Genomic DNA, 174400 nt, shown 5'->3' with positions numbered 1-174400 from the left:
GGGAGCCTGCTCCTCGATCGCCGCGAAGACCGCCCCACGCGCCGCCGTACTAACGTTGTGCAGGTCGTGCCCGGTCAGCGGACCTCGTTCCATGCGCCCGATGAGCTCGGCTGCCCGCTCCCCGGCGGTCCTACGCCTCCGCGGCATGCCTGTGTGGGGGTGGACGGGATCGATCAAGGCTTGAACGATCGATCCCGATTCCGGCCTGGCATCGCCGAACCGGACCACCCGGCCCGTCGGATCCCGGAACGAGACCTGGGCGTTGGCCTGTCGCAGGTCCTCCCGCCCGCCGACATCACCAGCAAGCCAGCCACGCACCTGCTCGGTACCGACCGTGATGGTGTACCCGGCGTCCTCGTATTGATCAGGGTTGATCAACACCAGACCCTCATCACCGGTGTGATACACGACGACCGCGTGACCAACGCCGCCAAAGCGCCCGAACCGGATGTAGGCGTGCGCGCCCGGCCCCGCTGCTGCCAACGCATCGACCAGGTCCGCCCAGCCGGTCATACGCGGCCACTGCGAAGCCGTCTTCATCTCCCCCAATGGCACCCCGGGCCACCGGCCCGACAAACCGGCAAGCACCGACCAGCAGTACCGGCTCCCCAAATCCCAGGCGGGCACCGGACCGGCCGCCTCAAGCCGGGCCTCATCAGCCGCCCGCGCCTCGAGCGCAACCGCCGTCGCAGCATCCTTGACCTGCTCCGCCGACAACGCACCACCACCGGAAGACAGACCAGCGACCACCTCATCCGACCGACCCGACCGCCGCCCATCCACCCCACCCACAACAACCCCATACGGTGCAACACCGGTGTGCGTCCCGGCACGGGACCGCCCCACACCGCCGGCATCACCCCGCCAGCCGCGCATCCCCATCGCCGGCACCGACTCAACGACGCCACGCGCCCGGTCCCCGCCCGAACCGGTGGCGGGCCGCAAGATCACCGGCTCCCCGGCCACACCAGAAGATCTCTCGGGCACCTCCATCGTGATCGACCCATCGTCATGCAGCCGCCCCCCGACGACCTGCACACACGCCGCCCCAGACCCGGCCATGCTGCGCCGTGAGGTACGCCACCCTGCCGAATCCACAACCTTTGCCGCGTTCGGGAACTCCGCCGCATTCGCAGAATCGTGCATAATCGACGGTCACCTCACCAGATCGAAGCAATTCCGGAAACAGGCGAAAAGCCTACAGTTCAACGGTCGTAAGCGAGCCGACATGATCCGGCAGCGTAACCGGCGAACCGGCGAGCGCCGCGAGGCCAACCTGGCATTCCTCGCCCACAACAGTGATCCAGCGGCGTTCATCCACCAAAGACGTGTCTTTGAAGGCTCACGACCGGGCCCCGCCATTCTCCTCCTGGGTAACCACCCCATCCAGTACCCCATTCCGGTGTCCCCACGAACACCGCGGCGCCTGCCCGCCTGCCCGTTCCGAACCCTCCTCCCAAGGCGTGGACACCTTGAGTGCCCTCGATTACGGAAATCTCGGGATGAAGAAAAGGGGCCCTGCGGGGCGATGAAGGTCTCCTCGGCGGAGTTCAAGGCCAGCCCGGAGGCGTTAGTCAGACCCGGCGGTTGAGCGGGAGATCGAACTCGTGCGGCGGTTGATCGACGCAGGGATCCGCGCGTTCGAGCTGTCCTCCTTCGTACGTCCCGACCTGATCCCGGGCCTGGCCGACGCCGAGGAGGTGTTCGCGAAGGTGCCGCGCGTGCCCGGCCTGCGCCTCGGGTGCTGTGTCGGCAACGTACGCGGACTCGCCCGCGCCGACATCGGCCGGTCCACGGCCGAATCGCTGGCCGAACTCGAGCGCATGGCCGCGTTCGCCGACGGTCACGACATCGTGCTCGGCACCTATATCGTCTTCGCCTGGGGCGGGCCCACCGGACCCGCCCGCGCCGGCGAGGACCTGCGGCCGCTGGCCCGGCGGCTCGTCGACATCGGCGTGGACCACTGGATCCTCGCCGACTCGGCGGGCTACGCCGCCCCGCCCCAAGTCCGCGATCTCGTCACCGCCGCGCTCGCGTACGTGCCCGCGGACAACCTCACCGTGCAGATCCACGACGGCCGCGGCATGGGCCTGGCCGCCCTGCTGCCCCTGCTCGACCTCGGCGTCCGTCACATCGACACCGCCCTGGCCGGCAGCGGAGGGCACCCCGCCATGCCCGGCGCCCAAGGTGGCGGCGTCTGCACCAAGGACGCCGTTCAGCTGCTCGAACTGGCCGGCGTGCGTACCGGAATCGACCTGCCCCGCCTCATCGACGCCGCCGAACTGGCTGGCCGACGAGGTCCGCGCGCCGGCCAAGGGATTCGTCCGGCGCACCGGCCCGGTACCTGGCGCCGGCCAGGCCGCCGGGCCGCTCGCCTTCATCTGGTGAACCGGCCCGACGACACGACCGCGGGCCCTCACCCGCCATGAGAACGCTCACATTCAAGAAGAGCCTGTGACGCATCGCCGAGCGGAGCGCGTGTGGCCTTGAGGCGAGCGATTCGGAAATCGCTTTAAGGTCAAGCGTGCCCTTACTCGGCGCCCATTTGCACGTAAGGCTCCTTCCGTGGACCCGTTTTGGTGTCGATAGCGTAGAGGGAGGCCGACGCGGTCGGGAAGAGAGTCCTCCAGCCTGGTCCGCCCCAATGCAGGTTGGCGACTTTTTCTGGGATTCGGACCTTGCTGCCGAAGGTGGAGCGGCGCACGCACCACCCGGGCCGCAAACGGCTGGATGACCGCAAGGTGCTGTGCGAGATCTTGTTCGTGCTGCACGCCGGGATCGCGTGGGAGTTCTTGCCTCAGGAGCTGGGGTTCGGGTCGGGGATGACCTGCTGGCGACGGTTGGCCGAATGGCGCGAGGCCGGGGTGTGGGACCGGCTGCACCAGGTGCCCGCCACGGAGTGCTGTCGCGGTACTTAAGCCGGTTGCGGTCTGTGGCTGCTGAGCAGTTTGGTGAGCAGTGCGTTCAACTGTCGGCGCTCGGCTGTGGTCAGGCCGGCGAGCAGTTCGTCCTGGACGGTGTCGGTGTGGTGCTGGATCTCCTCGAGGTACCGCTTGCCGGAGGCGGTGAGCGTGACGACGTTGCGGCGCCGGTTGTCGGGGTCGACGTGGCGGTCGAGATGGTGGTCGCGTTCGAGGCGGGTGACGATGCCGCTGACCTCGTTGCGGTCGAGGCCGAGGCGTCGGCCGAGGTCTGCCTGGCTGAGTTCCCCGTACTCCTCCAGTGCGGCCAGGACGGCGAAGTCGGCCCGGGCGGTGAGCGGCATGTGCTGTGCGGTCATGCGCGCGCCGAGGAGCGAGACCTTGCTCGCCTGCCAGCTGGTCAGGGCGCGTAGGCGGGCAGGAGGCTGCATTCCGTCGTCGGTGTCCGTCGATTTCATCGCGCCCTCATTCTAACCGTTGGGCGGTTCAACGATCCATGCTATGTTGAGGAGGTCAACGTTGACTTACCCAACGTTGAGGTTCCCAATATGAGGAGTGGGTCTTCATGTCCAGTGGCACTCTCGCAACGGACCTGTCCGGGCGGCATGTGCTGATTCCCGGTGGTACCGGCGGGGTGGGGGAGGGCGTGGTGCGCGCCTACCTCGCGGCCGGTGCGGATGTCGTGGTCCCCACCCGCAGCCAGGAGCGGGCGGACGAGTTCCGGGCCGTGCTCGGCGACGCGGCGACGGACCACCTGCATCTCGTGGAGCACGACTACACCACGTTCGCGGGCGCCGAGGCGTTGGCCGCGACGATGGAGGACCGGCTGGGCAGCGTCGATGACGTCGTGGCCCCCATCGGCGGCTGGTGGGCCGGAAAGCGGCTGTGGGAGATCGAGGAGAGCGACTGGCTGGGCGCGTTCACCGGGCTGGCCACCACGCACATGGCCGTGCTGCGCGCCACCCTGCCCCGGATGAAGGGTGACGGGGCCTATGCGCTCGTCGTGGGCGCGTCCGCGTTCACGCCCATTCCCGGCAGTGGGCTGGTCAGCATGGAGCAGGCCGCCCTGCTGATGATGCAGCAGGTCCTCGCGGCCGAACTCGATGGGGACAAGCGGGTCTTCGCGTTCCAGCTCGGACCGGTCAGGACCCGCTTCACCGAGGACGGCAGCGACCCGGAATGGGTGAGCGCCGCCCAGGTCGGCGCCGTCGCCGTCGCCGCCTCGGCCGCGACGCGAGTCCCCGGACAGGCGGTCCGCATGCTGACCCGGTCCCAGGCCGACGAGGCCCTGGCGCTGTTCGGGGCGCGGCGATGAGCATGACGGACGACCTGACCGTCGGCGGCGTTCTGGGATACGAGGTCTTCGTCTCCGAGTCGATCCCGTTGGCTCTGCCTGACCGGCTGCCGAACGGTGAAGGCCGTACCTGGGCGCCCATCTCGACCACTCTGGTCTACGGAGAACGCGACGCCGTCCTCATCGACCCGCCACTGACAGCCGCGCAGGCGGTCGCAATCGGCGACCGGATCGATGCCGGCGGCAAACGGCTGACCCACATCCTGGCGACCCACGCCCACGGTGACCACTGGTTCACCGCGGACATGCTGGCCGGCCGGTTTCCGGGAGCTCAGGTGACCGCTCTGGCCGCGACCATCGAGCAGATGCACCGCGCCCTGACCGCGCGGAAGGGCTTCTGGGACAAGATCCTTCCCGGCCAGATCCCCGCCTCGCCCGTCACCGCCGTCCCACCTGACGGCGACCGGATCGAGTTGGAGAACCACGAACTGATCATCGTCGACGTCGGCCACTCCGACACCGACGACACCAGTGTCGTGCACATACCCGACCTCCATGTGGTCGTCGCCGGAGACGTTCTTTACAACGGCGTACACCAGTTCCTCGTCGACTCGGGCAACGGCGGCCGCGACGCCTGGCGAAAAGCCATCAGCGTCGTCGAAGCCCTCGCGCCCCGCCGGATCGTGGCCGGCCACAAGATCAAAGAACGCGACGACGACGCCGCCCGAGTCATCGACGAGACCCGTCGCTACCTCGATGACGTCGACGAACTCCTGGCACGGCACCCGACCCCGGAAGGCTTCTTCAACGCGATGCTCGATCGCCACCCCGGGCACATCAACGCCAGCAGCCTGTGGGGCAGCGCCCAGGCGCTCTACGCCGGCCACTGACCTGACGTCGGCCATGCTTACTGACCGGGACGGCAAGCGGTCCTGACAAAGCGGTCTTGCGAGTCAGCCCCGGCGGTTGAAAAGTCATCGACCAAAACGATAGGAAAGGTTACGTAAGCTTCCCATGGCATAAGGTGTGCTGCTTGCCGAACGTCCAGAGCCCGCGGACGGGCCAGATACAGCACCATGACCGTCATCACGTGCGGACGGCCGGGGTAGCCGTGTGGCGGAGAGCCGGCCGAAGCGCGGTGGGTCCCGCGGCGTGCGTGGAGGTCGGCGCTGCGGTGATGGACGAGGACCGGACCCTGTGGATGCTGAGACCGGGCACCGGCACGCGCGAGAGCTCGCCCATCGGCCGGCTCGCCCCCTCCGGTCGCTTCCAGCCGTTCGCCACGAGGTCCGCAGGGGAGGGCGCGGGGAGTAGGGAGCGGGCTGCGGCGCCCGTACGTGAAGCCGTGCCGTGGCGGGACGCCCCGGTCGTGGCGCCGGAGGCGATCAGCGAACGTGCGTCGGTCAGCCGTGCGTACGCGCGGGCGCGACGAGAGTTCGGGCTCCCTGCGACCTACCGTTTCACCCGGTCTCACGCGGAGGCGCTGGAGCGGCTGACCGTGCTGGCGCCGCCCAGTGCCTCTGCGGGCGGCCGGGCCCAGGGGGTGAACTGGTCCGCCTTCGCCAGGCTGGTCAACCTGGACTGGGGTCAGACTCCGTTCTCCGACGCGTGGTCGGCGGTCGTGAAGGGTGGTGACCCGCCGAAGCTGCTGTCCGTGGCGCGGCTCGCGCGAGACGTGCACGGCACGGACTTCACCATCGAACAGCTCAAGACGGTCCGCAGGCTGGCCGATGCCGTACGCGCGGACGCGACGGCCAACGTCCTCTCTCGTCGCGGTCGGGCTCCGGGGAACGAGGTCAGGCTCGATGACCTGCTCGCGGTGGTGCAGTCGTTCGGCGGCATCGAGCCCGGCACCGAATTGACGGTAGAAGACGCGGTCGCGCTGGCTGATCTCGTGCCCGGTGTGGCCGACGCGGGTCCGGTCACGGTGGAGGCGCTCCGGGCTGCGTGGCGTGCGGCGGCCGAGGTGCTGCGGGATGACGCGGCGGTGCTGCTGAACCAGGCGATGCTCGCGGTGGCGGAGCTGGGGCCCGCGCTCGCCGTCCTGGGGCCGGACGCCGATGGGCACCGCGCCGAGGTGGAGCGGCGGTTCGGCGCCTTGACCGAACTGGTGGCGGCCTCTTGGCGGCCGAACCAGCTCGATCGGGTCGAGGCCGCGCGGGCGGCGCTGGCCGCCCTCCGAGCCCGCGTCACCGAGATCCATGCCGCGGCGGTCGCGTCCCTGGACGATGCGATCGGTGCGCGGCTGAACACGCCGGCCGAGGCGGCGTACGGCCGCCCTGAGGAACTGGAGGCGCTCCGTGGCCGGTTCGCCGTGGTCGAGCGTGCCGGCGGCGCCGCGGCCGTCAACGAACTGCTGGAGATCCGCGCCGAGCTCGACTCGCCGGCTGCACCGCCCCCGGAGACCCCGGCGGCCGAAGAGGCGGGAACACCGAGTCGACCGGCCCGGCGGCTGCCTGGTCGCGTGCTGTTCGAAGCGGCGCGGAACGAACACCTGGAGGACGGCGAGGCCGTCCAGCCGATCCCCTGGGGTGAGTGGGGCCGTGTCGCGAGGGTCGGGGAGACCTGGCTGGGGGCCGATCGGGAACTGGCCGAGCAGGCCGCGGCGCTGGTGCCGGAGGCTCTGCGGCAGGCGGTGACGGACGGGCTCATCGCGGAGTTCGAGCGGTTGGGCGGTGTCGAGGCCGGACGACGGCTCGCCTCGCCGCAGGGACTGAGTGTGCCCACCTCGCGAGGGCCCGCCACGGTCCGGTTGGTGCTCGGCCCGTTGATCGGGGCGCACGGCGCCGTTCACCGGCGGCCGGAGGAGGTGCAGTCGGTCCAGGTCGGGGCCAGGCCATCCCAGGCGCTGGACCTTCCGCAGATCATGACGCCGTCGACGTTCTCCGATTTCAGCGACAACCGCTCGATCGCGCCGGAGACGAGCAACGACGGCCTGATCAGCATCGCGACCGGCTGGAAGTGGATGTCGGGTCTCGGCCTGCTCCCGACCCTGACCGGGCGGGGCTCGCGGAGCTTCGGCTCGTACGAGGGTGCCGTCACGGCGACGGTTCAGCAGATCTGGCATGACCGGTACGCCTACTTCGACGTACCCGCGAACCACGAAGAGCCGGAGATCGGCAGCCGTTGGTCCGTCACGTTCACCGGCGAGCAGGGCGCGCAGCAGACCGCGTCGGCGCCGGTGGACGTGCTGCTCGCCTTCGCCGAGGACGAGTCGCCGGAGGCTCCGGGGCCGGAGACGCCCATGGTGGCGGAGCTGCCGGCGGAACCGCCCGAGGAGATGGCGCGGGCGTTCCACAGCGTCCTGTGGCGGGTCACCACCATCGTGGAGTCATTGGTCCCGGTCGGTGGACCGGACGCGGCCGCCGAGGAGATCACACGGCGGTTCCCCGACGCCGACGCGACCTTCACGAGCGCGGTCCGGGACCTGTTCACCGACTCGATGCTCTTCGCCGTCAGCAAGCATGTCCTGGGGCACGGGTACCTGTCCGCCGAACTCCGGGTGAACGAGGACGGTGAGGACTGGGCGGCGTTCCGTCTGCGGGGCCGGCTGACGTCGCTGCGGCGTGTCGACGTCAGCCGCGGATACGTCCAGCAGGACGCCCGGCACCTGTTCTGGTCGGGTGAGTCCAGCGGGATGGGCGGTGGGGTCTCCTCGGGAGTGCAGTTCGCCCCGACCTTTCCGGGCTTCTCCGTACGGGGAACGCCGATCACGATCGGCCCGATGTTCTCGGCGGGGCCGGGCGGCTCGGTCAACCGGAGCCTGGCCGCGTCCATGGGCGCGGGGGACTGGCGGTACCTCGGCTACCCGTCACAGCGGCGGGTCTACCGGCTCGAGATGAACCTCCCCGTCGACGTCCGGTCCTCGCGGTCCGCGGCTGCCGGGCTCGTCCGGCTGGCGCTGGTCGGGTACGTGGAGGTGCCGGAACGGGAGGCGGACCGGTTCGAGCGGGAACTGGCCGGGGTGATCGAGGGCCTTGACCTGTACCCGGCCGATGGCGCGGGCCGGGCGGTGGTTCCGGCGGACGGGCGGCCCCTGACCGACCGTACGCCGCCGCCTGGGATCCTGATGGGCCGCAGCCGCGGCCCGTCGGTGGTGGACATGCTCGGCGGTTTCGAACGCGTGATCCCCAGGGCGATGAGTCTGATCCACGGAGCGTTCGGTGATGCCCGGCTGGCGACGCTCGCCCGGCCGTTGACGGCGCGGCAGCGGCACCGCCTGGAGCGGGCGCTGACCCAGCGGTTCTCGGTGATGGCGGCGTTGCCGTACACGAGCCGGCTCATCAGCCATCGCATGTCCTTCACCCGCCTGTATCAGGCCAACGGCGGGCGGTTGCGGCTGACCGTGCTGGTCCGTTCCGAGCAGGGCGGGGACTGGACCGGCGATCGGCTGGAGTGGGGCCGGATCGATCACTACCCGATCTCTTACAGCGATCTGGGGGCGAGTGAGGAGGTGGCGGCCCAGCTGACCTACCGCGGCGGAGGCCACCTGCGGCTGGGGCCGCTGCACGGCGCGCTGCGCACCACGAACTTCACGGGTCGATACACCTACGGCCGGTCCCGCTCCGGTCTCTTGACGGCCCGTGCCGGTGTGTGGTCGTCGCTGGGATTCGTCTATGAGGGGCCGGTCCGGGTGTTCATGTTCGGCACCGATTACCACGTCGAGGTGAAGCTGACCTTCGAGCCGGAGGCGGCCTCCGGCGGCGTGCTCACCGCCACGGCGCTCGGCGCCGCGCGGCGCGTGCTCACCGGCCGGCCGGAGCCCGCCACGCGTACGATCCGCCGCCACGGCGCGATTCCCGGGCTGATGCGCTATGTCGTCGCCGAAGGTCTCAGCCCGCTGACGGGCGGCGCCGTGATTCCGCGGTCGCCGCAGGGCGATCTGGGCCGGGCGGTCGTCCGTCGGCGGCCGGTCACCGGCCCCGCGGTGCCGGAGCGGTGGAGCGAGGCACTTCAGGCTCCTGAGACGCTGCGGCCCGATGATCAGCCGTTGGAGGTCCTGGGCGTCGCGGAGCTGTGGAGGGTCGCCGCGGAGCTGCTGGAGGCGGCCGGTGTCGCGGAGCGCACCTACGCCGACACGCTCGATGTGACGATCAACGAGGACCAGCTCATCGGCCGGATGATGTGGGGCGGACCCGCGGTGCAGGCGTCCGGCCTCGTCCACGGCGGAACGGTCGGCGACCGGCACGCGGTCATCTCCCTCCAGGGGCGGACGTACGGCCTCCGCCGTCAGTCGGGCGGGGCGCGGATGCGGGAGACCGACATCCTGGATTCGGAGCCCGCGGTGATCTTCACCGGCCGGCGGTCCACCTCGCACGCGGTGTCCGGCAGCGGTGATTGGGCCGGGACGAGGGAGGACGGCGGCCCGTTCGGGGGCTGGACCTTCCGCAACGTCGCCGAGACCCACATCGACTCGAACGAGGTGCTGTCGGGGCGCTGGATCACCCAGGAGAACCGGGACTACCGGCCGCATCGCGGCACGATGTTGTGGGACGTCACGGTGACGAGCTGGAGTGCGAACGCGGCCGGAACCTGGTCGGTACGGCAGGACACCATGCAGGTCCTGGTGGCCGGCGGCGTCATGGTGCTGCGCCCGGCGCCGCAGCCACCGGCCGAACGCCCGCCCGGCGTACCGCGGACGCTCCGGCCGGGCCTGATCCCGCTCGTTTCCGCCTCCGACCGGCTCGAATGGCCGGGGCTCCAGCACGCGCCCGACGGGCTCAACCCGGTGCTCGACATGATCCGCGGCGTGCTCGGCGCCGTGGACCGGCGGCTGCTGCACCAGCGGTGGACGATCGTGAACGGGACGCCGACGGCGGCGCGTACGGGCCTGCCGACCAGCCTGCACACGATCGTGGAGCACAACGCGCTGCTCGGCCACCGGGACACGCTGCTGGGCCCGGGCCTGATCCTGCATCTGGCCGAATCGCTGCCGGGCGCGAACGAGCAGGTCAGCCTGGTGTTGCGCGCGGACTCCACGGACGGGCGGGACTACGAATACGAGGACACTCGTAGCCGGGACTTCGCCGTGTACCGCCTCAACACCCAGCGCAGGGTCCGCCGGCGTGGTGTGACGTCGGCGCACACCGCAGGCGGCAATTTCGGCACCACCCGGATCCCGTCGGTCTCCAGGGCGACCGAGGGGAGTTATCTCGAAGGTGTCGCCGAAAGCGACTTCTACGAGCAGGCCACCAGCGCGCGGGGTGAGATCTTCCGTACCCGCGACGTGCTGACCGTCCTGGGCGACACACACGCCTACACCGGCGGCCTGCGGATCAGCGCGACCGTCTACCGCGGGTACAACCCGTCCAAGGCCCTGCAGGTGCTCACGCTCGGTCTGGCGAACTCCGGGTTCGCCCTGGTACTGGACCCGAACACGCCCGTGCCGGTCGCCGTCACCGACCACGTCGACGTGGTCGAGCGGGTCCAGTTCCCGGCCGCGATGCTGCCGGGTCCGCCGCCGGATCCGGCACCCGCCGGTGAGCGGGTACGCCGGGTCGCCTCCGCGGCGACGCCTGAGGAGGTGCTGAGCAACGCCGGGCACACGCTGTTCCCTGTCGACCGGGATCTGATCCTTTCGCGTGGCGTCGTGCCGGGCGGAATCGATCCGCTGGCCTTGCGTGCCCTGTTCGACCACTCGATCGCCATCTTCAACGGCACCGCGCCCGGTGCCACCACCCCCGCGTCGGTGGTCAACCTGATGGCCGCCACCGGCGGCCCGTTCGAGGCGTATGCCGCACTGCTCAGCCGTCACCAGTTCCTGTCCGGGTTCCACCTGGCGCTCGGCGACGGACAGGTCTTCCCCTCCCTCGTACGTGAGGACGGCCCGGCCACCGACGCACGCGGCGAGCTGTCCAACCAGGTCCGTTTCTATGACCCGCAGCCGTTGGGGTGGGTCGACGCCCAGTTGACGTCCGAGTCGCTGCACATGGCCGAGAACGACCTGTTGGACGCCGCGGGCAGCACGTTCGGCCTGTCGGCCGACGGCGGCCCGGCACTCGCCCCCCAAGATGGGAACCCGGTGGTGCCGGTCGAGGCGTCCGCGTCTCTTGGGCAGAGCCACGACCACGGCGGGACCGCCGGCGAACGGATCGTACGGCCGGTCGCGTTCCGCCGACGTACGCACTACCTGCGGGTCCGGGTCGGCGTGCTGGCCGGTCTGACGATCGACGCGGTCAACGAACGGCGCGACATCCGGTACGGAGCCGGACAGACCCGGCTGTGGTACACCCTGGACGACTCACTTGAGGTCCTGCTGGATCCCGAGACGGCGCTGGCCATGCGGATGCTGCACGGCTCCACCGGAATCCCCACCCCGCATGGCCGGTACCTGCCGAACGTGCCCGCCACCGCTCCGGCGGCGGGCAGCGCGGAGGCCGGCCAGGAGCTGAGACGGTTGCGGGCGGCGTTCGCCCTGCCCCGCTACGGCGACTGGTACGCCGTCGCGGGCACCTATGACCCGCGGTCCGCGAGCGTCGTGACGACCTCCGTACGCTACGACCCGGACACCCGGCGGACCGAGACGGTCACCGACCATTTCGACGCGGCGAGATTCGCCGGCCTCCTCGGCTCTCTCGAGGATCTCGGCGAGTGTCCCATCGTGCTGGTCATGGGCGGCGTCGACGGGGCGTTCGCGACCGAAGTGGCCCGAACGAGCGGCCATGACCTGCTCTTCACCACCGACGACGTCCACCAGGACACGGCCGTCCGCGCGAGCCTGAACGGGCGTCCGGGACACTGGCGGTACGTCCCCGCCGACGGCGGTCCCCAGGTCATTCACGGCGAGGACTTGGAACAGGTCCTCACACATCAGATCGCGCCCGGCCTGCGCGCCACCCGCGCCGACGACCTTCCCGGCACCATGACCCCGAACCCGGCGATCCTCTGGGCGGCGGAAGGTCCGCAGATCGACTGGCGGGAGAGCAGCCACAGCGACGGGGAGGCGTGCGTCTCGATCGCTGTCGTCGGCGACGGGTGACGGTTGCGATCATTCAGCAGGGCGGGCGCGGTGGACGAGCATCGACGCGAGCTCGCTGAGGCCGTCGCGGAACAGTGTCGGCAGGTCCTGGTGCTCGGGGTCGCCGATCCAGCGGTCGAACGCCCTGCGGAACACGGCCATCGTGGTGTCCGCGGCAAGCGTCGCGGTCGGCTCGGGCGTGCCGCGCTCGCGCAGGGCCTCGGCCATTCCGGTGGCGAGTTCGGCGTGTTTGCTCAGGTCCCGCTCGCGTAGCTCGACGTTGGCCTCGATGAGCCCGTGCCGGATGAGGGCGGCGCCCGGGTGCTGCTGGATGATCGCGCAGCGCTGTTCGAGGGCCGCGGCGGCGGCGTCGATGGGTGCGGTGCCCTCCGGTGCGTCGGCGATGGCGGCGACGGCTTCCTGCCGCGCCGTTTCCAGGGCGTGGAAGAACACTTCGCGTTTGTCGGGGAACAGCCGGAAGAACGATCGCTCGTGCATGCCGGCACGGGCCGCGATCTGGGCGCCGGTGGTCTGGTCGAAGCCCTGGGTGGTGAACAGCTCGATCGCGGCCTTGGCCAGCCGGCCGCGCGGATTCGGCTCCCATCGTCCCATGGGCGAGAGTCTAGGTGATGGCAGTGACTGCTATCACTGCGGTAGGTTGATAGCAGTCACTGCTATCACGGAGGTTCGACATGAAGGTGTTCGTCACCGGGGCCAGCGGCGGGATCGGCTCCCTGCTCGTCCCCGAGCTGATCGCCGCCGGTCACCAAGTACTGGGCCTGGCCCGTTCCGATGCCTCGGCGCGGACCGTGACCGCCGCGGGAGCCGACGTGCTCCGCGGCGATCTCACCGACCCGGAAACCCTGCGCACCGGAGCCGCCGAAGCCGACGCGGTCGTCCACGTCGCCTTCAACCACGCCCCCGATCTTTGGCGGTCGGTCGCCGACGAGGCCCAGGCCGTCGAGACGTTCGGCGCCGCCCTGGAGGGGACCGGCAAGGCGCTGCTCATCGCCTCTGGCACACCGATCGTGCCCGGCCGCCTTGCGACCGAAGACGATTCACCGTTCACCGGTGACCCCATGGCCGATACGCCCCTGGGCAGGCGCGGGCACACCGCCCAGTACGCCCTCGGCCTGGCGGGCAAGGGGGTCCGGTCGGTGGTCGTGCGTCTGCCCCGGTCGGTCCACTCGAAGGGCCACCGGTACGGACTCGCCTCAGGGCTCATCACGGCCGCCCGCCGCACGGGCGTCTCCGGTTATGTGGGCGACGGCGGCCAGCGCTGGCCGGCCGTGCACCACCTCGATGCGGTCCGGCTGTTCAGACTGGCCCTGGAACAGGCCGAGCCGGGCACGGTGGTGCACGCGGTGGCCGATGAGGGCGATCCCATGCGCACCCTCGCCGAGGTCATCGGCCGCCGGCTCGGCCTGCCCGCCGAGTCCGTGCCGGCCGAGCACTTCGGCCCCGTCGGTGCCGTCTACGCCCTCGACCAGCCGGCCTCCAGCGAGCTGACCCGGAAGAAGTTCGGCTGGCAGCCCACCCACCCGAGCCTGCTCGACGACCTGGAGGCCGGGAACTACCCGGAGTGAGACACGGCCCGGTGCTCATTCGGGTTGGTCGGACGGCTCGGCCGGAGCCTGCCGGGCCGTCTCCAACTCGGCCTGCGGCCGGGCCGGCCGGGTGCGTGAGCACGGCCTCGGCCACTTCGCCGCCGAGCGTCGGCGCGGGCCTGCGCCATGGCCGAGGCGGCAATGGGCGGGGGCGGACCTGTTCTGGTGCCTGATGGTCACGCCGAAACGGTCGTACCGGACTACGCGTACAGCAGGTCCTTTCCTGTGCGTCCCGCTCGTCAGGCGGCCGGTCGCGCCAGCGCATCCCGTGCGCTTCGTGGCTCGCGGGCGATGAGTTGGCCGAGCAGGGGGTCGACCTCGGAGCAGTAGCCTTTCTCCGCGGCCTGGTACATGCTCAGAAGCAGGCGTGCCATGAACTCGGTGTTGCCCTGCTGGACCTGCGTCGCGACCCATTCCTCCGGCTCGACGAGGTCGTAGTCGATCTTCCTCCCGCTGAGGTCCGAGGCGATGGCCGCGATGTCGTGGAACGTCGGCGCGGCGCCGGCGGTCAGGACCGTCGGGCCGTCGAAGGTGCGATCCGAGGTGAGGATGATGGCGGCAGCTTCCGCGGCGTCCTCTCGTGCGGTCCACGAGACCGGCGGCTGTTCCTGCAGACCCTGGCGATGGTCGCCGAGTTCGAGGCGAACCTCGGTCACCTGCGTACCCGCGAGGGGATGGCGCTGGCCAAGAGGAACGGCAAGCTCAGGGGCAAGCAGCCCAAACTGCCCGAGTCCGCGCGCCGGTCCATCCGCCGCCGCTACGCCGAGGGCGAGGTGTCGCTGGCCGACCTGGCGACCGAGTACAGCGTCGGCCGCTCCACCATCCACCGCATCATCCACGGGCCGCCGGCCGGGCAGAGCTGACGCTGACGTCGGGGAGCCGATGACGGCGGTGGAAGCCGCGGCCTCGCAGGCCCACGATTGGCACGGGCGGTGCGCCGACTGCCAGGCCGAGCACCTCGCGCAGGCCGCCGACGCAGCGGACCAGGGGGCAGAACTGGTTCCAAGATAAGCCGGAAAGGGGCAAGCCGCAGGTCAGCGGGGCGTCTGGACCTGCGGCGCTGACTCAGGCGGTGACGCGGTCGGTGAGCAGGTCGGCGACCGTCCGTGGTTCGCGGCCGAGGAGTTCGGCCAGGAGCGGGTCGACTTCTGTGAAATGGCCACTTCGCGCGGCCTCGAAGAACGGCAGCAGCAAGCGGGCCATGGACTCCGACATGCCGGCCGCGACCTGGTCGGCGATCCACTGCTCGTCGTCCACGACGACTCGCCTGATGTCGCGGCCGGTGATCTGCGTGGCGATCGTGGCGATGTCATCGAAGGTGACGGCGCGGCGGGCGGTGAGCGTGACGGGACCGTCGAACGAGCGCTGCCCGGCGAGGATGATCGCGGCGGCCTCGGCCTCGTCGGCGCGGTCCGTCCACGAGACGGGGCCGTCCGCCGGCGCGGCGATGACTCCGGTCTGCCGCCAGGGGCCGAGCAGCCAGTCGAGGCTGTGGGCGTAGAAGCCGTTGCGCAGCGAGGTCCAGGCGGTTCCCGAGTCCGCGAGCAGCGCCTCGGTGGCGGCGTGTTCACGCGCCGGGGCGAACGGACTGTCGCTGCGCACGTTCTGGTGACCGGTGTACAGGATGCGCCGGGCGCCCGCGGCGACCGCGGCCTCGATCGCCGTGCGGTGCAGACCGACTCCGTCGCCGTGGGGGTCGTTCTGGGACACGAGCAGCACTTGATCGGCGCCCTCGAACGACTCACGCAACGCGGCCGGGTCGTCGTAGGAGCCACGCCGTACGCGCACGCCCCGGTCGGCGAAGTGCTGTGCTTTGGCGACGTCGCGCACGCTGACGCCGATCTCGTCTGCGGGGATGCGCTTGAGCAGGTGCTCGACGGTGGCGCCGTTGAGGGCGCCGGTCGCGCCGGTGATGACGATCATGATCACGCCTTTCTGTAGATGTTTCGCGTTGGACCACGTGGTCGGGCGCCGAAGCCTTCGGTGGTCGCCAGGACGTGTGCCGAAGGGGAGGGACAGCCGGTCCGGGCTGCGGCCGTCCACGCGGGGGGCGAGGACGGCGATGCGCCGCTCTCACCGGCGCCGTAGCAGGGGCAGGAGGATGTCGTCGACGAGGTGAGCGAGGAATCGTTGGTCGCAGGGCTCGCCGGCGAAGATGAGCCGGTGAACGATGACGGCCGGGGCGATCTCGGCGAACAGTCCGGCAGCTCCGGGCACCAGGTGTTCGCCGCTCTCGGTCGCGCTGCGAAACGGCTGTTCGGTCATCACCGCCCCATCGCGGCGCAGGATCCGCCGCATGGCCGCGGCGAGCTCCGGGTCGCTGCGCATGCCCGCGAACAGGGCGCCGAGCAGCCCGACCTCCTGTTCACCGATCTGTCGCGCCAGCCACCGCACGAGCTCCAGCAAGACCTCGCGAAGATCACCTGTCCAGGTGACCGGCGGGGTGTCCACCGCCCGGCGCTCGACCGCCGCGGCCACCAGCGCGGCCTTGCCGGCGTAGCGCCGGTAGACCGTCGGCTTACCGACCCCGGCCCGGGTCGCGATCGCCTCGATGGACAGCTGGTCGTACCCGACTTCGGTCAGCAGACGCAGCGTCGCGTCGAGTATGGCGACGTCACGGCCGCTGTCACGCGGCCTGCCCCGCGTCGGCGAAGCCTCACCCGCCCCTGACACCCGCGCACTCCTGATTTACGAAACGGAACTGGTACGTAAAGAAAATAGGTCCGGGCGGGGGAGTCGGTCAAGGCCCTCGATTCCCGAAGCTGTCCTGACGTCAGTTGGTCGCATCCGACCTCCGTCAGCACCAGCAGCGTCGCCTCAAGGATCGCGACGTCACGTGCGGCGTCCCGAGGCCTGCCGCGTGCCGGCGCGGGCCTGCGCCCCGTCCGACACCATCCACCACCTCCGATTAACGAAACGAAACTAGGTAGAGGTGAGTGTTCAGTCGAACCCCGCACTCACCGCTCGGGACGGCCAGTGGCGATGACAGCGGCCACTCGTCGGGGCAGAGATGATCCGGATGTTGCCGCCGTGGTGCCCGCGCCGGCCGCGGTTAAGGGTTGTCGCAGGGTCAGGGGCATGGGCGGCGAGCGCGTCGACCTCTTCGGCGGATACCGGTAGACGTTTCCTGCGCGGCCGGCACTGTCGGTGGCCGAATCGGGACGCGGGTGCCGTCGCCGCTGCCGCTCGTTACGGAGAGAGGCTCAGTGGCCTCTCGGGGCGACCATTGGGGTTCGACTCAGGGTGATGTTGAGACCCGAAAGGGGACGTTGTAGGACCGTCGGCGCCACGGTAAAAACCGTCGTGTACGCGGTCCGACCGGCGGGAGATGCCCCGGAGTCCCGCAAAGTCCCTGCTAGCGGTGGTCTCGACTGAAGATCAACTTCATGGGGCGGTGGCCTCCGTGGCGTTGATCTCGCGGGCGGCGGCGACCGGACCGCATCGACTCACGGAGCGGTTCAGCGTATTCGACGTCAGGGAGTCCCAGTTCGATCTCGCTCGATCGGAATATTGCAATTCCGATCAGATTTGGTCATGCTGTGGCTCCCCGTCAGAGCCTCCGGACGGGCAGATTGGAGTCCCTCGTGTACGCGCCGCGATCATCTCGGTCGGCCCGCCCTCGCGGCCCCGCCGCTATCGCCATCGCCCGGCCGTTGCCCGCCGCCCTCGCTGTACCGGCTCGAGCGGCGTCTCGAGCGGATGCGCCGCCGCCGATGACCCCATGGTCACCTGAGGTCTCGCCGACGAACGCCCTTCCGAAGTACCCGCGAGGCATGTCGCACCATCGCACGTTCGCCATGCCACCGTCCTGGCGCCGGCCGGTTCTCCACGGCGCGGCACTGACGAAGGGACTCCTGCGGTGCTTCGTCAGGTGACCTCGCGCAGAGGTGGATCGGGGTCCGCCGTGGCCGTCGGCCGTCGTCTGCTCGCTTCCCTCGCCGCGCTCACGGCGTTCGTGCTGCTCGCGTTGTGCGGTGGGACCGGCCTGGCGGGTGCGGCCAGTGAGCCGGTCGCGGGTGCGTCACAGGCCGGTGCGGTGTACCCGTCGGTGGGCGCGGGGACGCACTTCCTGGACGACGCCTCCTACCTCTCCGGCTTCAACGACCCGGGCTGGTACGAGGCGAACATCCCGTTCGTGGACCTGCCGGACGCTGCTATGCAGAGCGTCTATTACTACCGGTGGCGGGTGTGGAAGGAGCATCTGCGTTACACCGACCCGGCGGACGGCTGGATCTCCACGGAGTTCCTGGACTGCTGCGGCTACGCGGCTCCGTATCAGGCGATCAACGCGGCGGCCGGCCACCAGATCACCGAGGGCCGCTGGGTGCGCGACCAGAGTTACGACGACGACTACGTACGGTTCTGGCTCACCGGTCCCGGCGCGGGGGCCAAGCCGGCCACCGACGACGTGAACGCCGACACCGGCGACTGGGCGCACGAGTACAGCGTGTGGCTGGCCACGGCGGCGTACCAACAGGCCCAGGTGACCGGGGACTTCGCCCGGCTGCGCACCCTGCTGCCGGCGCTGGTGCGCCAATACCGGGGCTGGGACAAGCAGTTCGACGCCGAACTCGGCCTGTACTGGTCGGTGCCGGTGTGGGACGCGATGGAGTTCTCCGCCTCTTCGTATGAGTCGAGTGACCCGTACCACGGCGGCGCGGGCTATCGGCCGACGCTGAACTCGTACCAGTACGGCGACGCCGAGGCCATCAGCCACGTCGCACGCCTGGCCGGGAACGAAACGCTCGCCCGGGAGTACGCCACGCGGGCCGCGAAACTGAAGGCGGCGATGCAGAAGTGGCTGTGGGATCCGAGCCGCGGCTTCTACTACACCATGGCGCGGGACGCCAATCCCGACCACAAGCTGTCCGGCTCGCGCGAGGAGATCGGCTACATCCCCTGGATGTTCGGCGCCGCCCAGTCCGGCGACAGCGGCGCGTGGTCGCAGCTGTTGGACCCGCAGGGCTTCGCGAGCGCCTACGGCCCGACGACCACGGAGCGCCGGAGCCCGTTCTTCATGAAGGACGCGGCCTCCTGCTGCCGCTGGGATGGCCCGAGCTGGCCCTTCGCCACCGCGCAGACGCTGACAGGTCTGGCGAACCTGCTGGACGACTACCCGGCTCAGACCACGATCACCAAGAACGACTACACGGCGGCGCTGGCCACGTACGCCAGGACGCAGACGAAGAACGGCAAGCCGTACGTGGCCGAGGCGCACGACCCCGACCACGCCTCGTGGATCTACGACGGTCACGACCACAGCGAGGACTACAACCACTCTGCCTTCGACGACCTGGTGCTGTCCGGACTCATCGGCCTGCGCCCCCAGTCGGAGGACACGCTGAAGGTGCAGCCGCTCGTGCCCGCCTCCTGGGATCACTTCGCCGCGGAGAACGTGCCGTACCACGGCCACAACGTCACCGTGCTGTGGGACCGCGACGGCGGTCACTACCACCAGGGCGCAGGGATGAGGATCTACCTCGACGGCCGACTCGTGCAGCAGTCCGCGGCACTGCGCAACACCACCGTGCACATCGGCGGCACGATCGTCGCCCGGCCGAACGACCTCGTCGATGACGCCGCCAACCCCCTGCGCACCGGCTACCCCAAGCCCATCGCGTCCTACACCTGGCAGTACGACGACGCCTGGAACGCGATCGATGGCAAGGTCTGGTACGACGAGGTCCCCGAGAACACCCGCTGGACCAACTACGCCTCGCCGAACGGCAGCGACTACTACGGCGTCGACTTCGGTGCTCCCACATCCGTCGGCGACGTCCGCTGGTACGGCTACGACGACGGTGGAGGGGTCAAACCGGCCGCTGACTACCGCCTTCAATACTGGGACGGCACTGTCTGGCAGGACGTCCCGAACCAGAGCCGCGACTCGGTCCGGCCGGTGGGCAACGGCCTGAACCGCATCACCTTCCCGGCCCTGACCACCAGCAAGGTCCGGCTGCTGTTCACCAATCCGTCCGGCGCCTTCGTCGGCGTGAGCGAGTTCGAGGCGTGGGCGCCCTCCAGCCCGGACGCGAACGTCACCGTGGGACCCGTCAACGCGAGCGGCCTGGTCATCGTCAAACCGGCGACACCGATCAGCGTCACCGTGCGCAACACGACCCATCACCCGCTCACCGCCCCTCACGTCAGCCTCGGCCTGCCCGGCGGCTGGTCCGCCGACACGGTCGAACACCCCTCAGCAGCGATACCGCCTGGCAGGTCGGCCGTGTGGACCTACACGGTGCACCCTCCCTCCGGAGCCGAACCGGGCAGCGCGGCCGCCCTCACCGCGACCGCCTCCTACCGCCCGGCGGGCGGCACGGCGCGGTCGACCCACCGGCTGCAGAACCTGCGGATCGCCTACCCGCCCGGCCGGCAGGACCCGGTCGGCACATGGAGCCTCGACGAGGGGACCGGCGGTGTCGCACACGACAGCACCGGCTCCCATGACGCCGACGTGATCGGCTCGCCCGCCTGGGTGCCCGGCATCTCCGGCACCGCTCTGCGATTCGACGGCTCCGGTCAGTACGCACAGACCAGCGGGCCGGTACTGGACACCACCGGTAGCTTCTCCGTCAGCGCGTGGGTGCGGCTGGACCGCACCGGCTCCTTCGCCACCGCCGTCAGCCAGGACGGCGCCGTCAGCAGCGGCTTCTACCTGCAGTACTCCGCCGCCGACAACCGCCTCGCCTTCTCTACCAGCGAAGGCCGCGCGCTGTCCGACCAGCCGCCGGTCACCGGTCGCTGGTGCCAGTTGGTGGGCGTGCACGACGCGGACGCAGGCACCTACACCCTCTACGTCGACGGCGTGGCGCAGTCGACGGTGTGGAGCCAACCGACCGGCGACGCCGGGAACGGCCCACTGGCCATCGGCCGTGCCTTCTCCGGCGGACGCGACAGCGACTTCTGGCCGGGCAGCGTCGACCAGGTCCAGGTCTGGAACAGGGCCCTGACGGCCGCAGACGTCGCCAAGCAGTACCGCCCGCTCACCTGACCGCACCACGGACCGTGCCTCCGCGCGGACCAGGAAGGAAAGGCCGGGTCGGTCGGTGCTCGATCGGCCCGGTCCCTGCGCCCGCGGACCTCCGCGGAGATCACCCCCTATTCCTCGCCACCTGGAGAACCTGTTGTGACCATGCACAGAGCCGGCAGGGCGGCGGCGATCGCCACCGCGCTGATCGCCGTGGCCGGTACGTCCGGCATAGCCGCCGCCGGCACGACCACGCTGCCGACTGGAACCTCCCGTGCCTCCGCCGCCTCCGACCCCTGGATACTGACCAACACCGACTACGGCGCTCAGGACATCACCAAAACCCCTTTTGTCGGCAATGGATACCTCGCCCAGCGGCTGCCCGCCATCGGCCAGGGCTACCAGGGTGACCTCGGGCCCGCCGGCTACCAGCTGGACCAGCGGCCCAAGCAGCGCCTGACGACCTCGATGGTGGCCGGCCTCTACAACAGGGGTCTATCGCCCTCCGTCCCCGGCGTCGAGTACATGCCCTCGCTGCCCACCTGGACGACCATGGAACTCGGCGTGGGCGACCAGCACCTGAACGCCGGCACCGCCGCGAACACGATCAGTGGCTACCAACAGCACCTGGACCTCGCACACGCCACCGTCACCACCACGATGCGCTGGACGCCCGGAAACGGGAAGGCCACCGACGTTCGGGTGGATGTGCTCGCCAACCGCTCCCTGGAGCACCTGGGACAGGTTCGACTCACCGTCACCCCGCAGTGGAGCGGGGACCTCTCACTCAACGCGTTGCTGGACGGCGGAAGCGCCCAGGGCATCAACGCCATCTCGCGTGCCGTGGACACCCGCGGTGACCTCGCGACCGTCCAGCTCAGCACCCCTGGTAACGACACCCGCGTAGTGGAGACCCAGCGTCTGATCGCCGAGTCGGGAACCCCCATCGCCGCCCGGCAGGCCGCCGAGCCGTCCGACAACAGCGCGACCGCCGGCGAGAGCTGGACCATCCCCGTCAAAGCGGGTAACGCCTACACCGTCACGAAGTACGTCGGTATCGCCACCTCGAGCGACTCCCGCGATCCGGCGACCGTCGCGGCGAACACGGTGGCCGACGCGGCCGGCCAGGGCTGGGCGCGGCTGACCGCCCGGCACGATGCCGCCTGGGCGAAGCTCTGGAAGCCCAACATCCGGGCGGCCGGTGACACCGATCTGCAGGCCGACATCACCATGGCGTACTACACGCTGTACACCAGCGTCCGCGCCGGCTCCTCCTGGAGCATCCCACCGTCCGGACTGACCAGCCAGGACTACAACGGCGACATCTTCTGGGACGCCGACACCTGGATGTTCCCCTCGCTGCTCGCCCTCCACCCAGAGCTGGCCAAGTCCATCGTCATGTTCCGCTCCCGGACCCGCGCCCAGGCCGAGAAGAACGCCGCGGCCAACGGCTACGACGGCGGCATCTGGGCGTGGGACAACGGCCCGGGCGGCGACTGCGGCGACCTCGGCCATCCGATGTGCGTGGGCTTCGAGGACCATCTGGAAAGCGACCTCGCGCTCGCGCAGTGGCAGTACTACGAGGCCACCGGTGACAAGGCCTGGTTGAAGAAGTACGGCTACCCGGTTTTGAAAGACGTGGCCGAGTTCTGGGCCTCCCGCGCCGAGAAGGGCGCCGACGGCAAGTACCACATCAACGGCGTCACCGGCCCCGACGAGTACCACGAACATGTCAACGACAACGCCACCACGAACGCGGGCGCGATCGTCTCGCTCAAGAACGCCATCGCGGCCGCGCGGGTCGTCGGCGCGACACCCGGCGAGACCTGGGCCGACACCGCGGACCGGATCTACGTGCCGACCGACCCCGACGGCAGCCACCCGGAGTACGCCGGCTACACGGACCAGACCACGAAGCAGGCCGACACGGTGATGCTCACCTACCCGCTCGGCTACGTCACCGACTCCGCATCGGCCGCCGCCGACCTCGACCGCTACATGCCCGTCACGGATGTGAACGGCCCGGCGATGACCAACTCCGTCGAATCCATCGTCGCCGCCCAGGTTCGGCAGCCCGGCTGCCTCGACCACACCCTCTTCCAGGACGCCTACCAGCCCTATCTGCAGGGCCCCTACCACCAGTTCGCAGAGACTCAGGGACCGATGCCACTCCAGGGCGGCGGCGGAGGCCCGGCCTTCACCTTCGCCACCGGCGCGGGCGGGTTCCTGCAGATCTTCTTCTACGGCTTCGGCGGTCTGCGGTGGGCCCCTGACGCTCTGGCACTCGCTCCCACCCTGCCCCCGCAGCTCGCGAAGGGCATCACGCTCGACGGCATCCGGTACCGGGCCAGTACGCTCACCGTCGCGATCGGGGCGCAGCGCACCACGGTGACACTCGACTCCGGGCCCCAGGTGTCGATCAGCACGCCCGACGGCAAGCACTCTCTCACCCGAGGCCGACCCCTGACCTTGAAGACCGCACGCCCCGACCAGGACCCGACCGATGATCTAGCCCGCTGCCAGTCCGCCTCGGCCGACTCCGCCCAGCCCGCGATGCTCCCCGCCGGAGCCGTGGACGGCAACGACACCACCACCTGGACCGCCACGGGCACTACCTCCACCTTCGACCTCGCTCTGGCCGGCCGCAGCCAGACGAGCCGCGCCCACGTACGGTGGGGCACCACGCGCCCGGCCGACTACACCGTCGCGATCCAGGACGGCTCCGGCGGCTGGCGACAGGTCGCCCAGGGCGCAGTCCCACCGCAGGGCGACCTCAACGTCCACTGGGACACCGCCGCGACCACCGGCCTTCGCCTTGGGTTCAGCGGCGGAGACCCGGCGGCCATCGCGTCACTGAACGTGCCCCGCGCCGAGGCCGCGGACATCACCGGTGTGCTCACCGCCCCCTCGGCCGTCGCCCCCGGTACGGCGAGCACTGTGCGGCTCGCCCTGACCTCGGACGGCGGCAGCGACGCCCGCAACGTGACGAGTCACCTCCAGGTGCCGGCGGGCTGGCAGGTCACGCCCGATCCAAAGGCCGTCTCCATCCCGAAGGGCGGCCAGACCGTGCTGCAGTGGACGGTGACCCCGCCCGCGGACCAAGCCACCACGGCAGGCGCACTCACCGCCACCACCAGCTGGGACGGCGTTGCGGCGCGGGACTCCAGCACCACTGCCACCCTGCTGCCGGTGATGAAGCCGGTCGGCCTGGGCACGGTGGAGGCCGAAGACGGCGCTTTGAGCGGCGGCGCTCAACTCGCCGCCGACCACGGCGGTTACACCGGCCGGGGATTCGTCGCCGGGCTCTACCCCGGGGCCGCCGACACCGTCCTCGTCCACGTACCGACCGGCGGCAGCCACTCCGTCACCCTCCGGTACGCCAACTCGCTGGGCGGCCGGCGGCCACCACTGGAGAACGTCACCCGCACGATCAGCCTCGCGACGGGCGGCGTGAACCACCAGGTGTCGCTGCCGGTCACCGGAAGCTGGGACAGCTGGGCGACGGTGACCGTACAGGTGGATCTGCCGGCCGGCGACGATCCCGTCACCTTGTACGTCGGGTCGAATGACTCGGGCAGCGTCAACGTGGACAGCCTCACGATCAACTGAAGTCCGCCGGCTCCCGCGGCGATACCGCGGGAGCCGGCAGCACCGCACCCACGCCCCGTGCGGGATCCGAATACCGAGCTGTCACCTCGGTCGTGTCGCGGCACACCCCGGTGGCAACCGGTACAGCGCCGGGCCGATGCAGCATCATTTCCCATCGGCTCCCAACGCGGTGCCGACCTCTGACCGCTGAGCGTGGCCGGGGTACGAGCCATTCTCGGCGACGGCGAGGAATCCGGCCAAGGTCGGTGACTGGTCGCTCGCCGACCAGGCGAGTGCCATGTCCCAGAGTGGGAGGTCGTCCTGGATCGGGCGGTAGACGACCTGGCTCGGATCGCTGTGACGGGCCGGAGGAGGCCGAGATCTTGCGCTAGACGATATGAAGTAACAACGATTTGCACATTGGACGCATCAGCGGCTCGCTCATAGCCTCTCCGGCATGACAACGGAGAAGGCGACATCCCCGATGGGCACCAGGAACCTTGGCCCGCTCCAGGTGACCCGGCTCAGCCTCGGCACGATGCTCATGGGCGGCCGGACACCGCGCGACGAGTCGTACCGGATGCTGGACCGCTACATCGAGGCCGGCGGCAACTTCCTCGACACCGCGGATGTGTACGGCGACGGGGAGTCCGAGCGCACGCTCGCGCCGTGGCTGGCCTCGCACCGGGATGAGGTCGTCGTGGCCACGAAGGTCGGCATGCCGGTCTCCGACCCGCCCGGGAAGGGCCTCGCGCCCGACCATGTGCGCGCGGCGTGCGACGCGAGCCTGAGGCGGATGGGCATCGACGTGATCGACCTCTATCAGGTCCACGCGCCGGACCCCGCCACGCCGCTCGAGGACACGCTGGAGGCGCTCGACGGGCTCGTGCGCGCAGGCAAGGTACGGGCGCTCGGCGCCTCGAACTTCCCGGCGTGGCTGCTCGCCTGGGCGGTCGGGCTGCAGGACCGCAACGGCTGGGCGCCGTTCGTCTCACTGCAGCCCCAGTACTCGCTCGTGGAGCGCTCGATCGAGGTGGAGGTCCTGCCGTTCTGCCGCGCCGCCGGCATCGGCGTGATTCCGTGGGGGCCGCTCGGGGCCGGCTTCCTGACGGGGAAGTACTCGCGCGATGCCGAACCACCGGCGGGCTCGCGGATGGCCGCCGCCGGGGACGGTCTCGAGGAGGCGCGCCACCGCCGCGCGATCGAGCGCAACTTCCGCGTGGTCGATGAGGCGGAAGCGATCGCGCGCGACAAGGGCGCGACGATCGCGCAGGTCGCGCTCGCCTGGCTCCTCGGCGTCGACGGCGTCGTCGCGCCGATCGTCGGCCCCCGCACCTTCACCCAACTCGAGGACCTGCTCGGAGCGACGGACGTCACGCTGACGGAAGCGGAGCACACGCGGCTGGCCGCGCACACGCCGCCGCCGGAGATGTACCCCTACCGGATGCTTTCGCAGCAGCTCGGTCTGGGGGAGCTCGCGCAGCTCAACCGCAGCCGCTCTTAGCTGAAGCCCGGATGCACCCGTCCTGGCGCGGATTCAGGGTGCGGTCTGGTCTCGGCTCCAGATTTGAACGGCCCGCGGGAGGTCCTGGATGCCGCCGCCTTCGGGGATCATGCCCCAGAGGAAGGGGATCAGGTACTGAGGTGATTCGCCCAGGAGTACGGCGAGGTCGTGTTCGGTAACGGTGAGGGTGAATCCCGAGCCCGCCTGCCGCGAGTCCCATCCTTGTTCGATGGCCCGTCGGATGCAGCCACTGACGAGAATGGGGCGGATCGCGATCGTTCGCTCTCCCTGCCAGTTGTCCGGCCGGGCGCAGGGGAGTGTCACCATGAGAACGCTTGCCGGCTCCTCGGCGCGCTCAACGGCGAAGGTGAGCGGGGCCGGGCTGTCGTCCTGGCTATAGGTCGGCTTGTGTCCGACGCGCCAGCGGTAGGTGGTGCCGTCGACGGTGATGAGCCGTGAGCCCTTCTTCGGCATTGCCATGGCCGCCTCCGTGCTTGCTCGTGTTCCGGCGCTGTTCCGGGGGAGCACCGGAATCAGCGACATCATGCCCTGACGCCGGCCCGGCAGTGGTAGGTGGCGGATCTCAATCGGCCGTGAATGCACGCGCCGTGCATGAGCGCGGACGGGCGTCAGGCCGGGTGGACCTCCAGGGTGGCCGCCCGTAGCCCCTGTTCCTGGAGGTGATCGACGATCGAGGCGTGGTGACCGTACTTGGCGCGGCACCAGGCCCCGCCGCGGCCTCCCATCGGCTTCAACGACGCGATCGAGAAGATCAAGGCACAGGCCGGCTTGCCTAAAGCCTTTAGGTAGATGCATAATCACTGTTGGCAGATGGTGAAAGGGTTTCGCTAACTCGGAGGGTGATCATGGTTCGCGTGGGGCTGACCCCGGATCGCCTGACCCGGGCAGGGGCGGAACTGGCCGACGAGGTCGGCTTCGACCACGTGACCGTCTCGGCGCTCGCCCGGCGCTTCGGCGTCAAGGTCGCGAGTCTGTACTCGCACGTCAAGAACTCCCAGGACCTCAAGACCAGGATCGCCCTGTTCGCCCTGGAGGAACTCGCCGACCGGGCCGCCGACGCCGTGGCCGGGCGCGCCGGCAGGGACGCCCTGGTGGCCTTCGCGGACACCTACCGCGACTACGCCCGCGAGCACCCCGGCCGCTACGCCGCCGCCCGGCTCAGACTCGACCCCGAGACGGCGGCCGCCAGCGCCGGCGTCAGGCACGCCCAGATGACGCGGGCGATCCTGCGCGGCTACGACCTGACGGAGCCGGACCAGACGCACGCGGTCCGGATGCTGGGCAGCGTCTTCCACGGCTACGTCAGCCTGGAGATGGCCGGAGGCTTCAGCCACACCGCCGTCGACCCGCAGGAATCCTGGTCCTGGATCGTGGATTCCCTCGACGCCCTGCTGCGCGAGCGCGCCGCGTCCGACCCATCCCGATCAACAGGGTGAGGCAATGAACACCGAACAGAACTTGATCACCACAACCGTCACCGCCGACATGCTGCGGGGCGCCCTCGACGTGGAGCGCACGGCGCACGGGCTGCTGCCGCACCGGCTGCCCGCTCAGGCTCGTCGGCAGATCCCGGACGACCAACTGGCCGTGGCCGAGGCCCAGCCGTCCGGTGTGCGGCTGGTCTTCCGCACCAGGGCCACCACCATCGAACTGGAGACACTGCCCACCAAGCGGGTCTACCGAGGATTCCCGGCCCCGGCGGACGGCGTGTACGACCTGCTGGTCGACGGCCGTCTCGCCGCCCAGGCCACGGTGGCCGGCGGCAACCTCCGCACGATCGTCGACATGGTGACCCAGGCCGCCGAACTACGGGAAGGTCTTCCCGGCACCGCCCGGTTCACGGATCTGCCCCCGCGCGACAAGGCGATCGAGATCTGGCTTCCGCACACGGAGATCACCGAGGTGATCGCCCTGCGCACCGACGCCCCGGTCGAGTCGGCGACGGACGACGGACGCAGGGTGTGGCTGCACCACGGCAGTTCCATCAGCCACGGCTCGAACGCCGACCACCCGACCGCCACCTGGCCGGCCCTGGCCGCCGCCCAGGGCGGCGTGGACCTGGTCAACCTGGGCTTCAGCGGCAGTGCGCTGCTCGACCCGTTCACCGCCCGCGCGATGCGGGACACCCCCGCCGACCTGATCAGCATCAAGATCGGCATCAACATCGTCAACGCCGACGCGATGCGCCTGCGCGCCTTCACCCCTGCGGTACACGGCTTCCTCGACACCATCCGCGAGGGGCATCCGACCACGCCCCTGCTGGTCGTGTCACCCATCCTGTGCCCGGTCCAGGAGGACACCCCCGGTCCGCTCATGCCCGACCTCAGTGACGGGACCTTGCGGTTCAAGGCCATGGGCGACCCGGCCGAACGCGCCGCCGGGCGCCTGACGCTCAACGTCATCCGCGACGAACTCGCCCGGATCGTCCAAGAGCGGGCGGCCGACGACTCGAACCTGCACTACCTGGACGGCCGCGACCTTTACGGCGAGAAGGACTACGCCGAACTGCCGCTGCCCGACGAGGTCCATCCCGACCCGGCGGGACACCGGCGTATCGCCGAGAACTTCGCCCGGCTCGTCTTCGGCGCCGAGGGCCTGTCGTTCACGTAACCGGCCCGGCCCTGGCAACGCGCGGAAGCGACGTCCGAACGGACAGGCGCCGCCGGGCCGGGCCGGTCCGGTGCCCGTCGCGCGAGCCCTTGGTCGGAGACCACCATTCCGCGCCGGCACGTCGTCGAGGACGACGAACCCTCCGTGCGGCATCGTGCTTAGCATCACAACGCATGGGCAACCTTGACGACATCCACGCTCGGCTCGATGAGCAGCTTCCACGGTTGCTCGAGGAACACGATGTTCCGGGCGTGGGGTGGGCCGTTGTGCAGGACGACCAGGTGGTCGACGGAGCAGCCGGCCTGCTCAGCAGGACGACCGGGGTGGAGGCGACCGCGGACTCGGTCTTTCAGATCGGGTCGGTCACCAAGCTCTGGACCGCCACGCTGGTCATGCAGCTGGTCGACGAGGGCGCGGTCGACCTCGACCGGCCGGTGCGCACCTATCTGAGGGAGTTCCGCGTCGCCGACGAGGAGGCGGCCGAGCGGATCACCGTCCGGCAGCTGCTCGACCACACGGCCGGGTTCGAGGGGGACATCTTCACCGACACCGGGGTGGGCGACGACTGTCTCGAGAAGTACGTCGCGACCCTGCACGAGGTGCCGCAGCTGTTCCCGCCCGGCGAGCGGTTCTCGTACAACAACGCCGGCTACTGCGTGCTCGGCCGGCTCGTCGAGGTGTTGCGCGGGCGGCCGTACGACGCGTGCCTGCGCGAACACCTCATCGCGCCACTGGGGCTCACCCACACCGCCACCGGCCCCTATGAGGCGATCATGTTCCGCGCCGCGGTGGGGCACATCGAGATGGAACCGGGTGCCGGTTACGTGCCGGCGCCGATCTGGGCCATGGCGCGGTCGAACGCCCCGGCCGGCTCGATGCTCGCGATGCGGCCGCGGGACCTGGTCGCCTTCGCGCGGATGCACCTCGAGGACGGCCGGGCGGCCGACGGCACCCGGGTGCTGGCTCCGGGGACCGCCGCCCGGATGCATGATCGGGAGGTCGACCTGCCCGAGCTCGGTCTCATGGGGACGTCATGGGGCCTCGGTTTCGAACGGTTCGACACGCCGGACGGCACCATCATCGGCCACGACGGCAACACCATCGGGCAGGCGGCGTTCCTGCGGATGGTCCCCGAGGCCGGACTGGCCGTCGCGCTGCTGACCAACGGCGGCGACGCCGTCTCGCTCTACCGCGACGTCGTGGGCCAGGTGCTGGGCGAGCTCACCGATGTCGGTCTGCCGCCCCTCCCCGTCCCGCCCGCGGAGCCCCGGCGGATCGACGCCGAGCGGTACGTCGGCACCTACTCGGCCTCGGTCTTCGACCTCACCGTCAGCCAGGACGACGATCAGCGGATCTGGATCGAGCAGACCCCCAAGGGCGTCTTCGAGGAGCTGGGCGGGCGGGCCGAGCGTACCGAGCTCGTCCACTACCGCGACGACATGCTGATTCCGGTCCTCGCAGATCGCGGCATGTACATGCCGCACGCGTTCCTGGGCGACGACGGCACCGGCCACGCGCTGTACCTGCACCTCGGCCGCGCGGTGCGCCGCGCCGGCGCCTGACGCCGAACCCCGCCACGAGAACGTACGGAAACGGAACAGCCATGAAGCTGACCAGTCTGGGCATTCACGGCCTCTGCCTCGCCCTGGCCGCGGCCGCGCTCACCGCCTGCGGGGGTGCCGCGAACGGCGGCGGCAAAGCCGGGGTCGTCGACGGCGGCACCTTCACTTACGGGCTCTCCTCGGACCCGGGCGACCTCGACCCGCAGATGGGTGCGGGCACCTCTCTGTTCACGGTCTCCCGGTTCGCCTACGACTCGCTGGTCAGCGTCGACGGCACGACCGGCGCTATCCGGTCGGCGCTGGCCAAAAGCTGGCAGAGCAACGGCAGATCGGTCACGCTGACGCTGGCCGACGGCATCACCTGTTCCGACGGCACTCGCCTCACCGCCTCCGACGTGGCGAAGAACCTCGACTTCGTCGCCGATCCGAAGAACAAGAGTCCCTTCCTGGGGACCTTCCTCCCGGCCGGCGTCAAGGCGAAGGGCGACGACGCCACCCGCGTCGTGACGCTCACGCTGGCCCGGCCGGCCCCGTTCGTCCTCAACGGACTGGCCGAGTTGCCGATCGTCTGCCCCGGCGGCATGGCCGACCGGTCCTCGCTGAGGACGGCGACGGCCGGCACCGGGCCCTACAAGCTGATTCAGGCCGCGCCGGGTGACCACTACACGTACGCGCTCCGCGACGGCTACACCTGGGGCCCGAACGGCGCGACGACCGCGACCAGGGGACTGCCGAAGACCGTCGTGATCAAGGTGGTCGAGAACCCGACGACCGCGGCGAACCTGCTGCTCTCAGGCGGCCTGAACGGCGCTCAGATCCTTGGGCCCGATGCGGAGCGGCTGGAGAAGGCCGGCCTGTACGCGGCCAAGACCCCGAATCTCGTCGGGGAGCAGTGGTACAACCAGCGCGCCGGCCGGGCCACCAGCGACCCCAGGGTCCGGAAGGCGCTGACTCAGGCACTCGACCTCGGCCAGTTGCAGAAGGTGCTCACGTCGGGCCGCGGCACCCCGGCGACGATGCTGGCCGTGAACGAGCCGGTCGCCTGTCACGGTGACTCCGTCTCCCACGCTCTGCCGGCCCGTGACCCGCAGGCGGCGGGCGCCCTGCTCGACCAGGCGGGCTGGACCAGGGGAAGCGACGGCAGGCGCACCAAGAACGGCAGACCGCTGCAGCTGACCTTCGTCTACGAGAACAAGACCGGCACCGGCGGCGACGCGGCGGCCGAGCTGGCGGTGCGGCAGTGGAAGGCGATCGGCGTGGAGGCCACCGCGCACAACCAGAACGAGACGACCCTGACGAACACGATCTTCGGTACCGGCAACTGGGACGTCGCCTGGGCCCCGGTCAACGTCAACGCCCCGGACCAGCTCGTGCCCTTCCTCTCCGGACCGGCGGCGCCGCAGGGGAACAACTTCGCCGGGATCTCCGACCCGGACTACGACGCGGCGGTGAAGTCGGCGATGGCGATCCAGGGCACGGCCGGATGCCACGACTGGCTCGCAGCGGAGTCCGGCTTGATCGCCAAGGCGGACGTCGTGCCGTTCGCCGGCGATGTCGTGCGCACGTTCGGCAAGGCCGCGGAATTCCAGACGCCCGGCGAGCTCGTCCCCACCAGCATCCGCATGCTGGCGAAGTAAGGAAGGGGAGAGCGGACATGCCGGCGACTCTGACCGTCCCGAGCGCGCCCGTGGACCCCGCGCGACCGCGATTCTGGGCTCTTCCGTCGGTACGGTTCGGCGTCCGGCGCCTGAGGCGGCTGCTGGTCTCGCTGTGGGTTCTGGTGACGGCGTCCTTCGCGATGATCCACCTCATTCCGGGGGATCCGGTCCGGGGAGCCCTGGGCCCCACCGCGCCGGCGGACCTGGTCGAGGCCCGCCGGCACGCCCTTGGCCTGGACGAGCCGATCCTCGTCCAGTACCTCCACTATCTGAAGGGGCTGGTCACCGGAGACCTCGGCACGTCGCTCGCCTCGCAGCTGCCGGTCTCCGACGTGGTCGCCCAGCGGCTGCCGGCCACGCTCATCCTGGCCGGGCTCGCCTTCCTGACGGCCGTGCTCCTGGCGATCCCGCTGGGCGTCGTCACGGGCGTGCTGACCCGGCGTGGCCGTGGACGACGCACCGAGCTCGCCTTCACCACGACCAGCATCATCATGGCGACCATCCCGGACTTCCTGATCGGTGTCGCGCTGGTCTACGTCTTCGCGATCCAGCTCGGGTGGCTGCCCGTCGCCGGTGACGCCACCGCGTCGGCGTACGTGCTGCCCGTGTTCTCACTGGCGATCGGGCCGGCGGCGATCCTCGCCCGCATCGTCCGCGTCGAGATGGTCGGAGTGCTCGATGCCGACTTCATCCGGACCGCCCGGGCCAAACGCCTGCCCGCCCGGGCGATCTACGTCGGTCACGCGCTGCCCAACGCCGTCACCGCCGCGCTGACGGTGGGCGGGCTCCTGCTGAGCGCGCTGGTCGCCGGCACCGTCCTCGTCGAGAACGTCTTCGCCTGGCCGGGCCTCGGCAGCACGATCGTGCGTTCCATCATCACCAAGGACTATCCGGTGGTGCAGGCGATCGTCCTCGTGTACGGCGTCGGCGTGCTGATCGTCAACCTCGTCGTCGACGTCGCCATCGCCCTGCTCGATCCCCGCTCGAAGATCCGGGAGGACTGACGGATGCAAGGACGCTGGAGGCGGGTCGTCCGCACGCCACTGGGCCTCACGGCGACCGTGCTCGTGGTGGCGGTCGTCGCCCTGGCCGTCCTGGGACCGGTTCTGTGGGGATCCGGCGCCGGCGCCGTCGACACCGACGCCATCCTGGCCCAGCCCTCCGCTCGGCACTGGGCGGGAACGGACAGCCTGGGCCGGGACATCCTCCTGCGGGTCCTCGTCGCCTCCCGGCTGTCGATCCTGCTCGCCCTGCTCGCCACCGTGATCGCGGTGGTCGCCGGGCTGCTGCTCGGGTCGGCGCCGTTCGTGCTCGGCCGCCGGACCGGCCGGTGGGTGTCGGCCGGGGTGAACACCGCCGTCGCCTTCCCGGGGTTGCTGCTGGCGCTGTTCTTCGCGGTCGTGTTCGGCGTCGGCGCCACCGGCGCGGTCCTGGCCATCGGGCTCGCGGGCGCCCCGGCGTTCGCGCGCCTCACTCAGACGCTCGTCGCCGGGGTCGCGGCGCGGGACTACGTCGCGGCCGCCCGGGCGGTGGGGATCGGCCGGTTCCGGATCCTCCTCCGCCACGTGCTGCCCAACATCGCCGAGCCGCTGGTCGTCAACGCCACCATCGGCGCCGGCACCGCACTCCTGTCCTTCGCCGGACTGTCGTTCCTCGGCCTCGGCGTCCAGTCGCCTTCCTATGACTGGGGCCGTCTGCTCTACGACGGCATCGGCATGATCTACGTGAACGCCGCCGCGGCGCTCGCCCCGGGGGCGGCGGTGCTGCTGGCCGGGCTGGCGTTCAACCTCTTCGGCGAGTCGGTCGCCAAGGGGCTCGGCGTCCCCGTCGGCGGCGGCCCGCGCGGAGTGAGGCCCGCACGCGCCGGGTCGGCGGGCAGACCGGAGCGTACGGATCAGGGCGAGGAGGCCGGCGACCGGTCGCCGGAGGTTGTGCTCGACGTCCGCGACCTCGAGGTCACCGTCTCCGGGCCGTCGGGTCCCGTACGGCCGGTCCGCGGCGTGTCCTTCGACGTACGCCGCGGCGAGGCGGTCGGCATCGTCGGGGAGTCGGGCTCCGGCAAGTCCATGACCGCCCTGGCGGTCACCCGGCTGCTCGCCGACCGGGGCCGCGTCGACGCCTCCCGGCTCGAATTCCTCGGGAACGACCTGCTGGCGCCGGACACCGCGGCCCGGCGCCGGATGCTGGGCACCACGCTGGCCATGGTCTTCCAGGACCCGATGACCGCCTTCAACCCCACCCGCCGGATCGGTGCCCAGCTGGCGGAAGTGGCCACGCGTCACCAGGGCAGGAGCCGCAAGGAGGCGATGGCCCGCGCCGTCGACCGGTTGACGGCGGTCCGGATCCCGGACGCGGACCGGCGGGCCCGCCAGTACCCCCATGAGTTCTCCGGCGGGATGCGCCAGCGGGCGATGATCGGAATGGGACTGATGGGCGCCCCGGCGCTGATCGTCGCGGACGAGCCGACCACCGCTCTCGACGTCACGGTGCAGCAGCAGGTGCTGGACCTGCTCGCCGCGATCCGCGAAGCGGACGATGTCGCGTTGATCCTGATCAGCCACGACGTCACGGTGGTCGGTGAGGTCTGCGACCGGATCCTGGTGATGTACGCCGGCCGGATCGTCGAGGATCTGCCGGCCGCCGAGCTGACAACCGCCGCCCGGCATCCCTACACCCGGGCACTGGTCGACGCGGTGCCCGACATGAACACGGACCCGACGGAGCCGCTCGCGACGATCCCGGGCCGCCCGGTCGACCCGGCCGACGTGCCGCCCGGCTGTGCCTACGCCGATCGGTGCCCGCTCGCCGACGCCCGCTGCGCGGCCGAGGACCCGCCGCTGGCGGCCGACCCGGCCGGCTCGCCGGGCCACCGGGTGGCGTGCTGGCACGCGGGGGAGCCGTTGCCGGACCGGCCGGACGACAGGAGCATCGATGACCTGGTGGAGTCGCCGTGAGTGAGCTGCGCTTCGAGGACGTCACGGTCCGCTACGGCCGGACGACCGCCGTCGACGGGGTCAGCCTGACGGTCCCCGAGGGCGCGGTGGTCGGGCTCGTCGGCGAGTCCGGCTCCGGCAAGTCCACGCTGGCCCGGGCCGCCGTCGGACTGGCTCCGCTCGCCGGCGGCCGGATCACCCTCGGCGGCGCGCCGGTCCCGGCCCGCGGCCGGCCGCGTCCGCTGCAGATGGTCTTTCAAGACCCCTACTCGTCGCTCGACCCCCGGATGACGGTCGCGCAGAGTGTGGCCGAGGCGATGCCGCCGGGCGGCTCACGCGCCGACCGGCGAGCCGAGGTCGAGCGGTTGCTCGAGCTGGTGCACCTGAACCCGGTCTGTGCCGGTGCCGTCCCGTCCCGGCTGTCCGGCGGTCAGCGGCAGCGGGTCGCACTGGCGCGGGCGCTCGCGGCGCGCCCACGCGTGATCATCGCCGACGAGATCACCTCCGCCCTGGACGTCTCGGTCCAGGGGGCCGTGCTCAACCTCGTCCGTGAGCTCCAGCGCGAGCTGGGCCTGGCGATGCTGTTCATCTCCCACGACCTCGCGGTCGTCCGCTATGTCGCCTCGCACGTCGCGGTCATGCGGCACGGCCGGCTCGTCGAGCAGGGACCGACGGCACGCGTGCTCACCGAGCCCGGTCACGACTTCACCCGCGAACTGCTCGCCGCCGTACCCGGGCGAACCACACGAAGGAGCAGGCCATGAACGAGCGGAGCGAGTGCATCAATGAACACAGCGCCCCTGGTCACTCCTCCGACGAAGGAGGACTCATGAGCCGACGACTGCGCATCGAGGACCTCACCGACCTGGCGGTGCCGTCACAACCGGTGCTCTCGGCGGACGGCGGCCGGATCGCCTACGTGCTCCGGACCCTGGACGCGGAGGGCGACCGTACCGTCGATCAGCTGTGGCTGGTCGGCGTCGACGGCGACCCGCCCCGTCGCCTCACCTCCGGGCCGGCCGACACCGCGCCGGCCTGGTCGCCGGACGGCCGCCGGCTCGCCTTCCTCCGCGATGGGCAGGTCGCCGTGCTCGACGTCGCAGGAGGGGAGCCCGAACAGGTGACCGACCTGCCGCTCGGGGCCGGGGCGCCGCGCTGGAGCCCGGACGGCCGCCGGCTCGCCTTCACCGCACCGGTCGACCCGACCGGCGGCGCGCGGGGGCCGATGGTCTCCGACGGCCTCGACTACCAGGCCGACGGGCAGGGGTTCCACGGCCCGGTGCGCCGGCAGTTGCACGTTCTCGACCTGGACGGCCGTGAGGTCCGGCAGCTCACCGACGGAGCCGAGAGCGCCGGCACCCCGGCCTGGTCGCCGGACGGCACCGGTCTCGCCTTCACTCGCAGGGCCGGTGCCGACGGCGACCTGCGCCACCGCACCCCGGTGCACCTGCTGGAGCTGGACACGCCGTACGCACGGGCACGAGTCCTCGCCTTCGCCGACGGGGTGGCCACCACCGTCGGCTGGGTCGCCGACGGCTCGGCGCTGCTCGTGACCGGCTGGTCCGGCGACCCGGTCGGACACGCCCACCTGTACCGCGTCGATGCCGCCGGCGGCGAGGTCACCGACCTGTCGGACGCCCTCGACCGCAACGTGATGCCCGGCGGTCCCGGCTATCCCGGCGGCCTGCCGCACGAGGACGACGGCCGGATCCTGTTCTGCCTGCGTGACCACGGCTGCACCCACCTGTGGTCGGTCACGGCCGACGGCGACGACGCGCGCCCGGTCCTCGCCGGGCCCGGCCGGGTCGTCTCGGGACTGTCCGTCGGCGGCGGCCGCGCCGCGGTGGCGCTCACCACCCCCACGTCGTTCGGCGAGATCGCGGTCGTGGAGCCGGCGACCGGGGCCGAGACCGTGCTGACCGACCACGGCGCCGCACTCGCCGGCGTGGACCTGTACCCCCGCGAGGAGCGGTGGTTCACCGTCTCCGACGGCACCGAGGTGCAGGCCTGGCTCACGCACGATCCCGCGCGCACCGGCCCGCGGCCGGTCCTCCTCGACGTGCACGGCGGCCCGCACAACGCGTGGAACGCGGCGGCCGACGAGATCCACCTCTACCACCAGGAGCTGGTCGACCGCGGCTGGGCGGTGCTGCTGGTCAACCCGCGAGGCAGCGACGGATACGGCGAGGCGTTCTACGACGGGGTCCGCGGTGGCTGGGGCGTCGCCGACGCGGCCGACTTCCTCGAGCCGCTCGACCGGCTCGTCGCCGAGGGGTTCGCGGACCCGGACCGGCTCGCGGTGGCGGGATACAGCTACGGCGGCTTCATGACCTGCTGGCTGACCGGTCACGACGACCGGTTCGCGGTGGCCGTCGCCGGCGGCACGGTCAGCGACCTGGTGAGCCTGGCCGGCTCCAGCGACGAAGGCCACCTCCTCAGCGTCCACGAACTCGACGGCACCCCGTGGCAGAAACCGGCGGAGTACGCCGCCATGTCACCGCTCACCCGCGTGGCCGACGTCCGTACGCCGACGCTGCTGTTCCACGGCGCCGCCGACCTGACCTGCCCGCTCGGGCAGGCTCAGCAGTGGCACACCGCGCTGCGGGAGCGAGGCGTCCCGACCCGGCTCGTCGTCTACCCGGACGCCTCCCACCTCTTCATCCTGCTCGGCCCGCCCTCACAGCGGCTCGACTTCAACCACCGGGTGCTGGACTGGCTCGAACAGCACACCGGCCGGGCAGGCCGGCCCCGCATCGACGGCGCGCACTGGCGGCGGCGGCTGGCCCGGCTCGCCGAGCGGCACAACGTCCCCGGCGCGCAGATCGGCATCCTCCGGATCGGGGCGAACGGACTCGACGACGAGCTGGTCGAGGCCGCCCACGGCGTCCTCCACGTCCGCACCGGCGCACCCGTCGCCACCGACTCGCTGTTCCAGATCGGCTCGATCACCAAGGTCTGGACCGCGACCGTGGCGATGACCCTGGTCGACGAGGGGGCGCTCGCGCTGGACACCCCGGTCGCCGATGTCCTGCCGGAGCTGCGGCTCGCCGACCCCGACGTCACGAAGTCGGTCACGGTGCGGCACCTGCTCACCCACACCAGCGGCATCGACGGCGACGTGTTCACCGACACCGGCCGCGGCGACGACTGCCTGGAGAAGTACGTCGACCTCCTCGGCGACGCCGGGCAGAACCACCCGCTGGGCGCCACCTTCTCCTACTGCAACGCGGGGTACGCGCTGCTGGGCCGGGTGATCGAGAAGGTCACCGGGCAGACGTGGGACCGAGCGCTACGCGACCGGCTGTGCGCCCCGCTCGGGCTGACGCACACCGTGACCCTGCCCGAGGAGGCGCTGCTCTTCGCCGCCGCGGTCGGCCACGACGAGCAGGAAGGCGAGCCCGTCCCGGCGCCCGCCTGGACGCTGCCACGCTCGATCGGCCCGGCCGGGTTGATCACCTCCACCGCCGCCGAGGTCCTGGCCTTCGCACGGCTGCATCTGACCGGCGGCCTCGCGGCCGACGGCACGCGGATCCTCGGCGCGGACAGCGCCGCCGCCATGGCCGCGCACGAGACCGCCCTGCCCGACGAACACACCCTCGGCGACTCGTGGGGGCTCGGCTGGATCCGGTTCGGCTGGGACGGGCACCGCCTGATCGGTCACGACGGCAACACGCTCGGCCAGGCGGCGTTCCTGCGGGTGCTGCCCGACCAGGGACTCGCCGTCGTCCTGCTCACCAACGGCGGTGACGCCCGCGGCCTCTACCAGGACCTGTACCGGGAGATCTTCGCAGAGGTCGCCGGCGTCACGATGCCGCCGCCGTTCGCGCCGCCGCCCGAACCGGTGACCGTCGATGTGGCACCCTACGTCGGCGTCTACGAGCGGGCCGGTGTGCGCATGGAGGTCGAGAACGGCCCGGAGGGACCACTGCTCCGGACCACCATCACCGGTCCACTCGCCGAGCTGCTACCGGACCCGGTCGAAGAGCACGCGCTGGTGCCGGTCGGTCCGGCACTGTTCGCCGTCAGGCCGCCCGAGGCGCAGACCTGGGCGCCGGTCACCTTCTACGAGTTGCCGACCGGTGAGCCGTACCTGCACTTCGGCGCACGCGCGACCCCGCGGGTGCACCGGTGACCGCCGCCCTTCGCGACCTGCTCGCCGACGCACGCGCCCTCATCGAGTGCGAGTCACCCTCCACCGACCTGGCCGCCGTCGCACGCTCCGCCGAGGTCGTCGCCCGGGTCGGCACCGCCCGCCTCGGCGTCGCGCCCGAGCGGATCGTGCTGGACGGCCGGACTCACCTGCGCTGGCGGCTCGGCACGGGACCGTCACGCGTGCTGCTCCTCGGCCATCACGACACGGTGTGGCCGCTCGGCACGCTGGCCGACCACCCCTGCACCGTCGAGGACGGGATCCTGCGCGGACCCGGCTGCTTCGACATGAAGGCCGGCCTGGTGATGGCGTTCCACGCGGCCGCCGGGCTCGACGGCGTCACCCTGCTCGTGACCGGCGACGAGGAGATCGGCTCGCCCACCTCCCGTGCGTTGATCGAGCAGGAGGCCGGGGCGGCGACGGCCGCCCTGGTGTTCGAGGCGTCCGCCGACGGCGGTGCCCTCAAGACCGAGCGCAAAGGCGCCGCGCAGTACGAGGTACACGTGGCCGGACGCGCCGCCCACGCCGGGCTGGAGCCGGATCGGGGCGTGAACGCCACGCTGGAGCTGGCTCACCAGGTGCTGGCCGTCAGCGCGCTCGCCGACCCGGAGGCCGGTACCACGGTCACGCCGACGGTCGCCCGTGCCGGCACCACCGCCAACACCGTCCCGGCCGAGGGAGCGTTCGCCGTCGACGTACGGGCCAGGACCGTGGCGGAACAGGAACGGGTCGACCGGGCGCTCCGCGCGCTGCGGCCCACGGTGCCCGGTGCCCGCGTCGAGACGGCCGCCGGCCCGAGCCGCGCTCCACTCGAGGCGGCGGCCTCGGCCGCGCTCTACGCGTTGCTGTGCCGGATCGCCCTGGACCGGGGACTGCCCGAGCCCGCTCGCGCCGCGGTCGGCGGCGCGTCCGACGGGAACCTCACCGCCGGCGTCGGCACGCCCACCCTGGACGGCCTCGGCGCGGTCGGCGGCGGCGCGCACGCCGCCGACGAACACGTGCTGGTCGAGGAGATGCCCACGCGGACGGCGCTGGTGCGCGCACTGGTCGAACAGCTGCTGGCGGGCTCGCCGGACCCGCTCGCCACGCCCACTGCGGCACGACCGTGACGACCCCCGACGAGCTGAGGAGCAGGAACGCCATGACCGGGCGCAGCGAAGGAACCGGTAAGTACAGCACCGTGGTCACGGGGCCGGCGAAGGAGGCCTCGTGACCGAGCGTAGCGAGGGAACCCGTAAGCACGGCACCGTGGTCATGGGGCCGACGAAGGAGGCCCCATGACCGATATCAGCGCCCCGGCCGCGGAGCCGGTGCTGGACCACGCGGTGCGGGCCGCGGAGGCCGCGGCCGAGGCGGCCGGCGTCTCGGTGCGCGAGCTCACCGACATCGCCGAGCTCACCGGCGTGGTCAGCCTGTTCGCCACCATCTGGGGGCGCGCCGCGAACCCGCCGGTGACGATCGAACTGCTGCGTGCCTTCACCAAGGCCGGCAACTATGTGGCCGGCGCATTCGACGGCGACCATCTGGTCGGCGCCTGCGTGGGCTTCTTCGCCCCGGCGGGCGGCGCCCTCCACAGCCACATCGCCGGTGTCTCCGCGGCCGTCACGGGCCGCAGTGTCGGCTTCGCGCTCAAACTGCACCAGCGGGCATGGGCGTTGCTGCGCGGTGTCTCCGAGGTCGCCTGGACGTTCGACCCGTTGGTGGCGCGGAACGCCTACTTCAACCTCGTGAAGCTGGCCGCGCGACCGGTCGAGTACCTGCCGAACTTCTATGGCCCGATGGTCGACGCCATCAACAGCGACGGGGAGTCCGACCGGCTCCTGGTGCGCTGGCGGCTCCGCGACAGCCCGGTGACCGGCGCCGGCCTCGGAAGCGGCACCGGTGAGGTGGCCAAGGAAGAGATGCGGGCGGGCGCCGTCCTCGCACTGGGCATCGCCGAGGACGGCAGCCCGGTACCCGGCAGGCTCGACGGTGCGACCTCACTCGTCGCCGTGCCCCGGGACATCACGGCGCTCCGCGCGACCGAACCCGAACTGGCACGGCGCTGGCGGCTCGCCGTGCGCGAGGCGCTCACCGGCCTGACCGGCCGCGGCGGCCGGATCGACGGCTTCGACCGTACCGGCTGGTACATCGTACGGAGGGAATCATGAAACTCACCGGCGTCGAACTGCGACGGATCTCCATTCCCCTGGTCGCGCCGTTCCGTACGTCGTTCGGCACCCAGACCACCCGCGACATCCTGCTCGTGCGCGTGACGACGGACGACGCCGAAGGCTGGGGCGAGTGCGTGGCGATGGCCGACCCCCTGTACTCCTCCGAGTACGTCGACGCGGCCGCGGACGTGCTGCGCCGGTTCCTCGTTCCGGCGGTGATGGCGGCCGGTCCGCCGACGGCCCACTCCGTCGCCGGGATCCTCGCGCCGTTCAAGGGCCACCGCATGGCCAAGGCGGCGCTCGAGATGGCGGTACTGGACGCCGAACTACGCACCGAGGGCCGCTCCTTCGGCCGTGAGCTCGGCGCCGTGCGCGACCGGGTCCCGTGCGGTGTCTCGGTCGGGATCATGGACGGCGTCCCCGAGCTCCTCGACGCCGTCGGGGGCTACCTGGCCGAGGGCTACGTCCGTGTCAAGCTCAAGATCGAGCCCGGCTGGGATCTCGAGCCGGTTCGCGCGGTCCGCGAGCGGTACGGCGACGACCTCCTGCTCCAGGTGGACGCCAACACGGCCTACACCCTGGCCGACGCGCGGCAGCTGGCCCGGCTGGACCCCTTCGACCTTCTGCTGATCGAGCAGCCCCTCGACGAGGAGGACGTGCTCGGCCACGTGGAGCTGGCCCGGCGGATCCGGACGCCGATCTGCCTGGACGAGTCGATCGCGTCGGCCCGCGACGCCGCGGCGGCGATCCGGCTGGGCGCCTGCCAGGTGGTGAACATCAAGCCCGGGCGGGTCGGCGGATACCTCGAGGCCCGTCGGATCCACGACGTCTGCGTGGCCCACGGCATCCCGGTGTGGTGTGGCGGAATGCTGGAGACCGGCCTGGGCCGGGCCGCCAACGTCGCGCTCGCCGCCATGCCCGGCTTCACGTTGCCCGGCGACACCTCGGCGTCCGGACGGTACTACGCCTCGGACATCACCGAGCCGTTCGTGCTCGACGACGGCCACCTCGAGGTTCCCACCGGTCCCGGGCTCGGACTGGTGCCGGTGCCGGACCGGCTCGCCGAGGTCACCACCGCCACCGAGTGGCTTACCGGGTGAACGGTCGAATGCGACGAAAGATAGCGGCTGGATTCGGCGGATTCGACTAGTTGAGCGTGATCTCGCGCGTCTACGGTGAGACCGTGCAGCACGCCGGCACCGTGCGTCCCCGCGCGAATCTCGGACGGGTCGTCGACGACCTGGGCGCGACCCTGCTCGAACTCGCCCACGGCGACCCGGACCGTCCCGGAGAGATCAGCGCCGTCGTGTTCCACGACCCGCTCGATCAGCCGGTGCTGCCCTCCCACGCGATGGTGCTCGGTGTGGGGGTGGAGGCTCCCGGCGACGTCGCCGCGCTCCTGCGCCGACTGGGGGAGCAGAACGCGGCCGCGCTCGTCCTCCGCGCGCCGGTTCCGCTCACCGACGAGGTACGGGCCGCCGCCGACGAAGCGGCGGTCGCCGTGCTCGGCCTGCGCCGAGGTGCTCCGTGGGGTCACCTCAGCGAGATGCTCCGCTCCCTGCTCGCCCGGGGTACGGACGCGGGTGCCGCCGAGGAGGAGTCGCTCGGCGGGCTGCCCGCGGGTGACCTGTTCGCGGTCGCCAACGCGATCGCGGCGCTTCTCGACGCACCGATCACCATCGAGGACCGCAACTCCCGCGTGCTCGCCTTCTCCGGCCGCCAGGACGAGGCCGACCCTTCCCGCGTCGAAACGATCCTCGGCCGCCAGGTGCCGGAGCGGTACGCGCGCGTTCTGCACGAGCGGGGGAACTTCCGGGATCTGCTCCGCAGCGACCAGACCGTCTACATCGAACCCTTCTCCGACGGGATGGGCGGCACCACACTGCCACGCGTCGCCATCTCCGTACGGGCGGGTGATGAGGTGCTCGGTTCCATCTGGGCCGTGGTACCCGGCCGTCTCAGCGACGAGCGCAACGAGGCGTTGCGCGAGTCGGCCAAGCTGGTCGCCCTGCACATGCTCCGGGTCCGCGCCGGTGCCGACGTGCAGCGGCGAATGCGGACCGACCTGCTGAGCACCGCGCTGGAAGGCGGTGTCGGCGCGGGTGAGGCGCTCGAACGGCTCGGTCTGTCGGGTCAGCCGCTGCTGGTGCTGGGCGTGGCTCTCGACGAACGAGGCCCGCGCTATGACCACTCCGACAGCGCGACCGTGGTCCATGACCGGCAGCGGCTCAGCGACGCGTTCGCCCTGCACCTGTCGGCGATCCACCCCCGAGCCGCGGCGGCGGCGATCGGCGCGGTCACCTATGGGCTGGTGCCCATGACCGGAGCCGTGGAGACAGCCGGGACACGCGCGGTGGGGATCCTCCAGGACTTCCTGGACCGGGTGGGGGACCGGTTGCCGCCGATCACCGCCGTGGCCCCGGTGGCGCTCGACCTGTCCGATGTGGCTCACAGCCGCTCCTGTGTCGACCGGGTCCTGCGAGTGCTCCGCGAGGGACGCCTCCGGCGGCGGATCGGCCGGTTCGACGAACTGCAGGGTGAAGCTCTGATCTCGGAGTTGCGTGACCTCGCCACGGCGCGAGGCGAGGAGCCGACGGGAGCGTTGGCACGGCTGATCGACTACGACCGGCGGCGCCGCGGCGATCTCGTCCGGACGCTCCGCGCCTGGCTGGACGCGTTCGGCGACGTCGTGAGGGCGTCCGAATCGATCGCCGTGCACCAGAACACCTTCCGGTACCGGCTCCGACGGGTCACCGAGGTCGGGCAGTGCGATCTCGGCGATCCCGACCAGCGATTCGCCTTGATGGTGCAACTGCAGGTACTCCGCGTCGACTCACCCCCCGCCCCTTGATGGCGGTGGTGTTCGGCCGGGAGACCGGGAGGCCGGCTACAGCGTACGGATCGGCGCACCGTTCAGGAAGGCGGCGATGTCCTCCACCGCGTCCGAGTAGAAGACCCGGTAGCTCTGTTCGGTGACGTAACCCATGTGCGGTGACAGGAGCGTGCGCGGTGAGGCGCGCAGCCAGTGGTCTTCCGGCAGCGGCTCGACGTCGAACACGTCGAGCCCGGCCCCGGCGATCCAGCCTTCGTCCAGCGCCCTCCGGAGAGCGTCCTGGTCCACCAGCCCGGCGCGTGAGGTGTTGATGAAGAACGCGCTGGGCTTCATCGCCCGCAGATCGGCGTCCCCGACGAGGCCGCGGGTACGGTCGCTCAGCGCCATGTGCAGCGACACGATGTCCGCCGAGCCGAACAGCTCGCGCCTGTCCGCCAGGGTCACCCCGTGCTCGGCGGCCCGCTCCGCCGTCAGGTTCGGGCTCCACGCGATGACGTTCATGCCGAAGGCCAGGCCGACGCGGGCCACCCGCGCGCCCAGCCGGCCGAGCCCCACGACGCCGAGCGTACGACCGTCCAGGTCGAGGCCGACGGCCTCCTGCCAGCGCCCCGCCCGGATCCGGGCATCGTCGGCCGCGACGGTCCGTACGAGACCGAGGATCAGGGCCCAGGTGAGCTCGGCCGTGCTTCCGGCGCTGCCGCGGGTACCGGAGACGACGACACCGAGTTCCCGCGCCGCGTCCAGGTCGATCGAGGCATTGCGCATACCCGTCGTGACCAGCAGCCGCAGCCGGGGCAGCCGCGCGAGCACGTCGCGGGGGAACGGCGTGCGTTCGCGCATCGCCACGATCACCTCGAACGGTTCCAGCGCGGCCACCAAGGCGTCGGGGTCGGCGATGTGCTCCGCGAAGAACCGTGTCGAGACGCCGGGCAGTCCCTCCCAGTCCGCCATTGAAGCGGCCACTCGCTGATAGTCGTCCAGAACGGCGACCTGAACTTCACTCACGCGTGCTCCTCCACCAAGGCGAACGAGGGCGGTCCGCCGCCCCGGGAGATGAGCGTAGGAGCCGCGGCGCGGCGCGCGACTCCGGGGTCGGCGAGCCTGGACCGCTTCCAGGCGGCGAGGTGCTCCTCCACCGCGGACTCGTTCGCCTTACGCCCGGCCAGGGTCGCCCAGGCCGGGTCGCCGGGCAGGCCGGCGACGGCCGCCAGGCCGGCGAACTCCTCGTCCGTCCGGACCCCGACGGTCACCCAGGTGCCGTCGCGAGGCAGGGGAACACCCCGTGCGGCGCTATCCATGGATGCCGGTTACCGAGCGGCTCGACGGTCTCGCCGTGGTCCGCGCGCAGGATCGCGTCACCTCTTTCCGGTCTCGAGTGGCTGACAGGAGATCCGCCGTGGGGCGACCCGCAGATCCCGCCCGGCGCGAACGCACATACTGCGCCAGCCCGCCACGCACGCGTCTGGCAGTACCAGTTCGACGACCCGGGAGTTCCCGGAATGCGGCGGGTTCCGAGGGTCTCGGAACCCGCCGCGGTGTCCTGGTCGATCCGCCGTCATCTGGACCGCGCGATCACGGCGCGGTCCGTCCACCCTGCTGCCGGTCTTCCCCGAGTCCTCTCAGTGGTACACGGGGCCACGTCGTCGCGGCTCCGGCACGGCGGGCGTGCTGGCCTTCGCCGTGGACGCGGGCGACAGCTCGGCCAGCTCGGCGCGCAGCGCGTTCAGCAGGATGTCCGCGGTGTCGCGACTGAAGCCGTTGCGGATCACCATGCGCATCACGGCCGTGTCGCCGAGGGCGTCGGGCAGGTGGTAGGCGGGTATCTGCCACCCGTGTTTACGCATCCGGTCGTGGAGGTCGAATACGGTCGTGGTGGTGTCGGGGCGCATCCGCAAGGCCACGACCGGCAGATGGGTCCCGTCGGAGATGACCTCCAGCGCGGGCATCTTCGCGATCTGTTCGGCCAGATAGGACGCCACGTCACGGCAGGCCTGCTGCACCGCGCGATAGCCGTCGAACCCGAGGCGCAGGAAGGTGTAGTACTGCGCCACCACCGGCGCGCCTGATCGGGAGAAGTTGAGCGTGAAGGTGGGCACGCTGCCGCCCAGCAGCTCGCAGTCGAAGATCAGCTCCTTCGGCAGCGCCTTCTTGTCGCGCCAGATGATCCACCCGATGCCCGGGTAGACCAGCCCGAACTTGTGGCCCGAGGTGTTGATGGACAGCACCCGGGGCACGCGGAAGTCCCACACCAGGTCGGGCTCGAGGAACGGAGCGATGAAGCCGCCCACCGCGGCGTCGACGTGCAGCGGCACGTCCACTCCCCGTTCGGCCTGGAGCCGATCCAGCGCGGACGCCATCTCGGCCACCGGGTCGTAGATTCCCAGCGCGCTGGACCCGAGAATGGCCACCGCGCCGATGGTGTTCTCGTCGCAGAGGCTCGCCACCTCGGCCGGGTCGACGGTGAAGCCGGGCTCCCGGATCGGCACGTAGCGCGGCTCGACATCCCAGTAGCGGCAGAATTTCGGCCAACAGGTGTGCACCACGCTCGGCATCACCAGGTTGGGCCTGTCGGCCGGCAGCCCCTGCGCTCGTCGCCGCGCGCGCCAGTTGAACTTCATCGCCAGCCCGGCCAGCATCGTCGCCTCGCTGGAGCCGCCGGTCGAGCACCCGACACCGTCGGTGCCCGGGTCGTTCCAGAGGTCGGCCAGGATGTTCACGCACCGTGTCTCCAGCTCCGCCGTCTGGGCGTACTGGTCGTGGTCCACCAGGTTGCGGTCCAGGGAATCGGCGATCAGTCCCTTGGCCTGGGGCTCCATCCAGGTGGTGCAGTAGGTGGCGAGGTTGAGGCGGGCGTTGGAGTCGAGCATGATCTCGTCCCGGACCAGCGCGGCGGCCGAGTCCGGCGCCATCGGACCGGGCGCCAGCCGGTAGCGGGGGATTCCGCCGGTGGGCACCAGCCCGCTGTACAGCGGCGCCACGGCCAGTTCCGCGTTCCGACGCTCGCGATGCACCTGCTTGACCATGTCGACGTCTCCCTGGTGTGTCCGTGGCATGTCCATGGCGCCTGTCTGGCGCGTCACCCAGCATGGAATACGCAAAGTAGTCACACGACTACCCAGTGGGTCACATCTTTGTATTGGTGCTGGATGAGCGGTCACGGACTCCGGTGCCCACCGACCGTTTCGGGTATTGACCGATCGATCGATCGATAGGTACGGTCTCCGAAACAGTTCGACCGATCGATCGGTCGGTCGACTGAAGGTCGAATGGCGCATCGAGGAGGCCGGGATGAGCGGCAACACCGGTGAGTCGGCGCGGGGGCGGCGTGGCCGCCGGTCCGCGGACGACGCCCCCGTGAACGTTCGCCTGTCGCGGGCGGCGCTGGAGCTGTTCTCGCAGAAGGGATTCCACGCGACCGGGATCCGCGAGATCGGCGCTCACGCCGGCGTGAGCACCTCGATGCTCTACCACTATCTGAGCTCCAAGGACGAGGCGCTGACCGATCTCGTCCTGGAGGGGCTCAGCAGGCACGGCCAGGCGCTTGAGGACGCCTGCGGCATCGTCGATCGTCCGGAGGAGAAGCTCGCCGCCCTCATCGGCGTTCACATCATCATTCCCGTGAAGCACCCGCAGATGGGCCAGTTGCTGCAGCAGGAACTGCACGCGCGCGACTGGTCCGACCACCCGGCGATCAGCCGCCAGCGCGCACGGACGAACCGCCTGTGGACGGACGTCCTCACCCGCGGGCGCTCCGAGGGCGTGTTCACCTTCGAGTCGGTGTCGCTGGCGCGGATCGCGCTGATGCGCTCGACCACGCTGGTGACCCAGTGGTACCAGGCCGACGGGGCGCTCGGCCTGGACACCGTGGCCGCCCAGTTCGCCGACCTCGCTCTCGGGACCGTCCGCGCCCATCGCGACGGCCGGCCCCTCCGTTTCGGTGACCTGGACGGACCGTCGGTCGCGAGGCTGGTCGAGGTCGTCGAGAACGCCCACCGGGACGTCTGGTGGTAACCGGCCGCTGAGGCCGCCACACGCCCGTCCCGGGCGGACGTCCACCCTTTTCCCATCACCCATCACGACGCGGCGCACGGTCGTCGTGCGCTGACGTGAACACGCATCCCGCGACGGCCGACGCCGTCCGCGGCATCCGCCCAACCCCACATTTCCTCGCGCCCTACGCGGCGTCGCGTCATCGAGGAGGTACCCGGATGTTCGTTCACGCCGGGGAGAACCGACCGCCCACCCCCCGTCCGCGCGCGGTCCGCTCGCGGGTCGTCCGCCTGGCCGCCGCCGCAGCGTTGTTCCCCCTCGCCGCGTGCGGGACCAGTGCGGCGGGCGGCGACGGCTCGGCCATCAAGATCGGCTATATCGCTGGTCGCCGAACTGGAAGGACTCGTACGCTTCCTGGAGACCACGACCGGTCGTGTCTTCCGCGAGTCCCGCTTCCGCGAGGTCATGGCGCTGGTCAACGAACAGGAGGAATGGAACCGCCGCACCCGTGACCTCATCGCCCGGACCCGTCCCGTCCCGCTTCGCGTGGACGACAGCATCTCCAGCGTCATGATCCCGCAGTGGCACCGGGGCACCGTCTGGGCCCGTGACGCCGCCAAGCGGTTCCATGACGAGGTCGCCGCCCGCGTCGCCGGCGGTGACGCCGCCTTCCCCGGCGAGCGACTGCGCCTGATGTGGATCGGCCGCGGCCTCTGGTACGACATGGACTTCTACCGGTACTTCGAGGAACGCCACGGTGCCGTCTTCGTCTGGTCGATGTACCTCGCGATCGCCGCCGACGGCTACATCCGGTACGGCGACGACCCGATGCGCGCCCTCGCGGCCCGCTTCGCCGCCTTCTCCGACCAGCTGTACCGGCCGCCGTGGTCGAACGAGTGGTACCTCAAGGAGGCCAGGCTCCACCAGGTCGACGGAGTCGTGCACCTGATCGGCGAGGACGCGCGGAACGGCTGGTTCATCACCGAGACCCTCGAACGGGCGGGGATTCCCGTGTTCGAGCTTCGCGCCGACAACGTCGACCAGCGCACGTACGATCTGACCGCCGTCCGGGCCGCGATCGACGACTGGCTCACCTCCCGCGTGGCCGGCAGGGCCTTGGCGTAGCGGGCGGCGGGTGGCGTCACCACCGATCGGTGCTTCCGTTGAGGGAACCGGCGCACCCCGCCCGACGCCGGTCGCGGGGGACCGCCGTCGCACGCGTATCGGCGCTCGGCCGAGCCTCACCCGCCTGGGCTGATAACTTCGTGCGGCGCGAGACGGGATGTGCGGCCGGACAGGGGGACACGGGTGGCTCAGGCGCGGTGGCGGGACCGGGCGCGGTACGCCTTCGACAACACGATGTCGAGGGGCACGCCGGCGCTGATCGGGTGGCTCGGCCTGGCCTCGGCGATCTTGATCGTCGTGTTCGCCTCCCTGACGGTGGCGCTCGCGCCGGCCGACGCCCGGCACAACGGGCACTGGCCGGGGATGCTCTGGCGCACCCTGATGCGCGCCATCGACCCCGGCACCGTGGCCGGGGACACCGGCACCCCGATGTTCCTGGGGCTGATGCTGGCCGTCACGGTCGGCGGCATCTTCATCGTGAGCGCCCTGATCGGTGTCCTGACCACCGGCCTGGAAGCGAGAATCGCGGACCTGCGGAAAGGCCACTCGAAGATCATCGAGCGGAACCACACCGTGCTGCTGGGTTGGTCGGACCAGGTCTTCACGGTGGTGTCCGAGCTGGTCAAGGCCAACCAGAGCGAGCGCCGCTCCTGCGTGGCGATCCTCGCCGACCAGGACAAGGTCGACATGGAGGAGGCGATCCGCCACCGCCTCGGCGACACCGGCAAGACCCGGGTGGTCTGTCGCCGGGGCGACCCCCTCAAACCCGCCGACCTGGAGCTGGTCAGCCCCGGAACCGCCCGGTCCATCATGGTGCTCGCGCCGCTCGCCGACGATCCCGACATTCACGTGATCAAGGTGCTGCTCTCGCTCGGAGCGAGGGAGTGGGGGGCGCACCGGCCGCCGGTCGTGGCCGCCGTGACCGATTCGGCCAATCTGCCCGCGGCGCGGCTCGCGGGTGGTCCTGCGGCGCACGTCGTCGACGCCGATGACATCGGCGTCCGGCTCGTCGTGCAGTCACACCGCCAGTCGGGACTGTCGACCGTCTGCACCGACCTGCTGGACTTCTCCGGCAACGAGTTCTATCTGCGATCCGAGCCGTCGCTGGCGGGCAGGACGTACGGCGACGCGCTCGACGCGTACGAACTCGGCATCCCGATCGGGCTCCGGCGCGCGGACGGAGCCGTCCTGGTGAACCCGCCCATGGACACCGTCATCCAGGCCGACGACGAGATCATCGTGCTGGCGGAGGACGACCTGCTGATCCGGCTCACCGACGATCCGCCGCCGGTCGTCGCCGAAGCCCTCAGCACCACGGAGCCCCAGCCCGCGAAGCCCGCCCGTACGCTGCTGGTCGGCTGGAACCACCGCGCACCGAAGATCATCAGCCTGCTGGACGCGTTCGCGCAGCCGGGATCGGTCCTCGACATCGCGGCTCCCCAGGACGACCCCCGTGAGCAACCGGCCGTCCTCCAGAACCTCACGATGGGCTTCACCCGCTGTGACCCGACCGACCGGGCCGCGCTGGAGACCCTGGACGTGGGCTCCTACCAGCACGTCATCGTGCTGTCCGACGACACCTGCGAGCCACAGCACGCCGACGCGCGCACGCTGGTCACCCTGCTGCACCTGCGGGACATGGAAGAGCGCATCGGGGACCCGTACTCGATCGTCACCGAGATCAACGACGAGGGCAACCGCGAGGTCGCCCAGGTCACCAAGGCCGACGACTTCGTCGTCAGCGCCCGGCTCATCAGCCTGCTGCTCACTCAGCTCACCGAGAACCATCACCTGCGGGAGGTGTTCGCCAACCTCCTGGATCCGACCGGGTCGGAGATCTACCTCAAGCCGGCCGGCGACTACCTGCTGCCCGGCGCGTCCGCGAACTTCGCCACCGTCGTCGAAGCCGCCCGCAGGCGCGGGCAGACGGCGCTGGGATACCGGCGGCGTGATGAGTTCCACCGGCCGCCCGGCTACGGCGTGGTGCTCAACCCGGACAAGGCCGCCCCGCTCACGCTGTCCGCCGACGACCGCGTCATCGTCCTGGCCGAAGAGTGAGGCCGCCGCACGGCCCGACCTGCGCCATACGGCGCCGCGAGCCGGGCGGCGCGGCGGGCTCGGTCACGCCTGGAGCGGAACGGGGCCGGTGGAGGAGCGGACGATGAGCTCGGTCGCGAGCTCGACGTGCAGCGCCTCGTGCTCCTGCTGGTCCAGCAGCCGCGTGTAGAGCGTGACGGCCATGCGGCCCATCTCGGCCAGCGGCTGCCGGACGGTGGTCAACTGCGGGTGGGTCGCGCGGCTGAGATCGATGTCGTCGAAGCCGGCGATCGAGAGGTCGTCCGGTACCCGCAGGCCGCGCTCGGCGGCGGCGCGCAGGGCGCCGACGGCCATCTTGTCGTTGAAGCCGACCAGCGCCGTGGGCGGGTCGGGCTGGTCGAGCAGTTCGCCGGCGGCCCGGTGGCCGTGATCGACGGTGGGCTCGGGGACGTGCCGCATGAGGTCCGGGGTGGGCAGGACCCCGACGTCGGCGAGCGCGGCGAGATGACCGGCGGTACGGGCGTCGGTGACCAGCCAGTCGCGCGGACCGGCGATGATGCCGACGCGGCGGTGCCCGAGGGCGACCAGATGGGACATGAGCGCGCGGGCCCCGGTGAAGTGGGCGGCCGAGACCGCCGCGAGGTCGCGCGGGGGAGTCGTGCGGGGGTCGACGACGACGAAGGGAAAGCCGCTGTCGCGCAGCCGGACGAGATCGTCGGCGGGTTCGGGCGGCAGGATGAGGATGGCCCCGCCGATCCCGGTCCGTGAGGGCAGGCCGCGCAGCGCGTCGGTGCGCTGGGCGGACTCGCCGGCGTTGAGGAGCACCTCCAGCCGCTGGGTGGCGGCGGCCTCGGCGATCGAGGAGACGATCAGGCCGAAGTAGTCGCTCAGGACGTACGGGCAGCGGACGTAGATGACGGGCGAGCGCCGGTGCGGCGGCCGGCGGCCGAGCCTCCCGGCGGCCTCCAGCACCACCTCACGCGTGCGCGGGGCGACGTTGTTCTGGCCGTTGAGCACGCGGGAGACGGTGGCGATCGACAGCCCGGTCTCCTCGGCGACCTGCCGGACGGTTGCTCGCTGTCGCACAGGCTGATCCTCTTTCATCGCCCGTTACATGTGGCCTCCTTTCCCGAGAGTAACCGACGGCCCCATGACGCCTCGAACCCATCATCCGGGGGCGCAAAGGCTCTGTCGAGACGGAGAGTACTACTTTCTTCACGGCGAGAAAAAAGAGGAGTCATCTGATTGACACGTTGATGTGTTCGGTGTTTCCTTCCAGTTGCCACCGTTGCGACGTCCGGGTCCGGCGGCGGCGCCGCACGCATCGGACCTTCGAGGACCGTCACGCTCTCCAGGGTGACGGGGTCCGGCCCCGACCGTCCCCGCCGACGCCGGCGTCCGCCTGGCGAGACGGGCACTCTCGAGCAGGGAGCCTCGGCATGCCTCGACCAGATCACCCGTCTCCGTGCGCCGCCGCCTTCACGTTCCCCCGCGCGCCTCATCGCAGCCGGAGCCTCTTCGCCTGACCGACCGCTGAGCCCCGCCGTGCCTCGACGGCGGCAACGGGCGGACCGAACCGGAAATCGGACCGTCCCGACCGGGCCCGGCACGTGCCCGCCGGCGCGCGCCGGGCCCACGAGACCCACCATGCCTCCGCTGGGATCCACCGCGATCCCGCCCCGCCAAGCGAAGGACCCCCATGCGACATCTGTCCGGTAGGCGCGCGCTCGCGCTGAGCTGGGCGACCGCGCTCACGGCCGCCGCGCTCTGCGCACTCACCGCAGCGCCCGCGTCCGCGGCCCCCGCGGTCGACACTCCTTACACCTTCGTCAACGCCGGCAGCGGCAAGTGCGTCGACGCCGCGGCGGCCGGAACCGCCAACGGCACCGCCGTGCAGCAGTACACCTGCAACGCCACCACCGCCCAGCAGTGGCAGCTGAAGACCGCCGCGGACACCGGCTATTACGTGATCGTCAACTCCAACGGATCGCAGCCCGCGGTCGACGTCGACGGCCCCTCGACCGCCGACGGCGCGAAGATCCACCTGTGGAACAACGGCGGCTGGGCCAGTCAGGAGTGGCAGCCGGTGCAGGAGGCCGGCGCGAACTACCACTTCGTCAACCGCTACAGCGGGAAATGCCTGGACGTCCCCGGGGCCTCGACGGCCGACGGCGTCCAGCTCCAGCAGTACACCTGCAACGGCACGGCCGCCCAGTCCTTCGTCCTCACTCCCGTGGGCGGAAGCGTGCCGACCAACCCGAACAACCCCGACCTCGGGCCGAACGTCAAGATCTTCGACCCGTCGATGCCGGCGTCGAGCATCCAGTCCACGATCAACTCGATCTACGGCTCCCAGCAGAGCAACCAGTTCGGGACGAACCGGTACGCGCTGCTGTTCAGGCCCGGCAGCTACAACGTCGACGTCCCCGTCGGCTTCTACACCCAGGTGGCCGGGCTCGGCGCCCAGCCCACCGACGTCTCGCTGACCGGTGGCGGCGTGCACGTGGACGCGGCCTGGTCCGGCGGCAACGCCACGCAGAACTTCTGGCGCGGAGTCGAGAACCTCTCGGACACGCCCGGCTCCGGCACCCTGGAATGGGCCGTCTCCCAGGCCGACCCGTTCCGGCGCGTCGACGTCCACGGCAACATGACGCTGGACGACTACACCTCGGGCAACACCTCGAGCAACTGGTCGTCCGGCGGATACATCGGCGACAGCCGGGTCTCGGGTCAGATCGACTCCGGCACCCAGCAGCAGTTCCTCACCCGCAATACCGTGATGGGCGGCTGGACCGGCTCGAACTGGAACATGGTGTTCGTCGGCGACACCGGCGCCCCCGGGCAGTCGTTCCCGACGTACACCAACGTCTCCGCCACCCCGACCCTGCGCGAGAAGCCGTACCTCTACGTCGACTCCACCGGCCTCTACAACGTGCGGGTCCCCGCTCAGCGCACCAACGCGGTCGGGCCCGACTGGACCTCCGGCGGCACGGCCGGCACCACCATTCCCATCACCCAGTTCTACGTGGTCAAGTCCGGCGACACCGCGGCGACCATCAACGCCGCCCTCGCGTCCGGCAAGAACCTGCTGGTGACCCCGGGCGTCTACCACCTGAACGCGCCCCTGAACATCACGCGGCCCGACACCGTCGTGCTCGGGCTCGGCCTGGCCACGTTCGTTCCGGACAACGGCGTCACCGCCATCACCACCGCCGACGTCGACGGCATCGACATCTCCGGCCTGCTCATCAGCGCCGGCACCACGAACAGCCAGACGCTCATGCAGGTCGGCCCCGCGGGCTCCTCCGCCGGCCACTCCTCCGACCCCATCACCCTGCACGACGTGTTCTTCCGCGTCGGCGGCGACGTCGCCGGCAAGGCCGCTCAGTCGCTGGTGATCAACAGCAACAACACGATCATCGACCATTCGTGGCTGTGGCGCGCCGACCACGGCAACGGCGGCACCGTCGGCTGGAACACCAACACCGCCGCCAACGGCCTCGTCGTCAACGGCGCGAACGTCACGGCGTACGGGCTCTTCACCGAGCACTACCAGCAGTACCAGGTGCTGTGGAACGGCAACGGCGGCCGCACGTACTTCTACCAGTCCGAGATGCCGTACGACGTCCCCGGCAACGCGAGCTGGACGCCGGGCGGCGGCACCAACGGCTACGCCTCCTACAAGGTCGCCGCGGGCGTCACCTCCCACCAGGCGTGGGGGCTCGGCGTCTACTGCTACTTCAGTACGAACCCGGGCGTGGTCGCCGACCGGGCCATCGAGGTCCCCTCCACCGGCTCGGCCTTCCACGACATGGTCACCGTCTCCCTCGGCGGCACCGGGACCATCAGCCACATCATCAACAACTCCGGCGGCGCCGTCCGCTCCGGGAGCACCGTCGCCTACCTGACCAGCGGCCCCTGATCCGAGAGCCACGGGAGCGAGGGCTTCGCCCCGGCCCTCACCCAACCCCAGTTACAGGAGGAGACCCCGCATGACCCGCCCCCGCATCAGACGGCTCATCGCGACGCTCGCCGCGGTGCCGTTGGCCGCCGCCGCGCTCATGGGCGTCACGGCCGGCTCGGCGTCGGCCGCCGCCAACCCGGGCCCCGGATTCCCCGCGCACTACGCCGCCCCGTACGCGGAGATGTGGAACGACCCGTCCACCCTCATGAACGCCTACAACGCCACCGGCAACAAGTACTACACCCTGGCCTTCGTCATCAGCCAGGGCACCTGCAACGCCACGATCAACGGTGACACGCCGATCACCGACGCGGGCTGGAACAACGCCGTCAACAACCTGCGCGCGGCCGGCGGCGACGTGATCGTGTCCTTCGGCGGCGCGGGCGGCACCGAACTGACCTCCTGCGGCACCGTGGCGGCGATGCAGGCGCAGTACCAGAAGGTCATCGACCAGTTCAATCTCACCCGCATCGACCTCGACATCGAGGGCTCCACGTTGGACGACACGGCCGCCAACGACCGGCGCAACCAGGCCCTCGCCAACCTCCAGCAGCAGTACGCGGCGCAGGGCAAGACCCTGACCGTCGACTACACCCTGCCGGTCAGCCCGTCCGGCCTGGAATCCGACGGCATCGCCCTGCTGCAGAACGCCAAGAGCCACAATCTGAACGTCAACCTCGTCAACATCATGACCATGGACTACGGCGGGTCCATGGACATGGGCCAGGCCGCGATCAGCGCGGCGAACGGCCTGCACACCCAGCTGGGTCAGATCTGGACCAGCAAGACCTCCAGCCAGCTGTGGGCGATGGAGGGCAACTGCCCGATGATCGGCGTCAACGACGTCAGCACCGAGGTGTTCACCACCTCGGACGCCCAGGACCTGGAATCCTTCGCCGCGAGCAACGGCATCCAGGAGCTCACCTTCTGGTCGCTCGGCCGGGACAACCAGGGCTCCAGCGGCACCCCGCAGAGCAACTACCAGTTCACCGGCATCTTCAAGGCGATCACCGGCGGCGGCACGACCAACCCGCCGCCGGGCGCCGCCCCCATCCACGGCTACGGCGGCAAGTGCGTCGACGTCGCCGGCGCCGGCACCGCCAACGGCACCAAGGTGGACCTCTACACCTGCAACGGCACCAACGCGCAGCTGTGGACGCACAGCGGCAACACCTTCCAGGCGCTCGGCAAGTGCCTCGACGTGACCGCGGCCGGCACCGCCGACGGCGCGAAGGTGCAGCTGTACGACTGCAACGGCACGGGCGCCCAGTCCTGGACCGTCGGCGCCGGCAACAGCCTGGTCAACACCAACTCCGGCAAGTGCCTCGACGACACCGACTGGAGCACCGCCGACGGCAACCAGCTGCAGATCTGGACCTGCACCGGCGCCGCCAACCAGAGCTGGACGCTCGGCTGACACCTCGTACCCCCGGCCCCCGCGTCCCCGCGGGGGCCGGGGGCACCCCCATCTCCCGCAGCATCGACTCGCCGTTGGCTGGAGCCGGCGGGGGTGCGCCACGTGAATTGATCGACGGTCCCGTTACCGGCGTTTTGCGTCTTCTCATCAGAAATGCGGGAATGGTGGCAAACGTGGCGGTTCGTGCTGAGGCGTTGCGGGGGATCGGAGACCGGCATGGCGGATGGGAACGACGTCTTCGATGTGATCGTGATCGGCGCGGGCCCGGTCGGAGAGAACGCCGCCGCGCGCGTCGTGCGTGGTGGCCTGACGGCGGCCGTCGTCGAGGAACGCCTGGTGGGCGGCGAGTGCAACTACTACGCGTGTGTGCCGAGCAAGGCGCTGCTGTGGCCAATGGAGCTGGCCTCCGAGGTAGGCCGTATGCCGGGGCTTGGGCTTCGCGGCCCGATCGAGGCGACTGCGGTGTACGACCGCCGTGACGAGGTGGTGTCCCACTTCGACGACAGCGGCTATGTGAACTGGCTGGAGAAGCTGCCGGCGACGTTCGTCCGGGGCCGTGGCCGCCTGGCCGGCCCGTTGCGGGTCGATGTCGCGGTGCCGGGGGGTGGAACCCGGTCGCTGGGCGCCCGGCACGCGATCGTCCTGGCGACCGGTAGCACGCCTGCGATCCCCGATGTTCCCGGGTTGCGTGAGGCACGTCCGTGGACGAACCAGGAGGCGACGAGCACCCGGCACGCGCCGAAGCGGCTCATCGTCATCGGCGGCGGACCCGTCGCCTGTGAGATGTCCCAGGCGCTGCACTCCCTCGGCGCCGTGGAGACCACCGTCCTCGTCCGCGAGGACCGCCTGCTCACCCGGACCGAGCCGTTCGCCGGTGAGCTGGTGGCCCGGTCGCTCGCGGAATCGGGCATCGACCTGCACTTCGGCCGCACCCTCACCCGGGTCGAACGCCAGGGGGCCGACGGGCCGGTGACGGTCCAGGCCGATGACGGTTCGCGGTTCGAGGCCGACGAGATCCTCGTCGCCACCGGCCGCCGCCTGGGCGTGTACGACATCGGCCTGGAGACCGTCGGTATCCGGCCGGACGGCCCCATCGAGGTGGATGCGAGCATGCGGGCGACCGCGGTCCCCGACGGCTGGCTCTACGCGGTCGGCGACGTCAACGGGCTCAACCTGCTCACCCACATGGGCAAGTACCAGGCCCGCATCTGCGGAGACGTCATCGCCGCCCGCGCCCACGGGCGCCCCGACGACCTGCCGTCGCTGCGTGACCGCGCCGACCCGCTGGGCGCCCCCCAGGTCGTCTTCACCGACCCCCAGGTCTGCGCCGTCGGGCGTACGGAGGCCCGGGCCCGCGCGGACGGCTTCCGCACACGCGCCGTCGACTACGACATCGGTGCGGTCATCGGTGCCGAGCTGCAGGTCCCCGGCTACACCGGCCGGGCCCGGCTGGTCGTGGACGAGGACCGACGTGTGCTGCTCGGCGCCACCTTCGTCGGCCCCGCAGCGGCCGACCTGCTGCACGGGGCCACGATCGCGGTGACCGCCGAGATCCCGCTCGAACGGCTCTGGCACGCCGTTCCGACGTTCCCGACCACGAGCGAGGTCTGGCTCAAACTGCTGCAGGAGTACGGCCTCTGAGGTCCGCATAGCGCCCGCAGCGTCAAGGGCCGGCGAGTAGGCCGGTCGCGGGGGCGCCTAATCCAAAAATCGACCCGGCGCGGAGGCATCGGTCCACTCTATGGATCGGCAACGCCGTGACCGCCTGGCACCGGCAACCGAAGTGCGGGTCGGCATCAGCCGCAGGTCCGGCGTGCACAGGCACTCGGTGTCGGCCTTCCAGGTGACGGTCTTCAAGACGTTCTTGCCGGGGTGCAGCGGCACGGCCAGGCCGCTTCGCCTCCGTGGCGGTGTCGATCGTACCGGGCGGGCGCGAGCGCTCCACCAGACCGGAGCCCCCGCGGTTCCTACCGAACGGAGCTGATGGAGTCATCATGATCACGAATTCGGCATTCACCGTGGAGCCTTGGGTGGTCCGAGAGCGCGACCTGGACATGGGCACCCTCGCGCAAACGGAGTCGGTGTTCGCACTGTCGAACGGGCATATCGGCATGCGCGGCAATCTTGACGAAGGTGAGCCGCACGGACTGCCCGGGACCTATTTGAACTCGGTGTACGAACAGCGGCCACTCCCGTATGCGGAGGCCGGCTACGGGTATCCCGAATCCGGGCAGACGGTGGTGAACGTCACCAACGGTAAGTTGATCCGGCTCCTCGTCGATGACGAGCCCTTCGAGATCCGTTACGGCAGGCTGCACGAGCACGAGCGCCTTCTCGACCTGCGCGCCGGCACGCTGACCCGCCGGGTGCGCTGGAGCGCGCCGTCCGGCTGTCCGGTGCGTGTCGCCTCCACGCGGCTCGTCTCGTTCACCCAGCGCGCCGTCGCGGCGATTCGCTACGAGGTCGAAGCCCTCGATCGCCCGGTGCGGATCGTCGTCCAGTCGGAACTGGTGGCGAACGAGTCGCTGCCCGCACTGAGCGGGGACCCGCGAGCAGCCGCGGTACTGGAGTCGCCGCTGGTCATGGAGGAGAACGTCGCCGCGGAGCACTGCGCCATGATGATCCATCGGATCCGGGCCAGTGGACTACGGATAGCGGCCGTCATGCGTAACGAGGTGGACGCCCCCGAGGGCACCGACGTGGATCTCAGCGGCGCGGGTGATATCAGCCGGTTCACGGTGGTGACCCGGCTGGAACCCGGCCAGCGGCTGAGGCTGGTCAAGCTCTTGGCGTACGGCTGGTCGGCGCAGCGGTCACGGCCGGCCATGCACGATCAGGTCATGGCGGCGCTGGCCGGTGCAGGTTCGACCGGGTGGGACGGCCTGGTGAGCGAACAGCGCGCGTTCCTCGACGACTTCTGGTCGGGGGCGGATGTGGAGATCGACGGTGATCCGCAGGTGCAGCAGGCGGTCCGCTTCGGGCTCTTCCACCTCCTGCAGGCGGGCGCTCGGACGGAACAACGGCCCATCCCGGCGAAGGGACTGACCGGTCCCGGCTATGACGGGCACACCTTCTGGGACACCGAGTCGTTCGTCCTGCCGGTCCTCAGCTATACCTACCCGAGCGCGGTCGCGGACACGCTGGATTGGAGGCGGACCACCCTTCCGCAAGCCGAGGACCGCGCCGAGCGGCTCGGGCTCCACGGGGCCGCCTTCCCTTGGCGGACGATCCATGGCGAGGAATGTTCAGGCTATTGGCCGGCCGGCACTGCTGCGTTCCACATAAACGCCGACATCGCATGCGCGGTGGCGCGGTACGTGGACGCGACGCACGACCTCGGGTTCGAGCGAGAGAGCGGCCTGCCGCTGCTCGTGGCGACAGCCCGGCTGTGGCGCAGTCTCGGTCATCACGACGTCGACGGCCGATTTCGCATCGACGGCGTCACGGGCCCCGATGAATACAGCGCGCTGGCGGACAACAACGTCTACACCAACCTCATGGCACGGCGGAACCTGCGCGCGGCGGCCGACGCGACCGTCCGTCACCCGGACGCAGCCCAGCAGCTGGGAGTGACGGTCGACGAGACCGCCTCATGGCGTGCCGCCGCCGACGCCACATACCTGCCGTTCGACGATCAGCTCGGGGTTCACCCGCAGAGCGAGGGATTCACCGAGCATAAGCGCTGGGATTTCGCTGCCACCGAACCGGAGCAGTATCCGTTGATGCTTCATTTCCCGTATTTCGAGCTTTATCGAAAGCAGGTGGTAAAGCAGGCCGACCTGGTCTTGGCCATGTACCTTTGTGCCGAGGATTTCATGTTCGAAGAGAAGGTGCGCAACTTCGCCTACTACGAGGCGCTCACCGTGCGTGATTCATCGCTGTCCGCAGCCGTCCAGGCCGTGATCGCCGCTGAGATCGGCCAGCTCGACCTCGCCTACGACTATCTCGGCGAAGCCGCGCTGATGGACCTCGACGACTTGGAGCACAACACCCGGGACGGAGTGCACATCGCCTCGCTCGCCGGCGCCTGGACCGCGCTCGTCGCCGGATTCGGTGGAATGCGAGCCGGTGGCGGTCGCATCAGGTTCGACCCGCACCTGCCGGACGGCATCACGCGGCTCGCCTTCCGGTTGTGCTATCGCGGTCGCCGATTCCAGGTCGTCGTCACGGGGGATACGACGACCTATCACCTTCTGGAGGGTGATCCGCTTTCGGTGATGCACCACGGTGAGGACTTCCTGCTCGGCGAGGAGCCGGCCACGCTGCCGACACCGGCCGCGCCGGCTCCGGACTGCTGGATCCGCCAACCCCGCGGACGCGAGCCCCTGCCTCGCCGCGCCGGTGCCATGGCGCGCCGCCGACCTTGAGGTCCCATCCGCCGTCCCATAGAGATCCGCGCCGGGGGCACATCTGCACGGCTCGCCGGAAGCTGCGCGGACTGAACCTTTAACGACCGGCATCCGGCTTTAGCCGGTGCCTCGTCGGGTGAGACCTCCATGCCCCTATCGGGTGATCTTCGCCGGTGGTAGCGTTCGAATTAGGGGGAGTCATGGACGCCTTGTCCATAAATGTAATTCGTGGGCTTTGTTTGGATGCGATCCAAAAGGCGGAGTCGGGTCATCCGGGCACGCCGATGGATATCGCGCCGGTCGCCTACACGCTGTGGCAGCGGTTCCTGCGATTCGATCCCGCCGATCCGATTTGGCCAAACCGCGACCGCTTCGTGCTCTCCGAGGGACATGCGTCGGCGCTGTTGTGGTCTCTGTTGCACCTGGCGGGCGTCCGTGCCGTCGATCCCGATTATGAGGTGCTCGGCCGGCCGGCGGTGACTCTTGAGGACCTGAAGACGTTTCGCCGGCTGGACTCCCACGCGCCGGGCCATCCGGAGTACCGGTGGACGAGCGGGGTGGAGGCGACGACCGGACCGCTCGGCCAGGGTGTGGCGATGTCGGTGGGTATGGCGATGGCCGAGCAGTGGCTTGCGGCGCGGTACAACCGGAATGGGTTTCCGATCTTTGATTTCGACGTTTATGCGCTGGCCGGGGACGGTTGCATGATGGAAGGGATCTCCTCGGAGGCGGCGTCTATCGCCAGCCATCAGCGGTTGTCCAACCTGTGCTGGATCTACGATTCCAACCGGGTGACGATCGAAGGCCATACCGACATCACATTCACCGAGGATGTGGCGGCGCGCTTCATCGGATATCGCTGGAACGTCATGATGGTGGCGGACGCGAACGACGTCGATCAGGTCTCCCATGCACTGCACTCGTTCAAGGCCGAGCACGAGCGCCCTACGCTGATCGTGGTCCACAGCCACATCGGCTACGGCTCGCCGCTGGAGGACTCGCCGAGAGTGCACGGCGAGCCGCTGGGCGTCGAGGCGGTCAGGGCGACCAAGCGCTTCCTCGGGATGCCGGAGGACGCGGAGTTCTTCATCCCTGACGGCGTGTACGACTGGTTCGCGGCGGGGATCGGCCAGCGCGGCGCGCATGCCCGAGCCGACTGGGAGGCGCGCTTCAAGGAGTATGCGAGCATCCATCCGGCGCTTGCCGAGGAGATCGAGCGCATGCAGCGCCGGGAGTTGCCGGATGGCTGGGAGGACATGCTGCCCTCGTTCCCGGCCGACCCCGAGGGTATGGCGACGCGTGCGTCGTCAGGTCAGGTGCTCAACGCGGTCGCCGAGGCCGTGCCGTGGCTGCTGGGGGGCTCGGCGGACCTTGCGCCGTCGACGAAGACCCGCCTTGGCTTCGACGGTGCCGGAGACTTCCAGCCCGGCCAGCGCGGCGGACGGAACTTCCACTTCGGGGTCCGGGAGCACACCGCGGCCGCGATCGCCAACGGCATGGCGCTGACCAAGCTCCGCTCGTACTGGTCGGGATTTTTGATCTTCTCCGACTACGCCCGAGGCGCGATCCGGCTGTCCGCGCTGATGGAGATCCCGGTCGTGCACATCTTCACCCATGACTCGATCGGCGTCGGTGAGGATGGTCCGACGCATCAGCCGGTCGAGCAGCTCGCGTCCCTTCGGGCCATGCCCGGGCTGCTGGTCTTCCGGCCGGCCGACGCAGGCGAGGTCGTCGAGACCTGGCGGGTCGTCGCGGGGCTCCGCCGGGAGCCGGCCGCTCTGGTCCTGTCCAGGCAACCGCTTCCCACATTCGACCGATCACAGATGAACGGAGCCGACGGGGTCGCGAAGGGCGCGTACGTGCTCGCGGACTCCTCGAACGGGCGGATCGATGTCATCCTGCTCGCCACCGGCTCGGAGGTGGCGCTCGCCGTGGCCGTGCGGGAGGAGCTCGCCGGAGAAGGCATCGGCGTCCGGGTGGTGAGCATGCCGTGTTGGGAGCTGTTCGAGCGGCAACCGCGCGAGTACCGCGACCAGGTGCTGCCGCCGGAGGTGACCGCCCGGGTGGGGATCGAGCAGGCGTCGACGCTGGGCTGGGACCGGTACGTGGGGCCCGAGGGCACCGTCGTCGGCATGCATACCTTCGGTGCGTCGGCGCCCCTCAAGCAGCTGCTCTCGAAGTTCGGCTTCACCCCCGAGAAGGTCTCCCGGATCGCTCGTGAGCTGGCGATGAGGGGGCGGGGAGCGCGGTGAAACCGACCCAGACCCTGCACGAGCGCGGCCAGAGCCTCTGGCTGGACAACATCACCCGCGGCATGCTCGACTCCGGATGAATCCGCAGCCATATCGACCGCTACGCGGTGACCGGGCTCACCCCGAACCCGTCGATCTTCGATAAGGCCATCGAGTCCGGCGACTACGACGACGACGCTGCTGTTCTCCGCCGGCCACTACCGGGCCGCCGCGGACGCCTACCTCACCGGCGTGCAGCGCCCACGGCCGGTCCTGCACCGTTCGCCGCTCGATCGAAGCATCGCGGCCGACCGGCACGTTCGCGACAAGCCGAGGTGGAAACAGGCCGTGGCCGACGACGCCCGGCGTTGCCGACAGCCATTCCGACAAGGTCGCCCGACGAAACGAAATCATGGACGGATGGTGGTGGGGATCCACTGGCCCTCGGGGGTGAGCCGGTCGGCAGTGGTCGGGCCCCACCCGCCGGGTTCGTACAACTCTGGCGGCGTCTTGAGGTCGAGGATGGGCTCGACGATGCGCCATTGTTCTTCGACGGTGTCCTCGCGGGCGAAGTGGCGCGGGTCGCCGGCGAGCGCGTCGGCGAAGACCCGTTCGTAGGCGCTCTCCACCCGACAGGGGAAGTCGACTGATACGGGCACCTCGCGTGTCGCGCCGACCCTTCCAGGGGCCTTGGCGAGCAACTCGAACGTCACCCCGGGGTCGGGCTCGAGCCGGAAGCGCACGATGTTCGGGCGCGGCCGGTCGGCGTCGCCGCCGATGAACAGCATGCGTGGCGGCCGGCGGAGCCGGATGGCGATCTCGGTGCTGGTGACCGCGAGCGCCTTACCCGTCCTGATCAGGAAAGGCACGTCCGCCCAGCGCCAGTTGTCGATCCACAGCCGCACCGCCGTGTACGTCTCGACGGTCGACCCCGGGGCGACGCCGGGCGTGTCGAGATAGCCGGCGTACTGACCGCGCACGACGTCGCCGGGGTCGATCGGGCGTATCGCACACATCAACCGCCGCTTCTCGCTGCGTTCGGACTCGGCGTCGTCGTCGGCCGGAGGATCCATGGCCAGGTATGCCAGGACTTGCAGCAGGTGGTTCTGGACGACATCGCGGATGGCGCCCACCGCATCGTAAAAAGCCCCCCGGTCGGCGACGTCGAACGCCTCGGCCATTGTGATCTCGACGGCGGCGACGTGATCGCGATTCCAGATCGGTTCCAGCAGGCTGTTGGCGAAGCGGAAGATCATGAGGTTCTGGACCGGCTCCTTGCCGAGGAAATGATCAACCCGGAGCAGCCGTTCCTCGGGGAAGTACCGGTGCAACGCGGCATTGAGCCGGCGCGCCGAGGGGAGGTCGTGGCCGAACGGCTTCTCCACCACCAGCCGACCGTGGGTGTTAAGCCCCGCGGCGCCTAGTCCTTCGGCTATCGGCCCGAACAATGCGGGTGGCACGGCCAGATAGTGAACGGCGAACGCGTCGCCGATGCGCCGCGCGAGTTCGGCGTAGAGGTCCGGCCGGGTCGCGTCGCCGGTCACCGGCGGCGTGAGCCTGTCGGCGAACGCGCCGAAGACGTCTTCATCGACCGATCCGCAGGCGGTGGTGACGCTGGTCCGTGCGTGTTCGCGCAGGGTCGCCGCATCCAGCGAACCACGATCCACGCCGATGACCTGAACGTCGAGTGCGCCGCGAGCGGTGAGCCGATACAGCGCTGGAATGATCATTTTCTTGGCGAGATCACCGCCGATGCCGTACAGCACCAGGACTCGCCCTCGCGGTGTGTTCATGATGGATGCCCTCGCTCGACCCTCGGAGCACTGTCCAGGCCTTCTATCCTTCGTACGCCTATGGGCGGTGCAGATAGGTATGGGACGTGTTGAAGTCGTATACCGGCCGGCGGCCCAGCCGTATGCATACCCGGGACCTGGTCCGACTCATCAGGACCGACCGCCCGGATGGCCAACGGACGCGGGCCGCGGACGGTCCACGGCGTGTACAAGGGCCACGTCCAGCTGCGGCCGGAGGTGCTGAAGCAGATCCAGGATGCCGTCGGCGAGAAGCACGGCAAGGACAAGCCGTTCGAGCTGGTCTTCCACGGCGGTTCCGGCTCCACGCTGGAGGAGATCCGGGAGGCGGTGTCGTACGGCGTGGTGAAGATGAACATCGACACCGACAGGCAGTACGCCTTCACCCGGCCGGTCGCCGACCACATGTTCAAGAACTACGACGGCAGCCTGAAGGTCGACGGTGACGTGGGCAACAAGAACGTCTACGACCCGCGCTCGTACGGCAAGGCGGCCGAGCAGGGCATGGCGGCCCGCGTGGTCGAGGCCACCGAGCATCCGCACTCGGCGAGCAAAGAGATCAAGTAACTCACCGCATGCGACCCGCGTCTCGTGCATGGATCCGCATCGCGGGCGGCGAGTAGTGGCAGTCGAGGAAATGGCATGCGTACGCGCTGTCGTGGATGAGCTTTCCGCAGGCCACTGTCCTGCGACGCCGCCGGTACAGCAACGCTGCCGCCAGGGCGCCGAGCGGCGGTGCCGTCAGGTAGACCCAGAGCCCTGTCCAGACGGAGCCGACGAGCGCAGGTCCGAGGCTACGGGCCGGGTTGAGACTGGTCCCGGATATCGGACGCTCGACGAAGAACAGCACCGCCACCAGGAGAGCGGCCGCCGCCCCGGTGAAGGGCATGAGGCGTGGTCGGTCGACGAAATTGAGGATCAGTGTTACCAGCAGAAAGGTCATGGCGGCCTCCGCGCCCAGGCACGCCGCCGGACCACCGAGCGCGGGGACGGTGGCTCCGAGACGAACGTCGGCGGCAGAGTGGTCCCAGGTGAGCAGGGCCAGCAACACGCCGGTGACGGCTCCGCCGAACTGGGCGGCGGCGTACGCGGCGGCCGAGCGCGGGGTGAGCTTGCGGAGCAGGAAGAAGGCCAGGGTGATCGCCGGGTTCATGTGCCCGCCGCTGGTCCGGCCGAGCGGGGAGTAGACGATGGCCACGGCGATGCCCGCGATCAGGATCCCCGTCAGCAGCCGCCGAAGGTCGTGGCACGGGATGGCCGTGACGATGGGCGAGCCGGTCGCGAATCCCACGACGATCGCGCTGACAGTCAGCGCCAGCAGGATCGCCGTCGCCGCGAACTCGGCGATGACCTCACGCCATCCGGCCATGTCATCTCCCTGGGTTCAGGCGGCGTTGCGCCGTTCGGCCCGATCGATGGCGCAGGTGGCGTTGACCAGGCCGATGTGGGTGAAACGCCTGGCGGTTCCGAGCGATTCGCCACTGGATGGACCGGCCTCCTCGGCCGGCAGGCCCACGTCGTTGGTATACGCGGCGGCGTTCGAACTACACCATTGACGGGCGACCGGCTCTTGCTTATCTGCTGTTACCCCAGGTAGATGGGTGAACCACTGCTGGGCGCGCCGGAATCACGCCGGTGGTCGGCCCACCTGGCATACAGGGAGATGATCTATCGGGCCCCGGCGACCCGGTTGGCCTGCTGGGCGCGGTCTGTGGTTCGAACTCGCCCGGCGGGTCCCGTGGCACCTGGAGCTGCGCCGGCCCGACGTCGGCGGAAACCCGTCTTGGACGAGGCGCCGTTGCGGATTGCCGGGCCCACCGGGCCGCCTCGGGCGGTGTACCAGCCACTGGCAACAAACAGCGCGTCACCGATATCGGCGCCTGATGATCACGCCGAGTGAGTACCTTGGGGGGTTATCTGGGTGGTCGAGGTCCACGGCGCTGGGCGGTGACCCTTGCAGATCATGTTAGTCCCGCCAGGCCGCGAGTTACCGGCACCGGGCGGCTTCCAGGGCGTCCGCAGCCGTCAGCAGGGAGGCTCCGAGGAGTACGACGTCCTTCACCAGGAACTGTCCCGCGAGGGACAGCTTCGGCTCCCGGCGTGTCTCCTGCCACGCCTCTGGCGTTGTAGCCAGGAAGCTGAGGGTGGTGGCGAACATTCCGACGGCGGCGAGGCTGCCGAGGGCCGACACTCTCGGCGCAACCGGTTTTGCTCCGATCAGCGAACCCACAACGATTTCAGTGACGCCGATCAATCTGGCGACCTTCGCCTCTCCGAACCTGGCGATAAGCCATGAGAATGGATAGCTTGAGGTCACGAGGGGTCGAATATTCTCCACCTCGTAGTCTTCGAACTTCAGTCGCCCGATTTCGAGCAGATTGATCACGAGTCCATAGCGGATGGTCAAAATTCCCGCGTCTTGCGCTATTCTTCTAGCACAGTGCATTCCCATAAGACCAATCCTCGTGTGACGCGTCGGTTATATCGGTCAGTGTAGGACTCGAAACATCAACTGAGGCTGAGCGTCAGGTCATGCTTCACCATTGGTGTCGGGGTCGTCGGCGATCACCCGATCCGCCGAGGGGAAGTGGAGCGTCGTGGCTTCAACGGCAGGAGGCGCCGAAGACATGCCCGCCATCGGGCACTTCCCGATGGCGGTCCTGTAAACACCCGTGGATGGTCCGCTGTCGCGTTCCCGGAGGACGATCCGGACGGCAGCGCCAACGATCGTTCGGACTGGACAGGCGGAGAGCCGACGACTTCGCTGCGAAGGCGCAACAGGGCGAATGGGTACGCGTCTTCGTTGAACCCAAAGGCGGCGAGACGCTGTTCAAAGCGTACGCCGACGCCTGGCTCAAGCAGCACGTTTCGGATGCGATCGACGAACGTCTTGCGGACTACGGCGCGACCGACGATGGCTACCTCTTCTCCGGGCGCAAGGAGAAACCGGTCACGCGCAACCCCTACCGGGAGCACTCCGTGAGTGCGGTCAGCGTGGCAGGGCTCCCCGATAGCTTTGTGGCCGCACTCGCTACGGCACTACTTTGCCTCGCTCGCTTTCGAATCGCCCACCTGAGCGTACGACGACACCAATGCCTGGGCGGAATCCTGAACGAATACGAACATGTTGCTTCACCTGCACGGATGAGGTTGTCGGCAAGGATGGCGCCGCCTGGCCCCGGCCGCGCCACGATCGGCATGGGCCGCCCGGCACCGCTCCGGCCCACCGTGAGACGGGCACCCGCTGATCCGGTGATTCCCGAACCCCTCGTAGAGGGGTGCGAGGCGGAGGCGCAGGCGGATCCGAGAGATCTTGCGTTCGTTCCAGCCCGGCCGTAAGTGAAACTGGACCTAAAAGTCCATCCTGAGTCAGTCGATCGTATCGGAGCCGACCGGCCTCGAAGCGCCTTGAACTCGGCCGTTCCGAGCGGTCGAATGGCTCGTCGCGTAACCCCAGAAGGCGTCTGAGCAGGCTCGTTGATCCGCCGACCTCGACCCTCCTGCATCCACTGCACCAAGTGCGGCCGCCCCGGTCTACTGGGGTTGCCGAGAAAATTTCTGGACTGTATGGTCCTTCTGTACGGTGCTCCCGTTGCGAAGAGATCCGGAACTCGGCGCCGACTGAGTCACCCCTCGCGATACGGGTCACCAGGTGTCCCGCGCAGCCGACGCCATCGGCCAGGTCGCAGCCAGGGCGGCTAAGGCCTGCGGCGGAGCTCTGAAGCACTAAGAGTCCGACGTGGGCTCACCGACGACCACTCACATCCCGACCGGAGGTCGATTCGCCGTGTCACGACTGAACGTTCCCCCTGATGTACCCGCCGGCGCGCAGCGGATACTGGACAACGTTGGCGCGCAGCTCGGCTTCGTCCCGAACATGTTCAAGACCATCGCGTCCAACTCGGCCGTTCTCGAGGTCGTCACGACTCTGCAAGGCGCCTTGAGCCGGGTTCTGGATGCGAAGACGCGGCACAGCATCGCGCTGGCCGTGTCGCAAGCCAACGGCTGCAGTTACTGCCTGGCCGTACACACCTACGTCGCGACCGAATTCGGCGGCATGTCGGCCGACGACCTCAGACTCGGCCGCCTCGGGAGCTCGGTCGATCCCAAGCGCGCCGCGGCCGCTCGCTTCGCGCAACAGGTGGTCGACAGCCGCGGGCGGGTCAGCGACGCGGAACTCGCGGGTGTGCGAGGTGCGGGGTACACCGACCCGCAGATCCTGGCGATCGTCGCGCTGGCAGTGCGATTCCTGCTCACCAACTTCATCAACAACGTCAACCAGACCGACCTCGACATTCCGGCCGTCGGCTCGGTCGATACGGCCGTGGCCCAGTGAACCCGCACCCGGAGCCGACGGCCCGACGCGGCGAGCGAGAGCGCGATCGAGCATGTGCTCCGCGCCTGGCGCGAAGCCGTGCCGGCCCAGGACGCGGACAGCAAGAACTAGCTCAAACCCTACGAACCACTGCTCCTCACCTACTGGTCGCAAGAAGAAGGAAGATTGACGTGGATCTCGACAAGCTCATGAACAAGCACCTCACCAGGGCTTTCGATCCTAGTAAGACCATCCCAGAGGAAACCCTTCAGAAATTGTTGAGGTTTCTGCGGTCTACGCCGACATCGACGAACATTCAGCCCAACCACTTCTACGTACTCGCCACGGCCGAAGGCAAAGAGCGCCTCGTGGCCCACCTGGGGGAACGATTCCAAGACAACAGCGAGAAGATCCTGAACGCGTCGCACACCATCATCCTCACCACCCGGGCAGATCTACCCGAAAGCCACCTCAAAGAGGTGTTCGACAAAGAGACCGCCGACGGTCGCTTCCCCGACCCGGCGAAGCGCGCGCTGTGGCAGTCAATGACCCGCGACTTCCTCAACCTGCGCAACTACGGCTACAAGGACCTGAACCACTGGATGGAAAAACAGACCTACATGGCGCTGGGCATGACCATGATGGCGGCCGCTGAACTCGGTGTCGAAGCCATGCCGCTCGAAGGGTTCGACCCGACCAGCGTCGACAAGGGGTTCAAGATTCGCGAGACCGGACACACCACGACAGTGCTGCTGGCGCTCGGTTACCCCGATCCGGCGAAGGTGTACAGCGACCCGATTTCACGCTTCGAAGCCGACCGGCTGTTCACCTTCGTCTGAGAATCCCGGCATCGGAACGTGGTACCTGTGATCAAGCAGGTCGGCCGGGGCGGATCGCTCCGGCCGGCTTTCTCATCTGCGGTGGCATCTCTGGCGGCCGCGTTTGTCGCGGTGGGCTCGACGATCCCGCTTTTCAACATCTACCGGGCCGAGGAGGGGTTCACCAACGCCGATATCTCGATGACCGTCGTCGCCTACTCCGCTGCCACGCTCACCACACTGTTGGTGATGGGACGGCTATCCAATCACCTGGGCCGCCGGCCCACCTCGATCGCGAGCCTCGGACTGCTCGTGCTGGGCTGTCTACTGCTGCTGAACGTGCACGACATCGGTACCCTGATCGCCGGTCGGCTCCTGATGGGCCTCGGGGCCGGGCTTGCCGGCACCAGCCTCACCTCCTACATCGTCGATGCCGCACCGGCCAGGCCGGCCTGGTTGGCCTCCGTCGCCTCCAGCCAGACAGTCATGCTGGGCCTTGCCGTCGGCGCCATCGCCTCCGGAGCCTTGATCCAGTTCGGCCCATGGCCACGCGAGCTCATCTACTTGGTTGCCATCGGCCTCCTCCTCCTGTCTTCCGCGCTCATCGCCATCAGCCCGGAGACTGAAACTCCGTCGCCGGGCGCTTGGCGATCACTGCGACCCGACGTCCGCGTACCGGCCCGGGGCAGGCGTCTTCTCCCTGTCGCGGCCGCAGTGTTCCTGGCCACCTGGGCGACCGGGGCCTTCTACCAAGCCTTCGTGCCCGCACTGGTCGAAGATCAACTTCACACCCGCAGCCCGCTCGTCCTCGGACTGGTGTTCGCCGCCTACATGGCACCCAGCGCTCTCGCTGCTCCCATCGAGGGCCGGTTCACGCCCGCGGCAGCCCAACGCATCGGCATGATCATCTTCCTGATCGGATGGATCGGCATCATCACCGCGACCGCCACCGGCACACTGGCGTTGTTCATCGCCGCAACCATCGTCGCCGGCGCCAGTCAAGGCATCGCTATCAGCGCCGCCACGCGCGGCCTGCTGCATGGCAGCACCCTGGCCGACCGGGCATCGATCTTCGGCGTCATCTACCTCATCTGTTACAGCGCCGCCACGTTCCCCAGCCTCATCTCCGGCCAGCTCTCCAACAGCTTCTCGCTACCGCAGATCGCCCTCGGATACGGCGCACTCGCCCTCCTCGCGACGCTGTTCGCTGTTTTCGCTGCACGTAACCCATGCACCGACACGAGTAAGAGCAGCCGGCTCGGTGAGTGGTCATGACGAAGCGGCCGATTGCGATCTTGGTCTGCCGAAGATACCCAGGTGGCGTTCGAGATCTACGGGACCCGAGAACCGCCAAGACGGTCGGCAGGCGACAGCCTGTGCGTGACCTCGCCGAGATGCGAGACTGCAGTCGTCGCGGAGCCCTGTGCCACAGGGTCTGTGGGCAGTGGAGGCGGCCGACGACGGCCAGTTTCTCGGCGGCGCGACCCTGCGTCCCTTGAGCCCGCGCGCACGCCGTCACGCCGTGAGGAACGACTTCACGTGGTCAAGCGCCATATCGAGGGCGATCTCCATGGGCTTGATGTCATGCGCCGTCTCGGCGAGGAGGTACCCGCCTTGCAAGGCGGCCATCAGGCCCGTGGCAAGCTTCTCCGGGTCGGCATCCGGCCTGAGCGCCCCGCTGTCCCGCATCCGCCGCAGGCCGGCGGCGAGCAGCCCTTCCCATTCGGCGAACGACTCGGCGAGCGTGGCGCGGGCCTGGTCGTCCTGGTCGGCGAGCTCGCCGGCCAGCGAGCCGAGCGCGCAGCCGTAGGCGCCGTTCCGCAACGCGTTTCGCTGCACCAGCGCATCGCGCCAGCGAATCAGACCGCGGAACGACTTCAAGCGCTGAAGGTAGCCACGTTCACGTTCGAGGACCTGCGCGGTCCGCGCGGCGACGACGGCGCGGACCAGTTCTTCCTTGTCCGGGAAGTGGTTGTAGAGCTGGGATTTACTGGTATTGCTCGCAGCCCGGACGTCGTCCAGCGTGGTCGCGTTCACGCCTTTCACGTACATCAGCTCGGTGGCAGCCGCCACGATGCGCGCACGGGTGGCGGCCCCACGCGGCGTCAACCTCCGCCCCGGCTGTGCGTTCTCCGGCCTGCTCACAGGCCTCAGGCTACCCTTTTTGCGCACAGCTGCCGCCGCACGGCTACATGGTCTCCGTGGCCACGGGTCTGCCATCCAGCCCGTTCGTCGTCATCTTAAGTGGACGATAGACGCATTCGTATTAAGGAACGTGGTGGGCGGATGCGCGTTCGAATCGACATGACGATGGACACTTCGCTGGGCGGCTTACTCTCGTCGCCGGCCACGGTGAAACTGCTCGGTATCTGGTGGCCCGCCCGTCGCGGGAACGACCCAGCCCCTGGACCGCCTGGCGGGCGTCGGGTTCGAAGGTGCGGTACTGACCAGGCGGGAGATCGGTGTCGTCACGTCTGCGGCCGCCGGAACCACGCGTGATCACAGCCATGCAGCCCTCTTCACGTGGCAGGACGGCCGCAACCCCACCGCCACCCACTTCCACTTGGCCTGTGCATCCCGATGTGGTACCCGCCCACGGCGACGTCGTCGCCGGCGAGGGATCCGGTGATGAGGTCCTCCGCGATGAGGGCGTAGCTGCACACGGGGTAGAGCTGGACTATTTAGTCCATACGTGCCGGAGCTTTCATCGGCGAGCCTCCACCGTCCGGTGGCCTGGTGTGGCGAGTTCGCGCTGGTGTACCGATATGTCCCCGTCTGGGCAGCTGCCTGTAGGCTGGAGTAAAAATGGACGATATAGTCCATAGCCCATAGGCCATCGCGCAGAGCGTTGGCTGCGAGGACTGGATGCAGGGAGTGCCGATGAAGGCGATCGTGGTGAGGGACCAGGCTGCGGGGACGGCCGGGATGACGCTGGTGGAGCGGCCCGAGCCGCCGGCAGCGATCAACGACGTCGTGGTGCGGGTTCATGCGTCGGGGTTCGTCCCGACTGAGATGGAGTGGCCCTCGACCTGGACCGATCGCGCCGGCCGTGACCGGACACCGTCGGTCCCCGGGCACGAGGTGGCCGGAGTGGTCGCCGCGCTCGGCTATGGCACGACGGGGCTGTCGGTGGGACAGCGGGTGTTCGGCCTCACGGACTGGTATCGCGACGGCACCCTGGCGGAGTACGTGGCGGTCGAGGCGCGCAACCTCGCGCCGCTGCCGGGCGACGTCGATTTCACGGTGGGCGCGAGCCTGCCGATCTCGGGCTTGACCGCATGGCAGGGGCTGTTCGAGCACGGCCGTCTTCAGGCGGGGCAGACCGTCGTGGTGCACGGCGCGGCCGGCGCGGTCGGGACGATGGTGACGCAGCTCGCACGCGAGTTCGGGGCCTATGTCATCGGCACCGGACGGGCGGCCGACCGACAGAAGACCCTCGACTTCGGCGCGCGAGAGTTCATCGACCTTGAGAACGAGGCGCTGGAGGACGCCGGCAGCGTCGATCTGGTGTTCGACGTCATCGGCGGTGACGTCCAGAGGCGGTCCGCCGGCCTGATTCGCGCCGGAGGAACGCTGGTGTCCGTCGTCGGGCCGACCGAGGTGCGGCCCGCCGACGGCGTGGCGGTCGACTTCGTCGTCGAGTCCGATCGCGCCCAACTGGGCGAGATCGTGCAGCGGGTACGGGACGGACGACTGCGGACGAACATCGACACCGTCGCGACCCTCGACAACGCCGTCGCGGCCCTCAACCCGACCGAGCGCCGCAAGGGAAAGACGATCATCCACGTTCGCCCATAAGCAGAGCGTGTTCGAGAAGGTCGGGCCATCAGCGGATGTGGTCAGGGGGCCGGATTCCGCGACGCTCGGCACGGCTCTTCTCGGTCGTGTCGGTGCGCGGCTTGCGTGCAGCGAGGATGGTGAACAGGGCGGCGTCGATGGCGAGTCCGTCATAGCCGAGGGCGATCTGTGGCAGCGAGAAGGTGTTGGCCAGTGACCTTCTCGCACGGCTGAGCATCGAGCAGTTGCCGTAGAACCGTGTCGGCCGCGGGTCGACGGCGTCCCACCGACTCGCGTTCCCTGCCCGTAGCAACACCCGACGGCGTCCGTGGGTCATTCTTCGATCCGCACGCCCGCCTTGGCTAAGCGACGGGCGTCGCCAGTGGGATCCGCCCGGCCGGCTCTTGGCAAATCGGCCGCCGCCACCAAGCCGCGCACCGAAGCGGGCGGCCGACCGTCGGTCGCACCATGACGGCCGCGCCGACCACTGAGATCGATGGGCTTCTTCCTTGGCCGCCCGCTCAGCGTTCGTGTTCAACACTCTGACCCTGCGTCAGGCCCAGAGGCGCCCAGTGGGCTCATCGGCGTCGGCGGGCACGGTCGTCGCACGCCGGACGACCGGCGATCCACCCGGGGGACGGTAACGGATCCAAGGCGGCCCATAACCACCGCATCGCCCATTGGAGCAGGTCTTGTACGCCGGTCGGCGGCATGGAGGGGGATTACGACTTCTCCGGCAGAACAGCCTCCTTCGCTTCCGGATGTTCCCAGGGGCCGGTGAACTCGCGACTGCGCGGCTGAGCCTGACCCTTAGGATCCCGATGGTCTCGGGCGGGTCACCGCCCGGTCGGGAGCATGGAATCAGTGCCTGAGCCGACATCGGGATTCCATTGATGCATGTGCCGCCTATGACCTGTGTGTCGCCTACGATCTCTGGGCTGGACCGCGGCTCGCGCATCCTGCACGGATGGGTGATGCGGAGGTCGTGGCCTCTCAGCAGTATCTAGTTATCGCCGCTTGTAGCTCGCGGTGACGGTGACCGATCGAGCTGGGGCCGCAATGGGGGGCGGCGCTCAGATCGTCGGCCAGGCCGACCGATGGTCGTGCTGATGTCGCCGCTCGGAGCTCGCGGTGACGGCGTACCGGCCGGGCCCAGGTTCAGGGGGCTGGGCCCGGCCGGTGCACCGGAAGACCATGCTTCACGGCAACGTGGATACGTCACCGCCGGGTGCCGTATGCGCCGCGGCACTCACCCGTCCGCAGGTCAACGAGGTGGTGAGGGTCTCAACCGGGTAGGCTCTTGGCGTGTCCGATGGAAATCCGCCGGGCGTGTGGCCGTCGGCTCCAGACACCTCCGCTCGAGTCGACCTCGGGCGATGTTCGCGGCGTGGCTGGCGTGGCCGGGACCGTGAGTGGCAGGTTATCGCGGGTCTGCTGCGGGCGGCCGTGAGCGGCCGCGGTGGGGTGTTGCTGGTCGAGGGTGAGTCGGGCGTTGGCAAGAGCCGCCTGCTCGCCGAGGCGGTCGAGGCCGCGGCGGGATTGGGGTTCGTGCTCGCCCGGGGTACGGCGGATGAGTCAACCCAGTTGGCGCCGCTGAAGCCGCTGATGTCAGCGTTCGGGGAGTCCACTCAGACCTTGCTCGGCTCTCGGGGGATTACGCCCGCGGACATGCGGTTGCGGCTGGTGGATGAGTTGCAGGCCCGGCTGGAGAACCGGGCCGCGGACGGCCCGCATCTGGTCACACTGGATGATCTGCAGTGGGCCGATCCGATGACGTTGCTGGCGTTGCGCTCGTTGATACCCGAGCTGGCGTCGTACCCGCTGGTGTGGATCTTGTCTCGTACGATCGGCAGTGGCGGTTCGGGGCTGGACCGGTTGTATGAGGTTCTCGAACGCGATGGCGCGACGCGGCTGATGCTGGAGGCGCTGGGCGACCAGGCCGTGGCCGAGGTCATTACCGACATGCTCGATGTCGCGCCGGATCCGGAGTTGCTCGCGCTGGCGGCCGGGGCGGGAGGCAACCCGTTCTTGCTCATGGAATGGCTTGAGGGACTTCGCGACGAGGGCGCGATCGAGATCCGCGACGATCACGCGCGTCTGGTCTCCCGGCGGCTGCCGCGCCGGGTGCAGGAGATCGTGCGTAGGCATTGTGAGGATTTGTCCTCACCTACGCGCCATCTGCTGCAGGTCGCGGCCATCTTGGGCCGCTGCTTCGACGCGAACGACCTCGCGGACATGCTCGGCGAGCCGCCCAGCAGGCTGCTGCCGGCGCTGGAGGAGGCCGAATCGGCGAGATTCGTGGTGCCGGCAGGGGACCAGCTGGCCTTTCGGCATGACCTACTGTGGCGGGCCGTGGCCGAGACCGTTACTGCGTCGATGCGCCAAGCCTTGCACCGTCAGGCGGCGCAGATGCTGTTGGAGCGTGGCGGGTCGGCCATTCCCGCCGCAGCGCATCTGATGCGTAGTATGCGGCCGGGGGACACAGCCGCTCTGGAGGGCCTTGACCGGGCGGTAAGTGAGGTGTTGCCCTCTTCCCCGCAGACTGCGGCCGATCTGGCCGTCCGGGCGCTCGACCTCACCGCGCCGTCGGCTCCCGGCCGCTTCGACCGTACGGTGACCGCCGTCTACGCTCTTGCGGCGGCCGGGCGGCTGGCCCAGGCGGCGGAGCTCGCTCGCACCGCGCTGAGCCAGACCACGCTGCCTGAGCAGACCTCCCAGCTGCGCTACGTACTGGCCTACGTCCTGATGCTGGCCGGCCGACCGGAGGAGGCGGTGGCCCAGGCGCGGTCGGCGCTCAGCCAACCGGACCTTTCCGGTGAGCTAGGAGGCCTCACCGAACAAGTGCTGTTCCAAGCGCTGTTCGCCAGCCGCGACCGTCGACGAGGGCGAGAGCGGGCGCAGACCATCGTGGCCGCCGCCGAACGTCACGACCCTCCCGCCCGGGTCGGGGCTCACATACTGCTCGCCGGGATCGACTGGGCGGAGGGACGGGCCGCCGATGCGATCGGTCACCTCCGCGAGGCGGTACGCATCGCAAGCGGCGGGCCGATCCAAGCCCAGCACGCGCACCCGCGCCTGCTCCTGGCCAACGCACTTACGTCCATGCGGCAGTTGGGGGAGGCCGAGGCGGTGTTCCAGGCCGTCGACCAGGAGATCACAGCGCTCGGCCACACCGCATATGCCGCCAGTCCCGCGATCTGCCGAGCCCGGCTGCGGCTCGCCTCCGGCCGGCTTGACGACGCCGCGGCCGAGGCCGAAGCCGGGCTGGCCATGGCCGACCAGCTGGGCATGCATGCATTCGATTTCCTGGGGCTCGCAGTGCTCGCCATCGTCGCAGCGTGCCGCGGCGACATCGACACCGCCACCAGGCACGCCGAGCTTTACAGGTCTCGACGTCAGGCAGGTCAAGGCGAGCTGTACGGACGCGTTTGGTGCGAGTGGGGTATGGCGCTGGTGACCGAGGCCCGAGCCGGCCCGGATAAGGCGATCGACGCGATCAGCGCCACGATCGCCATTGCCACGGAACGACAGTGGCTGCTCATGAGCGAACCCGGCGCCGCGGGCTGGCTGACCCGGACCCTGCTCGCCGCCGGCGACCGCTCCGCCGCCGAGACCATTGTGGTCACCGCCGAACGTCTCGCCGAAGACAACCCCGACTTCCCCACGCTGGCCGCCTCGGCCGCCCACGCTCGCGGCATCCTCCACCGGGACCTCACCGCCCTGGCCCGCGCCGCCGCCACCCACGTGGGTCCGTGGGACCGTGCCTCGGCCGCCGAAGATCTGGGCGTCCTGCACGCTCATGCGCCTGGCGGCTCCGGCCACGACGCGGCGATCCACAGCCTGGACCAGGCGCTTCAGGACTACCAGCAGACCGGCGCACTGCGCGATGCAGCCCGCGTCCGCGCCAGGCTACGCAAGCTCGGCATAAGACGCCGCCACTGGCGTCAACCCGAACGCCCGGTCTCCGGATGGGACAGCCTCACCGACACCGAACGCAACGTCGCAACACTGGCCGCCCAAGGACTCACCAACCCCCAGATCGCCACCCAGATGTTCATCTCCCCACACACGGTCAAGTTCCACCTCCGCCAAGTCTTCCGCAAACTCGACGTCGGCTCCCGCGTCGAACTCGCCAGGCTCGCCGCCGACCACATCTCGGACATGTGATTGAGGCGATCGGACTCAGCCTCACCACGGCGCCTCACCATCCCCTCTGCACACCTCGTTCTGGAGAGCCTGTCGAACCGGATGAGACGTCAGGCCACCTGCCCGGTTGGGTGATACGGAGGTCGCGGCCTTCTGCGCAGTATTCAGGTGTCGCCGCTGGGAGCTCGTGGTGACGGCGACCCGACCAGCTGGGCCCGTATGGGGGCGGTGCTCAGATCGTCGGGCAGGCCGGCCGATGGTCGCGCGGATCGCCGCTTTGAGCTCGCGGTGCGGAGGCGGCCGGGCACCAGCCCAGGTTCGGGGGGTGGGCTGGGGCCCGGTCGGCTCGTCGGCGACAACAAGGCGAAGAGGGGGCCGCTGCCGTGTCTCACGGACATTCATGACGACCGTCGGGATGTGCGGGCCCGGATACCAAGCCGGAGGAGTCCGCCATGTCCGAACACGATCCCGCGCCCGTCTTGGAACCGGAGGCCGCCGCCTTCGCCAAGGCCATGTCCCAGCCGCCGTTCCTTTTCGACCTCGGCCCCGTCAAGGCCCGCAAGGCCGTCGATCTGCTGCAGGCGGGTGCCGTCAGCAAGCCCAAGGTCGCCGAGGAGTGGGTGAGCGTCCCTGGCGGGCCCACCGGAGCCGTCCGTACGCGGGTGATCAAGCCGGAAGGAGCCGACGGGCCGCTGCCGGTGGTGCTGTACATCCACGGCGGCGGAGTCTTCGGTAACGCCCACACACACGACCGGCTGGTACGGGAGCTGGCCGTCGGTGCCGGAGCGGCCCTGGTCTTCCCCGAATACACCCTGTCGCCGGAGGCGCGCTACCCGGTCGCGATCGAGCAGAACTATGCGGTCTCCCGCTGGATCGTCACCAACGGCGCCGACGAGGGGCTCGACGCTACGCGGCTGGCGGTCGCCGGTGATTCCGTCGGCGGCAACATGGCCGCCGCGCTGACCCTGATGGCCAAGGAACGTCGCAACGTTCCCTTGGTGCAGCAGGTGCTGTTCTACCCGGCCACCGACGCGAACTGCGACACCGGCTCCTTCCACCGGTTCGCCGAGGGCTACTTCGTGCGCCGCGAAGAACCGCAGTGGTTCTGGGACCAGTACACCACCAGCGAGGACCAGCGCGCCGAGATCACCGCTTCACCGCTGCGCGCCACCATCGGACAACTCGCCGGCCTGCCCCCGGCACTGATCATCACCGCCGAGGCCGACGTATTGCGTGACCAGGGCGAGGCCTACGGCAACAAACTCCGCGCCGCCAACGTCCCCGTCACCGCTGTCCGCTACCAGGGCACCGTCCACCACTTCATGATGCTGAACACGCTGCGAGGGACCTACGCCGCCGAAGCCGCAACCACCCAGGCCATCACCGTGTTGGGCAGGGCCCTCGAGATCGCATGAGCGCGGCAGCGCGGTCAGGCCCGGTTGGTCGCCGCGACACCCCGGTCACCCCTCCGACATGGCCCCCGTCGTCGGGGGGCTGATCAGCGCGGAGGCCGGTTGGGCGTCCGGCCGGACCGTACGCGCCAGCGGCGCCCTGTTCTGAGCCCGGACCTCATGGCCATCCGCCACGCCGGTGATGAAGGCGGATGAAAGCGTGTTGACACTCCCTGACGGGGCGACTTAACGTCCAGGCGACCGTCTGTCGAACCGTGTCCGAGATATCGAACGCGCGGGTCCGGCGCTCGATCGGACCGCGTAGCGGCCGGCGCCAGCGGCGGCGAGCCGAAGGGACAGCAAATGATCTCGTTAGTTCCGCCCGTCGGCCGTGCACGCGTGTCCACCGCGTTCCGGATGCTGGCGGTCGTCGCGCTCGCTGCGGGCCTGGTGATCGTCGCCTCGCGTCCGGCGCACGCGTCCACCGGCGGATTACGCGGCGTCAACTGGGCCGATCAGAGGGACAACTTCGTCGACGGCGTGGTGTACCCGTCCGGGCTCAGCGCATCCGACACGTACTCCTCCGCGGCCACCGTGGCGAACCAGGTGGTCGGCGGGCTCTACTCGATCACTGGTGCGAACACGGTGCGGATGCCGATCAACGAGCCGACCGTGTCCGGTTACTGGGGGACCTACACCGGTGCCATCGACACCGCCCTCAGCAAGGGCAACGTGATCCTGGCCTACTGGGCGCACAGCGGCGGGAGACCGACCGACCTGACCGCCTTTTACCAGATGTGGGACAAGGTCGTCGCCAAGTACGGCGGAAGCGCGAACGCCTACTTCGAGGTCATCAACGAACCGTACGGCTACAGCGCCACCGACCTGGACAACACGTACGACGACTGGCTGAACCGGTATGCCGGCGTGCCGCGCAGCCGGGTGATCCTCGACGGCGCGGGGTTCGCGACGAACGTCCCCGCCGTCGGCAACGACGGACGTCTGAACGGCACGCTGCTCGCGGTGCACGACTACACGATGAACGTCGGCTCGCCGTACGACGACGAGACCGCGTGGGCGAACCACCTCGCCTCCTACATCGGCGGATACGCGAGCCGTACCGTCGCCACCGAATGGGGCGCCCCGATGAGCCCCGGCAGCAAGTACAACGTCCAGTGGGACACCGTCGACTACAGCATCCCGAGCGGGTCGTTCTGGGCCGACTACGTCCGCGGGATCAGCAGCGAACTGCGCAGCCTCGGCATGGGCAGCGTGTACTGGCCCGGCCTGCGCGACGGGGACTGGTACAGCCTGACCCGCAGGAGCGGAAGCGGCGCGAGCATTCAGCTGTCGCCGGTAAATCCGTCCGGGCTGACCCGGCTGCAGTACGCCTGGGGGATCGGGAACGGAGGCGGCACCTACGTCAAGGTCCGCAATGCGAGCACCGGCCTGCAGATCGACGGTGCGGGCAACTCCACCAGCGGCTCCAACGCCGCGCAGGGGGGCGATACCGGCAGCGCGAACCAGCAGTGGGTGATCGAGAACGACGGCGACTACGTACGGATCAAGAATCGCGCGACCGGCCTGTATCTGGACGGGATGGGCCGCACGTCCAACGGCTCGGCCGTCGGCCAGTACGCGGACAGTGGGAGCACGAACCAGCAGTGGTCGGTGGTGACCGACGCCAACCACGTGCGCGTCAAGAACCGCGCCACCGGAATGTACATCGACGGTATGGGCGGCACCGGTAACGCGGTGCTGGCCCAGTACGGCGACACCAACAGCACCAATCAGCAGTGGACGATCGTCGCGGCCGGCTGACGAGGACGTGAACGTCCGCTGTGACCTCCATCAGGTGCCGCCGGCGTCGCCCGGTGGGTCGCTCGTCAGCGGCGGCCGCGGAAGGTGCGGCGCAGGTCCTCGACCCACTCTCCGGGGATCTCCCACGGGATGAAGTGGCCGCCGCGGTCGTGGACGGTCAGGTTGACGTGGTTGTACCAGTCGGCCCGGTCGCTGTCGAGGAAGTGGCGGACCCGCTGCTCGGTGGTCACGCCCGGCGGGTTCTCGTACCCGACGAAGGTGATGCCGGTGGGCGCCTCCACGACCGGCCGGCGATCGTGCGACGGCGTCCACGGGTAGCGGTTGTTGTTGGCGTAGGTGCGGATCGAGGTGCCGATCGCGTTGTTCGCCCAGAAGATCATGGCGTGGGTGAGCAGGTCCTCCTTTGAGAAGACCGTCTCAATGTCGCCGCCGTTGTCGCTCCAGCTCGTCCAGCGCTGGAGGATCCAGGCCAGCATCCCGGCGGGTGAGTCCGACAGCCCGTACGAAAGCGTGCTCGAGTCGAGCATGTGCGCGGCGAGGTGGACCGCGAACCGCTTCTCGATCGTCACCAGCCGGGCGCGCGCGTCGGCGGGCATGTCGTCGGGGATGGGCCGGCCACCGCTGAAGTCCCACGCCCGGTCGCCGTTGAACAGGTCGAGCTTCAGGCCGGAGCCGATGTGGATGGCGTACAGCTCGTCGGCGTACTTGTGCCCGAGCTGACCGGTGACGAGCGCCCCGACGTCGCAGCCGGCGGCGGCGTACCGCTCGTGGCCGAGCGTCTCGGTCATCAGGGTGTGCCAGAGGTCGGCGACCTTCCAGTAGTTCATGTCCGGGTGGTCCGGCAGCGGGGCGGAGAATCCGAACCCGGGGAACGACGGCACGATCACGTCGAACGCCTCGGCCGGGTCGCCCCCGTACGCCCCGGGGTCGGCGAGGGGGTCGACGACCTTGGACCAGTGCCAGAACGTCCAGGGCCAGCCGTGCGTGAGGATCAGCGGGGTCGGGTGCGGCCCGGCGCCGGGGCGGCGCATGAAGTGCACCGGAACGCCGTTCACCTCGACGCGGTAGTGCTCGTACGCGTTGATCGCCGCCTCGGCCTTGCGCCAGTCGTACTCGTCGCGCCAGTACTCGACGAGTTCCTGCAGGTAGGTGAGGCGCACGCCGTAGTAGGAGTCGTCGTTGCCCGCGTCGACCGGCCAGCGGGTGAAGGCGAGCCGCCGCCGCAGATCGGCGAGGACGTCATCGGGCACGTGAATCGGCGTCGGCGTCAGGGGGAAGGCGGTCATGCTCGTCCTCGCTGTTCGTTCTGGGAGTCGCCGAGCTCGGCGATGCGGCGGAGCGCGGGCAGCGCGGCGGCGATCGCGGAGCGCTCTTCGGCCGAGAGCCGCTCGAGGATCGGCGCGAGCCGTGCGACCCGGTCGGCGCGGCGAGCCGCGACGACCTCGGCACCCGCGGGAGTGAGGTGAATGAGCACGGCCCGGCCGTCACGGGGGTCGGGCCGCCGCTCGACCAGCCCGTCGTTCTCGAGCCGGGTCACCATCTGCGTGATGGCCGACTGGGTGACCTGCTCGGTCGCGGTGAGCTCACCGAGCCGCAGCGGACTCCGCCGGGCCAGCGTGTGCAGCACCGACAACGTGGTGAAGCTGAGTCGTTGGATCGACGGCAGCCGGATGTAGAAGCCGTTGAACTCCTCGACCACCGCCGCCATCTCGTCCGGATCCAGCTCGGGCGTCCGCTCTCCTGGCACGCCGGAACTGTATCAGTAACTTATTTAAGTTTCTAATGGATGTGGGAAGTGCCCCGCTCGAAGGGCCGACGCGCCATTCAGGCCCGCACGGGTGCCCGCTCGTCGAGAAGGCCCGCCGCGACCAGATCGGCCCACACCTGATCCGGGACCTCCGCCCGGTACGCGGCGACGTTGTCCCGTACCTCGTCCGCTGAGCGCATGCCGACCACGATGCCGGCGACCGCCGGATGCAGCAGGGGGAACGCCATCGCCGCCTGGGGGAGAGTCACACCGTGCGCCTCGCACACGGCCGCGATCCGACGTGCCCGCCGCAGGATCTCCGGCGAGGCGGGGGCATAGTCGAAGGGCGCTCCCTGGGCGGGGCGAGGTGTGGCGAGCAGGCCGGAGTTGAAGATCGAGGCGGCCAGCACCGACACGCCGCGTGCGGTGCACGCCGGCAGCAGGTCGTCGAGCGCGCTGTGGTCCAGCAGTGTGTAGCGGCCGGAGAGCATCACCGCGTCGACATCGGTCTCCTCGACCAGTCTGGTCAGCATGCCGGGGTGGTACATGCCCGCCCCGATGGCGCCCACCACGCCCTGGGAGCGCAACTCCGCCAGCGCCGGGTACCCGTCGCGCAGCGCGTCTTCGAAGTGCTCCTCCGCGTCGTGCAGGAGCAGCAGGTCGACGCGGTCCACGCCCATGCGGGTCAGGGAGTCCTCGACACTGCGCAGGACGCCGTCGCGGGAGAAGTCCCACACCCGGCGGTGCGTGGCCGGCACGTGGAACGGCTCATCGTGGCGTCCGGCCGGATCCTGTTCCACGAGGAGCCGTCCGACCTTGGTCGAGAGGGTGAAGCCGTCTCGGGGCATGCCCCGGAGGAACTCACCGGTTCGGCGCTCCGAATGCCCGATGCCGTAGTGCGGCGAGGTGTCGAAATAGCGGATGCCGCAACTCCAGGCCGCGTCAAGCGTGCTGGTGGCGGTGTCGTCGTCCAGTGGTGCGAACAGGCCGCCGAGGGGGCCGCCGCCGAAGCCCAGCTCCGTGACCTCCACCGTGCTGCGCCCCAGCCGTGTCGTCCTCATCCGGTCGGTCTCCTCCGTACGGCATCCACGTGCGACGCACCGAGTGTTGCGGCGCCGGACCCGCGTATCCAACCGGTTTTCGGCCTGGCGAGGGGCCGAGCCGGCGATGTCGGCGGCACGCCCGCCGGCCTCGCCGCCTACGTGACCCGCATGCGCCAGGCGTCGGTGACGAGTTCTTCCAGACGGTCGAGGTCCACCTTTTCCAGCCACAGCATGACCAGAGGCATCCCGTCGTAGGCGGGCGTGGTGAAGAAGCGCTCCGGCTCGCCGAGCAGCAACGCCTGCTTCTCCGCCTCGTCGCCGACGTACAGTACGGCGATGTCGGTCCGGATGACACGTGGCTTCCCCGGTCTGCGCTCGGGGTAGGACCAGACGAACCCTTTGCCCGCGACCCGGAAATCGAAGCCGTCGCTGTCGATCTCGACCACGTCAGGTAGCGCGAGTGCCAAGCGGCGGACGTCTTGGTCGTCAGCCATCGTGGCCGCTCCCGGTCACCGTCTTCTGCACAGGGGCAGGCTATCGGGCCAGATCCCGCCAACGGGGGCAAGTCGGGTGGTCCTGTCGCCCGCCACGGCGGTGGCAGCCGGAAGAAATCCGGGAAGTCGGGGGCCGGCGGATGTCGAGAACGCTCCGACGGCTCCGTCCCCGGGGCGGACCACGACAACGACCTCAGAGGGACGGCCATGCGAGCGAACGAGATCACCGAGATCCTGGACCGGCCGATCAGCCAAGAGCTGTTGGCACGCGACGTGACCCGGCTGGCGTACGTGGCCAAGGACGGCACGCCCCGGAACGTCCCGATCGCGTTCACCTGGAACGGTTCGGAGATCGTCATGTGCACGACGAAGAATGCCCCGAAGCTCCCGGCTCTGCGGGAGAATCCGATGGTCGCCCTGACGATCGACACCGAGGTGCACCCGCCCAAGATCCTGCTGATCCGCGGCCGGGCCGAGCTGGACGTCGTCGACGGCATCCCGGACGAGTACCTCCAGATCAACGGCTCGTACGAGATGACGCCCGAGCAGCGGGTCGAGTGGGAGGCCGAGGTCCGCTCGCTCTACGACGGCATGGTCCGGATCGTGGTGACCCCGACATGGGCGAAGCTGATCGACTTCGAGACGACCCTGCCGAGCGCGGTCGAGGAGCTGGTCCGGCAGCGGGCCGAGCGTGAGCGCGCCTGAACACGGTCCCGACCGTACCGAGGAGAACATGATGGCCAAGTACCTGCTGCTCAAGCACTACCGGGGCGGCCCCGCACCGGTCACCGACGTGCCGATGGACCAGTGGACGCCGGAGGAGGTCTCGGCCCACGTGCAGTACATGCGGGACTTCATCGCCCGGCTGGAGAGCACCGGCGAGTTCGTCGACACGCAGTCGCTCTCCCCGGAGGGCACGTTCGTCCGCTACGACGGCGAGGGGCGGCCGCCGGTCACCGACGGCCCGTTCGCGGAGACCAAGGACCTGATCGCCGGCTGGCTGGTGATCGACGTCGACGGCTATGAACGGGCGCTCGAGGTGGCAGGCGAACTGTCGGCGGCTCCGGGCGCGGGCGGGAAACCGATCCACGAGTGGCTGGAGGTGCGCCCGTTCATGTGCGAGCTTCCGACCATCACGGACTGACGCCCGTGGACGAGTCCCTCCTGCGGACCCTCACCCCAACGGTGATCGGCGTCCTCGTCCGTCGCGGAGCCGACTTCGCGTCGGCTGAGGACGCCGTGCAGGACGCCCTGGTCGAGGCCGTGCGCGTGTGGCCGGACGGCCTGCCGGCCGATCCCAAGGGCTGGCTGGTCACCGTGGCCTGGCGCAAGTTCCTCGACGCCGCGCGCGCCGACACCTCCCGGCGGCACCGCGAGGTACGCGTCGAGGCCGAGCCCGTGCCGGGTCCTGGCGAGGCGGTGGATGACACGCTCCAGCTGTACTTCCTGTGCGCGCACCCGTCCCTGACACCGGCCTCGGCCGTCGCGCTCACGCTGCGCGCGGTCGGCGGCCTGACCACGCGCCAGATCGCGCAGGCCTACCTCGTGCCGGAGGCGACCATGGCCCAGCGCATCAGCAGGGCCAAGCGGACGGTCTCGTCCGTGAGGTTCAACCGGCCCGGGAACGTGGCGACCGTCCTGCGCGTGCTCTACCTCGTGTTCAACGAGGGACATGGCGGAGACGTCGACCTGGCGGCCGAGGCGATCCGCCTCTGCCGCCAACTCTTCGCCCTGACCGACGAGCCCGAGGTCGCGGGGCTGCTCGCGCTCATGCTGCTGCACCACGCGCGCCGCGCGTCCCGCACCGGCCCGGGAGGCCGCCTGGTACCGCTCGCCGAGCAGGACCGATCGTGCTGGGACACGCGCCTGATCGCCGAGGGAGTGACCATCCTGCAGGCGGCGCTGGCCCACGACCGCCTGGGCGAATACCAGGCGCAGGCCGCGATCGCCGCCCTGCACGCGGACGCCCCGAGCACCTCCGAGACCGACTGGGTGCAGATCGTGGAGTGGTACGACGAGTTGTTGCTCCTCACCGGCAGCCCGGTCGTACGGCTCAACCGCGCGGTGGCGGTCGGCGAGGCCGACGGACCGCGGGCAGGCCTGGCGGCCCTGGCGGAGGTGAGCCCCGACCTGCCCCGTTACGCCGCGGTACGGGCGTACCTGCTCGAACGCGCCGGTGACCTTGAGCGGGCCGCCGCGCTGTACGTCGAGGCATCCCGCGTGGCGACCAGCGTTCAGGAGCGCGACCACCTCACCCGCGAGGCCGCCCGGGTGCGGCAACTGCTCCAGACGTGAGCATGGCGAGGCATGGGGGCGCCGCTGTTCGCCCGTCGTTCGCCCTGGTCGGGGCGTTCAGCCGCAGGGTCCCTGTGGGTCAGGCCTTGGCGCGCTGCTGCTTGAGGCGGAGCTCCTCTTGGCGGACCTTGTTTCGGATGGCCTGCTCGCGCTCCAGCCAGTCGGGGTTTTCGGCCTTCAAGGCTTCGATCTCGGCGGTGGTGAGGGGGCCCGTGATGCCGGCACGGGCCAGGCCCGAGGCGGAGACGCGGAGCCTGGCGGCGACGACCTGGCGGGGGTGGGGGCCTACGCGGCGCAGCTCGGCGAGCCAAGCGGGCGGGTCGGCCTGGAGCGCGTTCAGCTCGTCCCGGGAGATGACACCCTCCTGGAATTCGGCGGGCGCTGCCGACAGCAGGATCCCCAGCTTCTTGGCCGCGGTCGCCGGCTTCATGGTCTGCGGGGTCTTCGCCTTGGACGTGCTCATGAGATCAAGCGTAGCCAGCGGGAGGGAGCCCTCTGGACGCGGCTAGGCTGAGCGCGTGACCAAGGGTGAGTTCCGGGTGGCCTACGCGCCGGGGGTGACGCCCGGGAAATGGGCCGGGCTGTGGGCCGAGCGAGTGCGGGACGTGCCGCTTCGGCTGATCCAGATGGCGGGTGCCGAGGCTCTCCCTCTGCTGCGGGACGGCGGCGTGGACGCGGCGTTCGTGCGCCTGCCCGTCGACCGCGAGGCCCTCCACGTGATCCCGCTGTACGTGGAGACGACCGTGGTGGTGGTGCCGAAGGATCACGTGGTGGCCGCGGTCGAGGAGGTAGAGCTCGCCGATCTCGCCGACGAGGATGTGTTCGAGCCGCTCGACGAGGTCCTGGCCTGGCTCGACCGCCCCGGGCAGCCCGCCTTCACCCGTCCCGCGAGCACGGCGGAGGCGATCGAGCTGGTGGCGTCGGGGGCCGGGATCCTCCCGCTCCCTCAGTCTCTGGCCCGCCTCCACCACCGCAAAGACCTCACCTACCGCACCGTGACCGACGCCCCCCGATCCCAGATCGGCCTGGCCTGGCTCGAGGCCGAGACGACCGATCTCATGGAGGAACTGATCGGCATCGTCCGCGGCCGTACCCCCAACAGCACCCGTGGCCGCACCGCCCAGCAACAACCCACCCGTAAGAAGCCCCCACAGAAGCACTCCACTCCCAAGCCTCGCCGCCGGCCGCACCGCCGGACGTGAGATGACGGCAGCCCTTACGATCTTCGTATGGCGACCAGACTGGTGCAGATCAATATGAAGGCCCATGACGCCTCCGCGCTCGGCCGGTTCTGGGCGGAGGCGCTCGGCTGGGCCATCGACAGCGAGGACCCCATCTGCACCAGCCTCGTACCCGTCGGCTTCGCCTACCCCGACCCCAAGGCCGTCTGCATCGATCTCATCGCCCGCCCGGAGCCCAAGACGGTCAAGAACCGCGTGCACCTCGACCTGGCCACCACCTCGGCCGGCCACCAGGCGGAGTTGGTCGCACGTCTCAAGGAGCTCGGAGCGACCGCCGCCGACGTGGGCCAGGGGGACGTCCCCTGGACGGTCATGGCCGACCCGGAGGGCAACGAGTTCTGCGTCCTGGACCCCCGGCCCCTCTACCAGGACACCGGCCCGATCGCCGCCGTGGTCGTCGACTGCACCGACCCGCGCGCCATGGCCCGCTTCTGGGGCGAGGCGATGGACTGGACCGTGCACGAGGTCACCGACGACCACGCGGTCATGCGCTCCGCCACGGCCGTCGGCCCCTACCTGGAGTTCATCCGCACCCCCGACCCCAAGACCGTGTGGAACCGCGTCCACCTCGACATCTGCCCCTACCCCGGCGAGGACCCGGCAGCAGAGGAAGCCCGCCTGCGCACCCTGGGCGCCACCGACCCGGGCATCGATCAGTCCGACCTCCACTGGAGGGTCCTCGTCGACCCCGAAGGCAACGAGTTCTGCCTCCTCAGCCCCCGCTGATCTCGCGGTGGCCGGATCGGCCTCGTTCTGGTCGCCGGCCCAGCCACGAGGCGACCTTGCCAGAACCGCACGATCTCGTGCCGAATGTGGGTGCGTGGCAAGACTGAGCGAGTACCCGAGCCTGCACGAGGTCGCCGACCACGTCGTGCTCATCCGCCGCATCGCCGGACACGGCGGCCGGCGCCGCCCCTGACGAAGGAAGGCCACCGTGCCCAGCACCACGCGCCGCAACGACACCCCGCCGCCCCGGACCGGAGGCAGCGAGACCGAGACCCTGCGCGGATTCCTCGACTACCTGCGGGCCTCGATCGCCGCGAAGGTCGATGGCGCACCCGAACCGCAGGTGCGAACAGCCGCAGTGCCCTCGGGCACGAACCTGCTCGGCCTGCTCAACCACCTGACCTTCGTCGAACGCTGGATGTTCCTCGGGGACGACGTCACCGACTGGCAGGCGACGTTTCAGGCTGCGCCGGCGGACAGCGTGGCCGACATCGTGGCCCGCTACCGAGAGACGGTCGAACGCGCGAACGACGTGCTCGACGGGTGCACCGATCTCGAGGCACCGGTTCCTCGACCGCGGTCGGAACGCCCCGCGCCCAGCATCCGCTGGGCGCTCACCCACATGATCGAGGAGACCGGCCGTCACGCGGGCCACGCCGACATCCTCCGCGAACTGATCGACGGCGCGACCGGGCGCTGACTTCGCCCTCTCGGGGGCCGGCGTGCGGCTCGGGAGCTCGGCCGGCCGTGGCGACCGCCGGGCCCGGCAGCGGTAACGCCGCTCTCATCGCGGCATCGTCACGCCGCGCGATGTGGGACGCCTCGGACGTCGGGACCGGCACGCCGGGCCTCCGCCTGTCGGGCGCGGCGCTCGGCCGCCGCACTGCGGGCTGCGGTCAAACGGGCGCGAACCTGGGCGGCACCGCTGCGGGCGGCTGCCGGATCGACGGCCCGGCCCGCGTACTGGGCCAGCACTTCATGCACCGGCGGAGGGTACGGCGGATCCCGATGGGCCAGTACCGGCGAGGGGCCGTTCCCGGCGGCGGCGAGCACGAGTGATGTGTGACAGCTCGGGCATTTCACTGCGGACCGGTCGTCCTTGCACATGCTGCCGATGATTCCTTGCACCACCGACAAAACCGGTACCCTGCCGCGGCTGGACGCCGATGGTCAGGGCGATTTCCAGGAATGGGCGCCTTGGACGCCGGCCGTGGAAATCAACGGCACGGCCGTCGCCGATGATTCGCTCAGTTCCGGCCGGCGTCATCGACGGCCCCAGCCGGCCCGCCCTTTGTGACTCACGTCACGCCTTGGATCCGGGCGGCGACGACGGATTCCCTTCCGGCGGCTGGTCTAGATATCGACTCGACTCGTTCACCACCCTCGGAGTGTCTGATGTCCGATTCCTTCCAGATGGCCGTCGTGACCGGTGCCGGCCGTGGCTTCGGGCGTGCGATCGCCGCCGCGCTCGTCACCGCGGGCACTCCCGTCATCGGCATCGCCCGTGACCGACGGGAACTGGACGCCGTACGCGAGGAACTCGGTGCGGGCTTCACCCCCGTCGTCGCCGACGCCACCGACGAGGTGCTCGCGCGGGAAGTGATCCATGACCACCGTCCCGACCTCCTCGTCCTCAACGCGGGCGTCAAGCCGCACATGGCCCCCCTGCACGAGCACACCTGGGAGACCTTCAGCCGTAACTGGCACGTCGACACCCGGCACGCGTTCACCTGGACCCGTGCGGCGCTGCGCGGGCCGTTGGCGCCGGGCAGCGCGGTCGTCACGATGTCCAGCGGCGCGGTCGTGGCCGGCTCCCCGCTCAGCGGCGGGTATGCCGGCGCCAAGGCGGCCGTGCGTCACATCAGTGATTACGCGCGCGAAGAGTCCACCAGGTCCGGGCTGGGGGTCCGCTTCGTCGCGTTGCTTCCACAGCTCACGCCGACCACCGGCCTCGGAGCGGAGGCGGTCGCGGATTATGCCGCGCGCCAGGGCGTCGACCCGGCCGCATTCACCCGTGGCCTGCAGCCGGTTCTCACCCCGGAGCAGGTCGCCGTGGCCGTCGTGGACCTTGCCGGCGATGCCGCCACGGGTCCGGCTTACCTGATCACCGGTGCCGGGCTGCGCCCGGTCGGCTGAGCCGGCCACCGACAGTGGACCACACCACGACCCGGGAAGAACCTGCGATGTCGTCGGATACCGAATTCACCGCCCTGACCGCGACCTTCCGGCCCGAACTGCTCGCGCACTGCTACCGGATCCTCGGCTCGATCCACGATGCCGAGGACCTCGTGCAGGAGACCTATCTGCGCGCGTGGCGCGGTTTCGGCCGGTTCGAGGGCCGCTCGTCCATACGGCGGTGGCTCTACAAGATCGCGACCATGGCCTGCCTGACGGCCCTCGAGAGGCGCGACCGCCGCCCGCTCCCGTCAGGACTGGGCCCGCCATCGGACGACCACAGGGTGGCCCTGGCCCAGAGTGAGCCGTCGGTGGCGTGGCTTCAGCCGGCGCCGGACACGCTGCTCGGTATCGCCGACCCGGCGGTGATCGTGGCCGGCAGGACCGGCGTACGGCTCGCCTTCATCGCCGCGCTCCAGCTCCTCCCCGCCCGGCAGCGCGCCGTGCTGACATTGCGCGACGTGCTGGCGTTCCGCACGGACGAGGTCGCCGAGATCCTCGACACGACGAGTGCCGCCGTCGACAGTGCGCTCCGCCGGGCCCGGGCTCGTCTCGCCCAGGCCGGACCGGTCCAGGACGATCTCGCCGAGCCCGACGAGGACACCCGGCGCGGGCTCCTCGACGCCTATGTCGACGCCTTCACCCGAGCGGATCCGGATGCGCTGGTGAAACTGTTGCGCGCCGACGTCGAGTTGGAGATGCCGCCGATCCCGACCTGGTTCACCGGCCGACCGGCGGTGGTCGGCTTCCTCACGAGCCGGGTCCTGCGCAGCGGGCTGTGGCGGATGGTCCCCACCCACGCCAACGGCCAGCCCGCCGTCATCATCCACGAGCGCACGGACGACGGCCGATATCAGCCGTACGGCATTCAGGTTCTGACCCTGATCGGGGCACAGGTCAGCCGCATCACCGCATTCATCGACCCGGACCTCGTACCGACCTTCGAGGTCGCACACGAGCTCACGGCCTGAAGCGGGCGCCCACGCGGGTGCAGGCCGGGAGCCTTCCGCATAGGGCTGGTCCGCGCGTTCGATCCAGAAGAAAGGGCATCGTCATCATGGTCGTAATCGCCGGCAAGGCAGTTCTCATCACCGGAGGCAACCGCGGTATCGGGCGGGCGCTGGTCGAAGAGGCCCTCAGAAGAGACGCGAGCCGGGTGTACCTCGGTACGCGCGCTCCGGTGGAACATCCGGACGGGCGCGTCACGCCGCTGGCTCTCGACGTGACCGACAGGGAACAGATTCGGCGGGCAGTGGACGCGGTCGAGTCCCTCGATGTCCTCATCAACAACGCCGGCATCGCGCTTTACGACGACCTGAGCGACCGTCGCGTGATCGAACAGCACCTCGCCGTCAACCTCTTCGGCACCTACGACGTGACTCAGGCGTTCTTGCCCTTGCTGATCCGTTCCGGAGGGGCGGTCGTGAACAACCTGTCGGTGAACGCCTTCGCCCCCTTCCCGGTCATTCCGGCGTACTCGGCTTCCAAAGCGGCCCTGTTCAACCTGACACAGTCGCTGCGCGCACTTCTGGCCGGGCACGGCGTAAGTGTTCACGCCGTCCTCACCGGCCCCGTCGACACTGACATGAGCCGGGACGCCGACATCCCGAAAGCCACTCCGGAGTCCGTCGCGAGTGGCATCTTCGACGGAATCGGCAGGGGAGAGGAGGACATCTTCCCGGATCCCATGGCCGAGACCATGGCCGAGAGCTGGCGTCGCGGTGCGGCGAAGGCGCTCGAGCGCCAGTACGCGCAGATCGCCGAGCAGGCACGCGCCATCTCGTAGGGACGCCGTTCCGGTCGAGTTCGGCGGCGGCACTCCGAGCGCGACCGGGATCATCGCCGGACCGGGCCCCGGCGTAGAGCAGTGACCGATCGGACGGCATCCAGCGGACCGGAGATCCGATCTACGCAAGGTGGCGGGTGTGGGAGCGGCCGGTCGCCCCCACACCCGTCCGCGCGGGTACGTCGTCAGTCGGCGATCATGCCGCCGCTGAGGTTGGCGATGGCCCCCGTCATCGCGGCGGCGCGGTCGGACGCCACGAAGACGGCCACGTCGGCGATCTCGGCGACGGTGGGCAGCTTCTTGCGCAGCGTCCGCTCCGCCATGCGGGCCTCGAACACGTCGCGGCTGATGCCATAGGCGTTGGCGTGCAGGCCGTACACCTCGGTGAGCTGCGAGGTCTCCGGCATGCCCGCCGCGTTCAGGCAGACGACCCGGACGCCTTGCGGTCCCAGCTCGGCGGCCAGGCCGCGGGACAGCGATTCGACCGCCGCCCATGCCGGTGCCATGCCTCCCATGAGCGGGACGGCCGTACGGGACGGAGATGCCGTGATCGTCAGGATCACTCCCGATCCCTGGCCGGACATGCGGCGCCCGGCCGCTCGGGCGGTCAGGAAGTTCGCCTTGGGATAGGTGCTGATGGGCAGGTCGAAATCTTCAGCCGGCAGATCGATGAGCCGAGTGCCCTGAATGCCCGTCTGAGGCAGGCTGATGGCGTTGAAGGAGACGTCGATGGATCCGGCGTCCCGGACCACCGCGTCGGCGTGGACCTCCACGGCGCCCTCATCCAGCACGTCCACCGTGGCGACGTCGGCGACGCCGCCTGAGGTCCGGATCTTCTCCGCGACCGTCTCCAGCGCGGCGCGGGTACGCCCCGCGAGGAAGACCCGGGCTCCCTCCTTGGCGAAGGCCTGCGCGACCGCCCCGCCGATCGCACCGCTCGCCCCGTAGACGATCGCGTTCTTGTCTCCGAGCAGCAACGTTCCTCCTGGATGTCGATTGGCACGGACCGGGGTCCGTCACCCTTTTCGACCTGGAGACCGTCCGGAAGGAATCGCCGGCGACGGCCGGATCTTCCGAGCGACGCGCCGGTCGGCTCCGCCTTGCGCCTCCCCTCCCGGCCGGGGCATCCGGCTCGCTGCACCTGGTGGCGTACGCCGACTTACGCCACCTCCGAGTCGTGTCGGCAGGCCGGCCGCGACATGATCGGCGTCGGCGCCGTCGTCGACTACAAGTGTGAATGGGACAGCCCGGACTGGGCGCTATACCTGCGCATGGTGGGCTGATTCAACGCCGAGGGTGACCTGCCATTCGAGTGAATGGCAGGTCACCCGTCGTAATGCTGTTTTCCTGCTACGACTCATTGCTGAACGTATGCGCTCACGAAGACCAGGGGGCGGAGCGCAGGTCGGCGATTCCGCGCCGTTCGCGGCTCTCCGGCGGCTCACCGGCGGCCCTCCCGATCGCGATCATCGAGATGATCGTCCAACCGGGGTTCGGGCGCAGCTCCTCGGTGAGACCTTCCAGGTCGAAGGCGCGGAACTGGTGGGAGGCCAGCCCCATCGCCTGGGCCTGGATGGTCAGGTGGGCGACGGCCTGGCCGAGGTCGTAGTCCGCGAACTCGGAGTAGAGCAGTGGCGTGTCGTCGACGTAGCGGCGTGCGAGCGTGACGACGAGCAGGCCCGCGTCCGTCGCCCAGCGGGCCGAGCTGGGCGCGAGGTGGCGCACCACCCGCTCGTGCTCCCGCTCGCCGGGACGGCCGGTGAAGAACCCCCAGGGCTGGGAGTTCCCGGCGGACGGCGCCCAGCGCGCGGCCTCCAGCAGCAGGCCGAGGGAGTGGTCGTCAACGGCGGCCGACGGGTCGAACTCGTAGGGGCTGAACCGTCCCGCCAGCAGAGGGTGGATGCCGCCGGGCGGTTCTCGATCACGTCGCACGTCCCGATGCAACCGGCCGCCGTACGGTCGTATTTCTTTCCGAGGGGACGGGCGGTGCGGACAGGAGAAGCATCGACGCGGCGCGAGGGAAGTGGCGGCACGGATACTGACCCGCCCTTGAACGATCGGTAATCATCGAGGAGCGGAGGGTGAGGATGTCCGGACGGGAAGCATTCCTGGCAACGGCCAGAACACAGACCGGCCCTCGAAGACGTGCGGACGGCAGCTCGAAGTACGGCGAATGGTTCGCCGGGCTCGTCGGCGATCCCGCTTTCCGGGACGGCGACTTCTGCGCGGTGGGCCTGCTCTGGTGCGCCTGGCGCACCGGCCAGCTCACGGCGCTCGGCGGCGCACGGCGCGACTGGGCGTGGGTGCCGTCCTGGTGGCGGCACTGGCAGGACATCGGGCGCTGGACGGCCGGTGCCGCCCGTGGCCGGATCGTCTTCTTCGATTTCGACCGCTCGGGCGTGCCGGAGCATGTGGGCGCGGTCCTGCAGGACGACCGCAACGGGACGATCGTCACCATCGAGTTCAACACCATGAACGGCTGGTGCGCGGTCCGGGGCCGCCGCCTGTCCGACGTCATCGGATTCGGCGACCCCGCATGGGCGGACACCCGTCTACCGGTCGCCGCGGGCGGCGACTCCTGCTGGCAGGGCTGAGATGCCATGGGGCGCCGGCGTCTCCGCCGGGCAGGGCACGCGAACGTCCGCCGGCTCATCGTCGTCGAGCCCGCCGGAGGGGGCGGGCGGCAGGAGGAGGACATGCCGTACGGAGGACAGCTGCCGGCCGGAAGAGGCAGCGAGGTGGAGATCTCCTTCCCCCGGGGATTCCCCACGGCGATCGGCCTGGTCTACGACAACACCCTGGCCATCCCCGAGCTGGGGGTCGAGCCGCAGCCGATCGGAGAGGTGCGCATCGCCGCCCATCACGGCGACGGCACCCACCAGATCGTGGAGGCCAGGGTCGGCGCCGGCGTGACCGACCCGAAGCAGCCGGACAAGACGTTCAAGACCGTCGTCCACTTCGACCGGCCCGCCGACGTCGACTACGTCATCCTGGTCCGGCGCGACGCGGGAACCCGTCCGATCGGCTGGGACCTGAGCTGACCGCGCGGCGCGGATGACCACGCCGCACGGCCGCGGCGGACGTCGTCGCGGCATCCGCTCAGCTCACCGTGCTCTCGCGGGGAACCAGCCGGTGCGGCGCCCATAGCTCGGCGGGCCGCTCGTCCGACCGGTCGCCGAGCCGTGCGATCAGCCGGTCCACGGCGAGCCGTGCGATCTGTTCCTTGTCGGGTGAGACGGTGGTGAGCGAGGGCGTGCTGTAGCGGCTCTCCTCGATGTCGTCGAAGCCGACGACGGCCACGTCCTCCGGAACGCGCAACCCGCGGGTGAGGAGGGTCCGCAGGGCACCGATGGCCAGCAGGTCGTTGTAGCAGAAGACGGCGTCGGGAGGCCCACCGGGATGATCGAGCAGGGTCGCCATGGCCCGTGCGCCGTCGGATCGATGGAACCGGCGCGTACTGACGATCAGCGATTCGTCGAGAGCGCGGCCTCGGGCCGCATGGGCCTCGCGATAGCCGCGCGTGCGCAGTTGGGCCGTCTCGCCGGTCTCATAAGGCTGGTCGCCCATCGCGGCGATCCGGGTGCGGCCGAGATCGATCAGGTGCTCGGTGGCCGCGCGCGAAGCGGCGACGTTATCGATGGCGACATGGTCATAGGGGCTCTCGGCGATCCGCTCGCCGAGCAGAACGAGCGGGCTCGTGGTGTCCCGCAGGGCGAGATCCGCCTGTGAGAGGGCGAGCGGACTGAGGATGACGCCGTCGAACAACGCGGCGCTCGCCCCCATGATGAGTTCGCGCTCGCGGTCCGGCTCGCCGTCGGTCTGATCGATCACCACGGTGTATCCGTGCCGGCGCGCCTCGGTGACGACCGCTCTGGCCAGTTCCGCGAAATAGGGCACGTCCAGTTCGGGAACGACCAGCGCCAGCATCCCGGTACGGCCTCGCTTGAGATTGCGAGCGAGGAGATTCGGCCGGTATCCCAGCTCGGCCACCGCCGCCTCGACCCGGAGCCGCGTCTCGTCCGAGACCGGCGCATATCCGTTGACGACGTTGGATACCGTACGAATCGAGACTCCCGCGCGGGCGGCTACGTCTCGAAGGCGAGCTTTGGTCATAGCACTCTCTTCGAGAATGGTGTGAACCTAAGAACATTGGACGCCAGCCTATTGCCACGGTGCATAGGCGCCGTCCCGGGAATTGCGGAATCCGGGGCCGTCCGCCGGGACCCGGCGGTCGGCGGACGGCCCTGATCTCCGCTAACGCGGGATTCGGCGGAATCCCGTTTCCCGGATCACGTGGCGGCTCGGGCCGCGGCGTCCAGAGCGGCGTCGATACCGACATCGACGAAGGAACGCCCGACGACCTCGCCCGCCGACACGATCAGAAGGTGCAGCCGAGCCGCCCGTACGCCGTCGGGCAATCGGTCGACGACCCGGAAAGGCGCACTGAGCAGGAAAGGGTGCACCTTGACCGGGTCGGCCGGGGACATCGCGCCGACGGCACGCGACGCGGCCGCAGCGTCGCAGTCGCCGAGCACCGCGCCCCAGACGGGCACGACCACCGCCTCGATCGCCGAGGACCCGTGGTGGGATATCCGGACACCGACGTCCACCGTCCGGTCGTCGCCGACCACCAGGTCACGCCCCGGTGCCTGCGGGTCGATGTCGACGAGGAGCACGGTCTCGGCGTTGACGAGGTCTGGAGCGTTCCCGCCGCCGTCCTTCCGGCTCCGGTCGAAGGCGTAGATGCCCGCCATCTCGTGTTCGATGTCGTACAGCTCGGTCCACACGTAGCCGGACAGGTCGTCGTGCCGGCGCAGTTCCAGGGTCTGCCAGCGCAGGTTCCAGCCGCGGTTGACGCTGGTCCACCCACCGCCGAACTCGCTGTTGAGATTGGGCCGTCCGGAGGACGGGCCGCCGTCGGCCATCAGCAGCTTGTCCACGGTCATCTCGGGCCCGAGCCCGACCGGGAAGGCGGGCTTGCGTTCCGTCAGCAGCGCGTGGACCTTGGCCGCCCAGCCTGCCGGCGTCTCGTCGTAGATGTGCCAGTCCACGAGGTCGGTGGCGACATGCGACCAGCCGGAGTTGTCCACCACGGGACGTGAGGAGTCCAGGCTCTTCAGCGACTCGTACGCGCGGCGGACCGCCGCCTGCTTGTCCGGGTCGCCAGGGACGTCCCAGTCCAGGCCCCATTCCTCGTTGTACAGGCCCCAGATGACGACGCTGGGGTGGTTCCCGTCACGGCGGACCATCGGCTCGATCTGCGCCTCGAACCTGGCCACGGCCGCCGGTGTGAAGACGCCGGTGCTGGCGGGCTCGGCCCACACCAGCATGCCGAGGCGATCGGCGTGATGCAGGAAGCGCGGGTCCTCCAGCTTCAGGTGCTTGCGGACCAGGTTGAAGCCGGCCTCCCGGGCGAGTTCGAGGTCGGTGACGAACGCCTGGTCGTCCGGGGCCGTCAGACCGGTACGGGGCCAGTAGCCCTGGTCGAGGACGCCTCTCACGTACAGGCGCTCGTCGTTGAGCAGGATGTGCTCGCCGTCGACCGTCACCCGCCGAAGGCCGGTCTGCGACGCGACGCGATCGGTGCCGTCCGGGGATTCGAGCGTCACGGCGACCGTGTAGAGATGGGGATCGGCCGGGCTCCACAGGCGGGGATCCCGGATCGGCAGGTGCACCCGCGCCGTACCGTCGTCGAGTTCGGTCGTCACCGGTCGCCCCCCGTCGACGGACAGGGTGAGCCGGGCGCCGCTCAGCGACGGGCCCGCCGCCGTGACGCTCGCCACGATCCCATCGAGGGCGTCCGACGGAGCGAGCGCGAGTGCCGAGACGTACGTCGCCGGGCGTGCCTCCAGCCACACCGACTGCCAGATGCCGCTGCTGGGCGTGAAGGCGCACGAGTCGTAGTCGTCACGCGGGATACTGCGCTGCTTCCCATGGACGATCTCCCGCTTGTCCACGGGCGCCCACACCCGGACCAGCACGGTGGCGGACAGACCGTCCAGCGTGTCGGTGATGTCGAACTCGAAAGGCGTATAGCCGCCCTCGTGCTCACCGACCCGCGTGCCGTTCACCCATACGACGGCCGAGTGGTGCACGGCGCCGAAGTGCAGGACGACCCGCTGACCGCTCCACTCCTCCGGAACCGTGATCGTCCTGCGGTACCACCCGTACTCCAGCCAGTGGACGCCCAGGCCCGACGCCTCGGTCTCCCAGGCGAACGGCACGGTGATCCGCGCAGGCCACGCACGATCCTCATGCGACAACTCCTCGGGGGTGGCCGTCCCCGCCGGGTCGGTGGCGAATTCCCACGATCCGTTAAGGGTCAGCCACGTATGCGAGCGGTCGAAATGAGGACGGGGATATTCCGGGCGGACCAACGACATTTCTTCTCCAAGATGTGGAAGCGTTGAATCAGGTCTTCGGGTGGGGCGGGACTCAGCCGGTCATGCTTCCCTGCAGTGCGCCACCGCGGAAATACCTCTCCAGCAGCAGGAACAGCACGATGAGCGGCAGGATCGTGACCAGTCCACCGGTGATGAGCACCGGGACCATGTTGGCCTTCGTGCCTGTCTCGGCCCCCTGGGACAGGGCCGACAAGCCGACGGTGAGCGGATAGAGGCTGTTCCGGCTGAAGATGACCAGCGGCAGGAAGTAGTTGTTCCAGACGGTCACGACCGTCAACAGCAGGACGGTGACCAGGCCGGGGACGGTCAGCGGCAGCGCGATGCGCACGAAGACGCGGAGCTCGCCCGCGCCGTCGAGGCGAGCGGCATCGAGCAGGTCACGGGGGACCGACGCGTCGATGTAGGTCCGCATCAGGTAGATGCCCACCGGCGAGACCATGCTGGGCAGGATCATGCCCCAGATCGAATTCACCAGGCCGACCTTGGCGTACACCAGGAACAGCGGCAGGGAGATCGCGCTGACCGGCACCAGGAGGGTCGACATCACCAGGTAGAAGATGCTGTTGGCGCCGCGGAACCGGTAACGCGAGAAACCGTATCCGGCCATCGCCGAAAGGATCGTCGAGCCGATGCCGGCGATTCCGGCGTAGAGCAGGGTGTTGCCCAGCCACCGCAGGTAGACCCCGGCGCCACTGACGTTCCTGCCGAGGTCGGCGAGGTTCTGGAACAGCCGGAACGGCCGGGCGAACCAGAATCCCGGCGTCACGTACACGTTCACCTGCGTCTTGGTGGAGTTGATCAGCAACCAGACCAGCGGCGCCAGGATGAACAGCGCGAAAGCCGCGCTGATGAGCGTCAGAAGCGTGATGGTCCCCCGGGGCAGGCCGTACAGGCGGGGTGCGATTCCGCCGGGGCGCCGGCGCGGTTCTCGCTTCGAGGCGGTCGCTCCGGTCTCCGTGTTCCGCCGCGGGCTCACCGGAACTCCCCGTTGCGCCGGCGCACCGCGAAGGCGGCGAGTGAGAGGGCACCGATGATCAGCGCGAGGATGACCGCCGCCGCCGCACCGAGGTTGTAGTCCCCGCTGCCCACCGCGGTGTTGTAGACGAAGAGGGTGGGGGTGAAGCCGAAGGACACCGCCTGGGGCTGGAACGCGGCCAGGATGGACGGCTCGGTGAACAGCTGAAGGGCCCCGACCGTGTTGAGGAACAGCAGCATGATGATCGCAGGGCGCACCATCGGCAGTTTCAGGCGCAGGATGATGGTCGAGAGCCGCGCCCCGTCGGTGATGGCCGCCTCGGTGATCTCCCGGGGGATCGCCTTCAACGACGTGTAGAGGATGGTCATGTTGTAGCCCGTCCATTCCCAGATCACGATGAGAATGATCGTTGGCGTGATCAGTCCGGAGGAGAAGAAGTCGACGTCCCCCAGCCCGACGGCCTTCAGGAGCTGGGGATACGGGCCGAAGTGGGGGAGTAGCAGGAACGACCACATCATCGCCGCGACGACCCCCGGCACCGCGAACGGCATGAAGAACACGGTGCGGAAGAACCTGTCGAACTTGACGACACCGGCATCGAAGATCGCGGCGAAGAAGAACGCGATGGCGATCGTCACCGGGACCTGGATCACTCCGAACAGCAGCACTCGCTCCACGCCGTCCCAGAACTGCGATGAGCTCAGTACGGTGCGGTAATTGGCGAGTCCGGAGTAGGTGGTGCCGCCGATCAGCCGGGTCCGGTGGAGGCTGTCGTAGACGGCGTAGACCGTCGGGACGATCATGAACAGGGCGAGCGCAAGCATGTGCGGTGTGATGAACACGGCACCGGGCCACTGGCTCCGTCGTGAGCCGCGGACCGGCCGGGTCCTGCGCGGCGGAACCACCGGACTCGCCGGTTCGTGGAGAGCGGATGCGCGATGGGCGGTTTTCACTGGTGATCCTCAGCCCTCGGTGACCGTGAATCCCTGGTCCTTCGCGTACTTGACCATCTGCTGCTGGTAGGTCTTGAAAGCCTCCGGCAGCGTCTCCGTGCCCTTGCTGACCCCCGCGAAGGTGGAGGTCCACTGGGTCAGCGCCGCGGTCATGATCGGGGGCCACTGCGGGTTCACCATGTTCTGCGCGGCCTTGGCGAAGACCGCGTTCGGCTTGGAATCGCCGGAGATCTCCAGCGTGGAGTCCTGGAACGTGGTGGAGTTCAGCAGCGGGAGATAACCGGGGAACGCGCCGGCGACCTTGCCGCTGAGGATCTTCCACGAGTCCTGCGAGGCGCCGAACCACTGGACGAACTGCGCCGCCTCCTTGGCGTGTTTGGTCCCGGCGATCACGGCGAGTGCCGAGCCTCCCCAGTTGCCGGACAGGTTCTGACCGGCCGTGACCTGCGGCAGCGGGGCGGCGCGCCAATCACCGATGGTCTTCTTGACGTTGAGCTGCATCCCCACCGGTCCCCAGGCCGGGCTGAGACGGGCCGCGTTCACGCCGCTGTCGAGGTTGGACCACTGCGCCGGTGAGAAGTCGGCGGCGGTGGTGACCTCCTTCTTGTCGATCAGTTTCTGCCAGTACTCGGCGAAGGCCGTCTGGGCCGGTCCGGTGAAGTTGATGCCGAGCTTCTGTCCACCGGCGTAGGTGAACGGGAAGGCGTTGTACTGCTGCATCAACGCGAGCACGTCCTGGGTGCTCTCCGGGTCGAAGTTGGTGATCGCCGCCTTCGGGTCCGCGGCGTGCAACTTGTCCGCCGCCGCGGCGAACGCGGTCCAGGTCGCCGGCACCGGGATGCCGTGGCGGCTGAACGCCTTGGAGTTGTAGTAGAGGGCCATCGGGCCGAGATCGACCGGCATCGCGTACAGCGCCGATCCTCGGGTGACCTGGGCCCAGGCCACCGGTGCCACGTCCTTCTTCGCCGCGCCGACGCCGTACTTCGACAGGTCGACGAGACTGTTCGTGATCTCGAAGGACGGCACCTCGAAGTACTCGATCGTGGCCACGTCGGGGGTGCCGCTCTTCGCCTTGAGGGCGTCGCTGAGCTTGACGTACTCGGCGGTCGTGGCGCCGGCGTTCTCCAGCTTCACGCAGATGCCCGGATGCGTCGTGTTGAATTGCTTGACCGCGAGGTCGTAGCCGGCCGGCCACCCCCAGAAGGTCAGCGGTACGGCGCCCGCGGCGCAGCCGGCGCCTGCCGCCTGACCGGTGGACGATCCCGGGGGCGGCGTGTCCGATCCGCTGCCGCACGCGGTCAGCAGAACCGCCGCCACCGCGGTGGCCGCCAGACCGATCAGCCGTCGTGGGCGCCTGCCCGCGCTACGGAATCCGCCGCCTGCGTAACCCTGCGTCATTCCCATGTCACCTCAGGACTTCGTGGAGCTCGGTGGAGTGTTCAAGGGCCTGTGATACGGCTGCCTGAGAACGCAGCGGCCTTTCGCGACCCGCGCTGCCGGACCGGGACGGGATTTCCGCGCTCCGGCGAAGCAGACGTTGGTTTCGGCGGCTGGTCGACCGCGTTACTGCAACGTTGCAAGACGGTAGCCTGCGGTGCTGCATCGTTGCAATAGGTTGCACGGCACGTTTTCGGCCGTCACCGACGTGACCGGTTCCCGGGAGGAACCCTGGCCCCGGGATCGCGGCGAACGGTTTCCCCGCGAACGGACAGCCGAGTGTCTTTCCCCTCTGGTAGATGTGTCGGGTCATCCATGAGGAAAGGTCTCCGGCTGTGTTCATAGACGACCATCTCTCGGAATTCGATGGCCTTCCGGTCGTCGATCTCCTCCTGGCCGAGGAAGCGGGGAAGCCGCTCCCGCCGGCGGCGTCCGCCGCCTGGCGGATCGGCACCGCGTTCGAAGAGGCCTCGTTCGACGAGGTGCTCGGGCGCTTCCTCGAGCAGGTCGACACCGCCCAGGTGACCAGCCTGATCATCGGCTACTGGGGCGCCTCGTACGACTCTGGCGAGGTCGACCCGGTGGATCTGCTGGTCAAGGCGGCCGACCGGCTGCCGAATCTGCGCGCGCTGTTCCTCGGGGACATCGAGGCGGAGGAGGCGGAGATCTCCTGGATCGAGCAGTCCGACATCACGCCGCTGTTCACGGCGTTCCCCGGCCTGCGGCGTCTGGAGGTCCGCGGCGGCAACGGGCTCGCCATGGACCCGATCAAGAGCGAGGCGCTGACCGTGCTGCGGATGGAGTCGGGCGGCCTGCCCGCGGACGTGGTGCGGGCGGTGGCCGCCAGCGACCTGCCGAACCTCGAACACCTCGACCTCTGGCTCGGCGTGGAGAACTACGGCGGCAATGCCAACGTGGCCGACCTCGCTCCCATCCTGAGCGGAGAGCGGCTGCCCGCGCTGCGGCGTCTCGGGCTGGAGGACAGCGAGATCCAGGACGAGATCGCGGCGGCGGTCGCGAGCGCGCCGGTCGTGGCCCGGCTGGAGTCGCTGAGCCTGGCGATGGGCATCCTGACGGACGAGGGCGCGGAGGCATTGTTGTCCGGTCAGCCGCTCACCCACCTGAAGCGGCTCGACCTGCACCATCACTTCCTCAGCGACCGGATGGTCGAGCGGGTCCGGGCCGCGCTTCCCGGTGTCGAGGTCGACCTGAGCGAGCAGGAGAAGGCCGAGGACGACGAGCGCTACGTGGCGGTCGACGAGTGACGCCGGAGGCGGCCTTCACCGTGGTCGCCGTTCCGGGCGGCCGGCGGGCGGCGCTGTTCGCCGCCGCGTGCCGCGGCCGGGGCCTGCCCGAGCCGCGTGTCATCGACTGGCGCGACGTGCTGCGGGGAAGCCGGATCCACGTCGAGCCGGGCACGTTCCTGCGCATCGACTCTCCCGGAGAGGACGCGGGGACCGCCGCGTTGCTGCGCGGACCGGGAGATCCGGCGCGCGTCACCGGGTCCGCGCGATGGTACGCGGCCTTCACCGCCGGACTCCGGCGGATCACGGCCGCCGCGGGCGAGGCGCGGATGCTGAGCGACGCCGGCGAGATCGCGGTGATGTTCGACAAGCGCCGCTGCCACGCGCGTCTCACCGCGGCGGGCGTGCCGGTGCCGCCGGCGCTGCCGGCCGTACGCGGTTACGACGAGTTGCGCATCCGCATGGCGGAGGCCGGCCGGAGCCGTGTGTTCGTCAAGCCGGCGCACGGATCGTCCGCCTCCGGGATCGTCGCCCTGCAGGTGGCCCCCGGCCGGATCAAGGCGGTCACCTCCGCGGCCCGCGACGCCCACGGCGAGTTCCACAACTCGCTGCGCGTTCGCTCGTACGAGAGCGAGCGCGAGGTCGCGGCGCTCGTCGACGCGCTGGCTCCGGACGGACTGCACGTCGAGGCCTGGCTGCCCAAGGCGTCGATCGGCGGCCGCGTGTTCGACCTGCGCGTGGTGGTGGTCGCGGGGAGCCCGACGCACGCGGTCGTCCGCACCAGCCGCCACCCGATGACGAACCTGCACCTCGGCGGGGCACGCGGGGACCTGCGCGCGGTGCGCGAGCTGCTCGGCGAGTCCGGCTGGCGGCGGGCGATGGAGATCTGCGCGGAGGCGGCGGCATGCTTCCCCGGCAGCCTCATGGTCGGCGTCGACCTGCTCATCGGCGCCGCCCGGCGGCGTCCGGCGGTGGCCGAGGTCAACGCGTTCGGCGACCTGCTGCCGGGTCTGACCGGCCTGCCGGGCGGCCCCGCCGAGGGCCTGGACACCTACGCCGCCCAGGTCGCCGCCGCCCTGACCACGAGGGCTCCGGCATGCGCGACATGAACGCCGTCGTGGGCAGCCACGATCTGCTGCTGGTCACCCTCGACACGTTGCGGTACGACGTCGCGGCGGAGCTGATGGCGGCCGGACGAACGCCCACCCTGGCGGCGGTGCTGCCGGACGGCAGGTGGGAGCGACGGCACACGCCGGGCAGCTTCACCTACGCGGCGCACGCGGCCTTCCTCGCGGGATTCCTGCCGACCCCGGCCCGGCCCGGCCCGCATCCACGGCTCTTCGCGGCTCGCTTCGCCGGCAGCGAGACGACGGAGCCCGGCACGTGGGTGTACGACGCCGCGGACCTGCCGGCCGGGCTGGCCCAGGTCGGCTACCACACGGTCTGTATCGGCGGCGTGGGGTTCTTCAACAAGCGCGGCCCGCTCGGCTCGGCCCTGCCCGGCCTGTTCGCCGAGAGCCACTGGGAGCCGGAGTTCGGCGTGACCGACCCGAGGTCGCTGGAGCACCAGGTCGCCTGCGCCGAGCGCGTGGTCGCGGGCCTCCCGGCCGACCGGCGGCTGTTCATGCTGGTCAACGTGTCCGCGCTGCACCAGCCGAACTGGTTCTACGCGGCGGGCGCCGAGCGTGGGCAGGACTCGCGGGCCACCCACGCGGCGGCGCTCGAATACGTCGACCGGCACATCGGCGCCCTCTTCGGCCTGATGCGCCGTCCCTGCCTCGTCATCATCTGCTCCGACCACGGCACCGCGTACGGCGAGGACGGCCATACGGGCCACCGTTTCGGCCATGAGATCGTGTGGACCGTGCCATACGCGGAGTTCCTGCTGTCATGACCTCGCCGACCACATCCGCGCCTCCGGACCTGACCCGCCCGTACCAGGGATACGTCTACGCGTACCCGCACAAGACGGCTTACCGGCCGCTCACGCCGCGTCCCCGGCTGTCCGACGTCTGGGCGGACGAGCGGCGCGACGCGCTGTTCCTCTACCTGCACGTGCCGTTCTGCGAGATGCGCTGCGGCTTCTGCAACCTGTTCACCCGTACGGGCGCGCCCGAGGAGCTGACGACCGCCTACCTGGACGCGCTGGAACGCCAGGCGGACGCCGTACGCGACGCTCTGGGCGAGGCGTCCTTCGCCACCGCCGCGTTCGGCGGCGGCACGCCCACCTATCTGACGGCGGCGGAGCTGGAACGCCTCTGCGACCTCGCCGGGCGCTTCGCGGATCTCACGCGGATCCCGCTCAGCGTCGAGACGTCACCGGCGACCGCGACCGCCGACCGGCTGACGGTCCTCGCCGAACGCGGGGCCACCCGCGTCTCGATCGGAGTGCAGAGCTTCGTCGACGCCGAGGCGCGCGCCGCCGTACGCCCGCAGAAGCGCGCCGAGGTCGAGTCCGCGCTGGACCGCATCCGCGCCGCCGGCTTCGACACGCTCAACATCGACCTGATCTACGGCATCGACGGCCAGACCCCCGAGTCCTGGCTCTACTCTCTCGACACGGCGCTGTCCTGGGAGCCCGAGGAGCTGTACCTCTACCCGCTGTACGTCCGTCCGCTCACCGGACTCGGCCGGCAGGGCAGGAGCTGGGACGACCAGCGGCTGGAGCTCTACCGCGTCGGCCGCGACCACCTGCTCGGGCTCGGCTATGAGCAGGTGTCGATGCGCATGTTCCGGCGGCCGTCCGCCGGCACGAGTGACGGCGGCACCACGTACTGCTGCCAGACCGACGGCATGGTCGGCCTGGGCTGCGGCGCCCGGTCCTACACGACGGGTCTGCACTACTCCTTCGAGTACGCCGTCGGGACGAGCGCCGTGCGCGGCATCATCGACGAGTACGTACGGGCCCGCGAGTTCGGAGACGCGCGCGTCGGCTTCGCGCTGGACGACGACGAGCGGCGCCGCCGTCACCTCCTCCAGTCCCTGCTGCAGGCGTCCGGTCTGCGGCGGGCGGACTACCGGCGGCGGTTCGGCACGGACCCGGCCGCCGACTTCGCCGCCGAACTGACGGCCCTGGCGGACCGGGGCCGGCTCGACGACCGGACCGACGTCATCCGGCTCACCCCGGACGGCCTGGCCTACTCCGACGCGATCGGCCCGGCGCTGTTCTCACCGAGGGTGCGGACGCTCATGGACACCTACGAGGCGCGCTGATGGACCACCTGACGATCCTGTACCGCGGCCCCCTCGCCAGCTGCGACTACGACTGCCCGTACTGCCCGTTCGCCAAGCGGCGCGACACGCCGGAACAGCTGCGCGCCGACCGCGCCGCCCTCGAACGCTTCACCGCCTGGGTGGCGGCGCAGTCCCACGGCGTCTCGGTCCTGTTCACGCCCTGGGGCGAGGGACTCGTCCGGTCCTGGTACCGCCGGGCACTGACCGGGCTCAGCCACCTGCCGCACGTGGAGCGCGTCGCCATCCAGACCAATCTCAGCGCCCGCCTGGACTGGACCGCCGACGCGGACCCGTCCACGCTCGCGCTGTGGGCGACGTACCATCCCGGGCAGGTGCGGTACGAGCGCTTCCTCGGCAGATGCCGCGAACTCACCGAGCGAGGCGTACGGCACAGCGTGGGCGTCGTCGGGCTGCCCGACCACCTACCGCACGCCCGCCGGCTCCGGGCCGACCTGCCGGCGGAGACCTACCTGTGGGTCAACGCCGCCGAGGGACATGCCTACTCCGACGCCGAGGCCGCCGAGTGGACCGCCATCGACCCGCTGTTCGGCTACAGCCGGCACCCGCACGCCAGCCGTGGCCTGCCCTGCCGGACCGGGGACAGCGTCATCTCCGTCGACGGCGACGGGATGGTGCGCCGCTGCCACTTCGTCCCGGAGGTCCTCGGCAACCTCTACGACGGCTCGTTCCGTGCCGCGTTGCGTCCCCGGCCCTGCCCACTCGCGGTCTGCGACTGCCACATCGGCTACGTCCACCTCGAGCCGCTCGGCCTGGACGACGTCTTCGCCGGCGGTGTCCTCGAGCGGATCCCGGCCGGCCCGTGGTGGGCGCCGCACCGCACGGGTGCGGCGCCGCTCACGTCTGCCTGACCGGCTGGTAGTCCTGCTCGGTGAGGCCGAACGTCCAGGCCACGCCCTCCCGCGCGGTGCGGGTGCCCGGCGGAACCCGCAGGTAGTACGTACGGCTCGTGCCGTCCGGCTCCGGGGTCGAGTTGACGACCTCCACCATGGCGACGGGCTCGTCGCCGGGCAGGTCGATCCGCCAGAGCACACCGGTCTCGTCGCGGTGGACCGGCCGCGCGCCGGTCTCCGCGAGGTAGCGGTCGTACCCGAAGTTCTCCAGCATCACCCGGCGCAGCTCGGCGTTCTCCTCCGCCGCGATCCGCTCCGCCGTCAGCCCCGTGAGGGTGCCGATGAAGTCGGCGGGGATCGGCATGCCGCGCCAGGCGTGCAGCGCGAAACCGTCCGGATAGCTCAGCGCGGGACCGTCGCCCCGGTGCAGCCGGCCCGGCTCGTCGCGATGGAGCTCCGACGGACGGTCGCATACGATCGCGAGCCCTTCGTACGGCCACCACCAGCCGGCTGCCTGCGCCGTCTCGGCCAGCCCCGTCAGATCCGCCAGCCCGCCGACCGCGTCGAACAGCGCCAGCCACGGCGCGTCATGCTGCCCGAGCACCGCGTCGAGGGTCGCCTCCCGCAGCAGCGCCTCGGCCTCGCCGGCTGCCAGCTCGCCGAGTCCCCGGCGGATCCGGACGACCAGCCCGTCGACCTGCCGCCAGAGGTCACCGCCGGTGCGCGCCCACGCCGCCGACCACTCCTGCGCGCTCAGCCCGGCACGGGCCGCGGTCCGTGCCGCCTCCCACGGCCGGGTGCGCACGGCGTCACGCACCGAACGCCCGGCATCCGCGGTGCCCAATGCGGCACCGACCCGATCCACCTGATCGCCCAGCCCGCCCTGCCGCAATCTCTCCGCATGCCCCGGATCGTCCAGCAGCACGGCCGCGACCGCGCCGAAGGCGGGCGACGGCGCCCAGACGAAGCGCTCCGGACCGGTCAGCCCGGCCGCGGCGTACGCCGCGCGGATGCCCGCCTCGGCGCGCTCCCGATCGGCCGGACCGGTGGCGAAGGCCACCGACCGCCAGTCCTGCGTCATCAGTGTGTTCATGGAAACCTTCCTGACGTGCTCAGTCGGCGACGGGCCGCACGGCGCCGGGTATGTACTCGCGCTGGCGGACGACCCGGAACCAGCCCTTGGGCAGCGCGATCGCCGCATGCTCCTCGTGGACGAGCCGGCCCCCGGACGGCAGGTGCAGATAGTCGGGGCGCATCGGGTCGGGGTCGCGCAGCAGCGCGCCGGGCGCGACGATCGCATGCGCGTGCCCGGTCACCTCGCCGAGCGCGAGAACCAGCCGCCCGCGACCGTCGCGCTCCGCCGGCGGCAGCGCCTGCGCCTCGGCGGGAACGGCCTCGTCGGGCACGGGCACGATGAGAAGGTCTCCCTGTCGGAACATGCCGCCGAACGTACCGACCCCCACCGACAGTCCCGTGGCCGCGCGTTGGCGAGATCCGGCACCCGCATCGCGCCGGACTTCATGGCGCCGCGGGTTCCGGTGCCTTCTCCGCGTACGCCTCGTGCACCGGGATGTCGCGTAGGTGACGGATCGGGGAGAGCACGATGAACAGCACCGCCAGCCATGAGCCGAGTGCTGCCATGAACAGCGTCTCTCGCAGGCCGATCCAGTCACCGAGCACGCCGCCGAGCAGGCCGCCGATCGGCTTGGCGCCCCGGATCGCCCAGCGCATGGTGGCGTTCATGCGCCCGAGCAGTTCCGGAGGGCATACGGCCTGCCGGTAGCTGACCTGGGAGACGTTGAACATCACGACGCCGGCGGTCGTCGCGCACAGTCCGGCCGACACGAGCACCATGCCCCAGCGGGGGCCGGCGAACGGGATCAGCAGCGCGAAGCCGCCGAGGAACAGCTTGCCCGCCCAGAACATCCTCGCGGAGCCGATCAGCTGCGAAAGCGGCCCGACGGTGACGGCGCCGACGACACCGCCGGCGCTGCCGAGGCCGAGTACGAGGCCGATGGTCCCGGCGTGCGCGTGCAGCGTGCGTGCGAGGAACACCACCAGTACGGTCATCAGCGTCATGTTGAACAGGCTCGACATGGTGGCGCAGGCGACCACGCGCCGCAAGACGCTGTGCCGCGCCACGTAGCGGAGGCCCTCCGCGATCTGCTTGCGGACCGTCTTGCGTGACCCGCCGGCGCGCGGCGGCGGGTCCGGGGCGCGGATCGACATCAGTGACACGATGCTGACCCCGAATGACAGGCAGTCGGCTGTCACCGCATACGCCGCCGAGCCCAGCAGTGACACCAGGCCGCCCGCGAGGCTCGGGCCGATGACCTCTGACAGCGAGTTCGTGATGCCGATCTTGCCGTTGCCTTCGACGAGCTGATCTCGCCGTAACAGGATCGGTAGGTAGCTCTGGTAGGCGATCTCGAATACGGCCGTCAGGATGCCCGCGACCAGCGCGGTCACGTAGAGCTGCGCCATACTCAGATGGCCGAGGATCGCCGCGAAGGGCAGCCCGGCGAGCACCACCGCGCGACCCGCGTTGCTCCAGATCATCAGGCGGTGCTTGACGGTCCGGTCCACGAGCGCGCCCGCGGGCAGGGCCACGAGCAGGTACGCCACCGTGCCCGACGCCGATAGCACGCCGACCTCGAACGTCGACGCGCCGAGCACGGACACCGCGATCAGCGGCAACGCCAAGACCGTGACCGCCGAGCCGACGTCACTGACCGTCTGGCCGCCCCACAGCAGGAGGAAGTCCCGGTGCCACCACAGCGACTGCCGCTTCGCCTGTGTCCTGGTCACGCGCGTACCCCCCCACGAGCCGGCGCAGCCGCGTACGGACGACGCGTCCTCGCGTTCGCGCCGGAGACGGGCGCGCGCGTCACGCGATCGGCGGTCGCTCACCGGTGCCCCAGTCGGTGTCACGGTGGCCGAAGACGACCTGCCGCCCGCCGCCCTGCGCGACGTTGACGCGCAGGGACTCGCTGATCCGGGACGTGTACCCGGCCCACGCGCCGTCGAGCAGCACGATCGACAGGTCCTGGTAGCACGGTGTGCCCTGCCAGTCCCGCCGGTACGCCGGCACCGCACGCTGCGCCAGCCAGCCGTCCTCGGCGGCCCGGCGCACGACGGCCCGCCACCGGTCCTCGTCCTGCTCGGAGCCCACGTAGACGCTGTTGCCACGCGTGTCATACGGACCCTTCACGACCCACCCGGCGCGGTCGGCGAGCAGGTCGGCGGGTTCGACGCCGTCGCCGACCTTCCGGCTGTACGGGATCAGTCGCTCGATCGCCTCCCGCTCGGCGGCCGTGAACATTCCGGCGAAGCGCGGGTCGGACAGCAGCGCGAGGCACAGTTTGTTGTCGCCGATCCAGCGGCCCGCCAGCGGGTTGGCGATTCGGAGCTTGCCCGACGAGATCCGGTCGAGGAACGCGGGCCAGCGCGCGATGTCGGCCAGCACCGGCTGCACGCCGTACTTGAGGTAGCCCGCGCGCAGGTCGCGGGCGAGCCAGTCCTCCGAGCCCGGGTCGACGCAGACCGCGCTGTGCCCGGTCTCGGCGAGCAGGTCGGTCATCTTGTCCAGTTCGAGGACGTTGCCGCCGGTCTTGTGAAAGATGCCGAAGGGCCCGTCGGCGCACTCCGGTCCGACGGCGGTGCGCAGGAACTCCGGGAACCAATGGCGGTCGTCGAGCCGGGTGCGGGCCACGCCCCACTCCTCCAGCACCTCCCGTACCGCCGGCACGTCCCGCCACAGCGCCGCGTACGCGCTGGTGAACAGCACGCCACCGGGGCAGTTCGCGTTGAACTCCACCACCCGCGCGGTCTCCACGTCGCCGCCGACCAGGTCGAAGCGGCAGAAGTCCACGCGGTAGTCCCCGATCGGCGCGGCGTCCACCCACTCGCGGAGCGCGGCGGGCACGGCGAGGAAGTCCCGCACGCGCGCGTCCGTGCGGTGCGCGAGCAGCACCTTCCGCCACGCAGACACGACCAGCGGCACGTGCCGGGCGAGGTGCCGCTCCGCGTCGGCGGTGAGCTGCACGAGGCTCGCCAGCATCGGGTACGGCGCGGTCCGGCCGTTCTCGGTCTTCACGAGGCGCTCGGCGTCGGCGGCTTCGCGCACGGCGGTGGCCAGCCGGGCGAGCTCCGCGGGCGGCAGGCGCCGCGCGACCGGTCCGGCGGAGTCGGTACTGAGCAGCCGGTCCAGGTCGAACAAGGCGGTCATGGCGGTTCCTCTCATCAGGCTTGCGATCAACCATCCCCCTGCGCAGAGCGATCGAATCGCTACTCAGCGTGTGTTCGATGTGGTGGCCAGAGGGGACGTTGGCTGCCTGGTTCGACGGGATCGTTCCGTTGTCGCCGGCGGCGTGATGGCGAGAGTGAACACTATGGCTGCACACGGAGTAATCATATGATTACATTGAGTTCATGGGTTCTCGTGCGCATTACGTCGTGAAGGCCGGTGGTTCGTGGGAGCGTCGCTACACGCAGTGGGGCGGGGATGCCATGGAGCTGGATCTGCTCGCCGGCCCGGAGGCGGCCACCCGGTTCGCTCAGGGGCAGCGGACCGAAGACCGGTGGCTGGACGAGATGGACTGCGAGGCGGCCGCACTGATCGACCACGACGAGCATCGCCTGCTCTGGTACTCGCACTGCTATGAGGATGTCGCCTACCGCGCGGCGGTGCTGGCGGTCATGGCCCAGACCTGGCCGGGCTGGCGGATCGACTGGGCCTACGGCGGGCTCTACGACATCCTGGACACGCTGGGCGAGCCGCTCCATGGCCGTTTCCGCCATCGATCGCCCTTCCAGGACGACTCCCCGGCTTCGGAGCACCGTACGACCGGCATGCCCGGGCATGATGACGATCTGCTGCGAGGCTTGAGGAGACTGGTCGAGGGGTTCGACGCTCACCAGGACGTCGATCAGGCGACACAGTCGATCTCCCTCCTGCTCCGCGCCGTCGGTGCGCTCACCTCGACCATCGAGGCGATGGGGCTGGAAACCCACGTCACGGGCAACGCCTTCGCTCATCGGCCGATGGATCTCACCGACGCGGAAACGGCCGCCGTGCACGCGGCGTTCGAGGCGGTGCAGAACGCGTACAGCGGATCATGATCTGCCGCGCGCAGGTCGACGGCCGTTCGTGCACGACGCCCGTAAGCTCATGTTCGATCTGAAGGTCGCCGACGGGGCGCTCGGGAGCACCCAGACGTACGTCCAGGAGCGACCGGCGCCTTCCAACATCTCGTCGAGCGGGTGCTCGGCCGACTGCGAGCGGTCGAGAACACGGAAGATCCGCCCCACACCGCGCCCCGGCCGGCATGCCGCGGGAGATCGGTCGGCTACTGGAGACCCGTCCGGACCGAGGTGATGCGCTGGGTGTTGAAGCCGAGCCAGTGCATCCGCCCGACGTAGCGCGCGTGCTCGATCTTGATACAGCGGTCCACGACGACGGTGAGGCCGCCGTCCTCGGCGATCCGCGCGCCCTCCTCGTTGATGACGCCGAACTGGCACCACAGGGCGTCGGCGCCGATCGCCACGGCCTCCCGCGCGATCCCCGGCAGTGCGTCCGGAGCGCGGAAGACGTTCACGACGTCCACCGGCTCGGGCACGTCGGACAGGCTCGGATAGCACGTCTCGCCGAGGATCCGCGTCTCGCGGGGATTGACGGGGATCACCCGGTAGCCGTGCCGCTTGAGGTAGTAGCCGACGAAGTAGCTGGCCCGCAGCTCGTTGCCAGAGAGCCCCACGATGGCGACCGTCCTGGCCGTGTGGAGGACGCGCTGGATCGCCGAGGCGTCCTGGTACCGCGCGAGCTCGATCATGCCGTGGTCTCCTTCTCCGCCGCCGCGGCGACATGCGCGAAGCCCTGCTCCAGGTCCCAGATCAGATCGTCGACGGTTTCGGTGCCGACCGACAGGCGTACCGTGCCCGGCCCGACGCCGGCGGCGCGCAACTCGTCGTCGCCGAGTTGCCGGTGCGTCGTGCTGGCGGGATGGATGACCAGGCTCTTGGCGTCGCCGACGTTCGCCAGGTGGGACCAGAGTGTCAGGCCGCGGATGAGGGCCGTCCCGCCGGCCCGGCCGCCGGAGCAGTCGAACGAGAAGACCGCGCCGGCGCCGCGCGGCAGGTACTTGTCCACGAGCGGCCGGTACCGGCTCGCCGGCAGGCCGGGATACGTCACGTTCGACGCCAGTTCGTGCGACTCCAGGAACGCCGCGACCGCCCGGGCGTTCTCGACGTGGCGGTCCATCCGCAGCGACAGCGTCTCGAGGCCCTGCAGGAACAGGAAGGCGTTGAACGGTGAGAGGGCCGCACCGAGATCGCGCAGGGTCTCGGCCCGGAGCTTCATCAGATAGCCGTACGTCCCGAACGTCTCGTGGAACCGCAGGCCGTGGTAGGCCGGTGACGGGTCCGCGACGACAGGGAACCGGCCGTTGGACCAGTCGAACGTGCCGGCCTCGACGACGACGCCGCCGATGCTCGTGCCGTGCCCGCCGATGAACTTGGTCGCCGAGTGGATCACGATGTCGGTGCCCCATTCGATCGGTCGGCACAAATACGGCGTCGCGAACGTGTTGTCCACGATGAGCGGCAGGTCGTGCTCGTGTGCGACGGCCGCCACGGCCTCGATGTCGAGCACGTTCCCGGCGGGGTTGCCGATGGTCTCGCCGAAGAACGCCTTCGTGTTCGGGCGGACCGCCTGCCGCCAGGCGTCCGGGTCGTCGGGATCGACCCACGTCAGCTCCACGCTCATCTTGCGCAGCAGGTGCTTGAGCTGGTTCACCGTGCCGCCGTAGAGCGCCGACGACGAGACGACGTGGTCGCCCGGCTGGAGCAGCGTGAAGAGCGCGGCCGCCTGCGCGGCGATGCCGCTGGCGAACGCCACCGCGCCGCAGCCGCCTTCGAGGTTGGCCACGCGCTCCTCGAAAACCGCGACGGTCGGGTTCATGATGCGCGAGTAGGTGTTCCCGTACTCCTGCAGGTTGAAGTACGCCGCCGCGGACTCGGGATCCTCGAACACGTAGCTGGACGTCTGGAAGATCGGCACCGCACGCGCGCCCGTGTTCGGGTCGGGCCGTTGCCCGGCGTGCAGCTGCCGTGTCTCGAACCCGAACGCGCGGGCCTCTTCGGTGCGGGGAGGGCTGTCGGTCACGAAGGTCTCTTCCTCGACGTCATCCGGCCCCGCCGTGGACCGGACGGTGGTCACTCAGGAACCGGCGGATGATGGGTGTCTGCCGCGCCTCTTCCAGGAGGAAGCAGTCGTGGCCGTACGGTGCGTCGATCACGTGGCACTCGACCGGCTTGCCGAGGGCCAGGAGCGTCTCCTCGATCTCCCTCGACGCGGACGGCGGGTACAGCCAGTCGGAGCTGAACGCGATCAGCAGCGTCCGTGCCGAGACGCACTGGAGCGCCCGCTCGAGCGATCCGCCGCCGTACTGGCGCGCGAGGTCGAAGTAGGTCAGCGCGCGCGAGGTGTAGAGGTAGGTGTTGGCGTCGAAGCGCTTGACGAACGAGCCGGCCTGGTGGCGCAGGTAGCTCTCGACCGCGAACTCCGCGTCCGTGATCGTGTAGCGGATGTCGTCGGCGAACTGCAGCCGGCGGCCGAACTTGTCCTCCAGCGCCGGTGCGGACAGGTACGTCACGTGGCCGACCATCCGCGCCACGCCCATGCCGGCGTCGGGCGCGCGGCCCGTTCCGTGGTACCGGCCGCCCTGCCAGGCCGGATCGCGCATGATCGCCTCGCGCGCGATCGCGTTCCAGGCGACGCCCTGCGGGTGGAGCGCGTGCGTGCTGGCGATCACCACGACGGCGTCGACCTGGTCGGGGAACAGGATCGCCCATTCGAGGGCCTGCATGCCGCCGAGAGAGCCGCCGGCCACCGCCGCGAGCCGCTCGATGCCGAGCGCGTCGAGGAACGCGCGCTGGGTGCGCACCATGTCCGCGACGGTGATCACGGGGAAGTCCGGCCCGTACGGCCGGCCCGTCGCCGGGTCCACGGACGACGGCCCCGTCGTCCCGCTGCATCCGCCGAGCAGGTTCGTGGCGACGACGAAGAAGCGGTCGGTGTCGAACGCCTTGCCGGGGCCGATCATCCCGTCCCACCAGCCGAGCCCCTTCACGGCCGGCCCGTCGCGATCCTCGGCTCCGAACCCGTCGCGTGTGCTCTCCTCGGGCGGCGCCTTCGCGAAACCCGCCGCGTGGGCGTCACCGCTGAGCGCGTGGCACACCAGGATGACGTTGTCGCGCCGGGGGGACAGGACGCCGTAGGTCTCGTACGCCACGCGGACCGGGTGCAGCTCCCGCCCGCAGTCGAGTCGCACCGGCTCCGGCAGGTCGAGATACCGCGTCTCGACCGTGCCGGCCGACCCCGCCGCGAGCGTGGAAACCGAATTCGTCACAGGGGCTATGGTGCCCGTCACTGTCGGTGTATTGTCAAGCGAACCCATCGGGAATGTGAGCAATTCGACGAGAGGGCATCATCCGACATGACCACGGTCGCTAACGGAGTCAACGTGCAGGCGCTGCTCGAGGCGCGCGACGCGCTGAAGGGAGCTCCCGAGGCCGCCCAGTTCACCTGGCGGGCCTCCTCCAAGTGGCAGGACGGCGTCCACAGCACCACGACGGTCCGCGACTTCTTCGGTCTCGGACAGGAACAGAGCCACAAGACCGAGTCGGTGTTCGAGGCCGACCACCCCGCGGTCTTCGCGGCCGAGGACAACGGCATCACGCCGATCGAGTACCTCCTCGTCGGCCTGGCGGCCTGCCTGACGGCGGGCGTGGCGTCCGTCGCGCAGAACCGTGGCATCCAGCTCCGCTCGGTCGAGTCGACGGTCGAGGGCAGGCACGACATCCGCGGGATCCTCGGCGCCGACAGCGACGTCCGCAACGGCTTCACCGACGTCAAGGTGACGTTCACCATCGACGCGGACGCCTCGCGGCAGGAGATCGAAGCGCTGGTGGCCCAGTCCCAGAAGCGCTCCGCCGTGTTCGACGCTCTGACGAACCCCACGGACGTCACCGTCGACGTCGCCTGAGGGGTCCCACCATCGAACGCGTCACAACCGTCGTCATCGGCGCGGGGCACGCGGGCCTCGCCGCGAGCCACTTCCTCGGCGAAAGGTCGATCGACCACGTCGTGCTGGAGCGCGGCGAGGTCGCGAACTCCTGGCGGCACGAACGCTGGGACTCTCTGCGGCTTCTCACGCCCAACTGGCAGAGCCGCCTGCCGGGCCACCACTACGAAGGCCCGGACCCCGACGGCTATATGACGATGGATGATGTCACCGAGTTCATCGAACGGTTCGCGAAGGTCGCGGACGCTCCCGTCCGGACCGGGACGAACGTCACGTCGCTACGGCGCGCCGACGACGGCTACCACGTGACGACCGACCACGGCGAGATCCGCTGCCGGACGGTCGTCATCGCGAGCGGCGCCTGCAACCGGCCGACGGTGCCGCAGCTCGCAGCCGCCGTACCGGCGTCCGTCCGGCAGCTGACGCCGTTCGACTACCGCGGCCCCGCCGGGCTGCCCGACGGCGGCGTGCTCGTCGTGGGGGCGTCGGCGACCGGCGTGCAGTTGGCGGCGGAGCTGCGCCGGTCGGGCCGGCCGGTGACCATCGCGGTGGGGGAGCAGGTACGGATGCCGCGGACGTACCGCGGCCGCGACGTGCTGTGGTGGATGGACGCCTCCGGTCTGTGGGACCAGCGGTACGGCGAGGTCGACGACCTCGAGCGGGCCCGGCGGCTCCCGTCTCCCCAGCTCGTCGGCACCCCTGAGCGGACGACGCTCGACATCAACGCGCTCACCGCGCTGGGCGTCGAGCCGGTGGGGCGCTGGGCGGCCGTACGCGACGGCCGCGCGCTGTTCTCCGGCGGCCTGCGCAACGTCTTCTCGCTCGCGGACCTCAAACTGGAACGCCTGCTCGACACCTTCGACACGTGGGCGCGGGAGAATGGGCTGGACGCGGACGTCGCTCCGCCCGAGCGTCTCCCGCCCACGCGGGTGCCCGCCTCCACACGGCTGCAACTCGACCTGCGCAGCGGCGAGATCACCACGATCGTGTGGGCGACCGGTTTCCGGCCCGACTACCGATGGTTCGACGTGCCCGTGCTCGACGAGAAGGGCCGGCTGCGCCACGAGGGCGGCGTGGTCGACGGCCCGGGACTGTACGCGCTGGGCCTGCCCGTGCTGCGACGGCGCAAGTCCACCTTCATCTACGGCATCGAGGACGACGCCCGCGAGGTCATCGACCACCTCGCGGGATATCTCGCCGCGCCGCGCTGACAGCGCCGCCGCGGCGGGCCGCTCCGCGACTCCGGTGCGGCCCGCCGTACCTTCTCCCGGCCTCGTACGCCGACGCCGAGGTCGTCCGAGTTCCGACCGGTGCCGGGGCTCATTGGCGGCTGAGATAGGTGAGGACGGCGAGGACGCGGCGGTGGCCGCTGTCGGCCGGCGAGAGGCCGAGCTTGGCGAAGATGTTGCCGATGTGCTTGTGGACGGCGTTCTCGGTGATGACGAGCCGGGCCGCGATGGTGGCGTTGTCCTTTCCTTCGGCCATCAGGGCGAGCACTTCGCGTTCGCGCGGTGTGAGGTCGGCGATCGGGTCGTGGGCGTGCCGGGTGAGGAGCTGCGCGATCACTTCGGGGTCCATGACCGTGCCGCCGTCGGCGACCCGCCGCAGGGCGTCGACGAACTCGCTCACCCGGCTCACCCGGTCCTTGAGGAGGTAGCCGACGCCGCCGCGCCTGTCGGAGATCAGCTCGCCCGCGTACTGCTGCTCGACGTACTGGGAGAGGACGAGCACCGGCAGGCCGGGGTACCGGCGCCGGGCGTGGAGGGCGGCGTGGATGCCCTCGTCGCGGAAGGTCGGCGGCAGCCGTACGTCGACGATGGTGACGTCGGGCCGGTGTTCGGCGACGGCGGCGATGAAGGCCGGGGCGTCCTGGGTGATCGCGGCGACGTCGAAGCCCCTGGCGGTCAGCAGGAGTTCCAGCCCACTGGAGAGCAGGACGTTGTCCTCGGCGATCACGACCCGCACGGCAGGCTCACAGTGATCGTGGTCGGGCCGCCGGCGGGGCTGTGAACGCGCACGGTGCCGTCGAGCGCCAGAACGCGGTGGCGGATCCCGGCGAGGCCGGTGCCCAGCGTCTCGTCGGCGCCGCCGATCCCGTCGTCGCCGACCCCGATCGACAGCCGGTCGCCGGAGCGTACGACGCGGACGGTGGTCCGGGCGGCCTGGCTGTGCTTGGCGGCGTTGGTGAGCGCCTCGGCGATCGTGAAGTAGGCCACGGCCTCGACCGCGGCGGGGATCGTGCCGAGGTCGCCGATGTCGAGGGTCGTGTCGATCGCCGATCGGGTGCCCAGGGCGGTCAGTGCTCCGACGAGTCCACGATCGGCGAGGATCGGCGGGTAGATCGTCCGGATCACCTCGCGCAACTCCGCCATGGCCTCCTCGGTGTTCTCATGCGCTTCGCGCAGGAGCCTGCCCACCAGTTCGGGGTCCTCGCCCAGCGACTCACGGGCGGCGCCCAGCCGCATCGCGATGGCCACCAGCCGTGCCTGGGTGCCGTCGTGCAGGTCGCGTTCGATCCGGCGGAGTTCCGCGCCGTGGGCGTTCATGGCGCCGGCCCGCGTCTCGGTCAGCGTCTCCACCCGCTGCGCCAACCGGTCCGCGGCCGAGGGGGACAGCAGCGCGACGGTGATCCGGGCGTGCAGGCGCGCCAGCGGGGGAACCAGCCCGTACGTCAGGGCCGAGAAGATGACGAACTGCCCGGTCCCCAGGGTCAACGCCGTTCCCCACCCGGTCAGGGGAACACCGGCGGCGAAGCCGCCCGCGCGGGTGCCGGCCGGCAACGCCCACCACAAGGGGACCGTGACGGCCGTGGCCACGGCGTTGCCCGCGCACACCACCGCCACGAGCCCGAACGCCAGACCGGTCACGATGTACGTGCCCAGCCACCCGAGAACCCGCCACGCACCGGCACGGACGGGCCCGGAACGCGGACGGCCCAGCAGCCGGTCGGCGCGGCGACGATGCCAGGACGCCCAGGCGCGGGCCACCGCCGGGACGATGAGTACGGGCGTCGCGAGCAGGGCGACCGCGGCGGTGAGCAGGCTCACCAGCAGATAGGCCAGACCGCGCCACATCGCCGGAAGACGGCCGGCCCCGGGGGAGTTCATCCGCACAGTCTGAGTCACGGCGAGCGGGCCCGGCACTACAGCCCACTACCCCTTTTTCCCACTGGAGCGCTGTATCGTCCGCTTCCCCCGGCCAGACCTAGCGTCGACGCCCATGACGAGTTCAGCGATTCACTCACCGCGGCGGCGCGGCCGATCCACCCGGCGGAACCTGGCGCTGGCCGCCATCGTGGCCGGAACCCTCTCCACCGGTTGGACACCCGGCGCGAGCGCCGCCCCACGGCACGGCGACCGGATCGAGCTACGGCGCGACGCCGACGCGATCACCGCACTCGGCGTGACGGGGGTGCAGGCGCGCCTGGTCACCCCGGACGGCCGGAACGTGACCGCCACCAGCGGCGTCGCCGACCTGACGACCCGGCGGCCGGTCTCCCCGGACGGCTACCTCCGGATCGCCAGCGTCACCAAGACGTTCGTCGCCACCGTGATCCTGCAACTGGCCGGCGACGGCAGGCTCTCCCTGGATGACACGGTGGAGCGATGGCTGCCCGGCGTGGTGTCCGGAAACGGCAACGACGGCCGCGCGATCACCATCCGTAACCTGCTCCAGCACACCAGCGGCATCCACGACGACTATCCCGACTACACCTCGGCGGAGGACTTCTACCAGCACCGGTACGACACCTACACCGCCGAGCAGATCGTCGCGCGGGCGATGCGCCACCGGCCGGACTTCCAGCCCGGGACGGACTGGAGTTACTCCAACACCGGGTACGTCCTGCTCGGCATGGTCATCCAGCGGGTCACCGGGCACCCTTGGCATGAGGAGGTACGGGACCGGATCGTCCGGCCGCTCGGTCTCCGTCACACGTTCTGGCCGGGCACGTCACCCACGCTGCCCCGGCCCCACGCCGAGACCTACCAGCGGTTCGAGAGCGGTGGACCGCTCGTGGACGTCACCGAGCAGGTCGGCCTGGTCGGCAACGGAGAGGCCGGGCTCGTCTCCACCACCGCCGATCTCGACCGGTTCTTCCGCGTCCTGCTGGGCGGTCGCCTCCTGCCCCCGGCGCAACTGGCGCAGATGAAGCAGGCCGTTCCCGTGGGCGAGAAGTTCGAACCGCTCATGCCGGGCGCCCGCGACGGGCTGGGGATCTTCTCACGCCCGCTGTCGTGCGGCGGCACGTACTGGGGCCACGAAGGCGGCGACTCCGGTTGGATCACCGCCACCGGCGTCACCGCCGACGGCCGGCATGGCGTCACGGTCTCCCTGTCGGGCGCGAACGCCGAATCGGCGGACCACGTCCTCCGCATCGAAGCGGCCGAGAGCACGCTGGTCGACGATGCTCTGTGCGCGACCTCGAACGACGGCCGTACGAGCCGGCGGATGTAGGCATGCCTATTTCGCTGAGCGAAGATTGACGGGTATTTGACTGCATATTACCGTGATTTGTGTCCCGCTCCAGGCGGAGGGAGGTGTGCAATGGCCAAGCAGGCGTCCCCGCTCAGTCGTGTGATTCTCAAGCTCGCGCGCATGGTGGGAATCAAGGAGCACCCCGCCAGTTACATCTGGCATTAGGCCGAGTGCCCGGCGTCTCCCGCTCTCCTGCTCCCAGCGGGAGGCGCCGATCCGGCAATCAGCGGGCGCGCTGGGAAACTGGTTGATCAATGACTGCCGACGTCAGCAGAACCACGCGGAATATCGACGAGATGCCCGCCCTTGACCTCGACCGCGCCAGCGCGGTGCATTCTTACAAGGATGATCGGCTCGGGTTCTTCTATGCGGCGGCGCGCCGGTACGGGCCGGTGGTGCGCCTCTGGCCGGGCGCCATCCTGGTGACGGGGCCTGAGGAGGTGCACGCCGTACTCCGGAACACCAACCGGACGTACTTCTTGGATCGCGACCTGCGGCGAAGGAAGTCCACGGCGACACCGGGTTCCGCGCAGCTCGGCGAGTGGATGTCCACCCGGAGGACGGCCATCGTCGGCATGACCGCCGAAATGCTCGAAGATCACGCACGCTGGCTGGCCGGGACGGCCGGGGAGCTGTCGGAGCGATTGCTGCAGCGGCGCCGCGTCGACGATCTGATGGCGACCCTCGCGAAGGTCACCTCGGAGTCGGTCGCCCGGTTCTGCTTCGGAACCCGGGACGCCTCCGCGGTCCCGGAGACGGCACAGGCGATGCTGGACGCCCTCTTCCCGATCATCGCGAGCCCGTACGAGTTCCCGGCCTGGGTGAAGCTCATCCAGCATCGGGAGTGGCGCGCGAGCAGGCGGATCACGAAGATGCACGCCGCCCTGCTGGCCGCGGCGAAGAGCGGCGGTGAAGGCGGGCTCGTCGACGTGCTGTACCGCGGTGGTCTCGACGACGCCGCCGTGGTCGACGCACTGACCTCGATACTCCTGGCCGCGCACGGGATTCCGGCGGCGGCGACGGCGTGGGCGCTCGTCGAGTTGGCGCGTCACCGGGAGCAGCAGGAGACGGCGAGAGCCGCGGCGGACCGGTGGCGCGGCTCCGCGCCGGAGCCGCCGGAGCTCGGCTGGGTCGTCGACGAGACACTGCGGCTGTGGCCGGCGAGCTGGGTCGTGGAGCGGGTGGTGGGGGAGGGCGCCGCCTGCGGCTCCTGGACGTTGCCGCCGGGTTCGCGCGTCGTCATCCCCTTCTGGGTCACGCACCGGGTCGCCGAGTGCTATCCCGATCCGGAGCGGTTCGATATCCGGAGGTGGGAGCATTTCTCCCCGCCGCCGGGCGCGTACGTGCCATTCGGCGCGGGCCCGCGACGGTGCCTGGGAGCGCGCTTCGCCCGCACCGAGGTGATCACGATGCTCGCGGTCCTCCTGCAACGGCTGAGGTTCCGCACCGACGGTGAAGTGCGGACCGACGCCCGGGCCACCCTCACCCCAACCGGGTTCGAGCTCCTGGTCGATCCGCGCTGAAACGGGGGCGACCGGCTTCGCGGGAAAGGCGCGTGCCCGTCGCCGGCATCCTGCAGAATGCTCCGCCATGGAGCTACGGCAGGAGTTTCGTGCGGCGGCGGCTGACAAGGGGCTGCCGGACGAGGCCATCGAGTGGTGGCTGCGCCTGGCGCGTCCCCGGTTCGAGATGTCCCGCACGGGCGACGGCCCGGTGGCCGGCCGGTTCGGTGGCAGGCCGGCGCTGCCGGAGGGAGTGGAATGGCCGCGCGGCACGGCCTGTGTCGCCACCGTCGACCTCGCCGCGATTCCCGCGGAGAGCCACGACCTGAACCTCCCACCGGACGGCGGCCTGGTGTTCTTCGCCGAGCCGGAGATCGTGCCGGAGCGTTGCGCGGTCGTCTACGTGCCGGCCGGTGTCCCGGTCGTCGAACGCGACGTGCCGGAGGGCATGTACGCGCCGGTCTATGACCCTCTTCCGCTGCACGGCAGGGCGGGATGGTCCCTTCCGGTGGAACGCTCGGAGAGCGCGATCGACCTCGGTCCGCAGGTCCACGACGAGGAACTGATCGCGGAGGTCGTCATCGGTCTCGGCTCCGACGACGATCTCCAGCTGGTTATCGGCGGCTACGCCGACGAGAGCACCAGCGGCGTGGGCAACCCGGTGGACGCGCCCACGGAGGAGAGCCTTCTCGCCCAGCTGTACCTGACCGACGACCTCGTCGGCCACGACTTCGGCGGAAGCCCTCTCTGCCTCGTGTCCTTCGTGATGACCCACACGGACCTGGCCGCCGGCCGGTTCGACCAGGCCCGGTTCTTCTCCGACTTCAACGGATGACCCTGCCACGGGGCCGCCGGCACGGAGTGCCGGCGGCCCCTGTGCGGGATCAACCGGCCGAGCCGTGGAACTCCAGCCAGTCGAGGTTGATGGACCCGTTGTCGCCGGGCTCGTACGAGATGGTGACGACGGGGTCATAGCCGCTGACGGGGATGTCGGCGACCGTCACGGTGCCCCAACCGTCCCAGCTGTCGGAGACCTTGGGGAAGGTCACCTGCCGCGTCTTCCGGCCGTCGACCGAGAGCGTCATCGTACGGGCGTCGTCGTTGGCGTTGGCGTAGCGCAGCGTGATGCTTCCCAGGCCGGGCTTCGCCGTCTCACGGTGCAGGGTGTACGACGACGCGGCTCCCTGGGCCCAGAGTCCGTCGAGGAATGCGCGACCGCTGTACCCGGAGTGGTTCACGTTCGTCTTGACGCCGCCGGTGTTGAGGGCGTCCTCCGCCTCGATGTGCCCGGGGTCGGGGCATCCGCCGAGCGCCTTGGTGCCGGCGGTGTCCGCGCAGCGGTCACGTGAGTCGGGGACGCCGTCCCCGTCTCGGTCCTTGTCGACCGCGCCGGCGAGCGTGACGTCGACGGTGTGCTCGCCGGTCAGCGACGCCGGGACACTGTCGCCGTGCACGCGCCGGCCGTCGACCGTGAACGAACGGATCCTCGTGCCCGCTCCGTGCAGGGCGATCGTCAGGGTCGCGTCGCGGTAGTGCAGGCCCCGCAGGGTCACGTCGCCCCAGCCGGCCGGGAGGGTCGGCGTCACCGACAGGCTCCGGTCGCCGAAGTTCAGCCCGAAGAGCCCGGAGTCGATCATGTTGAGGAATGCCGTGGCCGACCAGGTCTGGTCGGGCTCCGAGCCCCAGTGGAACTTCACCGTGTCGCCCAGGCGCTGCCAGCCACCGTCGACCACGCCCGTGTGGCCGTTGTAGATCTCCCAGAACCCGCTGTTGTCGTCGCCGAGCTTGGCCAGCCTCGCGGTCTCGGAGGCGAACGCCTCCTGCGCCCCTTGCCCCGCCAGCGCCTTCGCCCAGAGACCCTGGACGACGGGCCAGACGATCGCGTTGTGCCGGCCGGGCTGGTCGTCGGAGTAGCGCGCCCAGTTCGGGTAGGTGTCGGGCATGCCCCAGGTCATCTCGTCGGCGTGCGCGAGGATCGACTTCGCCTGGGACTTGTTCGCGATTCCGAAGATCAGCGCGAACGCGAGTCCGGTGCCCTCCTGGTACGGGCCGGTCGTTCCGTCCGCCAGCAGCATGTAGTCGTACAGGCCCGTCTTGGGGTTCCAGAACCGTTTGTTGATCGCTGCCTTGAGCCGCGCGGCCTTCGACCGGTAGGACGCGACCTCGGATGCCGGACGGCCGACCTTCGCCGCCATGTTCGCCGCGTTGACGTAGGCGGCGTAGTACACCTCGTTCGTGCTCAGGAACATTCCCGTGGCCACGCCCGGCCACGGCATGGACCCGGTGCTGACCGACTCGGTGGCGTCGGCGGGGGGTGCCGGGTAGCCGGCGATCCCGTCGTTGAAGAAGGACGCGCCGGTGAACAGGCCATAAGTGGAGTTGTAGCCCGCCGTCGTGGCGTGTTCGCGAATCGTCAGGGTGTCGGCGGCGGTCTGGTAGGCCGCACGCAGGAACGCCGTGTCGCCGGTGACCAGGTAGTGGTTCCACGCGGCCGTCACCCAGATGACCTGGTCCCACTGCTGATCGTCCTGCTGGACCCGCAGGTCGCCGCCCGCGTCCTTGTCCACCGCCGACCAGAGCGTGTTGCGCGCCACGGCCGGACTCAGCAGGCTGGCGGCGTTCCAGCTGTTCACCGAGGCGTCGCGGGTCCACGGCTGGGGGTAGCCGCCTCCCGCGCGCAGGATGCCCACACCCGGATCCATCAGGCCACTCTTGTTGTAGACCGCCGGATCGAAGCCGATCGTGTTGGTCTGGAGCACGTTCTTCAACGCGGCCTCGTACGCGGTACCGAAGAGCGCCTGGCTGTTGGGGTTCGTGAATTCCAGCGACGGCTGAGACGGCGCCGACGCACCGGTGGTCGCCCCGGCCGTGCCCACCCCGGACACCACGGTGGAGAGCCCGACCACGGCGGCGGTGACCACGCCGACGACACGCCCGCCTCGGCAGGTTCCTGACCTGCACCTCATTGGCGCACCTTCCTCGATGCCGGCACCGGCGAAGCGGAGGATTCGCGCTCGGCCCGGCATGATCCACATCTATGGCCGTTCGACCGTAATCACCAAAAAGTCGCACGTCAATGAATGAATCGGCCGACCGAATGTCAGCCGTGCGCGTCTCGGCGCGCCTTTGCCGCGGCCATGGCGAGGGCGGGCATGTCGCCGGGATGGGCGTGGTGGGCCTGCGGGAATGGGGCCGGATGGGGAAGGTCGCCCGGCGTGTGGGCCCTACGAGAGACGACATCCGGCGCGCATACGGTACCGAAAGGGAGAAACATGACACTGCAGACGGTAAATACCATCCTTGAGCCCGCCGTCAAGCCTGGCGCCCAGGCCATGGGCAATGGCTGGGGCTATTTCACGGCGAACGGAGACGTGATCCTCGACGTCGGAGCGAGCTGGATCACCCCGTCCACGCTCGTGTACGCCTCGATCGTGGAGGTGGGCGACGACAACGTCCCCAAGATCGGGGACGCGCGCATGGCCGTCCACAACATCGAGCCCTACCAGGGCGGCATCCGGACCTGGGTGAACATCGAATGGGGCAGTCCCCTGCGCGTACGGGTCAGCTACTGCTGGTCGGAATGACCCGCCCCTGCGCCGGCACGGAGGTCCGCGTCGGCCCGCCATGACGCGGTCGGCGGCGCCCCGGCCGGCGTCACCACAGACTCAGGGATCGGGTGAAGATCCGTGCGAGGTCGTCCTCCGTCACCGGCCGGGGCGACATGTCCAGGAGCCGGCGTTGTTTGACGGCCCCCTCGACGAGGGCGGGAACGTCGGCACCGGTGTAACCGACCTCGCCGATCCCGTCGGGCATCCCGATGTCCCGCATGAGACTCAGCAACGCCCGTGGAAGGTGTTCGGCCGCGTCGCCGGGCGGTTCCAGGTCCGGGGCGAGCAACCGCGCGGCCCGTACGTGCCGCTCCGGACACGCCTCGAAGGTGAACCGGAACGCCTCCGGCGCCGTCAGCGCCACCGCCATGCCGTGCGGAACCAGCGGCTGCTCCTCCGGATAGCCGGCCGGGCGGAACTCCCCGACCCGCCCGGCGATCGGGTACGCGTCGGCGTGCGGGATGTGCACGCCCGCGTTGCCGAACCCGAGGCCGGCGAACGTGGCGGCCAGCGCCATGTCGCCGCGGGCCTCGGCGTCGTCCCCGTCGCGTACGGCGGTCCGGAACGACCGGGCGATCAGGGCCAGCGCGCGTTCGGACCACATGTCGGCGACCGGGTTGGCGCCGCAGTACGGCACCCGCTGCTCGGGGGACTTGCGCTCGAAGGAGGTGTACGGCTTGGCCGTGTAGCTCTCCAGGGCGTGACAGACGATGTCCATGCCCGCCGACGCGGTGACGCCCGCCGGCTGGGTCATCGTCAGGTCCGGGTCGACCACCGCGAGGGTGGGCCGTAGCCGGGGATGGCTGATCCCGGTCTTGACCTTCAGCGAGAGCACGTCGAGAACGCAGACCGTCGTGCTCTCGGCGCCGGTACCGGTCGTCGTGGGAACGGCGATCAGGGGCAGCAGCGGCCGGGCCGGAGCCCGTCCGGCGCCGACCGGCGGGTTGAGATAGTCCGCCAGGTCGCCCTCGTTGGTCGTGAGCAGGTTGATCGCCTTGGCGGTGTCGATGCTCGATCCGCCGCCGACCGCGACGTAGGCGTCCCAGGGACCGGAGTCACGTGCCCGCTCGACGGCCTGGCGGAGTGCGGCGTCGGTGGGTTCGACGTGAACGCCGTCGAACACCTCCGCCTCGATCCCGTACGCCTTCATCTGGTCCGCGATCCGCTGCGGGGCACCGGTGGCCGCCACACCCGGATCGGTGACGAGCAGGACGCGGCGCGCGCCGTACTGGGTCAGGTCGAATCCGATCTCGGCGGACGCGCCCGGGCCGAACTTCAGTTGCGGCGCGCCGTAGGTGAACACCGATTCGGGGCCGGTGGGGTTGGATGCCATGGGTTCGCCTCCTCCCGCTCAGACTAAGAGGCTCGCGGGTGCCCGAACGCGGGCACCCGCCGGAGCCGCGGCCACCGCCTTCGTCGCCGCGTCCGCCGAACGTCACGGTGATTCCGATGAGGGACGGGGTCCGCCTGGCGGCCGATTCCCACTACGGCTACAGGCGGCACGGTCGACGGTCCCTCGCTGCGCGGGATCGTCCTTCCCGGCGGCGGCGACTGGTCGAACACCCGTGGCCGCGTCTGCGAACTCGACGCCCGTCACCTTCTCCAGGCGGACGACGGCGCCGTCATCGACATCGTCGACCGGGGCTACTACCACGAGCACACGGAAGGCTCCGACCAGTACGACGGTGACCTGCGAGTGACCGAGAAGGGCGTGTACTACCGCACCTCGCCGACCTTCCGTACCGACGCGCCGGCGCACCGATGGCTCGCCGAGACCATCTTCGTCGGTCTCGCGCGCCAGGCGGAAGGGGACGTCGTCGCCATCCGCATGTACGCCCTGGCCTGACATCCCTGAGTGAACGACGGACGCGAACGAGGGACGCGGTCCTCCATGAGCCGCTCGCCGACGTGTCGAAGCCGCCGGGGTCGCACTCTTGACGCTTTCGGCGGGTCGCACTAACTTGCCACGGACATAGGACGTCCTACGTCCGGATTGGGGAAGCTGATGCGTCTGCAGAAGCGCGGGAGCACGGTGCTCGCCGTCAGCGCCGGAGCGCTGGTCGCGGCCGTGACCACCGGCATCGCACCGGCCCAGGCCGTACCGGGCCGGTGCGAGGTGTCCGTGCCGTACACGGCGGGGACCGAGGGATACAGTGCGTTCCGCATCCCGGCGATCGTCGAGACCAGGTCGGGCGACCTGCTCGCGTTCGCCGAGGGGCGGTCCGACGGGCTCGGCGACGCCGGGAACATCGACACCGTCGTGAAGCGGTCGACCGACGGCGGCTGCACCTGGTCACCGCTGCGGGTGGTCCAGGACAGCGGCCCGAACACCTCCGGCAACCCCGCGCCCGTCGTCACGGCGAGCGGCCGCGTCGTGCTGCTGACCACCTACAACGCCGGCAGCGCAACGGAGACGCAGATCCTGCGCGGACAGGTGCCGGCCTCGGACGGCCGACGGGTGTTCGTGCAGTACAGCGACGACGACGGCACGACCTGGTCCGCGCCCCGGGAGATCACCGCCGCGGCCAAGCTGCCGAACTGGCGCTGGTACGCGACCGGGCCCGGCCACGCGACGCGGCTGACCCACGGCCCGCACCGCGGACGGCTCGTCGTCCCGGCGAACCACTCGATCGCCCCGCCCGCGGGCTCCTCCGACCTGGGGTCGGAGGCCAAGTACTACGGCGGGCACGATCTCTACAGCGACGACGGCGGCCGGACCTGGCACATCGGCTACGTCGACGACAACCCCGACGGTCAGGTGAACGTCAACGAGACGACCGCCACGGAGCTGCCGGACGGGCGCGTCTACTTCAACACCCGCGACCAGAACGGCACCGCGCCCGGCAACCGGGCCGACGCCTACAGCCTGGACGGCGGCCGGACGCTGCGGCAGCCGTTCAGCCCGCAGCTGGCGCTGGCCGGACCGGTCGTGGAGGGCAGCGTCCTGCAGGCGCGCGGGCCGAAGGCGCCACTGCTCTTCTCCGGCCCGGCCGATCCGAGCAAGCGGGCGGTGATGACGCTGCGCACCAGCCGCGACGGTGGCGTCACCTGGCGTTCCGCGCTCACGCTGTCGTCGCTGCCGGCCTCCTACTCCGACCTCGTCCAGGTCGACGCCCGCACCGTCGGCCTGCTGTACGAGACGGGCACCGCCGGTGCCAACGAGACCATCACCTTCCGCCGTATCGACCTGCGCGGGCTGTCCTGAGCCGCACCGGCCGCGAAGCCGTCCGCTCTCACCGGCGGGCGGCTTCGCCGTCGCCGCAGGCCGGGCGTGCGCTCGTGATCGGTCTGCTCTTAAGCTGTGTTCGGTGGCCAGGTACTTCGATGTGCATCCGGACAATCCGCAACCTCGGGCGCTCCGTCAGGTGGTCGACCTGCTCCGCGCGGACGGGCTGATCGTCTATCCGACCGACTCGTGCTTCGCGCTCGGGTGCCGTCTGGGCAACAAGGACGGCATCGACCGGATCAGGGAGATCCGCCAGCTCGACAGCAGCCATCACTTCACCCTCGTCTGCCGGGACTTCGCGCAGCTCGGCCAGTTCGTCCAGATCAGCAACGCGCTGTTCCGGTCGATCAAGGCGGCGACTCCCGGGCGCTACACGTTCATCCTGCCCGCGACGAAAGAGGTGCCGCGGCGCCTGCTGCACCCCAAGAAGAAGACCGTCGGCGTCCGGATCCCCGATCACACCGTCACCCAGGCGCTGCTGGCCGAACTCGGCGAACCGCTGCTGTCGAGCACCCTTCTCCTGCCGGGGGAGAGCGAGGCGATGACCCAGGGCTGGGAGATCAAGGAGAGACTCGATCACATGGTGGACGCCGTCGTCGACTCGGGTGAGTGCGGCGCCGTGCCGACGACAGTGGTCGATTTCTCCCAGGATGAGCCTGAGATCGTCCGGGTCGGCGCCGGAGACCCGTCCCTCTTCGAATGACGCGAAGGGCCGGAGATCAGGGCCGTGCCGCGTCGCGCGGCGCGGCCGTGGTCTTCCGTGACGGGTCAGGCCATGCACGGCGGGCCACGAGGCGCCAGCCGAACATGAACAGCCCGAGGAAGACGAGGGAGACCAGGACGAAGGTGACGGCGGTTCCCTGACCGGCGACGACACGCAGGACCATGCCGGCGGCGACGGTCGCCAGCCAGACGCCGACGCCGGTGCCCGCGAGCGCCGCGGGCCGCCGCCAGGCGCGCGTCGCCGCCCAGCCGATCAGCAGGCCCGCCAGGAACGGCCAGGCCGTCCTCGCGATTCCGGCGATGGTCTCGCCTTCGCTGTGCCCCGCCCGTCCGAGCAGCACGAACGCCATGACACAGCACAGGTCGAGAACCGCCGCGACCACCCAACGCATGAGCCTCAGCGTATCGATCGCCGTACCGTGGCCCTCGACCGGGCCGGTCGGGGAGCCCGGCGCTCCGGTGCGAACGACGTCGTCCCGGCGAGCTCGGGCGACACGCGCGAATGAGACATCACGCACGCCTTGAACGGCGGATCATGGGCTCATGGCCCAAGACCCCCGTTCCGATGAAGGCCACACGGCCGCCACCCCCGTCCCGGCCGCGGGCGCACCGACCTCCACCACCGACGACCCGGATCCGGACCTGACCGTGACCCACGCCGCGGAGACGGCCCGGGCCGTCGAGCCTCCCGAGACGCCCCGCACCGAGCAGCTCGAGGGAACGCTCACACGCGAGCTCCGGCCGACACGGGTGGTGCCGCGCTGGGCCGGCTGGCTGATCATCGGCGCGGGCGTCGCCATGCTGCCGTGGATCACCGGCCTGAGCTTCGTCCTGCCCACCAGCCACGAGGCGGCCCACTACAACGCCTCGTGGGTCGGCTTCGACCTCGGGCTGTGCGCGATGCTCCTGCGCACCGGCTGGCTCGCCCAGAAGGGCCGCGAGCACATCGAGCTGAGTGCGGCGATCACGGGCACGTTGCTGCTGGTGGACGCGTGGTTCGACGTGGTGACCGCCGACAGCCGCGGCGAGCTGACGTTCGCGCTGATCCTGGCGCTGTTCGGCGAACTCCCGCTGGCCGCCTTCTTCCTCTGGATCGCCGGCCGGGTGGAGTACCGCCGCCAGCGGCGCGCCGAGGCGATGGCGCGGCTCCTGAAGAGGCTGCGAACGTATCGTCCCCGCGCGGTCCGTGCTCCCGATGAACACCTGCGCTGAAGGACGACCGGAGATCACTTGCTGGGCTGGGGAACCTTGCAGTACGCGGTCGGGTTGAGACCGATGTAGTTGAGCGGTCCGGAGATCATCGTGAGGCCGATCGTGGCGAAGCTGGAGCAGCTCCCGTTGAAATGGGCGTAGTAGTGGCGCTGCCCTGCGGCGAGCCCTCCGATGACCAGCCAGACGACGATCATCCACCGTCCGGCCCGCATCGCCACCTCCGATGACCTCGCCGCCGACTCCGGAGGTCCGACGGTCATGACAAGATCGCCCATAGTTAAGCAAGTCCGGCCGTGCAGTGTCACCCCACCGGCGCCTGAACGCGGTCTCGGTCACCGCCGCTGCCCCGGCCGTAGCGGCTCACGGCCCCCGCCGGCAGGCCGGTCACCCGGTCCGCGGCGGCCACCCGAGGTTGTCGTCCGGCTCCCGGTCGCGCAGGTAGCGCGTGTGGTCGCGCATCCGCCGGTGGTCGGCGTCGTAGACGGCTTCGGCGGTCCTCGTCACGGACGCCGTGATCAGGTCGAGCTGGGCGATGAGCTCCTCGCCCGCCGTTCCGTGGCCGGTACGGCGGACGGCGTACCACCGGGGCAGGTTCAGGTAGGTCTCGAGGCTGGTCGGCAGGTCGGTCCGGACCGCGCGGGACACCTCGTACATCAGGTCGGGGGAGTCGCTCAGCACGTCGGATCGGAGCAGGACGTCGCGGAGCACGGACGCGATGACGTCGACGCGTTCCCGAGCCTCCGCGGGCAGGCGGTGCTCACCCGCGCGGGCGACCAGCCCGTCGAGATCGGCGCGCAGCCGTCCGGTCTGGGCGACGGTGTCGTCGATGACGAGGGTGACCCTCTGCGGCGGTGCGGCGAGCGCCCCCGCGCCGTACAGGCCGACCACGATGAGCGGCCAGTACGGCCCCGCGAGGCCCGCGAAGTGCAGGCCCAGCCCGGCCAGGCCGCCCGCCGAGCCGACGAGGTTCTTCGTGGACCCGAGGTAGCGGACGAGCCGGTCACTGATAGCCACGGATCTCCTTGAACACCTCGGACAGTGACTGCGTCCGGGCGTCGAACGTCCTGCCCTGGGTGAGCTGCGCCAGCGTGGTCATCTGCCCGGTCGCCGCCTCTCCGAACAGGACGGGGAAGACCGGGATCCGCCGTACCTGCGGCGGCCGTCCCTCGTACCAGGCGCGGAAGGAGTCGGCCGAGGCGCCCCTGTTGCTCTCACCGTCCGACATCAGGACGATCGAGGTGAACCGGTCGGGCCGCCGCGCCGCCGACTGCTCGGCCACCGAGTACGCCCGCTCCAGGCTGTCGTAGATCGCGGTACCGCCTCCGGCGGCGAGTCCCTGGGTGAACGTGCGGATCCGCGCGAGTTCCGCCTCAGGCCGGCTCTCGGGCAGCACGTAGGTTGAGGGAGTTCCGGGCCGGGTGCTGAAGGGCAGCAGCGTCACCTCCTCGCGGTCGTGGAACCGCCGGAAGCGTCCGGCGAGCGTGGTGTCCGCACCGGTCAGCGCCGTCAGCGCGGCCTTCAGGGACGCCAGCCGCGCGCCTTCCATGGAGCCGGAGACATCGAGCACGTAGATCGTGCGCGCCGGTCTGCGGAGCCGGTTGAAGTAGGCGTCGATGAGGGCGTCGACCGCGTCCGCGCGGGCGGGGAACGGCAGCTCGGGCGGCTGGGCCGCGAACTCGGCGGCCGGGCGTACATCGGGGTCGGCCGGCCGGCGGTGCGTCCGCGTCATGATCGTGCGCTGGACCTCGGCGCGCCGCAGGTAGCCGGTCAGCCTGCGGAAGGCGTCCCCCGACCGGCCGGCCGCCGAGGACAGCAGCGTGAGCGGGTAGTCGGCGGTGACGACGCCGTCGCTCGGGTAGACGATGGTGAGCGGCTCCGGGAGCCGCCGGGAGGCGTTCAGGCCGAGCAGCACGGACTCATAGTTGATCAGGCCGTCGGCCCGGGACGGGTCCCGCGTGTAGGTGTCCGACAGCCAGCCGGAGGAGCCCGCCGTGAGCCGCTGCGCGGTGAAGAAGCCCTTCAACCGGGGTGCGACCCGGTCGATGGCCGGCCCGTCCAGCGCCGCACCCGTACCCGACAGCGCGGCGGCGACGCCGACGAGCGCGGAGAAACCGGAGTTCGACGACGCGGGGTCGGTCATGCCGTAGGTGAACCTCCCGGCCGACGCGGCGGCGCCGATCGCGGCCCAGGTCGGCCTGGTGCGGTCCCAGCCGAGACGGCGTGCCACCGAGGCGCGCAGGCCGAGGACCACGGGCGAAGACATGATCTTCACGGAGGGGCCCAGCCGGGACCGGCCGTCCGGGTGCACCGCCAGGTAGCGATCGGAGGAGAACCAGACCGCGTCGTACCGCGCGTCCGCCTGACCGCCGAGCACCTGCTGGACGCCGTCGAGAGTCCCGGCGTAGTCGAGCTTCACGCCGACCCCGGTGGCCTTCGTCGCCGCGCGGAGGATCGGCCCCAGGTCGGACAGCTCGCTGCCCGCGAGGATCCGCAGCGTGCCGGGCCTGCCGGCGTCGTCGGTGCCGCCGCTGCAGCCGGTGACGACCGCCAGCACCGCGGCGGCCGCGAGCCGGGCGACGACGCGCCATGCCCGTGGGCGGCCTCCGGTCATGATTCGAGCTCGTTCCGCTCGTGAGCCCGGCTCAGGTACGCGGACGCCCGGTTCAGTTCCGTGCCGAGTGCGTCGACCGTGGCCTGCATGTTGGTCACCGCCTGGGCCTTGAACGCGTCGACGGCGTCGATCGTGCGGTAGATCTGTTCGAACGACGCCCGCAGCGTCTGCACGCCGACGGCCGGATCGGCGGCGATCCGCTGGATCTCCCCGCTCTGCCCGGCCAGCAGCTCCGCGTTGGTGCGGATGATGTCCTCGGTGGTGGCCCGCAGGGCGTTCACCTGCTCGATGACGAGCTTCTGGTTCGACAGCGCGGCCGCGATGGTCACGGCGATCCGCAGCGCGGACACCGTCGTGGACGCGGCCCGATCCACGCCCCTGACCAGCTCGTCGTTGTTGCGGCGCACGGTGTCCAGCGCGAGGTAGCCCTGGGCGCAGACGGCGAGCTGGGTGAGGAGGTCCTGCCGCTTCTGGCGTACGGGGAACAGCACGTCGGCGCGCAGCGCGTTCGCCTTCTCCTCGTCCGCCGTCTCCGTGATCAGCCGCTCGACGGCCTCGTCGAGCGCCTGCGCGAGCACCGCGTACTCCTGGAGCTTGCCCATCGTGGCCCACAACGCGGCGCGCTCGTTCTGGATGGCGGCGTTGTCGCGGCGTAGTTCGTCCTGCCCCGAACGCAGCGCGGTGACGATCTTGTTGATGTTGACGTTCGCCGACTGGTAGCGGGAGACGAAGTCGCGGAGCGACCTGCCGAACGGCAGCTTCGACAGCAACCGACGGCCGGTGACCCTGCCGACGTCCTTGGGGTCGAGGTCCTCGACCGTGCGCCGCAGCTCCACCAGGCCCTTGGCCACGCGCTGCTGCGCGTCCGCGGACTCGCCCTTGGCCCCCGACAGGGCGGCCACCGAACGGCCGAGCATCCTGTTCGCCGCCTGCGCGGACGCTCGGATCTCCCCGTCGCCGAGCGCGGCCACCTGACCGATCCTGCTCATGAACTCCGGGCTGCGGGGATCGAGCGACGCGAGATCGTCCACGTACGTCCGCGCGCGCCGTGTCAGCTCGTCACGTTGGGCGTCCTCCATCGGGATCAGCGTCTCCGCGCGGTCCGCCGGGACGGCGGCCACGGGTTCGGGGGGCGTGAGGATGAGATCCTCAGCTGCCATCGAGGCTCCTTAGCCGTACGACTTGGCGACACCGTCCAGCAGGTGCTCGAGGGTGTCGTAGGTGGGGACGCCGACCACGTCGATCAGGTCGGTCGCGACCGGGATCCGGTGGTCGGCGGTGAGCTTCGCGAAGCGCGCGGGGTCGGCGGTGCGGAATCCGTGCTGGGCCGCGAGCCGCTGCAGTTCCGGGTCGGTGGTCAGCAGCCGGCCGACGCGGTCGCCCTTCGCGTCGAGCGGCACCAGCGTGTGCGTGGACTGCACGGTCGGCGACGGGTACATCAGCACCATGCCGGGCCGTAGCCGTCCTCGGACGCCGGCGTCGACGAACTGCGCCTCGTACGCGCAGACGAGGGGCGTCTTGCCCATGCCGAGCGACAGGTAGTCCTCGAACGGGCCCTCCGTCGTGTTCTCGGTGTAGCCCTGGTCGAGGAAGAGCCCGGACAGCAGCGGCAGCACCTTCCTCTCCGCGGCGCCGCCGCGCACGACCGTGTCACCGTTGGCGACGTATGAGGCGATGGCCAGGTACATGGCCGCCGAGTTGGAGCTGCGGGGGTCGGTCGTGGAGACCAGGATGTCCTTGCGCACCGGATAGGCGGTGTTGTTCGGCACCTGGTCCCACCGCGTCTTCCGCGCGACCAGCCGGAGGTACCGCGACATGTCGAAGGTCCAGGTGGCGCCGTGCCGGGCGACGCCCTCCCGTGCCAGCAGGTCCGCGATCGGCTGAAAAGTCGCGATCACCATCGGGGAGCTGAACGGGGTGTACCTCGTCGTGATCCGGCGCGCCTGCCGGATCCGGTCGGCCGCGGGCGCGCTGGAGGGGAAGGCGAAGTCGTACCGCGCGAGGTCGATCGAGGTGGCTATCTGCCGTGATCCGGCCGGATCGACCTCGACCCTCACCCCCTTGCGGGCGAACGCCTCACGCACCTGGGGATCGTCGAAGAACGCCTGCTTCTCCGAGCCGATCACACCGCGGATCGTGATCGCCCCATGCGATGATCCACGTCCCTCGACGATCGCGATAACGACGCCGATCGCCAGGACCCCCGCCAGCGCCATTGAAATGAGCCGCCTCATGTCTGACGGCATCGTCCGCGGCCCGGTTGGCCGCCGCGCCAGCGGCCGGTGGCCGCACGATGTCGCGCGCGTTACAAGTCGGCCGCACGCGCCGCGCTCCCCGGAGTCCTGTCCGGAGGAGCGCCGAGGCCGAGCGGACTCCGGGCTCCCGAACTCGAGGCGATCTCAGAGCCGAGGCGCCGCGGAGCCGGCGACGTGCAGCTGGACGCCACGCGTGCGCAGCGCCGCCACCTGGTCCTGCGGGGTCTCGGAGTCGACGATGACGAGGTCGAAGGCGGTCAGCGCGGCGAGCTGGTGCAGGCCGTTCTTGGCGAACTTGCTGTGGTCGACGAGCAGGACGCGGCGGTCCGCGGAGTCCATGAGCGCCCGCTTCACCGCGACGGTCTCCTGCGACTGGTGGTAGCAGTGGCCGTTCGTGATCGCCGTCGTGGACATGAACAGCACGTCCGCGTGCAGTGAACGGATCGTCTCGCTGGTGCGCAGGCCGAGGAAGGCGTCGTAGGCCGGGTAGTACGCGCCGCCGAGCGCGATCAGATCGATGCCGGGCTTGCCGGCCAGGAGGTTCACCGCGGCCAGGAAGTTGGTGATCACGGTGAGCGGCCCCAGCGCCGGCAGCAGCTCGGCGACGGCCAGGCCGGTGGTGCTCTCGTCGATCATGATCGACGAGCCGGGGGAGACGAGGCCGGCCGCGGCTTGGGCGAGCTGCCGTTTGGCCTCGGCCATCGCCTGCAGGCGGTGCCGTACGTCGCCGTGGTAGATCGCGGACGGCTGCGCGGTGGCGCCGCCGCGCACCTTGCGCAGCCAGCCGTTGCTCTGCAGCACGTCCAGGTCGCGGTGGATGGTCATCACGCTCACGTCGAACGCCTCGGCGAGGCTCTTGACGTGCACGAAGCCTTCGTCCACGACGCGCTGACGGATCTTCTCCCGGCGCTCTCGCGCGCCCGCGCCGTCGCCGGCGGCCGGTGCCGTCGCGTCCTCTGCCACCTGCGGTCCTTCCCCCTGCACCCGGATGTGATGTTCGGTGTGGAACGTAACATACACCCCGCGCTCGCAGTGGCCCCCGCAGGAGCGGGACGCGACGGGGTGGACGGGCGGTGCGCCGCTGCGTTCGTAACATTCGATAACACAATCGACCGTTAAGAATGCAGCAACTCTTGACATGCTGACCCTCTCCGGTGTTTCGTTCGTCACCTCGAAGGCGGCTTTCGCTGGCCGCCGTGCCTCCTCGCCCCCGAACCATCGGAGGAGAACGTGACAATGCCGCGTCTCAGAACGGCCGCTGCGGCGATGGCCGCCCTCACCGCCCTCACCGCCGCCACGGCCTGCTCGCAGAAGGGCTCCGGCGGCGCCGGCGGCTCCGGCGACGCCAAGAACGCCAAGGTCGCCTTCCTCATGCCGGACATCGCCTCGACCCGGTACGAGATGTACGACGCGCCGCTGTTCAAGGCCAAGATGAAGCAGCTGTGCCCGGGGTGCACGGTGCTGTACCAGAACGCCGGCGCCGACGCCTCGAAGCAGCAGCAACAGGCCAGCTCGGTGCTGGCCCAGGGCGTCAAGGCCATCGTCATCGACCCGGTGGACTCCGCGGCGGCCGCCTCGATCGTACGGACCGCGCAGGCGCAGAAGGTCGCGGTGATCGCCTACGACCGGCCGATCCCGGCGATCAAGGCCGACTACTACGTGTCGTTCGACAACGAGAAGATCGGCGCGCTGATCGCCCAGTCCCTGGTCGACCACCTCAAGCAGACGAACGCCAAGGGCGGGATCCTCGAGGTCAACGGTTCGCCGACGGACGCCGCGGCCGGTCTGATCAAGAAGGGCATTCACAGCGCCGTCGACACCAGCGGGCTCAAGCTGCTCGCCGAGTACGACACGCCCGGGTGGGAACCGGCCAAGGCGCAGGACTGGGTGAGCGGCCAGATCAGCAAGTTCAACGGGCAGATCGCCGGGGTCGTCGCGGCCAACGACGGCACCGGCGGCGGCGCCATCGCCGCGTTCAAGGCGGCCGGCGACCCCGTGCCCCCGGTGACCGGCAACGACGCCGAGCTCGCCGCGGCGCAGCGGATCATCGCGGGCGACCAGTACAACACGATCTCCAAGCCGATCAAGATCGTGGCGGAGGCCGCCGCCGACGTGGCGGACAAGTTCCTGCAGGGCAAGCCGCCCGCGGGGCAGACCACGCTGTTCAACACGCCGTCCCAGCTGTTCACCCCGACCGTGGTGACCCAGCAGAACATCGCCAAGGTCCTGCTCGGCCCCGGCGGCGCCCTCAAGGTCTCCGACGTCTGCACCCCGACGTACGCGGCGGCCTGCGCAAAGCTCGGGATCAAGTAGCGGTCCGCCGGCGCCTGCGGACGGGGCGCCGGCGGCTTCGGCCGTACGAACGAAGGATCAGCATGTCCCCATCGCCTTCCCAACCGAGCCCGCTGCTGTCGCTGCGGGGCATCAGCAAGACCTTCGGTGCCGTCGCCGCCCTCACCGACGTCGACCTGGACGTGTCGGCCGGTGAGGTCGTCGCCGTCGTCGGCGACAACGGCGCCGGGAAGTCCACCCTGGTCAAGACGCTGTCGGGGGTCCACCAGCCCGACGCGGGAACCATCACGTTCGACTCGCGCCCGGTCACCATCCCCAGCCCGGCCGCGGCGCAGCAACTCGGCATCGCCACCGTCTTCCAGGACCTGGCGCTCTGCGAGAACCTCAACGTGATCGAGAACCTCTTCCTCGGCCGGGAGCTGCGCGGGATGCGCCTGGACGACGTCGCCATGGAGGTCCGCTCGCGGGAACTGCTCCGGAGGCTGTCCGCGAAGATCCCGAAGCTGTCGGTCCCCGTCGCCGCGCTGTCGGGCGGCCAGCGGCAGACCGTGGCGATCGCGCGTTCGCTGCTCGGCGACCCGAAGATCGTCATCCTCGACGAGCCCACGGCGGCGCTCGGCGTCGCCCAGACCGCCGAGGTCCTCAACCTGATCGACCGGCTGCGCGAAGGCGGCCACGGAGTGATCATGATCAGCCACAACATGGACGACGTGCTGTCGGTCGCCGACACGGTGGCCGTCCTGCGCCTCGGCCGCAACAACGGGGTCTTCGACGCGGTCGAGGCCACCACCGAGCAGATCGTCACCGCGATCACCGGGGCGGCGGACAACGCGGTCACCCGGCGCAAGAGGCGTGCGCGCCGCACGGTGCCGGCGGGCGCGAAGGAAGGGACCGGCAATGAGTGACCTGAGCACCGCGCCGCCGCTCGCCGAGCAGGAACGGTACGAGCCGGAGGAGCCCGTCGGGCTGCGGGCGCTCGTCGCGCGCTTCCGCGGCGGCGACCTCGGCGTCGTCCCGGTCGTGGCGGGCCTGGTCGTGATCTGGACCGTGATGCAGATCCTCAACCCGGTCTTCCTGTCCAGCGTCAACCTGGTCAACCTGACCCTGGAGTGCGCGCCGGTCGGCGTCATCGCGCTCGGCGTCGGGCTGATGCTGCTGGTCGGGCAGATCGACCTGTCGGTCGGCTCGCTGAGCGGCCTGGCGGCGGCCCTCACCGCCATCCTGTTCGTCGACCAGGGGCTGTCGCCCTGGCTCGCCGTGCCGGCCTCGGTGGCGGCCGCCGCCGTCATCGGCCTGCTGTACGCGCTGGTGTTCAACCGGCTCGGCGTGCCCAGCTTCGTCATCACCCTCGCCGGTCTGCTCGGCTTCCTCGGCGTGCAGCTGTGGGTGCTCGGGAGCAAGGGGTCGATCAACCTGCCGTACGACTCGGGCCTGGTCACCTTCGCCCAGCTCGACTTCCTGCCCGCCTGGCTGTCGTACACCCTCGTGGTCGTCGCGGCGGGCTGGCTGTTCGCCGCCGGCTACCTGCGGGCCCGGGCGCGGCGGAACGCCGGGCTGCCCGCGGCGTCGCTGCGCGGGCTCGTGCTGCGCAGCGTCGTGCTGCTGGCGGGCCTCGGGGTGGCGGTGTGGTACCTCGGCCGTGCCCGTGGGGTGGGCTGGATGTTCGTGCTGTTCCTGGCGCTGGTGCTGGCCACCCACTACCTGCTGGCGCGTACGCGGTTCGGTAAGTCGATCTACGCGGTGGGCGGCAACGTCGAGGCGGCCCGCCGGGCCGGCATCAACGTCAAGGCGGTCTACACCTCGGTGTTCGTCCTGTGCACCTCGCTCGCGGCCGTCGGCGGCGTGCTGGCCGCGGCCCGCCTCGCCGCCGCGAACCAGAGCACCGGCGGCGGCGACGTCAACCTCAACGCCATCGCCGCCGCGGTGATCGGCGGTACCAGCCTGTTCGGCGGGCGCGGCAACGCCTTCGCGGCGCTGCTGGGCATCGTGGTGATCCAGTCGATCTCCAGCGGCCTCACCCTGCTGAACCTCAACTCCTCCTTCCGCTACATGGTCACCGGGGCGGTGCTGCTGCTCGCGGTGGCGCTGGACGCGGCGGCCCGGCGCTCGCGCGCCTCCCACGGCCGCGCGTGAGGACCCGAACGAGACGAGGAAGGGAGCGGCCATGGCGGTCATCTGCGTCGACGCGGGCACCACGATGATCAAGGCGGTCGGCTACGGCGACGACGGCGCCGAGCTGGCGGTCGAACGCCAGAACACCACCGTGCGGAACCCGGCGCCCGGCCACGCCGAGCAGGACCCGGCCGAGGTCTGGCAGGCCGTCGTACGCGGCGTGCGGCGGGTGCTCGAACGCCTCGGCACGCCGGTCGACCACCTGGCGCTGACCGCGCAGGGCGACGGGTCCTGGCTGGTCGACGCGGCGGGGGAGCCGACCGGCCCGGCGATCCTGTGGAACGACGGCAGGGCCGGGCCGATCGTCGAGCGCTGGGCGCGCGAGGGCGTGCTCGAAGAGGCGTTCCGCCGCAACGGGTCGCTGACCTTCGCCGGCCTGCCGAACGCCATCCTCACCTGGCTGCGTGAGCACGACCCGGACCGGCTCACGCGCTCGGCCGCCTCGCTGACCTGCGGCGGCTGGGTCTTCCTGCGGCTCACCGGCGAACCCGTCGCGGACCTGTCGGACGGCTCGGCGCCGTTCATGGACATCCGCGAGCGGGTCTACTCCGACGAGCTCCTCGCCCTGTACGGGATGGAGTGGGCCCGGCCGCTGCTGCCGGAGCTGCGCGGCGACGGCCGGCGCGTCGCCCCGCTGACGGCGTCCGCCGCGAGCGAGCTCGGCCTGCCCGCGGGCACGCCCGTGGTCCTCGCCCCGTACGACGTGGCGTCCACCGCGATCGGCGTCGGCGCGGTCGAGGCCGGTCAGGCGTGCACGATCCTCGGCACCACGCTGTGCACCGAGATCGTGCTGGACGAGCCGCTGCTCGACACGAATCCGTCCGGGCTCACCGTCGCGCTCGACCGGCGCTACCTGCGGGCGTTCCCGACGCTCGCCGGCGGCCAGGTGATCGACTGGGCCTGCCGCATGCTGGGCCTCGGCGGTGACCCCGCCGCGCTGTCGCTGCTGGCCGAGCAGTGCCCGCCGGGCGCGGGCGGCCTGCTGTTCCTGCCGTACCTGTCACCGGCGGGGGAGCGGGCGCCGTTCCTGGACCCGAGCGCACGGGGGACGTTCCTCGGGCTGTCCATCGACCACGACCGGGAACACCTGGCCCGTGCAGTCCTCGAAGGGCTGTGCCTGGTGATCCGCGACTGCCTGACCGCCTCCGGCGAACGCCCCGTGGAGCTGCGGGTCAGTGGCGGTGGTTCGGCCAGCACGGCGTGGCTGCGGATGCTCGCCGACGTGACCGGCGTCCCGGTGGTGCGCGGCGCGGACGCCGAGGCGGGCGCGCGCGGCGCGTTCATCGTCGGCGCGGTGGCCACCGGCCGGGCCGCCGGCGAGCGCGAGGCCGCCGGCGCCTATGTCCGGCCCGGCGAGGTCTTCACGCCGGACCCCGCGAACGCCGAGCGCTACGCCCGCACGTACGAGGCGTTCCTCGAGGTGCGCGGCGCGACCGCGGCGGCCTGGCCGACGCTCGCGACCCTGCGCGGGGGAGCCGAATGAACGGCGACGACGAGGTCTGGCTCGGCGTCGACCTGGGCACCCAGAGCGTACGGGTCGTCGCCGTCACGGCCTCCGGCCGGATCGCCGGCGCCGGCGCCGAACCGCTGACCGGACGGCGTGCGGCGGGCCGCCACGAGCAGGACCCCGAGGACTGGTGGCGGGCGACCGCGGCCGCCTGCGGGCGGGCGCTGCGCGACGTACCCCCCGGCGCGGTGCGCGCCGTCGCCGTCGACGGCACGTCCGGGACGATCCTGCTGACCGACGACGACGGGAACCCGCTGACGCCCGGCCTCATGTACGACGACACGCGCGCCACCGAGGAGGCCCGCCGGGCCGACGAGGCCGGCGCCGCGGTGTGGGCGGAGCTGGGCTACCGGCGGATGCAGCCCGCGTGGGCACTGCCGAAGCTGCTGTGGCTGCTGGACCGGCACGAGGGGCCGGCCCGCCTCGCCCACCAGGTCGACTTCGTCAACCGGCGGCTGGCGGGCCACGCCGTGCCCGCCGACCTCAGCAACGCGCTGAAGACCGGCGCGCACCTGATCGAGGAGACCTGGCCGGCCGACGTCATGGACGCCCTCGGCGTACCCGCCGGCACGCTGCCCGATCTTGTACGGCCCGGCACCCGCATCGGCACGGTCTGCGCGGCCGCGACCGAGGCCACCGGCATTCCCCAGGGCACCCCGATCATCGCCGGGATGACCGACGGCTGCGCCGCGCAGCTCGGCGCCGGGCGGCTGACCGTCGGCTCGTGGAACTCCGTGCTCGGGACCACGCTCGTGCTGAAGGGCGTCACCGAAGAGCTCGTCCACGACCCGTACGGCGCGGTCTACTCCCACCGGGCGCCGGACGGCGAATGGCTGCCCGGCGGCGCGTCGAGCACCGGCGCCGGCGTGCTCGCCCGCGACTTCGCCGGCCGTGACCTGCGCGAGCTGGACCGGCTGGCGGAGCGGCACGAGCCCGCGCGCGCCCTCGCGTACCCGCTGGTCTCCGAAGGGGAGCGGTTCCCGTTCGCGGCGCCGGACGCCCGCGGCTTCCTGCTCGGCGGAACCGGCGACGAGGCCGACGACTACGCCGCGGTCCTGCAGGGCGTCGCATACATCGAACGCCTGTGCCTCGATCACCTCGACCTGCTCGGCGCGCCCACCGGCGGCGACATCACCCTCACCGGCGGCGCGGCGCGCAGCGCGTACTGGTGCCGGCTCCGCGCCGACGTCCTCGGCCGGCCGGTGATCCTCCCGGCCGACCCCGAACCCGCGCTCGGCGCCGCCGTCCTGGCCGCCTCGCCGGGCCGCCGCGTCGCCGAGGTCGCCGCCGAGATGGTCGCGGTCCGCGAAACGATCGACCCGGGCCCGCGTGCCGATCGGTTCGACGATGGGTACCTGCGCCTGGTGGGCGAGCTGGAACGGCGCGGCTGGCTGCCCGCGCCCACGGCCGCACACGCACGCGCACGCGCGGCGTCCGACAGGGCGGCGCCGACTCAGGAAGGAACGTCACGATGACCCAGCTCGTCCTCGTCCGCCACGGAGAGACCGAGTGGCACGCGGAGAACCGCTACGCGGGCGTCAGTGACGTCGCCCTGACCGCGCGCGGCCTCGAACAGGCACAGCAGCTCGCCGCCTGGGCGAAGACGGCCGGACTCGCCGCCGTCTGGACCTCCGATCTCACCCGGGCCCAGCTGACCGCGACCGCCTGCGCCGAGGCCCTCGGCGTGCCCGTGAACGTCGACGAGCGGCTGCGCGAGCTGGACTTCGGGCACGCGGAGGGGCTGACCCACGATGAGATGCACGAGCAGTTCCCGGACGCGCTGCGGGCGTTCCGTGCCGACCCGGTCGCCGACCACCTCCCCGGCGGCGAGGACCCCACCGAGGCGGTGCGCCGGTTCACCGGCTGCCTGTACGACCTCGTCGACCGGTACCCCGGCGACCGGGTCCTCGTCGTCGCGCACACCACCGCCATCCGGCTCGCGCTGTGCGAGCTGATCGGGGCGCCGCTCCGCGACTACCGGCGCATCTTCCCGTCGGTGCGCAACTGCGCGCTGACCGAGATCCGCCTCACCCGCGAGGAGGCCGCCCTGCTGGAGTTCAACACCCCCATCGAAAGCTTCAACGCCGTCCGGGAGACCGCATGACCACCCGCCTGCTCGCGGCAGGAGACCACTTCGTCCTCAACCGGCTGCTCATCGACGCCGTACGGGCCCGGGCCCCGCGTGAACTGGAGTTCGCCGAGATCACCCTGGACTGGCCGATCGTGCCGTTCGGCCGGGTCGCCGAGGTCGACGAGGCGTCCGGCACCGAGGACCAGATGATCGAGGCGCTCGCCGACGCGGAGATCTGCCTCACCCAGATGGCGCCGCTGACCCGCCGCGTCATCGAGGCGTGCCCGAAGCTCAAGCTGATCGGGATCGGCCGCGGCGGACCGGTCAACGCGAACCTGGAGGCGGCGGCCGAGCACGGCGTGACCGTCTGTTACGCGCCCGGCCGCAACGCCGGCGCCACCGCCGAGCACACCCTCGGAATGATCCTCGCCGCCGCGCGGCGCATCCCGCAGACCCACGCCGAGCTCACCGCCGGCCGCTGGCGCAGCGACTACTACCGCTACGACGAGGTCGGCATCGAGCTGTCCGGCAGCACGGTCGGGCTGGTGGGCGGCGGCGCGGTCGGCCACCGGGTCGCCCAGATGCTCGCCGCCCTCGGCGCGCACGTGCTCATCCACGACCCGTACCTGACCGAGACCACCGTCGGCGAGCTGGTCTCCCTCGACGAGCTGCTGTCCCGATCGGACGTCGTCACGCTGCACGCCCGCGTCACGCCGGAGACCAAGGGGATGATCGGCGCGCCCCAGATCGCCGCGATGCGGCCCGGCGCCGTCATCGTCAACTGCGCGCGCGGCGCCCTCCTCGACTACGAGGCCGTCTGCGACGCCATCGAGGGCGGTCACCTGTTCGGCGCCGCGTTCGACGTCTTCCCCGAGGAGCCGATCCCGGCGGAGTCGCGGCTGCTGACCACGCCGGGCATCGTGCTGACGCCCCACCTGGCCGGCGCCAGCCGCCAGACCGCCGCGAACGCCGCCCGCATCCTCGCCGAAGACGTCGCCCGCCACCTGCGCGGCGAGCCTCTGGCCCATGTGGCGAAGGCGTGACGTCCGCCGCCGGCCGCCCGTCGTTCCCCCTGGCGATCGCTGCGTCCTAGCGGCCGCGATCGCCAGGGACCAGCCCGTGACCGGCCGGCGCCGACCCCACGCGGAGATCATCGGTGCGGTGGCGATGCCGAGGCGGCCTACGGCGCTTCCCGCAACGGCCACACCTCGACGACCCCGTGCGCGACCGCGCACGGGGTCCGTGACACGAGCTCGACGGCTTCCTCCAGCGTCGCCGCCTCAAGGATCGCGAATCCGGCGACCGGGAGAGCGGACGACATGAACGATCCGTGCTCCACGGCCAGGCCGGCACCGTCGTGGTTCCGCACCTGTACGGGCGAGCCGGCGACCCCCATGTCGGCTCCCGCCGCGAGCAGGCGGGTGTCATGCGCGTGCGCCTGGTCGCGGACCGCCGCGTCGGTGCGGTCGTAACCTTCCTGGTCGCCATACCCGATGGTCACGAACTTCGCCATGGCCGTTCCTCCTTCGGTCCGTGCGAACTGCTCAGGAGTACTGACCTTCATCGTGCCCCCGACTCATCGGTGAACCCGCGCCCACGTCGGGGAAGGCGCGACCGGCCGTCGGCGGCGGGGCCGCAAGTGATCATCGGCGTTGTAGGGTCAACTGTGATCACTTGTGTCGTCGAGTACGTCATCGATCCCGCGAAGATCGACGCGTTCGAGCGCTTCGGCCGCCGCTGGATGGAGCTGGTCGATCTCCACGGCGGCACGCACCACGGCTACTTCCTGCCGGCCGAAGGCGCGAGCGACAAGGCTCTGGCCCTGTTCAGCTTCCCCAGCCTCGCCGCCTACGAGGAGTACCGCGGCCTCTTCGGCGTCGACCCCGACTTCGTCGAGGCCGATCGGATCAGGGACGAGAGCGGGTGCGTGCTCCGCTACGAACGGACCTTCATGCGGCCGCTGCTCCCCGAGCCCGGAGAAGGCTGACCACGACCGGCGCCCGGACCACACTGCGCCGGCCCGGTGACGGGCGGCGGGGCGCGCGGCCGGTCCGCGCGCCCCGTCCGCAGGGTCAGGCCAGGCCGGCCCGCAGGTTCGTCACGCGCGCCCGGGCGGCGTCGAAGGCGCTCTGGCCGAGTTGTTCGTTTCGCAGGGCGTCGGCCAGGCCGGTGACCGCGCTCTGGGCGTAGCTCGGGTCCTCCCCGCAGACCAGCAGGAGGTCCATGCCGGCCTTCGCGGCCGAGACCGCCCGCTGGGCCGTGGTGCCGAAGTTCGACAGCGCGCCGGCGACGAGCGCGTCGGTGATCGTCACCCCGGTGAAGCCGAGCCTGCCGCGCAGCTCGTTCTGCACGATGGTCGGCGACAGGCCGGCGGGCAGTTTGGCGTCCAGCGCCGGGTAGACCGCCCAGGACACCATGACCAGCTCGACGCCGGCGCCGATCGCCGGGCCGTACGGCGCCTCGTCGATGGACCGCAGGTTCGACGCCGAGACGTTCAGCGTGACCGGCCCGTTGTCGGTGTTCTGGGTCTTGCTCGCCGGGCCCAGGCCCGGGAAGTGCTTGGCGGTCGCCGCGACGCCGACCGCCTGCTGCGCGCGGATGAACGCGCTGCCGCACTGGCCGCAGACGGCCGGGTCCTTGCTGTAGGACCGGCCGTACTGGTCGTCGAAGTCACCGGCGGTGCGGTACACGTCGAGCACCGGGGCGAGGTTGACGTTCATGCCGACGCTCGCGAGGAGGCGGCCGGCCTGGTCTCCGGCGTCGGTGGCGGCCGCCACGGGGTCGGCGGACTGGCCGATCTGCTTCTCCGACATGGTCGGGCCGCCCGGCAGCCGGCGTACCTGGCCGCCCTCCTGGTCGGTCATCAGGAGCAGGGGCGCGGTGACCGGGCTGGACCGGTTCGCCTCCTGGAGGTCGGCGCAGACGGAGGCGATCTGGCTGAGGCTTGAGATGTTGTCGCCGAAGAAGATGACGCCCGCGGCCTTGCCCGCCGCGATCGCGTCCAGCAGGGACTGCGGCACGGTCGTGCCCGAGTAGGAGTAGATGACCCGCTGCCCGGCCTGCTGCTCCGGCGTCAGGGTCACCGCGGGGCGTACGGTCCGGCCGGCGGCCCGTGCGGTCCCGGTCAGTCCGGCCGTGGCGAAGGCCGCACCGGCTCCGGCGAGCAACGCGCGGCGCCTGGTCATGGAGTTGTCGTGCATCTCGTGGTCGCGCGTCCGGGTGACGGCCGGCCGCGCTGCCTCTCTTCCTGTCCGAGGGTTCGCCGGGAGGATCCGGCCGTACGCGCCGGAGGACCGGGTGGGCGTGTCCGCGGACGCGCCCACCCGGTGCTCGCTCAGCCGTTGGCGAGTGCCTTGACGCGCGTGATGTCGCCGTTGAAGTAGTCCTGGTCGCCGGGGAAGGTGCCGCTGTCGGCGAACTGCCAGATGGTCTGGTAGCCCCAGTTGTACGGCATCGGGCCCGGGGAGCCGTTGTAGTTGGCGAGCATCAGCGGGTTGGTGGAGGAGAAGTCGCCGGTGTTGCCGGTGCACTGGCTCCACCAGCTCGTCGCGGTGTAGATGACCGGCCACCGGCTGGTCTTGGCGTGGTACTCGTTGCTGAAGGAGAGGATCCAGTTGACCATCCCGGACGGCGACAGCCCGTAGCAGGCCGCGCCGTAGGGGTTCCACTCCATGTCGAGCATGCCGGGGAACGTCATGCCGTCCCTGGACCAGCCGCCGCCGTGGGCGACGAAGTAGTCGGCCTGGGCGGCGCCGGAGGAGGTGTTCGGCGTCGCGAAGTGGTAGGCGCCGTGCACGATCCCGGCGTAGTACGCGCCGGTGTACTGCTGGCTGAAGTAGGGGTTCGTGTAGTTCGTCGACTCGGTCGCCTTGACGTAGGCGAACTTCGCGCCGTTGGCGGCGACGGTGGACCAGTCGACGTTGCCCTGCCAGCCGCTGACGTCCAGGCCCGGGGTCTGGGCGACGTCGGGCCGGATGATCGCCCGGCCCGACCCGGGCTCGTGCTTGGCGACCTGGGAACCCAGCCAGTCGCGATCCGGGTGGGTGATCGGGTTCGGGGCGGCGGAGGCCGTCTGCGCGCCGGTGAGGAGCGCGCCGCAGAGGGCGACGGCGGCGGAGAGCGCCGTGAGGCGGGCCGTACGGGGGGAGCGCTTGAATGGTGACACGTGATCCTCCAAGGAGGGGCCTGGGGACTGTCCGTGTACTCCGCGGGGGACGCTCGCGCTGTCGGTAGCGGTGGCGGGGGGACCGCGGATCGGGGGCGGGGATCGTTCCTTCCGGGCTCGGGGCGCCCATCTAGTAGATAACTTGCGCGACCGCCCGCGAAAAAGTGGAAAATTATCCCAACTGGCGCAGTCGAATTGGCGAGATCTCGCGTCTCTCCCGGTCACAGCGGTCCGACCGGGAAGGCGATCCGGGCGAGGCCGGCTGAAGGTTCAGCGGCTCGTCGTCGGCCGTACGATCACGGGGCCGCCGGTCCGGTGGCGTCGCCGCGATTCGCGGACCGGCTCGGACGGCGGTTCGCGAGCAGCGGCTCGGCCGGGTCCCAGCGGGTGCCGTCGGCGGCGTCCCCGCGGCGCCGGGCCATCGCCGAGAGCGCTTCCAGGACCACCCGGTTGCCGAGATAGGCGGTGATGTCGGCGTGGTCGTACGGCGGGGCCACCTCGACGACCTCGAGCCCGACGACGGGCAGCTCGTAGCAGGTGCGGCGGACCGCGTCGAGGAGCTGGCGCGCCGACAGGCCGCCGGGCTCGGGCGTGCCGGTGCCGGGGGCGTGGCCGGGGTCGCAGACGTCGATGTCCACGGAGAGGTAGACGCCGTCGCAGTCGTCGAGGGCGATGTCGTACGCCTCGGTGAGGCACTCGTTCAGGCCCCTGGTCACGATCTCGGTCATCTCGTACGAGCGCATGCGCCGGTCGGCCATCCAGTCCAGGATGTCCGGGCCCGGCCAGTAGCCGCGCAGGCCGATCTGCAGGAAGCGATCGCCCCGGATGGCGCCGGACTCGATGAGGCGTCGCATGGGCTGCCCGTGGCCGTACAGGTGGCCGAACTCGATGTGCCCGGTGTCGGCGTGGGCGTCGAAGTGGAGCATGGAGACGCGGCCGAAGCCGTGGTGGCGGGCCACGCCGGTGGCGTTCGGCAGCGCCACGGTGTGGTCGCCGCCGAGCACGATGGGGATCGCGCCGGAGGCGGCGATGCGGGCGACGGCCTCCTCGATGCCACGCAGGCTGCCCTCGATGTCACCGGCGTAGGTCTCGACGTCACCGGCGTCCAGCACGCGCAGGTCCTGCAGGGCGTCGACCCGCATCGCGAGGCTGGGGCGGGAGCCGTCGTGCGGCAGGTAGCAGGCCTGGCGGATGGCATTGGGCCCGAAGCGTGCTCCGGGCCGGTGCGAGGTGCCGCCGTCGAAGGGCGCGCCCAGGATGACCACGTCCGCGTCGCCGGGGAGATCGTTCAGGTCACAGCGGTCGACGCCGAGGAAGGTGATGTCGGGACCGAACATCTGACCGTAGCGGCTCACTGTGATTCCTCCACTGCCGTGCGGTCGGCGTCGGTGTCTACTGTTTCGGTGCGGCAGGACGCTGGAACGTGCGGATTCAGTCCCGATGACCTCCGTAGGCAACGGATCCGGATGGTATTGGGTGCGTGGCGCGTCGGCAAGCGGGTCGGCGGCGTACACGGGTGAACCGATCCCGGGCGGTGCGACGCCGTCCCGGTGAGATCGATACCGTTCACCGGTGACTTCTTCGTCTCTTCGGGCTCCTCGTGTCCTCGCCGTCCAGAACTCGGAGGGCAGCGGGATCGGGCGATTGCTGCCATGGTGGGAGGAGATGGGGCTTCAGGTGGAGGTGGTCCCCGGCGCCGCGACCCCGGCCACACCGGAGGGCTTCGACGCGGTCGTCCTGCTCGGCGGCGGCTTCCTGCCCGACGACGACCGCCGCGCCCCGTGGCTGCCGGTGGAGTGGGAGCTCACCCGGCGCGCGGTGGCCGATGGTGTTCCGCTGCTGGGCATCTGCCTGGGCGCCCAGGTGCTCGCGGCGGCGGTCGGCGGCACGGTGCGCGGGAACCACGGACGGCCGGAGCGCGGGTCCTGCCCGGTCTCGCTGCGCCGTGAGGCCGCGACCGATCCCCTGTTCGCCGGATTGTCCGGGGAGCTCCGCTTCATCCAGAACCACCGGGATCAGATCACCGAGCTTCCGCCGGGCGTCGTACGCCTCGCCGAGAGCGAGGCCTGCCCGGTGCAGGCGTTCCGCGTGGGGGAGTGCGCGTGGGGCGTGCAGTTCCATCCGGAGGCCGGCGCAGACCGCCTCGACCGCTGGGACGAGGCGGCTCTGGCCGAGGCGGGTCTGGACCTGCGTGCGCTCCGCGCCGAGGCCGAGCAGGCCGAGCCGCAGTCGGCGCGGAACGCGAAACGCCTCGCCGCCAACTTCGCCGACCTCGTGCGCGACGTCGCCGGTGGGCCCTGCGGCGGCGTCGCCGGAGCACGGGAATTGAACGAGATCCAACATTGACGGCGGACCAATTCAACAAGGTCACCAATGTATTGACGCGATCGACCAGACTGCTTACTGTCACGTCAACATCTAGATGTCCCCGCCAGTGAGTCTGCCGCGCCGGCACCGCAGACGAGTCGCTCTCCTTTGCCTTCTGGAGCCGTCGCTATGCGCAGACATCGCCCCGCCCTCGGCCGGCGCGTCCTGTGGTCCATCGGCGCGATCATCGTCCTCCTCTTCGGCCTGACCGGGTTGACCGGTACGGCACAGGCCGCCACCTCCCTGCCGTGCGACATCTACGGTGCCGCCGGCACGCCCTGCGTCGCCGCGCACAGCACCGTGCGCGCCCTGTTCGCCGGATACTCGGGCCCCCTCTACCAGCTCACCCGCGCCTCCGACCACGCCACGCACGACGTGGGCGTGCTGGCGGCGGGCGGCTACGCGAACGCCGCCGATCACGACGCGTTCTGCAACGGCACGACCTGCAGCATCACGAAGATCTACGACCAGACGTCGCGTCACAACGACCTGACCCCGTCCCCGGCGGGCACGGCCGGCACCGGCGCCGACTCGCCCGCGGACGCGAGCGAGATCGCGGTCACCGCCGGCGGCCACAAGGTGTACGGCGTCTGGATCTCCCCGCAGCACGGTTACCGGCACGCCGTCGGGTCCGGCGTGGCGCAGAACGGCCAGCCCGAGGGGATGTACATGGTGGCCAGCGGCACGCACGTCGGATCCGCGTGCTGCTTCGACTACGGCAACGCCGAAGCGGTCCCGTCCGACACCGGCAACGGCCACATGGACGCCGTCAGCATCGCGACGACGTGTTACTTCGCGCCGTGCACGGGTTCGGGACCGTGGGTGGAGGCGGACCTGGAGAACGGGATGTTCCAGGGCGCCAACGGCTCCAACACCGCGAACCTCGGCAACAACAGCACCTACGTCACGGCGCTGCTGAAGAACAACGGCCAGACGACGTACGCCCTGAAGGGCGGCAACGCGCAGTCCGGCGGCCTGAGCACCTGGTGGAACGGCGCACTGCCGAACCGCGGCGGCTACATCCCGATGCACCAGGAGGGCTCGATCATCCTGGGCACGGGCGGGGACAACAGCAACTGGAACATGGGCACCTTCTTCGAAGGCGTGATGACCTCCGGTTACCCGACCGACGCCGCCGACGACGCCGTGCAGGCGAACATCGTCTCGGTCGGCTACTCCGGCCAGACGAACGTCCCGAACGGCCCGCAGGGCACGATCGCCGGTCCGGGCGGCAAGTGCGTCGACGTCATCGGCGACGACACCGGCGCGAACGGCACCGGCGTCAACCTCTGGGACTGCCAGTCGTACGCCGAGGACCAGCACTGGGAGCACTTCGCCGACAACTCGCTGCGCACCCTCGGCCGCTGCCTCGACGTCACCGGCAATGGCACCGCGAACGGCACGCAGGTGCAGTTGTGGGACTGCAACGGCGGCGGCGCGCAGGCCTGGGTGCAGCAGGCCGACGGTTCGCTGCGCAATCCGCAGTCCGGGCGCTGCCTGGACTCGCCGAGCGGTTCCACCGCGAACGGCACGCGGCTGCAGATCTATGACTGCAACGGTTCCGCGGCGCAGAAGTTCGCGGTGAACGGCGGCGGCGCGATCGTCGGGCCGGGCGGCAAGTGCGCCGACGTCCTCGGCGACGACACGGGCGCCAACGGCACGGCGGTCGACCTCTGGGACTGCCAGTCGTACGCCGTGGACCAGCACTGGGTGCACCTGTCCAGCGGCGCCCTGCGCACCCTCGGCCGCTGCCTCGACATCAACGGCAACGGGACCGCGAACGGCACCCAGGTCGAGTTGTGGGACTGCAACGGCGTGGGCGGTCAGGTCTGGCAGCAGCAGGCGGACGGTTCGCTGCGCAATCCGCAGTCCGGGCGCTGCCTGGACTCGCCGAGCGGTTCCACCGCGAACGGCACGCGGCTGCAGATCTATGACTGCAACGGCTCCGCGGCGCAGAGGTTCGCCCTCGGGTGACACCCTCGCCAGGTGAGGCCCGCCGTTCCGGCGGGTCTCACCGCCCGGTCTCACCGCCCGGTCTCAGAAGGTCATGCGATCGGGGCCGCGCTCGCCCTTCGCGTACCGGGTCACCGCCTCCTGATACGCCTGGTCGGGGTCGAGGTGGCGGAGCTCCTCGGCGATCAGTTCGGCGGTCGGGCGCCGGTGCAGCGCGACCTGGCGGTCCGGCTGGTCGGGCCGCGACAGGGTCGCGAGCCTGCCGTCCGGGCGGGTCACCGCGATCGGCCCGGACTTGGTGAACAGCCGTACGGCCGTGATGCCGGGCCCGTAGGCCGAGCCGACCTCGCAGGGCACGGACAGGCGGGCGGCGAGCCAGCCGCCGAGCAGTTCCGCGCTCGGATTGTCGGGCTCCGCCTCGACCTCCGCCGCGGTGATGTCGGTGTCGGGCGGCCGGTCGAGGACGGACGCCAGCAACGACCGCCACGGTGTGATGCGCGTCCAGGCGAGGTCGGTGTCGCCGGGGGAGTACGCCTCAGCGAGCCACCTCAGTGTGCCCAGCGGGTCCGCGCCGGACGCCACGTCGGTGACCCGGCGCTGCGCCATGGCGCCGAGCGGGTCGCCGCTCGGTCGTTCCGGCGGCGTGCCCGGCCACCAGATGACGACCGGCGTGTCCGGCACGAGCAGGGGCAGCACCACGGAGTCGGCGTGCTCGGCGGCCTCGCCGTACAGCCGGAGCAGCACGGTCTCACCGGGGCCGGTCTCGCCCAGCCGCACCTCGGCGTCGAGCCGGGTCTCCTCCGCGGCGGCGCGCGGGATGACGCCCAGGATCCGGGACGGGTGCTCACGGGCCGCCTGGGTCGACGCGCGCACCGCGTCGTACTGGGCGGCCTCACTCGTCACGATGACCAGCGTCAGCACCTTGCCGGTGGCCGCGCCTCCCATCCGGTGCCGGGTGGTCGTCAGCGCGGCCTGGATCTTACGGGTGTCGGCGTTCGCGAGCTCGATGATCATCGTAGGAGTCGCCTCCTGTCACGGCGGTCCCGTCCCGGCACCGGCTGCCCGAGTGCCCGGCGGCTCCCGTGACGTCCCGGCACCGGGAGGATTTCGCCGAAGTTTCCCGGGCCCAATGGTGGGGCGGACAACAAATCCCCTGGCCAGCGCATACGTCCGGCACGCCGAGTCTTCCGGACGCGACCCTGTTACCGAAATGTTACATCCTGACTCTCTTGACTCGCGTGGCAAACGGGGCCACCTTCTCCCTGAGAGCGCTCTCAGTAAGGTTTCCCGCCGGTATCCGACGGCATCCGGCGAACCGTGACCCCCGCCCCGTCGCGGCACCGGTCGGGCCCGCCCCCGCCGGTCCCGCGTCTCTTCTCCCTCCGCATGAAAGGGAGCCGTATGCACTCCGACCCCCGCTCGGCGGCACCGCGCCGCACGCCGCCGCACGTCGTGGTGACCCTGTGCACCGCGATGGCACTCCTCGTCGGCTGCCTCGTCGCCGCCACCCCCCGGCCGGCCAGGGCGGCCGCCTGCGGCGGCGGCAACGTGGCGCTGAACCGCCCGACGACCGCCTCCTCCACCGAGAACTCCGGAACCCCCGCCTCGGCCGCCGTGGACGGCAACACCGGTACGCGCTGGTCCAGCGCGTTCAGCGACCCGCAGTGGCTGCAGATCGACCTCGGCTCGTCACAGCAGATCTGCCAGGTGGTGCTCACCTGGGAGGCGGCGTACGGGAAGGCGTTCCAGATCCAGGTCTCGGACAACCCCGCCGCCGGCTGGACCACGATCTACAGCACCACGACCGGCACCGGCGGCACCCAGACGCTGAGCGTCAACGGCACCGGACGCTACATCCGGATGTACGGGACGGCCCGCGGCACCCAGTACGGCTACTCGCTGTGGGAGTTCGCCGTCTACAGCGGGACCACCACGACCCCGCCGCCGGACTCCTTCTGGGGCGACACCAGCGGCATCCCCGCCGCCCAGAACGTCCTGATGTTCAAGATCTTGAACCGGACCAACGGCAAGTACCCCGACAGCCAGGTGTACTGGAGCTGGAACGGCCAGACGCACTCGATCGCCGAGCAGCCGTACATCGACATGCCCGCGAACTCCGCCGGCCGGATGTACTTCTACCTCGGCTCGCCGACCAGCCAGTACCGCGACTTCATCGAGTTCACCATCGGCCCGGCGGTGTTCAACGGCAACACCACGCGCGTCGACGGGTTCGGCCTGAAGCTGGCGATGCGCCTGCACGCCAAGGACGGGTACGACACGCAGGTGGGAGAGGACCAGGCGACGTTCGCCGAGGACCGGGCGGCGACCTTCCAGCGGTTCCAGGACGAGGTGCCGACCGAGTTCAAGCACCTGGCCACGGTCCAGGCCCCGTACTACATCCCCGCGCCGGGCAGTGACAGCGCGTTCCGGGCCGGCGGCCAGTACGCGAACTACTTCACGAGCTACGCCCAGTCGGTCGGCGTCAACGAGAGCACCTCGAACATCACCGGCTGCGCGGGCTCACTGGCGAACAACGCCGGCATGTGCGCGGCGCTGAACCGCCACGTCGCGCAGCTGCCGCAGTCGCAGTGGTCCGACCCGACGCAGTACTACAAGGCGGCTCCGGCCAACTACTACGCCAAGTTCTGGCACGACCACGCGATCAACCACCTGGCCTACGGCTTCCCCTACGACGACTACGCAGGCCAGTCCTCGTTCATCTCCCACGGCGACCCGCAGTACCTGCTCGTCGCCGTCGGCTGGTGACCGAACCGCTCCCCGCACCACCACGGTGACCCCCGCCCACCAATGGGGTCGTACGGCCCGCGCCGTACGACCCCGGTGAAGGAGCACACATGAATCTCGAACGGCACGTGAGACGCCGTCGCGAGGTGCCGCCGGCCACCGGCCGCGCCTCGTGGACGAACCGGCTCAGGGCCGCCGCCGGGGCGCTCGTCCTCGCCGCCGGCCTGATCACCCCGGCGGCCGCCGCCGCGCCCGCCGGAGCGAGCGCGGCACCGGCCGGAGCGAGCGCGGCCGCGCCCGCCGCCGTGCCCGCGCCGCCCGCCGGCTTCACCACGACCTGGAGCGACGACTTCACCGGCGCGAGCGGCACCGGGCTCAACACCGGGACCTGGAAGTACGACACCGGGCCCGGCAGCGGCTTCGGCACCGGTGAGATCGAGACGATGACCAACAGCACGGCGAACGTCTACCAGGACGGCGCCGGGCACCTCGTCCTCAAGGCCCTGCACTCGGGCTCGGACCCGCGCGCGGGCTGGACGTCCGGCCGGGTCGAGACGCAGGCCGCGACGTTCGGCGCGCCTCCGGGCGGCGTCGTGATGATGCAGGCCTCGATCCAGCAGCCGAACGTCACCACGGCGAACGGCGCCGGGTACTGGCCGGCCTTCTGGATGCTCGGTTCGACGCTGCGCACCGGCACCTCGTGGCCGACGTCGGGCGAGGTCGACATCCTGGAGGACATCAACGGCCGCAGCTCGGTCTTCGGCACGCTGCACTGCGGCACCAACCCCGGTGGGCCCTGCAACGAGTCGACCGGCATCGGCAGCGGCGAGCACGCGTGCCCCGGCTGCCAGAGCGGGTACCACACCTACGCCGTGCAGATCGACCGGTCCGTCTCGCCGGAGCAGATCCGCTGGTACCTCGACGGCAGCAACTACTTCACGCTGAGCGCGAACCGCGTGGACGCCACGACGTGGGCGAACGCCGTCGACCACCCGTTCTTCATCATCTTCGACCTGGCGATGGGCGGCGGCTTCCCCGACGCGTTCGGCGGCGGTCCGAACTCCGCGACCGTGTCCGGCGGGCAGCTCGACGTCGACTACGTGGCCGTCTACAACAAGGCGCCGGGTGGCGGCGGCGGGACCGGGACGAACCTGTCCCAGGGCAGGCCGACGACCGCCTCCTCGACCGAGGCTTCGGGCACCGCGGCGGCGAACGCCACCGACGGCAACCCCTCGTCGCGCTGGTCGAGCGCGTTCAGCGACCCCCAGTGGCTCCAGGTCGACCTCGGTGCCGTGCACCAGCTCAGCCACGTCGTGCTGAACTGGGAGGCCGCCTACGGCAAGGCCTTCCAGATCCAGACGTCCGGCGACGGCACGAACTGGACCACCGTGTACTCGACCGGCAGCGGCACCGGAGGGGTGCAGGACGTGAGCGTCTCCGGATCCGGCCGCTACGTGCGGATGTACGGGACCCAGCGGGGGAGTCCGTACGGCTACTCGCTCTGGGAGTTCCAGGTCTTCGGCAGCTGAGGCTAAGCAGACTCGCGGACGACCAGCTCGGTGGGCAGGGTGACGACCGGATCGATCTCCGCTCCGTCCACCAGGCTGAGCAGCTGGCGCGCCATCCGGCGGCCGATCTCGGTGATCGGCTGCCGGATGGTCGTCAACGGCGGGTCGGTGTCCCGCGCGAGGTCGACGTCGTCGAATCCGATGACCGCGACGTCGTCCGGCACCCGCCGGCCCGCCCGGCGCAGGGTCTCGAGCGCGCCGCCGGCCATCAGGTCCGACGCGGCGAAGACCGCGTCGAGCTCCGGTTCGGCGGCCAGGAGCCGCCGCATCGCCTCCGCGCCGGAGCCGGGCGTGAAGTCGCCGACCTCGACGACGGGCCGCAGCCCCTCCGCGCGCAGGGCCTCCCGGTAACCGGCCAGCCGGTCGATCCCCGCGACCATGTCCGGCGGACCGGCGATCGTGCCGATCCGGCGCCGCCCCGTACCGAGCAGGTGACGCACCGCGGCGGCCGCGCCACCGAGGTTGTCGACACCGACGTACGGCACGGAGACCGAGCCGAGAGGGCGTTCGTTGCACACGACGGGGATCCCGATCCGGGCCAGGACCGCCGGAAGCGGGTCGGCGCCGTGCAGGGACGCGAGCATCACGCCGTCGACGTGGCGGGCGGCCACCGAGCGTTCGATCCGGTCGTGGCTCGCCGCCGATCCGGCCAGCATCAGCACCAGTTGCTTGTCGGCGGCCTCCAGCTCCTGGCTGATGCCCTGGACGACACCGGCGAAGAACCGGTCGGCGGAGAACACACGGGTCGTCGGCTCGGGCACCACGAGCGCGAACAGATCCGTGCGCCGGGTCACGAGGGTTCGCGCGGCGTGGTTGGGAACGTAGCCCAGTTCCTCGATGGCCCGCCGCACCGACTCCTCGCTCGCCCGTGTCACGGACAGGCCGTTCACCACGCGGGACACCGTCGCCCGCGACACGCCCGCCCGGGCCGCGACGCTCTCCAGCGTCGGCCGCTCGCCCCCTGGCCGCCCCATACGGAAGTCCCCTCTCTGCGGAGGCCGCGCGATGCCGCCCGCCGGTGCCGGCGCACGCGACGTGGTCATCGTCGTGACCACCGGTGACGGCCGTCAACCCACGGTCTTTCAGTGCTGGCGTCGCGAGATTTTGCAGAAGTTCGGATACGAAGTTGCATCGATTTGTTCGGATATTGCGCTGAGGTGTCGGGGGAGTTACCTTCCCTGTAACACGCTCCACCCCCCGCCAGCCCCGCCCGTCTCGGCCCTCGATCCGGTTCCTCCCGCTCGCCGGCGTGCGTGCGAGCGGGTCTTCCGGGAAGTCCGTGACCACACGGGGCCTCACCGAGAGTGAGCAGTACATGACCGATCAGTACGCGAGACGCAGAACCCGTCTCGGCGCTCTCCTCAGCGGCCTGCTCGTCGCCGTCGGCCTCGTCCTGCTGTCGGCCGGGCCCGCCGACGCGGCGGCGAGCGGCGGTGTCGGCGCGACACTGCCGTACGTCGAGGTCCAGGCGGAGAACGCCACGACGAACGGCACGGTCATCGGCCCCAGTTCCGCCTACAACACGCTGCCCGCCGAGGCCTCCTACCGCAAGGCCGTGACCCTGCAGGGCAGCGGCAAGTACGTCGAGTTCACCACCCCGGTCGCCACGAACTCGATCGTCTTCCGCTACAGCATCCCGGACAGCTCGAACGGCTCGGTCTACACGGCCCCGCTGTCCTTCTACGTCAACGGCACGAAGCAGAGCGACTTCACGCTGACCAACGCCTACAGCTGGTACTACGGCGAGTACCCGTTCACGAACACGCCCGGAAGCAACCCGCACCACTTTTACGACGAGACCCACCGTCTCTTCTCGACCACCTACCCGGCGGGCACGAAGTTCCGGCTGCAGGTCGACGCGGGTGACAACGCCTCCTCCTACACGATCGACTTCGCTGACTTCGAGAACGTCTCGGGCGCCCTGTCGCAGCCGTCCGGGTCGGTCTCGGTGACCAGCAAGGGCGCCGACCCGACCGGCGGCGCCGACTCGACCGCGGCGTTCAACGCGGCGATCTCCGCAGCCGGTGCCGGTGGCACCGTCTGGATCCCGGAGGGGACCTTCAAGATCCCGGGGCACCTGGTCCTGGACAACGTCACGATCAAGGGCGCCGGCATGTGGCGCTCGACGATCGTCGGCGCGGCTCCCGGCTTCTACGGCGGCTGGGCGCCGAACGGCACCGCCAATGTCCACCTCGCCGACTTCGCCATCTTCGGCGACGTCCAGGAGCGCAACGACGGCGCGCAGGTCAACGGCATCGGCGGCGCGCTCAGCAACTCGACGGTCGACCGGATCTGGATCGAGCACGAGAAGGTCGGCGCCTGGATGGACGGGCCCATGACGGGCCTGGTCTTCAGCGGCATGCGGATCCGCGACACGACGGCGGACGGCGTCAACTTCCACGACGGCGTCACCGCCTCGAAGGTCACGAACAGCGACGTGCGCAACACCGGTGACGACGGCCTGGCGACCTGGTCCGACACCAACGCCGACGCGAACGACTCGTTCGACCACGACACCGTCCAGTATCCGATTCTCGCCAACGGCATCGCCATCTACGGCGGCCACGACAACACCGTCGCCGACAACCGGGTCATCGACGCCGGCCTCACCCAGGGCGGCGGCATCCACGTCGCGCAGCGCTTCACCTCCACGCCGCTGGGCCGTACCGACGTGCTGCGCAACACGATCATCCGCTCGGGCAGCCTCGACCCGCACTGGAACTTCGGCGTCGGGGCGCTGTGGTTCGACGCGCGCGACGCGAACATGACCGGGCAGGTCAACGTCGACAACGTGCTCATCCAGCAGAGCCCGTTCGAGGCGATCCAGTTCGTCTCGGGCTCCAGCATCACCAACGTCTCCATCAACAACGCGACGATCCAGAACACCGGCACCTGGGTCGTGCAGGAGCAGGTCGGCGGGTCGGCCAAGATCACCAACAGCACCGCCACCGGGACGCAGGCGCCCGCGCCGATCTACAACTGCGGCGTCGGGTTCACGCTGACCGACGGCGGCGGCAACTCCGGTGTCTTCGGCTCGACGGGGTGCCAGAACATCACCGATCCGACCTTCCCGCCGTACCTGCCGGACAATGGGTCACTGATCTCGATCAGCCCGACCGCGCTCGGCTTCGGCAGCGTGGCGACCGGCTCGACGAGCGCCGCGCAGAACGTCACCGTCTCCAACAGCGGCACCGCGGCGGCTCCGGTCGGCTCGATCGCCACGAGCGGCGACTTCAGCCAGACCAACACCTGCGGCAGCTCGATCGCGGCCGGCGCGTCCTGCACGGTCAGCGTGAAGTTCAGCCCGACCGCCACGGGCTCGCGCACGGGCAACCTGAGCATCTCCGCGTCAGGCATCACCAACACCGTCCCGCTGTCCGGCACGGGCGTCGCACCCGGGCCGATCCTCAGCCCGAACCCGGGGAGCCTGACCTTCCCCGGCACGCTCGTCGGCCAGTCGTCGGCGACGCAGGCCGTCACGGTCACCAACACGGGCACGACGTCGGCGACCGTGTCCGGCGTCAGCGCGAGCGGCGACTACAGCCAGACCAACACCTGCTCGACCCTGGCGGTCGGCGCGTCCTGCACCGTGACCGTGAAGTTCACCCCGTCCGCGTCCGGCACCCGTACGGGCAGCGTCACCGTCACCAGTAACGCCAACAACAGCCCGACCACGATCGCCCTGACCGGCAGCGGCATCGGCGCCGACACCAACCTCGCCCGCGGTAAGACGGCCACGGCGAGCAGCGAGGTGAACGGCACGCAGACCGCCTCGACCGCGACCGACGGCGACGCGAACACCTACTGGGAGAGCGCGAACGGCTCGTGGCCGCAGTGGCTGCAGGTCGACCTCGGCGCCGTCTACAACATCGGCAAGGTGACGCTGAAGCTGCCGCCGTCCTCCGCCTGGGGCACCCGCACGCAGACGCTGTCGGTGCAGACCAGCACGAACGGCTCCGGTTTCGGCACGGCCGTCGGCTCCGCGACGTACACCTTCACCTCGCCGACGAACGTGGTGAACATCCCGGTGCCGGCCACGGACGCCAGGTACGTACGTATCAACGTCACCGCCAACTCCGGCTGGAACGCCGCTCAGGCCTCCGAGTTCGAGGTCTATCCGAGCGGGGGCTCGTCCGGCGGCTCCGCCACGCTCAGCGCCGACCCGACGTCGCTGAGCTTCGGCAGCCAGGCGGTCGGCACGACCAGCGCGGCGAAGGCCGTGACGATCACCAACACCGGCTCGGCGGCGGCCGCGCTGTCGTCCGTCGTGGCCACCGGCGACTACTCGATGACGAACAACTGCGGCAGCTCGCTGTCGGCCGGTGCGTCCTGCACCGCCAACGTGAGCTTCCGGCCGACGGCGTCCGGCACCCGTACCGGCACGCTGACGGTCAACAGTGACGCGGCCGGCAGTCCGACGACCGTCGCACTGACCGGCACGGGCACGGGCACGACGTCCACCGACCTCGCGGCGGGCAAGCCCACCAGCGAATCCAGCCACAACGACGTCTACCCGTCGGGCAACGTCACCGACGGCGACCAGAGCACCTACTGGGAGAGCGCCAACAACGCCTTCCCGCAGTGGGTCCAGGTCGACCTCGGCTCCGCACAGACCGCGAGCCGGATCGTCCTGCAGTTGCCGGCGTCCTGGGGCGCGCGCACCGAGACGCTGTCCATCCTCGGCAGTACGAACGGGAGTGACTTCACCACCGTGAAGTCGTCCGCCGCCTACACCTTCGACCCGGCGAGCAACAACACGGTGACCATCCCGATCACCGCGACCACCCAGCGGTACTTCCGGCTGAACATCACGGCGAACACCGGCTGGCCCGCCGGCCAGATCTCCAGCCTCCAGGTCTGGAACGGCTGACCCGAGGCCGACCCGACGAGCCGGTCCATCGAGTGCCGGACCCGGTCGACGACACCTCTCTGCTCGCAGCGGCGTGGCGCAGAGAGGTGTCGTCGCCCGTACCGTCCTCCTCTCAGGGGCGGGCGGATTCGATCACACCGAACCACCGCTGCACGGCCGCCCGGAGTTCTTCCGTTTCCGTGGGATCCGGCCGGGGCGATGCGGACGCCCAGGCCACATGGCAGTCCGGTCGGAGGAGCAGGGCGGTGGGCGCTGAGTCCTGAGGGCGCGCGGTGACGATATCGACGTGGTCGTTCCACAGGGCGAGCGTCTCCGCCAGGGACGCCTCTTCGGTCAGGTCGAGCAGCAGGGGACGCGCGGATCTGGTCAGCTCGGCCAGCCGGACCGGCCCGGTCGGCGTGTGAAGCTCCAGGTCCGGGGCGAACCGGCCGGTCAGCGGGTGCGCCCCGCGTCCGCCCATGTCATAGCGGACGTCGGCGCCTGCGACGAGCTCGGCGAGGCGCTGCACGGTGCTCCGGTCGCGGAGCAGTTCGGCGAACAGCTCGCGCAGTCCGGTGACGTCGTCGCCGGGCGCTATCAGGGCCGACTGTGCCTGCGCGTTCAGAATCATGCGGTGAGCGGCCGGCCGCCGCTCCGTCTCGTAACTGTTCAGCAGCCCGGGCGGGGCGCTACCGCGGATCACGGCGGCGAGTTTCCAGCCGAGGTTGACCGCGTCCTGCAGGCCGAGGTTGAGCCCGGGCCCTCCCCCCGTGGCGGCGTACACGTGCGCGGCATCACCGATCAGGAACACCCGGCCGTCGGAGAACCGTTCGGCGACCCGGGTATTACCGCCCGTAAGCCGGCGCAGCACGTGAGGCCCTTCGCCGTCGGGCGGCCCGAGTGGCACGTCGACACCCAGCACGCGGCGGATGCTCGCCCGCAACTCGTCAAGGCTCATCGGAGCGTCGGTCCCGGGCCGGTCCCACTCCGTGGCGCTGACCAACGGCGGGTGGCCGGGCATCGGCGCGTAGGAGAACCCGCCGCGCTCGGTGCGGTGGGGCAGGAACGGCAGAACCGCGCCGTGGCCGGGCACGTTCAGCGCCCCGGTCGCGGGATCGACCCAGTCCGCCGGGACCGTCGCGTGGGCTGTGCGGACGGTCATCCGGTCATAGGTGACGCCGGGGAATCCGATGCCGGAGAGCTTCCGCGTGGTGCTGTGTGCTCCATCCGCGCCGACGAGGTACCGGGCCCGTAGCTCGTACGCCCCGCTCGGACCCGCGACGTCGATGGTGACCGCGTCGTCGTCCTGCGACAGGCCGACGACCTCGTGTCCCCGCCGGATCTCCACGCCCAGTTCGACGGCGCGCTCCTGCAGGACCTGCACGATGCGTCGCTGCGGCACCGGCAGGGCGTAGACGGGGCTGTCCTCCAGCAGGCTCAGATCCAGGCCCATCGCGCCGAACATGAAGTACGCGGAGTTCGGCTGCGGCGGTTCCGGACTGCCGCTGAGACGTTCGTACAGTCCCCGGCGGTCGAGCATTCGCACGACCTGGCCGAGCAGTCCGTTCGCCTTCGGTTCCTCGCTCGGCTCCGGCAGCCGCTCCAGCACCACCGGCCGGACCCCTGCCAGGCTCAGCTCGCAGGCCAGCATCAGCCCGTTCGGGCCACCGCCGGCGATGACGACATCTGTGATCACGTGTTCTCCTCGTTCGCCTCGTGCGAAGCTTACGGTACACGCCGTACCTTAAATTTCGCGATGCGATGCTGGAGATCGAGAGAGAAGGGTACGATCAGTACCGCTAAGTCGGGCGGTCAGCCCGCGTACCGCACCCTGTCCTCGGGGCGGGCGGCGGCGAAGGCGGGGACCAGCCAGCGGCGGAGGAAGGGTCGCGGATCGTCGGCGACGGTCCCGTGATGCTCCGGGCCCGGGATGTAGGAGTGCAGCAGGCGCAGCAGGAACTCCGCCAGGCCGCTCAGTTCCGCGTCGTCGTACCCGTGCGCCGGCCAGTCGATCGAGAGGCGTTCCAGCAGGTCGCGGGTGAGGCGGATGGCGATCGGCGACAGCATCTCGGCGCCGAAGCTGGCCGTGCGGCCGGTCGCGAGCAGCAGGCCGACATGCGGCTCGACGGGCACCCGCTCGACGGTGAACGCCAGGGCCTCGACGAGGATGTCGGCGGGCTCGCCGAGCGGCGCGACGTGCGCGAGCAGCCGGTCGGTGAACTCATCGGCGGCGGCCAGTGAGGTGGCCTTGATCAGCTCCTCGATGTTCCGGTAGTACCGGTAGATCGTCGCGCGGGTGACCCCCAGCTCCTCGGCGACGTCGGTCAGGCCGGTCTTGCGGGCGCCGTACCGGTCCACGCAGCGGGCGGTGGCATCGATGATGCGCCGGCGCGCCTCCTCATCGCTCTTCGGTGGATCGCCTCGCCACCCGTGCGTGCGCATGGCCCCATTCCACCAGACCCTCCGGAACCGCGTCGATCACGTCACCCGGGCCTTGACAGTACATGTTTTCAGAATATGTACTCTCGTATGCCGGGCAGTCCAGTACGGGAGAAGCGAGCCCTGGGAGCGGTGATCGCCCATGCCCGAACAACCGGTCAACGACGCCATCAACCTGACCAGCGGTGAGTTCTGGGGGCGCGGCCCCCACGCGGAACTGCGCTGGATGCGGGAGAACTCACCCGTCTACTGGGACCCGAACAGCCGGACGTGGGGTGTCGCGGGCTACGCCGACGTCAAGTTCGTCTCCCGCCGGCCGGACCTGTTCTGCAGCGGCCAGGGCATCCGCCCGGACAGCTCCAACCTGCCCATGATGATCGACATGGACGATCCCGAGCACAAGCTCAGGCGCAAGCTGGTGAGCGCCGGGTTCACCCCGCGGCGGGTCGCGGCCCAGCGCGACTACCTGCGGCGGATCTGCGACGAGATCATCGACTCGGTCTGCGAGCGCGGTGAGTGCGACCTCGTCCACGACATCGCCGCGCAGCTTCCGCTCATCGTCATCGGCGACGCGCTCGGTTTCCCGCCCGAGGAGCGGGAGACGCTGCTCACCTGGTCCGACGACATGCTGCGCGCTCTCACGGGCGGCGACGATCCCGGCCTGCTGGAGCACGCCACGCGGGCGTTCACGGGCTTCACCGAGTTCGCCTCGCGCACCATCGCCGACCGGCGCGCCTGCCCGCGCGACGACCTCATCAGCGCGCTGATCCACGCGACCGTGAACGGCGAGCACCTCGACCACGACTCGCTCATCCAGGAGTCCCTGCTGATCCTGATCGGCGGGGACGAGACGACCCGGCACGTCATCTCCGGCGGCGCGTGGCAGCTCTTCCTGCATCCCGATCAGCGGCGGACGCTGGTCGAGGACCCGTCGCTGATCCCGACCGCCGTCGAGGAGATGCTCCGCTGGGTCTCGCCGATCAAGAACATGGCGCGCACCGCGACGCGCGACACCGTGCTGCACGACCGGCGCATCGCCGAGGGCGACAAGCTTCTGCTGCTGTACCCGAGCGCGAACCGGGACGCGCTGGTCTTCCCCGACCCGGACGTGTTCGACGTGACGCGTACGCCGAACGAGCACCTCGCCTTCGGGAACGGCCCGCACTTCTGCCTGGGCAACAGCCTCGCGCGGCTGGAACTGACCGTCATGTTCGAGCGGCTGCTCACGCGCCTGCCCGACCTGGAGCCGGCCGGCTCGGAGGAACCCGCCCACCGGCCCGCCAACTTCGTGTCCGGGTACGAGGCGATGCCGGTGCGCTTCACCCCCGTACGCCGCTCGGCGCGACCCTGACCGCGTAGGCCGTAGCGGACGATGTGACCCCCGGCGTGCTACGTCAGGGCCATGCCGGGCACACGGGCTCGGATCGCGTCCAGTTCGGCCTCGTCGGAGATGCCCTGCCAGTCGTACCGTGGCGTGTACGGCGCCTCGAGTGCGCGCACCTCCTCGTCGGTGAGCACCACGTCCAGCGACGCCACGGCGTCGTCGATCTGCTGTGCCGTTCTCGCCCCGACCAGCGGAGCGGTCACCACGCGCCGGCGGCGCAGCCACGCTAGGGCGATCTGCGCGCGGCTCACCCCGTGCGCGTCCGCGACCTGCCCGACCGCTTCTACGATCGCGCGGTTGGACGCCTCCTCTGTGGGCGCGTACAGCTGATCGGCGTACGCGCCGTCGGTCGCGGCACGTGCGGTGGACTTCGCGTCGTCCCAGGCTCTGGCCAGGCGACCCCGGGCCAGCGGGCTCCAGACGATCGTGCCGACGCCCTCGTCCAGGCACAGCGGGATCATCTCGCGCTCTTCCTCACGGTGCAGCAGGTTGTAGTGATCCTGCATCGACACGAAGCGGGCCCAGCCGTGCTCGCGCTGCAGGTGCAGCGCCTTCGCGAACTCCCAGGCGGGCATCGAGGATGCGCCCAGGTACCGCACCTTGCCCATCTTCACAAGGTCGCTGAGCGCCTCGAGTGTCTCCTCCAGCGGCGTCGCGTGGTCGTTGCGGTGCACCTGGTAGAGGTCGATGTAGTCGGTGCCCAACCGCCGTAGAGAGTGGTCGATCTCGGTCATGATCGCCTTGCGTGACAGCCCCCTGCCGTTGGGGCCGGGGCGCATCGGGTGGCGCAGCTTGGTCGCGATCACCACGTCGTCACGGTTCGCGAAGTCCTTGAGCGCGCGTCCGAGGATCTCTTCGCTCGAGCCGTTCGAGTACATGTTCGCGGTATCGAAGAAGTTGATGCCGAGGTCGAGGGCGTGCCTGATGAGCGGGCGAGCCTGCTCCTCACCCAGGGACCAGACGGGGTGGCCGCGGCCGGGCTCGCCGTAGGTCATCGCACCGATCGCGATGGGGGAGACGTCGAGGCCGGTGGTGCCGAGTTTCACGTAGCGCATGGGAGACGCCTCCTGCTGAAGTCAAACACGCGGAGGATTCTCCGCATGTACGGGTCAAGCTAGCGGAGGATCCTCCGGGAATCAATCGGAGGGCATCATCGACACATGAACGACGAGACGCCGAGCACCTACGGCACGCAGCGCCAGGCCGCCGCGCGCAATCGGGTTGCGATCATCGAGGCCGCCCACGAGCTGTTCGCGGACAACCCGCTCGTGCCGCTGAGTGAGGTGGCCAAGCGCGCGGGCGTCGGCGCCGGCACGCTCTACCGTCATTTCCCGACCCGCGACGACCTGATCCTCGCGGCCTACCAGCACGACATCGAACGCCTGACCACCACCGCCGACGAGGTGCTGGCGCGGCAGTCGTCCGCGAAAGCCGCGTTCATCGAGTGGTTCGAGACTCTCGCCGCCTACATCCGCATCAAGCACGGCCTCGGTGACGCCTTGCACAGCGCCGCAGCCCAGGACGTGATCAGTGCCTCCTGGGCACCGACCACCGCGGCGGTGGCGAAGCTGGTCGACGCCTGCGTGGCCGAGGGCACCATCGCCCCGGGGCACGACCCGGCGGACATCATCATGCTCATGAGCTTTCTGTGGCGCGTCGCGAACAGCGACGAGGGCGCGGCCCAGGGGCGACGCCTGATCGCTGCCGTGTTCTCTGGGCTGCAGGCGCCGCCCCAGCCGATCTGAGCACTCCACGGCACGATGCCCCGGGAGATTCCGGCGCGGCACGGTTCGCGGGCTCTCCGGCCGCCGGTGAGCAACTCCCTCCGAACCGGGAGCGCTCGTCAGCGCGACGTGTCCGTCTCGATCGCGGCGGAGCGCAGCGCGTCGGCGAGGCGGGCGGCCGGTTCGGACGGTGGCTGGGGTAGTCGGGCGAGCACGATACGGCGTTGTTCGGCGGGGCCGCCGCGGACGGGCAGGATTCGCACGCCGTCGGGTGCCGCACAGGCGAGTACGGCGGGCACGGTGGTGATGCCGCAGCCGGCGGCGACCAGATGGAGCTTGGCCAGCCAGTCGCGGGCGGTGTGCGCGATCGTGGGCCGCTCGTCCAGGCCGGGCCACACCCCCATCACCCTGTCCTCGCCCGAGGCCGAGCCGGCGATCCATCGCTGACCGTGGAGATCGGCCACGTCGATGAAGTCGTTCCGGGCGAGTGGATGATCGGCGGGCAGGGCGACGCGCAGGCTGCGCTCGGTCAGCGTCTGCAGCCGCAGGGCCGGGATCTCGGTGTCGGGCGCGCGAAACGGTGGCGCCGAGGCCAGCAGTGCCAGATCGAGCGTGCCGGCGCGCAGTGCCCGGACCAGCGCGGGCGTGCTGCCTTCGCGGGTGGTCACGGTGATGGCCGGATGGGTGCGCCGCAGTTCGGCCAGCGCGCGCGGGACCAGCCAGGAACCGGCGGTGGGGAACCAGCCCAGCCGGACCGTGCCGGGCTCGTCGGGCAGCCCGGCCAGTTCACGCGCAGTGGCGTCGACCTGGTCGATCACGGTGACGGCGCGGCGTAGCACCACGCGTCCGGCCGCGGTCAGGCGGACCCCGTTGTGGCGGCGTTCCAGCAACGGCGAGCCGGCCGCGCGCTCCAGCGTGGCGATCTGCCGGGAGACCGCGGACTGGGTGTAGCCGAGCGCGGTCGCCGCGGCGGTGAGCGTGCCCCGCTCGGCCACCTCCCGGAACACCCGCAGGGCGACCAGCGACACGTCGGTGAAGGCCATGACATTTACGCATATCATGGTTGAGTTTTTCTCGCTGGTGACATATCAGCGCTCGCCGTAGCGTGGCCGGCATGAACCTGATCCGCACACCTTTCGGTTTTGCCAGCACCGCCGCCGAGGTCGCCGACGGCATCGACCTGACCGGCCGGCGGGCGGTGGTGACCGGCGCCTCATCCGGCTTGGGCGTGGAGACGGCGCGTGCCCTGGCGGGCACCGGCGCCGAAGTCACCCTGGCGGTCCGCGATGTGGAGGCGGGCGAGCGCGCCGCCAAGGACATCACCGCCGGCACCGGCAACACCGCGCTGCGCGTCGCCCGGCTGGACCTGACCGACCCGGCCTCGATCTCGGCGTTCATCCGGTCCTGGCAGGGGCCGCTGCACATCCTGGTCGCCAACGCCGGCGTGATGGCCTGCCCCGAGCAGCACACCCCGCAGGGATGGGAGTGGCAGTTCGCCACCAACCACCTCGGCCATTTCGCCCTGGCCACCGGTCTGCACGCGGCCCTGGCCGCCGATGGGGCCGCCCGCATCGTGGTGGTCAGCTCCAGCGGTCACCAGCTCTCCCCGGTGGTGTTCGACGATGTCCACTTCGCCTTCCGTCCCTACGACCCGTGGCTGGCCTACGGCCAGTCCAAGACCGCCAATGTGCTGTTCGCGGTCGAGGCGACCCGCCGCTGGGCCGGCGACGGGATCACCGCGAACGCGCTGATGCCCGGCGCGATCTACACCAACCTGCAACGCCACACCGGTGGCCGGGGCAGCGGCACGGTGCCGCCCGAGCTGATCAAGACAGCGGAGCAAGGCGCGGCGACCTCGGTTCTACTGGCCACGTCGCCCCTGCTGGAGGGGATCGGCGGCCGGTACTTCGTCGATGGCAATGAGACCGAGACCGTCGACCGGCGCGGTGCCGCGCCGCCCTTGCACGGTGTCGCCCGCTACGCCCTGGACCCGGACAACGCCCGCCGCTTGTGGACCCTCTCCGAGGACCTGCTCGCCACCGTCGAGGGGCTGTCATGACACCGAAAGTCGCGCTCGTCACCGGTGCCACCCAGGGGCTGGGCCTGGCCCTGGTCGAGGGCCTGGCCCGGCGTCTGACTCCCGAGGACACCGTCTACCTCACCGGCCGCGACCCCGGCCGGGTCTCCCAGGCCGTCGCCGCCCTGCCCGGTGGCGGCGCCCGGGTCCGCGGCGAGACGCTCGACGTGGCCGACCCCGAGGCCGCCGACCGCCTCGCCGCACGACTGCGCGAGCGGCACGGCGGCGTGGACATCGTGTTCGGCAACGCCGTCATGCGGGTCGGTCCCGACGATGACCCGCGCGCGATCGTGCACGCCTACGCGCAGGTGAACAACTTCGGTACCACCCGGGTCCTGCGGGCGTTCGCCCCGCTGCTGCGGGACAACGGCCGGTTGATCGTGGTGGCCAGTTCGCTGGGCACCCTTCATCACCTCGCACCCGTGCTGCACGACCGGTTCGCCGGGCTGTCCTCGTTGGACGAAGTGGACGAGCAGATCGCCGCGTGGCGCGACGCGGTCGCCGACGGCAGTGCCCGGGCCGGAGCCTGGCCCGGCTTCGTCAACATCCCGTCCAAGATCGGCCAGGTCGCCGCCGTGCGCGCCCTCGCGCGCCGGCGCCGCGAGCAGGACCTGGCGCGGGGCATCCTGCTGGCCGCCGTCTGCCCCGGCATGATGAACACCGCCACCTCCGCCATGTGGTGGGACGTCAGCGATGCCCCCACCCCGGCACAGGCCGCCACCGCCCTGCTGAACCTCGCGTTCGACCCGGTCGACCCCGACCACTACGGCCGGCTCGTGCGCGACGGCCGGGTTCTGCCCTGGGCACCCGAGCGGCCGGAGCGATGACCGGCCGACTCGGCCGCACCGGCAGGGCGCGAGGCTCGGCGTCCGGATCGATGCGCCGATCGCCGCGCAGGAGAAGCAGCGACCCTCCGGCTGAGATTCACGAGGAGACCTGAGGTTCACGAGGAGACGAGGTCGAACTCCTCCCAGGGGCCGATGGCCGTGCGGTTCGCGATCAGCGACGACGCGCCCGCGTTCTCGGCCGTCACGTAGTCGTTGTTCGCGTGGGCCCGCAGGCTGACGCTGCCGTCGGCGTTGTGGACCAGGTCGAACGTCTCCCACGCACCGATGGTCGTACGGTTCGCGATGAGGGGTGACGCTCCGCCGTCGTCCGCGGTGACGTACTCGCCGTTGGCGTGGGCGCGCAGGCTGACCACCTGACCCGTCGGCGGGTGCTCGGCGACGCCGAGGACGTACGTCAGCTGGGCGCTCGCGAACTCCGGCTGCAGGGTGCTGGAGGCCGCCGACTGCACCTGGAAGCGGCCCGGGGGCGAGACCGTGCCGCCGCAGCCGGCGTTCGGCGTGCCGACGTGGGTGGATGTGTCGGTGTTGCCGGTGACGGTCCAGTCGCGGACGCCGTTCACCGCGTAGCCGTAGCCCATGTGGGCGCCCTGCAGGGTGTTGCCGGTGACCGAGGCGCCGTAGTTGGTGCCGGTTCCGCAGCCCCAGACCTGCGGGCCCATGGCGATGCCCACCTTGATGAAGGCGCTCTGGGCGTTGATCGTGTTGCCGGTCACGGTGGTGCCGGTGTAGTTGCCGTTCATGGGCGCGTAGTCGACGAGGTTGATGCCGCCGAGCAGTGTGCGCGTCCTGGCGATGATCGTGTTGTTCCGCACCGACGAGCCGGGCGCGCCGAAGATGACGATGCCGCCGTCGGTGGCGTCCTGCACGGTGTTGCCCTGGACGGTGCTGGTGCCGCAGGCCAGGGAGATGCCGTCGGCCCAGGTGCCGCTCGGCGCATCGGTGCCCGCCGGGCCGATCGTGTTGTTCAGGATCTTCGCGCCCTGGCAGGCCGGGGTGCTGTTCGTGACCGCGCCCTCGATGAAGTGCAGCGTCGACCAGCTCCGGGTGTCGTGCGCGTAGACGTTCTGGACGGTCTGGCCGGTGCCCGAGGCGCCCATCTCCATCAGGGCGCCGCCGTCCAGGCGGCCGAGCGTGGGCCGCCCGCCGTCGATCTGGATGTTCTGCACCGTCACGCCGGACTGGTCGGTGCCGTTGATGGCCGTCGTGAGCGAGCCGGACAGCTTGAGAGTGGCCCGGCCGTCGTCGGTGGGCAGCCCCTGGGTCTCGATCCGCTGGTTCGGGGCGGTGAACCGGACCGGGTTGCCCAAGGTGAAGACGGCACCGGGGCACAGGACGGCGGCCGCGCCGGACCCGGTGAGGGCGGCGTTGATGGCGGCGTCGGTGCCCGACGGGATGCACGCCGCGGCGGCGCCGGCCCCGGTGGCCGTCGCCGGCACCAGCAGTGCCGCGACGGCCGCGAGCATGGACAGGAACGTGACGGATCTTCCACGAACCGGCATTGAGTCGGATCCTTACTGGCGGAGGAGGAGGGGAATCAGCGCGAAGCCCGGTGCGGGGGCCTGGTCGTCGTCCACACGAAGGTCGTGGTTCCGGAGGCGCCGGTGGAGTCGGTGGCGGTCACCGTCACCGTGCTGGTCCCGGCGTGGCGGGCCGTGCCCGTGACGACTCCGGAGCGGCTGATCGAGAGACCGGCCGGCAGGCCCGTGGCGGTGAAGGCCGGTGCGCCGGTCGCAACGGCGGTCATCCGCAGGTGGACCGCCGCGCCCACCGGGCTGCTCATGCCGCCCGGGTCGGCGACCGTGACCGCGCGCGTGCGGCTCGGTGCGCCGGACACGTCGCTCTTCAACGCGCTCGCCACGGTGATCGAGCCGGTCAGCGGCAGGTTGCGGGAGGAGTCGCCGACCAGGATCTGGTACGTGCCGGGCGTCGTCGTCCAGCCGCCGGCCGTGTCGTCCCAGTGCGCCAGGTCGTGCGCGGTCACGGTGAACCGTACGGTCTGGCTCTGGCCCGGCTGCAGCTCGACCCGCTGGAACCCCCTGAGCTGGTGCGGCGGCTCACCCGTGGCGGCCGGATCACCGACGTACAGCTGGGCGACCTCCGCCCCGGCGCGGCTCCCCGTGTTCGTCACGGTCGCCGTCACCGTCGAACCGCCGGAGCCCAGCGCGCCGACCTGGAGGTTGGAGAACGAGAACGTCGTGTACGACAGGCCGTACCCGAAGGGGAACAGCGGCGTGATGTTCTTCGCGTCGTACCAGCGGTAGCCGACGTCCAGGCCCTCGGAGTACTGCACCTGGCTGCCGTTGCCGGGCCACTGCGCGGTGGTGTGCGCGGGCACGTCGTTGAGGCTCGCCGGGAAGGTCACCGGCAGCCTGCCCGACGGGCTGACGTCGCCGAACAGGATCGCGGCCAGCGCGTTGCCGACCTCCTGCCCGGAGTACCAGCCCTCCAGCACCCCGGAGACCTGGTTCAGCCACGGCATGGTCACCGCCGAGCCGGTGTGCAGTACCACGATCGTCTTCGGGTTGGCCGCCGCCACCGAGGAGATCAGCTGGTTCTGCTGGCCGGGCAGGTCGATCGAGGTGTTGTCGGTGCCCTCGTTCTGCGGGTAGGTCGCGAACACGATCGGCACGTCCACCGACTTGGCCAGTGTGACCGCGCGGTCGATGCCGCCGGTGCCGTCGGCCGCCTCGAACTGCACCGTGGCGCCCGACCCGGCGCGGTTCTGGATGCCGGTGAGCGGCGAGACGGTGCCGGAGGAGGTGACGGTGGCGCTGCCGCCGCCGACGCTCGCCACGCCCGCGCCGCCGTCGGCGCCGATCACGGCGATCTTCTTGGTGGTGGAGGTGGACAGCGGCAGCACGCCGTTGTTCTTGAGCAGGACGGTGCCCTCCTCGGCGATCTGGCGCGCGGTGGCCTTGTGCGCGTCCGTCGTCACGACCGCGCCGGTCGAGCCGGTCTTGGTCTTGTCGAACAGGCCGAACGCGAACATCTGGGTCAGCACCCGGCTCACCATGGTGTCCAGCGTCGCCTGGCTGACCTGGCCGTTCGCGACCGCCTGCCGGAGCTGGTCACCGAAGAACGCCGAGCCCGGCATCTCCTGGGTCATGCCGGCGTTCGCCGCGGGGGCGGCCGAGTGCAGCGCGCCCCAGTCGGAGGTGACGAACCCGGTGAAGCCCGCCTGCTGGTAGAGCGCGGTGTTCAGGAGGTACGGGTTCTCACAGGCGAACTTGCCGTTGACCACGCTGTAGGCGCACATCACCGAGGCCGCCGCGCCCTGGCCGACCGCCGCCTGGAAGCCCGGCAGGTAGATCTCCTGCAGCGTGCGGGTGTCGACGATCGCGTTGTCCGACATGCCGTTGCGGTAGGTCTCCTGGTTGTAGACCGCGGCGTGCTTGGCCTGGGCCATGACGCCCTGGCTCTGCACGCCCTTGATCTGCGCGACGGCCATCTGCCCCGTGAGGTACGGGTCCTCGCTGAAGCTCTCGAACCCCCGGCCCCAGCGCGGGTCGCGGTCGATGTTCAGCGTCGGGCCGAGCGCCACGTCCGCCCCCTTGCCGGCGAACTCGCTGCCGGCCACCACGCCGTACTGCTGCTCGAGCGCGGTGTCGAACGTCGCGGCCCCGGCCACCGGCGCGGGCAGCTGGGTGACGCCCCCGAGCCCGTCACCCGGTCCGCCCGGTCCGTCCTCCAGGCCCATCGCCGGGACGCACAGCGACGGAATCGCGGCGGTGTTCCCGATGTACGGCGAGGACGCGCCGGTGCCGTGCAGCAGGGTGATCTTCTGGTCCTGGGTCATCTGCGCCATGACCTGGGCGACGCGCTGGGACACCGGCGCGGTGGACCCCACCCACGGGCAGGAGCCGTTGCCGCCGCCTCCTCCGTCACCGCCGCCGATGGTGAACACGGCGAACTCCCAGAGCGAGTAGCCGTACGCGGTCGCGCGGGCGGTGCCGTACATCCGCACGTAGCGGCCGGTCCCGGAGA

The 174400-nt window shown here is 70.5% G+C and carries 142 protein-coding genes and 2 pseudogenes; 84 read left to right on the top strand and 60 right to left on the bottom strand.

The window, feature by feature from the left end:
* Positions 1-717, bottom strand: a 717-nt coding sequence (locus NE234_RS37660) for a hypothetical protein (RefSeq protein WP_252785742.1), incomplete at its 3' end; no start/stop codon positions are given.
* An 890-nt stretch (positions 718-1607) separates the two neighbouring features.
* Here NE234_RS37660 and NE234_RS37655 point away from each other — a divergent pair.
* Together NE234_RS37655 and NE234_RS37650 are read left to right on the top strand one after the other, a co-directional pair.
* Positions 1608-2429: a beta/alpha barrel domain-containing protein gene (locus NE234_RS37655; RefSeq protein WP_252785741.1), complete on the top strand. Its 822-nt coding sequence runs from the start codon at positions 1608-1610 to the stop codon at positions 2427-2429.
* Between the two features lie 240 nt (positions 2430-2669).
* Positions 2670-2888: pseudogene (locus tag NE234_RS37650) on the top strand (transposase); the annotation flags it as partial.
* 26 nt (positions 2889-2914) lie between these two features.
* Here NE234_RS37650 and NE234_RS37645 read toward each other — a convergent pair.
* Positions 2915-3379 carry a MarR family winged helix-turn-helix transcriptional regulator gene (locus tag NE234_RS37645; RefSeq protein WP_252785740.1) on the bottom strand — a complete coding sequence of 155 codons (465 nt, stop codon included), beginning with the start codon at positions 3377-3379 and terminating at the stop codon, positions 2915-2917.
* A 107-nt stretch (positions 3380-3486) separates the two neighbouring features.
* Between NE234_RS37645 and NE234_RS37640 the strand changes: the two genes are divergently transcribed.
* The 3 genes from NE234_RS37640 to NE234_RS37630 all read left to right on the top strand — a co-directional run bounded on the left by NE234_RS37640 (position 3487) and on the right by NE234_RS37630 (position 12193).
* Positions 3487-4236, top strand: a complete 750-nt coding sequence (locus tag NE234_RS37640; protein WP_252785739.1) for an SDR family NAD(P)-dependent oxidoreductase — start codon at positions 3487-3489, stop codon at positions 4234-4236.
* Positions 4233-5105 (top strand): MBL fold metallo-hydrolase, encoded by an 873-nt coding sequence (locus tag NE234_RS37635; RefSeq protein ID WP_252785738.1) that lies wholly within the window; start codon positions 4233-4235, stop codon positions 5103-5105. The genes NE234_RS37640 and NE234_RS37635 overlap by 4 nt, the downstream gene beginning before the upstream one ends.
* Before the next feature lie 266 nt (positions 5106-5371).
* The gene (locus NE234_RS37630; RefSeq protein ID WP_252785737.1) at positions 5372-12193 is read left to right on the top strand and encodes a hypothetical protein; all 6822 of its coding nucleotides are present in this window, start codon (positions 5372-5374) and stop codon (positions 12191-12193) included.
* A 9-nt stretch (positions 12194-12202) separates the two neighbouring features.
* Here the strand turns inward: NE234_RS37630 and NE234_RS37625 are convergent, their stop codons facing one another.
* Positions 12203-12784: a TetR/AcrR family transcriptional regulator gene (locus NE234_RS37625; RefSeq protein ID WP_252785736.1), complete on the bottom strand. Its 582-nt coding sequence runs from the start codon at positions 12782-12784 to the stop codon at positions 12203-12205.
* An 80-nt stretch (positions 12785-12864) separates the two neighbouring features.
* Between NE234_RS37625 and NE234_RS37620 the strand changes: the two genes are divergently transcribed.
* Positions 12865-13758, top strand: a complete 894-nt coding sequence (locus NE234_RS37620) for an SDR family oxidoreductase (protein ID WP_252785735.1) — start codon at positions 12865-12867, stop codon at positions 13756-13758.
* A 260-nt stretch (positions 13759-14018) separates the two neighbouring features.
* On the opposite strand, the gene NE234_RS37615 is transcribed toward NE234_RS37620, so the two are convergent.
* Positions 14019-14435, bottom strand: coding sequence for a Rossmann-fold NAD(P)-binding domain-containing protein (locus NE234_RS37615; RefSeq protein WP_252785734.1), 417 nt, complete (start codon positions 14433-14435; stop codon positions 14019-14021).
* On the opposite strand from NE234_RS37615, the gene NE234_RS37610 reads away from it, so the two are divergent.
* Positions 14403-14642 carry a sigma factor-like helix-turn-helix DNA-binding protein gene (locus tag NE234_RS37610; RefSeq protein ID WP_252785733.1) on the top strand — a complete coding sequence of 80 codons (240 nt, stop codon included), beginning with the start codon at positions 14403-14405 and terminating at the stop codon, positions 14640-14642. The two genes, NE234_RS37615 and NE234_RS37610, sit on opposite strands and share 33 nt — an antisense overlap.
* A 202-nt stretch (positions 14643-14844) precedes the next feature.
* Here NE234_RS37610 and NE234_RS37605 read toward each other — a convergent pair whose 3' ends face one another.
* Both NE234_RS37605 and NE234_RS37600 read right to left on the bottom strand, forming a co-directional pair.
* Positions 14845-15702 (bottom strand): NmrA family NAD(P)-binding protein, encoded by an 858-nt coding sequence (locus NE234_RS37605; protein WP_252785732.1) that lies wholly within the window; start codon positions 15700-15702, stop codon positions 14845-14847.
* A 150-nt stretch (positions 15703-15852) separates the two neighbouring features.
* Entirely contained in the window at positions 15853-16452 is a 600-nt protein-coding gene (locus NE234_RS37600) for a TetR/AcrR family transcriptional regulator (RefSeq protein WP_252785731.1), read from the bottom strand.
* A gap of 1231 nt (positions 16453-17683) precedes the next feature.
* Between NE234_RS37600 and NE234_RS45660 the strand changes: the two genes are divergently transcribed.
* The 3 genes from NE234_RS45660 to NE234_RS37585 all read left to right on the top strand — a co-directional run bounded on the left by NE234_RS45660 (position 17684) and on the right by NE234_RS37585 (position 25841).
* Positions 17684-20773 carry an MGH1-like glycoside hydrolase domain-containing protein gene (locus NE234_RS45660; protein ID WP_252785730.1) on the top strand — a complete coding sequence of 1030 codons (3090 nt, stop codon included), beginning with the start codon at positions 17684-17686 and terminating at the stop codon, positions 20771-20773.
* 141 nt (positions 20774-20914) lie between these two features.
* Positions 20915-24358, top strand: coding sequence for a carbohydrate-binding protein (locus NE234_RS37590; protein ID WP_252785747.1), 3444 nt, complete (start codon positions 20915-20917; stop codon positions 24356-24358).
* 436 nt (positions 24359-24794) lie between these two features.
* Positions 24795-25841, top strand: a complete 1047-nt coding sequence (locus NE234_RS37585; protein WP_252785729.1) for an aldo/keto reductase — start codon at positions 24795-24797, stop codon at positions 25839-25841.
* A 33-nt stretch (positions 25842-25874) separates the two neighbouring features.
* On the opposite strand, the gene NE234_RS37580 is transcribed toward NE234_RS37585, so the two are convergent.
* Both NE234_RS37580 and NE234_RS44820 read right to left on the bottom strand, forming a co-directional pair.
* Entirely contained in the window at positions 25875-26321 is a 447-nt protein-coding gene (locus NE234_RS37580) for a hypothetical protein (protein WP_252785728.1), read from the bottom strand.
* A gap of 149 nt (positions 26322-26470) precedes the next feature.
* The gene (locus tag NE234_RS44820; RefSeq protein ID WP_256530056.1) at positions 26471-26596 is read right to left on the bottom strand and encodes a hypothetical protein; all 126 of its coding nucleotides are present in this window, start codon (positions 26594-26596) and stop codon (positions 26471-26473) included.
* Between the two features lie 111 nt (positions 26597-26707).
* Here NE234_RS44820 and NE234_RS37575 point away from each other — a divergent pair, with 111 nt between their 5' ends.
* From NE234_RS37575 to NE234_RS37520, 12 genes are all read left to right on the top strand, one after another.
* Positions 26708-27298: a TetR/AcrR family transcriptional regulator gene (locus tag NE234_RS37575; RefSeq protein ID WP_252785727.1), complete on the top strand. Its 591-nt coding sequence runs from the start codon at positions 26708-26710 to the stop codon at positions 27296-27298.
* 4 nt (positions 27299-27302) lie between these two features.
* Positions 27303-28472: a GDSL-type esterase/lipase family protein gene (locus NE234_RS37570; RefSeq protein WP_252785726.1), complete on the top strand. Its 1170-nt coding sequence runs from the start codon at positions 27303-27305 to the stop codon at positions 28470-28472.
* Positions 28473-28645: 173 nt separating this feature from the next.
* On the top strand, positions 28646-30034 hold the full coding sequence (locus tag NE234_RS37565) for a serine hydrolase domain-containing protein (RefSeq protein WP_252785725.1): 1389 nt from the start codon (positions 28646-28648) through the stop codon (positions 30032-30034).
* Positions 30035-30075: 41 nt separating this feature from the next.
* Positions 30076-31671, top strand: coding sequence for an ABC transporter substrate-binding protein (locus tag NE234_RS37560; RefSeq protein ID WP_252785724.1), 1596 nt, complete (start codon positions 30076-30078; stop codon positions 31669-31671).
* A gap of 17 nt (positions 31672-31688) precedes the next feature.
* Positions 31689-32696 (top strand): ABC transporter permease, encoded by a 1008-nt coding sequence (locus NE234_RS37555; protein ID WP_252785723.1) that lies wholly within the window; start codon positions 31689-31691, stop codon positions 32694-32696.
* Positions 32697-32699: 3 nt separating this feature from the next.
* Positions 32700-34646, top strand: coding sequence for a dipeptide/oligopeptide/nickel ABC transporter permease/ATP-binding protein (locus tag NE234_RS37550; RefSeq protein WP_252785722.1), 1947 nt, complete (start codon positions 32700-32702; stop codon positions 34644-34646).
* Entirely contained in the window at positions 34643-35389 is a 747-nt protein-coding gene (locus NE234_RS37545; RefSeq protein WP_252785721.1) for an ABC transporter ATP-binding protein, read from the top strand. The genes NE234_RS37550 and NE234_RS37545 overlap by 4 nt, the downstream gene beginning before the upstream one ends.
* A 65-nt stretch (positions 35390-35454) precedes the next feature.
* A complete protein-coding gene (locus tag NE234_RS37540; RefSeq protein WP_252785720.1) occupies positions 35455-38757 on the top strand; it encodes a serine hydrolase in 3303 nt (1100 codons plus the stop codon).
* Positions 38754-39884 carry a M20/M25/M40 family metallo-hydrolase gene (locus NE234_RS37535; RefSeq protein WP_252785719.1) on the top strand — a complete coding sequence of 377 codons (1131 nt, stop codon included), beginning with the start codon at positions 38754-38756 and terminating at the stop codon, positions 39882-39884. Before NE234_RS37540 ends, NE234_RS37535 begins: the two co-directional genes overlap by 4 nt.
* A 168-nt stretch (positions 39885-40052) precedes the next feature.
* Positions 40053-40925: a GNAT family N-acetyltransferase gene (locus tag NE234_RS37530; RefSeq protein ID WP_252785718.1), complete on the top strand. Its 873-nt coding sequence runs from the start codon at positions 40053-40055 to the stop codon at positions 40923-40925.
* Positions 40922-42028, top strand: a complete 1107-nt coding sequence (gene menC, locus NE234_RS37525; protein WP_252785717.1) for an o-succinylbenzoate synthase — start codon at positions 40922-40924, stop codon at positions 42026-42028. The genes NE234_RS37530 and menC overlap by 4 nt, the downstream gene beginning before the upstream one ends.
* A 56-nt stretch (positions 42029-42084) precedes the next feature.
* A complete protein-coding gene (locus NE234_RS37520) occupies positions 42085-43779 on the top strand; it encodes a PucR family transcriptional regulator (protein WP_252785746.1) in 1695 nt (564 codons plus the stop codon).
* A 36-nt stretch (positions 43780-43815) separates the two neighbouring features.
* On the opposite strand, the gene NE234_RS37515 is transcribed toward NE234_RS37520, so the two are convergent.
* From NE234_RS37515 to NE234_RS37505, 3 genes are all read right to left on the bottom strand, one after another.
* Positions 43816-44766, bottom strand: coding sequence for a D-2-hydroxyacid dehydrogenase family protein (locus NE234_RS37515; protein ID WP_252785716.1), 951 nt, complete (start codon positions 44764-44766; stop codon positions 43816-43818).
* Positions 44763-45059 carry a hypothetical protein gene (locus NE234_RS37510; RefSeq protein ID WP_252785715.1) on the bottom strand — a complete coding sequence of 99 codons (297 nt, stop codon included), beginning with the start codon at positions 45057-45059 and terminating at the stop codon, positions 44763-44765. The genes NE234_RS37515 and NE234_RS37510 overlap by 4 nt, the downstream gene beginning before the upstream one ends.
* A 321-nt stretch (positions 45060-45380) precedes the next feature.
* Positions 45381-46841, bottom strand: a complete 1461-nt coding sequence (locus NE234_RS37505; protein ID WP_252785714.1) for a glutamate decarboxylase — start codon at positions 46839-46841, stop codon at positions 45381-45383.
* 208 nt (positions 46842-47049) lie between these two features.
* On the opposite strand from NE234_RS37505, the gene NE234_RS37500 reads away from it, so the two are divergent.
* The 3 genes from NE234_RS37500 (at position 47050) to NE234_RS37490 (ending at position 50934) form a co-directional block, all read left to right on the top strand.
* Positions 47050-47772: a TetR/AcrR family transcriptional regulator gene (locus NE234_RS37500; protein ID WP_252785713.1), complete on the top strand. Its 723-nt coding sequence runs from the start codon at positions 47050-47052 to the stop codon at positions 47770-47772.
* A 315-nt stretch (positions 47773-48087) separates the two neighbouring features.
* Positions 48088-48876, top strand: coding sequence for a 2-hydroxyacyl-CoA dehydratase family protein (locus tag NE234_RS37495; RefSeq protein WP_252785712.1), 789 nt, complete (start codon positions 48088-48090; stop codon positions 48874-48876).
* 183 nt (positions 48877-49059) lie between these two features.
* Positions 49060-50934, top strand: coding sequence for a CASTOR/POLLUX-related putative ion channel (locus NE234_RS37490; RefSeq protein ID WP_252785711.1), 1875 nt, complete (start codon positions 49060-49062; stop codon positions 50932-50934).
* A 63-nt stretch (positions 50935-50997) separates the two neighbouring features.
* Here the strand turns inward: NE234_RS37490 and NE234_RS37485 are convergent, their stop codons facing one another.
* Positions 50998-51999, bottom strand: a complete 1002-nt coding sequence (locus tag NE234_RS37485; protein ID WP_252785710.1) for a LacI family DNA-binding transcriptional regulator — start codon at positions 51997-51999, stop codon at positions 50998-51000.
* A gap of 613 nt (positions 52000-52612) precedes the next feature.
* Between NE234_RS37485 and NE234_RS37480 the strand changes: the two genes are divergently transcribed.
* The 5 genes from NE234_RS37480 (at position 52613) to tkt (ending at position 62895) form a co-directional block, all read left to right on the top strand.
* On the top strand, positions 52613-54835 hold the full coding sequence (locus NE234_RS37480; protein WP_252785709.1) for an RICIN domain-containing protein: 2223 nt from the start codon (positions 52613-52615) through the stop codon (positions 54833-54835).
* Between the two features lie 70 nt (positions 54836-54905).
* Positions 54906-56294, top strand: a complete 1389-nt coding sequence (locus tag NE234_RS37475) for a ricin-type beta-trefoil lectin domain protein (RefSeq protein WP_252785708.1) — start codon at positions 54906-54908, stop codon at positions 56292-56294.
* Between the two features lie 216 nt (positions 56295-56510).
* Entirely contained in the window at positions 56511-57935 is a 1425-nt protein-coding gene (locus NE234_RS37470; RefSeq protein ID WP_252785707.1) for a dihydrolipoyl dehydrogenase family protein, read from the top strand.
* 353 nt (positions 57936-58288) lie between these two features.
* Positions 58289-60661 (top strand): glycoside hydrolase family 65 protein, encoded by a 2373-nt coding sequence (locus NE234_RS37465; RefSeq protein ID WP_252785706.1) that lies wholly within the window; start codon positions 58289-58291, stop codon positions 60659-60661.
* Positions 60662-60843: 182 nt separating this feature from the next.
* Entirely contained in the window at positions 60844-62895 is a 2052-nt protein-coding gene (gene tkt / locus NE234_RS37460; protein WP_252785705.1) for a transketolase, read from the top strand.
* A gap of 389 nt (positions 62896-63284) precedes the next feature.
* Here the strand turns inward: tkt and zwf are convergent, their stop codons facing one another.
* Positions 63285-64640: a glucose-6-phosphate dehydrogenase gene (gene zwf, locus NE234_RS37455; protein WP_252785704.1), complete on the bottom strand. Its 1356-nt coding sequence runs from the start codon at positions 64638-64640 to the stop codon at positions 63285-63287.
* A gap of 222 nt (positions 64641-64862) precedes the next feature.
* Here zwf and NE234_RS37450 point away from each other — a divergent pair.
* Positions 64863-65252 (top strand): annotated as a pseudogene (locus tag NE234_RS37450) (class II fructose-bisphosphate aldolase); the annotation flags it as partial.
* A 1-nt stretch (position 65253) separates the two neighbouring features.
* On the opposite strand, the gene NE234_RS37445 reads toward NE234_RS37450, so the two are convergent.
* The 3 genes from NE234_RS37445 to NE234_RS37440 all read right to left on the bottom strand — a co-directional run bounded on the left by NE234_RS37445 (position 65254) and on the right by NE234_RS37440 (position 67131).
* Positions 65254-66054, bottom strand: coding sequence for an MIP/aquaporin family protein (locus tag NE234_RS37445; RefSeq protein ID WP_252785703.1), 801 nt, complete (start codon positions 66052-66054; stop codon positions 65254-65256).
* 15 nt (positions 66055-66069) lie between these two features.
* Positions 66070-66201 carry a hypothetical protein gene (locus NE234_RS44815; RefSeq protein WP_256530053.1) on the bottom strand — a complete coding sequence of 44 codons (132 nt, stop codon included), beginning with the start codon at positions 66199-66201 and terminating at the stop codon, positions 66070-66072.
* Positions 66202-66672: 471 nt separating this feature from the next.
* Positions 66673-67131: a YkgB family protein gene (locus NE234_RS37440; RefSeq protein ID WP_256530074.1), complete on the bottom strand. Its 459-nt coding sequence runs from the start codon at positions 67129-67131 to the stop codon at positions 66673-66675.
* A 1341-nt stretch (positions 67132-68472) separates the two neighbouring features.
* Here NE234_RS37440 and NE234_RS37435 point away from each other — a divergent pair.
* The 3 genes from NE234_RS37435 (at position 68473) to NE234_RS37425 (ending at position 71093) form a co-directional block, all read left to right on the top strand.
* Positions 68473-69021 (top strand): carboxymuconolactone decarboxylase family protein, encoded by a 549-nt coding sequence (locus NE234_RS37435; RefSeq protein WP_252785701.1) that lies wholly within the window; start codon positions 68473-68475, stop codon positions 69019-69021.
* A gap of 170 nt (positions 69022-69191) precedes the next feature.
* Complete coding sequence (locus tag NE234_RS37430) at positions 69192-69839, top strand: nitroreductase family protein (RefSeq protein ID WP_252785700.1); 648 nt, start codon at positions 69192-69194, stop codon at positions 69837-69839.
* A 27-nt stretch (positions 69840-69866) separates the two neighbouring features.
* Positions 69867-71093 carry an MFS transporter gene (locus NE234_RS37425; RefSeq protein WP_252785699.1) on the top strand — a complete coding sequence of 409 codons (1227 nt, stop codon included), beginning with the start codon at positions 69867-69869 and terminating at the stop codon, positions 71091-71093.
* A gap of 240 nt (positions 71094-71333) precedes the next feature.
* Here NE234_RS37425 and NE234_RS37420 read toward each other — a convergent pair whose 3' ends face one another.
* Positions 71334-71963, bottom strand: a complete 630-nt coding sequence (locus tag NE234_RS37420) for a TetR/AcrR family transcriptional regulator (protein WP_252785698.1) — start codon at positions 71961-71963, stop codon at positions 71334-71336.
* A 735-nt stretch (positions 71964-72698) separates the two neighbouring features.
* Here NE234_RS37420 and NE234_RS37415 point away from each other — a divergent pair.
* On the top strand, positions 72699-73616 hold the full coding sequence (locus NE234_RS37415) for an NADP-dependent oxidoreductase (protein ID WP_252785697.1): 918 nt from the start codon (positions 72699-72701) through the stop codon (positions 73614-73616).
* A gap of 28 nt (positions 73617-73644) precedes the next feature.
* On the opposite strand, the gene NE234_RS37410 is transcribed toward NE234_RS37415, so the two are convergent.
* A complete protein-coding gene (locus NE234_RS37410) occupies positions 73645-73932 on the bottom strand; it encodes a hypothetical protein (RefSeq protein ID WP_252785696.1) in 288 nt (95 codons plus the stop codon).
* A 968-nt stretch (positions 73933-74900) separates the two neighbouring features.
* On the opposite strand from NE234_RS37410, the gene NE234_RS45655 reads away from it, so the two are divergent.
* From NE234_RS45655 to NE234_RS45650, 3 genes are all read left to right on the top strand, one after another.
* A complete protein-coding gene (locus tag NE234_RS45655; protein WP_308206973.1) occupies positions 74901-77762 on the top strand; it encodes a helix-turn-helix transcriptional regulator in 2862 nt (953 codons plus the stop codon).
* A 431-nt stretch (positions 77763-78193) separates the two neighbouring features.
* Positions 78194-79156: an alpha/beta hydrolase gene (locus NE234_RS37400; protein WP_252785695.1), complete on the top strand. Its 963-nt coding sequence runs from the start codon at positions 78194-78196 to the stop codon at positions 79154-79156.
* Positions 79157-79531: 375 nt separating this feature from the next.
* Positions 79532-80953 carry an RICIN domain-containing protein gene (locus NE234_RS45650; protein WP_252785694.1) on the top strand — a complete coding sequence of 474 codons (1422 nt, stop codon included), beginning with the start codon at positions 79532-79534 and terminating at the stop codon, positions 80951-80953.
* Between the two features lie 65 nt (positions 80954-81018).
* Here the strand turns inward: NE234_RS45650 and NE234_RS37390 are convergent, their stop codons facing one another.
* The 4 genes from NE234_RS37390 to NE234_RS37375 form a co-directional block, all read right to left on the bottom strand.
* Positions 81019-82239, bottom strand: coding sequence for an epoxide hydrolase family protein (locus NE234_RS37390; protein ID WP_252785693.1), 1221 nt, complete (start codon positions 82237-82239; stop codon positions 81019-81021).
* Positions 82236-82700 (bottom strand): MarR family winged helix-turn-helix transcriptional regulator, encoded by a 465-nt coding sequence (locus NE234_RS37385; protein ID WP_252785692.1) that lies wholly within the window; start codon positions 82698-82700, stop codon positions 82236-82238. The genes NE234_RS37390 and NE234_RS37385 overlap by 4 nt, the downstream gene beginning before the upstream one ends.
* 77 nt (positions 82701-82777) lie before the next feature.
* Entirely contained in the window at positions 82778-83761 is a 984-nt protein-coding gene (locus tag NE234_RS37380) for an aldo/keto reductase (RefSeq protein WP_252785691.1), read from the bottom strand.
* A gap of 137 nt (positions 83762-83898) precedes the next feature.
* The gene (locus NE234_RS37375; RefSeq protein WP_252785690.1) at positions 83899-84237 is read right to left on the bottom strand and encodes an MmcQ/YjbR family DNA-binding protein; all 339 of its coding nucleotides are present in this window, start codon (positions 84235-84237) and stop codon (positions 83899-83901) included.
* A 207-nt stretch (positions 84238-84444) separates the two neighbouring features.
* Between NE234_RS37375 and NE234_RS37370 the strand changes: the two genes are divergently transcribed.
* From NE234_RS37370 to NE234_RS37360, 3 genes are read left to right on the top strand one after another with little or no spacing between them, the layout of a single operon-like run.
* Positions 84445-84942, top strand: a complete 498-nt coding sequence (locus NE234_RS37370) for a pyridoxamine 5'-phosphate oxidase family protein (protein WP_252785689.1) — start codon at positions 84445-84447, stop codon at positions 84940-84942.
* A 31-nt stretch (positions 84943-84973) separates the two neighbouring features.
* Positions 84974-85381 carry a YciI family protein gene (locus NE234_RS37365; RefSeq protein ID WP_252785688.1) on the top strand — a complete coding sequence of 136 codons (408 nt, stop codon included), beginning with the start codon at positions 84974-84976 and terminating at the stop codon, positions 85379-85381.
* A gap of 5 nt (positions 85382-85386) precedes the next feature.
* Complete coding sequence (locus NE234_RS37360; protein ID WP_252785687.1) at positions 85387-86532, top strand: RNA polymerase sigma factor; 1146 nt, start codon at positions 85387-85389, stop codon at positions 86530-86532.
* A 79-nt stretch (positions 86533-86611) separates the two neighbouring features.
* Here the strand turns inward: NE234_RS37360 and NE234_RS37355 are convergent, their stop codons facing one another.
* Positions 86612-86995 carry a DUF5997 family protein gene (locus NE234_RS37355; protein WP_252785686.1) on the bottom strand — a complete coding sequence of 128 codons (384 nt, stop codon included), beginning with the start codon at positions 86993-86995 and terminating at the stop codon, positions 86612-86614.
* 55 nt (positions 86996-87050) lie between these two features.
* Here NE234_RS37355 and NE234_RS37350 point away from each other — a divergent pair, with 55 nt between their 5' ends.
* From NE234_RS37350 to NE234_RS37315, 8 genes are all read left to right on the top strand, one after another.
* Positions 87051-87734: a LysR substrate-binding domain-containing protein gene (locus NE234_RS37350; RefSeq protein WP_252785685.1), complete on the top strand. Its 684-nt coding sequence runs from the start codon at positions 87051-87053 to the stop codon at positions 87732-87734.
* Between the two features lie 27 nt (positions 87735-87761).
* The gene (locus tag NE234_RS37345; RefSeq protein ID WP_252785684.1) at positions 87762-88499 is read left to right on the top strand and encodes a VOC family protein; all 738 of its coding nucleotides are present in this window, start codon (positions 87762-87764) and stop codon (positions 88497-88499) included.
* Between the two features lie 208 nt (positions 88500-88707).
* The gene (locus NE234_RS37340) at positions 88708-89199 is read left to right on the top strand and encodes a DinB family protein (RefSeq protein ID WP_252785683.1); all 492 of its coding nucleotides are present in this window, start codon (positions 88708-88710) and stop codon (positions 89197-89199) included.
* A gap of 47 nt (positions 89200-89246) precedes the next feature.
* Entirely contained in the window at positions 89247-89558 is a 312-nt protein-coding gene (locus NE234_RS37335; RefSeq protein ID WP_252785682.1) for a hypothetical protein, read from the top strand.
* 46 nt (positions 89559-89604) lie between these two features.
* A complete protein-coding gene (locus tag NE234_RS37330) occupies positions 89605-89796 on the top strand; it encodes a hypothetical protein (RefSeq protein WP_252785681.1) in 192 nt (63 codons plus the stop codon).
* A gap of 98 nt (positions 89797-89894) precedes the next feature.
* The gene (locus NE234_RS37325; protein ID WP_252785680.1) at positions 89895-90635 is read left to right on the top strand and encodes an SDR family oxidoreductase; all 741 of its coding nucleotides are present in this window, start codon (positions 89895-89897) and stop codon (positions 90633-90635) included.
* A 14-nt stretch (positions 90636-90649) separates the two neighbouring features.
* Positions 90650-91645, top strand: a complete 996-nt coding sequence (locus NE234_RS37320) for an RNA polymerase subunit sigma-70 (protein WP_308206972.1) — start codon at positions 90650-90652, stop codon at positions 91643-91645.
* 86 nt (positions 91646-91731) lie between these two features.
* Positions 91732-92460, top strand: a complete 729-nt coding sequence (locus NE234_RS37315) for an SDR family NAD(P)-dependent oxidoreductase (RefSeq protein ID WP_252785678.1) — start codon at positions 91732-91734, stop codon at positions 92458-92460.
* Positions 92461-92645: 185 nt separating this feature from the next.
* Here the strand turns inward: NE234_RS37315 and NE234_RS37310 are convergent, their stop codons facing one another.
* Positions 92646-93437, bottom strand: a complete 792-nt coding sequence (locus NE234_RS37310; protein WP_252785677.1) for an SDR family NAD(P)-dependent oxidoreductase — start codon at positions 93435-93437, stop codon at positions 92646-92648.
* Between the two features lie 400 nt (positions 93438-93837).
* Positions 93838-94392 carry a nitroreductase family protein gene (locus tag NE234_RS37305; protein ID WP_252785676.1) on the bottom strand — a complete coding sequence of 185 codons (555 nt, stop codon included), beginning with the start codon at positions 94390-94392 and terminating at the stop codon, positions 93838-93840.
* A 155-nt stretch (positions 94393-94547) separates the two neighbouring features.
* On the opposite strand from NE234_RS37305, the gene NE234_RS37300 reads away from it, so the two are divergent.
* Together NE234_RS37300 and NE234_RS37295 are read left to right on the top strand one after the other, a co-directional pair.
* Positions 94548-95054 (top strand): hypothetical protein, encoded by a 507-nt coding sequence (locus NE234_RS37300; RefSeq protein ID WP_252785675.1) that lies wholly within the window; start codon positions 94548-94550, stop codon positions 95052-95054.
* A gap of 6 nt (positions 95055-95060) precedes the next feature.
* On the top strand, positions 95061-95501 hold the full coding sequence (locus NE234_RS37295) for a hypothetical protein (RefSeq protein ID WP_252785674.1): 441 nt from the start codon (positions 95061-95063) through the stop codon (positions 95499-95501).
* A gap of 58 nt (positions 95502-95559) precedes the next feature.
* On the opposite strand, the gene NE234_RS37290 is transcribed toward NE234_RS37295, so the two are convergent.
* From NE234_RS37290 to NE234_RS37270, 5 genes are all read right to left on the bottom strand, one after another.
* Positions 95560-96573 carry a LacI family DNA-binding transcriptional regulator gene (locus tag NE234_RS37290; RefSeq protein ID WP_252785673.1) on the bottom strand — a complete coding sequence of 338 codons (1014 nt, stop codon included), beginning with the start codon at positions 96571-96573 and terminating at the stop codon, positions 95560-95562.
* A gap of 176 nt (positions 96574-96749) precedes the next feature.
* Positions 96750-98843, bottom strand: a complete 2094-nt coding sequence (locus NE234_RS37285; protein WP_252785672.1) for a glycoside hydrolase family 2 protein — start codon at positions 98841-98843, stop codon at positions 96750-96752.
* 52 nt (positions 98844-98895) lie between these two features.
* On the bottom strand, positions 98896-99840 hold the full coding sequence (locus NE234_RS45645) for a carbohydrate ABC transporter permease (protein ID WP_252785671.1): 945 nt from the start codon (positions 99838-99840) through the stop codon (positions 98896-98898).
* Positions 99837-100664 carry a carbohydrate ABC transporter permease gene (locus tag NE234_RS37275; RefSeq protein WP_252785670.1) on the bottom strand — a complete coding sequence of 276 codons (828 nt, stop codon included), beginning with the start codon at positions 100662-100664 and terminating at the stop codon, positions 99837-99839. The genes NE234_RS45645 and NE234_RS37275 overlap by 4 nt, the downstream gene beginning before the upstream one ends.
* Positions 100665-100802: 138 nt before the next feature.
* The gene (locus NE234_RS37270) at positions 100803-102191 is read right to left on the bottom strand and encodes a type 2 periplasmic-binding domain-containing protein (RefSeq protein WP_252785669.1); all 1389 of its coding nucleotides are present in this window, start codon (positions 102189-102191) and stop codon (positions 100803-100805) included.
* Between the two features lie 374 nt (positions 102192-102565).
* Between NE234_RS37270 and NE234_RS37265 the strand changes: the two genes are divergently transcribed.
* The 5 genes from NE234_RS37265 to NE234_RS37245 are packed head-to-tail and all read left to right on the top strand — an operon-like array spanning position 102566 to position 107577.
* Positions 102566-103495: an STM4015 family protein gene (locus NE234_RS37265; protein WP_252785668.1), complete on the top strand. Its 930-nt coding sequence runs from the start codon at positions 102566-102568 to the stop codon at positions 103493-103495.
* A complete protein-coding gene (locus NE234_RS37260; RefSeq protein ID WP_252785667.1) occupies positions 103492-104583 on the top strand; it encodes an STM4014 family protein in 1092 nt (363 codons plus the stop codon). The genes NE234_RS37265 and NE234_RS37260 overlap by 4 nt, the downstream gene beginning before the upstream one ends.
* Positions 104571-105368, top strand: coding sequence for an STM4013/SEN3800 family hydrolase (locus NE234_RS37255; RefSeq protein WP_252785666.1), 798 nt, complete (start codon positions 104571-104573; stop codon positions 105366-105368). The genes NE234_RS37260 and NE234_RS37255 overlap by 13 nt, the downstream gene beginning before the upstream one ends.
* Positions 105365-106687 carry an STM4012 family radical SAM protein gene (locus NE234_RS37250; RefSeq protein WP_252785665.1) on the top strand — a complete coding sequence of 441 codons (1323 nt, stop codon included), beginning with the start codon at positions 105365-105367 and terminating at the stop codon, positions 106685-106687. The genes NE234_RS37255 and NE234_RS37250 overlap by 4 nt, the downstream gene beginning before the upstream one ends.
* Complete coding sequence (locus tag NE234_RS37245; RefSeq protein ID WP_252785664.1) at positions 106687-107577, top strand: STM4011 family radical SAM protein; 891 nt, start codon at positions 106687-106689, stop codon at positions 107575-107577. Before NE234_RS37250 ends, NE234_RS37245 begins: the two co-directional genes overlap by 1 nt.
* On the opposite strand, the gene NE234_RS37240 is transcribed toward NE234_RS37245, so the two are convergent.
* The 4 genes from NE234_RS37240 to NE234_RS37225 all read right to left on the bottom strand — a co-directional run bounded on the left by NE234_RS37240 (position 107564) and on the right by NE234_RS37225 (position 111787).
* Positions 107564-108652: a DUF6745 domain-containing protein gene (locus tag NE234_RS37240; RefSeq protein WP_252785663.1), complete on the bottom strand. Its 1089-nt coding sequence runs from the start codon at positions 108650-108652 to the stop codon at positions 107564-107566. The two genes, NE234_RS37245 and NE234_RS37240, sit on opposite strands and share 14 nt — an antisense overlap.
* Before the next feature lie 19 nt (positions 108653-108671).
* A complete protein-coding gene (locus NE234_RS37235; protein WP_252785662.1) occupies positions 108672-108998 on the bottom strand; it encodes a hypothetical protein in 327 nt (108 codons plus the stop codon).
* Between the two features lie 79 nt (positions 108999-109077).
* On the bottom strand, positions 109078-110367 hold the full coding sequence (locus tag NE234_RS37230; RefSeq protein ID WP_252785661.1) for an MFS transporter: 1290 nt from the start codon (positions 110365-110367) through the stop codon (positions 109078-109080).
* Between the two features lie 79 nt (positions 110368-110446).
* Complete coding sequence (locus tag NE234_RS37225) at positions 110447-111787, bottom strand: hypothetical protein (RefSeq protein ID WP_252785660.1); 1341 nt, start codon at positions 111785-111787, stop codon at positions 110447-110449.
* A 203-nt stretch (positions 111788-111990) separates the two neighbouring features.
* On the opposite strand from NE234_RS37225, the gene NE234_RS37220 reads away from it, so the two are divergent.
* Complete coding sequence (locus NE234_RS37220) at positions 111991-112680, top strand: hypothetical protein (protein WP_252785659.1); 690 nt, start codon at positions 111991-111993, stop codon at positions 112678-112680.
* A gap of 227 nt (positions 112681-112907) precedes the next feature.
* Here NE234_RS37220 and NE234_RS37215 read toward each other — a convergent pair whose 3' ends face one another.
* From NE234_RS37215 to metX, 3 genes are read right to left on the bottom strand one after another with little or no spacing between them, the layout of a single operon-like run.
* Entirely contained in the window at positions 112908-113390 is a 483-nt protein-coding gene (locus NE234_RS37215; protein WP_252785658.1) for a CoA-binding protein, read from the bottom strand.
* Positions 113387-114721, bottom strand: a complete 1335-nt coding sequence (locus NE234_RS37210; RefSeq protein WP_252785657.1) for an O-acetylhomoserine aminocarboxypropyltransferase/cysteine synthase family protein — start codon at positions 114719-114721, stop codon at positions 113387-113389. Before NE234_RS37210 ends, NE234_RS37215 begins: the two co-directional genes overlap by 4 nt.
* Before the next feature lie 19 nt (positions 114722-114740).
* Entirely contained in the window at positions 114741-115967 is a 1227-nt protein-coding gene (gene metX, locus NE234_RS37205) for a homoserine O-acetyltransferase MetX (RefSeq protein WP_252785656.1), read from the bottom strand.
* A gap of 87 nt (positions 115968-116054) precedes the next feature.
* Here metX and NE234_RS37200 point away from each other — a divergent pair, with 87 nt between their 5' ends.
* Positions 116055-116603 (top strand): OsmC family protein, encoded by a 549-nt coding sequence (locus tag NE234_RS37200; RefSeq protein WP_252785655.1) that lies wholly within the window; start codon positions 116055-116057, stop codon positions 116601-116603.
* On the top strand, positions 116600-117853 hold the full coding sequence (locus NE234_RS37195) for an NAD(P)-binding domain-containing protein (RefSeq protein ID WP_252785744.1): 1254 nt from the start codon (positions 116600-116602) through the stop codon (positions 117851-117853). Before NE234_RS37200 ends, NE234_RS37195 begins: the two co-directional genes overlap by 4 nt.
* 109 nt (positions 117854-117962) lie before the next feature.
* On the opposite strand, the gene NE234_RS37190 is transcribed toward NE234_RS37195, so the two are convergent.
* Together NE234_RS37190 and NE234_RS37185 are read right to left on the bottom strand one after the other, a co-directional pair.
* Positions 117963-118607 (bottom strand): LuxR C-terminal-related transcriptional regulator, encoded by a 645-nt coding sequence (locus NE234_RS37190; protein WP_252785654.1) that lies wholly within the window; start codon positions 118605-118607, stop codon positions 117963-117965.
* Positions 118595-119749 carry a sensor histidine kinase gene (locus tag NE234_RS37185; RefSeq protein ID WP_252785653.1) on the bottom strand — a complete coding sequence of 385 codons (1155 nt, stop codon included), beginning with the start codon at positions 119747-119749 and terminating at the stop codon, positions 118595-118597. The genes NE234_RS37190 and NE234_RS37185 overlap by 13 nt, the downstream gene beginning before the upstream one ends.
* A gap of 112 nt (positions 119750-119861) precedes the next feature.
* Between NE234_RS37185 and NE234_RS37180 the strand changes: the two genes are divergently transcribed.
* From NE234_RS37180 to NE234_RS37170, 3 genes are all read left to right on the top strand, one after another.
* Positions 119862-121097, top strand: coding sequence for a serine hydrolase domain-containing protein (locus NE234_RS37180; protein ID WP_252785652.1), 1236 nt, complete (start codon positions 119862-119864; stop codon positions 121095-121097).
* A gap of 317 nt (positions 121098-121414) precedes the next feature.
* Positions 121415-122641 (top strand): cytochrome P450, encoded by a 1227-nt coding sequence (locus NE234_RS37175; RefSeq protein WP_252785651.1) that lies wholly within the window; start codon positions 121415-121417, stop codon positions 122639-122641.
* A gap of 67 nt (positions 122642-122708) precedes the next feature.
* Positions 122709-123455, top strand: a complete 747-nt coding sequence (locus tag NE234_RS37170; protein ID WP_252785650.1) for a DUF1963 domain-containing protein — start codon at positions 122709-122711, stop codon at positions 123453-123455.
* Positions 123456-123504: 49 nt separating this feature from the next.
* Here NE234_RS37170 and NE234_RS37165 read toward each other — a convergent pair whose 3' ends face one another.
* Complete coding sequence (locus tag NE234_RS37165) at positions 123505-125586, bottom strand: MGH1-like glycoside hydrolase domain-containing protein (RefSeq protein WP_252785649.1); 2082 nt, start codon at positions 125584-125586, stop codon at positions 123505-123507.
* Positions 125587-125892: 306 nt separating this feature from the next.
* Between NE234_RS37165 and NE234_RS37160 the strand changes: the two genes are divergently transcribed.
* Positions 125893-126204 carry a hypothetical protein gene (locus tag NE234_RS37160; protein WP_252785648.1) on the top strand — a complete coding sequence of 104 codons (312 nt, stop codon included), beginning with the start codon at positions 125893-125895 and terminating at the stop codon, positions 126202-126204.
* 70 nt (positions 126205-126274) lie between these two features.
* Here NE234_RS37160 and NE234_RS37155 read toward each other — a convergent pair whose 3' ends face one another.
* On the bottom strand, positions 126275-127561 hold the full coding sequence (locus tag NE234_RS37155) for a hydroxyacid-oxoacid transhydrogenase (RefSeq protein WP_252785647.1): 1287 nt from the start codon (positions 127559-127561) through the stop codon (positions 126275-126277).
* Between the two features lie 144 nt (positions 127562-127705).
* Here NE234_RS37155 and NE234_RS37150 point away from each other — a divergent pair, with 144 nt between their 5' ends.
* From NE234_RS37150 to NE234_RS37140, 3 genes are all read left to right on the top strand, one after another.
* Positions 127706-128074, top strand: a complete 369-nt coding sequence (locus tag NE234_RS37150) for a DUF3237 domain-containing protein (RefSeq protein ID WP_308206974.1) — start codon at positions 127706-127708, stop codon at positions 128072-128074.
* A 159-nt stretch (positions 128075-128233) separates the two neighbouring features.
* Positions 128234-129433 carry a sialidase family protein gene (locus NE234_RS37145; protein ID WP_252785646.1) on the top strand — a complete coding sequence of 400 codons (1200 nt, stop codon included), beginning with the start codon at positions 128234-128236 and terminating at the stop codon, positions 129431-129433.
* Positions 129434-129536: 103 nt separating this feature from the next.
* Positions 129537-130157 (top strand): L-threonylcarbamoyladenylate synthase, encoded by a 621-nt coding sequence (locus NE234_RS37140; protein ID WP_252785645.1) that lies wholly within the window; start codon positions 129537-129539, stop codon positions 130155-130157.
* 16 nt (positions 130158-130173) lie between these two features.
* On the opposite strand, the gene NE234_RS37135 is transcribed toward NE234_RS37140, so the two are convergent.
* Complete coding sequence (locus tag NE234_RS37135) at positions 130174-130569, bottom strand: DUF3054 domain-containing protein (RefSeq protein ID WP_252785644.1); 396 nt, start codon at positions 130567-130569, stop codon at positions 130174-130176.
* A 151-nt stretch (positions 130570-130720) separates the two neighbouring features.
* Here NE234_RS37135 and NE234_RS37130 point away from each other — a divergent pair, with 151 nt between their 5' ends.
* Positions 130721-131389: a hypothetical protein gene (locus NE234_RS37130; protein ID WP_252785643.1), complete on the top strand. Its 669-nt coding sequence runs from the start codon at positions 130721-130723 to the stop codon at positions 131387-131389.
* 14 nt (positions 131390-131403) lie between these two features.
* Here the strand turns inward: NE234_RS37130 and NE234_RS37125 are convergent, their stop codons facing one another.
* The 6 genes from NE234_RS37125 to NE234_RS37100 all read right to left on the bottom strand — a co-directional run bounded on the left by NE234_RS37125 (position 131404) and on the right by NE234_RS37100 (position 137218).
* Complete coding sequence (locus tag NE234_RS37125; protein WP_252785642.1) at positions 131404-131649, bottom strand: hypothetical protein; 246 nt, start codon at positions 131647-131649, stop codon at positions 131404-131406.
* 124 nt (positions 131650-131773) lie between these two features.
* Positions 131774-132403, bottom strand: coding sequence for a hypothetical protein (locus NE234_RS37120; RefSeq protein WP_252785641.1), 630 nt, complete (start codon positions 132401-132403; stop codon positions 131774-131776).
* A complete protein-coding gene (locus NE234_RS37115; protein WP_252785640.1) occupies positions 132390-134000 on the bottom strand; it encodes a vWA domain-containing protein in 1611 nt (536 codons plus the stop codon). The genes NE234_RS37120 and NE234_RS37115 overlap by 14 nt, the downstream gene beginning before the upstream one ends.
* On the bottom strand, positions 133997-135160 hold the full coding sequence (locus NE234_RS37110) for a toxic anion resistance protein (protein ID WP_252785639.1): 1164 nt from the start codon (positions 135158-135160) through the stop codon (positions 133997-133999). Before NE234_RS37110 ends, NE234_RS37115 begins: the two co-directional genes overlap by 4 nt.
* A 9-nt stretch (positions 135161-135169) precedes the next feature.
* A complete protein-coding gene (locus NE234_RS37105) occupies positions 135170-136234 on the bottom strand; it encodes a substrate-binding domain-containing protein (protein ID WP_252785638.1) in 1065 nt (354 codons plus the stop codon).
* A 165-nt stretch (positions 136235-136399) separates the two neighbouring features.
* Positions 136400-137218, bottom strand: coding sequence for a DeoR/GlpR family DNA-binding transcription regulator (locus NE234_RS37100; protein WP_252785637.1), 819 nt, complete (start codon positions 137216-137218; stop codon positions 136400-136402).
* 273 nt (positions 137219-137491) lie between these two features.
* Between NE234_RS37100 and NE234_RS37095 the strand changes: the two genes are divergently transcribed.
* From NE234_RS37095 to NE234_RS37065, 7 genes are all read left to right on the top strand, one after another.
* On the top strand, positions 137492-138568 hold the full coding sequence (locus NE234_RS37095; RefSeq protein WP_252785636.1) for an ABC transporter substrate-binding protein: 1077 nt from the start codon (positions 137492-137494) through the stop codon (positions 138566-138568).
* Positions 138569-138630: 62 nt separating this feature from the next.
* Positions 138631-139452, top strand: coding sequence for an ATP-binding cassette domain-containing protein (locus NE234_RS37090; protein WP_252785635.1), 822 nt, complete (start codon positions 138631-138633; stop codon positions 139450-139452).
* Positions 139445-140680: a sugar ABC transporter permease gene (locus NE234_RS37085; protein ID WP_252785634.1), complete on the top strand. Its 1236-nt coding sequence runs from the start codon at positions 139445-139447 to the stop codon at positions 140678-140680. Before NE234_RS37090 ends, NE234_RS37085 begins: the two co-directional genes overlap by 8 nt.
* Before the next feature lie 31 nt (positions 140681-140711).
* Positions 140712-142202, top strand: coding sequence for an FGGY-family carbohydrate kinase (locus NE234_RS37080; protein WP_252785633.1), 1491 nt, complete (start codon positions 140712-140714; stop codon positions 142200-142202).
* Positions 142199-143701, top strand: coding sequence for an FGGY-family carbohydrate kinase (locus NE234_RS37075; RefSeq protein ID WP_252785632.1), 1503 nt, complete (start codon positions 142199-142201; stop codon positions 143699-143701). Before NE234_RS37080 ends, NE234_RS37075 begins: the two co-directional genes overlap by 4 nt.
* Complete coding sequence (locus tag NE234_RS37070) at positions 143698-144330, top strand: histidine phosphatase family protein (protein WP_252785631.1); 633 nt, start codon at positions 143698-143700, stop codon at positions 144328-144330. The genes NE234_RS37075 and NE234_RS37070 overlap by 4 nt, the downstream gene beginning before the upstream one ends.
* On the top strand, positions 144327-145340 hold the full coding sequence (locus NE234_RS37065; RefSeq protein ID WP_252785630.1) for a 2-hydroxyacid dehydrogenase: 1014 nt from the start codon (positions 144327-144329) through the stop codon (positions 145338-145340). Before NE234_RS37070 ends, NE234_RS37065 begins: the two co-directional genes overlap by 4 nt.
* A 137-nt stretch (positions 145341-145477) precedes the next feature.
* Here the strand turns inward: NE234_RS37065 and NE234_RS37060 are convergent, their stop codons facing one another.
* Positions 145478-145810, bottom strand: coding sequence for a YciI family protein (locus NE234_RS37060; RefSeq protein ID WP_252785629.1), 333 nt, complete (start codon positions 145808-145810; stop codon positions 145478-145480).
* 153 nt (positions 145811-145963) lie between these two features.
* Between NE234_RS37060 and NE234_RS45640 the strand changes: the two genes are divergently transcribed.
* Positions 145964-146284 carry an NIPSNAP family protein gene (locus NE234_RS45640; RefSeq protein WP_252785628.1) on the top strand — a complete coding sequence of 107 codons (321 nt, stop codon included), beginning with the start codon at positions 145964-145966 and terminating at the stop codon, positions 146282-146284.
* Between the two features lie 85 nt (positions 146285-146369).
* Here NE234_RS45640 and NE234_RS37050 read toward each other — a convergent pair whose 3' ends face one another.
* From NE234_RS37050 to speB, 3 genes are all read right to left on the bottom strand, one after another.
* Complete coding sequence (locus NE234_RS37050) at positions 146370-147482, bottom strand: glycoside hydrolase family 3 N-terminal domain-containing protein (protein WP_252785627.1); 1113 nt, start codon at positions 147480-147482, stop codon at positions 146370-146372.
* Positions 147483-147631: 149 nt separating this feature from the next.
* A complete protein-coding gene (locus tag NE234_RS37045; protein WP_252785626.1) occupies positions 147632-148462 on the bottom strand; it encodes a lysozyme in 831 nt (276 codons plus the stop codon).
* 296 nt (positions 148463-148758) lie between these two features.
* The gene (gene speB, locus NE234_RS37040; RefSeq protein ID WP_252785625.1) at positions 148759-149817 is read right to left on the bottom strand and encodes an agmatinase; all 1059 of its coding nucleotides are present in this window, start codon (positions 149815-149817) and stop codon (positions 148759-148761) included.
* A gap of 217 nt (positions 149818-150034) precedes the next feature.
* Here speB and NE234_RS37035 point away from each other — a divergent pair, with 217 nt between their 5' ends.
* Entirely contained in the window at positions 150035-150808 is a 774-nt protein-coding gene (locus NE234_RS37035) for a type 1 glutamine amidotransferase (protein ID WP_252785624.1), read from the top strand.
* Between the two features lie 150 nt (positions 150809-150958).
* Positions 150959-152803 (top strand): arabinofuranosidase catalytic domain-containing protein, encoded by a 1845-nt coding sequence (locus NE234_RS37030; RefSeq protein ID WP_252785623.1) that lies wholly within the window; start codon positions 150959-150961, stop codon positions 152801-152803.
* Between the two features lie 63 nt (positions 152804-152866).
* On the opposite strand, the gene opcA is transcribed toward NE234_RS37030, so the two are convergent.
* Positions 152867-153796, bottom strand: coding sequence for a glucose-6-phosphate dehydrogenase assembly protein OpcA (opcA, locus tag NE234_RS37025; RefSeq protein ID WP_252785622.1), 930 nt, complete (start codon positions 153794-153796; stop codon positions 152867-152869).
* Positions 153797-154183: 387 nt separating this feature from the next.
* Between opcA and NE234_RS37020 the strand changes: the two genes are divergently transcribed.
* Both NE234_RS37020 and NE234_RS37015 read left to right on the top strand, forming a co-directional pair.
* Entirely contained in the window at positions 154184-155548 is a 1365-nt protein-coding gene (locus NE234_RS37020; RefSeq protein WP_252785621.1) for a beta-1,3-glucanase family protein, read from the top strand.
* Positions 155549-155637: 89 nt separating this feature from the next.
* The gene (locus NE234_RS37015; protein WP_252785620.1) at positions 155638-157056 is read left to right on the top strand and encodes a discoidin domain-containing protein; all 1419 of its coding nucleotides are present in this window, start codon (positions 155638-155640) and stop codon (positions 157054-157056) included.
* Between the two features lie 2 nt (positions 157057-157058).
* Here NE234_RS37015 and NE234_RS37010 read toward each other — a convergent pair whose 3' ends face one another.
* Entirely contained in the window at positions 157059-158069 is a 1011-nt protein-coding gene (locus tag NE234_RS37010; RefSeq protein WP_252785619.1) for a LacI family DNA-binding transcriptional regulator, read from the bottom strand.
* A 341-nt stretch (positions 158070-158410) separates the two neighbouring features.
* On the opposite strand from NE234_RS37010, the gene NE234_RS37005 reads away from it, so the two are divergent.
* Positions 158411-161965 carry a choice-of-anchor D domain-containing protein gene (locus NE234_RS37005; protein ID WP_252785618.1) on the top strand — a complete coding sequence of 1185 codons (3555 nt, stop codon included), beginning with the start codon at positions 158411-158413 and terminating at the stop codon, positions 161963-161965.
* Positions 161966-162077: 112 nt separating this feature from the next.
* Here NE234_RS37005 and NE234_RS37000 read toward each other — a convergent pair whose 3' ends face one another.
* Both NE234_RS37000 and NE234_RS36995 read right to left on the bottom strand, forming a co-directional pair.
* Positions 162078-163640: an FAD-dependent oxidoreductase gene (locus tag NE234_RS37000; protein ID WP_252785617.1), complete on the bottom strand. Its 1563-nt coding sequence runs from the start codon at positions 163638-163640 to the stop codon at positions 162078-162080.
* Between the two features lie 116 nt (positions 163641-163756).
* Complete coding sequence (locus NE234_RS36995) at positions 163757-164386, bottom strand: TetR/AcrR family transcriptional regulator (protein WP_252785616.1); 630 nt, start codon at positions 164384-164386, stop codon at positions 163757-163759.
* Positions 164387-164525: 139 nt separating this feature from the next.
* Here NE234_RS36995 and NE234_RS36990 point away from each other — a divergent pair, with 139 nt between their 5' ends.
* Positions 164526-165734: a cytochrome P450 gene (locus NE234_RS36990; RefSeq protein ID WP_252785615.1), complete on the top strand. Its 1209-nt coding sequence runs from the start codon at positions 164526-164528 to the stop codon at positions 165732-165734.
* 38 nt (positions 165735-165772) lie between these two features.
* Here the strand turns inward: NE234_RS36990 and NE234_RS36985 are convergent, their stop codons facing one another.
* Positions 165773-166822, bottom strand: coding sequence for an aldo/keto reductase (locus NE234_RS36985; RefSeq protein WP_305886739.1), 1050 nt, complete (start codon positions 166820-166822; stop codon positions 165773-165775).
* 105 nt (positions 166823-166927) lie between these two features.
* On the opposite strand from NE234_RS36985, the gene NE234_RS36980 reads away from it, so the two are divergent.
* Positions 166928-167512, top strand: a complete 585-nt coding sequence (locus tag NE234_RS36980) for a TetR/AcrR family transcriptional regulator (RefSeq protein ID WP_252785614.1) — start codon at positions 166928-166930, stop codon at positions 167510-167512.
* A 98-nt stretch (positions 167513-167610) separates the two neighbouring features.
* Here the strand turns inward: NE234_RS36980 and NE234_RS36975 are convergent, their stop codons facing one another.
* Entirely contained in the window at positions 167611-168534 is a 924-nt protein-coding gene (locus NE234_RS36975; protein WP_252785613.1) for a LysR family transcriptional regulator, read from the bottom strand.
* Positions 168535-168605: 71 nt separating this feature from the next.
* Between NE234_RS36975 and NE234_RS36970 the strand changes: the two genes are divergently transcribed.
* A complete protein-coding gene (locus tag NE234_RS36970) occupies positions 168606-169550 on the top strand; it encodes an SDR family NAD(P)-dependent oxidoreductase (RefSeq protein ID WP_252785612.1) in 945 nt (314 codons plus the stop codon).
* Positions 169547-170395 (top strand): SDR family NAD(P)-dependent oxidoreductase, encoded by an 849-nt coding sequence (locus NE234_RS36965; protein ID WP_252785611.1) that lies wholly within the window; start codon positions 169547-169549, stop codon positions 170393-170395. Before NE234_RS36970 ends, NE234_RS36965 begins: the two co-directional genes overlap by 4 nt.
* A gap of 116 nt (positions 170396-170511) precedes the next feature.
* On the opposite strand, the gene NE234_RS36960 is transcribed toward NE234_RS36965, so the two are convergent.
* Positions 170512-171915 carry a fascin domain-containing protein gene (locus NE234_RS36960; RefSeq protein WP_252785610.1) on the bottom strand — a complete coding sequence of 468 codons (1404 nt, stop codon included), beginning with the start codon at positions 171913-171915 and terminating at the stop codon, positions 170512-170514.
* 35 nt (positions 171916-171950) lie between these two features.
* Positions 171951-174400, bottom strand: a 2450-nt coding sequence (locus NE234_RS36955) for a glycoside hydrolase family 3 C-terminal domain-containing protein (protein WP_252785609.1), incomplete at its 5' end; no start/stop codon positions are given.

Source organism: Actinoallomurus rhizosphaericola (assembly GCF_024055675.1).
GTDB classification, from domain to species: Bacteria; Actinomycetota; Actinomycetes; order Streptosporangiales; family Streptosporangiaceae; genus Actinoallomurus; species Actinoallomurus soli.
This window is presented reverse-complemented; position numbering and strand designations above follow the sequence as displayed.

Coding starts and splice junctions, on each gene's coding strand:
- NE234_RS37645 (WP_252785740.1), bottom strand. CDS start 3,379: ATGAAATCGACGGACACCGACGACGGAATGCAGCCTCCTGCCCGCCTA.
- NE234_RS37640 (WP_252785739.1), top strand. CDS start 3,487: ATGTCCAGTGGCACTCTCGCAACGGACCTGTCCGGGCGGCATGTGCTG.
- NE234_RS37635 (WP_252785738.1), top strand. CDS start 4,233: ATGAGCATGACGGACGACCTGACCGTCGGCGGCGTTCTGGGATACGAG.
- NE234_RS37625 (WP_252785736.1), bottom strand. CDS start 12,784: ATGGGACGATGGGAGCCGAATCCGCGCGGCCGGCTGGCCAAGGCCGCG.
- NE234_RS37620 (WP_252785735.1), top strand. CDS start 12,865: ATGAAGGTGTTCGTCACCGGGGCCAGCGGCGGGATCGGCTCCCTGCTC.
- NE234_RS37610 (WP_252785733.1), top strand. CDS start 14,403: ATGGTCGCCGAGTTCGAGGCGAACCTCGGTCACCTGCGTACCCGCGAG.
- NE234_RS37605 (WP_252785732.1), bottom strand. CDS start 15,702: ATGATCGTCATCACCGGCGCGACCGGCGCCCTCAACGGCGCCACCGTC.
- NE234_RS37590 (WP_252785747.1), top strand. CDS start 20,915: ATGCACAGAGCCGGCAGGGCGGCGGCGATCGCCACCGCGCTGATCGCC.
- NE234_RS37585 (WP_252785729.1), top strand. CDS start 24,795: ATGACAACGGAGAAGGCGACATCCCCGATGGGCACCAGGAACCTTGGC.
- NE234_RS37580 (WP_252785728.1), bottom strand. CDS start 26,321: ATGGCAATGCCGAAGAAGGGCTCACGGCTCATCACCGTCGACGGCACC.
- NE234_RS37575 (WP_252785727.1), top strand. CDS start 26,708: ATGGTTCGCGTGGGGCTGACCCCGGATCGCCTGACCCGGGCAGGGGCG.
- NE234_RS37570 (WP_252785726.1), top strand. CDS start 27,303: ATGAACACCGAACAGAACTTGATCACCACAACCGTCACCGCCGACATG.
- NE234_RS37565 (WP_252785725.1), top strand. CDS start 28,646: ATGGGCAACCTTGACGACATCCACGCTCGGCTCGATGAGCAGCTTCCA.
- NE234_RS37560 (WP_252785724.1), top strand. CDS start 30,076: ATGAAGCTGACCAGTCTGGGCATTCACGGCCTCTGCCTCGCCCTGGCC.
- NE234_RS37555 (WP_252785723.1), top strand. CDS start 31,689: ATGCCGGCGACTCTGACCGTCCCGAGCGCGCCCGTGGACCCCGCGCGA.
- NE234_RS37550 (WP_252785722.1), top strand. CDS start 32,700: ATGCAAGGACGCTGGAGGCGGGTCGTCCGCACGCCACTGGGCCTCACG.
- NE234_RS37540 (WP_252785720.1), top strand. CDS start 35,455: ATGAGCCGACGACTGCGCATCGAGGACCTCACCGACCTGGCGGTGCCG.
- NE234_RS37530 (WP_252785718.1), top strand. CDS start 40,053: ATGACCGATATCAGCGCCCCGGCCGCGGAGCCGGTGCTGGACCACGCG.
- menC (WP_252785717.1), top strand. CDS start 40,922: ATGAAACTCACCGGCGTCGAACTGCGACGGATCTCCATTCCCCTGGTC.
- NE234_RS37510 (WP_252785715.1), bottom strand. CDS start 45,059: ATGGATAGCGCCGCACGGGGTGTTCCCCTGCCTCGCGACGGCACCTGG.
- NE234_RS37500 (WP_252785713.1), top strand. CDS start 47,050: ATGAGCGGCAACACCGGTGAGTCGGCGCGGGGGCGGCGTGGCCGCCGG.
- NE234_RS37480 (WP_252785709.1), top strand. CDS start 52,613: ATGCGACATCTGTCCGGTAGGCGCGCGCTCGCGCTGAGCTGGGCGACC.
- NE234_RS37475 (WP_252785708.1), top strand. CDS start 54,906: ATGACCCGCCCCCGCATCAGACGGCTCATCGCGACGCTCGCCGCGGTG.
- NE234_RS37470 (WP_252785707.1), top strand. CDS start 56,511: ATGGCGGATGGGAACGACGTCTTCGATGTGATCGTGATCGGCGCGGGC.
- NE234_RS37465 (WP_252785706.1), top strand. CDS start 58,289: ATGATCACGAATTCGGCATTCACCGTGGAGCCTTGGGTGGTCCGAGAG.
- tkt (WP_252785705.1), top strand. CDS start 60,844: ATGGACGCCTTGTCCATAAATGTAATTCGTGGGCTTTGTTTGGATGCG.
- NE234_RS37445 (WP_252785703.1), bottom strand. CDS start 66,054: ATGGCCGGATGGCGTGAGGTCATCGCCGAGTTCGCGGCGACGGCGATC.
- NE234_RS37440 (WP_256530074.1), bottom strand. CDS start 67,131: ATGCACTGTGCTAGAAGAATAGCGCAAGACGCGGGAATTTTGACCATC.
- NE234_RS37415 (WP_252785697.1), top strand. CDS start 72,699: ATGAAGGCGATCGTGGTGAGGGACCAGGCTGCGGGGACGGCCGGGATG.
- NE234_RS37410 (WP_252785696.1), bottom strand. CDS start 73,932: ATGACCCACGGACGCCGTCGGGTGTTGCTACGGGCAGGGAACGCGAGT.
- NE234_RS37400 (WP_252785695.1), top strand. CDS start 78,194: ATGTCCGAACACGATCCCGCGCCCGTCTTGGAACCGGAGGCCGCCGCC.
- NE234_RS37390 (WP_252785693.1), bottom strand. CDS start 82,239: ATGACCGCCTTCCCCCTGACGCCGACGCCGATTCACGTGCCCGATGAC.
- NE234_RS37380 (WP_252785691.1), bottom strand. CDS start 83,761: ATGAGGACGACACGGCTGGGGCGCAGCACGGTGGAGGTCACGGAGCTG.
- NE234_RS37375 (WP_252785690.1), bottom strand. CDS start 84,237: ATGGCTGACGACCAAGACGTCCGCCGCTTGGCACTCGCGCTACCTGAC.
- NE234_RS37370 (WP_252785689.1), top strand. CDS start 84,445: ATGCGAGCGAACGAGATCACCGAGATCCTGGACCGGCCGATCAGCCAA.
- NE234_RS37365 (WP_252785688.1), top strand. CDS start 84,974: ATGGCCAAGTACCTGCTGCTCAAGCACTACCGGGGCGGCCCCGCACCG.
- NE234_RS37355 (WP_252785686.1), bottom strand. CDS start 86,995: ATGAGCACGTCCAAGGCGAAGACCCCGCAGACCATGAAGCCGGCGACC.
- NE234_RS37345 (WP_252785684.1), top strand. CDS start 87,762: ATGGCGACCAGACTGGTGCAGATCAATATGAAGGCCCATGACGCCTCC.
- NE234_RS37330 (WP_252785681.1), top strand. CDS start 89,605: ATGCTGCCGATGATTCCTTGCACCACCGACAAAACCGGTACCCTGCCG.
- NE234_RS37325 (WP_252785680.1), top strand. CDS start 89,895: ATGTCCGATTCCTTCCAGATGGCCGTCGTGACCGGTGCCGGCCGTGGC.
- NE234_RS37315 (WP_252785678.1), top strand. CDS start 91,732: ATGGTCGTAATCGCCGGCAAGGCAGTTCTCATCACCGGAGGCAACCGC.
- NE234_RS37300 (WP_252785675.1), top strand. CDS start 94,548: ATGTCCGGACGGGAAGCATTCCTGGCAACGGCCAGAACACAGACCGGC.
- NE234_RS37295 (WP_252785674.1), top strand. CDS start 95,061: ATGGGGCGCCGGCGTCTCCGCCGGGCAGGGCACGCGAACGTCCGCCGG.
- NE234_RS37290 (WP_252785673.1), bottom strand. CDS start 96,573: ATGACCAAAGCTCGCCTTCGAGACGTAGCCGCCCGCGCGGGAGTCTCG.
- NE234_RS37285 (WP_252785672.1), bottom strand. CDS start 98,843: ATGTCGTTGGTCCGCCCGGAATATCCCCGTCCTCATTTCGACCGCTCG.
- NE234_RS37275 (WP_252785670.1), bottom strand. CDS start 100,664: ATGCTTGCGCTCGCCCTGTTCATGATCGTCCCGACGGTCTACGCCGTC.
- NE234_RS37270 (WP_252785669.1), bottom strand. CDS start 102,191: ATGACGCAGGGTTACGCAGGCGGCGGATTCCGTAGCGCGGGCAGGCGC.
- NE234_RS37255 (WP_252785666.1), top strand. CDS start 104,571: ATGCGCGACATGAACGCCGTCGTGGGCAGCCACGATCTGCTGCTGGTC.
- NE234_RS37250 (WP_252785665.1), top strand. CDS start 105,365: ATGACCTCGCCGACCACATCCGCGCCTCCGGACCTGACCCGCCCGTAC.
- NE234_RS37245 (WP_252785664.1), top strand. CDS start 106,687: ATGGACCACCTGACGATCCTGTACCGCGGCCCCCTCGCCAGCTGCGAC.
- NE234_RS37240 (WP_252785663.1), bottom strand. CDS start 108,652: ATGAACACACTGATGACGCAGGACTGGCGGTCGGTGGCCTTCGCCACC.
- NE234_RS37235 (WP_252785662.1), bottom strand. CDS start 108,998: ATGTTCCGACAGGGAGACCTTCTCATCGTGCCCGTGCCCGACGAGGCC.
- NE234_RS37225 (WP_252785660.1), bottom strand. CDS start 111,787: ATGACCGCCTTGTTCGACCTGGACCGGCTGCTCAGTACCGACTCCGCC.
- NE234_RS37220 (WP_252785659.1), top strand. CDS start 111,991: ATGGGTTCTCGTGCGCATTACGTCGTGAAGGCCGGTGGTTCGTGGGAG.
- NE234_RS37215 (WP_252785658.1), bottom strand. CDS start 113,390: ATGATCGAGCTCGCGCGGTACCAGGACGCCTCGGCGATCCAGCGCGTC.
- NE234_RS37200 (WP_252785655.1), top strand. CDS start 116,055: ATGACCACGGTCGCTAACGGAGTCAACGTGCAGGCGCTGCTCGAGGCG.
- NE234_RS37185 (WP_252785653.1), bottom strand. CDS start 119,749: ATGAACTCCCCCGGGGCCGGCCGTCTTCCGGCGATGTGGCGCGGTCTG.
- NE234_RS37180 (WP_252785652.1), top strand. CDS start 119,862: ATGACGAGTTCAGCGATTCACTCACCGCGGCGGCGCGGCCGATCCACC.
- NE234_RS37175 (WP_252785651.1), top strand. CDS start 121,415: ATGCCCGCCCTTGACCTCGACCGCGCCAGCGCGGTGCATTCTTACAAG.
- NE234_RS37170 (WP_252785650.1), top strand. CDS start 122,709: ATGGAGCTACGGCAGGAGTTTCGTGCGGCGGCGGCTGACAAGGGGCTG.
- NE234_RS37165 (WP_252785649.1), bottom strand. CDS start 125,586: ATGAGGTGCAGGTCAGGAACCTGCCGAGGCGGGCGTGTCGTCGGCGTG.
- NE234_RS37160 (WP_252785648.1), top strand. CDS start 125,893: ATGACACTGCAGACGGTAAATACCATCCTTGAGCCCGCCGTCAAGCCT.
- NE234_RS37155 (WP_252785647.1), bottom strand. CDS start 127,561: ATGGCATCCAACCCCACCGGCCCCGAATCGGTGTTCACCTACGGCGCG.
- NE234_RS37145 (WP_252785646.1), top strand. CDS start 128,234: ATGCGTCTGCAGAAGCGCGGGAGCACGGTGCTCGCCGTCAGCGCCGGA.
- NE234_RS37135 (WP_252785644.1), bottom strand. CDS start 130,569: ATGCGTTGGGTGGTCGCGGCGGTTCTCGACCTGTGCTGTGTCATGGCG.
- NE234_RS37130 (WP_252785643.1), top strand. CDS start 130,721: ATGGCCCAAGACCCCCGTTCCGATGAAGGCCACACGGCCGCCACCCCC.
- NE234_RS37125 (WP_252785642.1), bottom strand. CDS start 131,649: ATGACCGTCGGACCTCCGGAGTCGGCGGCGAGGTCATCGGAGGTGGCG.
- NE234_RS37115 (WP_252785640.1), bottom strand. CDS start 134,000: ATGACCGGAGGCCGCCCACGGGCATGGCGCGTCGTCGCCCGGCTCGCG.
- NE234_RS37110 (WP_252785639.1), bottom strand. CDS start 135,160: ATGGCAGCTGAGGATCTCATCCTCACGCCCCCCGAACCCGTGGCCGCC.
- NE234_RS37105 (WP_252785638.1), bottom strand. CDS start 136,234: ATGAGGCGGCTCATTTCAATGGCGCTGGCGGGGGTCCTGGCGATCGGC.
- NE234_RS37095 (WP_252785636.1), top strand. CDS start 137,492: ATGCCGCGTCTCAGAACGGCCGCTGCGGCGATGGCCGCCCTCACCGCC.
- NE234_RS37090 (WP_252785635.1), top strand. CDS start 138,631: ATGTCCCCATCGCCTTCCCAACCGAGCCCGCTGCTGTCGCTGCGGGGC.
- NE234_RS37085 (WP_252785634.1), top strand. CDS start 139,445: ATGAGTGACCTGAGCACCGCGCCGCCGCTCGCCGAGCAGGAACGGTAC.
- NE234_RS37080 (WP_252785633.1), top strand. CDS start 140,712: ATGGCGGTCATCTGCGTCGACGCGGGCACCACGATGATCAAGGCGGTC.
- NE234_RS37075 (WP_252785632.1), top strand. CDS start 142,199: ATGAACGGCGACGACGAGGTCTGGCTCGGCGTCGACCTGGGCACCCAG.
- NE234_RS37070 (WP_252785631.1), top strand. CDS start 143,698: ATGACCCAGCTCGTCCTCGTCCGCCACGGAGAGACCGAGTGGCACGCG.
- NE234_RS37065 (WP_252785630.1), top strand. CDS start 144,327: ATGACCACCCGCCTGCTCGCGGCAGGAGACCACTTCGTCCTCAACCGG.
- NE234_RS37060 (WP_252785629.1), bottom strand. CDS start 145,810: ATGGCGAAGTTCGTGACCATCGGGTATGGCGACCAGGAAGGTTACGAC.
- NE234_RS37050 (WP_252785627.1), bottom strand. CDS start 147,482: ATGACCAGGCGCCGCGCGTTGCTCGCCGGAGCCGGTGCGGCCTTCGCC.
- NE234_RS37030 (WP_252785623.1), top strand. CDS start 150,959: ATGCGCAGACATCGCCCCGCCCTCGGCCGGCGCGTCCTGTGGTCCATC.
- opcA (WP_252785622.1), bottom strand. CDS start 153,796: ATGATCATCGAGCTCGCGAACGCCGACACCCGTAAGATCCAGGCCGCG.
- NE234_RS37020 (WP_252785621.1), top strand. CDS start 154,184: ATGCACTCCGACCCCCGCTCGGCGGCACCGCGCCGCACGCCGCCGCAC.
- NE234_RS37015 (WP_252785620.1), top strand. CDS start 155,638: ATGAATCTCGAACGGCACGTGAGACGCCGTCGCGAGGTGCCGCCGGCC.
- NE234_RS37010 (WP_252785619.1), bottom strand. CDS start 158,069: ATGGGGCGGCCAGGGGGCGAGCGGCCGACGCTGGAGAGCGTCGCGGCC.
- NE234_RS37005 (WP_252785618.1), top strand. CDS start 158,411: ATGACCGATCAGTACGCGAGACGCAGAACCCGTCTCGGCGCTCTCCTC.
- NE234_RS36995 (WP_252785616.1), bottom strand. CDS start 164,386: ATGCGCACGCACGGGTGGCGAGGCGATCCACCGAAGAGCGATGAGGAG.
- NE234_RS36990 (WP_252785615.1), top strand. CDS start 164,526: ATGCCCGAACAACCGGTCAACGACGCCATCAACCTGACCAGCGGTGAG.
- NE234_RS36985 (WP_305886739.1), bottom strand. CDS start 166,822: ATGCGCTACGTGAAACTCGGCACCACCGGCCTCGACGTCTCCCCCATC.
- NE234_RS36980 (WP_252785614.1), top strand. CDS start 166,928: ATGAACGACGAGACGCCGAGCACCTACGGCACGCAGCGCCAGGCCGCC.
- NE234_RS36975 (WP_252785613.1), bottom strand. CDS start 168,534: ATGGCCTTCACCGACGTGTCGCTGGTCGCCCTGCGGGTGTTCCGGGAG.
- NE234_RS36970 (WP_252785612.1), top strand. CDS start 168,606: ATGAACCTGATCCGCACACCTTTCGGTTTTGCCAGCACCGCCGCCGAG.
- NE234_RS36965 (WP_252785611.1), top strand. CDS start 169,547: ATGACACCGAAAGTCGCGCTCGTCACCGGTGCCACCCAGGGGCTGGGC.
- NE234_RS36960 (WP_252785610.1), bottom strand. CDS start 171,915: ATGCCGGTTCGTGGAAGATCCGTCACGTTCCTGTCCATGCTCGCGGCC.